The 221,081-nt window shown below is 68.1% G+C and carries 218 protein-coding genes, 1 tRNA gene, 6 pseudogenes, 1 riboswitch and 1 other annotated feature (2 of these 227 cut by a window edge); of the genes and pseudogenes, 97 read left to right on the plus strand and 128 right to left on the minus strand.

Annotated elements, in window-relative coordinates; all coding sequences use genetic code 11:
- The 8 genes from hemW to E1H18_RS08775 form a co-directional block, all read left to right on the plus strand.
- Positions 1 to 275, plus strand: the end of a protein-coding gene (gene hemW, locus E1H18_RS08740; RefSeq protein ID WP_172266337.1) for a radical SAM family heme chaperone HemW. It extends 868 nt beyond the left edge of the window; the window shows 275 of its 1,143 coding nt (coding positions 869-1,143); the start codon falls outside the window, past its left edge; its stop codon occupies positions 273 to 275.
- 38 nt (positions 276 to 313) lie between these two features.
- On the plus strand, positions 314 to 1,186 hold the full coding sequence (rsmI, locus tag E1H18_RS08745) for a 16S rRNA (cytidine(1402)-2'-O)-methyltransferase (RefSeq protein ID WP_172266340.1): 873 nt from the start codon (positions 314 to 316) through the stop codon (positions 1,184 to 1,186).
- Positions 1,186 to 1,587 carry a YraN family protein gene (locus tag E1H18_RS08750; RefSeq protein WP_172266343.1) on the plus strand — a complete coding sequence of 134 codons (402 nt, stop codon included), beginning with the start codon at positions 1,186 to 1,188 and terminating at the stop codon, positions 1,585 to 1,587. The genes rsmI and E1H18_RS08750 overlap by 1 nt, the downstream gene beginning before the upstream one ends.
- The gene (locus tag E1H18_RS08755; protein ID WP_172266346.1) at positions 1,584 to 2,399 is read left to right on the plus strand and encodes a SirB1 family protein; all 816 of its coding nucleotides are present in this window, start codon (positions 1,584 to 1,586) and stop codon (positions 2,397 to 2,399) included. Before E1H18_RS08750 ends, E1H18_RS08755 begins: the two co-directional genes overlap by 4 nt.
- 171 nt (positions 2,400 to 2,570) lie before the next feature.
- The gene (gshB, locus tag E1H18_RS08760) at positions 2,571 to 3,524 is read left to right on the plus strand and encodes a glutathione synthase (protein WP_172266349.1); all 954 of its coding nucleotides are present in this window, start codon (positions 2,571 to 2,573) and stop codon (positions 3,522 to 3,524) included.
- A 111-nt stretch (positions 3,525 to 3,635) separates the two neighbouring features.
- A complete protein-coding gene (locus E1H18_RS08765; protein WP_172266352.1) occupies positions 3,636 to 5,186 on the plus strand; it encodes a YifB family Mg chelatase-like AAA ATPase in 1,551 nt (516 codons plus the stop codon).
- 25 nt (positions 5,187 to 5,211) lie between these two features.
- Positions 5,212 to 6,741, plus strand: a complete 1,530-nt coding sequence (locus tag E1H18_RS08770; protein WP_172266355.1) for a response regulator — start codon at positions 5,212 to 5,214, stop codon at positions 6,739 to 6,741.
- Between the two features lie 34 nt (positions 6,742 to 6,775).
- Positions 6,776 to 8,458: an MFS transporter gene (locus tag E1H18_RS08775; protein ID WP_172266358.1), complete on the plus strand. Its 1,683-nt coding sequence runs from the start codon at positions 6,776 to 6,778 to the stop codon at positions 8,456 to 8,458.
- Here the strand turns inward: E1H18_RS08775 and E1H18_RS08780 are convergent.
- From E1H18_RS08780 to E1H18_RS08790, 3 genes are all read right to left on the minus strand, one after another.
- Positions 8,455 to 9,288 (minus strand): trypsin-like peptidase domain-containing protein, encoded by an 834-nt coding sequence (locus tag E1H18_RS08780; protein ID WP_172266361.1) that lies wholly within the window; start codon positions 9,286 to 9,288, stop codon positions 8,455 to 8,457. The two genes, E1H18_RS08775 and E1H18_RS08780, sit on opposite strands and share 4 nt — an antisense overlap.
- A 28-nt stretch (positions 9,289 to 9,316) precedes the next feature.
- Positions 9,317 to 9,745, minus strand: coding sequence for a DUF350 domain-containing protein (locus E1H18_RS08785; protein ID WP_172266364.1), 429 nt, complete (start codon positions 9,743 to 9,745; stop codon positions 9,317 to 9,319).
- Between the two features lie 151 nt (positions 9,746 to 9,896).
- Positions 9,897 to 10,346: an SRPBCC domain-containing protein gene (locus tag E1H18_RS08790; RefSeq protein WP_172266367.1), complete on the minus strand. Its 450-nt coding sequence runs from the start codon at positions 10,344 to 10,346 to the stop codon at positions 9,897 to 9,899.
- 52 nt (positions 10,347 to 10,398) lie between these two features.
- Between E1H18_RS08790 and E1H18_RS08795 the strand changes: the two genes are divergently transcribed.
- Positions 10,399 to 10,728: a helix-turn-helix transcriptional regulator gene (locus tag E1H18_RS08795; protein WP_172266370.1), complete on the plus strand. Its 330-nt coding sequence runs from the start codon at positions 10,399 to 10,401 to the stop codon at positions 10,726 to 10,728.
- Here E1H18_RS08795 and E1H18_RS08800 read toward each other — a convergent pair.
- The 5 genes from E1H18_RS08800 to E1H18_RS08820 form a co-directional block, all read right to left on the minus strand.
- Positions 10,725 to 12,125 carry an amino acid permease gene (locus tag E1H18_RS08800; protein WP_172266373.1) on the minus strand — a complete coding sequence of 467 codons (1,401 nt, stop codon included), beginning with the start codon at positions 12,123 to 12,125 and terminating at the stop codon, positions 10,725 to 10,727. The genes E1H18_RS08795 and E1H18_RS08800 overlap by 4 nt on opposite strands.
- A 70-nt stretch (positions 12,126 to 12,195) precedes the next feature.
- A complete protein-coding gene (locus tag E1H18_RS08805) occupies positions 12,196 to 13,371 on the minus strand; it encodes a cyclopropane-fatty-acyl-phospholipid synthase family protein (RefSeq protein WP_172266376.1) in 1,176 nt (391 codons plus the stop codon).
- Between the two features lie 49 nt (positions 13,372 to 13,420).
- A complete protein-coding gene (locus tag E1H18_RS08810; protein WP_172266378.1) occupies positions 13,421 to 13,894 on the minus strand; it encodes a hypothetical protein in 474 nt (157 codons plus the stop codon).
- An 18-nt stretch (positions 13,895 to 13,912) separates the two neighbouring features.
- A complete protein-coding gene (locus E1H18_RS08815) occupies positions 13,913 to 14,566 on the minus strand; it encodes a lysoplasmalogenase (protein WP_172266381.1) in 654 nt (217 codons plus the stop codon).
- Positions 14,563 to 14,979, minus strand: coding sequence for a YkvA family protein (locus E1H18_RS08820; protein WP_172266384.1), 417 nt, complete (start codon positions 14,977 to 14,979; stop codon positions 14,563 to 14,565). The genes E1H18_RS08815 and E1H18_RS08820 overlap by 4 nt, the downstream gene beginning before the upstream one ends.
- A 54-nt stretch (positions 14,980 to 15,033) precedes the next feature.
- Here E1H18_RS08820 and E1H18_RS08825 point away from each other — a divergent pair, with 54 nt between their 5' ends.
- A complete protein-coding gene (locus E1H18_RS08825) occupies positions 15,034 to 15,816 on the plus strand; it encodes an SDR family NAD(P)-dependent oxidoreductase (RefSeq protein ID WP_172266387.1) in 783 nt (260 codons plus the stop codon).
- A 36-nt stretch (positions 15,817 to 15,852) separates the two neighbouring features.
- On the opposite strand, the gene E1H18_RS08830 is transcribed toward E1H18_RS08825, so the two are convergent.
- From E1H18_RS08830 to E1H18_RS08840, 3 genes are all read right to left on the minus strand, one after another.
- Complete coding sequence (locus E1H18_RS08830; protein WP_172266390.1) at positions 15,853 to 16,440, minus strand: hypothetical protein; 588 nt, start codon at positions 16,438 to 16,440, stop codon at positions 15,853 to 15,855.
- A gap of 95 nt (positions 16,441 to 16,535) precedes the next feature.
- Positions 16,536 to 17,168 (minus strand): LysE family translocator, encoded by a 633-nt coding sequence (locus E1H18_RS08835; RefSeq protein WP_172266393.1) that lies wholly within the window; start codon positions 17,166 to 17,168, stop codon positions 16,536 to 16,538.
- Between the two features lie 43 nt (positions 17,169 to 17,211).
- Positions 17,212 to 17,619, minus strand: a complete 408-nt coding sequence (locus tag E1H18_RS08840; protein WP_172266396.1) for an MAPEG family protein — start codon at positions 17,617 to 17,619, stop codon at positions 17,212 to 17,214.
- 190 nt (positions 17,620 to 17,809) lie between these two features.
- Here E1H18_RS08840 and E1H18_RS08845 point away from each other — a divergent pair, with 190 nt between their 5' ends.
- A complete protein-coding gene (locus E1H18_RS08845) occupies positions 17,810 to 18,010 on the plus strand; it encodes a KTSC domain-containing protein (protein WP_172266399.1) in 201 nt (66 codons plus the stop codon).
- 203 nt (positions 18,011 to 18,213) lie between these two features.
- Here E1H18_RS08845 and E1H18_RS08850 read toward each other — a convergent pair whose 3' ends face one another.
- The 3 genes from E1H18_RS08850 to E1H18_RS08860 form a co-directional block, all read right to left on the minus strand.
- Positions 18,214 to 19,440 (minus strand): argininosuccinate synthase, encoded by a 1,227-nt coding sequence (locus E1H18_RS08850; RefSeq protein ID WP_172266402.1) that lies wholly within the window; start codon positions 19,438 to 19,440, stop codon positions 18,214 to 18,216.
- Between the two features lie 72 nt (positions 19,441 to 19,512).
- Positions 19,513 to 19,875: a hypothetical protein gene (locus E1H18_RS08855; protein WP_172266405.1), complete on the minus strand. Its 363-nt coding sequence runs from the start codon at positions 19,873 to 19,875 to the stop codon at positions 19,513 to 19,515.
- 3 nt (positions 19,876 to 19,878) lie between these two features.
- The gene (locus E1H18_RS08860; protein ID WP_172266408.1) at positions 19,879 to 21,870 is read right to left on the minus strand and encodes a potassium transporter Kup; all 1,992 of its coding nucleotides are present in this window, start codon (positions 21,868 to 21,870) and stop codon (positions 19,879 to 19,881) included.
- 198 nt (positions 21,871 to 22,068) lie between these two features.
- On the opposite strand from E1H18_RS08860, the gene E1H18_RS08865 reads away from it, so the two are divergent.
- Positions 22,069 to 22,509 carry an Rrf2 family transcriptional regulator gene (locus E1H18_RS08865; RefSeq protein WP_172267634.1) on the plus strand — a complete coding sequence of 147 codons (441 nt, stop codon included), beginning with the start codon at positions 22,069 to 22,071 and terminating at the stop codon, positions 22,507 to 22,509.
- 1 nt (position 22,510) lies between these two features.
- On the opposite strand, the gene E1H18_RS08870 is transcribed toward E1H18_RS08865, so the two are convergent.
- A complete protein-coding gene (locus tag E1H18_RS08870; protein ID WP_206679049.1) occupies positions 22,511 to 23,704 on the minus strand; it encodes an MFS transporter in 1,194 nt (397 codons plus the stop codon).
- 221 nt (positions 23,705 to 23,925) lie between these two features.
- Here E1H18_RS08870 and E1H18_RS08875 point away from each other — a divergent pair, with 221 nt between their 5' ends.
- Positions 23,926 to 24,726: an SDR family oxidoreductase gene (locus E1H18_RS08875; protein ID WP_172266414.1), complete on the plus strand. Its 801-nt coding sequence runs from the start codon at positions 23,926 to 23,928 to the stop codon at positions 24,724 to 24,726.
- Between the two features lie 83 nt (positions 24,727 to 24,809).
- On the plus strand, positions 24,810 to 26,024 hold the full coding sequence (gene rlmN, locus E1H18_RS08880) for a 23S rRNA (adenine(2503)-C(2))-methyltransferase RlmN (protein ID WP_172266417.1): 1,215 nt from the start codon (positions 24,810 to 24,812) through the stop codon (positions 26,022 to 26,024).
- 135 nt (positions 26,025 to 26,159) lie between these two features.
- Here rlmN and E1H18_RS08885 read toward each other — a convergent pair whose 3' ends face one another.
- On the minus strand, positions 26,160 to 26,453 hold the full coding sequence (locus tag E1H18_RS08885) for a GIY-YIG nuclease family protein (RefSeq protein WP_172266419.1): 294 nt from the start codon (positions 26,451 to 26,453) through the stop codon (positions 26,160 to 26,162).
- Between the two features lie 206 nt (positions 26,454 to 26,659).
- Positions 26,660 to 28,480 (minus strand): glutamine--fructose-6-phosphate transaminase (isomerizing), encoded by a 1,821-nt coding sequence (glmS, locus tag E1H18_RS08890; RefSeq protein WP_172266422.1) that lies wholly within the window; start codon positions 28,478 to 28,480, stop codon positions 26,660 to 26,662.
- 160 nt (positions 28,481 to 28,640) lie between these two features.
- Here glmS and glmM point away from each other — a divergent pair, with 160 nt between their 5' ends.
- On the plus strand, positions 28,641 to 29,987 hold the full coding sequence (gene glmM, locus E1H18_RS08895) for a phosphoglucosamine mutase (protein ID WP_172266425.1): 1,347 nt from the start codon (positions 28,641 to 28,643) through the stop codon (positions 29,985 to 29,987).
- Positions 29,988 to 30,022: 35 nt separating this feature from the next.
- On the opposite strand, the gene E1H18_RS08900 is transcribed toward glmM, so the two are convergent.
- On the minus strand, positions 30,023 to 31,501 hold the full coding sequence (locus E1H18_RS08900) for a SulP family inorganic anion transporter (RefSeq protein WP_172266428.1): 1,479 nt from the start codon (positions 31,499 to 31,501) through the stop codon (positions 30,023 to 30,025).
- A gap of 43 nt (positions 31,502 to 31,544) precedes the next feature.
- Positions 31,545 to 31,607, minus strand: a sequence feature (sul1 is cis-regulatory element that is thought to sense ions involved in sulfur or methionine metabolism; They are found in Alphaproteobacteria).
- A 150-nt stretch (positions 31,608 to 31,757) separates the two neighbouring features.
- On the opposite strand from E1H18_RS08900, the gene rhaT reads away from it, so the two are divergent.
- Entirely contained in the window at positions 31,758 to 32,837 is a 1,080-nt protein-coding gene (rhaT, locus tag E1H18_RS08905; RefSeq protein WP_172266431.1) for an L-rhamnose/proton symporter RhaT, read from the plus strand.
- Between the two features lie 43 nt (positions 32,838 to 32,880).
- Here rhaT and E1H18_RS08910 read toward each other — a convergent pair whose 3' ends face one another.
- Positions 32,881 to 33,627, minus strand: coding sequence for a DUF6065 family protein (locus E1H18_RS08910; RefSeq protein ID WP_172266434.1), 747 nt, complete (start codon positions 33,625 to 33,627; stop codon positions 32,881 to 32,883).
- A gap of 82 nt (positions 33,628 to 33,709) precedes the next feature.
- Here E1H18_RS08910 and E1H18_RS08915 point away from each other — a divergent pair, with 82 nt between their 5' ends.
- The 4 genes from E1H18_RS08915 to E1H18_RS08930 all read left to right on the plus strand — a co-directional run bounded on the left by E1H18_RS08915 (position 33,710) and on the right by E1H18_RS08930 (position 36,138).
- Positions 33,710 to 34,216 carry a prolyl-tRNA synthetase associated domain-containing protein gene (locus E1H18_RS08915; RefSeq protein WP_172266437.1) on the plus strand — a complete coding sequence of 169 codons (507 nt, stop codon included), beginning with the start codon at positions 33,710 to 33,712 and terminating at the stop codon, positions 34,214 to 34,216.
- An 86-nt stretch (positions 34,217 to 34,302) separates the two neighbouring features.
- Positions 34,303 to 35,199, plus strand: coding sequence for a co-chaperone YbbN (locus E1H18_RS08920; protein WP_172266440.1), 897 nt, complete (start codon positions 34,303 to 34,305; stop codon positions 35,197 to 35,199).
- A gap of 57 nt (positions 35,200 to 35,256) precedes the next feature.
- On the plus strand, positions 35,257 to 35,928 hold the full coding sequence (locus tag E1H18_RS08925) for an LON peptidase substrate-binding domain-containing protein (RefSeq protein WP_172266443.1): 672 nt from the start codon (positions 35,257 to 35,259) through the stop codon (positions 35,926 to 35,928).
- Between the two features lie 9 nt (positions 35,929 to 35,937).
- Complete coding sequence (locus E1H18_RS08930; RefSeq protein ID WP_172266446.1) at positions 35,938 to 36,138, plus strand: Trm112 family protein; 201 nt, start codon at positions 35,938 to 35,940, stop codon at positions 36,136 to 36,138.
- Between the two features lie 111 nt (positions 36,139 to 36,249).
- Here E1H18_RS08930 and E1H18_RS08935 read toward each other — a convergent pair whose 3' ends face one another.
- Positions 36,250 to 37,494 (minus strand): UbiH/UbiF/VisC/COQ6 family ubiquinone biosynthesis hydroxylase, encoded by a 1,245-nt coding sequence (locus E1H18_RS08935; protein WP_172266449.1) that lies wholly within the window; start codon positions 37,492 to 37,494, stop codon positions 36,250 to 36,252.
- A 42-nt stretch (positions 37,495 to 37,536) separates the two neighbouring features.
- Entirely contained in the window at positions 37,537 to 38,232 is a 696-nt protein-coding gene (locus E1H18_RS08940; RefSeq protein ID WP_172266452.1) for a MarC family protein, read from the minus strand.
- Between the two features lie 83 nt (positions 38,233 to 38,315).
- On the opposite strand from E1H18_RS08940, the gene pyrF reads away from it, so the two are divergent.
- Positions 38,316 to 39,017, plus strand: a complete 702-nt coding sequence (gene pyrF, locus E1H18_RS08945; RefSeq protein ID WP_172266455.1) for an orotidine-5'-phosphate decarboxylase — start codon at positions 38,316 to 38,318, stop codon at positions 39,015 to 39,017.
- 128 nt (positions 39,018 to 39,145) lie between these two features.
- On the opposite strand, the gene ggt is transcribed toward pyrF, so the two are convergent.
- On the minus strand, positions 39,146 to 40,810 hold the full coding sequence (gene ggt, locus E1H18_RS08950) for a gamma-glutamyltransferase (protein WP_194247963.1): 1,665 nt from the start codon (positions 40,808 to 40,810) through the stop codon (positions 39,146 to 39,148).
- Between the two features lie 115 nt (positions 40,811 to 40,925).
- On the opposite strand from ggt, the gene E1H18_RS08955 reads away from it, so the two are divergent.
- From E1H18_RS08955 to E1H18_RS08985, 7 genes are all read left to right on the plus strand, one after another.
- The gene (locus E1H18_RS08955; protein ID WP_172266461.1) at positions 40,926 to 41,255 is read left to right on the plus strand and encodes a helix-turn-helix transcriptional regulator; all 330 of its coding nucleotides are present in this window, start codon (positions 40,926 to 40,928) and stop codon (positions 41,253 to 41,255) included.
- Positions 41,252 to 41,674: an SRPBCC domain-containing protein gene (locus E1H18_RS08960; protein ID WP_172266464.1), complete on the plus strand. Its 423-nt coding sequence runs from the start codon at positions 41,252 to 41,254 to the stop codon at positions 41,672 to 41,674. Before E1H18_RS08955 ends, E1H18_RS08960 begins: the two co-directional genes overlap by 4 nt.
- A complete protein-coding gene (locus E1H18_RS08965) occupies positions 41,667 to 42,083 on the plus strand; it encodes a DUF1801 domain-containing protein (RefSeq protein ID WP_172266467.1) in 417 nt (138 codons plus the stop codon). Before E1H18_RS08960 ends, E1H18_RS08965 begins: the two co-directional genes overlap by 8 nt.
- Positions 42,084 to 42,090: 7 nt before the next feature.
- Positions 42,091 to 42,507 (plus strand): DUF1801 domain-containing protein, encoded by a 417-nt coding sequence (locus tag E1H18_RS08970; protein WP_172266470.1) that lies wholly within the window; start codon positions 42,091 to 42,093, stop codon positions 42,505 to 42,507.
- 77 nt (positions 42,508 to 42,584) lie between these two features.
- Positions 42,585 to 44,036: a nucleoside hydrolase-like domain-containing protein gene (locus tag E1H18_RS08975; RefSeq protein ID WP_172266473.1), complete on the plus strand. Its 1,452-nt coding sequence runs from the start codon at positions 42,585 to 42,587 to the stop codon at positions 44,034 to 44,036.
- A gap of 68 nt (positions 44,037 to 44,104) precedes the next feature.
- Positions 44,105 to 44,959: a helix-turn-helix domain-containing protein gene (locus E1H18_RS08980; RefSeq protein ID WP_172266476.1), complete on the plus strand. Its 855-nt coding sequence runs from the start codon at positions 44,105 to 44,107 to the stop codon at positions 44,957 to 44,959.
- Positions 44,960 to 45,065: 106 nt separating this feature from the next.
- Positions 45,066 to 46,157 (plus strand): hypothetical protein, encoded by a 1,092-nt coding sequence (locus E1H18_RS08985; protein ID WP_172266478.1) that lies wholly within the window; start codon positions 45,066 to 45,068, stop codon positions 46,155 to 46,157.
- 76 nt (positions 46,158 to 46,233) lie between these two features.
- On the opposite strand, the gene E1H18_RS08990 is transcribed toward E1H18_RS08985, so the two are convergent.
- On the minus strand, positions 46,234 to 47,541 hold the full coding sequence (locus E1H18_RS08990) for an ATP-binding protein (RefSeq protein ID WP_172266480.1): 1,308 nt from the start codon (positions 47,539 to 47,541) through the stop codon (positions 46,234 to 46,236).
- A gap of 136 nt (positions 47,542 to 47,677) precedes the next feature.
- Here E1H18_RS08990 and E1H18_RS08995 point away from each other — a divergent pair, with 136 nt between their 5' ends.
- A complete protein-coding gene (locus E1H18_RS08995; RefSeq protein WP_172266482.1) occupies positions 47,678 to 48,394 on the plus strand; it encodes a class I SAM-dependent methyltransferase in 717 nt (238 codons plus the stop codon).
- A 3-nt stretch (positions 48,395 to 48,397) separates the two neighbouring features.
- On the opposite strand, the gene E1H18_RS09000 is transcribed toward E1H18_RS08995, so the two are convergent.
- Positions 48,398 to 48,613, minus strand: a complete 216-nt coding sequence (locus E1H18_RS09000) for a DUF1674 domain-containing protein (protein WP_172266484.1) — start codon at positions 48,611 to 48,613, stop codon at positions 48,398 to 48,400.
- Positions 48,614 to 48,704: 91 nt separating this feature from the next.
- On the opposite strand from E1H18_RS09000, the gene E1H18_RS09005 reads away from it, so the two are divergent.
- From E1H18_RS09005 to E1H18_RS09020, 4 genes are read left to right on the plus strand one after another with little or no spacing between them, the layout of a single operon-like run.
- Entirely contained in the window at positions 48,705 to 49,994 is a 1,290-nt protein-coding gene (locus tag E1H18_RS09005) for a transcription antitermination factor NusB (RefSeq protein ID WP_172266486.1), read from the plus strand.
- A gap of 39 nt (positions 49,995 to 50,033) precedes the next feature.
- Positions 50,034 to 50,693, plus strand: coding sequence for a ribulose-phosphate 3-epimerase (gene rpe, locus E1H18_RS09010; RefSeq protein WP_172266488.1), 660 nt, complete (start codon positions 50,034 to 50,036; stop codon positions 50,691 to 50,693).
- A 3-nt stretch (positions 50,694 to 50,696) separates the two neighbouring features.
- On the plus strand, positions 50,697 to 52,436 hold the full coding sequence (locus E1H18_RS09015; RefSeq protein ID WP_172266491.1) for a heparinase II/III family protein: 1,740 nt from the start codon (positions 50,697 to 50,699) through the stop codon (positions 52,434 to 52,436).
- Positions 52,437 to 52,440: 4 nt separating this feature from the next.
- Positions 52,441 to 52,716 (plus strand): hypothetical protein, encoded by a 276-nt coding sequence (locus E1H18_RS09020; RefSeq protein ID WP_172266494.1) that lies wholly within the window; start codon positions 52,441 to 52,443, stop codon positions 52,714 to 52,716.
- Here the strand turns inward: E1H18_RS09020 and E1H18_RS09025 are convergent.
- Entirely contained in the window at positions 52,713 to 53,894 is a 1,182-nt protein-coding gene (locus tag E1H18_RS09025) for a PIN domain-containing protein (protein ID WP_172266497.1), read from the minus strand. The genes E1H18_RS09020 and E1H18_RS09025 overlap by 4 nt on opposite strands.
- Before the next feature lie 22 nt (positions 53,895 to 53,916).
- Positions 53,917 to 54,294 carry a DUF559 domain-containing protein gene (locus E1H18_RS09030; protein ID WP_172266500.1) on the minus strand — a complete coding sequence of 126 codons (378 nt, stop codon included), beginning with the start codon at positions 54,292 to 54,294 and terminating at the stop codon, positions 53,917 to 53,919.
- A 657-nt stretch (positions 54,295 to 54,951) separates the two neighbouring features.
- On the opposite strand from E1H18_RS09030, the pseudogene E1H18_RS26700 reads away from it, so the two are divergent.
- From E1H18_RS26700 to E1H18_RS09040, 3 genes and pseudogenes are all read left to right on the plus strand, one after another.
- A pseudogene (locus E1H18_RS26700) lies at positions 54,952 to 55,117 on the plus strand (hypothetical protein).
- A riboswitch (ZMP/ZTP riboswitch) is annotated at positions 55,104 to 55,184 on the plus strand. (Overlaps the previous pseudogene by 14 nt.)
- A gap of 26 nt (positions 55,185 to 55,210) precedes the next feature.
- Positions 55,211 to 56,800 (plus strand): bifunctional phosphoribosylaminoimidazolecarboxamide formyltransferase/IMP cyclohydrolase, encoded by a 1,590-nt coding sequence (purH, locus tag E1H18_RS09035; RefSeq protein ID WP_172266503.1) that lies wholly within the window; start codon positions 55,211 to 55,213, stop codon positions 56,798 to 56,800.
- A complete protein-coding gene (locus tag E1H18_RS09040) occupies positions 56,800 to 57,558 on the plus strand; it encodes a dienelactone hydrolase family protein (protein WP_172266506.1) in 759 nt (252 codons plus the stop codon). Before purH ends, E1H18_RS09040 begins: the two co-directional genes overlap by 1 nt.
- Here E1H18_RS09040 and E1H18_RS09045 read toward each other — a convergent pair.
- From E1H18_RS09045 to E1H18_RS09060, 4 genes are all read right to left on the minus strand, one after another.
- Positions 57,519 to 58,703, minus strand: coding sequence for a DUF418 domain-containing protein (locus tag E1H18_RS09045; protein WP_172266509.1), 1,185 nt, complete (start codon positions 58,701 to 58,703; stop codon positions 57,519 to 57,521). The genes E1H18_RS09040 and E1H18_RS09045 overlap by 40 nt on opposite strands.
- Before the next feature lie 42 nt (positions 58,704 to 58,745).
- On the minus strand, positions 58,746 to 60,062 hold the full coding sequence (locus tag E1H18_RS09050) for an MFS transporter (protein ID WP_172266512.1): 1,317 nt from the start codon (positions 60,060 to 60,062) through the stop codon (positions 58,746 to 58,748).
- 60 nt (positions 60,063 to 60,122) lie between these two features.
- Positions 60,123 to 64,949: an NAD-glutamate dehydrogenase gene (locus tag E1H18_RS09055; RefSeq protein ID WP_172266515.1), complete on the minus strand. Its 4,827-nt coding sequence runs from the start codon at positions 64,947 to 64,949 to the stop codon at positions 60,123 to 60,125.
- 283 nt (positions 64,950 to 65,232) lie between these two features.
- Positions 65,233 to 66,345: an AI-2E family transporter gene (locus E1H18_RS09060; protein ID WP_172266518.1), complete on the minus strand. Its 1,113-nt coding sequence runs from the start codon at positions 66,343 to 66,345 to the stop codon at positions 65,233 to 65,235.
- Positions 66,346 to 66,446: 101 nt separating this feature from the next.
- On the opposite strand from E1H18_RS09060, the gene E1H18_RS09065 reads away from it, so the two are divergent.
- Positions 66,447 to 67,979, plus strand: a complete 1,533-nt coding sequence (locus E1H18_RS09065; RefSeq protein WP_172266521.1) for a helicase HerA-like C-terminal domain-containing protein — start codon at positions 66,447 to 66,449, stop codon at positions 67,977 to 67,979.
- Here the strand turns inward: E1H18_RS09065 and E1H18_RS09070 are convergent.
- From E1H18_RS09070 to E1H18_RS09085, 4 genes and pseudogenes are all read right to left on the minus strand, one after another.
- Entirely contained in the window at positions 67,960 to 68,901 is a 942-nt protein-coding gene (locus E1H18_RS09070) for an ATP-binding protein (protein ID WP_370526485.1), read from the minus strand. The two genes, E1H18_RS09065 and E1H18_RS09070, sit on opposite strands and share 20 nt — an antisense overlap.
- A gap of 72 nt (positions 68,902 to 68,973) precedes the next feature.
- Positions 68,974 to 69,264: pseudogene (locus E1H18_RS27280) on the minus strand (histidine kinase); the annotation flags it as partial.
- Positions 69,215 to 70,327, minus strand: a pseudogene (locus tag E1H18_RS26705) (PAS domain-containing protein); the annotation flags it as partial. The pseudogenes E1H18_RS27280 and E1H18_RS26705, both read right to left, overlap by 50 nt.
- A gap of 67 nt (positions 70,328 to 70,394) precedes the next feature.
- Positions 70,395 to 72,857: an EAL domain-containing protein gene (locus E1H18_RS09085; RefSeq protein WP_172267636.1), complete on the minus strand. Its 2,463-nt coding sequence runs from the start codon at positions 72,855 to 72,857 to the stop codon at positions 70,395 to 70,397.
- Between the two features lie 304 nt (positions 72,858 to 73,161).
- Between E1H18_RS09085 and E1H18_RS09090 the strand changes: the two genes are divergently transcribed.
- Together E1H18_RS09090 and E1H18_RS09095 are read left to right on the plus strand one after the other, a co-directional pair.
- Complete coding sequence (locus tag E1H18_RS09090; RefSeq protein WP_172266527.1) at positions 73,162 to 74,469, plus strand: UDP-glucose/GDP-mannose dehydrogenase family protein; 1,308 nt, start codon at positions 73,162 to 73,164, stop codon at positions 74,467 to 74,469.
- Between the two features lie 3 nt (positions 74,470 to 74,472).
- Positions 74,473 to 75,444, plus strand: a complete 972-nt coding sequence (locus E1H18_RS09095) for an NAD-dependent epimerase/dehydratase family protein (protein ID WP_172266530.1) — start codon at positions 74,473 to 74,475, stop codon at positions 75,442 to 75,444.
- Here E1H18_RS09095 and E1H18_RS09100 read toward each other — a convergent pair.
- From E1H18_RS09100 to E1H18_RS09120, 5 genes are all read right to left on the minus strand, one after another.
- Positions 75,432 to 76,319, minus strand: coding sequence for an EamA family transporter (locus E1H18_RS09100; RefSeq protein ID WP_172266533.1), 888 nt, complete (start codon positions 76,317 to 76,319; stop codon positions 75,432 to 75,434). The two genes, E1H18_RS09095 and E1H18_RS09100, sit on opposite strands and share 13 nt — an antisense overlap.
- A complete protein-coding gene (locus tag E1H18_RS09105; RefSeq protein ID WP_172266536.1) occupies positions 76,316 to 77,215 on the minus strand; it encodes an SDR family NAD(P)-dependent oxidoreductase in 900 nt (299 codons plus the stop codon). The genes E1H18_RS09100 and E1H18_RS09105 overlap by 4 nt, the downstream gene beginning before the upstream one ends.
- A 111-nt stretch (positions 77,216 to 77,326) precedes the next feature.
- Complete coding sequence (locus E1H18_RS09110; protein ID WP_172266539.1) at positions 77,327 to 77,518, minus strand: hypothetical protein; 192 nt, start codon at positions 77,516 to 77,518, stop codon at positions 77,327 to 77,329.
- Between the two features lie 52 nt (positions 77,519 to 77,570).
- On the minus strand, positions 77,571 to 78,503 hold the full coding sequence (locus E1H18_RS09115; RefSeq protein ID WP_172266542.1) for a WecB/TagA/CpsF family glycosyltransferase: 933 nt from the start codon (positions 78,501 to 78,503) through the stop codon (positions 77,571 to 77,573).
- A 103-nt stretch (positions 78,504 to 78,606) separates the two neighbouring features.
- Positions 78,607 to 79,605, minus strand: coding sequence for an NADPH:quinone oxidoreductase family protein (locus E1H18_RS09120; RefSeq protein WP_172266545.1), 999 nt, complete (start codon positions 79,603 to 79,605; stop codon positions 78,607 to 78,609).
- A 69-nt stretch (positions 79,606 to 79,674) separates the two neighbouring features.
- Here E1H18_RS09120 and E1H18_RS09125 point away from each other — a divergent pair, with 69 nt between their 5' ends.
- The 5 genes and pseudogenes from E1H18_RS09125 (at position 79,675) to E1H18_RS09145 (ending at position 85,270) form a co-directional block, all read left to right on the plus strand.
- Positions 79,675 to 80,553, plus strand: coding sequence for an isoaspartyl peptidase/L-asparaginase family protein (locus E1H18_RS09125; RefSeq protein ID WP_172266548.1), 879 nt, complete (start codon positions 79,675 to 79,677; stop codon positions 80,551 to 80,553).
- Positions 80,550 to 80,692 (plus strand): annotated as a pseudogene (locus E1H18_RS09130) (hypothetical protein). Before E1H18_RS09125 ends, E1H18_RS09130 begins: the two are co-directional and overlap by 4 nt.
- Positions 80,693 to 81,422: 730 nt before the next feature.
- Positions 81,423 to 83,063, plus strand: a complete 1,641-nt coding sequence (pgm, locus tag E1H18_RS09135; protein ID WP_172267638.1) for a phosphoglucomutase (alpha-D-glucose-1,6-bisphosphate-dependent) — start codon at positions 81,423 to 81,425, stop codon at positions 83,061 to 83,063.
- 168 nt (positions 83,064 to 83,231) lie between these two features.
- Entirely contained in the window at positions 83,232 to 84,890 is a 1,659-nt protein-coding gene (locus E1H18_RS09140; RefSeq protein WP_172266551.1) for a lysine--tRNA ligase, read from the plus strand.
- Between the two features lie 170 nt (positions 84,891 to 85,060).
- Positions 85,061 to 85,270 (plus strand): hypothetical protein, encoded by a 210-nt coding sequence (locus E1H18_RS09145; RefSeq protein WP_099581947.1) that lies wholly within the window; start codon positions 85,061 to 85,063, stop codon positions 85,268 to 85,270.
- Positions 85,271 to 85,288: 18 nt separating this feature from the next.
- Here the strand turns inward: E1H18_RS09145 and E1H18_RS09150 are convergent, their stop codons facing one another.
- Positions 85,289 to 85,924: a helix-turn-helix transcriptional regulator gene (locus E1H18_RS09150; protein WP_172266554.1), complete on the minus strand. Its 636-nt coding sequence runs from the start codon at positions 85,922 to 85,924 to the stop codon at positions 85,289 to 85,291.
- 193 nt (positions 85,925 to 86,117) lie between these two features.
- Between E1H18_RS09150 and E1H18_RS09155 the strand changes: the two genes are divergently transcribed.
- From E1H18_RS09155 to E1H18_RS09170, 4 genes are all read left to right on the plus strand, one after another.
- Positions 86,118 to 86,597 (plus strand): MerR family DNA-binding transcriptional regulator, encoded by a 480-nt coding sequence (locus tag E1H18_RS09155; RefSeq protein WP_172266557.1) that lies wholly within the window; start codon positions 86,118 to 86,120, stop codon positions 86,595 to 86,597.
- 69 nt (positions 86,598 to 86,666) lie between these two features.
- Positions 86,667 to 88,460, plus strand: coding sequence for an acyl-CoA dehydrogenase C-terminal domain-containing protein (locus E1H18_RS09160; RefSeq protein ID WP_172266560.1), 1,794 nt, complete (start codon positions 86,667 to 86,669; stop codon positions 88,458 to 88,460).
- Between the two features lie 2 nt (positions 88,461 to 88,462).
- Entirely contained in the window at positions 88,463 to 89,626 is a 1,164-nt protein-coding gene (locus tag E1H18_RS09165) for an acyl-CoA dehydrogenase family protein (RefSeq protein ID WP_172266563.1), read from the plus strand.
- Positions 89,626 to 90,036, plus strand: a complete 411-nt coding sequence (locus tag E1H18_RS09170) for a hypothetical protein (protein ID WP_370526486.1) — start codon at positions 89,626 to 89,628, stop codon at positions 90,034 to 90,036. Before E1H18_RS09165 ends, E1H18_RS09170 begins: the two co-directional genes overlap by 1 nt.
- A gap of 11 nt (positions 90,037 to 90,047) precedes the next feature.
- Here E1H18_RS09170 and E1H18_RS09175 read toward each other — a convergent pair whose 3' ends face one another.
- The gene (locus tag E1H18_RS09175) at positions 90,048 to 90,974 is read right to left on the minus strand and encodes a phytanoyl-CoA dioxygenase family protein (protein WP_241735962.1); all 927 of its coding nucleotides are present in this window, start codon (positions 90,972 to 90,974) and stop codon (positions 90,048 to 90,050) included.
- Between the two features lie 88 nt (positions 90,975 to 91,062).
- On the opposite strand from E1H18_RS09175, the gene E1H18_RS09180 reads away from it, so the two are divergent.
- The 3 genes from E1H18_RS09180 to E1H18_RS09190 all read left to right on the plus strand — a co-directional run bounded on the left by E1H18_RS09180 (position 91,063) and on the right by E1H18_RS09190 (position 95,251).
- Complete coding sequence (locus E1H18_RS09180) at positions 91,063 to 92,268, plus strand: acetyl-CoA C-acetyltransferase (protein WP_172266566.1); 1,206 nt, start codon at positions 91,063 to 91,065, stop codon at positions 92,266 to 92,268.
- A gap of 19 nt (positions 92,269 to 92,287) precedes the next feature.
- Complete coding sequence (locus E1H18_RS09185; protein ID WP_172266569.1) at positions 92,288 to 94,489, plus strand: 3-hydroxyacyl-CoA dehydrogenase NAD-binding domain-containing protein; 2,202 nt, start codon at positions 92,288 to 92,290, stop codon at positions 94,487 to 94,489.
- Positions 94,490 to 94,621: 132 nt separating this feature from the next.
- The gene (locus tag E1H18_RS09190) at positions 94,622 to 95,251 is read left to right on the plus strand and encodes a hypothetical protein (RefSeq protein ID WP_172266572.1); all 630 of its coding nucleotides are present in this window, start codon (positions 94,622 to 94,624) and stop codon (positions 95,249 to 95,251) included.
- Here the strand turns inward: E1H18_RS09190 and E1H18_RS09195 are convergent.
- The gene (locus E1H18_RS09195) at positions 95,248 to 95,544 is read right to left on the minus strand and encodes a hypothetical protein (protein ID WP_172266575.1); all 297 of its coding nucleotides are present in this window, start codon (positions 95,542 to 95,544) and stop codon (positions 95,248 to 95,250) included. The two genes, E1H18_RS09190 and E1H18_RS09195, sit on opposite strands and share 4 nt — an antisense overlap.
- A 367-nt stretch (positions 95,545 to 95,911) precedes the next feature.
- Between E1H18_RS09195 and E1H18_RS09205 the strand changes: the two genes are divergently transcribed.
- Complete coding sequence (locus tag E1H18_RS09205) at positions 95,912 to 96,310, plus strand: hypothetical protein (protein ID WP_172266581.1); 399 nt, start codon at positions 95,912 to 95,914, stop codon at positions 96,308 to 96,310.
- A gap of 101 nt (positions 96,311 to 96,411) precedes the next feature.
- Here E1H18_RS09205 and E1H18_RS09210 read toward each other — a convergent pair.
- From E1H18_RS09210 to hemC, 5 genes are all read right to left on the minus strand, one after another.
- A tRNA-Thr gene (locus E1H18_RS09210) sits at positions 96,412 to 96,487 on the minus strand.
- 39 nt (positions 96,488 to 96,526) lie between these two features.
- The gene (locus E1H18_RS09215; protein ID WP_172266584.1) at positions 96,527 to 98,086 is read right to left on the minus strand and encodes a heme biosynthesis protein HemY; all 1,560 of its coding nucleotides are present in this window, start codon (positions 98,084 to 98,086) and stop codon (positions 96,527 to 96,529) included.
- Positions 98,086 to 98,961, minus strand: a complete 876-nt coding sequence (locus E1H18_RS09220) for a COG4223 family protein (protein ID WP_172266587.1) — start codon at positions 98,959 to 98,961, stop codon at positions 98,086 to 98,088. Before E1H18_RS09220 ends, E1H18_RS09215 begins: the two co-directional genes overlap by 1 nt.
- 43 nt (positions 98,962 to 99,004) lie before the next feature.
- Positions 99,005 to 99,682 carry a uroporphyrinogen-III synthase gene (locus E1H18_RS09225; protein WP_172266590.1) on the minus strand — a complete coding sequence of 226 codons (678 nt, stop codon included), beginning with the start codon at positions 99,680 to 99,682 and terminating at the stop codon, positions 99,005 to 99,007.
- Between the two features lie 4 nt (positions 99,683 to 99,686).
- Positions 99,687 to 100,655, minus strand: a complete 969-nt coding sequence (gene hemC, locus E1H18_RS09230) for a hydroxymethylbilane synthase (protein WP_172266593.1) — start codon at positions 100,653 to 100,655, stop codon at positions 99,687 to 99,689.
- A 72-nt stretch (positions 100,656 to 100,727) separates the two neighbouring features.
- On the opposite strand from hemC, the gene tsaD reads away from it, so the two are divergent.
- The 4 genes from tsaD to E1H18_RS09250 are packed head-to-tail and all read left to right on the plus strand — an operon-like array spanning position 100,728 to position 103,500.
- Positions 100,728 to 101,840: a tRNA (adenosine(37)-N6)-threonylcarbamoyltransferase complex transferase subunit TsaD gene (gene tsaD / locus E1H18_RS09235; RefSeq protein ID WP_172266596.1), complete on the plus strand. Its 1,113-nt coding sequence runs from the start codon at positions 100,728 to 100,730 to the stop codon at positions 101,838 to 101,840.
- The gene (locus tag E1H18_RS09240; protein WP_172266599.1) at positions 101,837 to 102,832 is read left to right on the plus strand and encodes an NAD(P)H-dependent glycerol-3-phosphate dehydrogenase; all 996 of its coding nucleotides are present in this window, start codon (positions 101,837 to 101,839) and stop codon (positions 102,830 to 102,832) included. The genes tsaD and E1H18_RS09240 overlap by 4 nt, the downstream gene beginning before the upstream one ends.
- Before the next feature lie 13 nt (positions 102,833 to 102,845).
- On the plus strand, positions 102,846 to 103,133 hold the full coding sequence (locus tag E1H18_RS09245) for a YciI family protein (RefSeq protein WP_172266602.1): 288 nt from the start codon (positions 102,846 to 102,848) through the stop codon (positions 103,131 to 103,133).
- A gap of 1 nt (position 103,134) precedes the next feature.
- A complete protein-coding gene (locus tag E1H18_RS09250) occupies positions 103,135 to 103,500 on the plus strand; it encodes a Rieske (2Fe-2S) protein (protein WP_172266605.1) in 366 nt (121 codons plus the stop codon).
- Positions 103,501 to 103,509: 9 nt separating this feature from the next.
- On the opposite strand, the gene moaC is transcribed toward E1H18_RS09250, so the two are convergent.
- The 5 genes from moaC to moaA are packed head-to-tail and all read right to left on the minus strand — an operon-like array spanning position 103,510 to position 106,250.
- Positions 103,510 to 103,977 carry a cyclic pyranopterin monophosphate synthase MoaC gene (gene moaC / locus E1H18_RS09255; RefSeq protein ID WP_172266608.1) on the minus strand — a complete coding sequence of 156 codons (468 nt, stop codon included), beginning with the start codon at positions 103,975 to 103,977 and terminating at the stop codon, positions 103,510 to 103,512.
- A complete protein-coding gene (gene moaB / locus E1H18_RS09260; protein WP_172266611.1) occupies positions 103,974 to 104,525 on the minus strand; it encodes a molybdenum cofactor biosynthesis protein B in 552 nt (183 codons plus the stop codon). Before moaB ends, moaC begins: the two co-directional genes overlap by 4 nt.
- Positions 104,526 to 104,535: 10 nt before the next feature.
- Complete coding sequence (locus E1H18_RS09265; protein ID WP_172266614.1) at positions 104,536 to 104,979, minus strand: molybdenum cofactor biosynthesis protein MoaE; 444 nt, start codon at positions 104,977 to 104,979, stop codon at positions 104,536 to 104,538.
- Entirely contained in the window at positions 104,976 to 105,215 is a 240-nt protein-coding gene (locus tag E1H18_RS09270; protein ID WP_172266617.1) for a MoaD/ThiS family protein, read from the minus strand. The genes E1H18_RS09265 and E1H18_RS09270 overlap by 4 nt, the downstream gene beginning before the upstream one ends.
- Positions 105,216 to 106,250 carry a GTP 3',8-cyclase MoaA gene (gene moaA / locus E1H18_RS09275; protein WP_172267646.1) on the minus strand — a complete coding sequence of 345 codons (1,035 nt, stop codon included), beginning with the start codon at positions 106,248 to 106,250 and terminating at the stop codon, positions 105,216 to 105,218.
- A gap of 30 nt (positions 106,251 to 106,280) precedes the next feature.
- Here moaA and E1H18_RS09280 point away from each other — a divergent pair, with 30 nt between their 5' ends.
- Positions 106,281 to 106,871 carry an NTP transferase domain-containing protein gene (locus E1H18_RS09280; protein WP_172266620.1) on the plus strand — a complete coding sequence of 197 codons (591 nt, stop codon included), beginning with the start codon at positions 106,281 to 106,283 and terminating at the stop codon, positions 106,869 to 106,871.
- Here E1H18_RS09280 and E1H18_RS09285 read toward each other — a convergent pair.
- The 6 genes and pseudogenes from E1H18_RS09285 to E1H18_RS09310 form a co-directional block, all read right to left on the minus strand.
- Positions 106,868 to 107,086 (minus strand): hypothetical protein, encoded by a 219-nt coding sequence (locus tag E1H18_RS09285; RefSeq protein WP_172266622.1) that lies wholly within the window; start codon positions 107,084 to 107,086, stop codon positions 106,868 to 106,870. The two genes, E1H18_RS09280 and E1H18_RS09285, sit on opposite strands and share 4 nt — an antisense overlap.
- A complete protein-coding gene (locus tag E1H18_RS09290; protein WP_172266625.1) occupies positions 107,067 to 107,510 on the minus strand; it encodes a hypothetical protein in 444 nt (147 codons plus the stop codon). Before E1H18_RS09290 ends, E1H18_RS09285 begins: the two co-directional genes overlap by 20 nt.
- Positions 107,511 to 107,759: 249 nt before the next feature.
- Positions 107,760 to 108,032 carry a hypothetical protein gene (locus E1H18_RS09295; protein WP_172266628.1) on the minus strand — a complete coding sequence of 91 codons (273 nt, stop codon included), beginning with the start codon at positions 108,030 to 108,032 and terminating at the stop codon, positions 107,760 to 107,762.
- A gap of 127 nt (positions 108,033 to 108,159) precedes the next feature.
- Positions 108,160 to 108,333 (minus strand): annotated as a pseudogene (locus E1H18_RS27285) (LuxR C-terminal-related transcriptional regulator); the annotation flags it as partial.
- Between the two features lie 65 nt (positions 108,334 to 108,398).
- Positions 108,399 to 110,567 carry a xanthine dehydrogenase family protein molybdopterin-binding subunit gene (locus E1H18_RS09305; protein WP_172266631.1) on the minus strand — a complete coding sequence of 723 codons (2,169 nt, stop codon included), beginning with the start codon at positions 110,565 to 110,567 and terminating at the stop codon, positions 108,399 to 108,401.
- Positions 110,564 to 111,094, minus strand: a complete 531-nt coding sequence (locus tag E1H18_RS09310) for a (2Fe-2S)-binding protein (RefSeq protein WP_172266634.1) — start codon at positions 111,092 to 111,094, stop codon at positions 110,564 to 110,566. The genes E1H18_RS09305 and E1H18_RS09310 overlap by 4 nt, the downstream gene beginning before the upstream one ends.
- A gap of 167 nt (positions 111,095 to 111,261) precedes the next feature.
- Between E1H18_RS09310 and E1H18_RS09315 the strand changes: the two genes are divergently transcribed.
- A complete protein-coding gene (locus tag E1H18_RS09315; protein WP_370526463.1) occupies positions 111,262 to 111,576 on the plus strand; it encodes an MliC family protein in 315 nt (104 codons plus the stop codon).
- A 16-nt stretch (positions 111,577 to 111,592) separates the two neighbouring features.
- Positions 111,593 to 112,483, plus strand: a complete 891-nt coding sequence (locus tag E1H18_RS09320; RefSeq protein ID WP_172266637.1) for a siroheme synthase — start codon at positions 111,593 to 111,595, stop codon at positions 112,481 to 112,483.
- Here the strand turns inward: E1H18_RS09320 and E1H18_RS09325 are convergent.
- A complete protein-coding gene (locus E1H18_RS09325) occupies positions 112,480 to 115,188 on the minus strand; it encodes a PAS domain S-box protein (RefSeq protein WP_370526464.1) in 2,709 nt (902 codons plus the stop codon). The genes E1H18_RS09320 and E1H18_RS09325 overlap by 4 nt on opposite strands.
- Before the next feature lie 207 nt (positions 115,189 to 115,395).
- Here E1H18_RS09325 and E1H18_RS09330 point away from each other — a divergent pair, with 207 nt between their 5' ends.
- On the plus strand, positions 115,396 to 116,028 hold the full coding sequence (locus tag E1H18_RS09330; protein WP_172266640.1) for a LysE family translocator: 633 nt from the start codon (positions 115,396 to 115,398) through the stop codon (positions 116,026 to 116,028).
- Between the two features lie 20 nt (positions 116,029 to 116,048).
- Entirely contained in the window at positions 116,049 to 116,750 is a 702-nt protein-coding gene (locus E1H18_RS09335; protein WP_172266643.1) for a ribonuclease T2, read from the plus strand.
- A gap of 59 nt (positions 116,751 to 116,809) precedes the next feature.
- On the opposite strand, the gene E1H18_RS09340 is transcribed toward E1H18_RS09335, so the two are convergent.
- The 3 genes from E1H18_RS09340 to E1H18_RS09350 all read right to left on the minus strand — a co-directional run bounded on the left by E1H18_RS09340 (position 116,810) and on the right by E1H18_RS09350 (position 118,695).
- Entirely contained in the window at positions 116,810 to 117,646 is an 837-nt protein-coding gene (locus tag E1H18_RS09340) for an alpha/beta fold hydrolase (protein WP_172266646.1), read from the minus strand.
- A 141-nt stretch (positions 117,647 to 117,787) separates the two neighbouring features.
- The gene (locus E1H18_RS09345; RefSeq protein ID WP_172266649.1) at positions 117,788 to 118,390 is read right to left on the minus strand and encodes a hypothetical protein; all 603 of its coding nucleotides are present in this window, start codon (positions 118,388 to 118,390) and stop codon (positions 117,788 to 117,790) included.
- Positions 118,387 to 118,695: an autorepressor SdpR family transcription factor gene (locus E1H18_RS09350; RefSeq protein ID WP_172266652.1), complete on the minus strand. Its 309-nt coding sequence runs from the start codon at positions 118,693 to 118,695 to the stop codon at positions 118,387 to 118,389. The genes E1H18_RS09345 and E1H18_RS09350 overlap by 4 nt, the downstream gene beginning before the upstream one ends.
- 81 nt (positions 118,696 to 118,776) lie before the next feature.
- Here E1H18_RS09350 and E1H18_RS09355 point away from each other — a divergent pair, with 81 nt between their 5' ends.
- Positions 118,777 to 119,100 (plus strand): hypothetical protein, encoded by a 324-nt coding sequence (locus tag E1H18_RS09355; protein ID WP_172266655.1) that lies wholly within the window; start codon positions 118,777 to 118,779, stop codon positions 119,098 to 119,100.
- A gap of 104 nt (positions 119,101 to 119,204) precedes the next feature.
- On the opposite strand, the gene E1H18_RS09360 is transcribed toward E1H18_RS09355, so the two are convergent.
- The 12 genes and pseudogenes from E1H18_RS09360 to rimP all read right to left on the minus strand — a co-directional run bounded on the left by E1H18_RS09360 (position 119,205) and on the right by rimP (position 134,833).
- Positions 119,205 to 121,868 (minus strand): TonB-dependent siderophore receptor, encoded by a 2,664-nt coding sequence (locus E1H18_RS09360; protein ID WP_172266658.1) that lies wholly within the window; start codon positions 121,866 to 121,868, stop codon positions 119,205 to 119,207.
- A 360-nt stretch (positions 121,869 to 122,228) separates the two neighbouring features.
- On the minus strand, positions 122,229 to 124,379 hold the full coding sequence (gene pnp / locus E1H18_RS09365) for a polyribonucleotide nucleotidyltransferase (RefSeq protein WP_172266661.1): 2,151 nt from the start codon (positions 124,377 to 124,379) through the stop codon (positions 122,229 to 122,231).
- Between the two features lie 242 nt (positions 124,380 to 124,621).
- Positions 124,622 to 124,891, minus strand: a complete 270-nt coding sequence (gene rpsO / locus E1H18_RS09370; protein ID WP_172266664.1) for a 30S ribosomal protein S15 — start codon at positions 124,889 to 124,891, stop codon at positions 124,622 to 124,624.
- Between the two features lie 14 nt (positions 124,892 to 124,905).
- Complete coding sequence (truB, locus tag E1H18_RS09375; protein WP_172266667.1) at positions 124,906 to 125,838, minus strand: tRNA pseudouridine(55) synthase TruB; 933 nt, start codon at positions 125,836 to 125,838, stop codon at positions 124,906 to 124,908.
- A 3-nt stretch (positions 125,839 to 125,841) separates the two neighbouring features.
- A complete protein-coding gene (rbfA, locus tag E1H18_RS09380) occupies positions 125,842 to 126,288 on the minus strand; it encodes a 30S ribosome-binding factor RbfA (RefSeq protein WP_172266670.1) in 447 nt (148 codons plus the stop codon).
- 99 nt (positions 126,289 to 126,387) lie between these two features.
- Positions 126,388 to 127,165, minus strand: a pseudogene (locus E1H18_RS09385) (dienelactone hydrolase family protein).
- 65 nt (positions 127,166 to 127,230) lie between these two features.
- Complete coding sequence (locus tag E1H18_RS09390; RefSeq protein WP_172266673.1) at positions 127,231 to 127,785, minus strand: hypothetical protein; 555 nt, start codon at positions 127,783 to 127,785, stop codon at positions 127,231 to 127,233.
- Entirely contained in the window at positions 127,782 to 128,303 is a 522-nt protein-coding gene (locus tag E1H18_RS09395; RefSeq protein WP_172266676.1) for a DUF2939 domain-containing protein, read from the minus strand. Before E1H18_RS09395 ends, E1H18_RS09390 begins: the two co-directional genes overlap by 4 nt.
- 113 nt (positions 128,304 to 128,416) lie before the next feature.
- Positions 128,417 to 131,512: a translation initiation factor IF-2 gene (infB, locus tag E1H18_RS09400; protein ID WP_172266679.1), complete on the minus strand. Its 3,096-nt coding sequence runs from the start codon at positions 131,510 to 131,512 to the stop codon at positions 128,417 to 128,419.
- 325 nt (positions 131,513 to 131,837) lie between these two features.
- Positions 131,838 to 132,497, minus strand: coding sequence for an RNA-binding protein (locus tag E1H18_RS09405; RefSeq protein WP_172266682.1), 660 nt, complete (start codon positions 132,495 to 132,497; stop codon positions 131,838 to 131,840).
- Between the two features lie 69 nt (positions 132,498 to 132,566).
- Positions 132,567 to 134,255, minus strand: a complete 1,689-nt coding sequence (gene nusA, locus E1H18_RS09410; protein WP_172266685.1) for a transcription termination factor NusA — start codon at positions 134,253 to 134,255, stop codon at positions 132,567 to 132,569.
- A 2-nt stretch (positions 134,256 to 134,257) separates the two neighbouring features.
- A complete protein-coding gene (rimP, locus tag E1H18_RS09415; protein WP_172266688.1) occupies positions 134,258 to 134,833 on the minus strand; it encodes a ribosome maturation factor RimP in 576 nt (191 codons plus the stop codon).
- Positions 134,834 to 135,106: 273 nt separating this feature from the next.
- Between rimP and ppa the strand changes: the two genes are divergently transcribed.
- Positions 135,107 to 135,640, plus strand: a complete 534-nt coding sequence (ppa, locus tag E1H18_RS09420; protein WP_172266691.1) for an inorganic diphosphatase — start codon at positions 135,107 to 135,109, stop codon at positions 135,638 to 135,640.
- A 40-nt stretch (positions 135,641 to 135,680) separates the two neighbouring features.
- On the opposite strand, the gene trmB is transcribed toward ppa, so the two are convergent.
- From trmB to E1H18_RS09490, 14 genes are all read right to left on the minus strand, one after another.
- Positions 135,681 to 136,361 carry a tRNA (guanosine(46)-N7)-methyltransferase TrmB gene (trmB, locus tag E1H18_RS09425; RefSeq protein WP_172266694.1) on the minus strand — a complete coding sequence of 227 codons (681 nt, stop codon included), beginning with the start codon at positions 136,359 to 136,361 and terminating at the stop codon, positions 135,681 to 135,683.
- A gap of 93 nt (positions 136,362 to 136,454) precedes the next feature.
- Positions 136,455 to 137,678, minus strand: a complete 1,224-nt coding sequence (metK, locus tag E1H18_RS09430) for a methionine adenosyltransferase (protein ID WP_172266697.1) — start codon at positions 137,676 to 137,678, stop codon at positions 136,455 to 136,457.
- A gap of 156 nt (positions 137,679 to 137,834) precedes the next feature.
- A complete protein-coding gene (locus E1H18_RS09435) occupies positions 137,835 to 138,266 on the minus strand; it encodes a helix-turn-helix domain-containing protein (RefSeq protein ID WP_172266700.1) in 432 nt (143 codons plus the stop codon).
- Between the two features lie 61 nt (positions 138,267 to 138,327).
- Entirely contained in the window at positions 138,328 to 139,887 is a 1,560-nt protein-coding gene (gene lnt / locus E1H18_RS09440) for an apolipoprotein N-acyltransferase (protein ID WP_172267654.1), read from the minus strand.
- Positions 139,887 to 140,801, minus strand: coding sequence for a hemolysin family protein (locus E1H18_RS09445; RefSeq protein WP_172266703.1), 915 nt, complete (start codon positions 140,799 to 140,801; stop codon positions 139,887 to 139,889). Before E1H18_RS09445 ends, lnt begins: the two co-directional genes overlap by 1 nt.
- Positions 140,802 to 140,807: 6 nt before the next feature.
- Complete coding sequence (gene ybeY / locus E1H18_RS09450) at positions 140,808 to 141,275, minus strand: rRNA maturation RNase YbeY (protein ID WP_172267657.1); 468 nt, start codon at positions 141,273 to 141,275, stop codon at positions 140,808 to 140,810.
- Positions 141,276 to 141,294: 19 nt separating this feature from the next.
- Positions 141,295 to 142,239, minus strand: coding sequence for a PhoH family protein (locus tag E1H18_RS09455; protein ID WP_172266706.1), 945 nt, complete (start codon positions 142,237 to 142,239; stop codon positions 141,295 to 141,297).
- Entirely contained in the window at positions 142,236 to 143,588 is a 1,353-nt protein-coding gene (gene miaB, locus E1H18_RS09460) for a tRNA (N6-isopentenyl adenosine(37)-C2)-methylthiotransferase MiaB (protein WP_172266709.1), read from the minus strand. The genes E1H18_RS09455 and miaB overlap by 4 nt, the downstream gene beginning before the upstream one ends.
- Before the next feature lie 66 nt (positions 143,589 to 143,654).
- Positions 143,655 to 144,062, minus strand: a complete 408-nt coding sequence (locus E1H18_RS09465) for a Fur family transcriptional regulator (protein WP_172266711.1) — start codon at positions 144,060 to 144,062, stop codon at positions 143,655 to 143,657.
- A 44-nt stretch (positions 144,063 to 144,106) separates the two neighbouring features.
- Positions 144,107 to 144,559 carry a GNAT family N-acetyltransferase gene (locus E1H18_RS09470; protein ID WP_172266714.1) on the minus strand — a complete coding sequence of 151 codons (453 nt, stop codon included), beginning with the start codon at positions 144,557 to 144,559 and terminating at the stop codon, positions 144,107 to 144,109.
- A complete protein-coding gene (tsaB, locus tag E1H18_RS09475; protein WP_172266717.1) occupies positions 144,556 to 145,191 on the minus strand; it encodes a tRNA (adenosine(37)-N6)-threonylcarbamoyltransferase complex dimerization subunit type 1 TsaB in 636 nt (211 codons plus the stop codon). Before tsaB ends, E1H18_RS09470 begins: the two co-directional genes overlap by 4 nt.
- 3 nt (positions 145,192 to 145,194) lie before the next feature.
- Entirely contained in the window at positions 145,195 to 145,836 is a 642-nt protein-coding gene (locus tag E1H18_RS09480; RefSeq protein ID WP_172266720.1) for a DUF1131 family protein, read from the minus strand.
- Between the two features lie 46 nt (positions 145,837 to 145,882).
- A complete protein-coding gene (locus E1H18_RS09485; RefSeq protein ID WP_172266723.1) occupies positions 145,883 to 146,470 on the minus strand; it encodes a malonic semialdehyde reductase in 588 nt (195 codons plus the stop codon).
- An 87-nt stretch (positions 146,471 to 146,557) separates the two neighbouring features.
- Entirely contained in the window at positions 146,558 to 147,130 is a 573-nt protein-coding gene (locus tag E1H18_RS09490) for a NifU family protein (protein WP_172266726.1), read from the minus strand.
- A gap of 125 nt (positions 147,131 to 147,255) precedes the next feature.
- Here E1H18_RS09490 and E1H18_RS09495 point away from each other — a divergent pair, with 125 nt between their 5' ends.
- Complete coding sequence (locus tag E1H18_RS09495; protein WP_172266729.1) at positions 147,256 to 148,524, plus strand: cytochrome P450; 1,269 nt, start codon at positions 147,256 to 147,258, stop codon at positions 148,522 to 148,524.
- Here E1H18_RS09495 and E1H18_RS09500 read toward each other — a convergent pair.
- The 8 genes from E1H18_RS09500 to E1H18_RS09535 all read right to left on the minus strand — a co-directional run bounded on the left by E1H18_RS09500 (position 148,521) and on the right by E1H18_RS09535 (position 164,531).
- Positions 148,521 to 149,012 (minus strand): universal stress protein, encoded by a 492-nt coding sequence (locus tag E1H18_RS09500; protein ID WP_172266732.1) that lies wholly within the window; start codon positions 149,010 to 149,012, stop codon positions 148,521 to 148,523. The genes E1H18_RS09495 and E1H18_RS09500 overlap by 4 nt on opposite strands.
- A gap of 31 nt (positions 149,013 to 149,043) precedes the next feature.
- Positions 149,044 to 150,090 carry a tryptophan--tRNA ligase gene (gene trpS, locus E1H18_RS09505; RefSeq protein ID WP_172266735.1) on the minus strand — a complete coding sequence of 349 codons (1,047 nt, stop codon included), beginning with the start codon at positions 150,088 to 150,090 and terminating at the stop codon, positions 149,044 to 149,046.
- Between the two features lie 158 nt (positions 150,091 to 150,248).
- The gene (murJ, locus tag E1H18_RS09510) at positions 150,249 to 151,886 is read right to left on the minus strand and encodes a murein biosynthesis integral membrane protein MurJ (RefSeq protein WP_172266738.1); all 1,638 of its coding nucleotides are present in this window, start codon (positions 151,884 to 151,886) and stop codon (positions 150,249 to 150,251) included.
- Positions 151,887 to 152,714: 828 nt separating this feature from the next.
- Positions 152,715 to 155,537 (minus strand): [protein-PII] uridylyltransferase, encoded by a 2,823-nt coding sequence (locus E1H18_RS09515; RefSeq protein ID WP_172266741.1) that lies wholly within the window; start codon positions 155,535 to 155,537, stop codon positions 152,715 to 152,717.
- A gap of 22 nt (positions 155,538 to 155,559) precedes the next feature.
- Positions 155,560 to 158,268 carry a DNA mismatch repair protein MutS gene (gene mutS / locus E1H18_RS09520; RefSeq protein WP_172266744.1) on the minus strand — a complete coding sequence of 903 codons (2,709 nt, stop codon included), beginning with the start codon at positions 158,266 to 158,268 and terminating at the stop codon, positions 155,560 to 155,562.
- A gap of 67 nt (positions 158,269 to 158,335) precedes the next feature.
- Positions 158,336 to 159,493 (minus strand): molecular chaperone DnaJ, encoded by a 1,158-nt coding sequence (dnaJ, locus tag E1H18_RS09525; RefSeq protein WP_172266747.1) that lies wholly within the window; start codon positions 159,491 to 159,493, stop codon positions 158,336 to 158,338.
- 161 nt (positions 159,494 to 159,654) lie between these two features.
- The gene (gene dnaK, locus E1H18_RS09530) at positions 159,655 to 161,556 is read right to left on the minus strand and encodes a molecular chaperone DnaK (RefSeq protein ID WP_172266750.1); all 1,902 of its coding nucleotides are present in this window, start codon (positions 161,554 to 161,556) and stop codon (positions 159,655 to 159,657) included.
- 326 nt (positions 161,557 to 161,882) lie between these two features.
- Positions 161,883 to 164,531 (minus strand): M1 family metallopeptidase, encoded by a 2,649-nt coding sequence (locus tag E1H18_RS09535; protein WP_172266753.1) that lies wholly within the window; start codon positions 164,529 to 164,531, stop codon positions 161,883 to 161,885.
- A 90-nt stretch (positions 164,532 to 164,621) separates the two neighbouring features.
- Here E1H18_RS09535 and E1H18_RS09540 point away from each other — a divergent pair, with 90 nt between their 5' ends.
- On the plus strand, positions 164,622 to 165,233 hold the full coding sequence (locus E1H18_RS09540) for an alpha-ketoglutarate-dependent dioxygenase AlkB (RefSeq protein ID WP_172266756.1): 612 nt from the start codon (positions 164,622 to 164,624) through the stop codon (positions 165,231 to 165,233).
- 84 nt (positions 165,234 to 165,317) lie between these two features.
- Here E1H18_RS09540 and dnaA read toward each other — a convergent pair whose 3' ends face one another.
- The 3 genes from dnaA to E1H18_RS09555 form a co-directional block, all read right to left on the minus strand.
- Entirely contained in the window at positions 165,318 to 166,805 is a 1,488-nt protein-coding gene (gene dnaA / locus E1H18_RS09545) for a chromosomal replication initiator protein DnaA (RefSeq protein WP_172266759.1), read from the minus strand.
- A gap of 401 nt (positions 166,806 to 167,206) precedes the next feature.
- Positions 167,207 to 167,482, minus strand: coding sequence for a 30S ribosomal protein S20 (rpsT, locus tag E1H18_RS09550; protein ID WP_004617408.1), 276 nt, complete (start codon positions 167,480 to 167,482; stop codon positions 167,207 to 167,209).
- Between the two features lie 135 nt (positions 167,483 to 167,617).
- Positions 167,618 to 168,406, minus strand: coding sequence for an enoyl-CoA hydratase (locus tag E1H18_RS09555; RefSeq protein ID WP_172266762.1), 789 nt, complete (start codon positions 168,404 to 168,406; stop codon positions 167,618 to 167,620).
- 176 nt (positions 168,407 to 168,582) lie between these two features.
- Here E1H18_RS09555 and E1H18_RS09560 point away from each other — a divergent pair, with 176 nt between their 5' ends.
- On the plus strand, positions 168,583 to 170,196 hold the full coding sequence (locus tag E1H18_RS09560) for an inorganic phosphate transporter (protein ID WP_206679050.1): 1,614 nt from the start codon (positions 168,583 to 168,585) through the stop codon (positions 170,194 to 170,196).
- On the opposite strand, the gene fabA (E1H18_RS09565) is transcribed toward E1H18_RS09560, so the two are convergent.
- Positions 170,193 to 170,729, minus strand: a complete 537-nt coding sequence (fabA, locus tag E1H18_RS09565) for a bifunctional 3-hydroxydecanoyl-ACP dehydratase/trans-2-decenoyl-ACP isomerase (protein ID WP_172266768.1) — start codon at positions 170,727 to 170,729, stop codon at positions 170,193 to 170,195. The two genes, E1H18_RS09560 and fabA (E1H18_RS09565), sit on opposite strands and share 4 nt — an antisense overlap.
- A gap of 93 nt (positions 170,730 to 170,822) precedes the next feature.
- Entirely contained in the window at positions 170,823 to 171,686 is an 864-nt protein-coding gene (mutM, locus tag E1H18_RS09570; RefSeq protein ID WP_172266771.1) for a bifunctional DNA-formamidopyrimidine glycosylase/DNA-(apurinic or apyrimidinic site) lyase, read from the minus strand.
- Positions 171,687 to 171,770: 84 nt separating this feature from the next.
- On the opposite strand from mutM, the gene E1H18_RS09575 reads away from it, so the two are divergent.
- Together E1H18_RS09575 and ubiB are read left to right on the plus strand one after the other, a co-directional pair.
- Complete coding sequence (locus E1H18_RS09575) at positions 171,771 to 172,526, plus strand: class I SAM-dependent methyltransferase (RefSeq protein WP_172266774.1); 756 nt, start codon at positions 171,771 to 171,773, stop codon at positions 172,524 to 172,526.
- Positions 172,527 to 172,530: 4 nt separating this feature from the next.
- A complete protein-coding gene (gene ubiB, locus E1H18_RS09580) occupies positions 172,531 to 174,042 on the plus strand; it encodes a 2-polyprenylphenol 6-hydroxylase (protein WP_172266777.1) in 1,512 nt (503 codons plus the stop codon).
- Here the strand turns inward: ubiB and E1H18_RS09585 are convergent.
- The gene (locus E1H18_RS09585; RefSeq protein ID WP_172266780.1) at positions 174,039 to 174,584 is read right to left on the minus strand and encodes a hypothetical protein; all 546 of its coding nucleotides are present in this window, start codon (positions 174,582 to 174,584) and stop codon (positions 174,039 to 174,041) included. The two genes, ubiB and E1H18_RS09585, sit on opposite strands and share 4 nt — an antisense overlap.
- A gap of 152 nt (positions 174,585 to 174,736) precedes the next feature.
- Between E1H18_RS09585 and coaBC the strand changes: the two genes are divergently transcribed.
- The 3 genes from coaBC to dut all read left to right on the plus strand — a co-directional run bounded on the left by coaBC (position 174,737) and on the right by dut (position 177,850).
- Positions 174,737 to 175,945: a bifunctional phosphopantothenoylcysteine decarboxylase/phosphopantothenate--cysteine ligase CoaBC gene (coaBC, locus tag E1H18_RS09590; protein ID WP_172266783.1), complete on the plus strand. Its 1,209-nt coding sequence runs from the start codon at positions 174,737 to 174,739 to the stop codon at positions 175,943 to 175,945.
- Positions 175,946 to 176,088: 143 nt separating this feature from the next.
- Entirely contained in the window at positions 176,089 to 177,213 is a 1,125-nt protein-coding gene (locus E1H18_RS09595) for an alpha/beta hydrolase (protein WP_241735963.1), read from the plus strand.
- A gap of 169 nt (positions 177,214 to 177,382) precedes the next feature.
- Complete coding sequence (dut, locus tag E1H18_RS09600; RefSeq protein WP_172266786.1) at positions 177,383 to 177,850, plus strand: dUTP diphosphatase; 468 nt, start codon at positions 177,383 to 177,385, stop codon at positions 177,848 to 177,850.
- Here dut and E1H18_RS09605 read toward each other — a convergent pair whose 3' ends face one another.
- Positions 177,851 to 177,994, minus strand: a complete 144-nt coding sequence (locus E1H18_RS09605) for a hypothetical protein (RefSeq protein ID WP_172266789.1) — start codon at positions 177,992 to 177,994, stop codon at positions 177,851 to 177,853. It abuts the gene before it with no gap.
- A 234-nt stretch (positions 177,995 to 178,228) separates the two neighbouring features.
- Between E1H18_RS09605 and E1H18_RS09610 the strand changes: the two genes are divergently transcribed.
- The 3 genes from E1H18_RS09610 to E1H18_RS09620 are packed head-to-tail and all read left to right on the plus strand — an operon-like array spanning position 178,229 to position 181,567.
- Positions 178,229 to 179,335 (plus strand): HlyD family secretion protein, encoded by a 1,107-nt coding sequence (locus tag E1H18_RS09610; protein ID WP_370526469.1) that lies wholly within the window; start codon positions 178,229 to 178,231, stop codon positions 179,333 to 179,335.
- An 8-nt stretch (positions 179,336 to 179,343) separates the two neighbouring features.
- Positions 179,344 to 180,942, plus strand: a complete 1,599-nt coding sequence (locus tag E1H18_RS09615; RefSeq protein WP_172266795.1) for a DHA2 family efflux MFS transporter permease subunit — start codon at positions 179,344 to 179,346, stop codon at positions 180,940 to 180,942.
- A gap of 16 nt (positions 180,943 to 180,958) precedes the next feature.
- On the plus strand, positions 180,959 to 181,567 hold the full coding sequence (locus E1H18_RS09620; RefSeq protein ID WP_172266798.1) for a TetR/AcrR family transcriptional regulator: 609 nt from the start codon (positions 180,959 to 180,961) through the stop codon (positions 181,565 to 181,567).
- A gap of 121 nt (positions 181,568 to 181,688) precedes the next feature.
- Here the strand turns inward: E1H18_RS09620 and E1H18_RS09625 are convergent, their stop codons facing one another.
- The 4 genes from E1H18_RS09625 to E1H18_RS09640 all read right to left on the minus strand — a co-directional run bounded on the left by E1H18_RS09625 (position 181,689) and on the right by E1H18_RS09640 (position 184,914).
- Positions 181,689 to 182,504, minus strand: coding sequence for an enoyl-ACP reductase (locus tag E1H18_RS09625; protein ID WP_172266801.1), 816 nt, complete (start codon positions 182,502 to 182,504; stop codon positions 181,689 to 181,691).
- 60 nt (positions 182,505 to 182,564) lie between these two features.
- Positions 182,565 to 183,776, minus strand: coding sequence for a beta-ketoacyl-ACP synthase I (gene fabB / locus E1H18_RS09630; protein ID WP_172266804.1), 1,212 nt, complete (start codon positions 183,774 to 183,776; stop codon positions 182,565 to 182,567).
- A 76-nt stretch (positions 183,777 to 183,852) separates the two neighbouring features.
- Positions 183,853 to 184,365, minus strand: a complete 513-nt coding sequence (fabA, locus tag E1H18_RS09635) for a 3-hydroxyacyl-[acyl-carrier-protein] dehydratase FabA (protein WP_172266807.1) — start codon at positions 184,363 to 184,365, stop codon at positions 183,853 to 183,855.
- A gap of 72 nt (positions 184,366 to 184,437) precedes the next feature.
- On the minus strand, positions 184,438 to 184,914 hold the full coding sequence (locus tag E1H18_RS09640) for an SH3 domain-containing protein (protein ID WP_370526471.1): 477 nt from the start codon (positions 184,912 to 184,914) through the stop codon (positions 184,438 to 184,440).
- 126 nt (positions 184,915 to 185,040) lie between these two features.
- On the opposite strand from E1H18_RS09640, the gene E1H18_RS09645 reads away from it, so the two are divergent.
- Positions 185,041 to 186,027 carry a D-glycerate dehydrogenase gene (locus E1H18_RS09645; RefSeq protein WP_172266813.1) on the plus strand — a complete coding sequence of 329 codons (987 nt, stop codon included), beginning with the start codon at positions 185,041 to 185,043 and terminating at the stop codon, positions 186,025 to 186,027.
- A 106-nt stretch (positions 186,028 to 186,133) separates the two neighbouring features.
- On the opposite strand, the gene E1H18_RS09650 is transcribed toward E1H18_RS09645, so the two are convergent.
- From E1H18_RS09650 to E1H18_RS09665, 4 genes are all read right to left on the minus strand, one after another.
- On the minus strand, positions 186,134 to 186,523 hold the full coding sequence (locus tag E1H18_RS09650; RefSeq protein WP_172266816.1) for a group II truncated hemoglobin: 390 nt from the start codon (positions 186,521 to 186,523) through the stop codon (positions 186,134 to 186,136).
- A gap of 68 nt (positions 186,524 to 186,591) precedes the next feature.
- On the minus strand, positions 186,592 to 188,106 hold the full coding sequence (locus E1H18_RS09655; protein WP_172266819.1) for an acetyl-CoA hydrolase/transferase family protein: 1,515 nt from the start codon (positions 188,104 to 188,106) through the stop codon (positions 186,592 to 186,594).
- Between the two features lie 64 nt (positions 188,107 to 188,170).
- Complete coding sequence (locus tag E1H18_RS09660; RefSeq protein ID WP_172266822.1) at positions 188,171 to 189,127, minus strand: alpha/beta fold hydrolase; 957 nt, start codon at positions 189,125 to 189,127, stop codon at positions 188,171 to 188,173.
- Positions 189,128 to 189,176: 49 nt separating this feature from the next.
- Positions 189,177 to 189,914 carry a molybdopterin-synthase adenylyltransferase MoeB gene (locus E1H18_RS09665; RefSeq protein WP_172266825.1) on the minus strand — a complete coding sequence of 246 codons (738 nt, stop codon included), beginning with the start codon at positions 189,912 to 189,914 and terminating at the stop codon, positions 189,177 to 189,179.
- Positions 189,915 to 189,952: 38 nt separating this feature from the next.
- On the opposite strand from E1H18_RS09665, the gene hslV reads away from it, so the two are divergent.
- Together hslV and hslU are read left to right on the plus strand one after the other, a co-directional pair.
- Positions 189,953 to 190,516 carry an ATP-dependent protease subunit HslV gene (gene hslV, locus E1H18_RS09670; RefSeq protein WP_172266828.1) on the plus strand — a complete coding sequence of 188 codons (564 nt, stop codon included), beginning with the start codon at positions 189,953 to 189,955 and terminating at the stop codon, positions 190,514 to 190,516.
- Between the two features lie 4 nt (positions 190,517 to 190,520).
- Entirely contained in the window at positions 190,521 to 191,816 is a 1,296-nt protein-coding gene (hslU, locus tag E1H18_RS09675; protein ID WP_172266831.1) for an ATP-dependent protease ATPase subunit HslU, read from the plus strand.
- Positions 191,817 to 191,935: 119 nt separating this feature from the next.
- Here hslU and E1H18_RS09680 read toward each other — a convergent pair whose 3' ends face one another.
- Entirely contained in the window at positions 191,936 to 192,817 is an 882-nt protein-coding gene (locus E1H18_RS09680) for a methylated-DNA--[protein]-cysteine S-methyltransferase (RefSeq protein ID WP_172266834.1), read from the minus strand.
- Between the two features lie 103 nt (positions 192,818 to 192,920).
- On the opposite strand from E1H18_RS09680, the gene nth reads away from it, so the two are divergent.
- Positions 192,921 to 193,601: an endonuclease III gene (gene nth / locus E1H18_RS09685; RefSeq protein WP_172266837.1), complete on the plus strand. Its 681-nt coding sequence runs from the start codon at positions 192,921 to 192,923 to the stop codon at positions 193,599 to 193,601.
- A 121-nt stretch (positions 193,602 to 193,722) separates the two neighbouring features.
- Here nth and E1H18_RS09690 read toward each other — a convergent pair whose 3' ends face one another.
- The gene (locus E1H18_RS09690; RefSeq protein WP_172266840.1) at positions 193,723 to 194,580 is read right to left on the minus strand and encodes a RimK family alpha-L-glutamate ligase; all 858 of its coding nucleotides are present in this window, start codon (positions 194,578 to 194,580) and stop codon (positions 193,723 to 193,725) included.
- 145 nt (positions 194,581 to 194,725) lie between these two features.
- Here E1H18_RS09690 and E1H18_RS09695 point away from each other — a divergent pair, with 145 nt between their 5' ends.
- From E1H18_RS09695 to E1H18_RS09720, 6 genes are read left to right on the plus strand one after another with little or no spacing between them, the layout of a single operon-like run.
- Positions 194,726 to 195,715: an adenosine kinase gene (locus E1H18_RS09695; protein WP_172266843.1), complete on the plus strand. Its 990-nt coding sequence runs from the start codon at positions 194,726 to 194,728 to the stop codon at positions 195,713 to 195,715.
- A gap of 7 nt (positions 195,716 to 195,722) precedes the next feature.
- A complete protein-coding gene (gene hisB / locus E1H18_RS09700) occupies positions 195,723 to 196,313 on the plus strand; it encodes an imidazoleglycerol-phosphate dehydratase HisB (RefSeq protein WP_172266846.1) in 591 nt (196 codons plus the stop codon).
- Between the two features lie 8 nt (positions 196,314 to 196,321).
- Positions 196,322 to 196,963, plus strand: a complete 642-nt coding sequence (gene hisH, locus E1H18_RS09705) for an imidazole glycerol phosphate synthase subunit HisH (RefSeq protein ID WP_172266849.1) — start codon at positions 196,322 to 196,324, stop codon at positions 196,961 to 196,963.
- Entirely contained in the window at positions 196,951 to 197,685 is a 735-nt protein-coding gene (hisA, locus tag E1H18_RS09710) for a 1-(5-phosphoribosyl)-5-[(5-phosphoribosylamino)methylideneamino]imidazole-4-carboxamide isomerase (protein ID WP_172266852.1), read from the plus strand. Before hisH ends, hisA begins: the two co-directional genes overlap by 13 nt.
- Positions 197,685 to 198,461, plus strand: a complete 777-nt coding sequence (gene hisF, locus E1H18_RS09715) for an imidazole glycerol phosphate synthase subunit HisF (protein WP_172266855.1) — start codon at positions 197,685 to 197,687, stop codon at positions 198,459 to 198,461. Before hisA ends, hisF begins: the two co-directional genes overlap by 1 nt.
- A complete protein-coding gene (locus E1H18_RS09720) occupies positions 198,458 to 198,781 on the plus strand; it encodes a phosphoribosyl-ATP diphosphatase (RefSeq protein ID WP_172266858.1) in 324 nt (107 codons plus the stop codon). Before hisF ends, E1H18_RS09720 begins: the two co-directional genes overlap by 4 nt.
- A 136-nt stretch (positions 198,782 to 198,917) precedes the next feature.
- Here E1H18_RS09720 and E1H18_RS09725 read toward each other — a convergent pair whose 3' ends face one another.
- From E1H18_RS09725 to timA, 3 genes are read right to left on the minus strand one after another with little or no spacing between them, the layout of a single operon-like run.
- Positions 198,918 to 199,484 carry a Smr/MutS family protein gene (locus tag E1H18_RS09725; RefSeq protein WP_172266861.1) on the minus strand — a complete coding sequence of 189 codons (567 nt, stop codon included), beginning with the start codon at positions 199,482 to 199,484 and terminating at the stop codon, positions 198,918 to 198,920.
- A 1-nt stretch (position 199,485) separates the two neighbouring features.
- Positions 199,486 to 200,643 carry an MltA domain-containing protein gene (locus tag E1H18_RS09730; RefSeq protein WP_172266864.1) on the minus strand — a complete coding sequence of 386 codons (1,158 nt, stop codon included), beginning with the start codon at positions 200,641 to 200,643 and terminating at the stop codon, positions 199,486 to 199,488.
- On the minus strand, positions 200,643 to 201,239 hold the full coding sequence (gene timA, locus E1H18_RS09735; protein ID WP_172266867.1) for a TIM44-related membrane protein TimA: 597 nt from the start codon (positions 201,237 to 201,239) through the stop codon (positions 200,643 to 200,645). Before timA ends, E1H18_RS09730 begins: the two co-directional genes overlap by 1 nt.
- 159 nt (positions 201,240 to 201,398) lie before the next feature.
- On the opposite strand from timA, the gene secB reads away from it, so the two are divergent.
- The gene (secB, locus tag E1H18_RS09740) at positions 201,399 to 201,887 is read left to right on the plus strand and encodes a protein-export chaperone SecB (protein WP_172266870.1); all 489 of its coding nucleotides are present in this window, start codon (positions 201,399 to 201,401) and stop codon (positions 201,885 to 201,887) included.
- 103 nt (positions 201,888 to 201,990) lie between these two features.
- On the opposite strand, the gene E1H18_RS09745 is transcribed toward secB, so the two are convergent.
- Positions 201,991 to 202,935, minus strand: a complete 945-nt coding sequence (locus tag E1H18_RS09745) for a hypothetical protein (RefSeq protein ID WP_172266873.1) — start codon at positions 202,933 to 202,935, stop codon at positions 201,991 to 201,993.
- A 22-nt stretch (positions 202,936 to 202,957) separates the two neighbouring features.
- Positions 202,958 to 203,845 carry a CoA ester lyase gene (locus E1H18_RS09750; RefSeq protein WP_172266876.1) on the minus strand — a complete coding sequence of 296 codons (888 nt, stop codon included), beginning with the start codon at positions 203,843 to 203,845 and terminating at the stop codon, positions 202,958 to 202,960.
- Between the two features lie 73 nt (positions 203,846 to 203,918).
- Between E1H18_RS09750 and E1H18_RS09755 the strand changes: the two genes are divergently transcribed.
- On the plus strand, positions 203,919 to 204,302 hold the full coding sequence (locus tag E1H18_RS09755) for a DUF2237 family protein (protein WP_172266880.1): 384 nt from the start codon (positions 203,919 to 203,921) through the stop codon (positions 204,300 to 204,302).
- Positions 204,303 to 204,366: 64 nt separating this feature from the next.
- Positions 204,367 to 205,527: a 5-demethoxyubiquinol-8 5-hydroxylase UbiM gene (gene ubiM, locus E1H18_RS09760; RefSeq protein ID WP_172266883.1), complete on the plus strand. Its 1,161-nt coding sequence runs from the start codon at positions 204,367 to 204,369 to the stop codon at positions 205,525 to 205,527.
- Here ubiM and thpR read toward each other — a convergent pair.
- Both thpR and E1H18_RS09770 read right to left on the minus strand, forming a co-directional pair.
- The gene (gene thpR / locus E1H18_RS09765) at positions 205,524 to 206,063 is read right to left on the minus strand and encodes an RNA 2',3'-cyclic phosphodiesterase (RefSeq protein ID WP_172266886.1); all 540 of its coding nucleotides are present in this window, start codon (positions 206,061 to 206,063) and stop codon (positions 205,524 to 205,526) included. The genes ubiM and thpR overlap by 4 nt on opposite strands.
- Position 206,064: 1 nt before the next feature.
- Positions 206,065 to 207,132 (minus strand): aldo/keto reductase, encoded by a 1,068-nt coding sequence (locus E1H18_RS09770; RefSeq protein ID WP_172266889.1) that lies wholly within the window; start codon positions 207,130 to 207,132, stop codon positions 206,065 to 206,067.
- A 220-nt stretch (positions 207,133 to 207,352) separates the two neighbouring features.
- Between E1H18_RS09770 and E1H18_RS09775 the strand changes: the two genes are divergently transcribed.
- Positions 207,353 to 208,105, plus strand: coding sequence for a Bax inhibitor-1/YccA family protein (locus tag E1H18_RS09775; protein ID WP_172266892.1), 753 nt, complete (start codon positions 207,353 to 207,355; stop codon positions 208,103 to 208,105).
- Between the two features lie 134 nt (positions 208,106 to 208,239).
- On the plus strand, positions 208,240 to 208,581 hold the full coding sequence (locus tag E1H18_RS09780) for a hypothetical protein (protein WP_172266895.1): 342 nt from the start codon (positions 208,240 to 208,242) through the stop codon (positions 208,579 to 208,581).
- A 3-nt stretch (positions 208,582 to 208,584) separates the two neighbouring features.
- On the opposite strand, the gene E1H18_RS09785 is transcribed toward E1H18_RS09780, so the two are convergent.
- From E1H18_RS09785 to acnA, 3 genes are all read right to left on the minus strand, one after another.
- Positions 208,585 to 208,920: a DUF2794 domain-containing protein gene (locus E1H18_RS09785; protein ID WP_172266898.1), complete on the minus strand. Its 336-nt coding sequence runs from the start codon at positions 208,918 to 208,920 to the stop codon at positions 208,585 to 208,587.
- 571 nt (positions 208,921 to 209,491) lie between these two features.
- Positions 209,492 to 210,229 (minus strand): thioredoxin family protein, encoded by a 738-nt coding sequence (locus tag E1H18_RS09790; protein WP_172266901.1) that lies wholly within the window; start codon positions 210,227 to 210,229, stop codon positions 209,492 to 209,494.
- A gap of 169 nt (positions 210,230 to 210,398) precedes the next feature.
- On the minus strand, positions 210,399 to 213,086 hold the full coding sequence (acnA, locus tag E1H18_RS09795) for an aconitate hydratase AcnA (protein WP_172266904.1): 2,688 nt from the start codon (positions 213,084 to 213,086) through the stop codon (positions 210,399 to 210,401).
- 183 nt (positions 213,087 to 213,269) lie between these two features.
- On the opposite strand from acnA, the gene ccmA reads away from it, so the two are divergent.
- Together ccmA and ccmB are read left to right on the plus strand one after the other, a co-directional pair.
- On the plus strand, positions 213,270 to 213,884 hold the full coding sequence (gene ccmA, locus E1H18_RS09800; protein ID WP_172266906.1) for a heme ABC exporter ATP-binding protein CcmA: 615 nt from the start codon (positions 213,270 to 213,272) through the stop codon (positions 213,882 to 213,884).
- Entirely contained in the window at positions 213,881 to 214,546 is a 666-nt protein-coding gene (ccmB, locus tag E1H18_RS09805) for a heme exporter protein CcmB (RefSeq protein ID WP_172266908.1), read from the plus strand. Before ccmA ends, ccmB begins: the two co-directional genes overlap by 4 nt.
- Here ccmB and E1H18_RS09810 read toward each other — a convergent pair.
- Entirely contained in the window at positions 214,543 to 215,436 is an 894-nt protein-coding gene (locus tag E1H18_RS09810) for a DMT family transporter (protein ID WP_172266910.1), read from the minus strand. The genes ccmB and E1H18_RS09810 overlap by 4 nt on opposite strands.
- 216 nt (positions 215,437 to 215,652) lie before the next feature.
- On the opposite strand from E1H18_RS09810, the gene E1H18_RS09815 reads away from it, so the two are divergent.
- From E1H18_RS09815 to E1H18_RS09830, 4 genes are all read left to right on the plus strand, one after another.
- The gene (locus tag E1H18_RS09815) at positions 215,653 to 216,246 is read left to right on the plus strand and encodes a Spy/CpxP family protein refolding chaperone (RefSeq protein WP_172266913.1); all 594 of its coding nucleotides are present in this window, start codon (positions 215,653 to 215,655) and stop codon (positions 216,244 to 216,246) included.
- A 129-nt stretch (positions 216,247 to 216,375) separates the two neighbouring features.
- Complete coding sequence (ccmC, locus tag E1H18_RS09820) at positions 216,376 to 217,119, plus strand: heme ABC transporter permease CcmC (protein ID WP_172266916.1); 744 nt, start codon at positions 216,376 to 216,378, stop codon at positions 217,117 to 217,119.
- Positions 217,116 to 217,283, plus strand: a complete 168-nt coding sequence (gene ccmD / locus E1H18_RS09825; RefSeq protein ID WP_172266919.1) for a heme exporter protein CcmD — start codon at positions 217,116 to 217,118, stop codon at positions 217,281 to 217,283. Before ccmC ends, ccmD begins: the two co-directional genes overlap by 4 nt.
- Positions 217,280 to 217,792 carry a DsbE family thiol:disulfide interchange protein gene (locus E1H18_RS09830; RefSeq protein WP_172266922.1) on the plus strand — a complete coding sequence of 171 codons (513 nt, stop codon included), beginning with the start codon at positions 217,280 to 217,282 and terminating at the stop codon, positions 217,790 to 217,792. The genes ccmD and E1H18_RS09830 overlap by 4 nt, the downstream gene beginning before the upstream one ends.
- A 4-nt stretch (positions 217,793 to 217,796) precedes the next feature.
- Here E1H18_RS09830 and E1H18_RS09835 read toward each other — a convergent pair whose 3' ends face one another.
- Entirely contained in the window at positions 217,797 to 218,180 is a 384-nt protein-coding gene (locus E1H18_RS09835) for a hypothetical protein (protein ID WP_172266925.1), read from the minus strand.
- Positions 218,181 to 218,289: 109 nt separating this feature from the next.
- On the opposite strand from E1H18_RS09835, the gene E1H18_RS09840 reads away from it, so the two are divergent.
- Positions 218,290 to 218,568: a hypothetical protein gene (locus E1H18_RS09840; RefSeq protein ID WP_172266928.1), complete on the plus strand. Its 279-nt coding sequence runs from the start codon at positions 218,290 to 218,292 to the stop codon at positions 218,566 to 218,568.
- 9 nt (positions 218,569 to 218,577) lie between these two features.
- Here the strand turns inward: E1H18_RS09840 and E1H18_RS09845 are convergent, their stop codons facing one another.
- The 3 genes from E1H18_RS09845 to ftsY all read right to left on the minus strand — a co-directional run bounded on the left by E1H18_RS09845 (position 218,578) and on the right by ftsY (position 220,816).
- Entirely contained in the window at positions 218,578 to 219,138 is a 561-nt protein-coding gene (locus tag E1H18_RS09845; protein ID WP_172266931.1) for a MarR family winged helix-turn-helix transcriptional regulator, read from the minus strand.
- Positions 219,139 to 219,250: 112 nt separating this feature from the next.
- Positions 219,251 to 219,871, minus strand: a complete 621-nt coding sequence (locus tag E1H18_RS09850; RefSeq protein ID WP_172266934.1) for a septation protein IspZ — start codon at positions 219,869 to 219,871, stop codon at positions 219,251 to 219,253.
- 3 nt (positions 219,872 to 219,874) lie between these two features.
- A complete protein-coding gene (gene ftsY, locus E1H18_RS09855) occupies positions 219,875 to 220,816 on the minus strand; it encodes a signal recognition particle-docking protein FtsY (protein WP_172266937.1) in 942 nt (313 codons plus the stop codon).
- Positions 220,817 to 220,918: 102 nt separating this feature from the next.
- Between ftsY and E1H18_RS09860 the strand changes: the two genes are divergently transcribed.
- A protein-coding gene (locus E1H18_RS09860) for a trimeric intracellular cation channel family protein (RefSeq protein ID WP_172266940.1) crosses the window boundary here: on the plus strand, positions 220,919 to 221,081 show its 5' portion. It continues 482 nt past the right edge of the window; only the first 163 of its 645 coding nucleotides appear in the window; its start codon is at positions 220,919 to 220,921; the stop codon falls past the right edge of the window.

Consider the following 221,081-nt stretch of genomic DNA (forward strand, 5'->3'; position numbering starts at 1 on the left):
AGGATTACATCGCCGCCGTCGCCGAAACCGGTCTCGGCTTCGAGCGCGAGATGCTTACCCCTGAGGAAGCGGCCGAAGAACGACTCGTTCTGGGTTTGCGCATCGACGACGGCGTGGGCTTCGACGAGATGGCCCCGCTGGGCCTGAACCCTGACGCGGCAAAGGTTCGCGACCTGGTCGAGGCCGGATTGCTGGCCGACGACCGCAACCGATTGCGTGCGACCCGCGCTGGTCGGCTGGTGCTGGACAGGCTGACAGGCGCGCTAGCGACCTGATAAGGCTGTGATTTGCGAGAGCCGAAGGACGCGTTGATTTGAGCCGCCAGCTTCCCCCGCCAGCCCTGTCCGACGCGCCGCTCGCGCCCGGCCTCTATCTGGTGGCGACGCCGATCGGCAACCTGCGCGACATCACCCTGCGAGCCCTGGACGTGCTGGCCGCCTGCGACGTGCTGCTGGCCGAGGACACCCGGGTGACCGGCAAGCTGCTGTCCGCTTATAGCATCAAGACGAAGCTGCAGCGCCACGACGAGCACGTGGCCGAACGCGACATTCCCGGCATTCTCGAACGGCTGGAGGCCGGCGAGCGCGTGGCCCTGGTCTCGGACGCCGGCACGCCGATGGTCTCCGATCCCGGCTACCGCCTGGCCCGCGAGGCGATCGCGGCTGGGCATGACGTGATCCCGATCCCCGGCGCTTCTGCCGCTCTCGCGGCGCTCACCCTGGCCGGCCTGCCCACCGACCGCTTCCTGTTCGCCGGCTTCCCGCCGCCCAAGAGCGCTGCGCGCCGAACCTTCCTGGAAGAGTTCGCCAATACCCGCGCCACCCTGATCTTCTACGAAGGCGCCTCGCGGGTGGACGACTGCCTCGCGGACATGGCCCACGTGTTCGGCGGAACCCGCCAGGCCGCTGTGTGCCGCGAATTGACCAAGCTCTACGAGACCTGCATCCGCGGGTCCCTGGACGACCTGGCCGCCGACCCGCGCTTCGAAGCGCCCAAGGGCGAGATCGTCATCATCGTCGGTCCGGGCGCGGAAAAGATCGCCACCGCCGACGACGCCGAGGCCGCGCTGCGCGAGGCCATGGCCCGCCTGCCCCTGGGCGAAGCCGCCTCCGAGGTGGCCAAGGCGCTGGGCCTGTCGCGCAAGGATCTCTACCGGCAAGCGCTGGCTCTGAAGGAGCAGGTCTGATGGTCGCCAGCGTCCGCCAGGCTCGAGGTGCGGCGGCGCGCAAGCTCGGACGGCGGGCCGAAGTGTTCGCGGCGCTGTGGCTGATGGCCAAGGGCTATCGCATCCTCGGCTTCCGTCTGGCTACGCCGCTGGGCGAAATCGACCTGCTGGCGCAACGCGGCCAGACGCTGGCCGTTGTGGAAGTCAAGCAACGGACCACCATCGAGGACGCCCTGGACGCCGTCACGCCCACCCAGCGAGACCGCCTGCGCCGCGCCGCCGCCCATCTCGCTGCGCACCGCCAGGGCCTGCGCGACCTGTCCGTGCGGCTGGACCTGATCGCCCTGGCCCCCGGCCGTGCCCCACGCCACTTGCCTAATGCCTGGCCAGATCTTGGTTCAAGCTTCGGAGGCCCCGCATGACCCGCGAAGAGGCCGAAGAGATCCTCACCCGCGCCGGCGAAGGCCCCGACGAGGACTTCCCCCTGTTCGACGCGGCTCTGGCCTGCGCCGTCCACGACGATCCCAGCCGCGACATCACCCCGGCTATCAACCTGGCCAAGGACTCCGTCGACCGCCTGCGCCGCCGCGCCGAGAGCGAGTCGCCGGAGGAGGCCGTCGCCGAGACCCTGGCCGGCGACCTGCGCCTGACCGGCGACGTCCTGACCTACGATCACCCCGACAACGCCGACGTCATCGCCATCGCCGACCGCCGCAAGGGCCTGCCGGTGGCGCTGGGCGTGTTCTACCTGCACGCCGCGCGCCAAGCGGGGCTGGATCTCTACGGCGTCGACTTCCCCGGCCACTTCCTGCTGCGCATCGAGACCGACGAGGGGCCGCTGGCCCTGGACCCGTTCAGCGAAGGCCGCGTGGTCCTGCCGTCCGAGCTGTCGCGCCGCGCCCTACGCACCGGCCTGATGCCCGACGTCGCCTCGCGGCTGGAACTGCTGATGGCGCCGATCTCCGACCGCGCCGTGCTGATCCGCCTGCAGAACAACATCTTCGCCCGCGCCCAGCAGGCCAAGGACTGGCCCCGCGCCGAGCGCTCGGCCCTGCGCCGCGCCCTGCTCAATCCGAACGACCACCGCCCCTGGCTGGACGTCGCCGCCGCCCGCGAAGGCCAGGGCGCCCTGGCCGGCGCCTTGCAGGCCCTTTCCCGCGCCCAGACCCTGGACGGCGGCGCTGCGATCGCGGCGAGAGCCGCGCGCGAACGGATGCGGCTGCGGCTGAACTGATCGTGCGTCCTTCGAGGCTCGCCTGACGGCTCGCACCTCAGGATGAGGACGATTGTTGGCCACCTCATCCTGAGGCGCCTGAGCAGCAGGCCTCGAAGGACGCACTGAGCCCTCGCAATCTCCCGAAATCGGCCTAACTAAGCCGTGCGTTATCGAACCCCAGGAGCCCCCATGTCGCTGCGAGTCGCCGTCCAGATGGACCCCGTGCTGGGGATCAACATCGACACCGACACGACCTTCCTGATGATGATGGAAGCTCAGAGCCGCGGGCATAAGCTGTGGTTCTACACGCCCGACAAGCTGTCGCTGGAAGACGGCCGGGTGTTCGCCCGCGCCCAGCCGCTGGAAGTCTTTGCCGAGCAGGGCGCCCACGCCAAGCTGGGCGAGACGGTCGTGCTGGACATGAAGGACGACATCGACGTGGTGCTGATGCGCCAGGATCCGCCGTTCGACATGGCCTACATCACCGCGACCTACTTCCTGGAGAAGGTTCATCCGCACACGCTGGTCGTGAACAATCCCGCCGAGGTGCGCAACGCGCCCGAAAAGCTGTTCGTCACCGACTTCCCGGGCGTGCAGCCGCCGACCCTGATCACCTCGGACCACGAGGCGATCTACGATTTCCGCGCTCGTCACGGCGACATCGTGCTCAAGCCCCTCTACGGCGGCGGCGGCTCGGGCGTGGCGCGGCTGCTGGCCGACGATCCGAACCTGGACGCGCTGCTGGAACTGCACGCCATGATCAGCCGCGAGCAGGTCATCGCCCAGAAATTCGTGCCGGCTGTCAGCAAGGGCGACAAGCGCATCCTGCTGATCGACGGCGAGCCGGTCGGGGCGATCAATCGCGTGCCGGCCGCCGGCCAGGTGCGCTCGAATCTTCGCGTCGGCGGCCGCGCCGAAGCCGTGGAACTGACCGCTCGCGATCAGGAGCTCTGCAAGATCATCGGCCCCGAACTGAAGCGCCGTGGACTGATCTTTGTCGGCATCGACGTCATCGGCGAGTACCTGACCGAGATCAACGTCACGTCGCCCACGGGCGCCCAGCAGCTGAACCGCTTCAGCGGCGTCAACGCCGCGACTGTACTGTGGGAACGCATCGAGGACATTCGCCGCATCGGTGGGTAACTCTACGGAAAGACGGAATTTTCCTAAAATGTTCGTTTTTCGTTCTTGATGCATTTCGGAAGCTATGCTGTGACTTGTGGATAAATTCGAGAATCCACAAAGGGTCACGGCATGGCGGCCAAGGTGGTCACCGTCGCGTTCGAGGGCGTCGAGGCGCGCCGGGTCGATGTCGAGGTGCAGCTGACCAACGGTCAGCAGGCCTTCGTCATCGTCGGCCTGGCCGACAAGGGCGTGGCCGAGAGCCGCGAGCGGGTTCGCGGAGCTTTCGCGGGTCTTGGCCTGTCGCTGCCGGGCAAGCGCATCGTCGCCAACCTGGCGCCGGCCGACATGCCCAAGGAAGGCGCGCACTTCGATCTTCCCATAGCCCTGGCGGTGATGTCGGCGCTGGGCGTCATCCCGCTGGACGCCCTGGACGGCTGGGCGGCCATGGGCGAGCTTTCCCTGGATGGCCGCATCATGCCCGCCGCCGGCGCCCTGCCCGCGGCCATGGCGGCTGGGGCGATGGGACTGGGCCTGATCTGCCCTGAGGGTTCAGGGCCCGAAGCCGCCTGGGCGGGCGGCACGCGGATCCTGGCCCCACGTTCGCTGGTGTCGCTGATCAACCATTTTCGCGGGGCTCAGATCCTGTCGGCGCCCACGCCGGGTCCGATCGTCGAGGGCCCTGCGCCCAAGGACCTTCGCGATGTGAAAGGTCAGGAGCAGGCCAAGCGCGCCCTGGAGATCGCTGCGGCCGGCGGCCACAACCTTGTCTTCGTCGGCCCGCCCGGCTCGGGAAAATCGATGCTGGCCCAGCGCCTGCCAGGTCTGCTGCCGCCCCTGACCTCAGCCGAGTTGCTGGAGACCTCGATGGTCCATTCGGTAGCCGGATTGATCGCGCGCGGGGCGTTGACCCGAGATCGTCCGTACAGAGCTCCGCATCACTCGGCGAGCATGGCCGCGCTGACGGGCGGAGGGCTCAAGGCAAAGCCGGGTGAGGTGTCTCTAGCGCACAACGGCGTGCTGTTCCTCGACGAACTGCCCGAGTTCGGACGCCAGGCGCTGGACAGCCTGCGGGCTCCGCTGGAGACCGGCGAGGTGATGGTGGCCCGCGCCAACGCCCATATCCGCTATCCGGCCAAGGTTCAGCTGGTGGCGGCGATGAACCCGTGCCGCTGCGGCCATGGCGGGGCCGGACGCGGCGCATGCGGCAAGGCCCCGCGCTGCCAGAAGGACTATCAGGGCCGGGTCTCGGGCCCGCTGATGGACCGCATCGACCTGGCCGTCGACATGCCCGCCGTCACCGCCGCCGATCTCTCCCTGCCGCCGCCGGCGGAGGGAACCCCCCAGGTCGCCGCGAGGGTGGCGCGGGCCCGAACTCTGCAAGCCGACCGCGCCGCGGCGCTGGATTCGGCGGAAGCGCTCAACGGCCGAGCCGAAGGGGCCTTCCTGGAGAAGATCACCGCCCTGGACGAGCAGGGCCGCGCCCTGTTGGCCCGCGCCGCCGAGGCCGGCCGGATCAGCGCCCGCGGCTGGACCCGCACCCTGCGCCTGGCCCGCACCATCGCCGACATTGAGGGCGCCGACACGGTGCGCCGCGTCCACATCGCCGAGGCCCTGGCCTATCGCCGCGCCTCGTCGACGGACGAGGTTCCGAACGCCGACCTGGGCTTGACCGCCCGTTAAGCCGCGACGGCTAAGATCGCCGGTCATGAGCACTCCCCGCCCCGGCGTCACCCCCGAGCAGCTGGCCACCCTGAGCCACGAGTTCCGCACCCCTCTGAACGGCGTGCTGGGCATGGCGCGCCTGCTCGAGAACACCAAGCTGACGGCCGAGCAGCGGACCTATGTCACGGCCCTGCGCGAGAGCGGCGACCACCTGCTGTCGCTGGTCAATGACGTGCTGCACTTCGCCCGCCTGGGCGCGGCCTCGATCGAGCTGGCCCTGGCCCCGGTCAATGTCGAGGACCTGCTGCGCCAGGTCGCCGAGCTGATGAGTCCGCGCGCCCACGAGAAGGGCGTGGAGATCGCCTGGGCGGTCCCGGCCGCCCTGCCGACCATTCTGGCCGACGAAGGCCGGCTGCGGCAGATCCTGCTGAACTTCGCCGGCAACGCCGTGAAGTTCACCGAGGCTGGCGGCGTCTTGCTGACCGCGGTGGCCACGGAGAACGGCCACATCCGCTTCTCGGTCGCCGACACCGGGCCCGGAGTCGCCCCCGAAGCCCGCAAGCGGATCTTCGAAGCCTTCGTCCAAACCGACATCACCCACGCCACCCAGCTGGGCGGAGCGGGCTTGGGGCTGGCCATCGTCTCGCGCCTGGCCCAGGCCATGAACGGCGAGGTCGGGGTCGGCGGCGAGCTGGGCCACGGCGCCGAGTTCTGGTTCGAGGCGCCCTTTGAGACAGCCTCTCCCGTCCTCCGGACGGCGCCCCTGGACGGCCGCGCCGTCGCCATCGCCTCGCCCAACGCCATCGTCCGCGCCGCGACGGTCCGCCAGATCGAGGCCGCCGGCGGGCGCGCCTTCGCCGCCGTCGACGTCGCCTCGGCCCTGGCCGGCGCCCCGGCCGACGCCGTGCTGCTGATCGACAAGGCCCTGGCCGGCCCGCGTGGCGGCCTCAAGCCGCCCGCCGATCGTCGGGCTGTCGTCCTGCTGACCCCCGAGCAACGCGACCGTATCGAGCCGCTGCGCGCCGCGGGCTTCTCGGGCTATCTGATCAAGCCGCTGCGCGTGGCCTCGATGGTCGCCCAGGTGCTGCAGGCGGGCGGCGCAGACACTGCGCCCGTCGAAGACCACGCACACGACGATCGCGTCGCCGGCGCGGTGGCCCGGGGCGTGCGGGTGCTCCTGGCCGAAGACAATCCGATCAACGCCCTGCTGGCCCGCACCCTGCTGGAGCGCGAAGGCTGCAAGGTCGATCGTGTGGCGGACGGCGAGCAGGCCGTGGCCACTGCAGCAGCGGGGGCTTACGACCTGATCCTGATGGACCTGCGCATGCCGGGCATGTCGGGCGTCGAGGCGGCCAAGGCCCTGCGCGCCAAGGGCGTCACCTCGCCGATCGCCGCCCTGACCGCCGACGCCTTCGACGAGGACAAGCGCGCCTGCCTGGCCGCCGGCATGGACGACTTCCTGGTCAAGCCGCTGACCCAGGAAGCCCTGCGCGACGCCTTGCAGAAATGGACGACCTCAGGCGTTTCGGGCCGCTGGACGAAACCCGCGACGCGAGCCAAGGTCGCCGGCTAGCAGGACGGGGCGGTTTCCCCGTTTGGGGGAAGCGATGACCGACGCCAAGCCACCGGAGAAGAAGACTCTTCTCCAGACCCTCGCCTTCTTCGGCGAGCGGCGCAGTCTGGTCATGCTGGGTCTCGGCTTCGCGTCCGGCCTGCCCTACATGCTGATCTTCGACACCCTGTCGCTGTGGCTGCGCGATGCGGGCCTGTCGCTGGCGGTGATCGGCTTCTTCAGCTTGGCCACCCTGTCGTTCTCCTTCAAGTTCCTGTGGGCCCCGCTGATCGACCGCACCAAGGTGCCGATCCTGCACCGCCTGCTGGGCCATCGTCGCGCGTGGATGCTGGTCTGCCAGGCCATCATCATCGTCGGCCTGGCCTCGATCTCGAGTCTCAATCCGGCGACCAACCTTCCGCTGGTGGCGCTGACGGCGGTGATCGTCGGCTTCGCCACCGCCACCCAGGACATCGTCATCGACGCCTGGCGCATCGAGGTCGTCGACACCGAGCGCCAGGGCCAGATGGCCGTCGCCGTGCAGTGGGGCTATCGCGGGGCGATGATCGCCGCCGGCGCCGTGCCGCTGCTGCTGGCCGAGCGCTTCAACTGGAACATCTCGTACCTGTTCATGGCGGCGGCGATGAGCGTCGGCGTGCTGGCCACCCTGCTGGCCCCGCGAGAGGCCGAGCACACCATCCGTCCGATCCCCACCGGCGACGTCGTCCAGCCCAAGGCGCTAGAGGTCCTGGAATGGCTGCTGCGCCTGTGCGTGCTGCTGCTGGGCGCGCTGTTCCTGGGCTCGGGGCTATCGGGCGACGCCACCCTCCTCTCCAAGCTGATCGGCGGCGAGGCGCTGGCCGACGCCTGGACCGCCAAGCCCAACGGCGTCTGGCTGCAACTGCTGGGCGTGCTGTCCGGCCTGGCCGTTGTGGTCGTGGCCGCCTGGCCGATCCCCAAGGTCCGCACCAAGCCCGGCGTCTACATGTCCAAGGCGTTCGGCGAACCGCTGGGCGAGTTCCTGACCCGCTTCCAGGGCGTGGCCGGCCTGATCCTGGCCGCGATCTGCGTCTACCGGGTCTCGGACTTCGTGCTCAACATCATGAACCCGTTTTACCGCGACATGGGCTTCACCCTCACCGAGATCGCCGAGATCCGGAAGGTGTTCGGCATCATCGCCTCGATGATCGGCGTGTTCCTGGGCGGGGTGATCGTCGCGCGACTTGGTCTGATGAAGGCTTTGATCATCGGCGCCTTCGCCCAGCCGCTCAGCAACCTGACCTTCGCCGTGCTGGCCATGAGCGGCCACAACACCGGCATGTTGTTCGCCGCGATCTGCATCGACAACATCGCCGGCGGCATCGCCGGCACCGCCCTGATCGCCTACATGTCCAGCCTGACGACAGCCGGCTTCACGGCCACCCAGTACGCCCTGTTCTCGTCGCTGTACGCCCTGCCCGGCAAGCTGATCGCCTCGCAGTCGGGACGGATCGTCGAGGCCTCCGCCCAGGCCGCCGAGCACGGCGGACCGATCGGTCTGCTCAAGGGCCTGTTCACCCGCCTGCCGCCCGAGAGCTTCACCGCCGCGGGCGCCAAGCTCGGCGTCAGCGCCCAGGCGATGGCCGCCGGCTATACGGCCTTCTTCATCTACACCGCCCTGATCGGGGTGGTGGCGATCGTGCTGTCGTTCCTGGTGGCCGCGCGGCAGAAACCGGCCGAAGCAGACGTCGCGGCTTAGACCGCCAGACACACCACCTGGGCCACGCGCAGGTCGCGGCGCAGGCCGTCGGCCACGCGGCCGTAGTTCTCGGTGGTGATCGGCTCGCTGGGCGCGAAGCTGGACGGCGAGGGGCGGCGGCTGGGCCCCAGCACCGCCTTCAGCGTTTCGGGGGCGGTCGTATAGATGCGACCCCGGCGCGGGGCCTCGGCCACCGTGACGCCGATGACCCGGCCAGCGCTGTCCAGGGCCGGCGCGCCTGAAAGGCCCGAAAGCGTGCCCTTCAGGCTGTCGGTGCGGCCGACCTCGGCCCAGACCAGGACGGGTTCGGTACGGGCCCCACGGCCATGGACGACCAGGTTCTCACGGCCCAGCAGGCGCGAGGCCGCTTCGCCGGCATGACCTTGCGGGAAGCCCGGATGATAAGCGCGCGCGCCGCGGCGCAGCGGCTGGTCCAGACCCAACGGCACCGCCGGCGCCCCGCCTTCGGTGGTCAGGATCGCGGCGTCCGCCCGGGGATCGACATGGATCTTGGCCGCCACGCCGCGGCCGTCGGCCACGACGATGGCCGCCGACTTGCAACCATCGACGACGTGGCGCGCCGTCAGCCAGGTGCCGTCATCGCCGACCGAGAAGGCCGTGCCCGAGCCCGGCTCGGGCCGGTCCGGCACCTGGACCACGATCGACGGGTCGAACGGCGAGGACGGCCCTAGAGGCAGCCCTTCCTCGCCCGGCACCGGCGGCGGCGGCGGCGGGGCGTCCGAGCGCTCCTGCCGGCCGACGGCGACGATCACCAGGGCGCTGACCGCCGCGGCGTAGACCAGCCAATCGGGAAGCTTGGGGAAATGCACTGTAAGAGGTCCCCCGACCGTACCGCGCCTAGCCGGCCACGGCGGCGGCGAGGATCAGGGCGGTGGCCAGCTTGGCGCCGACCAGCAGGGCGGCGGCCGAGATCTCGCCTTCCTGGATCCGCTCGGGCAGGCCCTTGAGCACCATGTCGGTGACCCGGAAGACCAGCAGCTGCACGGCGATGGTCGCCGCGCCCCAGATGGCGATCTCGATCACCGAGGTCGAGGCCTTCAACGACACCGACAGCGGGATGGCCAGGCCGACCATTACCCCGCCCAGCGACAGGGCGGCCGCGGAGTTGCCCTCGCGGATCAGGGTGATTTCCTTGTGAGGGGTCATCAGGGCGTACAGCGCCGTGCCCAGGATCAGCATGACCAGGGTCACGCTGGCGTGCAGCAGGGTGACCGGGAAGCCTGTGGCGAAGGCCTGGACCTCGGGCGACTGAAGCTGGGACTGCATACGCGGACGACCCCGAAGATTCTGCGGAGCGTGACAGCCGAAAGTGGAAGCCGGCTTCGGCGCCCGTCACGCTCAAGACATGAGCAGCGCCCTGACTAACACGGCTCGATGAGATTTGCGTAGGGGGCGCCCGCGCCGGGAGAGTCAAAGCCTATTTGTAGAAGCCTTCGCGCAGGTTCAGGCCGTGCTCGACGAACACCTTCATGGCGCACAGCATGCCGGTCCAGCCCTCGCAATTGCCGAAGGCGGCCTTCTCCCCGGCCGGGGTGTCGCTCCAACCCGCCTCGTGGATCTTCACCAGGGTGCGACCGTCGCCGGTGTCGGCGAAAGTCATGGTCACGGTGGTGCTGTAGGTCGCATTGGGCTCGGCCGAACCCCATCGCAGCACGATCTTCTCATCCTTCACGACCTCGACCACCTCGACCGGGAAGGCCCCGGGGAAGTCGTGGAAATCCCAGGTGACGGTCGCGCCGGTCTCGAGCCGCCCCTGCGCCCCGCCGGTGGTGAAATAGCCGGGCAGCCTCTTGGGATCGGCGACGGCCTCGAAGACCTCGGACACCGGCTTGGCGATCCGGCCGCTGACGGTGAATTCGTGCGCCATGGAAGAGCCTCCTTCACTTGATGGCCCAGACCATATGTTATAGAATTATAACATGTCAAACGAGGACGAAGCCGACCTGATCTTCAAGGCCCTGGGCCACCGGGTCCGGCGCCATATCCTGGATCTGCTGAAGGTCGAGCCGCTGACCACCGGCATGCTGTGCGCGCGCATCCCCGAGTTCGACCGCTGCACGGTGATGCAACATCTCTCCGTGCTGGAAGACGCTGGCCTGGTCGTGGCCGAACGGCGGGGTCGCGAGCGCTGGAACCACCTGGACGCCCTGCCGATCCACGGCGTCCACGAACGCTGGATCGGCCCCTACGCGGCCTATGCCGCCTCGATGCTGAGCCGGCTGAAGCAGGCGGTCGAGGAAGAGGCCTAGGACCGCAGCTTCGAGTTCTTGACCGAATAACCGAAATAGAGCGCGCAGGCGGCCGCCACCCAGACCGCGAACAGCAGCCAGGTGTCCAGCGGCAGGCCGATGATCAGATAGGCGCAGAACGCCACGCTCAGCGCCGGCACGACCGGGTAGAACGGGACCCTGTAGCCGCGCGGCAAGTCGGGCTGGGTCCGACGCAGGATGATCACCCCCAGCGAGACGATGGCGAAGGCGATCAGGGTGCCCATGCTGGTCAGGTTGACCAGCACGTCCAGCGGCACGAAGGCGGCCAGCACGGCGATGAAGCCCGCGACGATATAGGTGTTCAGATCCGGGCTGTGGGTCTTGGGATCCAGGCGCTGGAACACCTTGGGCAGCAGGCCGTCGCGGCTCATGGCGTAGAGGATCCGCGTCTGGCCGTACATGACCACCAGGGTGATCGAGAAGATCGAGACGATCGCCCCGACGCACAGGATCAGCGACGTCCAGCTCGCGCCAGTCAAATTGCGCAGGATCACCGCCAGGCCCGCCTCTTGCCCTGCGAAGGCGGTCCAGGGCTGGGCCCCGACGGCGGCCAGGGCAACCAGGATATAGACGCCGGTGACGATCAGCAGCGACAGCACGATGCCCAGAGGCAGGGTGCGGCGCGGGTCCTTGACCTCTTCGCCGGCGGTCGAGACCGCATCGATGCCGATATAGGAGAAGAAGATCGACGAGGCCGCCGCCCCGACGCCGGCGATGCCCATCGGCATGAACGGGGTCAGGTTCTTGGCCTTGAAGCCGCTGAAGGCGATGACCACGAAGAACAGCAGAACGAGCAGCTTCAGGATCACCAGCACCGCGTTGACCCGGGTCGATTCCTTGACGCCCCGCAGCAGCAGGACCAGGCACGACCCGACCAGCACCACGGCTGGCAGGTTGAACACCCCGCCCGCGCCGGGGGCCTTGGCGATGGCGTCGGGCATGCGCCAGCCGATCAGGTCGACGAACATCTCGTTCAGATACTGCCCCCAACCGACCGCGATGGCCGAGGCCGAGACGGCGTATTCCAGGAGCAGGCACGCGCCGACGATGAAGGCCACGAACTCGCCCAGGGTGGCGTAGGCGTAAGAGTACGAAGAACCCGACACCGGGATGGTCGAGGCCAGCTCGGCGTAGCACAGGGCCGTCAGGGCCGCGGTGATCCCCGCCAGCACGAACGCCAGGATCACCGCCGGACCAGCCGCGGGCACGGCCGTGGTCAGAGCCACGAAGATGCCGGTGCCGATGGTCGCGCCCACGCCCAGCATGGTCAGCTGGAACAGGCCGATGGTGCGCGGCAGGCCTTCGGGCGGATGCTCGCCCTCGACCTGCTGCACAGGCTTTCGACGCAGGAGATCGGCGGCGCGGAACGGGGCCATGGCGGCTCCTTGGAACAGTCAGGCGGCGCCTATGGACGCCGCCATCCCTTCCGTCAATCTTTGGAGCGGTTTAGGCGCGCAGCATGTAGTCCCGAGTCAGCGGCGCGGCGTCGCGCTTCTTGGCCAGCTGGATCTGGAAGACCATGTGGCCGCCATGGCGGAAGCCCAGCTCGGCGCCGGCCAGATAGAACTCCCACATGCGGCGGAAGCGGGCGTCGAACATCGTCGGGATGTCCGGATCGGCCATGAACCGCTCGCGCCAGATACGGCAGGTCTCGGCATAGTGCAGGCGCAGGATCTCGACGTCGGTGATCCACAACCCGGCCTGCTCGATGGCCGTGACGATCTCCGACAGGCCGGGGATGTAGCCGCCCGGGAAGATGTACTTCTGGGTGAAGGCGTTGGTCGCGCCCGGCCCGTGCATCTTGCCGATCGAGTGGACCAGGGCCACGCCGTCCTCGTCCAGCAGCTTGGCGATGGTCTCGAAATAGGTGCGGAAGTTCGGCGCGCCGACGTGCTCGAGCATGCCGACCGAGACGATGCGGTCGAAGGTCTCGTTCAGGTCGCGATAGTCGGTCAGGCGAAAGTCGGTCTTGTCGGCCAGACCCGCGTTCGCCGCGCGCTCCTTGGCCAGGGCCAGTTGCTCGGTCGACAGGGTCACGCCCGTCATCTGCGCCCCGAAGTCCTTGGCCAGGGTCATGGACAGGCCGCCCCAGCCCGAGCCGATGTCCAGGGTCTTCATGCCGGGCTGGATCAGCAGCTTGCGGCCGATCAGGGCCTTCTTGGCCTCCTGGGCCTCTTCCAGCGTCATGTCCGGACGCTCGAAATAGGCGCAGGAGTACTGCATGTCCGTATCGAGGAACCGGCGGTAGAGGTCGTTCGACAGGTCGTAGTGGTGGGCGACGTTCTTGCGCGAGGCCACCCTGCCGTTGACCTGCTGGATGCGTCGCTTCAACGCCTTGCGGAAGCGGGTGAAGGCCGAGCCGCGCTTGGGTTTGCGGCCGCCGCTCTCGCCGACGATGGTCAGCAGCTGGTCGATCGTCCCCTGCTCGAAGACGATGTCGCCTTCCATATAGCCTTCGCCGAGGCCGAGGCTGGGATTGGCTAGGCGGCGCAGGCCGCGGGCGTTGACCCGGATGGCCACAGGCGGCCCCGTGCCGTCCCCCGCCTTGATGACGCGACCGCCCGGCAGATGCGCCGTGAGGTCGCCGGTCCTGATCATCTTGGTAAGGAGGGCTTCGATCATCCCCCCAACTTAAGGTGAAGTTCGCCCACCACAACCGGTGGGGCCAAAACTAGAGCTTGCGCAGCGCGGGGCAGGCGTCGGGTTCGACCGTCCAGCTGATCGACGCCACCTTCCAGGCGCCCTCCGGCTTGAGCAGGGTGAAGACCTGCATGCCGCAATGGACGGTCTTGCCGTCCTTGGTCAGCTCGAACGGGCCCGTGACCGTGGCCAGGCTGGTGTGACGGACGATCAGGGTCGACCACATCCACTCCTTCAGGCCGGGCGGCACGGCCTTGCCGAAGCTATCCTCGAAGGCGGTGCGACTGACCTTGCTGGTCCCGTCAGCCTGCGGTCGCACGCTGGTCAGCTGGGCGCCTGGCAGGGTGACGGCGCGCAGGGCGTCGGGGCTGCCGGCGGCCATGCCGTCGAAAAAGGCCTGGGTGGCGGCCAGCACGGCGCGGTCCTCGGGATCGGCTGGCGGCGGCGTTTCGGCGGTCAGATTGGTGGTGGAAAGGGCGGCGGCGAACAGGGCGGCGAGCAGCATGGCGAGTTCCCCCTCGGGTCAGGCGCGCATCATGCCCCAGCAGATGCCGGCCTGTCCGCCCCAATAGAGGAACCAGATGGTCCAGGCCGTCACGCGGGGCGAGCCGAAGAGGCGCGCGCCGCGGAACAGGTCCTGGGACAACACCAGATCCGAAGCCATGAAGGCGATCGCGCCCACGGTGGCCGGCCACAAGGCTGGCGGCAGCAGCAGGGCCGAGGCGACCATGGCCACGATGGCCAGGGTGTAGACGACGACCGGGATCTTCAGCTTGCCGAGCGAACTCCACAGGGTGCGCAACCCAAAGCCGGCCGCTACGCCTACGGCCCCGACGCCCAGCCAGTAGACCGGTTCGGGCGGGGCCTCGAACTGCAGGAACAGCGGCACGTACAGCAGGTGGCCGATCAGAAAGGCCACGAGGCCGAACGGCAGCCAGCGCTTGGGATCGCCGGCCAGAAACGCGTCGCCGATCGCGCAGGCCGCCAGGGCCGCGACCAACAGCCACGAACCGCCGGCCAGGAACGCGACCAGCGCCAGCGCCGCCACCGAAGCGGTCTTGACCACGGTCCGCAGCGCCGACACCGGCTGATGGACGAAGATCAGGCCATAGGCCAGGGCGCTGCCGGTCGCGATCGCCCAGAGCAGAGGGGCCCAGAGCAGCGGTTCAGCGATCATTTGGCGGTGTCGTCGCCCAGCCGGTGCAGGAAGGCCTCGGCGGCCTCCTTGTGGCGCGGCTTGATGGTCTTGCCCAGGATGGCCACGAGCGCGGCGATCACGGCGGCGTCGTCGGTGAAGCCGATCACCGGCAGCAGGTCGGGAATGGCGTCGGTCGGCAGCACGAAATAGGCCAGGGCCGCCAGCATCATGCCCTTGGCCGCGGTTGGGGTCTCCGGATCACGGGCGCACCACCACACCGACAAGGCGTCGGCGGCGAACGGCACCTTGGCGGCGACCTTGCGGATCTTGGGCAGGAAGCCCTCGCGGACCTTCTCCTCGTTCAGGCGCACGGTCACGGGAGATAGAGCCTTCTTCGGGTCCAGCACCTCGTTGACGTTGACGTCGGGGGACGGTTTGGCGTCGTCGCTCATCGGTCTAAACCTCACTCAAAGCCGATCCTAAACGCGATATATGGGGAAACGTCCATGAAACTCGACAACACCGTCGCCGCCGTCGTCACCGGCGGCGCCTCTGGCCTCGGCGAAGCCACTGCCCGCGCCCTGGCCGCCCAGGGCGTCAAGGTCGCCCTGTTCGACATGAACGAGGAGCGCGGCCAGCAGGTCGCCCAGGACATCGGCGGCGTCTTCTGCAAGGTCAACGTCACCTCGGACGCCGATGTCGACGCCGGCTTCGAAAAGGCCCGCGCCGCCCACGGCCAGGAGCGGATCCTGGTCAACTGCGCCGGCACCGGCAATGCGGCCAAGACCGCCAGCCGCGACAAGACCACCGGCGAGACCAAGCACTTCCCGCTCGACGCCTTCGACCGCATCATCCAGATCAACCTGGTCGGCACCTTCCGCTGCATCGCCAAATCGGCCAAGGGCATGCTGGACCTGGAGCCGTTGGCAGACGGCGAGCGCGGCGCGATCGTCAACACCGCCTCGGTGGCTGCTGAAGACGGCCAGATGGGCCAAGCGGCCTATTCGGCGTCGAAGGGCGGCGTGGTGGGCATGACCCTGCCGATCGCTCGCGACCTGATGGGCGAGGGCATCCGCGTCAACACCATCCTGCCGGGCATCTTCAACACCCCGCTGATGAACGGCGCGCCGGAAGCGGTGAAGGCCGGCCTTGCCGCCAGCGTGCCCTTCCCCAAGCGCCTGGGTCTGCCGGAGGAATACGCCCAGCTGGCGGTGACGATGATCACCAACGGCTACTTCAACGGCGAGGACGTCCGCCTCGACGGCGGCATCCGCATGGCCCCGCGCTAACGAAGAAGGGGCCCCTCTCGGGGCCCCTTCAACACTTTACTTCACTTCCGGCCGGACGATCGTGCTGGCCAGGTTGGCCATGATCTCACGGGCGTCATAGGCGCGCGGGTCGCCCTGCGGCTTGGGGCCCTTGTGCATCAGGATCTCGGCGCCGGCTTCGAAGCGTTCGACGGTGCGGATCTCGGCCCGGTTGGCGAAGAAGGGGTCACCCCAGAACGGGTCCCAGGTGCGCCAGCCATAGGCGCCGCCGTAATAGCGCCACGACGGACGCCAGCCGCCGTACGGACCCCAGCCGAAGCCCGGGCGCATGAACGGATCTTGATCGACATAGGTGCGGGCCGTGCGGTCGGTGCGGCGGTCGGCCGTCTCGAACCAGTCATAGCCGCTCTGCACCGTGATCTCGGCCGAGCGGTACAGCAGATAGCGCTCGACGGTCTCGCGCGACGTCAGGCTGTTGCCGGCGAAGCTGATCCGGTAGCGGTCGGACTCCAGGCGCTGCTCCGAAAAACCGCCGGTGACCGAGCCGGACGTGACGCGCGGCTGATAGGGCGTCGGCGTCGCACAGGCGGCGAGGCCGGCGGCCACCACCAATGCGGCGGCCAAGGCGACCTTCTTCATGGACATGATTTGCTCCTTCAAGCGGAGTCCCCGATGTTGAGACTAACTCTGGCTGGCCTTTGTGGTTTCGCCAAGGCGCCGTTTGATGCAGTTCTGAAAACTCATCCTCGGGACACGATCAGAACGGCGGCGGTGATCAGCAGGATTCCGACCAGGATCGCGAAGCCGCGGCGGAAACCCGGCTCGTTCATCCGGGTCGACAGCGCCGCCCCGCCCAGGCCGTAGGACGACATGCTGATCAGGTCCATGCCGATGGTGGCGCAGGCGAACATGACCAGCTGAGGGGCCAGCGGTCGCTGGATGTCCAGGAACGGCGGCAGCACGCCTGAGAAGAACAGCAGGATCTTCGGATTGGCGATCTGGACCATGAAGCCGTCGAAGAAGGCCGAACGGCCTGCTCGCACCGTGGCCGAGGCGTGGCTCTCGACGTTCTTGATCCCGGCCCACAGCGACTTCAGGCCCAGCCAGACCAGATAGGCCGCGCCGGCCAGGGCCAGGACGTGAAAAGCTTGCGGGAAGGCCAGGATCAGCGCGCCCAGGCCCAGGGCCGAGCCGCTGAACCAGACCAGGGTCGCGACATTCATCCCCAGCACGCTGACCAGGGCCGCGCCCTTGCCGCGCTCCATGCCGGTGGCGATGGCGAACAGGTTGGCCGGCCCCGGCGTGATGGCCATGACGAACATGGCGACCAGGAAGGCGCCATAGCGGGCGGGATCGACAGGCAGGTGGTCCATGGCGCGGATATAGGCCTCCGCGCCATGGAGCTAAAGGCCAAGCTTAGTTGCCGATGACGATCAGGACGTAGATCGCCCGGCCCAGGGCGCCGAACAGCAGGATGGCCGTGGCCAGGGCCTGGATGATGAAGCCGACTTCGCGCTTCTTGGGGTCGGCGGCGTAGCCGAGGGCGTAGACGATCCGGCCCAGGATCCAGACGACACCCAGGGCGGCGGCGACCAGGTCGTTCCAGTAGATGGCGAACAGCCACAGCGACGGCAGGTAGATGACCAGCCACTCGACGGTGTTGGCCTGGACGCGGAGGTGACGCTCCAGAGCCGGATCGCCGGTCATGGCCGGGGCGTCGATGCCGGCGCGTCTCCGCGCGCCGCCAATCCGCACGATCATCCAGGCATAGACCAGCAGCGAGACCAGGGTGACGATCGCCACCAGGGCGTGGGATTGATGCATTTGGAGTTCCTCCCCCGAAGAGTATTTTGGAGCATTGTTGTTCTACGGGGCGACCCTAGCCGTATTCGCCCTGAGTTTGCACGCAGACGCGCGAGGCCTAAACGGCTGACGAGCGCTGCTCTGGGAACCGCCTGGGTGCTCGTTCGCTCCTTTAGGCAGACGATCCTCATCCGCAGGAGGCATGACGGCCATGCAGGTGCAATCTACGGCGATCGCCGACATCGACTACACCCCCGAACACGGCAAGCTTTTCGTGACCTTCAACGACGGCGACGAGTACGTCTATGTCGGCGTCCCCGAACGCGTCAGCGCCGCCTTCCTGCGCGCGCCGTCCAAGGGGCGGTTCTTCCAGCGGGTGATCCGGGATCGGTATCCGTACAATCGGGTTTGACGCCTCATCCCGCCTTCCCGGCGAAAGCCGGGACCCAGATCTCGTGGCGCTCGGGCTGACGGGACGGGCGCGGCGCTCATAGACCGCATCCCAGCGCTCTTCCATCTGGGCCCCGGCCTTCGCCGGGGAAACGGTGATGAAATAAGAAAAAAGGCGCTGAAGGTTTCCCCGCAGCGCCCTTTCTCAGGTCTGACTGAAGCCGCCTAGCCGCGCTTGTCGCGCTTGGCCAGCACGCGCAGGCGCAGGGCGTTCAGCTTGATGAAGCCGCCGGCGTCGCGGTGATCGTAGGCGACCTTGCCTTCTTCGAACGTCACCAGGTCCTGGTCGTACAGGCTGTAGGGGCTGGTGCGGCCGATGACCGTGACATTGCCCTTGTACAGCTTCACGCGGACCTGGCCGGTGACCTTGGTCTGGCTGTAGTCGATGGCGGCCTGCAGCATCTCGCGCTCGGGCGAGAACCAGAAGCCGTTGTACACCAGCGTGGCGTACTTCGGCATCAGCTCGTCCTTCAGGTGCATCGCGCCGCGGTCCAGCGTGATGCTCTCGATGCCGCGGTGGGCGGCCAGCAGGATGGTGCCGCCGGGGGTCTCGTAGACGCCGCGCGACTTCATGCCGACGAAGCGGTTCTCGACCAGGTCCAGACGGCCGACGCCGTTGTCGCGGCCCAGTTCGTTCAGCTTGGTCAGCAGGGTCGCCGGGCTCATCGCCACGCCGTCGATGGCGACCGGGTCGCCCTTTTCGAAGTCGATCGTGATCACCGTCGGGGCGTCCGGCGCGTCCTCAGGCGAAATGGTGCGCATGTGGACGAACTCGGGGGCCTCGACCGCCGGGTCTTCCAGGACCTTACCTTCCGACGACGAGTGCAGCAGGTTGGCGTCGACGCTGAACGGGGCTTCGCCGCGCTTGTCCTTGGTGATCTGGATCTGGTGCTGCTCGGCGAACTCCAGCAGGGCCTCGCGGGACTTGAAGTCCCACTCGCGCCAGGGAGCGATCACGGTGATGTCGGGCTCGAGGCCGTAATAGCCGAGCTCGAAGCGGACCTGGTCGTTGCCCTTGCCGGTCGCGCCGTGGCTGACGGCGTCGGCGCCCATCTTGCGGGCGATCTCGATCTGCTTCTTGGCGATCAGCGGACGCGCGATCGAGGTGCCCAGCAGGTACTGGCCTTCATAGACCGTATTGGCGCGGAACATCGGGAACACGTAGTCGCGGACGAACTCCTCGCGCACGTCCTCGATGAAGATGTTCTCGGGCTTCACGCCGGCGGCCAGCGCCTTGGCGCGCGCCGGTTCGATCTCTTCGCCCTGGCCCAGGTCGGCCGTGAAGGTGATGACCTCCGCGCCGTACTCGGTCTGCAGCCACTTGAGGATGATCGAGGTGTCGAGACCGCCCGAATAGGCGAGCACGACCTTCTTCACGGACTTGTCGGCCATGAGGGAGTCCTTCCGGAGAGAAACACAAAGTCGCGCGCCTTCAACGGGATCAGGACGCGCGGGTCAAGAAGTTTAAAGCTGCCCTTCCTCCTGCAACGTCTTGATGACGAAGCGGAGGTGGAAAAGCTGGCTGAGGGCCAGGCTGCTGGCCAGGGTGGCCCGCACCAGGAAGATGATCATCGCCTGGGTCGGGTCGGTGGTGAAGGTAGCCTGGGTCACCGTGAACGACAGCAGCAGCAGGATGGCCACGACCGGTATGGCCAACAGACCCACGGCCTTGGGCGCGCGCCAGGTCGGCTTGCCGGCGAAGTTCCACTGCATGGGGATGGAGACCCCCTTGGGCACGCGCTTCCAGCCCGCCTGGGCTGTGGCGGCGATGATGGCCAGGGCGGTGATCGAAAGACCGTCGCCGATGACGCGGAGGATCGCTTCCATGGCCTACACCGTCACCTGGGCGCCCAGCTCGACGACGCGGCCCGGCGGGATCTTGAAGAAGTCGGTCGGATTGGCCGCGTTGCGCATCAGGTAGATGAACAGGCGGTCCTGCCACAGCGGCATGCCGCTGTTGGCGGACGGCACGATCGAGCGCCGCCCCAAGAAGAAGCTGGTGGCCATGATGTCGAACTTCAGCCCCTGCTTGCGGCACACGGCCAGGGCTTTGGGAATGTTCGGACTTTCCATGAAGCCGTAGGTGACGGTGACCTTCTTGAGGTCGTCGTTGACCTTTTCGATCTTGACCCGGTCGTCCTCCGAGACGCGCGGCGTCTCGGCCGTGCGCACGGTCAGGATGACGTTGCGCTCGTGCAGCACCTTGTTGTGCTTGAGATTGTGCATCAAGGCCACCGGCGTCATGTCCGGGTCCGAGGTCAGGAAGATCGCCGTGCCGGGCGCGCGGTGCGGGGCGCGGGCGCGCAGGATCTCCATCAGGTCGACCAGGGGCACGCTGTCGCGGCGGGTCTTGGCGCTGAGGATCTGGCTGCCGCGCACCCAGGTGGCCATGACCAGGAACAGGGCCGCGCCGATGAACACCGGCAGCCAGCCGCCCGAGAAGAACCGCAGGGCGTTGGCCGACAGGAACGTCAGGTCCAGGGCCAGGAAGGGGACCAGGAAGCACAGGGCCATCGGCAGGCTCCACTTCCACATCCGGCGCATGACGATGAAGGCCATGCAGGTGGTCACGACCATGGTGCCGGTCACGGCCAGGCCATAGGCGTGGGCCAGGGCCGACGAGGTCTGGAAGGTGAACATGATGGCCAGCACGCCGACCAGCAGCATGGTGTTCAGCTGCGGCACGAAGATCTGGCCCGACTGGGTCTCCGACGTGCGGCGCACGTCCAGGCGCGGCAGCAGGCCCAGCTGGATCGCCTGCTGGGTCAGCGAGAAGGCGCCGGTGATCACCGCCTGGCTGGCGACGACCGTGGCCGCGCCGGCCAGCAGCACCAGCGGCAGGCGCAGCATCGGCGGGGCCATCTCGAAGAACCAGTTCAGCTCGGGGAACGGCACGCCGGCGCGCTCCGAGGCTTCCAGGGTCGCCAGGGCGAAGGCCCCTTGGCCCAGATAATTCACCATCAGGCAGGGCAGGACGAAGAACATCCAGGCCGAGCGGATCGGCTTCTTGCCGAAGTGGCCCATGTCGGCCGACAGGGCCTCGGCCCCGGTCACGGTCAGGAACACCGCGCCCAGCACGATGAAGCCGGTGAAGCCGTGATGGGCCAGGAAGCTGACGGCGTAGTGCGGGCTGAAGGCCTTGAGGATGTGCGGGGTGTCGCCCAGGTGGACGGCGCCCAGCACCAGCATGACCGCGAACCAGACGGCGCAGATCGGGCCGAACAGCAGGCCGACCTTGGCGGTGCCGTGGCTCTGGATGAAGAACAGGCCCAGCAGCATCGCCGTGGCGATCAGCAGGACCATCTGGTTGCTGACCCCGTGCTCCAGGGCTGGAATGGTGCGCAGGCCTTCCACGGCCGACATCACCGACATGGCGGGGGTGATCACCGCATCGCCATAGAACAGGGCCGCGCCGGCCACGCCCAGGGCGAAGACCACCGGCGTGCGGCGGCCGATGGCGCGCTGGGCCAGGGCCATCAGCGACAAGACGCCGCCCTCGCCCTTGTTGTCGGCGCGCATGATGAAGAACACGTACTTGATCGTGACGACCAGGATCAGCGCCCACAGGGCCAGCGACACCACGCCGTAAATCTCGCCGCGAGTCACCCCGTCGTGCGAGGCCGCCGCCAGGGCTTCCTTGAAGGCGTAGAGCGGGCTGGTGCCGATGTCGCCGAACACCACGCCGACAGCGCCCAGCGCCAGCGCGAAAAAGCCGTGTCCCTTGGGATCATGGCCGTTCGCAGGGGCGCCGTTCTGTTGCGGAATGTCGGAAGCAGGCGTCGCGCAATCGGAGGCCGGTGCGCTAGAGGCTTCGGAAGCCATTCAATCCCTCCGGGCCGACCTCGCAAAAGGCTGCCGGCCGACCCATATCGATCAAGCGGGGCGCGATACACCCAATCGTCGCCGTGTTCAATCGTCGCCTGTGTCGCCCCCCTCTCCAAAACGAGGCGCGGCTACACGGCGAAGGTGAACGACTTTTCAGTTGAACGCGCGGGTGACAACCTTACGTTCCCGGTCGAGATGTCGGACAGTCAGAAATTCCCCGTTGCGGCGCACGCCCTGGCCTATCTGGCGCACAAGTCGGCTTTTTCGGCCGACCGCGCCGTAGCCAGCGCGGAGCTTGCCGCCTCGGTCCCGACCAATCCGGTCGTGGTCCGCCGGGTCACCGCCATGCTGGGCAAGGCGGGACTGATCGGCGCGCGCGCCGGCGCCAACGGCGGCGCGTGGCTGCTGAAGCCGGCCGACGAGATCACCCTCGACGTCGTGCTGAAGGCCGTGAACGGCTGCGCGCACTTGGGCGTCGCGCCCAAGGGCGTGAAGGGCTGCCCGGTCGGCGAGAAGATCCCCGACGCCGTCCGCGCCGCCATCACCGCCGCCGACCGCGCCGCCCACGAGCGCCTGGGCCAGATCACCGTCGCTGATCTGCTGCACGGCGCGCACGAGGCGGTCGCGGCGGGCTGATCTATTCCGCCGGGGCCAGGGCCAGGCGCTGCTGGCGCGCATCGACCGCCGCCACGATCCAGAACACGAAGCCGCCCAGCGCCAGGGCGACGCCGACCCAGCCGGTCGAGGCCCAGCCCCAGCCGGCCGCCAGGGCCAGGCCGCCCAGCCACGGGCCCAGGGCGTTGGCGGTGTTGAAGGCCGAGTGGTTCAGGGCCGCAGCCAGGGTCTGGGCCTCGCCCGCCACGTCCATCAGCCGGGTCTGCAGCACCGCCCCCAGCCCGCCGCCGCAACCGATCAGGAAGACGACCGGGATCAGGGTCCACAGGCTATGGATGGCCAGCGGATAGAGGGCCAGCGACGCGGCGCTCCACAGCAGCACGGCGCCGATGGCCGGCATCAGGGCGCGGTCGGCAGCCCAGGCGCAGACCAGGGTGCCCAGGGTCATGCCGGCCCCGAACACCATCAGCACGATCGGCAGGGCCGCAGGCGAGGCGTGGGTGACCGCCAGCATGGTGTCCGCCAGATAGGTGTAGACGCAGAACATGCCGCCAAAGCCGATCGCGCCGATCGCCAGGGTCAGCCACACCCGGCCCTTGGCCAGGGCGGAGAGCTCGCGCAGCGGGCTGGCGTCGGCGGCCGCGCCGTCACGCGGGGCGTAGATGGCCACGGCCGTAGCGGTCAGGGCCGCCAGCACGGCGACGATCACGAAGCCCCAGCGCCAGCCGATCCACTGACCCACCACATTGGCCAGCGGCACGCCGACGATGGTGGCCACGGTCAGGCCGATCATCACCATGGCCACGGCCCGCGCCCGCTTGTGCGGCGGAGCGACGCTGGCGGCGACCAGGGCCGCGACGCCGAAATAGGCCCCATGCGGCAGGCCGCTGAAGAACCGGAAGGCGATCATCCAGCCGAAGTCGGGGGCGATGGCGCTGAGCAGGTTGCCCACCGCGAACACCGCCATCAGCGCCATCAGGATCACCCGGCGCGGCCAGCGGGCCGCCGCCACGGCGATCACCGGCGCTCCGACCACCACGCCCAGGGCATAGGCGCTGATCGCATGGCCGGCCGTCGGCGCGTCCACGCCCAGATCCTTGGCGAAGTGGGGCAGAAGGCTCATCGACGCGAACTCGGTCGTGCCGATCGCAAAGCCGCCCAGGGCCAGGGCGCCCAGCACGAGGCCGGGATGCACGGTCGGAGTCTCGGCGGTCATGTCGGGGCCTCTCAAACACACATGCGGCGCAGCGGAACGGAGCGCGGCGAGAGTCGCGTCCGGCATTCATGCTGCACTGCAGAAGTTCTTTGTCAGATAAAATACCGACAACGTTGTCGCAAGGCGGCCGCGACATTTCATTGTTCACCGGGGCGCTTCTTGAACCAAAGCCCCGGTCGTGCTCGTCTCCGGCCAAGTTCTGTTCTTTTCCGGATCACCTCATGGCTCGCCGCCTCGCCCTGATCACCGGCGCTTCCGCCGGCATCGGCGCCGCCTCCGCCCGCATCTACGCCAGCCACGGCTATGACGTGGCCCTGACCGCGCGCCGGGCGGACCGGCTGGAGGGCCTGGCCGCCGAGATCAAGCTTCGCTCGGGGGTTGAAGCCTACGCCATTCCCGCCGACCTGGCCGAGCCGGGCGGGACGAATGCGGTCCTGGCCGCGATCGCCGAGCAGGGCCGCGTCGTCGACGCCCTCGTGAACAACGCCGGCTACGGCCTGCCGGGGGTCTATTCGGCGACGGGCTGGGCCGAGCAGGCGACCTTCCTGCAGGTGATGCTGACCGGCGTCTGCGAGATGACCCACAAGGTGCTGCCGGGCATGGTCGAGCGGCGTTTCGGCCGCATCGTCAACGTCGCCTCGCTGGCGGGCCTGGTCCCCGGCGCGGCCGGCCACACCCTGTACGCGGCGACCAAGGGCTTCCTCGTCAAGTTCTCCCAGAGCCTGCACCTGGAGAACCTGGCGACCGGCGTGCACGTGTCGGCCCTGTGCCCGGGCTTCACCTATTCGGAGTTCCACGACGTCAACGGCACCCGCGGCCAGGTCAGCCAGGGCGTGCCCGAATGGATGTGGCTGGGGGCCGACGAGGTCGCCGCCGCCGGCTACGAGGCCGCCGAGGCCAACCGCTCGATCTGCGTGCCCGGCGCCCCCAACAAGGCCATCGCCGCCTTCGCCAAGATCATCCCCGACGAGTGGGCCCTGGCCCTGATCGCCAACCAGGGCGGCAAGTTCCGCAAGGTGTGACATCCCGTCAGGGCGGGGCTTTTTGGAAAACCGTCCCGGACCTGCTATATGTCCGCCTCGACCCCGAAGAGCCGGACACCCCCTTGAGCGCCACCCTAGACCTGTCGCGCGTCTCCGCCGAGACGACGCCCGCCGCCCCCATTGCCAAACCGATGATCAACCTGTCGGGCCTGACGCGCCCGCAACTGGTCGCGGCCCTGGTCGAGAGCGGCGTTGTCGAGCACGGCAAGGCCAAGATGCGCGCCACCCAGATCTTCCGCTGGATGCACCATCGCGGCGTCACCGACTTCGCCAACATGAGCGACGTCGCCAAGGAGACCCGCGCGCGCCTCGCCGACACCTTCACCATCGCCCGTCCGGAGATCGTCGAGCGCCAGGTCAGCAAGGACGGCACACGCAAGTGGCTGATCCGCATGGCCCCGGGCATCGAGGTCGAGAGCGTCTACATTCCCGGCGTCGGCCGCGCCGGCGCCCTGTGCGTGTCCAGCCAGGTCGGCTGCACGCTGAACTGCAGCTTCTGCCACACCGGCACCCAGCCGCTGGTCCGCAACCTGACCGCGGCCGAGATCGTCGCCCAGGTGCAGGTGGCCAAGGACGACCTGGCCGAATGGCCGTCGGACAAGGACGACCGCGTGCTCTCGAACATCGTGTTCATGGGCATGGGCGAGCCGCTGTACAATCTGGGCCAGGTGGCCGACGCCATCGAGATCATCAGCGACAACGAGGGCATCGGCATCTCGCGTCGCCGGATCACGGTCTCGACCTCGGGCGTCGTGCCGATGCTGGAGAAGCTGGGCGATACGACGCAAGCCATGCTGGCGATCAGCCTGCACGCCACCAACGATCCGCTACGCGACGTCCTGGTGCCTCTGAACAAGAAGTACCCGATCGAGCAGCTGATGGCCGGCATCCGGGCCTATCCGGGCCTGTCGAACGCCCGCCGGGTCACGTTCGAGTACGTCATGCTGAAGGGGATCAACGACAGCCCCGACGAGGCTCGCGCCCTGGTCAAGCTGATCAAGGGCATCCCGGCCAAGGTCAATCTGATCCCGTTCAACCCCTGGCCGGGCAGCGACTACCAGTGCTCGGACTGGGCGACGATCGAGGCCTTCGCCGCGATCCTCAACAAGGCCGGCTACTCCTCGCCGATCCGCACCCCGCGCGGCCGCGACATCCTCGCCGCCTGCGGCCAACTGAAGAGCGAGAGCGAAAAGGTCCGCGCCTCGGCCCTGCGCAAGCTCTCGCTGGCGGCCATGGCCGGCGTGCTGTCGGAAGACGACGAGGACGAGGCGGCCTAAGGGCCTCAGCGCCCTCCTCCCTGCCCCTTCCCGAGTTTCCCCGCAGAGGCGGGGACATCCCGGCCAAGCCCTGAATCTCAGCTTGGGTCCCCGCCTTCGCGGGGAAGCTCGGGGTGGGGTAGCGTCGAGCGACGCTCAGCCATTCAGCGTTTCATACAGATCAGCCCAGGTCGGATTTTCCGCTTCGATCAGACGGATCTTCCAGGCCCTGTTCCACTTCTTGATCTGACGCTCGCGGATCAAGGCCCCGTCGCGGGTGTCGCCGATTTCATACCAGACCAGGCGCACGACCCCGTACCGCGCGCTGAAGCCCCTGCGCAGCTTCTCACGATGCTCCCAGACGCGGCGGGCGAGGTCATCGGTATGGCCGCAGTAGAGCGTGCCATAGGGTCGGCTGGCGAGAAGATAAACCGCAAAGCCTGGGTTCATGACCGCTCTCCCATGCGGAGAACATATCAAGAACTCAACTCACATGCCACCCACCCCGAGTTTCCCCGCGAAGGCGGGGATCCAAGCCGAGGTTCAGAGCTTGGCTCGGAGCTCAAACATCCAGAAAGCGGACGGTCCGCTTGGGTCCCCGCCTTCGCGGGGAAACTCGGGGGTGGTGGCGTGGGATGTGGGCAAGCTAGAGCCCGCTATTCCACCGTCACCGACTTGGCCAGGTTCCGCGGCTGGTCGACGTCCGCGCCCTTCACCACGGCGACGTGGTAGGCCAGGAGCTGGATCGGGGCCGACATCACCAGGGTCGAGACCAGCGGATCGCTGGCCGGAGCCGTGACCACCACCTTGGCGCCGGCCGGGGCGTGCTTGGCGCCTTCGGTGTCGGTGATGAAGATCACCTGGCCGCCTCGGGCCATGACCTCGCTCATGTTCGAGGCCGACTTCTCGAAATAGCTGTCGTGCGGGGCCAGGATGACGATCGGGGTCTGGTCGTCGACGAGGGCGATCGGGCCGTGCTTCAGCTCGCCGGCGGCATAACCTTCGGCGTGGATGTAGCTGATCTCCTTCAGCTTCAGCGCGCCTTCCAGGGCCAGGGCCGACATCGGACCACGGCCGAGGTAGAGCACGTCACGGGCCTTGGCGACGTCGGCGGCGATCTCCTTGATGGCGTCTTCCAGGCCTATGGCCTCGGCGATCAGGCGCGGGGCTTCCAGCAGCACCTTCACAAGGCGCTGCTCCTCGGCGGCGTCGATCGTTCCGCGGGCTTTTGCCGCCGCGACAGCCAGGGCGATCATCACGCTGACCTGGGCGGTGAAGGCCTTGGTGGAGGCCACGCCGATCTCGGGACCGCAATGGATCGGCCAGACGACGTCGACCTCGCGGGCCATGGTCGATTCCTGGGCGTTGACGACCACCGCGCTCTTCATGCCCTTGGCCTTGCAGTAGCGCAGGGCCGCCAGGGTGTCGGCGGTCTCGCCCGACTGCGACATGGCGATGACCAGCGAGCCCGGACGCAGGGCCGGCTGGCGATAGCGGAACTCCGAGGCGATCTCGACATCCACCGGCAGGTCGGCCAGCTGCTCGATCAGGTACTTGCCGACGACGCCGGCGATGAACGAGGTGCCGCAGGCGACGATCTGGATGCGTTCGAGCTTGGCGAAATCGATGTCGCCCGGCACGGCGGCCTTCGAGGTCAGGGTGTCGACATAGGCCGAGATCGTACGCTGGCAGCCCTCCGGCTGGTCATGGATTTCCTTCTCCATGAAGTGCCGGTAGTTGCCCTTTTCCAGCATCACGGCCGAGGCGGCCACGACCCGCACGGCCCGCGTCACCGCCGCGCCCGCGGCGTCGAAGATGCGGTAGCTGTCGTGGTCCAGAGCCACGTAGTCGCCCTCGTCCAGATAGACGACGCGGTTGGTGAAGGGGCCCACGGCTAGCGCGTCCGAGCCCAGGAACATCTCGCCCTGGCCCTCGCCCACGACCAGCGGGCTGCCGCGGCGGGCGCCCAGGATCAGGTTCTGCTCGCCCTCGATCAGAACGGCCAGGGCGTAGGCGCCGGTCAGGCGGTCCAGAGTGGCCTTGAAGGCGTCCAGCGGGGCCAGGCCGGTGGCCAGTTCGGCGTCGATCAGGTGGGCGATCACCTCGGTGTCGGTGTCGCTGGAGAACGTGCGACCGGCGGCGGCCAGCTCGGCCTTCAGCTCGGCGAAGTTCTCGATGATGCCGTTGTGCACCAGGGTGACGCGACCGGCAGTGTGCGGGTGGGCGTTCTCGACGGTCGGCGCGCCGTGCGTGGCCCAGCGGGTGTGGCCGATGCCGGTGGTCGCGGTCAGGGGCTGCTCGGCGACCACCGCTTCCAGGGCCTTGATCTTGCCCTTGGCCCGGCGGCGTTCGACCTTTTCGCCGACGACGCCCGCGATCCCGGCCGAGTCGTAGCCGCGATACTCAAGCCGCTTGAGGCTCTCGATCAGACGCTCGGCGACGGGCTCTTTTCCGACGATGCCGATAATGCCGCACATGGGCCATGATCCCTTGTAGAACGCCGCAACAGGATTATCCCTGTCGCTGCGGAATTTGCGTGAGGCGCCTTTAGCACTGGCTAAGGACCCTCTCTGATAAATCTGCATTTCGGATCGTTTCGGGTCCGAAGCACGGCCTTAAAGAGACGACATCACGACCATGAGCAAGCGCGCCTATTTCGGCACCGACGGCATCCGGGGCCAGGCCAACAAGCATCCGATGACGGCGGAGGTCGCCCTGCGCGTCGGCCTGGCCGCCGGCAAGCTTTTCCGCTCGCAGGACGAGCGCCGCCACCTGGTGGTGATCGGCAAGGACACCCGCCTGTCGGGCTACATGATCGAGCCCGCTCTGGTGGCCGGCCTGACCAGCGTCGGCATGGACGTGCGACTCTTTGGCCCACTGCCGACGCCGGCCGTCGCGATGATGACCCGCTCGATGCGCGCCGATCTCGGGATCATGATCTCGGCCAGCCACAACAATTTCGCCGACAACGGCATCAAGCTGTTCGGCCCTGACGGCTACAAGCTGTCGGACGAGCAGGAGCTGAAGATCGAAGCCCTGATGGACGAGGGCCTGCAAGAGGGCCTGGCGGCCCCGCGCGACCTGGGCCGCGTCAAGCGCATCGACGACGCCCAGGCGCGCTATGTCGAGATCGTCAAGGCGACCTTCCCGCGCCACATGAACCTGTCGGGCCTGCGCATCGTCATCGATTGCGCCAATGGCGCGGCCTACAAGGTCGCCCCGACCGCCCTCTATGAACTCGGCGCCGAGGTCATCGCCCTGGGCGACAATCCCGACGGCACCAACATCAACGAAGAGTGCGGCTCGACCCATCCCGAGGCCATGGCCAAGATGGTCCGCGAATACCGGGCCGACATCGGCATCGCCCTGGACGGCGACGCCGACCGCCTGGTGATCTGCGACGAGAAGGGCGTGGTCGTCGACGGCGACCAGATCATGGCCATCATCGCCGGCGCCTTCGCCAAGAGCGGAGGCCTGAAGGGCGGCGGCGTGGTCGCCACCGTGATGTCGAACCTGGGCCTGGAGCGCCAGCTGAACGGCCTGGGCCTCACGCTCGAGCGCACCGCCGTGGGCGACCGCTACGTGATGCAGCGCATGCGCGAGGGCGGCTTCAATGTCGGCGGCGAGCAGTCGGGCCACCTGATCCTGTCAGACTTCTCGACCACGGGCGACGGCCTGATCGCCGCCCTGCAGGTGCTGGCGGTGATGATCCAGACCGACAAGCCGATGAGCGCCCTGGGCCGCCAGTTCGAGCCGGTGCCGCAACTCCTGGAAAACGTCCGCTTCGCCGGCGGCAAGCCGCTGGAGGCCAAGAGCGTCAAGGAGGCCATCGCCGACGGCGAGAGCCAGCTGAACGGCGCCGGCCGCATCGTGGTGCGCGCCTCGGGCACCGAACCCCTGATCCGCATCATGGCCGAGGGCGACGATCCGGCCTTGGTGAAGACGGTGGTGAAGTCGATCGTCAGCGCGGTGAAGGCGGTCTAAGGCCGCTCAGCGGAAAGCGGGTTGTTGCAGAGAACTCAGCGCCCCGCCCCCGCCGGCAGAGGGTGCTTGTCGTGGCGCCCGACCCGCTCAACCAGGCTGCGCTCGGCCGCGTCCATGCCGGTGACCACCACCTGCGCGCCCTGGCGACGATAGCGGAACACCACCTTGTCCAGGGCCGCCACGCCGGTCAGGTCCCACAGCCGCGCGTCGGTCATGTCGATCTCGACGCGGGTCGGATGACCGTGGTGCTCGAACGCGGCCGTGAACAGGTCGGCCGAGGCGAAGAACAGCTGGCCGCTGACCCGGTAGCGCAAGGTCCCCTCGGGCGCGTCGAGTTCGGCCACCGCGATGGTCTTGCCGACCTTGCGCATGAAGAAGATCGCCGACAGCACCACGCCCAGAACGACGCCCTTGGAGAGGTCGTGGGTGGCGACGACGGTCAGGGTGGTGGCGGCCATGACGATCGACGACTGCGGCGGGTTGGTGCGCAGCTTGCGCAGCGAGCTCCAGTCGAACGTGCCGATGCAGACCATGATCATCACGGCTGCCAGGGCGGCCATCGGGATCTTCGCCACCCAGTCGCGCAGCACCAGGATCAGGAACAGCAGGAAGAGGCCGGCCCACAGGGTCGACAGCCGACCGCGCGCGCCCGAGCCGACATTGATCATCGACTGGCCGATCATCGCGCAGCCGGCCATGCCGCCCAGCAGCGGCGAGAGTATGTTGGCGATGCCCTGGCCGCGCGTCTCGCGATCCTTGTCCGAGGCGGTGTCGGTGACGTCGTCGATCAGGCTGGCGGTCAGCAGGCTTTCCAGCAAACCAACGAAGGCCAGGGTCGCCGAGACCGGGGCGATGATCGCGAACGTCTCCCAGGTCAGCGGGACCTGCGGCAGGTGGAAGACCGGCAGGGTGGTCGGCAGCTGGCCCATGTCGCCCACCGTGCGCACCGGCAGGCCGGTCAGCATGGCGAAGGCGCTCAGGACCACGATGACCACCAGCGGGGCCGGCACGGCCTTGGTCAGGCGCGGGAAGGCGAAGAGGATGACGAGGCCCGCGCCGGTCATCGCCCAGGTCTGCCAGTTATGGCCGATCAGCTCAGGCATCTGGGCCAGGAAGATCAGGATCGCCAGCGCGTTGACGAAGCCGGTCATCACGCTCTTGCTGACGAAGCGGATGTAGCGGCCCAGGCGCAGCAGGCCGATCAGGATCTGGAATGCGCCGCACAGGATCGAGGCGGCGATCAGATACTCCAGGCCATGGTCGCGGACGAGGCCGCCCATCAACAGAGCCATGGCCCCGGTGGCCGCAGAGATCATCGCCGGACGGCCGCCGACGACGGCGATGGTCACGGCGATGACGAAGCTGGCGTAGAGGCCGACGGCGGGATCGACCCCGGCGATGATCGAGAAAGCGATAGCCTCGGGGATCAGGGCCAGGGCGACGACGGTGCCGGCCAGCAGATCGCGGCGGGGCGAGGCGAGCCATTGCTGGCGCGCGGAAGCGATGACGGACATTCGAATTTCATCTGGGATGAGCCGGCGCATGGTCGCGGCTTAGGGTTTCCCGGCGGATCGGCGGCCGGGATAGCCACCCGACACCTGCAAGAGGGCCGGGTCCGTAGTGAACGGCGCCCTCCTGCACGACTTCACCGTTGGGGGCTAGCCATCCCGTGAAAAACCTCCATCATATAGGTAATCATCTCATATTTTGAGACTACAAGACGGAGGAAGCCTTGCCCCCCATCGGAACGTCGCGTGGCGAGGCCCGCGCATGATCGCCAATCCGCTTCTGGGCGTGCTGTTCCACTGGCTGGGCGGCCTGGCCTCGGCCAGCTTCTATGTCCCCTATCGCAGCGTCAAACGCTGGTCGTGGGAGATCTATTGGCTGACCGGCGGGGTGTTCTCCTGGCTGATCGCGCCGTGGCTGTTCGCCTCCATCCGCACCAACGACTTGCTGGGCGTGATGAGCCAGGTGCCGTCGAACGTCGTCGGCCTATGCGTGCTATTCGGCGTGCTGTGGGGCTTCGGCGGCCTGACCTACGGCCTGACCATGCGCTATCTGGGCCTGTCGCTGGGCATGGCCGTGGTCCTGGGCCTGTGCACCGTGTTCGGCACCCTGATCCCGCCGATCGTGCGCGGCACCTTCGCCCACGACCTGCTGGGCACGCCCTCGGGGCGGATCATCCTGCTGGGCCTCTTGATGACCCTGGCCGGCATCGTGGTGGTGGCGCTCGCGGGTGCCAAGAAGGACGATGACCTGACGCCGGAGCAGAAGACCGAAGCGGTCGCCGAGTTCGACTTCAAGAAGGGCGTCGCGGTGGCGATCTTCTCCGGGATCATGTCGGCCTGCTTCGCCTTCGGTCTGGCGGCGGGCGAGCCGATCAAGGCTCTCTCGGCCGCGGCCGGCACCGGCCCGCTGTGGACTGGCCTGCCAGCCCTGTGCCTGGTGATGTTCGGCGGCCTGATCACCAACGGCGCCTGGTGCGGCTATCTGATCCTGAAGAACAAGAGCGCCGGCGAGTGGGCGGGCCGGGTTTCGCCCGGCAAGACTGGCGAAGACGGCGCGAAGGCTCCGCTGCTGGTCAACTGGCTGCTGTGCGCCCTGGCCGGCACGGCCTGGTACTTCCAGTTCTTCTTCTACACCATGGGCGAGAGCCAGATGGGCAAGTTCGGCTTCTCCAGCTGGACCCTGCACATGGCCAGCATCATCATCTTCGGCACCCTGTGGGGCTTTGCCTTCAAGGAGTGGAAGGACGCCCGCCCCGCCGTGCGCAACATGGTCTGGACGGGCGTGGCGTTGCTGGTCGGCGCGACCGTGGTGATCGGCTATGGGAACATGATCGGCGGCTAAGTCGCCATCGGGTCCTCCTCGCGAGAGGAGGACCCGAAGTGCTCTAAACCCCCACCTTCGGCGACTTCATCCGTCGCTTGTTCACGTGGTGGCTGGGCGCCTCGGCCTGGATCTCCTCCGGGTACTCGCCCTTGAAGTAGAAGCGCTGCCAGGCCTCCTTGGTGGCCTCCGGGTCGCGCTTGAAGATCAGGTTGTTGAACTCGGTGCGCTTCTCGGCCCAGACGTCGTACTGGCGGCGCAGCTCGGGATTGGCGTTCATCGACTTGATGACCGGCTGGAAGGCCTCCATCGGCTTGTCCTGCATCAGCATGATGAAGCAGAAGGTCTCGCCCTTCTCGAACCGCACCGTGCCCGGCCGCGTGAACATCCAGTTCATCGTGAAGGGGAAAGGCAGCCAGTCGGTCTCGATCACCCCGGCCAGCGGCTGGATGCCGTCCTTGATGTGGTTGGGCGGGCCCATGGCCATCAGCGACCAGCCCGGCGGGGTGCGGAACAGATAGCCGGTGTGGAAGGTCACCACGCCGCGGGTGAAGTGCGACTTCACGAAGTCGGTGAAGCCCGGATACGGATGGTCGGGCTGGAACTTGATGCACTCCTGGTGCGCCCCGCCGTCCCAGGTCATCGAGAAGCCGACTGGGCAGATGATGTCCCAGCCGGTGGTGTTGGCCATGGTCAGCGGCAGGCAGCGATAGGGATGGCGCTCGGCGAACCGGTCCATCCAGGCGCGCTGCGGCCGGCCGGGCACGATTTCCGGCGGACGGTTCTCGGTGGGGTAGCACTCCAGTTCCATGCCGGTCCTTTGCTCAGGTCGTTCCTGCCCTATGTGTCGTCAGGTCTAGCCCTGCCGCCCTCGCGCCGTCTAGTAGAGCCGCATGAAGACCCGTTCCGACCTGTTCGCCTTCTTCGACGCCCACGGCGTCGCGCACAGCACGCTGGACCATCCGCCGGTGTTCCGCGTCGAGGAGGGGCTGGAGATCAAGAAGGCCCTGCCCGGCGGCCACACCAAGAACCTGTTCCTCAAGGACGCCAAGGGCCAGCTGTGGCTGATCTCGGCCCTGGGCGAGACCACGATCGACCTGAAGAAGCTGCACCACGTGATCGGCTCGGGCCGGCTGTCGTTCGGCCCCGTCGAGATGATGGTCGAGACCCTGGGCGTGACGCCAGGCTCGGTCACCGCCTTCGGCCTGATCAACGACACCGAAAAGCGCCTGCGCTTCGTGCTCGACAAGGCCTTGGCGCAAAGCGACCCGGTCAACTTCCACCCCCTGGGCAACGACGCCACCACGGCAGTGAGCCAGGCGGACTTCCGCAAGTTCCTGGCCGCCCTGAACATCGAGCCGATGATCGTCGACTTCGACGCCATGGAAGTGGTCGCTTAGCAGGCGAACCAGTCATTGCGCGCGAGCCCATCAAGGACCATCTTGCGGCTTCGAGCGTTCCCTATCTTGAGTAGACGAGAGACCCGATGCTGATCGGCGAAAAGCCCGCTGCCGCCTCTAAGAGCGAGCACATCAAGGACGGTACGGACGCCAGCTTCATGGCCGACGTGATCGAGGCGTCGAAGACCCAGCCGGTCATCGTCGACTTCTGGGCCACCTGGTGCGGCCCGTGCCGCCAGCTGACTCCCGCGATCGAAAAGGTCGTCAACGCCGCCAACGGCGCGGTCAAGCTGGTCAAGATCGACGTCGACGCCAATCCCGGCTTCGCCGGCCAACTGCGCGTGCAGTCGATCCCGACCGTCTACGCCTTCGTCGACGGCCGCCCCGTGGACGCGTTCCAGGGCGCCCTGCCCGAGAGCCAGATCTGGGCCTTCGTCGAGAAGCTGGCCGGCGGCGCGGGCGAAAGCCCGATCGACGAGCTGATCGCCCTGGGCAAGGAATCGCTGGAGATCGGCGACATCGGCGGTGCGGCCCAGGCCTTTGCTCAAGCCCTGCAGACCGATCCTGAGAACCTGCAGGCCCTGGGCGGCATGGCCCGCGCCTATGTGCTGGGCGGCGACCTGGAAGGCGCGGCCGAAGTCGTGGCCATGGCCCCGGCCGACGCCAAGGACCCGGACCTGGACGCGGCCCGCGCCGCCCTGGCCCTGGCCGACGCCGCCCCGTCCGAGACCGCCGCCTTCGAACAGCGCCTGGCCGCCGATCCCGACGACCACGAAGCCCGCTTTGAACTGGCCAAGGCCCTGGCCGGCGCCGGCCACCTCGATGCGGCCGCGGACCACCTTCTGGCCATCATCGCACGCGACCGTGCCTGGAACGAGGACGCGGCCCGCAAGCAGCTGCTGACCGTGTTCGAGGCGGCCGGGCCGACGTCCGAGGTCGCCAAGCAGGGCCGGCGCAAGCTGTCGTCGATCCTATTCAGTTAGGCCTGTTCAGTTAGGCCTGTTCAGCTAAGCCTGGAACAACAGCAAAGGGAGCATTGGATGCAGGGGACCTATCGCAAGCTCGGCGACCTGCCACTGGTGATCCCGGTGTTCCCGCTGGACGGCGTGCTGCTGCTGCCCGGCGGCCAGCTGCCCCTGAACATCTTCGAGCCGCGCTATCTGAACATGCTGGACGACGCCATGTCGGGCGAACGGATCATCGGCATGATCCAGACTCGCCCGCACCAGGCGCCGGACGTCCAGACCCCGGCCCTGGCGCCGGTCGGCTGCGCCGGCCGGGTGACCAGCTTCGCCGAGACCAGCGACGGCCGCTATCTGATCACCCTGACCGGGGTCTGCCGCTTCCGCACCGGCGACGAACTGCCGGTGCGCACGCCCTATCGCCAGGTGCGCGCCGACTTCGCCCCGTTCGAGCCGGACCTGCGTGAAGACCAGGGCGGCAGCCGCACCGCCGCCGACATCGACCGCTTCCTGTCGGCCCTGCGCCGCTATCTCGACCACCGCGGCCTGGCCATCGACTGGGGCGACGCCGAGAGCGCTCCATCCGACGCCCTGATCAACAGCCTGGCCATGGCCCTGCCGTTCGATCCGATGGAAAAGCAGGCCTTGCTGGAAGCCGAGACCATCTTCGAGCGCAAGGCCACCCTGACGGCGTTGCTGGAGATCGACGCGGCCGCCGGAGACGATGACGAACCGCATTCGATCCAGTAGAGAGGGCGCATGACTCAAGCCGCCCCCGCCCCTGCTATCGACGTCGATCCGCGCCTGCTGGAAGTGCTGGTGTGCCCCGTGACCCGCGGCCCGCTGGACTACGACCGCGCCGCCGGCGAACTGATCAGCCGCTCGGCCAAGCTGGCCTATCCGATCCGCGACGGCGTGCCGATCATGCTGCCGGAAGAGGCGCGGGAGCTGGCGGAGTAACCTCCCCCCACCTGACCTCGCTGCGCGAGGTCGTCCGCCCCCAAAGGCGGGCGGATGGTGACACCCGTCTTCCCCCTCCGGGGGAGGCGCGCCGCAGGCGCGGAGGGGGCCTTAAAGCGCCTGCCCCCGCAGCAGCTTCGGCAGATCGCCCACCCCGCCGCCGGCTTCGTGCATGAAGAACCGCCGCGCCGGCGCGATGCGGTTGACCACCGCCAGCCCCGCCCCGCGCGCGACGCGCAGCAGCGGATTGTTATTCGAGAACACCCGCACGAAGGCGTCGAAGGCCAGGGCGTTGGTCACGGTGTCGAACCGCCGCCAGCGGGCGTAGCGCTCCAGCACCGCCTCGGCGCCGATGTCCTCGCCGTTGCGGATCGCCTCGACCAGCACCTCGGCCAGGGCCGCGGCGTCCTTCAGGCCCAGATTCAGCCCCTGTCCCGCGATCGGGTGCACCCCATGGGCGGCGTCTCCGATCAGAGCCAGGCGCGGCGCGACCATGCGCTCGGCCAGCGACAGCGACAGCGGATAGACGAACACCGGCCCGACCACCTCGACGCTCCCCAGGAAGTCACCGAACCGGCGCATCAGGTGGGCGTGGAAGGCTTGCGGCGAAGACCCGCGCAGGGCCTCGCCGCGATCGGTGCTCTCGGTCCAGACCAGGCTGGCGCGATCGTCGGTCAGCGGCAGGATGGCGAACGGCCCGCTAGGCAGGAAATATTCGTGGGCGACGCCGTCGTGCGGCCGCTCCAGCTTGACGGTGCAGACCACGCCCGACTGGCCATAGCCCCAGCCGATCTGGCCGATGCCGGCGGCCTTGCGCAGGACCGAGCCCCGCCCCTCGGCGCTGACGGCCAGCGGCGCGGTCAGAACGCGACCGTCCGACAGGGTCAGGCGCGCCGCGCCCGGAGTGACCTCCAGGTTGGTCGCCGCCATCGGGGCGATGACCGGAATGGCCTTGTCGATCACGGCTTGCGACAGCGCCGCGCGGATCTGGCGGTTCTCGACCAGGTAACCCAGCGGCTCGCCGTCGATGCGACCGGAGATCTCGCTGCTGTCGAAGCGCAGGAAGCCAGGCAGCGGCTTGCGGGCGGCGGCGCCGGGCGTGCGGCCGTCGGTGACCAGGATCTGCTCGATGCGCTGGGCATGGGGTTCGAGCGCCTCGCCCGCGCCGATCGCCCGCCACTGGCGGAAGCTGGAATAGGCGATGGCCGAGCTACGGCCGTCGAAGGTGGGCGCCAGCTGGGCGTCGAACGGCTGGGGGTCGACCAGGAGCGGCTTCAGGCCGCCCGAGGCCAGGGCCAGAGCCAGCGTGGAACCGGCCATGCCGGCTCCGGCGATGATCACATCGGCGTCGTACATGGCGGGGATATGGGCCTTCGCCGCCGCCGGTGTCCAGAGCCCTCAAGGCTTCTCGGCGTACGGGGCCTTGGCGTCGTTGTTGATCAGGCCGCGGGTGGCGTCGCCGACCCCGACCAGCACGAACTGCACGGCCAGAGCGCACAGGATCAGGCCCAGCACCCGCACCACGATGCTCATGCCGATCCGGCCCAGCACCCGGCTGATCAGCGGCGCGGCCCAGAAGGCGGCCACGACCACGGCCGAGACGGCGACGATCACGCCCACCCCGATGCCGGCCCCGGCCCAGCCCAGCGGCTTGGCCTCGGCGGCGTAGATGATCACGGTCGAGATCGCGCCCGGCCCGATCAGCAGCGGCATGGCGAACGGCACGATCAGCCGCTCGAACCGCTGCTTGGCGTAGGCGCGCGGCGACTGGTCCTCCACGCCCTCGGCGGCGTCGGCGAACATGGTGGTGAAGTCGTCGCGCACCATGTCCAGGCCGAGGATGAACAGGATGATGCCGCCGGCGATGCGGAAGGCCTGCATCGAGATGCCGAAGAAGGCCAGCAGGCCCACGCCGGTGAAATAGAAGAAGATCAGGAAGGCCATCATGAACAGGCCGATATAGACCGCGACCATCCGCCGACCCGCCGCGGCCGCGCCGATGGTGGCGGCGGCGAACAGCGGCACGTTGCCGATCGGGTCGATCAGCGCGAACAGCGCGACGAAGAAGTTGACGGCCAGCTTCGCCTCGTCCATTCGCCGTCCTCGCCCGCATCCCCAAACCTTCGCCCTTCCTAGGGCGAACGCCGTCGCACGCCAACCCCTTGGAGGCCCAGCCCATGACCGCCGACTCGCGCCTGATCATCCCGCTGGACCTGCCGACCACGGACGAGGCGCGGGCGATGGTCGAGCGCCTGGGCGACGCGGTGTCGTTCTACAAGATCGGCCTGGAGCTCTTGGCCAGCGACGGCATGGCCCTGGCGCACGAACTGAAGGCCAGCGGCAAGTCGATCTTCCTGGACTGGAAGCTGCACGACATCGGCGCGACCGTGGAGCGCTCGGCGCGGGTGCTGGCGACCAGCGGCTGTGATTTGCTGACGGTCCACGCCGAGCCGCAGGTGATGAAGGCGGCGGTCAAGGCGCGCGGCGACTCGGACCTGAAGATCCTGGCCGTCACCGTGCTGACCAGCCTGACCGACGCCGACCTGGTGGACATGGGCTACAGCTTCAACGCCCGCGACCTGGTCGAGCGCCGCGTGCGCCAGGCCGTGGAATGCGGCGTCGACGGCATCGTCTCCTCGCCCCATGAGGCCGCCCTGGCCCGCGAAATTGCCAATGAGGCTTCCAGGCCGGACTTCCTGATCGTCACCCCCGGCGTGCGCCCCGACTGGTCGGCCAAGAACGACCAGGCCCGCGCCGCCACGCCCGCCGACGCCCTGCGCGCCGGCGCCAGCCACCTGGTCTGCGGCCGCCCGATCACGGCGGCGAATGATCCGCGTGAGGCCGCGTTGAAGGTGGTGGCCGAGATGGCGGGGGCTTAGCCCCCGCACTGGCCCCCTCCGCGCCTGCGGCGCTCCTCCCCCGGAGGGGGAAGACGGATCACCGCGCCACGTCTGCCCCCTCCGGGGGCGGACGACCGCGAAGCGGTCAGGTGGGGGCAAGCGTGGGCCTACTTCACCACCAGCGCCACGCCGCGCGCCCGCGGGTCGGCTTCCGGCACGGGGACGCCGTCGACCACCTGGATGGCCTCGATGTCGCCGTTGAAGTCCTGGGTGACGGCGACGTAGTCGCGCGCCGCCAACGCCGCCTTCAGCGCGTCCGACGGTGGGGCGTAGGGCTCATAGAAGATCGTGTTCTCGGGCAGCAGCTGGTGATGGAAACGCGGGGCCTTCTGGGCGTCCGCCAGCGACAGGCCATGGTCATAGACATTGGCCAGTACCTGGAACACCGAGGTGAAGATCCGCGAGCCGCCCGGCGTGCCGATCACCATCGCCACCTTGCCGTCCTGGGTCAGGATGGTCGGGGTCATCGACGACAGCGGCCGCTTGCCCGGGGCGATGGCGTTGGCGCTGCCGCCGACGACGCCAAACATGTTGGGCGCGCCCGGCTTGGCCGAGAAGTCGTCCATCTCGTCGTTGAGCAGGAAGCCCGCCCCCTCGACCACCACGCCCGAGCCGAACCAGCCGTTCAGGGTGTAGGTGTTCGAGACCGCGTTGCCCCACTTGTCGACGACCGAATAGTGGGTGGTCTGCGGCTTCTCCAGGCCTGGGACCACCGCCTTGGTCGGCGAGGGCTTGTCGGGGTTCACCTCCTTCGCGCGGCGCGCGACATAGGCCGGGTCGATCAGGTTCGAGACCGGGATTTTCACGAAGTCCGGATCGCCCAGATACTCGGCCCGGTCGGCGAAGACGCGCTTCTCGATCTCGGCGACCAGGTGCACGTACTGCGGGTCGTTCAGCGCGACGCCCTGAAAGCGCGGGGCCAGGTCCTGCTTCATCAGCAGCATCTGCATCAGGGCGATGCCGCCTGAGCTGGGCGGCGGGGCGGTGATGACGTCATAGCCGCGCCAACGGGCCGTCAGGGGCTCGCGCCACACCGCCTTGTAGCCCTTGAGGTCGGCCTTGGTGATCAGCCCTTTCACCGACCCGCGCGCCATCTGGGCCACGATCAGGTCGGCGGTCTTGCCCTCGTAGAAGCCCTTGTCGCCGGCCTTGGCGATCCGCTCCAGGGTCGCGGCCAGGTCCGGCTGCTTGAACATCGTCCCGGCGGGGACGGGCGCGAAATGGGCGGCGAAGTTGGTCGCGGCCAGTTCCTTAGGGGCTTCCTTCAGCATGCCGGCGAACTGGGCGTTCACCTCAAAGCCGTCGCGGGCGTAGCGGATGGCCGGGGCCAGCACCTTGGCCCAGGGCAGCTTGCCGAACCGCTGGTGGGCCATGGCCAGGCCGCGCACCGTACCGGGCGTGCCCGAGGCCAGGTTGCCGAACAGCGAGAGGCCTTCGACCGGCTCCCCGTCCTTCCCCAGGTACATGTCCGCGCTCGCCGCCGCCGGCGCCGTCTCGCGGTAGTCGAGGAAGTAGGGCTTGCCGTCGACGACCAGGGTCATGAATCCGCCGCCGCCCAGATTGCCGGCCTCGGGATAGGTCACGGCCAGGGCAAAACCGGTCGCCACCGCCGCGTCGACCGCATTGCCGCCGGCCTTGAGGATCTCCTCGGCCGCCAGGGCGCCGTAGCGGTCGGGCGAGGCCACCGCCCCGGCGGTCAGGGCGCGGTCGGCTGCCGCGGCAGGTGAAGCGGCCAGCAGGAAGGCGGCGGCGATCCAGGCGATCAGGCGCAAGGCGGTCTCCGGGCAGAGTTGGACGGCCACGTTATCCCGCCCTGGGCCGCCCGCAACGCTTGACTAACTCATAACTCTCTAGTTATGAATAAACACATAGCCAAAGAGTTATGCGTTGCAGACCGAACCCGCTTCCGACCTGCTGTTCCGCACCCTGGCCGACCCGACCCGCCGGGCCCTGTTCGAGCGTCTGTGCCGCGAGGGCGAGCAGACGGTCGGCGCCCTGACCGCCCAGGCCGGGGTCTCGCAGCCGGCGGTGTCCAAGCACCTTTCCGCCCTCAAGCTGGCCGGCCTGGTCAGCGACCGCCACGAGGGCCGCCAGACCCACTACAGCGCCCGGCCCGACGCCCTGGCGCCGCTGAACGACTGGACCCGCGAGATGGCCGCGTTCTGGGAGACCCGGATCGACCGGCTGGAAGACCTGCTCAACAGGATGGACCAATGACCGAAACCCGTTCCGTCGTCATCGAGCGCGACATCGCCCACCCGCCGGCCAAGCTGTGGCGCGCCCTGACCCAGCCGCACCTGATCGCCGAATGGCTGATGCAGAACGACTTCGCGCCGCAGGTCGGCCACCGCTTCAACCTGCGTGGCGAATGGGGCGGCGTGCTGGACTGCGAGGTCCTGACCCTGGAGCCGGAGACGACCCTGGCCTACAGCTGGGACTTCAAGCACGAGGACCCCGCCTTCGACCTGCGCAGCGTCGTGACCTTCACCCTGACCCCGACGGCCGCCGGCACGCACCTGCGGGTCGAACAGGCCGGTTTCCGCCCCGACCAGAAGCAGGCGTTCGGCGGCGCCATGGCCGGATGGAAAGCGTTCCTCGACAAGCTGGAGCCGGTGCTGGGAGCGCTGAATGGCTAAGGACCCGGTACTGCTGTCAGGCGGCAATCCGCAGATCGCCAAGGGCTACGGCGACGCGCCGGTGCAGGCCTATATCGCCGCCATGCCCGGCTGGAAGAGCGCGGTCGGCGCCCAGCTGGACGCGCTGATCGCAAAGACCGTCCCGGGCGTGCGCAAGGCCGTGAAGTGGAACTCGCCGATGTATGGCGCGCCTGGCGAGGACGGGACCTGGTTTCTGGGCGTCCACGTGTTCGCCAAGTACGTGAAGGTGGCCTTCTTCAACGGCGCCGAGATCACGCCGCTGCCGCCGGTGACCTCCAAGCAGGCCAAGGTCCGCTATTTCCATATCCACGAGGGCGACGCGATCGACGCGGCCCAGCTGGCCGACTGGATCGCCCAGGCCAGCCGCCTGCCCGGCGAGCGCATGTGAGGACATGATGAAGAAGACCGCTCCCGAGGACGAAGGCGTCCCCGCCTCGCAGCTGATCGACCGGCGCATCGCCGAGCTGACCGACTGGCGCGGGGCCACCCTGGCCCGGATGCGCCAGCTGATCCGCGAGGCCGATCCCGACGGCGTCGAGGAGTGGAAATGGGGCAAGCCGGTCTGGTCGCATGACGGCCTGATCTGCACCGGCGAGGTCTACAAGGCCTACGTCAAGACCACCTTCGCCAAGGGCGCGTCCGTGCCCGATCCCACCGGCCTGTTCAATTCCAGCCTGGAGGGCAATGTCCGCCGGGCCATCGACTTTCCGGAAGGGGCCGAGATCGACGCCGAAGCGTTCAAGGCGCTGATCCGCGAAGCTGCGGCCCTGAACATCGCCCAGGCGGCGGCCAAGAAGACCAAGACGCGCTAGTTGCGTCGGGCGGGCGGGAGATGCTACCCGCCTTACAAGGCGCGATGATCATACCAGTTGCGCCGGGAGGAAACTGCATGGCCCGTCGTTCGCCCGTCTCCTGGACCCTCGCAGCCGCCCTGATCCTGGGCGCGGCGGCCACGCCCGCGCTGGCGGCCCAGGCCCCCGCCGCGCCCGCGACAGCCCCCTACGCCAAGACCCGCCTGATCGTGCTGACCGACATCGGCGGCGACCCGGACGACAAGCAGTCGCTGGTCCGCCTGATGACCTACGGCAACCAGTTCGACATCGAGGCCCTGATCGCCACGGCCAACAGCCAGGGCGTCTTCCCCCAGCGCATCGTCGAGGTGCTGGACGCCTACGAGAAGGTGCAGGCCAATCTGGAACTGCACGAACCGGGCTTCCCGCACGCCGCGGATCTGCGCCCGCGCATCTCGACCGGCCCGGTCAAGGACGGCGCCGCCGTCATCGGCAAGGGCAACGACACCCCCGGCTCGGACGCCCTGATCAAGGCCGTCGACCGCGACGACCCGCGCCCCGTCTGGGTCACCGTCTGGGGCGGTCCGGGCGTGCTGGCCCAGGCCCTGTGGAAGGTGCGCCAGACCCGCACCAAGGCGCAGGTCGACCGCTTCGTGAGCAAGCTGCGCGTCTATGCGATCTCGGACCAGGACGACAGCGGCCCCTGGATCCGCAACGAATTCCCCGGCCTGTTCTACATCGTCAATCCCGGCCCGAACTTCCACCAGTCCACCTGGATCGGCATCAGCGGCGACAACTTCCACGGCCGCTTCGGCGGGGCGGACTATTCGCTGGTCACCAACGAGTGGCTGAACACGAACGTCCGCAGCAAGGGCCCGCTGGGCGAGGCCTATCCGAACTGGAAGTTCCAGATGGAGGGCGACACTCCGTCGTTCCTGTACCTGGTGCAGAACGGCCTGGGCTCGCCCGACCATCCGGACTGGGGGAGCTGGGGCGGCCGCTACGAGCTCTACACCCCGCGCACCGACCGCTGGTTCTTCGCCCCCGAGACCCGGCCGATCTGGACTACCGCCACCGACGAGGTGCTGGGCCTGGACAACAACTGGCAGACCAGCAACCACGCCACGGTGTGGCGCTGGCGCTCGGCCTATCAGAACGACTTCGCCGCGCGCATGGACTGGACCATCAAGCCCTACGCCCAGGCCAACCACCCGCCGATCCCACGCCTGGACCACGCCGAGACCCTGACCGCCAAGCCCGGCCAGCGCGTCGACCTGTCGGCCACCGCTTCCAGCGACCCGGACGGCGACGCCCTGTCCTATTCGTGGTTCGTCTACGAAGAGGCCGGCACCCGGCCGATGGCCAACAACAACACGGGCGTGAAGCTGCCGATCAAGGGCTTCGACCAGCCCAAGGCCTCGCTGATCGTCAAGACCGACCGCGTCAAGGCGCCGGGCGACGGGACCATCCACGTGATCCTGGCCGTGACCGACAACGGCGCGCCGCGCCTGACCCGCTACAAGCGGGTGATCATCGACGTGAAACCGTAGCTTTCCATCGCGCGGGATGTCTGAGCACCATCCCCGTAGCTTCTCGCCGGTCCCGAGCGTTGTTCGATATGCAGCATCCTTCCGTTCGCTTTCTGCTGCCGGCCGCCTCTCTTCGACGCTTCATCACCGCCTACTATTGGGTCGACGTCCCCGCGCCTTGCGGGCCCGTCGAAGACTTGCTGCATCCCGAATGGGCCAATATCCGCTTCACCCTGTCGGGACGCTGGTCGACGCGTATCGGCGGCGTCGAGTATGACCCGGCGCCGGCAGCGGCCGTCTTTGGCCCGACCAGCAAGGCCGGGATCGTGCGCGGCCAGGCGGGGACGGTCTTGGGCGTCGGCCTGCTGCCGCTCGGCTGGGCGCGTTTCGGCGGTGGGGCCGCTAGCCGTCTCGCCGACAGGGTCGCCCCTCTGGACGCTCTGCTTGGTCCACGCGCCGGCGAAACCCTGGACGCCCTGCGCCAGGCCCGCGACGACCGGGCTCAGGCCGATGTGCTGGACGCCCTGTTCACCAGCCTGGACGACGCCGGTCCGGCGCTGGAGCCGATATTGCTGAACGCGCACCAGCGGCTGCTCACCCTGGACACCGTCGAAGCGATGGCGGCCGCCCTCGACATCTCGACCCGGCACCTGACCCGGCTATCCCTGCGGATGTTCGGCTTCACGCCCAAGCTGCTGATCCGTCGCCAGCGCTTTCTGCGCACGCTGCAGACCCTGCGCGAGCGCCCCGACGCGCCGCTCGGCGAACTGATCGACGAAGGCTATTTCGACCAGTCGCACTTCGTGCGCGATTTCAAGCTGTTCATGGGCATGTCCCCGTCGCGCTATTTCGCCCTGCCGCACGCCATGCTGGGTCCCGCTGCGCGCGAACGGCTGGCGGCGCTGGGCGCGGCCTATCAGGGCCTGCACGCCAAGTTGCGCTGACCGGTTCGCGCCGCCACGCGATGTCCGATTTTTCCAATGGGAACACGGCCGCCGCCGATATCCCGCCCTGACCGCGCCTGTTGCGCTGGAGAGGGACAAGACCACCATGACGTCGTCGAACGCCGGCAAGTTCACCCGCCCGGTCCTGCTCGGAGCCATGATCGGCGCGCTGGGCCTGGCCCTTGCGCCAGCGGCGCACGCCGGCAAGCCCCTGATCGACCTCGGGCCCAAGACGGCCAAGGCCGCCGACCCGATCGAATTCGCCGCTGGCGACGATCTTTCCAAGCTCGGATCCGGGCTGGTCTGGCAGAATGAGAAGGGGGGCGTGAAGGGCCTGAAGCAGGTCGTCATCGCCTCGTTCCAGGTCGAGTTCGTGACGAACGCGTCGGCGGCCTCGACCGGCTCCAGCCTGCAGCAATCCAAGGTCAGCTACACGCTGTCGGGGCCGAGCCAGCAGGACATGCAGGCGATCACCGACGCCTACTACGCCAAGTTCGTCGAGGAACTGGCCGCCACCGGCGTAACCGTCATTCCGCTGCAAGACGCCGTGGGTCGCAGCCCGGGCCTGCAACGCCTGATGAACATGGCCAAGCCCGCGCCCTACATCCGCGGCGGCGCCAACCGCAGCGGCTTCTACTCCCCGCCCGGCTACAAGTTCTACTTCACGCCCCTGGACGGTCGCGCCAAGGGCATGGGCGACACCATGACCACCACCGGTTCGCAGGTGCCCGAGGAAATGGCCATGAAGGAGCTGGACGCCGGCATCCTGGGCGTTCGCATGGTGGTCGATTTCGCCGAGATCGAGGCCCGCGGCCGAGGCGTCCTGGGCATGCGCCCGCCGACCGCCCGCGTGAAGAGCAAGGCCAATGTCGCCCTGCTGCCGGTCGACACCCAGCTGTGGGTCCTGACGCCCCAGGCCAAGTCGACCTACATGGATCTGGGCCATCGCCAGCGCTACGCCCTGACCAGCCCGATCGTCATGCCGGACTCGATCCTGTCGGCCGACGACACCACGACGAAGGGCAGCAAGGTCAGTGACGGCGTCGCCAGCGCCATCGGCGTCCTGGCCGGCGTCGGCGGCCAGAAGACCCGCACCTATCAGGTCACGGTCGATCCCGTCGCCTGGAGCAAGGACGTCTCGGCGGCGATGGACGAGGTCGGCAAGGTCATGATCGCGCGCTTCAACGCCGACCGGTAGGCGATCGGTGGCGCAGGGATATCCGCTCTGCGCCACCCGCGATCGTCGCGGCCGAGGGCTACAAAGTCCCGCCCCGCTACTCCGCGGTCGCCAGCGGCGGCCAGACGCACGCGCGCAGACCGCCTTCCGGGCGGTTGACGATCGCCAGGCGGCCGCCGAACCGCTTCAGCAGGCGCTCGGCCGTCGGGATGCCCAGGCCAAAGCCCCCGGTGTCACGGGCGCGAGCGGCGTCGCCGCGGAAGAAGGGCTCATAGATCCGCGCCAGGTTTTCGGCCGACAGGCCGGGGCCTTCGTCCAGCACCTCCAGGCGGCGACCCTCGGCGTCATCGACCAGGCGAACGGTGGCCCGGCCGCCGAACCGCACGGCGTTGTCGACCAGACGGATCAGGGCCTGCTCCAGCGGCCCGCGATGGGCCTGGAGGATCAGGGTCTTGGGACCTTCATAGCGGACCGCCGCGTCAGGCCAGCGAGCCAGCACCTGACGCACCAGGCCCGGCAGGTCGACCTCCTCGGCGGTGCTCGCCTCGTGCTGGGCGCGCAGCCAGGCCGACAGCGATTTGAGCATGTCGCCCAGCTCGTCGACATTGTCCGAGACCAGGGTGCGCATCTCGGGCGGCTCGACGAAGTCGGAGGCCAGCTTCAGGCGGCTGAGCGGGGTGCGCAGATCGTGACTGAGCGCTTCCATCGCCCGGGCCTGGTCTTCGATCAGGCCGGTGATCCGTCGCTGCATGTCGTTGAAGGCGCTGCCCAGGGCGGCCAGGTCGGCCGGCCCCTCGACCGCGACCGGCGAGGGCGGACCTTCGCCGACGTTCTGGGCGGCCCGCGTCAGACGGCGTAGCGGCGCGCCCAGCTGGCGCAGGGCGAAGACGCCCAGGGCCACGCAGACCAGGGTGAAGGCCAGGGTGGTGGCGCCGGCCCGCAGGGCGATCGGCCAGGGGCGCGGGAAATGGTGCGAGCGGAACGACAGCCAGCGGCCGTCCTCCAGCTCCAGGGCCCCGACCAGGTCGCGACCGCCGTCGGCCTGGTCCTCGGACCACAGGCGCAGCGAGCGACCCGACAGTGACGGCTCCCACTGGCGGACATAGTCGGCGATGGCCTCGGCCTCGTCGCCCTGCGGATCGGTGCGGGCCGGCGGGCCGGCGGTGACCGTGGCCTCCAGATAGTGCGAGGTCATCACCTGGCTGACCTCGATGCCCAGCCGGTTGACCCGGTCGCCCACGACCAGGAACTCGGCGATGCGGCGGGCCTGGTCCTCGCGCAGGGTCTGGCGATCGATCGCCTGGTAGAAGGCGACGCTGGCGACCAGCTCGACCAGGCCCACGGCCACCACCACGAGGATGGAGCCGGCGACCAGACCGCGAGGGCGCAGCGAGAATTTTCGCATCTTTGTCCTGTCCGTCCCTCAACCCCTGGACGCCATGGTTACGGGCAACGGCGACGTATGACCACCCCGTGACATGTAGCCGAGTGTGTCAGCGGCCGCCTTGACGCTCGCCAATTCTCGCAACATATAAAGTTACATGACTTCGCAATCCGTCCCTCCCGGCGCCGGCGCGCGCCATTTCCTCGACGCCTTCAAGGACCCGGAGGCCGTGGCCCGCTATGTCGATGGCCCACCGCGCTTCGTGCCCGGGCTGGAGAGCCTGCACCGCATGTGCGGCGTGCTGCTGGCCGAGCGCGCGCCGGAAAACGCCCGCGTGCTGGTGGTCGGGGCCGGCGGCGGCATGGAGCTGAAGCACCTGGCGGAGGCCCACCCAGGGTGGACCTTCGTCGGCGTCGATCCGGCCGCCGAGATGCTGCGCGGCGCCGAGCGGCTGCTGGGTCCGCTGAACGAGCGGGTCGAGCTGGTCGAGGGCTATGTCGAGGACGTGGCGGCCGGCGACTTCGATGCGGCGACCTGCCTGCTGACCCTGCATTTCCTCGACGAGGACAAGCGCGTGCGCACCGCTGGCGAGATCCGTCGTCGCCTCAAGCCTGGCGCGCCCTTCGTGGCCGCCCATGGCAGCTTCCCGCAGGGACCGGGCGAGCGCGACGTCTGGCTGGACCGCTATGCCGCCTTCGCCATCGCCTCGGGCTTCGACGCCGACAAGGCCCGCGGCGCGCGCGAGGCCGTCGCCGCCCACGTGTCCATGTTCTCGCCGGAACAGGACGAAGACATCCTGCGCCGGGCCGGCTTCACGGACGTGACGCAGTTCTACGCCGCCTTCACCTGGCGCGGCTGGGTCGCCTACGCCTGACCGTCAGAAGTCGACGGCGACGCCTTTCTTCTCCCAGTCGCCGAAGCGGGTGGGCTCGGGACCCTCGCGGCCGCCCTTCTCGGTGGGCAGGGCCAGGGCCTCTTCAGCGGCGCGGCGGGCGGCGGCTTCTTCCAGCGCCCGGCGGGCGGCGGGGGTCAATTCCTTGTCGGGGGCAGCGCCCGGCGGCAGGTCGGAAATGGGCTCGGAGGGCTCGGACATTGGGCGATTCTAGCAGTTTAGGCCGGGTTCGCCCCCCGATTTTTTGCGGAAGACGCTTGCGCTCGGGCTCAGCACTTGGCACGGCGAGGCGGTGACTCAAGAACTGAACGACGGCCTGCCCGCGCGGGAAGCCGCCCTGACCCTGATCGAAGCGGCCCTGTCGCGTCGCGGCGGCATCGACGAAGCCGCTTCCGCCAACGGTTTCCGTTTCCTGGAACCGCGTGAGCGCGCGTTCGCCCGCGCCCTGGCCATGGCCGTGCTGCGCCATCTGGGGCCGATCGACCGCGCCCTGACCGCCAAGCTGCAGAAGGCGCCGCCCGAACGGGTGATGAACCTGCTGCGCCTGGGCGCCGCGCAAGCCTTCTATCTGGAGGTCCCGGCCTTCGCCGCCGTGGCGACCTCGGTGGAACTGGCCGGCGCCAACAAGACCAGCCGGCCGTTCAAGGGCCTGGTCAACGCCGTGCTGCGCGGACTGCTGCGCGACGGCCAGCCGGCCGACGATCCCGCCCTGCTGGCCCCGCCGTGGCTCTATGCCCGCTGGGTCGCCGCGTTCGGCGCGGCCACGGCCCGCGAGATCGCCGGCCAGATCGCGCTGGAGCCCGCCACCGACCTGTCCCTGAAGCCCTCGGCCAACGCCTCCGCCCTAGCTGAAGCCCTGGAAGCCGAACTCCTCGACGGCGGGACCCTGCGCCTGCGCCGCAAGGGCGACGTGGCCTCTTGGCCGCACTTCGAAGACGGGACCTGGTGGGTGCAGGACGCCGCCGCCGCCGTTCCCGCCCGCCTGCTGACCCTCAAGCCCGGCGACAGTGTGCTGGACCTGTGCGCCGCGCCCGGCGGCAAGACCCTGCAGCTGGCCGCCACCGGCGCGACCGTCACAGCCCTGGACCGCTCGCCCGCCCGCCTCAAGCGCGTCGACGAGAACCTGGAACGCACTCAGATGACCGCCGAGGTCGTCGCCGCCGACGCCGCCGTGTGGGAAGACACCCGGACCTTCGACGCCATCCTGCTGGACGCGCCCTGCTCGGCGACCGGCACCTTCCGCCGCCATCCCGACGTGCTGTGGGCCGCCCGCCCCGGCGACGTCGCCAGCCTGGCCGGCGTGCAGTCGCGCATCCTGGACAGCGCCGCCGACCGCCTCAAGTCCGGCGGCCAGCTGGTCTATTGCGTCTGCTCGCTGGAGCCCGAGGAGGGCGAGGCCCAGGTCGAGGCCTTCCTGGCCCGCCGCAAGGACATGGCCCTGGAGCCGATCACCGCCGGCGAAGGCGGCTCGGCTGGGTTCCCTGGGGCCAGCCTGACCGCCCGCGGGACCCTGCGCCTGCTGCCGCATCACCGCGACGGCGGCCAGGATGGCTTCTTCGCCGCGCGATTCCGTAAGCGCTAAAGGGCTGACAGCGGGGCGCGACGCGGCTATCCCAGGACCATGACCGCGCCGATCATCGCCCCCTCCATCCTTGCTTCCGACTTCGCCCGCCTGGGCGAGGAGGTCGCCGCCATCGAGGCGGCCGGCGCCGACTGGGTCCACGTCGACGTGATGGACGGCCACTTCGTGCCCAACATCACCCTGGGCCCCGACATCGTCAAAGCGATCCGGCCGCACGCCAAGATCCCGTTCGACGTGCACCTGATGATCAGCCCGGCCGATCCCTACCTCGAAGCGTTTCGCGCCGCCGGGGCGGACCTGATCAGCATCCACCCCGAGGCCGGCCCGCACCTGCACCGCTCGCTGAAGCGCATTCGCGAACTCGGGGCCAAGGCCGGCGTCGTCTTCAACCCGTCGACCAGCATCGACCATGTCGAGTGGATCCTGGAGGACGTCGACCTCTTGCTGGTGATGTCGGTCAATCCCGGCTTCGGCGGCCAGAGCTTCATCCCCGGACAGCTGCGCAAGGTCGAGGCCCTGCGCAAGATGGTCGACAAGGCCGGCCTGGACATCATCGTCGAGGTCGACGGCGGCGTCACCCCGGTCACCGCCCCCCAATGCGTCGCGGCAGGGGCCACCGCCCTGGTCGCCGGCTCGGCGGTGTTCAAGGGCGGCCGCGAGGCCTATGCCGCCAACATCCGCGCGCTGAAGGGCGGCTGATCCTTGAGCCCAGCCGTCAAGCGTCCCTCCGCCAACGGCTTCAAGTTTCCCGCGCCCCCGCGCGGCGGCGTCCTGCTGCGCGCCATCGGCGCCGAGATCTCCAGCCACGCCCAGCGCGAATGGTTCGGCTCGGGCCCGCACCGGCTGAAGATCGCCCTGCCAAGACCCCAGGGCCTGGCCGCCCGGCCGCACGACCCCCGCCCCGTCGATCCCGAGCACGGCAAGAAGATCCTGGCCGGCACGCTGACCCTCGACGGCGGAACCCTGCGCCTGGGTCCCGACGGCGACCCCTTCGACACCGCCAGCCCCTCGCGCCGCTTCGCCGTCAGCCTGCACCGCTTCGACTGGCTGCCGGACCTGGCCGCCGCCGGCTCGGACGGCGCCCGCCGGTCCCTGCGCCTGCTCGACGACTGGCGCCGGGTGTTCGGCAAGTGGAACGCCTTCTCGTGGAGCGCCGACTGCCTGGAGCGCCGCGTCTTCCACCTGGCCTGCGCCGCCCGCATCCTGGCCGCCGAGGGCAGCGACGCCGAGACCGCCGACCTGACCCTGGACCTGGCCCGTCAGGCCCGCCACCTGCTGGAGATCGACAAGAGCCCCGAGCGCCGGCTTGAGCGGGCCATCGCCGCCGCCGTCGCCGGCTGCGCCCTGGCCGGCAAGCCGGGCGAGGCCGTGATCGACAAGGCCATGAAGGTCGTCGCCCGGCAGATCGACGCGATGGTGCTGGCCGACGGCGGCCACGCGACCCGCTCGCCCGAAGCCGGCCTGGAGCTTCTGTTCGACCTCCTGACCCTCGACGACGCCCTGGGCCAGTGCGGCCGCCCCAGCCCCGAGAACCTGAGCCGGGCGATCGACCGCCTGTCGACCGCCGCCCGGTTCTTCACGCTCGGCGACGGCCATCTGGCGGCCTTCCACGGCGGCGAGTCGGTCGCCCCGGCCCGTATCCGCTCGGCCCTGGCCCATGACGAGAGCGGCCCGCGCCCGCTGAACGCCGCCCCGCACAGCGGCTATCACAAGATGATCGGCGGCAGCATCGAGGTCATCGCCGATTGCGCCACGCCGCCCGCCGGCCCGCTGTCGGTCGCCGCCTGCGCCCAGCCGGCCGCCGTCGAGATCGTCTGCGCCAAGGACCGCCTGATCACCAGCTGCGGCTGGAGCCCCGAGGCCGCCGGCGCCCACGCCTTCCGCCTGAGTGACGCGGCCTCCACCGTCTCGGTGGGCGACGGCTCGGCCGGCCGCCCGCTATCCGGCTTCCGCGCCAAGGCCCTGGGGCCCTGGCTGGTCGACGGCCCCACCCAGGTCGAGGCCAAGCGCCATGACGACGTCGGCGGGGTGTGGCTGGACATCGTCCACGACGGCTGGCGCCGCCACGGCCTGACCCACGCCCGCCGCCTGTTCCTGGACGCCGTCGCCGACGAGCTGCGCGGCGAGGACAGCCTCTCGCCGATCGCAGCCGATCCGGCCGCTGTGGACGGCCCGCGCCGCTACCTGCCTTTCGCCGTGCGTTTCCATCTCCACCCCGAGGCCCGCGCCTCGATCGCCCGCGACGGCAAGAGCGTGCTGATCCGCGGCCCCAACAACATCGGCTGGTGGCTGCGCAACGACGCCGTCGACGTCGAGATCGCCCCCTCGGCGCACTTCGACCACGGGCTGGCGAGGAAGGCCGGCCAGATCGTGCTCAAGAGCCAGGTCCGCCCCGAGGTCGGCGCCAAGATCCGCTGGAAGCTCACCCGGGCCGAGGGCTGACCCCATGGGCTTCAAACGCCGCCTTCCCCAGGACCCTGGCCGCACGCACCATCCGCCGGAGTTCTCCGAAGACGAGGTGACCGAAGTCGTCACCGCCCTGACCGCCGACGCCCCGGACCTGCTGGACGTCCTGCGCCGCGACCCGGCCACGACGCCGATGGCCGACTACGACGACGCCTACGATCGCATGCTGACGTACCTGTTCGAGCGCGGGTACATCCACACGCACATCGAGATGGCGATGCTGTTCAAGGCGGTGCGGGAGCGGGTTGGGGGCTAAAAGGTCTCTGGCGGCACTCTATCTGAAACAACATTATCTTTGGACATCAGCCACAACTGTTGCTGCAACTTGCTGTACCTCAAAAGAAGGTCACTCTTCCTATTTAGAAGGTGAATTTTCTCCATATCTAAAGATGTATTATTATCTTCATCATTATTACTTTGTGCAAAATTTTTCATCGTATCATTTATCCGCTCAATCTCTTTAGAGATATTTGATGCCTCCTGACTGAGCAGTATTCTCTTTAAGTTTTTTGAAATATCAGATTTTTGCACCCTCCCTTCATTCGCTGCGGCAACCTCGACAACTCTCGCTGCTTCCACGTCCTTCGCCGGCGCGTCAAACAATTTCATTAGAGTATGCATTGCGACCAAGTCTATCGTTCTACCTTCAGATACCTCAGCATACTCTGCGACGAGTTCACATCGCGGCTGAAAGCTCTTCTTATTAGACCTCACAAACCAATCTGATTTCTCGTCACCAGTTACAAATATAATATCGACTTTCTCGCGCCTGCCCACGCCAAGGATCGATTTCCATATAAGAAAGTCCCCCTCAGAATTCTCGGATTTTGCACCATCTTTATAACCCGGAGGGCGCCTAGCCTTTATCCTGTCATCCGCCTCTCTGCGGATATCATCCATACTACCCTCCGGCTCAATTACACATCCAGAGAATATCTTTCTATAAGCCCGCAGAATGGGATCGCCATCGGACGTTTCTCTCAAGTCATTGTCTATCTTTTTTATGATCTTTTGGGCCTTGTTAATTTCCAATATTATTTTTTCATTTATTTCCTTCAGTTTTTTATAGTCATCGATATCATCGATAGCTGTTGAAGCATCAGATATGACGCCTGAAGCCCTTGAAGAATTATCAGATAGACTTTTTATTAGCTCAGCCAAATGACTTTGACGGCGCCTGGCATACTCTCGCGCCACGTGTGCAGGTATAAAAAGCCTGCCTTCCTCCCTCAACTTCGAGAGTATTTTCACGAAACTAGTGAATGGTTGAGATCCAAATCTATAAGGGGCCAACAGAATATTTGTGTCTAGGGCCACCCATGCCTTTGGAGCCAATGATTTTACAGATTTTGGACTAAATGAGAATACAGCCTCTGCGTCCGGAAATATTGAGTTCAGCCCAAAACCGTCATCGTTCACTTCACTATCGCTCATCAATGCCCCCCAAATAGCAACGCTAATGAACACAGCTTTTCACGACTGAAACAAGGGGTGCGGACCTCGCCGAACGAAGCGCCGCCAGGATGTCCGCCGTCCCGCCAAGATCGGTCAGGACGCGTGCGTTGGGGACCCTCAGCACGCTGTAGCCGAACCGTTCCAGCAACTCCGTGCGGCGGGCGTCCTCGACGTCGCGGCCCTCATGGACGGGGCCGTCCATGAGGGCCGCGATCAGCTTGCCCGCCTCGCAGACGAAGTCCGCGAAGTAGCGGTCGATCGGGACCTGGCGCAGGAACCTGAAACCGCCGAGACGGCGATTGCGGACGAGCTTCCAGAGGACCTTTTCGGCCAGGGTCTGGTCACGACGCAGACGGCGGGCGGTGGCGGTCTTGTCCATGCGCGGGAGATGGGCTTGGCCGTGGTGAGGGTTCAACGGAAGGAATCGGGGTTTTCCGGTGAGGGTGTAACCTCTCACCCTCCCACGCTTCGCGTCGGCCCCTCCCTCTCTCTATGCGAGAGGGGATTGGGGCGCCTGAACGCTCGGGGTTCGCGGTGTCGGCATGAATGAAATCAAGTGGTTGTCGATTTTACGCGTCGCTCCGTCCTCCGCCTTCAGCCCAGCCCCATAATCACCTGGTCCCCGTCGCAAGGGGAGGGCGCTTGGATCCGGCCCAAAGCGGCGACGGGGATAGGTTGAGCGGGGCCGCTGGCGGCTCCCGGACGGTTTGGTCAGGTCGTGCGGCTTACTCTTTAGGAGCGCGCACGAGTGACAGGCCGTCTGGGGTCAAAGCCTTCAGCGGAGCGACAGGGCGGTGACCGTTAAAGCCGCCTATCGTGGAGCGTCGGGGTCGAGACGGATGTAGCCGATCGACTTGCTCTGCGCCCGCCCGGGGGTTCTTGGAGTCCCGAGCACACAACGCTCACGCCCTCCACCCTCACGGACAAGAACAGCCTGGCGGAGCGGACTCGCGAGCCGAAACACACAAATCCTTACGGTCTCCGGGTTCGCCCGGCCGCTCCGTCGCCTCCCCAGCACCTTCAGCGGGCTTGCCGCGTGAGGTCGAAACGCCGTGCGTCCTTCGAGGCTCGCCTACGGCTCGCACCTCAGGATGAGGGACTCATTGCACTGAATTCCTCATCCTGAGGCGCCCGCGCAGCGGGCCTCGAAGGACGCATTGACTCCCCCGCCCGCCCCCGTATTTTCCGGCCCGTTCGGGTGACTGGCGTTGAAGGTGGGAAACCACCGGGGAGCCCGATACGCATAAGCCGCGCGCCTGGGCTCCCTTTTCCGAACACGAAACCTGGAGTCCGCCGTGCCCGCCGCCCCCGACTATCCGTCCGCCCCCGATCTCGTTTCGCCCAAGCGCGCCCTGCTGTCGGTCTCCGACAAGACCGGCCTGGTCGAGGCCGCCCAGGTCCTGCACGCCGCCGGCGTCGAGCTGGTTTCGACAGGCGGCACCAAGGCCGCGATCGCCGCGGCGGGGATCCCGGTCAAGGACGTCTCGGACCTGACGGGCTTCCCCGAGATGATGGACGGCCGGGTCAAGACCCTGCACCCGGTGGTGCATGGCGGGCTGCTGGGCGTTCGCGACGCGGCCGATCACGCCAAGGCCATGGCCGACCACGGCATCGGCGGCATCGATATCCTGTACGTGAACCTCTATCCGTTCGAGGCGACCGTCGCCAAGGGTGGCTCTTACGCCGAGTGCGTCGAGAACATCGACATCGGCGGCCCGGCCATGATCCGCTCGGCGGCCAAGAACCACGGCTATGTCGCCGTCTGCACCGATCCCTCGGACGTCGGCGAAGTGCTGGAGGCCCTGAAGGCCGGCGGCACCACCCTGGCCCTGCGCCAGACCCTGGCGGCCCGCGCCTATGCCCGCACGGCGGCCTACGACGCGGCGATCTCGGCCTGGTTCGCAAGCGCGCTCGGCCAGGACTTCCCGGCCCGCAAGTCGATCGCCGGCGAGCTGCGCCAGACCATGCGCTACGGCGAGAACCCGCATCAGAAGGCGGCCTTCTATGCGTTCCCCAACCCGCGCACCGGCGTGGCCACGGCGACCCAGCTGCAGGGCAAGGAGCTCAGCTACAACAACATCAACGACACCGACGCGGCCTTCGAGCTGATCGCCGAGTTCGATCCCGCGCAAGGTCCGGCCGTGGCGATCATCAAGCACGCCAATCCGTGCGGCGTGGCGGTCGGCGGCTCGCAGCGCGAGGCCTATGAGCGGGCCCTGGCCTGCGACCCGACCTCGGCGTTCGGCGGCATCGTGGCGGTGAACTCGCGCCTGACCCGCGAGGCGGCCGAGGCGATAGTCGAGACCTTCACCGAGGTGGTGATCGCCCCCGAGGCCGACGACGACGCCATCGCCGTGTTCGCGGCCAAGAAGAACCTGCGCCTGCTGGTGACCGGCGGCCTGCCGGACGCCCTGTCGACCGGCGACACGTTCAAGAGCGTGGCCGGCGGCTTCCTGGTGCAGTCGCGCGACGACGCGCGGATCACCGCCGCCGACCTCAAGATCGTCACCCAGCGCCAGCCGACCGAGGAGGAGGTGCGCGACATGCTGTTCGCCTTCACCGTCGGCAAGCACGTCAAGTCCAACGCCATCGTCTATGCCCGCGCCGGCCAGACCCTGGGCGTCGGCGCCGGCCAGATGAACCGCAAGGACTCGGCCCGGATCGCGGCCCTGCGCGCCGCCGATTTCGGCCTGGACCTGAAGGGCTGCGCCTGCGCCTCGGAAGCCTTCTTCCCGTTCGCCGACGGCCTGATCCAGGCGGCGGAAGCGGGCGCGACGGCGATCATTCAGCCGGGCGGCTCAATGCGCGATCCGGAAGTGATCGAGGCCGCCGACAAGCTGGGCCTGACCATGGCCTTCACTGGCGTCCGGGTGTTCCGCCACTAATGCTCAGCGCCGATTGGGGACATCAGCTGGCTCAGCACTCTCGGGTCTTTCGACCCGAGGGACCGGGGCCGTTCCCGACGGCGCTGATCCTGCACGGCTGCGGCGGCAAGACGCCGTTTCTCGAGGCCTATGCGGCGACGGCCGTGGCGGCGGGCTGGGCGGCCGTGGTCGTCGACAGCCTGGCGCCGCGCGGCCTGACCTCGCTGGACGCCAAGCTGACCGTCTGCACCGGCGTGCGGCTGCGGGGCGCCAGGCGGGCGGCCGACGTCTTCGCCATGCTGGCCTGGCTGGAAACCCAGGACTGGGCCGATGCGGGTCAGCTGTTCCTGGCCGGCTGGAGCCACGGCGGCTGGACGATCATGGACGCCTTTGCGCTGGGCGATCGCGCCGCGGCCATCACCGGTCTTTCCGACGCCCGCGGCGAGGCCTTGCGCCAGGCGGTGAAGGGCGCGCTGCTGGTCTATCCCTATGCGGGCTACCCGGCCCTGACGACGCGGCATGGCTGGGGCGAGGGGACGCCGCCGGTCTGGTCAGTGCTGGCCGGCAAGGATCAGGTCGTCGGCTGGAAGGCGCCGAAGCTGGCCCTGGATCGCCTGGCCAAGGACGGGCTGACGGTCGATCAGCGCTTCCTGCCCGACGCCACTCACGCCTTCGACGACGAGAAGGCCAACGACCCTCGGGCCCGCTACCGACCCGATCTGGTGGAGGAGATGAAGACCTATCTGGCCTCGGCGCTGGCGGCCTGCGGGCCACGATAGAGCCGCCGCCAGACCCACTCCAGCGGGCCCATCGGGAACCGCGACATCCAGGCGTGGGACCACAGGATCTGCGCGATCCAGATCCCCGCCACGATCGCCGCCAGCCCCGGCCGGTCGACCTTGCCGAACAGCGACAGCCCCCGGCCGCCGTAGAAGATCGAGACCATGATCAGCGACTGGGCGATGTAGTTGCTGAACGCCATCCGCCCGACCGGCGCCAGCAGCTTTGGGATCGCCTGCCAAACCCCGCTGGAGCGGATGGCCAGGACCATCAGGCTGACATAGGCCAGGGTGGCCAGCGGCGCGGTCGCGCTCTGGACGCCCATGAACGTGCTGACCGCCAGCTTCGACAGGTGCGAGGCGAAGATCCAGGCGATCAGGCCGGCCAGCAGGACCAGCGAGGCCAGGCCCCAGGCCAGCAGCCGGCGATAGGTCCGGGCCGAGGCCTCGCCGGTCAGCACGCCGGCCTTGAAGCAGCCCAGGCCGATCATCATCAGGGCGCTGGTCATCAGCACGATGACCGGCTCGGCGGCCAGCCGCTGCACGCGCTCCTTGGCGTTGGCGATCAGCGAGCTCCAGGCGTCGCCGCCGAACGCCGCAGCCGTCTGGGCATGGGCGGCGGCGGCCTTGGCGGTGCGGGCCGCCGTGGACGGGGCGGGCTCGAAGGTCGACAGCACCGGCCCTGCAATGAACAGCACCGACAGGATCGACCAGATGACGATGCCGGTCTTCAGCAGGCGGCCGGCGCTCCATGACCGGGCCCGCATCATGAACAGACCCGCCAGGGCGTAGCTCAGCAGGATGTCGCCGTACCACAGCAGGAAGCCGTGCAGCAGGCCGAACACGGCCATCCAGGCCAGGCGCCGCGTCAGGACCCCGCTGCGCTCATGATCCCCCCGCTCGCCGCCGACCAGGAACAGCGAGACGCCGAACAGCATCGAGAACAGGGTCACGAACTTGCGCTGGAACAGCCACTGGGTCACGGCCCAGACGCTCAGGGTCTCGGGGCCCGTCCCGTGCGGCCAGCGCAGCACCGACTCCGACAGCGCCGGGATGACGGCGAAGTCCGGCGCGTTGCACAGCAGGATGCCCAGCACCCCGAGCCCTCGCAGCGCGTCCAGCAGGACGATCCGATCCTTGGTCATGACGAAAAACTCCCCCTGCGGAGGAGCCTGCCGCGTTTTGCGTCAGTCGACAATCGGGGCGCGATTAGGGGCGCGGGCCAGCACGATCGCGCCCAGGGCCATGAACGCCGCCGAGACCACGACGGCGATCCGCTGGTCGCCGGCCAGGCGCGTGCCGATGGCGATGACCAGCGGGGCCAGGAAGGCCGTGGCCTTGCCAGACAGCGCATAGAGACCGAACCAGCGCCCCGTCTCGCCCGGCGGGGCCAGTTCGGCCATCCAGGCCCGCAGGGATGACTGGGCCGGTCCGAAGGTCAGGCCGACGAACAGGCTGAAGAACAGGAACATCCGCTCCGGCGTGCTGGCGAACAGGGCCCCCGCCTGGGCCGGCTCCACCGGGATCAGGAAGAAGATCGTGTCCCGGCCGACAAGGCCCACGCCCGTCGCGCCGAACAGGATCACAGCCGTGGCGATCAGCACGGTCTTCTTGGAGCCGACCTTCTGGTCGACCCGCCCACCGATATAGGTGCCGATGCCGGCGGCCACCGACAGGGCGATGGCGTAGAGCCCCAGCTGCGTCGTCGTCCAGCCGAACAGGCCCGCGGCCAGCACGCCGCCGAACGCGATGAAGCTGGAGATGCCGTCGCCCAGCAACATCCGACCGATCAGGAAGGTCAGCATGTGCGGCTTGGACGGCAGGCTGCGGATCGTCTCCCACAACTCCTTCAGGGGCTTCTCGCCGCTGCCTGCCGCCGGTTTGGGCGCGGTCAGCATCAGCGGCCAGGCGAAGACCAGGAACCAGACGGCGACCAGAGGGCCGACGATGCGGTCCGGCTCATGCATCGCCTTCGACAGGCCCAGCATCGGGACCTCAGGCAGCGAGAAGCAGAAGAGGACAATGAACAGGGTGATCAGCGCCCCGACATAGGCCAAGGCCCAGGCGGTCCCCGAGAGGCGCCCCAGCTGGCCCGGCTTGGCTATGGCCGGCAGAAGGGCGTTCATCACCGTCACGCCCAGTTCGGCCACGACGCCGGCCACGACCAGGCAGGCCAGGATCAGCGGGATGCGGCTGGTCTCGCCGGGGGTTGCAAGCCACAGGCCGGCGCTGGCGATGACGAACGGAACGGCCAGGCCGATCAGCCAGGCGCGCGGTCGGCGATGAGCGTCGATGCTGGCCCCCACCAGCGGCGACAGCACCGCGATCAAGAGGCCCGAGATCACCCCGGCATAGCCCAGCAGGCTCTGCCCCCGGACTGGGTCGCCGACGAAGCCGGCGGCGAAATAGGGCGTGAAGATGAAGGTCGCGATCAGCGCCCAGTACGGCTGCTGCGCCCACTCGTAGAGCGTCCACGCCACGCGCCGACGATCGCCCTGGTCCATCCCTACGCTCCCTTACCGCCCCTCCCTCGTAAGGGAGAGGCGGGCAAGGGGCCAGTCCTCTTAACCGGCGGTCGACAGCTCGCGCAGGGCGGCGTTGGCGATGGTCAGCTTGGCGAAGGTCCAACCGCCGCCAGCCTGCTCGATGTCCTCGATCGTGCGCTTGGCGATCTTGGGATGATCGCCGCGCAGAGCGGCCCACGAGTTGATCGCCGCCTTGGCCGAGGCTTCATCCTCGCCGGCCTGCGACGAGGCGGCGAACTTCAGCACCGCCTGGGTGATCGCGGTCTGCTCGCTGAGCATGTCCTCGATCAGGCGACGCACCGCCAGGCGCTCGAAGGCGTCGCCGCCCACGAACGAACCGGCCGCGCCGCGCAGGCGGTCGAAACCGAAGGCCGCGCCGACCTGATGGTACAGGCGGGCGACGTTCTCGACGTTCCAGCTGGACGCATTGCCCAGGTCGACGAGGTCGGCGGCCGTGGTCGAGGGCTGCAGGGCCGCGACGGCCTGAGCCAGGGCTTCGGGCGCGCCCTCGGCGACATAGGCCTTGGTGCGCTTGCCGACCGTCTTCTGCTCGAACGGCGACAGGATGGCCGGCGTCATGGCTTTCAACTTCTGGACCGACGGACCGTAGGCCTCGACCAGTTGCTGGACCGTGGACTTGTCACGGTGAGCGCGGCGGGCCAGCCAGAAGCTGAGGCTGCGCAAGGCATAGGCCAGGGCCTTGTAGAGCGCCGTCTGGCCAGCGGCCGAGGCCTTGTTGTCCAGGCCGTTGACCTGGTCCCACAACCCATCGACGCCCAGGATCTCGCGCGCCGCGGCGAAGCCGACGACCACCGCGCCGATGTCGGCGCCGGCGGCGGCCTTCAAGCGGCTCGGGAAAGTCGGGCCGCACATGTTGACCATCTGGTTGCCGACCACCGTGGCGATGATCTCGCGCTTCAGCCGGTGCTTCTGCATGGCGTCGGCGTACTGATACAGCCCCTTGGGGAAGTAGCCGCGGAGCGTGGCCTCGAACCACGGATCGTCCGGCGCCTGACTGGCGACGATCTCATCGAACAGGTCCAGCTTGCCATAGGCCAGCAGCACCGCCAGCTCGGGCCGGGTCAGGCCCTTGTTCGACGCCTTCCGCTCCAGCAAGGCGGTGTTGGTCGGCAAACCCTCGACGCGACGGTCCAGACGGCCGCGCTGTTCCAGGTCGACCATGTAGCGGATCTGGGCGTCGACCTCGGACGGCGCGTCGCTCTCCAGCAGAGTCAGCGCCAGGGTCTGGTCGTAATTGTGCTCCAGCACGTGGTGGGCCACGTCATCGGTCATCGAGGGCAGCAGCACGTTGCGGCTCTCGCGGGTCAGCTCGCCGCCACGCTCCAGGATCCCGGTCAGGATCTTGATGTTGACCTCGTGGTCGGAGCTGTCGACGCCGGCCGAGTTGTCGATGGCGTCGGTATTGATGTGACCGCCGGCCTGGGCGAACTCGATGCGGCCCGCCTGGGTCAGACCGAGGTTCGCGCCCTCGCCCACGACCTTGACCCGCAGGTCCGCGCCGTTGATGCGGATGGCGTCATTGGCCTTGTCGCCGGCGTCGGCGTTGGTCTCGCCCTTGGCCTTCACATAGGTGCCGATGCCGCCGAGATAGAGCAGCTCTGCCTTCGACTTCAGGATCGCGGTCATCAGATCGGCGGGCGAGACGGACTCGGCCTTGATCTCGAACAGCTCGCGCACTTCCTTCGACAGCGGGATGCTCTTCAGGCTGCGGGCGAAGACGCCGCCGCCGGCCGAGATCTTCGACTTGTCGTAGTCCTCCCACGACGAGCGCGGCAGCTTGAACATCCGGTCGCGCTCTTCCCACGAGGCGGCCACGTCGGGGTTCGGGTCGAGGAAGATGTGACGATGGTCGAAGGCGGCCAGCAGCTTGGTGTGCTTGGACAGCAGCATGCCGTTGCCGAACACGTCGCCCGACATGTCCCCGACGCCGACGGCCGTGAAGGACTGGCTCTGGATGTCCTTGCCCAGCTCGCGGAAGTGGCGCTTGACCGCTTCCCAGGCGCCGCGGGCGGTGATGCCCATGACCTTGTGATCGTAGCCGACCGAACCGCCCGAGGCGAAGGCGTCGCCCAGCCAGAAGCCGTAGCTCTCGGCCACGCCGTTGGCGATGTCGGAGAAGGTCGCCGTGCCCTTGTCGGCGGCCACGACCAGATAAGGATCCTGATCGTCATGCGCCACGACGGACGGCGGCGGCACCACCTGGTTGTCGGCGTCGATATTGTCGGTCAGGTCCAGAAGGCCAGACAGGAAGGTCTTGTAGGCGCGGATGGCCTCGGCCTGGATCGCGTCGCGATCGCCGCCGCGCGGCAGGTGCTTGGGATAGAAGCCGCCCTTCGAGCCGACCGGCACGATGACCGCATTCTTGACCTGCTGGGCCTTCACCAGGCCCAGGACCTCGGTGCGGAAGTCGTCGCGGCGATCCGACCAGCGCAGGCCGCCACGGGCGACGGGACCGAAGCGCAGGTGCACGCCCTCGACGTGCGGGGCTGAGACGTAGATCTCGCGATAGGGCTTGGGGGCCGGCAGGTCTTCCAGCTCGCGGGAAGCGATCTTGAAGCTGATATAGGCCTTGGGCGCACCGTCCTCGGCCGGCTGATAGAAATTGGTGCGCTTGATCGCCCCAACCAGGGCGGCCAGGCGGCGCAGCACGCGGTCGGCGTCCAGGCTTTCGACGGCCTGCAGGGCCTCGACGATCTTGGCCTCGACGGCGGCGGCCTGCTCCTGGCGGGTCTTGAGGTCGGCGCGGACGGCCGGGTCGAACTTGGTCTGGAACAGGTCCAGGATCAGGCGGGCGACGCCGGGATGATCCGACAGCGCCTGCTCCTGCACGCCCTGGCTGGGATCCAGGCCCGACTGCTGGCGATAACGGGCCAGCGCCCGGACCAGCGCGGCCTCGCGCCAGCCGATGCCCAGTTCCATCACCAAGCGGTTGAAGCCGTCGCTCTCGGCGCGGCCCGTCCAGATGGCGACGAACGCCGCCTCGAAGGCCTGCTTGATGTCGCCGAACACCAGGTGCTCGCCCTGTTCGTCGCGCAGGACGAACTCGTGCACCCAGACCTTCTGGCCCTTGGGCGAGACCTTGAAGCCTTCCTCGATCAGGGCCTTCAGACCCATGTGCTCCAGGATCGGCAGCACGTCGGCCAGCGGCGCAGCGGCGTCCGGGCGATAGAGCTTGAAGCGCATCGTCACCGCGTCGTCGTCGGCGCGGCGGAAGGCGCGGACGCGCACCGCCTCCCCCTCGGCCAGGTCGTCGATGACCTTGATGTCGGCCAACGCTTCGTCGGCGTCGTACTGGTCGCGATAGCCGGGCGGGAACGCACCGGCATAGCGGGTCAGCAGCTGGGCGACGCGGCCGACCTGGCCTTCGCGGATCACCGCCTCGAAGCGGTCATCCCAGGTGCGGGCGGTCTCGGCGATGGCGGCCTCGGCGGCGGCCAGATCGGGGTCGCCATGCTCGCCCGGCTGGACGCCCAGGATGTAGTGGACCCGCGCCAGCGGCGCGTCGGAGAAGCTGGGATAGTAGGCCGACACCCGGCCGTGGAAGGCTTCGGCCAGAATGTCGCCAGCCCGGGCGCGGACGCCGGAGTCATAGCGATCGCGCGGCACGAACAGCTGCACCGAAATGAAGCGGTCGAACGGGTCGCGGCGGGCGAACAGCTTGACGCGTGGACGGTCGAACAGGTGCAGCACGCCCAGGGCCATGGCCAGGAGTTGGTCGACATCGGTCTGGAACAGCTCGTCGCGCGGCCAGGTCTCGAGGATGTTGCGCAGGCGCTTGCCGTTGTGGCTGTCGGGATCCTTGCCGGCCCGCGCCAGCACCTGGGCGACCTTGTGGCGGACCAGCGGCACGTCGCGCGCCTGGGTCTCGTAGGCCTCGGCGGTGAACAGGCCCACGAAGCGGACCTCGCCCGAGGCCTTGCCGTCGGCGCCGTAGCGGCGCACGCCGATATAATCGGTGTAGCCGCGGCGGTGGACGCGCGAGCGCAGGTTGGACTTGGCGACCACGATCGGGTCGCCGATGTCGATCTGGGTGCGCAGGTGGGCCGACAGGATGGCCGGCTCGCTGCTCCGGCGCAGCACGGTGCGGGCCTGGTCGCGCAGCACGCCCAGGCTGCCTTCGGGCTGGTACAGCGGCTCCTCGGCCGCATAGCCGCCGTCGGCGGTGCGAGGATATTCGTAGACCCGGGCGCCCAGGAACACGAAGTGGTCGCCTTCCAGCCAGTTGAGGAACGCCAGATCCTCGGCCTTCTCCTCGTCGGAGACCGGCGCGGCGGCGCTCTGCAGCTCCTCGATCGTGCGGCGCATCAGGGCGCGCATGGCGTCGAAGTCCTGGACGGCCAGGCCGACATCGCCCAGCGCTTCGCGGACGCCTTCAAGCAGGGCGGCTTCACGGTCTTCACCGACCGGGGCCAGCCAGATCTGGATCATCGAACGGCGCGTGCCGCCACAATCCGACACCGGGTGGAACATGGCGCGGACCGAGAAGCCGTTCTCGGTCACTTCGCCCATGATGCTGTCGACCAGGAACGGCCGGTCCGGCTGGACGATCTCGAGCAGGTCGGACGGCGTCTCGCCGCCCTCGGCGCGGCGAATGCGGATGGCGGGTTCGGAAAGGTCCTTGGCCTGCTCGCCGAAGCGCCAGAAGTCGGCCAGGGCGCGGGCGACATCGGCGATGTCCAGCCCGGGAAACTCCTCGGCGGACCAGTCGTCCTGAGCCTGGGCGGCGAAGTCACGGGCGGCGGCGGAGAGGGCCTCGACCGGGGACCCGAGCGCTTGAGCGAAAGCGGCCACCAGGGGGCCGATTGGAGCTTCAGACGACTCAGGGCCGGTTTTTCCGCCGAACATAGGATTTCCTCGCGAATTTTGGTCGCAACCTAGCCCTTTCAGGCGTGCGTTCAACCGACTAGGTGGGAAATCTCATGCATTTCTGCCAGCCATTTTTACACTGGCGAACGCGGAAGCGCCGCCGGCTGGGGGAAGCCGACGGCGCAGGCCCGCGAGGGGGGATGCGGGCGTTTCCAGCACGATCTTGGCGGCCTTGCCAGCTTCGATCGGCGGGGTGTCCGGGTGGGGGATAACCGGACAGACCATAGATAGGCGCCAGGGCCCGGGGTTTAAGAGCCAAGCCTCACTTCTTTTGTGTCGAAGTCTTTTTGGGCGCCGCCTTCGGCTTGGCGGCCAGCAACCGCTCGCCCTGCGGGTCGCCATCTTCGGACAGCAGGATGGCGATCCAGCGCGAGCCGTCGAACTGGGCCAGGATCAGCATGGCCGCCACGGTCAGCGGCGTGGACAGGAACATGCCCGTCACGCCCCACAGCGCGCCCCAGGCGGCCAGGGACAGCAGCACCACGGTCGGGTCCATGTTTAGGCTGTCGCCTTGCATCCGCGGCAGGATGACGTTGCCGACGACGAAGAAGATCGCCTGCAGGGCGCAGAACAGGATCACCGCGGGCCACAGGCTGTCGGGGAACTGCACCAGGGCAAACAGCGGCGGCATGAAGCAGCCGATCGCCCCGCCCAGGATCGGGATGTAGGCGGCCAGGAAGATCAGGAAGGCCCAGAAGAACGCGTTGTCCAGGCCCACCAGCATCATCACCACCCAGGCCGCGCCCGCGATCATCACGCCGGTCACGGTCTGCAGCCACAGATACTGCTCGACGCCGTCGCGGATGCGCTGGAACAGCTTCATGTTCTGCTCGCGCTCGGCGTGCTGCGGGTACAGCGCGACGATCTTGCGGGCGAAGCCCCGGCGCGAGGCGATGATGAAGCCCAGATAGATCATCACCAGCAAGGCGTTGGAGGCGAAGTTGCCAAACGACGCAGCGACCTGGCCGATGTAGCGCTGCGGGTTCAGCTGGTTGATCAGACTGTCGATGGTCGGCGCGACCTGGACGCCAATCGCGTGGGCGACCTTGGCGATGATGCCGTTCAGCCGCGGGCCATAGTCCATCAGCTGGTCGAAGAAGCCCTTACCGTTGGCGATCACCACCCAGAACGACGCGCCGAACAGCAGGATCGACAGCACCACCGCCGCCGGCAGGGCCACGCGCGGCGGAAACAGGGTCGGGGCTCGCGCGGTCAGCACCCGGGCGAAGCTGTCGATCATCACCGCCAGGAACACCGCCAGGGCCAGCGGGATCAGAATGCTGCGCATCCAGTAGAGCGCCGCAACGGCTGCAACGACGGCCAGGAACACCACGGCGTTGCGCGTCGTGACGGGAGGCGAGGCAGGCGCGGGCATTGTAAAAAATCTCCTGGATCGCGGCCGACATTGCCCGCGTGGATTGGCGCGAGGCAAGGCCCCGGCTACGCTCCAACGACCTTTGCTGGAGTTTGTGCCCCATGTCGCTGTCGATTGGCGAAAACGAGATCCTGGTTGGCCTCGGCGAAGGCCCCGTGACCCAGCGCCTGGACCGCTCGAACCGGCACGGCGTGGTGGCCGGCGCGACCGGCACCGGCAAGACCGTGACGCTGCAAGTGATGGCCCAGGCCTTCTCCGACGCGGGCGTGCCGGTGTTCGCCGCCGACGTGAAGGGCGACCTCTCTGGCGTCGCCATGCCGGGAACGCCGAACGAGAAGATGCTGGCCCGCGCCGCCTCGATGGACCTGGCCCTGTCGCCCTCGGCCCCGCCGGTGATGTTCTGGGATCTGTTCGGCCAGAAGGGCCACCCGATCCGCACGACCATCTCCGAGATGGGGCCGCTCCTGCTGTCGCGCCTCTTGGAGCTGAACGACGTGCAGGAAGGCGTGATGAACATCGTCTTCCACGTCGCCGACCAGGACGGCCTGCTGCTGCTGGACCTGAAGGACCTGCAGGCCTGCCTGAAATATGTCGCCGACCACGCCGACCAGATCGGCACGCAATATGGCAACGTCTCGGCCGCCACGGTCGGGGCCATTCAGCGCAAGCTGCTGACCTTGCAGACGCAGGGCGCCGAGCACTTCTTCGGCGAGCCGGCGCTGGACCTGACCGACCTGATGCGCACCGACGTCGCCGGTCGCGGCTACGTCAACCTGCTGGCCGCCGACCGACTGATCCAGTCGCCCAAGCTCTATTCGACCTTCCTGCTGTGGCTGCTGTCGGAGCTGTTCGAGGTGCTGCCCGAGGTTGGCGATCCGGAGAAGCCCAAGCTGGTGTTCTTCTTCGACGAGGCGCACCTGCTGTTCAACGATGCGCCGAAACCTCTCCTGGAGAAGATCGAGCAGGTCGTGCGCCTGATCCGCTCCAAGGGCGTAGGCGTCTATTTCGTCACCCAGAACCCGGCCGACATTCCCGACGCGGTGCTGGGTCAGCTGGGCGCCCGGGTGCAGCACGCCCTGCGCGCCTACACCCCCGCCGACCAGAAGGGCCTGAAGGCCGCCGCCCAGTCTTTCCGGGTCAATCCCAGCTTCGACACCGCCGAGACGATCCAGGCCCTGGGCGTCGGTGAGGCCCTGGTCTCGACCCTGGACGAGAAGGGCGCGCCGCGGGTGGTGCAGAAGACCCTGATCCGCCCGCCGGCCTCGCGCCTGGGTCCGCTGACGCCGCCCGAGCGCGCCGCCCTTCAGGCTCAGAGCCCGGTGGCGGGCGTCTATGACACCGTCCAGGATCGCGAGTCCGCCTACGAAATTCTGCAGGGCCGCGCGCAGCAGGCCCAGCGCAAGGCCGACGCCGACCGCGCCCAGGCCGAGGAAGACAAGCGAGAAGCCGCGGAGGCCAAGGTCCGCCAGCGGGAGGAAGCCCGCGAGTCGCGCCAGCCCAGCCGCCCCCGTGCTTCGAACCGGCAGACCGTCACCGAGGCCTTCGCCGTCACCCTGGTTCGCACTGTGGCCTCGACGGCCGGGCGCGAACTGATGCGCGGCCTGCTGGGCGGGCTCACGCGCCGGCGGCGCTGACCTTCCGGCGGCGGGCGCGCTTGGGCGGCGAGCGGCCCGCCAGCAGGGCCGCAGCGATGCTGGCCAGCTGATCGGCCTGGAACGGCTTGCGCAGCACCGGCCAGGGCAGGTCGGCCGGCGCGCGGTCCACATGGTCGCCCGCATAGCCGGTGGTCAGCAGCACGGCCAGGTCCGGCCGGTCCTTCGCCGCGGCCCGCGCCAGCTCCACGCCCGAAACGCCGCCGGGCATGATGATGTCGGTCATCAGCAGGTCGAAGACCTGGCCGCTCTTCAGAACCTCCAGCGCCGCCGCGCCATGGTCGGCCGTCGTCACCTCGCCGCCCAGGTCCCGCAGCTGACCGCAGGCGATCTCGCGCACGGCCGGATCGTCCTCGACCAGCAGGATGCGGGCGCCGTCCAGGCGAGCCGTCACCGGCGCGACGATCGCCGCCGTCGACGCAGCGCACGCTTCGGTGGCCGGCAGATAAAGCGCCACCGTCGTGCCCTCTCCCTCGACGCTCTCGATCTTCACCCCGCCGCCGCACTGGCGCAGGAAGCCATAGACCTGGGCCAGACCCAGGCCAGTGCCCTTGCCGACCTCCTTGGTCGTGAAGAACGGCTCGAAGACATGGGCCAGCACCTCGGGAGCCATGCCGGCGCCGGTGTCGCTGACCGCCACCCGCACATAGTCGCCAGCGTCGGTATCCAGGACATCGCCATCCTCGAGCCTCACCGGCTCCACGGTGATCCGAATCTGGCCGCCCGCGCCGGTGGCGTCGGCGGCGTTGACCACCAGGTTCAGCAGCGCCGCCTCGAACTGAGCGGCGTCAGCGCGTACGTTCTGCGCCAGCCGGTCGCGCCGGACTTCCAGGGCGATCGCCTCACCGACCGCGCGACGCAGCAGCGGCTCGGCCTGGTCCAGCAGGGCGACGATATCGACCACTTCCAGCTTCAGTTCCTGATGGCGTGAAAAGGCCAGCAGCTGCCGGGTCAGGCGCTCGCCGCGTCGGCCCGCCGCCAGCGCCGCTTCGCCCAGCCGCGTGACGCGCGCCGTATCGCCCGGCCGTCGCAGGATCATGTCCAGGCCGCCGACGACCACCGTCAGCAGGTTGTTGAAGTCGTGCGCCACGCCGCCGGTCAGCCGGCCAACGGTCTCCAGCCGCTGGGCCTGAGCCAGCGCCGCTTGAGCCACAGCCGTTTCGGCCATGCTGGCCTCCAGCGGTTCGCTCGATGACCCGGTGCTCCAGATCGCGGCGCGCCTCGACCGTCTCGGTGAAGTCGAAGCTGCTGCCGATATGGCCGGCATAGGCGCCCGAAGCGTCGAAACGCGGCGCGCCGACGCTGTTGATCCAACGCCATGCCCCGTCGGCCCTGCGCAGGCGGAAGGCGACATGGAAGGTCTCGCGCCGGCGGGCGGCGGCGTCAGCCACGTCGAGCGCGGCGGTGCGATCGTCGGAATGCATGCTGTCGAACCAGTCGCCGGCCAGTTCCTGCTCGAGCGTCCCGCCCCGGAAGTCCAGCCAGGCCTGGTTGAACCAGTCCGGCTGACCATCGGCGTTCGTCGCCCAGATCAGCACCGGCGCCGAATTGGCCATGCCTCGGAACAGCTCCTCGCTGCTGCGCAAGGCCGCAGCGGCCTGCCGCTCCTGGGTCACATCCCGGAAGGTGACGGCGATGTCGCCGCCCAGCCGCACGCCGCTGGAGCGCACCCAGCGCTCCTCGCCGTCGATGATCCGCCGAACGTCGATGTCGTCGGGCCCGCCAGCCTCCAGCAGACGCCGGAAACGTTCGACCATGTCCTGGCCCGTCGCATCGGGAAATACCTCCAGCACCCGACGCCCCAAGAGAGTCGGCACACCGGCCGGCCGCATGGAATCGGCCATCGGATTGGCGTAGGTCCAGCGGAAGTCGACGACCTGTCCGCCCTGGCGCATCGGCTCCAGGATCACGAAGGCGTCCAGCGATACCTCTTGGGCCGAACGGAACCGCTCCTCGGCGGCAAAGCCCGATCGGACGGCCAGACGCAAGGCCTCGACCAGCACCACGATCAGCCCGCCGCACAGCAGGAACATGGAGAGCTGCACGGTCTCGCGCAGATGTGGCGTCCAGGAATCGTCCGGGGCCAGCCAGAACCGCCAGGCGACCAAGGCGCTTAGGGCCAGCGCCAAGGTCCCGGGCCCCAGGCCGCCGACCATGGCGGCCACCATGACCGCGACGAAGAACGGTGGGAAGTTGACGGCGACGCCGGTCAGGGCGACCGCGGCCATGCGGGCGGCGATCGCCAGCAGCACGAACAGCAGCGCCAGGGCGTAGCGAAGCTCACGCCGATCGGCCGCCGTCACGAATCTGATGGCCGTCCGTCCAAGCACTTCTAGAGCCCCGCCTTGCCGCCCCGTTTAGGCTTCGCCTAACGTTTCGGGCAGGCCGAGGTTCCGGTCAGGCCGAGCGCTTGGCCTCGACAGGCTGGGGCCTCTCGCTTGGAACAATGGCCTCGACGGCGACGGCGCTGGCCACCGTCCAGGCGCCGATGGCGTCGACAGGCGCCGGACGGCCGATGGCGTAGCCTTGCAGCTCGGTGCAGTTCTCGCCCCGCAGGAACAGGATCTGCTCCTGGGTCTCGACGCCCTCGGCCACCACGGGGATCTCCAGACTGCGGCCGAGGCCCAGAACAGCGCGCACGATGACGGTGGCGCGGTCGTGGCGATGGATGTTCTCGACGAAGCTCTTGTCGATCTTGATCTTGTCGAACGGGAACGACTGCAGGGTCGACAGCGACGAGAAGCCGGTGCCGAAGTCGTCCATGGCGATCCGCACGCCCAGCGCCTTCAGGCGGCGCAGGTTGTCCAGAGCGCGCTGATAGTCCTTGAACAGGGCGCTTTCGGTGATCTCCAGCTCCAGGCGAGCCGGCGACAGGCCGGTGGTGATCAGCACCTCATGCACCAGCGTCGGCAGAGCCGGATTGTGCAGCTGGATCGGCGAGAGATTGACCGCGATGCGCAGCGGCTTTTCCCACGAGGCGGCGTCGGCGCAGGCGCGGCGCAGGACCCAGTCGCCCAGCGGACCGATCAGGCCGTTCTCCTCGGCGACGGGAATGAACTCCAGCGGCGAGATCATGCCGCGGGTCGGATGGTTCCAGCGGACCAGGGCTTCGAAGCCGCAGACCTCGCCGTCGGTGGCGCGGGCCAGCGGCTGATAGTGGACCACCAGCTCTTCGTCGATGATGCCCTGGCGCAGGTCGCGGGCCAGGTTGCGGCGCTCGCGGATCGTGTCGTCCATCTCGCGCTTGAAGAAACGATAGACGCCGCGGCCGCTCTCCTTGGCGCGGTACAGGGCCATGTCGGCATTGGCCATCAGCGCCTCGGCGGTGCGGCCGTCGTCGGGATAGAGGCTGACGCCCAGGCTGGCGCCCATGGCCAGTTCCTGGCCGTCATGCACGACCGGCGCGGCCAGCAGGTCGATCAGGCGGCCCGACAGCTCGGCGGCTGCGGTCGGCTGGTCGCCGCCGGCGATCTGGACCACGATGAACTCGTCGCCGCCCAGGCGCGCGGCGAAGGACGGCGCGTGGACGACCGACTGCAGACGGCGGGCCGTCTCGACCAGCAGCGAGTCGCCGGTCAGGTGGCCGTGCTGGTCGTTGGCTTCCTTGAAATGGTCCAGGTCGATGCAGATGACCGACAGGCTCTCGCCCGACGCTTCGACGCGCTCAACGGCGGCGGCCAGGCGGGCCTGCAGCGAATTGCGGTTGGGCAGGCCGGTCAGGCCGTCGTGTTCGGCCAGGTAGCGGATCTTCTCCTCGGCCGCCCGACGCTCGCGCAGGTCGCGGACGGCCAGGACGGTCAGGCCCGAAGTCTCGATGCGCGCGCCATCGTCCATCAGGCGCGAGAAGACTTCGATCGGGATCTGACGGCCGCCGTTGACCGGCTGCAGCTTGCCTTCACGGCGCATGCCGTCACGGGCCACCGCGCCGTCGTCGTCGAAGGTCAGCATGGCGCCCATCAGCGGACGGCCGACCAGTTCGTCCAGCGGCGCGCCGGCCAGTTCGCAGAAGGCGGCGTTGGCGTCGTTGATCTGGCCCGCCTGGACGACGACCAGGCCTTCGTAGGCGGCATTGGCCAGGCGGCGGATGCGCTCGAGGGCCGAGCGCGAGGTTTGGGATTCGATGGCGACGGCGCCGAGGCCGCCCAGGATGATCATGCCGGTGATCGAGCCGACGGCCAGGGTCAGGATACCGCCCGACAGCAATTGGTCGGGCACGACGATCGCGCCATCCGGCACGATGGTGATGGCCGACATGCCCACGAAGTGGAGCGAGACGATGCCCAGGCACAGCACGCCGCCGCCCAGCATCTGGCGCTTGATGGTGCGGGCCGCGCCCGCCAGGACCAGGGCCGCGGCCGAGCCGCCGATCCCCAGGATGGCCGAAAGACCGACCGTCGCATGCTCCCAGACCAGCTGGCCCTGGGTCACGAAGGCCGACATGCCGGTATAGTGCATCGCCGCGACGCCCAGACCGAGCAGAACGCCGCCGGTCAGGTCGTTGGTGGTCGAGCGCTGGGCCGAGGCGACCGCGAAGCCGGCGGCCATGAACACCGCGGCGATCATCAGCGACAGCAGGGTGCCGCTGGGGCTGTAGCCGGTCTTCAGGCCGGGGGTGAACGCGACCATGGCGATGAAGTGGGTGGCCCAGACGCTGGACCCGGCCACCAGGCCGGTCAGCAACAGCCAAGCGGCGCGCACGTGACCGCGCGCGCCCTGCATCCGTGAATACAGGCGGAACGTCGTGAAACAGCCGGCGATGCAGACCACCGCCGCGACGACCACCAGACGCAGGTCATGCTCGGTCGTCAGGCAGTTCAGGAACTTCAGCACGCACGTCCCCCGAGAGTTACTTCCGGACAGCGCTACAACAGGAGTTACAAATAAACCGTTGCGACAGTCAGGGCGCGACAAATGGCCATAGCCTCATTTCCTCGCGCAATTTCCTGCCTCGACTTGTCTCGCCTCAATAGAACAGTGGGGAATCGGGATCTGGGCTTGGCTACGTAAGGTCGCGGGGAAGGGGCGTCCATTTGTGTCGCGCGCGGTCATCAGGATGTCACTGTCCGGAGTGTTTTGACCGGGCGGCTTGCCTCGGCGCCGCGATTGCTGGAATAGGCGGAAAGCGTCGCGCAAGGCGGCGCTCGTTCGAACTCGGGATGCTTCGATGCGCGTAGCGATGATTGGCACGGGTTATGTGGGCCTGGTGTCGGGGGCGTGTTTCGCCGACTTCGGTCACGTGGTGACCTGCATCGACAAGGATCCCCGCAAGATCGAGCGGCTGGAGAAGGGCGAGATCCCGATCTTCGAGCCGGGCCTCGATGACCTGGTCGCCCGCAACGTCCGCGAAGGCCGTCTGTTCTTCACCTTGGAAGGCGCCCAGGCGATCAAGGACGCCGACGCGGTGTTCATCGCCGTCGGCACGCCCACACGTCGCGGCGATGGTCATGCGGACCTCTCTTACGTCTACGCCGCGGCTGAAGAGATCGCCGGCCTGATCGAGGGCTTCACCGTCGTGGTCACCAAGTCGACCGTGCCGGTCGGCACGGGCGACGAGGTGGAAGCGATCATCAAGAAGACCAATCCGAACGCCCAGTTCGCCGTGGTGTCGAACCCCGAGTTCCTGCGCGAAGGCGCGGCGATCGAGGACTTCAAGCGTCCCGACCGCGTGGTGGTCGGCACTGATGACGAACGCGCTCAGGCCGTGATGCGTGATCTCTACCGCCCGCTGTCGCTGAACGAGACGCCGCTGGTGTTCACCGGCCGTCGGACTAGCGAGCTGATCAAATACGCCGCCAACGCCTTCCTGGCGATGAAGATCACCTTCATCAACGAGATGGCCGACCTTTGCGAAGTCGTGGGCGCAGACGTCCAGCAGGTCGCCAAGGGCATCGGCCTGGACAAGCGCATCGGCGGCAAGTTCCTGAACGCGGGCCCGGGCTACGGCGGTTCGTGCTTCCCGAAGGACACCATCGCCCTGGTCAAGACCGCCCAGGACTACGGCGCCCCGACTCGGCTGATCGAGACCACGGTCGAGGTCAACGACGCGCGCAAGAAGGCCATGGCCGGCAAGGTGGCCAAGGCCATCGGCTCGGAGGACCTCTCCGGCAAGACGATCGGCGTGCTGGGCCTGACCTTCAAACCCAACACCGACGACATGCGCGATGCGCCCAGCCTGGACATCGTCCCGGCCCTGCAGGCGCTCGGCGCCAAGGTCCAGGCCTTTGACCCCGAAGGCGCCAAGGAGGCCGCCCATCTGCTCAAGGACGTCGACTTCAAGGCCGGCGCCTATGAAGCCGCCGAGGGGGTTGATGCGTTGGTCATCCTGACCGAGTGGGACCAGTTCCGGGCCCTCGATCTGGACCGCCTGAAGCTGCTCATGAACGCCCCCGTCGTCGTCGACCTGCGCAATGTCTACAAGCCGGCCGAGATGGTTCGTCACGGCTTTACCTACGCCTCGATCGGACGGGGCTGAGGCATGACAACTCCGATCATCGTCACGGGCGCCGCAGGCTTCATCGGCATGCATGTGGCCGAGCGCCTGCTGGATCGCGGCGAGACGGTGATCGGGGTCGACGTCTTCAACGCCTATTACGATCCGGCCCTCAAGGAGGCCCGGGCCGCGCGGCTGGAAGGTCGCGACGGCTTCACGATGGTCCGGATGGACATCGCCGAGCACGAGGCCTTCGCCGCGCTGGTGAAGGCCTCCAGCGCCCAGCGGGTCGTGCACCTGGCCGCTCAGGCCGGGGTTCGCTACTCGATTGAGAACCCCTTCGCCTATGAGCGCAGCAATCTGGCCGGCCACCTGTCGGTGCTAGAGGCATGCCGCCATGCGGGCGTCCAGCACCTGGTCTATGCCAGCTCGTCCAGTGTCTATGGCGACCGGCCGCTGAACGGCGACGGCTTCCGCGAGACCGATCCGGCCAACGATCCAGTGTCGCTGTACGCCGCCACCAAGCGGTCCTGCGAAATGCTGAGCCAGAGCTATGCGGCGCTCTACGGTTTCCCACAGTCGGGCCTGCGGTTCTTCACCGTCTATGGTCCCTGGGGCCGGCCGGACATGGCCTATTTCAGCTTCACCGAGAAGATGCTGCAGGGCGAGCCGATCGACGTCTATGGCGAGGGCGAGATGGCCCGCGATTTCACCTTCATCGACGACATCGTCGACGGCATCCTGGGCGTGCTGGACCATCCGCCGGCGCAGGGCGGCCACGAGGTCTACAACATCGGCGACAACGATCCCGTCGGGCTGATGGAGATGATCTCGACCCTCGAAGCCGCGCTCGGCGTGGAGGCCCAGAAGGTCATGCTGCCGATGCAGCCGGGCGACGTGCCGGCCACCTTCGCCAATATCGACAAGATCCATGCCCTGTGCGGCTACAAGCCCAAGGTCAAGCTGGCCGAAGGCCTGGCCCGCTTCGTCGACTGGCGGCGCGGCTACGCCGACTGAGCCGGCCTGGCCTGTCGGTACTCGCGCCAGGAAATGAACAGGGTCGAGGCCACGACGATCGCCGCCCCGACGAAGGTCGCAGGCTTGGGAACCTCGTGGAACAGCAGGAAGCCGGCGCCGACCGCGAAGACCAGCCGCGTATAGTCGATCGGGGCCATGACCGCCGCCTCGCCGGCCTGCATGCCCTTGATGTAAGCGCCCTGGGTCAGGGTGCCGATCACGCCCATGGCGGTCAGCAGGCCCAGGTCCGGCAGGGTCGGCCAGCGCCAGACGAACAGGGCCGGCGGGATGGCGAAGACCAGCCCCAGCACCGCAGCGTAGACCAGCAGCACGAACGGGCTGTGATCGCGGGTCATCACCTTCATGCCGGTGATGGTCAGGGCGAACAGCAGCGACGAGGCCAGGGCCGCGGCCTGCGGCCAGCCCAGCCAGGCTTCCACCCCGCCGGCGCCGGGTCGCAGCATGATCAGCACCCCCAGGAAGCCGACCAGGGCCGCGCTGATCCTCAGAGGCCCGATCGGCTCGCGCAGGACGAAGGCGGCCAGCGGCACCAGCCAAAGCGTCCGGGTGAACGACAGGGCGTTGGCGTCGGCCAGGGGCAGCTTCTGGTAGGCGTAGAAGCCTAGGATCAGCGCCAGCACCCCAGCGCTGGAGCGGAAGATGATGATGCCGGGCCGCGTGGTGCGGAAAGCGCCGCGCCAGTCGCGAGCGATCAGCGGCAGGAGCACGATCACCCCCGCCAGCTGCCGATAGAAGGTCTGCAGGGCGGCCGGATAGTCGTCGCCCAGGAACTTGATCAGGGTCGTCATCGCCGTGAAGCCGACCGCCGAGGCCAGCATCCACAGGGCGCCGCGAAGGTTCGGGGTGAGGGTCACCCCGCCCCGCCGGCGGCGATCAGCTGGGCGCGCATGGCCTCGGCCTGTTCGGGCGAGATGCCCATGGCCGCCAGGATCGGCGAGGGCGTCTTGACGTCCCAGGCGCTGCGCGGCCCCACCGTGATGCCGCCGTCGACGACGATGTGCGTACCGGTGACGAAGACCGAGTCGTCGCTGGCCAGGTAAAGGGCTGCGGCGGCGATGTCTTCGGGTAGGCCGGACTTCGGAATCGGCTGGATCTTGGGACCGATCGAGGCGACCTGGGCGGCCATCTGGTCGGCGACCTCGCGCGGCAGGCCCATCGACGCCCCGAAGATCGAGGTGGCGATCAGGCCCGGGCAGATGGCGTTGACCCGGATCTTCAGCGGCGACAGTTCGGCCGCGGCGCAGCGGCTCATATGGATCACGGCCGCCTTGGCCGCCGAATAGGCCAGCGGCCCGAAGCCCGCCTGCAGGCCGGCGATCGAGGCGGTGTTGATGATCGAGCCGCCGCCGCGCTTCAGCATCAGCGGCGTCGCGTGCTTCATGCCCATGGCCGGACCGCGCACCAGCAAGGCGAAGGTCTTGTCCCAGCCGTCGGCGGTCAGTTCCTGAACCCCGGCCGGCGTGCCGCCATGGCCAGCGTTGTTGAAGAGAATGTCGAGGCCGCCGAACGCGCTCTCGGCCTGGGCCATGGTCGCGGCCAGATCATCATCGGCGGTGACGTCGCAGCGCTGGAAGCGGACCTTGTCGGGGAAACGCTGCTCCAGCATGCGCCCCTTCTCGTCCTGCAGGTCGGCGGCGACGACGCACGCCCCTTGCGCGACGAACAGCTCGACCGCGCCCAGCCCGATGCCCGAGCAGCCGCCAGTGACGACGGCGACCTTGCCGTCCAGACGTCCAGGCTTGGTGTCCATGGGAAATTCCTCCGCGACCCCGGCCTCTCAGCGGGCCGAGTGATCAATGATCATATTCGCGGAGCAAACAGATGTTGGCTAGGGGTCTATCCCTGTCCAACCTTGGGAAAATCAGGCCGGACGGCGAACCAGCGGCTGCAGCAGGCGGCCCAGATGGGTGATGCCCAGCCACAGCATGCACGGCACGAGCAGCACGGCCCAGGCTAGGCCCAGTCCGACCAGGCCCACAGCCGCGACGGCGCGGTGCGCAAAGCCGGAGCGCTCCTTGGCCTCCAGCGTCATGACACGAATATCCAGGCCCATTATCCCCCAAGCCCCTCTTTGGAGATCACGAACGCGCTTACTGAAATCGACATTAGCGCGCGCCTTCGTTTCGTGCACGCATTTGCTCCCAGCGCGCGTTTTCCGCGGCTCGGACATCGCCCGCCGGTCCGCGTCGACCGATGGCCCGCGCCAGGTCTCGGCAAGCCGGACCGACCAGCGACCACGGCTCGACGCAGTAGCGCGAGAACAGGCGCTGCGGATCGATCATCAGGCGGAACAGCCATTCCATGCCCATCGGCCCCATCCAGCGCGGCGCAGCCTGCTGGACGCCCGCCTCGTAGTCGAAGGCGCCGCCGACGGTGAAGGTCGCGGCCGGTCCGTAGGCCTTGTGGTTCTCCAGCGTCCAGATCTCCTGGCGCGGCATGCCCATGCCGACCAGCACGATATCGGGCTGGTAGTCTCGGATCTTGGCGACCACCGCCTCGTTCTCGGCCGAGCCGGCGGTGACGTCGAAATAGCCGTGGTGGCTGGCGATCTGCGCCGCCGGATAGTCCTGATGGATGCGCTCGATGGCCTTCTCGGCCACGCCCGGGGCGCCGCCGACGAAGAAGACCTTCCAGTTCTTGCGCGCCGCCAGCGCCCAGAAGTCGTCGCGCCAGTCCAGATAGGTGCAGCGATGGAAGCGCCGGCTGGCCCGGCCGACCAGGCGCGCCCAGAAGATCAGCGGCACGGAATCGACCTCGATGAGGTCGGCCGCCTCGTAGAACTCACCGATCTGGTGGTCCTTGCCGATCAGGTACAGGCTGTGGAGGTTGTGATTGGCGACGATCGCGCTCTGGCCCGCCGCCAGCTTGCCGGTGACGAAGTGAAAGACTTCCTCGGGGCGCACCAGATCCATCGTCCCGCCCAGCACCTGCACCCGCTCCTCGGGGCGCCGGTTCAAGCGGAACGGACGGCGCGGCGCGGCCAGGGCCGTATCGCCCCCGCCGCTCGACGCACCGCCTTGTTCATTCTGGACGAACATCGCCGCAGGTCTCCTAATCTCGAAGAGCACTCTGCGGCGGGTATCCTGTTTCTTTCGCTAAAAAGGATACTTAGCGGGATTTAACCAAGTCCCGCTAACCACTCTATTCAACGGTGATGACAACCTTGCCCATGGCCTTCCGGCTGGAGAGGTGGGCGATCGCGTCGCCGGCGCGGGCCAACGGGAAACGCTCGGAAACGTACGGCCTGATCTTGCCGGCCGCATAGAGGTCCATCAGCTCCTTGAGGTTCTGCGCGTGCCCCTTCGGATCGCGCGCCACCGCCGCGCCCCAGAACACCCCGACGATGTCGCACGACTTCAACAGCGTGAGATTCAACGGGATTTTCGGGATGCCCGACGGGAATCCGATGACCAGGAAGCGGCCGTTCCAGCCCGCAGCCCGGATCGTGGCCTCGGAATAATCGCCGCCGACCGCGTCATAGGCGATGTCCCAGCCATTGGGTCCGCAGGCGTCCTTGATCAGGCCGGCCAGCGCCTTCTGGCCGTCCTTGTCGAACGGTCCGCGCGGATAGACGACGCCGCTGTCGGCGCCGTGCTTGATGGCCAGATCGACCTTCTCCTGGCTGGAGGCTGCGGCAATAACGCGCACCCCCATCGCCTTGCCCAGCTCCACCGCGGCCAGACCGACGCCGCCCGCGGCGCCCAGGACCAGCAGGGTCTCGCCGGCCTTCGCGTGGGCGCGGTCCTTAAGAGCGTAGTACGAGGTGCCGTAGGTCAGGACGAAGGCCGCGGCCTCGTCGAAGGGCATGTTGTCCGGGATAGAAGTGCAGCGCTGCTCTTCCAGGGCCAGCTTCTCGGCGAAACCGCCCCAGCCGGTCGAGGCCAGAACGCGGTCGCCGACCTTGAAGCGGGTCACGCCTTCGCCGACCGCCGCGATCACGCCCGACACCTCGCCGCCCGGCGCGAACGGCCGCGGCGGCTTGAACTGGTACTTGTCCTCGATGATCAGCACGTCGGGATAGTTCACCCCGCACGCCTTGACGTCGATCAGCACCTGGCCGGGTCCCGCAACGGGATCGGGCAGCTCTTCCAGCACCAGGGTCTCGGGTCCGCCGACCGCCTTGCTGAGCACCGCCTTCATCTCGCTTCTCCCGATATTTATCTTTAATCAAGCCGACGCTAGCGCGGGACGCGCGGCCAAGGAAGCAGAATGTCAAACAAACGTTTTAGTCTCGCGCTGCATGGCGGCGCAGGGGCCAAGCCCGGCCATGACTACAGTGTCGAGATCGCCCACATGCGCGGCCTGATCGAGGCCGCCCGCGAGCGGCTGGCCGCCGGGGCCAGCGCCCTGGACGTCGCGGTCGAGACCGTGGTCGGCCTGGAGGCCAGCGGCCTCTACATCGCCGGCAAGGGCGCCTCGCCCAACGCCGCCGGCGAGTACGAACTCGACGCCAGCCTGATGGACGGCGCCAGCCTGAAGGCCGGCTCGGTCGCCGCCCTGCAGGGCTTCAAGAGCCCGATCCTGGCCGCCCGCGCGGTGATGGAACAGACCCCGCACGTGATGCTGGCGGGTCAGGGCGCCATCGACTTCGCCCGCGCCCAGGGGCTGGAGACGGTCGAGGATCCGCAGAGCTGGTTCACCCAGGCGGGCGCCTTCGAGGACAATCATCCGCCGGAGGCTCTGCCGACCGGCACCGTCGGCTGTGTGGTTCGCGATAACGAGGGTCGCCTGGCCGCCGCGACCTCGACGGCCGGCGTGTTCGGCAAGCTGCCGGGCCGGGTCGGCGACAGCCCGATCATCGGGGCCGGCGCCTGGGCCGACGGCCATGCCGCCGTCTCCTGCACCGGCCAGGGCGAGTACTTCATCCGCACCGCCGTTGGCGTCCAGATCGCCCACCGCATGCGGTTCGGCGGCGAGAGCCTGGAAGCGGCGGCGCAGGCGGCGATCCAGGGCGTGGCGGATCTGGGCGGTCATGGCGGGCTGGTCTCCGTGGATCGCGAGGGCAACGTGGCGATGCCGTTCGCGTCGAGCGGCCTGAAGCGCGCGGCGCTGTTGCTGGACGGGACGGTGATCAGCGAGGCGTTCTGATCCGCCGTGCGTCCTTCGAGGCTCGCCTGCGGCTCGCACCTCAGGATGAGGAAATCAGAAGTCCCCTCATCCTGAGGCGCCCGCACAGCGGGCCTCGAAGGACGCACGGCGTCTCGACCTCACGCGGCTTCGCCGCTGAAGGTGATGGGGAGGCGACGGAGCGGCCGGGCGAACCCGGAGACCGTATGGATTTGTGTGTTTCGGCTCGCGAGTCCGCTCCGCCAGGCTGTTCTTGTCCGTGAGGGCGGAGGGCGTGGGCCTTATCGGCCCGGGACTCCAAGAACCCCCGGACGGGCGCAGAGCAAGTCGATCGGCTACATCCGTCTCGACCCCGACGCTCCACGATAGGCGGCTTTAACGGTCACCGCCCTGTCGCTCCGCTGAAGGCTTTGGCCCCAGACGGCCTGTCACCCGTACGCGCTCCTAAAGAGTAAGCCGCACGACCTGACGGGGGCGCCGGGAACCGCCAGCGGCCCCGCTCAACCTATCCCCATCGCCGCTTTGGGCCGGATCCAAGCGCCCTCCCCTTGCGACGGGGACCAAGTGATTATGGGGCTGGGCTGAAGGCGGATCATTCAGCGGGGTGAAAATCGACAAGCCGTTGATTTCGTTCGATCCGAAATTGCGAACGCCGAGCGTGTTTACGCTCCAATCCCCGTACTTGCCCCCTCCGCGCCTGCGGCGCTCCTCCCCCAGAGGGGGAAGACGGCCTGTCTGGCCCCTCCGGGGGCGGACGACCGCGCGCTGGCGCGCGGTCAGGTGGGGGCCTGTGCTGAGCGGCAAGTTGGCGCCCAGAGATTCCCTTCCACGCTCCCAGCCTCTAAACAGTCACCGCCGCGCGCCTTTGCGTCGCAACATGACGGATGATCTTGATGCACGACCGGGCTGGACTTCGCGCATTGCCGGAAGATCTCATCGACCTGGACGCCCTGTTGCGGGCCTATGTCGAGATCAAGCCGGACGTCTCCGATCCCGGCCAGAAGGTGGTGTTCGGCACCTCCGGACACCGCGGCTCCAGCCTGGATGGCGGCTTCAACGAGAACCACATCCTGGCCATCACCCAGGCGGTCATCGAACACCGCGCCGCCCAGGGCGTGACCGGTCCGATCTTCGTCGGCCGCGACACTCACGGCCTGTCGGAACCGGCCTTCCGCTCGGTGCTGGAAGTGCTGGCCGGCAACGGCGTCACCGCGCTGATCGACGCCGACGGCGGCTACACCCCGACGCCGGCCGTGTCGCACGCGATCCTCACCCACAATCGCGCAAACGCAGCGCAAGCCGACGGCCTGCTGCTGACCCCCTCGCACAACCCGCCACGCGACGGCGGCATCAAGTACAATCCCCCCAGCGGCGGTCCGGCCGACAGCAGCGCGACCTCGGCGATCGCCGCCCGCGCCAACGACCTGCTGGCCCAGAACCTGAATGGCGTGAAGCGCGTCAGCTTCGATGAGGCCCACAAGGCCGCCGGGCGCTACGACTTCCTGGGTCGCTATGTCGACGACCTGCCCAGCGTCATCGACATCGAGACCATCCGCGCGGCCGGCGTGCGCATCGGCGCCGATCCGCTGGGCGGCGCGGCCGTCGCCTATTGGGGCGCGATCGCCGAGCGTCACCGGCTGAACCTGACCGTGGTCAACGACGCCGTCGACCCGCGCTGGGCGTTCATGCCGCTCGACACCGACGGCAAGATCCGCATGGACTGCTCGTCGCCCAAGGCCATGGCCAACCTGATCGAGATCATGAGCGGCGGCGCGGCCTATGACGTGGCGACCGGCAACGACGCCGACGCCGACCGCCACGGCATCGTCACCCCCGACGGCGGACTGATGAACCCCAACCACTACCTGGCCGCGGCGATCTCGTACCTCTTCACCCACCGCCCGGGCTGGGGCGCGGACGTCGCGGTCGGCAAGACCCTGGTCTCGTCCTCGATGATCGACCGCGTCGTGGCGGGCCTGGGTCGCCGCCTGCTCGAGGTGCCGGTCGGCTTCAAGTATTTCGTGCCGGGCCTGCTGGACGGTTCGGTCGGCTTCGGCGGCGAGGAGTCGGCCGGCGCGGCCTTCCTGCGCCACGACGGCAGCGTGTGGACCACCGACAAGGACGGCCTGCAGCTGGCCCTGCTGGCCGCAGAGATCCAGGCCAAGACCGGCCAGAGCGCTAGCCAGCTCTACGCCGGCCTGACCGAGCAATACGGCGCCCCGGCCTATGCCCGCGTCGACGCCCCGGCCAGCCGCGAGGAAAAGACCCGTCTGGCCAAGCTCAGTCCCAGCGACGTCAGCGCTAAGACCCTGGCCGGCGAGCCGATCACCGACATCCTCACCGCCGCCCCCGGCAATGGCGAGGCGATCGGCGGCCTGAAGGTCTGCACCGCCAACGCCTGGTTCGCGGCCCGGCCGTCCGGCACCGAGGACGTCTACAAGGTCTATGCGGAGTCGTTCCTGGGTCCGGACCACCTGAAGCAGGTCCAGGCCGAGGCGCGTGACGTGGTGGCGGGGGCGCTGAAGGGCTGAGGCTCTAAAAATGCGCTCATCCCCGCGAAAGCGGGGACCCAAGCCGAGTCCGAGGATCTGGCGAGGCGGCGCCCATTCCTGAATGTCCGCTTGGGTCCCCGCTTTCGCGGGGATGAGCGGTTGTGGGGGACCTAGCCCTTCGCCGCATCAGCGCTTATACCGCCCCGCATGTTTGAAGGCCTCTCCCCCCTCGCCCGCGAAGCCCGCTCCTGGCCGTTCGAGCAGGCGCGCGCCACCATCGCCCGCGTCCTGCGCGTGCGCCTCCCCGACCGCGCCGATCAGGAGGCCGCGAAAGCCCTGATCGAGGCCGGCAAGGCGGACGAGGCGGTGAAAGCCTATCCGGCGCTGGCCAAGGCGGTGATCTTCGAAACCGGCTATGGTCCGTCAGGCCTGCCGCACCTGGGCACGTTCGGGGAAGTGGCGCGCACGACCATGGTGCGCCAGGCCTTCCGCGCGCTGGTCGACGACCATATCCCCACGCGACTGATCGCCTTCAGCGACGACATGGACGGCCTGCGCAAGGTTCCCGACAACATCGAGAACAAGCAGCCGCTGATCGAGGACCTGGGCAAGCCGCTGACCGTCGTCCGCGACCCGTTCGGCACCCATGACAGCTTCGGCGCCCACAACAACGCCCGCCTGCGCGCGTTCCTGGACGGCTTCGGCTTCGAGTACGAGTTCGTCTCCTCGACCGACTGCTACAAGGGCGGCCTGTTCGACGCGACCCTGCTGACCGCCCTGGAGCGCTTCGACGCCATCCAGAAGGTGATGCTGCCCACGCTCGGCGAAGAGCGCCGCGCGACCTATTCGCCGTTCCTTCCCGTCAGCCCGACCACCGGCAAGGTGCTGCAGGTCCCGACCCTGGAACGCAATGTCGAGAAGGGTACGATCGTCTTCGAGGACGAGGACGGCTCGCGCGTCGAGGTCCCGGTCACCGGCGGCCACGTGAAGATGCAGTGGAAGCCCGACTGGGCCATGCGCTGGACCGCGCTGGGCGTCGACTACGAGATGTCGGGCAAGGACCTGATCGACTCGGTCAAGGCGTCGGGCGCGATCTGCAAGGCGCTGGGCGGGGTCCCGCCGGAAGGCTTCAACTACGAGCTCTTCCTGGACGAGAACAACCAGAAGATCTCCAAGTCCAAGGGCAACGGCCTGTCGATGGAGGACTGGCTGCGCTACGGCGCGCCCGAAAGCCTGTCGTACTACATGTTCCAGAGCCCCAAGTCGGCCAAGAAGCTCTATTTCGACGTCATCCCCAAGGCGACGGACGAATATCTGCAGCAGCTGGACGCCTATCAGCGCCAGGAGCCGGCCAAGCAGCTGGACAACCCCGTGTGGCACATCCATTCGGGCCGCCCGCCGCAGCACGGCTCGCCGGTGTCGTTCAGCCTGATGCTGAACCTGGTGTCGGCCGCCGACGCCTCGACCAAGGAAATCCTCTGGGGCTTCCTGTCGCGCTACATCCCGGGGGCCTCGGCCGAAACCCAGCCGCTGCTGGACCGCCTGGCCGGCTACGCGATCAACTATTACGAGGACTTCGTGAAGCCCACGAAGACCTTCCGCGCGCCCACCGACCAGGAGCGCGCGGCGATGCTGGACCTGCTGGCCAAGCTGAAGGCCATGCCGGCCGACGCGCCGGACGCCGAGCTGATCCAGAACGAGGTGTTCGAAGTCGGCAAGACCCACGGCTTCGATCCGCTTCGCGCCTGGTTCCAGGCCCTGTACGAGGTTCTCCTCGGCCAGAGCCAGGGCCCGCGCTTCGGCTCGTTCGCGGCGATCTTCGGCATCGACCGGACCATCGCCTTGATCGAAGAGAAACTCGCCTAATACAGAAATCAAAAAGGCCAAGCTTACGCGCGCGGGGTGAATCCTCGCGCGCTGCGACACCATGCCTCGCAAAATGAACGAAGTCTGAATTCGTGGTTAAGGGTCCGCCCACCATTCGGAGTCTAGGCTACGACCATCAGAACCAAGATTTAAACCTCAAGGTTACTCTCATGGCTTCGTTCACTCTGCGTCCCACCGACCGCCAGGAATTCGACTCGCTGCTCGGCGGCATCGTCCAGCAATTCCCCGACGCCCATGTCGAGGCGGCTCACAACGACACCTGGGCGTCCTATCGCCTGGACGTCTCGTGCGAGGATCCCTCGGCCGGCCCGCTGATCGCCTGGCTGCTGGACAGCCACGCCAGCTGCCCGCGCACCTGATCCCTCTCGGGTCAGTCGTTACTGGCTGACCCAGACGATCCGGCCGACCCAGGCGACCTCGTCGCGGGCGAGCAGGCGTTCTTCGCCGCTCCCCGTGAGCGGGGTCAGCTCCACGGTCCGGGCCGTGACGCGGCCCAGTTCGCGCACCAGGATTTCACCGGCCAGGGTCCTGGCCACCACGCGGTCGCCCTTGCGCGGCTCGACGGTGGGCGAGACCAGCAGCCGGTCGCCGTCGCGATAGACCGGCGCCAGGGCGTCGCCCGACACCTCGAGCGCAAACAGGCCCTCGCCCAGATCCGGCGCGGCGATCTCGTCCCAGCCTTCGCCAGCCGGCGCGCCCGCCTCGTCGAACAGGCCCTCGCGCCCCGCCTCGGCCAGGCCGATCAGCGGCGCAGCGCGCTTCACCGTCCCGGCTTGCTCGGTGAGGGCGGCGAACTCCGAGAAATTCACCCCCGTCGCTTCCAGGAGCTTGGCCAGGCTTTCGGTCGAGGGCCAGCGCGCGCGGCCATCGGTCTCCGCCGACCCGCGCTTGGAGCGGTTGAAGCTGGTGGGATCCAGGCCGGCCATCCGGGCCATGGCCGACGGCGTCATGTCGAAGCGTTCGGCCAGGGCGTCGATCGCGCGCCAGATTTCGCCGTGAGAGAGGGTCGCCATGAGGCTCTCCTTGGAACGGCCTTCACCCCGGAAGCTACGCCCTAAGGCCTAGGAAAGTAAACCTATCAACCAAGCTCAAGTTGACGTTTACGTAAGCGTTGACGCTCGCTCCAGATCGGGTTTAGGGTGATCGCCGATAACAAAGCGGCCCGGCCGCAGTAGCCAGGCCCTCTTCTTTGGGAGGTTTCCAACCATGGCCGACCTGCGTCGCCCCGAGCGGACATTCACGATCCGCCAGCTCTGCAATGAATTCAAAGCCACCCCGCGCGCCCTGCGCTTCTACGAGGACAAGGGCCTGCTGAACCCGGCCCGCGAGGGGCTGAACCGCGTCTATTCGCACAAGGACCGCGTGCGCCTGCAGCTGATCCTGCGCGGCAAGCGCGTGGGCCTGTCGCTGACCGAGATCCGCGAACTGCTCGATCTCTATGACGAGAACGACGAGGGCGCGGCGCAGATGGCCCGCTCGCTGAAGAAGTTCCGCGAACGCGCCAACGCGCTGGAGCAACAGCGCGACGACATCGACAACGCCCTGATCGAGCTGCGCGAGGCCTGCAACCGCCTGGAGCGCCGCCTGACCGAGATCCGCCCCGACCTGCTGCCCCGCGCGGCCGACTACGAGCAGGTGCTGCGCGCCCGCCTGGACGGTCACAGCGAAGCGATGCTGGGCAAGTAAGACACCCTCGCGCCGGCTCCCGCGCGAGCCGGCGACCCGTTTCCTCTCCCGACCGATCCAGGACTGCCCATGACCTATCAGCCGCCCGTTCGCGATCACGCCTTCATCCTGCGCGACGTGCTCAACATCGATCAGCACGGCGCCCTGCCGGGCTTCTCGGACGCGCCGTTCGAGACGGTGGAGCAGATCCTGGAGGCCGCCGCCCAGTTCACTGGCGAGGTCCTGGCGCCGCTGAACACGGTCGGCGACAAGAACGGCTGCCATCTGGATCCGGCGACCAACGTCGTCACCACGCCGCCGGGCTTCAAGGCCGCCTACAAGCAGCTGTGCGAAGGCGGCTGGACGGGCCTGGGCTCGGACCCGGCCTATGGCGGCCAGGGCCTGCCGCACGTCGTCAACCTGGCCTTCAGCGAGATGTCGAGCTCGGCCAACATGGCGTTCTCGATGTATCCGGGCCTGGCGCACGGCGCCTATTCGGCCATCCACACCGGCGGCACCGACGAACAGAAGCAGACCTACCTGCCCAAGATGGTGACCGGCGAATGGACCGGCACCATGAACCTGACCGAGCCGCATTGCGGCACGGACCTGGGCCTGCTGCGCACCAAGGCGGTCCCGCAGGCCGACGGCAGCTACAAGATCACCGGCCAGAAGATCTGGATCAGCGCCGGCGAGCACGACATGTCGGACAACATCATCCACCTGGTGCTGGCCCGCATCGAAGGCGCGCCGGCCGGGGTGAAGGGCATCAGCCTGTTCATCGTGCCGAAGTTCTTCGTGAAGGACGACAACTCGGTCGGCGAGCGTAACCAGGGCGTCAAGTGCGTCGGCCTGGAAGAGAAGATGGGCATCCACGGCAACGCCACCTGCGTCATGCAGTACGACGACGCCGAGGGCTATCTGATCGGCGAGGAGAACGCCGGCCTGAAGATCATGTTCGTGATGATGAACGAGGCCCGCCTGGGCGTCGGCATGCAGGGCGTCGCGCAAGGCGAGGCCGCCTATCAGGCCGCCGTCGCCTTCGCCAAGGACCGCCTGCAGGGCCGTTCGCTGACGGGCCCCAAGAACGCCGAAGGCCCGGCCGACCCGATCATCGTCCACCCTGACGTTCGCCGCATGCTGCTGGAGAGCAAGGCCCTGATCGAAGGCGGCCGCGCCTTCCTGTTCTGGACCGCCCTGCACGGCGACCTGTCGCACGTCCACCCGGACGCCGCCGTCCGTGAAAAGTCCTCGGACTACATGGGCCTGATGACGCCGGTGCTGAAAGGCTACCTGACCGACAAGGGCTTCGAGGTCTGCTCGAACGCGGTGCAGGTGCACGGCGGCAGCGGCTTCACCGAGCACTTCCCGGTCAGCCAGTTCATGCGCGACTGCCGCATCGCCCTGATCTACGAGGGCACCAACGGCGTCCAGGCCCTGGACCTGGTCGGCCGCAAGCTGGCGGCCAAGGGCGGCCGCGCGGTCATGGCCTTCTTCCAGGAAGTCGACCAGTTCATCGGCGAGAACGACGCCGACGCCGAGCTGAAGCCGTTCATCGAGGCCCTGGCCGGCGTGAAGGCCCAGCTGCAGGACGGCACCATGTGGCTGATGCAGAACGGCCTGCAGAACCCCGACAACGCCGGCGCGGCCTCGACCGACTACATGCACCTCTTCGGCCTGACGGGCCTGGCGTACATGTGGGCGCTGATGGCAAAGGCCGCCAACGCCAAGATCGCCGCCGGCTCGTCGGACCCGTTCTTCACGACCAAGCTGACCACCGGTCGCTATTTCATCGAACGCATCTTGCCTGACGCGGGGGCACACCTCGCCAAGTTGAAGACGGGTTCGGCGACCCTGATGGCGCTGCCCGCGGAGGCTTTCTGATCATGAGCGTGCTCAACGTCGAAAAACCGGCTTTCATGGCCGAAGAGGACATCGCGATCTTCGAAGACGCGGTGGGCAAGTTCTTCGATGAGCACGCGCCTGAATCAACGGTCGCGAAGTGGCGCAAGAACCACTGCGTCGATCGCGACATGTGGACCAAGGCGGGAGAGGCCGGACTGCTCGGCCTCTCCACGCCCGAACAATACGGCGGGGCCGGCGGCGACTATCGCCACGAGGTCGTGCTGATGGAGCAGTTGGGGCTGAAGGGCGTCGACGGCTTCGGCGCCAGCCTGCACAACGCCATCATCATGCCGTACATCTTCCACTACGGCACGGAAGAGCAGAAGCAGCGCTGGCTGCCGCGCATGGCCACGGGCGAGCTGGTCGGCGCCATCGCCATGACCGAGCCTGGCGCCGGTTCCGACCTTCAGGGCGTGAAGACCACCGCCAAGAAGGCCGGCAACCAGTACGTCATCAACGGCTCCAAGACCTTCATCACCAACGGCCAGACGGCCAACCTGATCATCGTGGTCGCCAAGACCGACCCGACCGCCGGCGCGCGCGGCACCTCGCTGCTGATCGTCGAGACCGACGGCGCGGAAGGCTTCGAGCGCGGCCGCAATCTCGACAAGCTGGGCCAGGAGGCCCAGGACACCTCGGAGCTGTTCTTCAACGACGTGAAGATCCCGACCGAGAACCTCTTGGGCACCGACGAGGGTCAGGGTTTCTTCCAGCTGATGGGCCAGCTGCCGCAGGAGCGGCTGAACATCGCCGTGCAGGGCATGGCGACCATCGAACGGGCGCTGGAGCTGACCATCGCCTACGTCAAGGACCGCAAGGCGTTCGGCAAGGCGATCCTCGACTTCCAGAACACCCAGTTCGTCCTGGCCGAGTGCAAGACCGAGGCGACCGTCGCCAAGGTCTTCGTCAACCACTGCATCGGCCAGCACCTGGAGGGCAAGCTCGACGCCGCCACCGCCTCGATGGCCAAGTACTGGGTCACCGATCTCGAAGGAAAGATCGTCGACCGCTGCCTGCAGCTGTTCGGCGGCTACGGCTTCATGAACGAGTACCCGATCGCGCGCATGTACAAGGACAGCCGCATCCAGCGCATCTACGGCGGCACCAACGAGATCATGAAAATCCTGATCGCGAGGACGCTGTGATCACTTCCGCCATCACGACCCTGACCCTGGTCGCCCTGCTGGCCGGCCCGCAGAGCGGCCCCAAGCCGCCGACCGCGCCCGCATCCGACAACGACCGTTCGGCCGTCGTCTGCGTGCGCGCCGTCCAGGGTCCGCGCCCCCTCACCTATTCCGGCGAACTGGTCGGCAAGCGCCCGCAGCCGGGCGCCTTCAAGCTGCCGCTGCAGCCGGCCGGCAAGGATATCTGCCAGACCCTGCTGCGCTCCAAGGTCGCCGAGTGGCGGCTGGAAGTCACCACCTCGGGCTTCACGGCCTGCTCGCTGCCGGCGCCGCAGTTCGGCAAGCGCGTCTATTATCGGGCCAAGGCCTCGGCGCGTGGCCTCTCGTGCGAGCCCATCGGCACGTACCCGATCGGCAACTGGAAGCCGTAGTGCGCCCGGCTCTAAGCCTTGTTGACGCTGTTGGCCTTGATCTGCGCCCTGCCGCGCGCATCGAGGTCCTGGCGCGTGGCGTCCAGGCTGAGCGGGCCGCGCAGCGTGGCGTTGACCGCGTCCATGCCGCGCGCCTCCGCGCCCGGCCTGCGCGCCAGCAGGTAGCGCAAGGACAGGCGCTCGTTGTCGGCCGCGTCGGGCTGGGTGCCGTGCAGGGTGCAGGCGTGCCACATGGCCGCGTAGCCGGCCTTGCCGGTCAGCAGATGCTGTTTGGTCTGGACCTCGCCGCCGCGTCCGTCGCGGTACAGCCAGCCGCCGTCGTTCTTGGTGAGATCGTGCGGGAACAGGGTCCCCGCCAGCTGGTGGCTGTCCTCCAGCAGGAACAACGGCGCGTCGTGCACGCCGACATCGTGCAGATAGACATACAGCGTCAGGAAATCGGCTTCCCGGTCCCTGTAGTCGATCAGGTCCTGATGGAAGTCGATGCCGTAGAAGTAGGTGATGTCCCGGTACGGCGCTCTGACGTAAGCCCCCAGATTGTTGACCGGATTGCCGGCGATGCGGGCCTTGAGCCAGTCGGGCACGACGCTGGCGGGCACACCGCAGATCAGCTTCTTGAGCAGGATCTCGTAGTCGTCGCCCAGCAATGCGCTGACCGCCGAGGCGATCCCCGCGTCCTTCTCGACGAAGGCAAGGTCGGCCTCGAACCGCTCCAGCAGGTTGCGGCCGGGCGCGGGATTGACCCCGGTATACTGCGGATTGGCGTCGAACTCGGCCTCGGTCAGGAACAGGTCGGCGTCGAAGGTCCGCAAGGCCCTGATCTTGGCCAGCAAGGCGCTCGCCGCCGCCGGGTCCACACCGTTCTCGAACACATGATAGCCACGCGCGATGAAGGCCTCCACCGCCGGGTGAACGCGCTGCGCTTCCGTCATCGTCATGATTTCCCCCCCGGGATCAGGCGCACTTTTTAGTTCATAAATCTTCGCGCCACAATCGGGCCGAGACCACGCAGGAAGGAGCCAGTCCATGGCTGACGCTTACATCTTCGACGCCGTGCGCACGCCGCGCGGCAAGGGCAAGAAGGACGGCTCGCTGCACGAGACCACCGCCCTGTCCCTGGCCGCCCAGGTCCTGGAAGCCCTGCGCGACCGCAACGGCCTGGACACCAGCAAGGTTGACGACGTCGTCCTGGGTTGCGTCTCGCCCGTCGGCGAGCAAGGCAGCGACATCGCCCGCACCGCTGTCCTGACCGCCGACTACGCCGAGAGCGTCGCCGGCGTGCAGATCAACCGTTTCTGCGCCTCGGGCCTGGAAGCGGTGAACATGGCCGCGGCCAAGGTCGCCTCGGGTGAAGCCCAGATGGCGATCGGCGGCGGCGTCGAGAGCATGAGCCGCGTGCCGATGGGCAGCGACGGCGGCGCGTGGCCGACCGACCCGTCCTCGGCCTTCAAGACCTATTTCGCCCCGCAAGGCGTCTCGGCCGACCTGATCGCCACCCTCTACGGCTTCAGCCGCGACGACGTCGACGCCTACGCCGTCGAGAGCCAGAAGCGCGCCGCGGCCGCCTGGGCCGACAACCGCTTCTCCAAGTCGGTCGTGCCGGTGAAGGACCAGCTGGGCCTGACCCTGCTGGCCCACGACGAGACCGTGCGCGGCGCCACCACCATGCAGACTCTCGCCGCCCTGAACCCCTCGTTCACGGGCATGGGCGAGATGGCCTTCGATGCGGTGGTGCAGCAGCGCTACCCGCAGGTGGAGAAGGTCAACCACGTCCACCACGCCGGCAACAGCTCGGGCATCGTCGACGGCGCCGCCGGCGTCCTGATCGGCACCAAGGAAATGGGCGAGGCCCTGGGTCTGAAGGCCCGCGCCCGCATCAAGGGCGCGGCCTCGATCGGCAGCGAGCCCTCGATCATGCTGACGGGTCCGTCGCTGGTCTCGGAAAAGCTGCTCAAGAAGCTGGGCATGGCGGTCGGCGACATCGACCTCTACGAGCTGAACGAAGCCTTCGCCTCGGTCGTGCTGCGCATGATGCAGGCCCTGGATATCCCGCACGAGAAGATGAACGTGAACGGCGGCGCCATCGCCATGGGCCACCCGCTGGGCGCCACCGGCGCCATGATCCTGGGCACCGTCCTGGACGAGCTGGAACGCTCGGACAAGGAAACCGCCCTGATCACCCTGTGCGTCGGCGCCGGCATGGGCACCGCCACGGTCATCGAACGCGTCTAAGGCTTAAGGAGCTAACACCATGGAAAACTTCAAGATCGAGGTCGATTCCGACGGCGTGGCCCTGGTCACCTTCGACGTGCCCGGCCGCTCGATGAACACCCTGACCGCTTCGGTCATCAAGGAAATCGGCGAGGTGGTCGAGGCCATCAAGTCGGACGCCGCCATCAAGGGCGCCGTGATCACCTCGGGCAAGACGACCGGCTTCTGCGCCGGCGCCGACCTCGGTGAACTGGGCGGTTCGGGCGGCCTCGGCGGCGCGGGCTCGGGCGAAGAGGGGCTCAAGGCCGCCTTCGAAGCCGGCTTTGCGCTCAACAAGGCCTTCCGCGCCCTGGAAACCTGCGGCAAGCCGGTGGCCGCGGCCATCAACGGCCTGGCCATGGGCGGCGGTCTCGAGATCGCGCTCGCCTGCCACTATCGCGTGGTCGCCGACCATCCGAAGATCCAGCTGGCCCTGCCCGAAGCCAAGGTCGGCCTGCTGCCCGGCGCCGGCGGCACCCAGCGCCTGCCGCGCCTGGTCGGCGTCATGGCCGCCGCGCCGTACCTGCTGGAAGGCAAGTCGATGAAGCCGGCCGAGGCCCTGGCCCTCAAGGTCGTGCATGAAGTCGTGCCGGCCGATCAGGTCGTGGAAGCCGCCAAGACCTGGATCAAGACCAAGGGCGACCCCGTCGCGCCGTGGGACAAGAAGGACTTCAAGCTTCCGGGCGGCGGTCCCTACACCCCGACCGGCAGCCAGGTGTTCATCATGGGCAACGCCATGCTGCGCAAGCAGACCTATGGCAACTATCCCGCCCAGCTGAACATCCTGAAGGCGGTCTATGAGGGCACGCAGGTGCCGTTCGACGCGGCCATCCGCATCGAGACCCGCTACTTCCTGAAGACGATGATGTCGCCCCAGGCCAAGGGCATGATCCGCACCCTGTTCCTCAGCTTGCAGGAGCTGGGCAAGGGCGCGGGCCGTCCGGCCGGCATCGCGCCGTCGGAAGCCAAGAAGGTCGCCGTCGTCGGCGCCGGCATGATGGGCGCGGGCATCGCCTACGTCCAAGCCATGGCCGGCATCGAGACCGTCCTGATCGACCAGAGCCAGGAAGCCGCCGACAAGGGCAAGGCCTATGCCGAGAGCCTGGTGAAGAAGGCCGTCTCGCGCGGGAAGATGACCCAGGACAAGGGCGACGCCGTCCTGGCCCTGATCACCCCGACCACCGACTATGACCTGGTGAAGGGCAGCGACCTCGTCATTGAGGCCGTGTTCGAGAACCGCGAGATCAAGGCCGACGTCACCAAGAAGGCCGAGGCTCAACTGGCCGAAACCGCCATCTTCGGCTCCAACACCTCGACCCTGCCGATCTCGGGCCTGGCCAAGGCCAGCGTGCGCCCGAAGAACTTCATCGGCATCCACTTCTTCTCGCCGGTCGACAAGATGGGCCTGGTCGAGATCATCATGGGCGAAGAGACGTCCGACGAGGCCCTGGCCAAGTCGATCGACTACGTCCTGAAGATCAAGAAGACCCCGATCGTCGTCAACGACAGCCGCGGCTTCTACACGTCGCGCTGCTTCGGCACCTTCGTGCAGGAAGGCCTGGAGATGATGGCCGAGGGCATCGCGCCCGCCATCATCGACAATGTCGGCCGCGCCACGGGCATGCCCCGCGGTCCGCTGGAGATGAACGACGACGTCGCGCTGGACCTCTCCTACAAGATCGGCGAGCAGACCAAGAAGGACCTCGGCGACAAGTACGAGGAGCGTCCGTTCGCGCCGGTCCTGGAAAAGATGGTCGTCGAGATGGGTCGCCTGGGCCGCAAGAACGGCAAGGGCTTCTACGACTATCCGGAAGGCGGCCAGAAGGTCCTCTGGAAGGGTCTCGCCGACCTGATGCCGGTCACCACGACCGACGCCGACCCGGCGCTGATCCAGGAGATCCGCACCCGCCTGCTGTACCGCCAGGCCGTGGAAGCCGCGCGCTGCTTCGAGGAAGGCGTCATCACCGACCCGCGTGAAGCCGATGTCGGCGCCATCCTGGGCTGGGGCTTCGCGCCCTGGACCGGCGGCCCGATCAGCCTGATCGACGGCGTCGGCGCCAAGGCCTTCGTCGAGACCCTGGACGCCCTGGCCCAGAAGTTCGGCACGCGCTTCACCCCGCCGGCCCTGCTGCGCGAGATGGCCGAGAAGGGCGAGACCTTCTACGGCCGCTTCGGCGGCAAGGCGAAGGCGGAAGCCGCGTAAGGCCACGCTTTGCACGGCTGAAACAAGGAAAGGCCCGGCGTCACCGCCGGGCCTTTTTCTTGTCCCCTAAAGCCACGCTCGCGCCCCATCGCCGGCCTATCCCCGCTCCGCGCCGCAGCGCCTGGAGAGACGATGAGCCCGGCGATCGCCACTGGAACCTGGCGACGTCCTTCACGTCGGACGCTGCGGCGCAACCTCGCGGCCCTAAGCGCGGTCGTGACGGTCCATGCGCTGGTGCTGCTGGCCCTGATCGCCGGCGTCCGCCCTGCCCCGCAGCTGATCCAACCGCCGGTCATCGAGGCGCTGCTGCTGGATCCGCCCTCGCCATCGGTTCAGCCGCCGCCGCGTGCGCGGATCGCACCCGCTCCACCGGCGACCGTTGTCCCCCCGCCGCCGGTGTCGGCCCCGCCCGTCGCCAAGCCCTCGGCTCCGAGAGGCGTCGTCGCGCCTCCCGGCTTCACGGCCCGCAAGCTGGTCGAACAAAGCGACGAAACCCGCGAGGCCCTGCGCGACAGCCTCGGCTGCCGGGACCCGAAGACGGCCGGCCTCAATCGCGACCAGAAGAACACCTGCGCCGAGGCGGCTGGCGAACGCTCGCGCACCGCCCAGATGTACGCCGCCATCGACCCATCCAAGAAGGCGGCCTTCGACGGCGACTGCGCCAAGGACGACGAGTGGTGCCTCTACCGGATCGGCAAGGGCCCCTATCCCGGCATCTTCGCCCTGGGCCGCAAGAAGAAGCGTCCCGGCTGGGACGACTAGGACTTGGAAACGTCCATCCCCAGCGTCGGGCCAATGCCGTCCGGATGGTCGCCGAAATAGTTGCCGCCGCGATCGGTGGCCACCTTCTCCAGCCGGCGGCGGAAGTCGTCGTCCAGCTGCAGGGTCGGCCCATCCTCGGGATCGTCACCCTCGTCCAGCGGGATCGAGGCCGAAATCACCTGCCTGAGCCGCTCCCCAAACCGCGCATCGTCGGCGCTGCCGGGCTCGGGCGGCGTGTCGAGAAAAGTCATGACTTCCTCGAGGGCGGTGTCGTTGTCGACGGTCTTGGGCATGGCGTAACTCCTGTCGAGGTTCAACGGAGTGATGAGGACACGCGTTCCCAGACGCACAGCGCTTGAAGCATAGCCTTGCGAAAGAGAACATTTGAGGCACGAATAAGCGCAAGATCGCAGTCGAGGCGATGGCGCATGAGATTTCACTATAAACTTACGCCCGAGGAGCGAGAGCTGGTTACGGTCAAGCGCGTGCAAGTTGGCTGTGATTACCTGAAATCGATCTGTTTCGGTAGCGTAGCGGCATCGGTCATCACGCCGATCGCCAAGGATGGAAACTTTGGCGCGGGCGGCATCGCCACGCTAGCAGTTGCGGGGCTCATTCTAGGCGCCATGTTGGCAAAACCGCATTGGCTTAGGTAGCGCCATGTCGCTCGACACCCTCAACCTGACGCTTATCTTGAGCATGGCGTTTGGCGCCATCGTGGTTGGGTTTCTCATTTGGGACGCTCAACGCGCCCATGAAGCCAACATCGCCTTCCAGACTCTCAAAAGGAGGGAAGCAATGGAATCTTCTGGAGGGAAGCCCGATGAGGTCAATGGTCAGCACGACGCCTCAGCGGTCGCTGCGAGCAATGGCTCTTGGAGCGGCAAAGGGCGTCGCCCCCAGCGGACCTTTGGACCTCCCGCTAAGACGGATCATCCCAACAATGTCGATAAGGCTTCCTATTCACTGATCAATCTCGGCAAGGCCTCGGTCCTGACCAGAGCCCCCCCTGCCGAACCACGCCCCCCTAAGAAAGCCAGAGGCAGGCGAAAAAAATAGTTCAGGCAGCGTCGACTTCATCCGCCCTGCAGGAGCCCAAACTGCACCGCACAGGCATGCGTCCGCACACTGCAGAATCTCAATTTAAAAAGGAGAAGAAGTGGTGCCGCTTAGGTGACTCGAACACCTGACCCCATCATTACGAATGATGTGCTCTACCAGCTGAGCTAAAGCGGCCCACGTCGCTTCGGACCGTGGCCCGACCGCGAGGAGCGCCTACTTAGCGGGACGCGAGCCACTTGCCAAGCGCCGTCTTGCACCTGAATTGCGACGAGGTGCGGGACCGGCCGGCGGCGGGTCCGGAATCGGCGGCGGATCGAACATGCCGGGGTCGTCGGGGCCAAGGCTATCGGGAATCGGCATCAGGGCGCCGCCGGTCTCGGCCGCATGGATGAACGGCGTCGACTTGGCGTAGTCGGCATAGGCCGAGGGCAGCTGCGGCAGGTCGTTCATCGTCCGCTCACGGCGCTCGTGGCGCGGATGGATCAGCTGGCCGGTCTCGGCGTAGCTGACCGCCAGACGCGCCCAGTCCTCGCGCTGATAGGCGAAGGCGCGGCCTTCTGGATCGAGGTCGGACCAGTCGGGCTCCTGAGGGGCCTCCAGGCCGCGGGCGACCCAGGCGCGGGCTTCGTCGCCCTGGCCGTTGGCGGCGGCGACACGGGCCATCAGACCGGCGAACCGGGCGGTCGGAGCCTCCTCGTCCAGCAGGCGGGCGGCGGCGCGGGCGGCCACCGGATCGCCGCCGATCAGGGCGCTCTCGACGCGCAGGATGCGGCTCTCGCGCGCGTCCGGCTTCATCGCCGCCAGGGCCGCCAGGCGCTGGGCGCGGGCCTTGGGGGTCTCATTGGTCTTGAGGTCGCGATAGGCCAGCCACAGGGCCGGATGCGGCTGGGCCTTCCAGGCGGTCTCGATCAGCGCCCCGGCCTTGGCGGCCTTGCCGTCGTCGGCCAGCAGGCGCGCGGCCATCACCACGCCGGGGGCGAAGTCGGGCTTCAGCTTCACCGACTGGACGGCGAAGTCGAGCGCCTGGGCGCGGGCCTTGGGATCGGCCGGATCCTCGAGGTCGGCGGCCGAGGCGGCCAGCAGGGCGGCGCGGCTGCGCTCGGCCACGACCGGCGAGACGATCTTGCGGTCCAGGCCGCTCTTGACCAGATCGAGCGCACCGGCCCAGTCGCCGGCCTCCAGCCGGGCTTCCAGCAGCGCGCGCCACGCCCAGCGGGCGGTGCGGGTCAGGCCGTAGGCGGTCTCGGCGTGGCGCACGGCGGCCGCCTTGTCGCCCTCGGCCAGCTCGGCCTGCATCAGCCCGCGCAGGCCGGCCAGGCGCATTTCGGGGAAGCCCAGCATGGCGTTGTAGGCGCTCTTGGCCGCGACGGTGTCGCCCGCGGCTTCGGCGGCCTGGGCGGCCAGCACGCGAACGAGAGCCGGGGCGTCGTCAGCCAGCTCGGCCGACTTCTGGGCCAGGCGGCGAGCTTCCGAGCCGTCACCGGCGGCCACGGCCAGGAAGCCGCGCGACAGGGCCTCGAGGGCCTGTTTGCGCTTGGCCTCGGCCCGGGCCCGGGCGGCCCGGCGGGGGGCCTCGACGATCCAGATCACCCCGCGCCACAGCAGGGTGAACAGCAGGGCGGAAGCCAGGGTCAGCAGGGCCGCGGCGGCGGCGGTCATCTCGATGCGCCAGCCCATCCACTCCAGCCAGGCGCGGCCGGGTTCGCCGGTCAGGGCCAGGACCCCGACCGCGACGGCGGCGACCAGGAACAGGGCGAAGGCGACGCGGGTCATCAGGGGCCCGCCCGAGCGACGCGGGCGAGACCCGCCAGGGCCTCGGTGCGCACGGCGGCCACCTGGCGATCGATCTCGATGCGCCGGCTGGCGGCGGCGAACCACGGCCCCAGCACGTCGCGAGCCGCGTCGGGCAGCGGGTCCAGGGCGGCGACCGCGCCCTCGACGTCGCCTTCGTCCAGCAGGGCCTGAGCGCGGGCCAGCATGGCGTCGGGAGTCGAGCCCTGCGTGGAGCCGACATGGCGGATCGAGACGATGCTGGAAAGGGCGTAGCGGACGCGGGCGAACAGGTCCGCCTCGGCCCCGGGGTTGCGCGAAGCGCTGGCGGCGCGGCCGGCCAGATTTTCGAACTGCACGGTCAGGCCCGCCCGCGTCGGCGCGCCCATCCGCGCCAGGGGTTCGAGGGCGCGCAGATTGGGCGAGCCGGGCAGCACACGTTCCAGGCCGGCCAGCTCACCGCCGAACGGGCGCGAGCTTGCGGCGGCCTCGGCCAGGGACGAAGCGGCCAGGGCGGCGGCGGCGGCGTCCGCCACCCCACGCTGGCTGGATTCCAGGGCGGTGATTCGGCCGTCTAGCCGCTCGACGTCGGCGGCCGGCGCGGCCAGGGCCGTTTCACCGGTCTCGACCGGCAGGGCTGAGCCGGGCGCCAGGCGCTCTGCGATCGGGCGCGGGCTGGGTTGGGCCGAGACCTCGCCCGACTTGGCCTTGGTCGGGAATAGGGTGGGGCCGAAGCGGGCGACGCCGGCCCCAAGGATCGCGCACAGCACGCAGAGGACCAACCAGATCCACACGCTGGGTCCCATCACCCGCCGACGGGCATAGAGCGCCGGATCGCTGGGCGCGACGATTTCAGCGGGATCGGGAGCGGCGGTCATGGCCCATTCGTGCCTGAGGCCGTCGCGCCGCGCAATGTCGCGCTCAAGCTGTAAGCAGCTCCAGCATCGCGGATTCGTCTGGGCGCGGCGCGACGGCCACAGACCCCGGTTCGACCAGGCCGGCCAGCGGCGCGGCGACGGCCTTGGACAGGCACAGGCATCGCAGGTTCGGCGTGGGTCGAGAGGTCAGGATTCTCGCCAGCGCACGAGCTGCACGCGGGGAATGCAGCAGGACGGTCGTGGCCGCCGCCAGGGTCGTCTCGGACGGCCCGCGCTCGACCGTCTCATAGACGGCGACGCCGTGGGCCATCACCCCGCAGTCGCGCAGCAGGCCGACCAGATCGCCGGCCGGTTCCTTGGCCCCGGCCCACAGCACCGGACCGCCGGCCGCGCCCACGACCAGGCGGGCCAGATCCTCGACGTCGCCGTCGGCGCTGGAGACGCTGGGAAAGCCCACGCTCTCGGCCGCCCGGGCGGTGGCCCGGCCCACGGCGAAAACCGGCAAATGGCGCGCGTCGTGCAGCCGGGCGAAGGCGTCGACGCCGTTGGCGCTGGTGAAGGCCAGAGCCGCGACGTGGTCGAGATCGATCTCGACGTCCAGCGCCTCGACCGCCAGCAGCGGGTCGATGATGGGCGTGAACCCCAGAGCCCGAACGCGGTCGGCCGTAGCCTCGGCGCCGGGGCGGGCGCGGGTGATCCAGACCGGCGCGCCCTCTGCCATGTTCCTACTCCGGCAGGACGATGGCGTCGCCGCCAGCCTCGCGGACCTCGGCGCCCAGCTTCAGGCCCAGGGCCCGCGCCTCGGCGATGTCGTCGGCGCCAGAGAGCGCGACTTCCCCCTCCCGGCGGAAACGTTGAGCGCCGTCAGGCGTCAGGGCCTCGACGATGATCGACAGGTGCGCGCCCTCCAGCACGGCGCGAGCGCCGATGGCCGTGCGGCACGAACCTTCCAAGGCGTAGAGCGCGCCGCGCTCGGCGGCGACGGCGATGGTGGTCTCGCGGCAGCTGACGGCCTGCAGCCAGAGGGCGTGAGCGTCCTCCAGCCGGGTCTCGATGACAAGGGCGCCCTGGCCGGGGGCCGGCGGACAGGCCACGGGGTCCAGCCAGCTCTGAGTGATGTGGCCCAGGCCCAGGCGGTTCAGGCCGGACTGGGCCAGCAGGATGGCGTCGGCCTCGCCGCGCTCCAGCTTGGCCAGGCGGGTGTCGACATTGCCGCGCAGCATGACGATCTCGAGATCGGGCCGCACGTGCAGGGCCTGAGCCTGGCGACGCAAGCTGGCGGTGCCCAGGCGCGCGCCCATGGGAAGGTCTTCCAGCCGCTCGCAGATGTTGCTGATGAAGGCGTCGCGCGGGTCCTCGCGCTCGGGCGTGGCGGCCAGGATCAGGCCCGGCGGCAGCTCGGCCGGCATGTCCTTCAGCGAGTGGACGGCGCAGTCGATGCGGCCGTCCAGCAGGGCTTCCTCGATTTCCTTGGTGAACAGACCCTTGCCGCCGATCTCCATCAGGCGGCGGTCCTGGATGCGGTCGCCGGTGGTGACGATCGGGATCAGGGGCGCGAAGGCCTGGATCTCTTCCTGGGAAGCGCCTTGCGGCGCGCCGAGCGCGGCGGCGATGCGGGCCTGCATCAGGCCTGACTGCGCCAGGGAGAGCTTGGAGCCGCGCGCGCCGATGCGGATGGGAGGTTGCCGGGACACGGTCGGAACGTTACCTGCGGTGATGAAATTTCCTCTTCGCTGCTACAGGAGCAGTGGGAAGCCCGCAACCGAATGACATCCCCTAAGCAATCGGGCCTTAAGCCCCTGACGATCCTCGGCCTGGAGACGAGCTGCGACGAGACCGCAGCCTCGGTCGTGCGTCGCGATCAGGACGGGACGGTCACGGTGCTGTCCTCGGTGATCGGCGCCCAGTTCGACAAGCACGCGCCGTTCGGCGGCGTGGTGCCCGAGATCGCCGCCCGCGCCCACGTCGAGTCGATCGACGCCATCGCCGCCGAGGCCATTCGCGCCTCGGGCGTCGGGTTTGGCGAGCTGGACGGGGTGGCGGCCACGGCCGGCCCCGGCCTGGTCGGCGGGGTGATGGTCGGGCTGGCGTTCGGCAAGGCCGTATCTCTGGCCCGCGGCGTGCCCCTGGTCGCGGTCAATCACCTGGAAGGCCACGCGGTCTCGGCCCGGCTGGGCGCGGACATCGCCTATCCGTTCCTGCTGCTGCTGGTCTCCGGCGGTCACTGCCAGCTTTTGGAAGTCTCCGGCGTCGGGGCCTGCAAGCGGCTGGGCACCACGATCGACGATGCGGCCGGCGAGGCCTTCGACAAGATCGGCAAGAGCCTGGGCCTGCCCTATCCGGGCGGCCCGGCCCTGGAGAAGCTGGCCGTCGGCGGCGACGCCGAGCGCTACAAACTGCCGCGCGCCCTGCTGGGCCGCAAGGACTGTGACTTCTCGTTCTCGGGCCTGAAGACCGCCGCCGCGCGGATCGCCGAAACCCTGACGACCGACGACGAGCGCCGCGATCTGGCCGCCGGCGTCCAGGCCGCCATCGCCCGCCAGCTGTCCGAACGGGTCGATCGGGCGATGAAACTCTACAAGGATAGCCACGCGGCCGAGGACCTGCGCTTCGTCGTCGCCGGCGGCGTGGCCGCCAATGGCGCGGTGCGCGCGGCCCTGCTGGCCGACTGCGAGAAGAACAGCTTTTCCTTCGCCGCGCCGCCGCTGGCCTATTGCACCGACAACGCCGCCATGATCGCCCTGGCCGGCGCCGAGCGCCTGGCTCTGGGCATCTCCGACGACCTCGACGCCGTCGCCCGTCCGCGCTGGCCGCTGGACGAGGCCGCGGCGCTGGCCAATCCCGCCAACGCCTACGGACGCAAGGGAGCCAAGGCATGAGCTTCAAACATGTGGGCGTGATCGGCGCCGGGGCCTGGGGCACCGCCCTGGCCCAGGTCTGCGCCCGGGCCGGCCTTCAGGTCACCCTGCAGGCCCGCGAGCCCGAGGTGGTGGAAGCCGTCAACGCACGCCATGAGAACGCGGTGTTCCTGCCCGGCATCACGCTGGAGCCCGCGGTCAAGGCGGTCACCGATCTGGCCGGCCTCGCCGCGTGCGATCTCATTCTCGCCGTCGCCCCCGCCCAGCATCTGCGCGCGGCCCTGACGGCCTTTGCCCCGCACCATCAGGCCGGCGCGCCGATCGTGCTGTGCTCCAAGGGCGTCGAGCAGGGCTCGCTGAAACTGATGACCGACGTCGCGGCCGAGGCCCTGCCCGGTGCGCCGATCGCGGTGCTGTCGGGTCCCAGCTTCGCCGGCGAGGTGGCCCGCAACCTGCCCGCCGCCGTCACCCTGGCTTGCGAGGACGAGGCCCTGGGCAAGGCGATCGCCGAAGCCATCGCCATCCCGACCTTCCGCCCCTACACGGCCAACGACCTGATCGGGGCCGAGGCTGGCGGGGCGGTCAAGAACGTGTTGGCCATCGCCTGCGGCATCGTCGAGGGCAAGGGCCTGGGCCGTAACGCCCACGCCACGGTCATCACCCGCGGCTTCGCCGAACTGACCCGCTTGGCCGTGGCCCTGGGCGCGCGGCCCGAGACCGTCGCCGGCCTGTGCGGCCTCGGTGACCTGGTGCTCACCTGTTCCAGCCCGCAGTCGCGCAACATGAGCGTCGGCCTGGCGCTGGGCCAGGGCCTGACCCTGGAACAGGCCCTGGCCGGCAAGGTCTCGGTGGCTGAAGGCGTCGCCTCTGCCCCCGCCGTCCGCGCCCTGGCCCGCAAGGTCGGCGTCGAGGCGCCGATCAGCGAAGCGGTCGCCGCCATCCTGGCCGGCGAGGTCGAGGTCGACGCCGCCATCGCCGGGCTGCTCTCCCGCCCCCTCAAATCCGAAGCCTAGTAAGGACCGCCGCATGGCCCTCTTCGTCGTCTACTGCAAGGACAAGCCCGGCGCGCTCGAGACGCGCGTGGCCACCCGCCCGACCCATCTCGACTATCTGAACGGTTCGACCGCCGTGAAGGCCGCCGGCCCGCTGCTGGACGACGCCGGTTCGCCGATCGGCTCGCTGCTGATCATCGAGGCCGATGACAAGGCCGCCGTGCAGACCCTGGTCGACAACGATCCCTACACCGCCGCGGGCCTCTTCGAGAGCGTCGCGATCGACGGCTGGCGCGTCGGCGTCGGCTCGATCAACGGCTGATTTGCGCACCGATCCGGACAACCCCGCCCGCCCCGCGCCGGGCACGGTGCTCTGCGCGCTGGACGAGATCCCCTCGCCCGGCTCGAAGGGCTTCCGCTGGCGCCAGGGCGACGCGATGTTCGCCGGCTTCGTCGTGCGCAAGGACGACCTGGTGGTCGGCTATCTGGACAGCTGCCCGCACGCCGGCTGGCCGCTGGCGGGGTTCGCCGGCCGCTACCTGACCCGCGAGAACGACCTGATCCTGTGCGCCGGCCACGCGGCCCTGTTCAAGATCGAGGATGGGGCCTGCGTCGCGGGCCCCTGCCCCGGCGACAAGCTTTTTGCCTGGCCGGTAGCCGTTCGCGACGGGCAGATCGTGGTCGCCTGACGTTCGAAGCTAAGCCTTCCAGTCTCCAGACTTGCCGCCGGTCTTTTCCAGCAGGCGCACGGCTTCGATGACCATGCCCTTCTCGGCGGCCTTCAGCATGTCGTAGATCGTCAGGCAGGCCACGGACACGGCGGTCAGAGCCTCCATCTCGACGCCGGTCGGGCCGGTGGTCTTGACCCGGGCGGTGACGCTCAGCCCGCCCTCGCCCGGCTCGACCTCGACCACCACCTTCGACAGCGCCAGCGGATGGCACAGCGGGATCAGATTTGAAGTTTGCTTGGCCGCCATGACGCCAGCCAGCTCGGCCACCGCGCGGACATCGCCCTTGCGGCCTTCGCCCGACACCGCAAGAGCCAGGGTCTCGGCGCTCATCCGCACGAAGCCCGTCGCCACCGCCTCGCGCGCCGTCGAAGGCTTCTCCGAAACGTCGACCATGCGAGCCCGGCCCTGGTCGTCGATGTGGGTCAGCCTGCTCATTGCTCCAGGAGCCTCGGCATCAGTTCGACCATGTTGCAGGGCTTGTGGCGGCTATCCAGCTGGGCGGCGATGACCTTGTCCCAGCCGTCCTTCACCGCGCCGTTGCTGCCCGGCAGGCAGAAGACGAACACGCCGTCGATGATCCCGGCCGTGGCCCGCGACTGCAGAGTCGAGAGGCCGACCGTGGCGTAGGACACCAGGTGGAAGATCACCGAGAAGCCGTCGATGGTCTTGTCGAACAGCGGCTCCAGCGCCTGCACCGTCACGTCGCGGCCGGTCAGGCCGGTGCCGCCGGTGGTGACGATGGCGTCGACCACGCCGTCGGCGATCCAGGTGCGGACAGTCTGGCGGATCAGCTCGATGTCATCGCGGACCACCGCCCGGCCGGCGAACGCATGGCCGGCGTCGCGGACGCGGTCGATCAGGATCTGGCCCGACGTGTCGGTGCTCTCGTCGCGCGTGTCGGAGATGGTCAGGACGGCGATGCGCACCGGCCTGAACGGCAGCTCCGGCTTGATCCCGCCGCCCGGCTTCAGGCCTTCCGACATGTCGTGCTCCTCAGTCCCAGCGTTCCGCGTCGGTCCTATCGCGGTCCGTCGGCTCGATCCAGCGGGCGCCGTCCGGGCAATGCTCCTTCTTCCAGAAGGGCGCGCGGCTCTTCAGATAGTCCATCAGGAAGTCGCAGGCCTCGAAGGCCTCGCGGCGGTGGCCGGCCGCCGTGGCGACGAAGACGACAGCCTCGCCCGGCGCGATCCGGCCGATGCGGTGAACGATGCGGACGTCGTGGAGCTTGAACCGTTCGATCGCGGCCTGGGCGACCTCGCCGATCGCCGCATCGGTGAAGCCCGGATAGGCCTCCAGCTCCAGCGCCGCCGCCGCGCCGGCTTCCGCCCGCGCCAGGCCGACGAAGGTGGCGACTGCGCCGGTCTCCTGGCGATCCGCGCAGAAGGCGGTGACCAGGGCGCCGGGTTCGAACGGCTGGTCAGTGAGGGTAACGATCATCCGCCGCTCATCGGTGGCAGGAAGGCGACCTCGGTTCCGGCGGCCAGGATGGCCTCGCCGCGCACCAACGCCTTGTCGACGGCGACCTGAACGCCGGGGCCGGCCAGAGCCTCGCCCAACACCGCGTCATCGGCCGCCAGCGCGCTCCGTAGGGTCGCAAGGTCGCCGGCGTCGATGCTGCGCTCGCGCCAGCCGGCCTGGTCGGCCAGACGTCCGAACAGCAGCACCCGCGCCATCTAGCCTCCAGTCGTCGACATGTGGCGGGCCACGGCCGGACGGGCGGCGGCGATCTGGAAGTCGTGACCCTTGGGCTTGGAGCCGATCGCCGCGAAGATCGCCTGGCGCAGCTCGGCGTCGGTCGCGCCGGCCCGCAGAACGGCTCGCAGGTCGCTGGCGTCATCCCGGCCCAGGCAGGTGTGCAGGGTGCCGGTGCAGGTCAGCCGCACCCGGTTGCACGTGTCGCAGAAATGGTTGCTGAGCGGCGTGATGAAGCCCAGCCGCCCGCCGGTCTCGGCCACGCGCGTGTAGCGAGCCGGACCACCCGTCGCATGGTGAATGTCGTCCAGGGTCCAGAAGGATGACAGCTCGCGGCGCACGTCCTTCAGCGACAGATATTGGTCCGTGCGGTCCTGCTCGACCTCGCCCAAGGGCATGGTCTCGATCAGGGTCATGTCGCAGCCGCGGGCATGGGCCCAGGCGATCAGGTCCGGCAGCTCGGCGGCGTTGTCGTCCTTCAGGGCGACGGCGTTGATCTTGATGGCGATGCCTGCGGCCAAGGCGGCGTCGACGCCCGCGATCACCTGCGCCAGATTGCCGCCGCGGGTCAGCTTGCGGAAGAGATCGGGCTTCAGCGTATCGAGCGAGACATTGACCCGCCGAACGCCGTATCGCGCCAGGTCGGCGGCATGCTGCGCCAGCTGCGTGCCGTTGGTGGTCAGGGTCAACTCGTCCAACGCGCCGCTTCGCAAGTGCCGCGACAGGCTGGCGACCAGCTGCATGAAGCCCTTGCGCACCAGCGGCTCGCCGCCGGTCAGGCGCAACTTGCGCACGCCCAACCCCACGAAGGTCGAGGCCAGACGGTCCAGCTCCTCGAGCGTCAGCACATCCGCCTTCGGCAGGAAGGTCATGTGCTCGGCCATGCAATAGACGCAGCGCAGGTCGCAACGATCGGTCACCGAAACCCGCAGATAGGTGACGGCGCGGCCGAACCCGTCGATGAGGCGAGGCTCTGTACGGACCGCTTGCGCGGGGATGTCGTCATAGGGCGTCATATCCAGGATCAAGAATAGGCGCTGAGGCCCATGACGCAAAGCGATACCGGAGCATTGGACGCCATCGTGCTCGCCGCAGGCCGCGGCGCCCGCTTCGGCGGCGATAAGCTGCTGGCCAGGCTCAATGGTCGCCCCCTGATCGTCGGCGCGCTGCGCACGGCCCTGGCGGCCCGGGTGCGCCGGGTGTTCGTGGCGGTCGGCGAGGATCCTGCCCTCCGTGCGGCGATCACGGCGGAATCCGAGCGCCTGATCCTCGTCCCGGTGGCCGACGCCGCCGAGGGCATGGGCGCCTCGCTGAGGACAACGGCGGCGCGGGTTCCGGACGACGCCGGCGGCGTCTTCGTGTTCCTGGGCGACATGCCGGCCATCGCGCCGGCGACGGTGGAAACCCTTGCGGCGGCCCTGGCCGGACCCGAGCACATCGTCGCGCCCAGCTTCGAAGGCCGGCGCGGCCATCCCGTGCTGTTCGGCGCTGCCTGGCTGCCGGCGTTGCGCGCCCTGTCCGGCGACGAGGGCGCCCGCGCCATTCTGCAGACGGCGCAGCGCCTGACGCTGGTTCCGGTCCAGGACCCTGGCGTGCTGCTGGACGTCGATCGACCCGAGGACCTGCTGCGCCTCTAGTGCAGCGGCGCGGCCTTGGCGACGAGCGTGCGCCGGACCTGGTCGACCAGCCTCAGAGCCGCGTCGGTGTCGTCATGTTCCTGCAGCGCCATCAGTCGGGCGATCAGCGCCGTCAGGATGCGCTTCTGGTCCTCGCCGACCTTGGCGAAGCTGTTGCGGAACTCGGCGACCTCCTGCTCGTCGGCCAGCTCGACCTCATGACCAAGCTTCTTCATTGGCCCGCCCCCGGGCCTTTTGCCGCCCTCGGAGCGTCACCCAGATGGCGACGACCAGCACCACCATCTGGCACAGCACGATGACGTTGTTGGCGGCCAGGAAGCCGTAGCGATGGACGTCCGGATCCAGCAGGGCGACGACCCGGGCCAGCACCAGCAGCAGCATCAGCGCCGCCAGCACCGCCGACCACAGCCGCCGCCAGCGCAGCGACACCCAGATGACCAGCAGGGTGACATTGGTGTCGATCACCGCCACCGGCATGTCCCAGTCGCCTCGGCTGAGGTTGGAGACGGCGGGCGTCAGCATCCAGCCGATGATGAACGCGGCCGCCGACCAGCGCAGCGGAGGATCGCCTTTCCAGATCGCCGTCCCACAGATCGCCAGAGCGACCAGATAAAGGACGTAGGGCATCAGCAGGGGCACGGTTCGATCCCGAAACGAGCGGGCGCCAGGATCGCTGGCCAGATGAGACGCATGATCTGTTCATGCCGCAAGGTTCCTGTCACGCGGTCATGCGACCGCGCGTCGTGGGTTCGAGACGCTTACAAGGGTTGAGCTAGACGCGCTGTTGCAGCGTCAGCATCAGGCTCCGCAGGGCGAAGGCCGTGATCGCCAGCAGCACCGCGGAGGCCGCGGCGATGGCGAGCACCAGGCCCAGCCACTGGAGGGGATTCAGCTCATGGCGCCAATCCCGCCTCCCAGCGGCCTGTCGTCGGTCAGAAAGGCCGTCGCCGCCAGCACCCGCAACAAGGTCTTGGACGGCGGCTCGCCAGCGGCCTGGGCCTTGCGCAAGGCCGACACCGCCTCGGGCACCAGGGCTCCACGCTCCGGCGTCCCCGCCAGCAGGGTCAAGCCCTCCTCCAGCGCGCCCCAGCTGGCCATGAAGAAAGCCGATCCGGTCTGGGGCGAGCCCGTCGGTGGAGGCGTCGTCAAGGTCTCGCTCATGGCCGGCTCCGATCTCGCTCCCAGCAAGCGGCGCCTCAGTGAACGGTACCAGATCGTCTGGTCGCCTACGGTAGTCATTACCGGGGTCGCCGCCCTCCCAGGCGACAAAGGCCAGGGCCGCGTCGCGACGGCTCAGGCCGGCCAGACGCCGCCGAGCGCTGAGCACGTGCATCTCGACCGTTTTCGGCGACAGACCAAGCGCTCTGGCAATCTCCTTCGACTGCAGATGCGCTGCGATCAACCGCAGAATCTCGCGTTCTCTCGGCGTCAGCTTCTCGAAAGCCGTAGTGCGATCGACCATGGCGCGAGCATGCTTGGCCACGCGCGCCACGTCCAGCACGTCACGCGAGAACCTTTTGAGACTGCTCAGGCCTGCACGAACGGCAGACGCGTCGTCGCGGTCTTGCTCAGCGCCAGCAGCGCGTTGGCGACCGCCGGGGCGATCACCGGCGTGCCGGGCTCGCCCACGCCGCTGGGCGGGTTGCCCGACGGCAGAATGTGAGTCTCGACCGTCGGCGCTTCGTTAATCCGGAGGACGCGGTAGGTGTCGAAGTTGCTCTGGTCGACCTTGCCGTCGGTCAGGGTCACCTCACCGAACAGGGCGGCGGACAGGCCATAGCAGGTCCCGCCCTCCATCTGGGCGGCGATCTGGTCGGGCGAGACGGCGACGCCGCAGTCGATGGCGGTGACCACGCGGCCCACGCGCGGCGTTCCGTTCTCCAGCTTGACCTCGGCGATCTGGGCGACGACCGAGCCGAAGCACTCGTGTACCGCCACGCCGCGCGTCCAGCCGGCGGCCGCCTTGGGCCCGGCCTTCTCGACGGCCAGATTCAGCACGGCCAGGTGACGCTCCGCGCCGGCCTTGGCGTAGAGCGCCTTGCGGTACTCGATCGGATCCTTGCCGGCCTTCAAGGCCAGTTGGTCGATCGTGTGCTCCATGACGAAGGCGGTGTGGGTCGCGCCCACCGAGCGCCACCACAGCACCGGCACGCCCACCTCGGGCAGGGCCAGCTGGGCGTCGACGATGGGCGTGGCCTTCAGATAGGGCGAGCCGGCCGTGCCCTCGATCGCCGTCTGATCCGGCCCCTTGGACGGCATCGGCGAGCCCTTCATGATCGACTGGGTGACGATCCGGTGACGCCAGGCGGCGGGGAAGCCGTCCTTGTCCAGCTTGACCTTCAGGGCGTGGACGGTGATCGGCCGGAAATAGCCGGCCTGCATGTCGTCCTCGCGCGTCCAGACCAGCTTCACCGGCCGGCCCTTGCCGACCTTCTTGGCGATGTGGACGCACTCGGCGGAATAGTCGGATGGGAAGTTGGCGCGCCGGCCGAACGAGCCGCCGGCGAAGATGGTCTCGATCTCGACCGAGCCCGGCAGACAGCCGACGATCTTGGCCGCGTTCAGCTGGTCCAGGGTCTGGCCTTGCGAACCAAACACCATCTTGACCTTGGCGCCGTCGACCGAGGCCACGCAGTTCATCGGCTCCATGGTCGCATGGGCCAGATAGGGGAATTCGTAGGTCGCCTCCAGGACCTGCTCTCCGGCCTTGGGCGCTGCATCCAGGACGGTCGCGTCGCCGCGCTGGTCGAAGCCTTCCCAGGGGGTCTCGGTGTTCTTGCCGACCGCGACATCCTTGAAGAGCTGGGTGATGGCGGCCGAGCCGCGCTTTTCGGCCTTGTCCTCGTCCCACTCGACGCTCAGCGCCTCGCGGCCCATGCGGGCGGCATAGGTGTTCTGGGCGACGACGGCGACGCCGGTCGGGATCTCGAACACGGCGACGACGCCGGCGACCTTCTTGGCCTCGGCGGCGTCGAAGCTCTTGACCTTGGCCCCGAACCGCGGGGCGTGGGCGACCACCGCCGTCAGCATGTCGGGCAGGCGAACGTCCTGGGTGTAGCGGGCCGTGCCGTCGCTCTTGGCCTGGGCGTCCTTGCGGCGCACGCGGTCGGTGCCGATCAGCGTGAAGGTCTTGGGGTCCTTCAGCTTGACGTCGGTCGGGGCTGGAACCTTGGCGGCGTCGGCCAGCAGCTCGCCGAAGGTCGCGGTCTTGCCTGACGTGTGGCTGACGACGCTGTCCTTGACCGTGATCTCGCCGACCGCGACGTTCCAGCGATTGGCGGCGGCCTGGACGAACATCGCCCGCGCCCCGGCGCCGGCCTTGCGCAGCTGCTCCCACGAGTTGGAGATCGCCGACGAGCCGCCGGTCAGCTGGGCGCCGGCCGTGGCGTTGCCATAGAGCTTGGCGTTGGCGGGGGCGTGTTCGACCAGCACCCGGGTCCAGTCGGCGTCCAGCTCCTCGGCGACGATGGCCGCCAGGCCCGCGTGATTGCCCTGGCCCATCTCCTGGTGCTTGTTCATCACCGTCACCACGCCGTCCTGCGCGATGCGGATAAAGGGACCGAAGGCCCCGATCTCGACGTCGGAACCGGCGCTCATCAGGTCGGCGGGCGAGCAGCCGACCACCAGCGCCCCGCCGACCAGGGCCGAGGCGACGACCACTTCCCGGCGGGTCGGTTGCTTGAAGGGCGCGTTCATTGGCCGGCTCCACGCGTGGTCGCGCCCGAACCGGCGACGATGGCCGCATCGATGTCGGCATGGGGCTCGCCGCGCGGCGGACCGGTGTCGGCCGCGTCCTTGATCGCCGCTCGGATCCGCTGATACGCGCCGCAGCGACAGATGTTGCCGGACATGGCGCTGTCGATGTCCTCGTCGGACGGCTTTGCCTGGCGCTCCAGCAGAGCGACGGCCGACATGATCTGGCCCGACTGGCAGTACCCGCATTGGGGCACGTCGTGGCGCACCCAGGCCTGCTGCACCGGATGGCCGCCGCCCAGCCCTTCGATCGTCGTGATCTTGGCCGAGCCGACCGCCTCGATCGGCGTCACGCAAGAGCGCCTCGGCTCGCCGTCGACATGCACGGTGCAGGCCCCGCACTGGGCCAGGCCGCAGCCGAACTTCGTGCCCGTCAGGCCCAGCTCGTCGCGCAGCACCCACAGCAGCGGCGTGTCGGGACTGGCCTGCACGGCCACGGGCTTGCCATTGATGTCGAGCGTCACGGCCATGCTCTTCGCCTCCCAGCGAGCTTCCGGAAGAATGATAACACTGTTCACATCCGGCTTGGCCAGAGCGATCTGAAGACAGAACGCACGGAAACGGTCGATCGCTTCCCTGGCGTCGCGGCGGCGAAACCCGTTATGCTCCAAGGCAGCATCGCCTGGAGGTCTCCGACTTGCGCCGCCTTCTCCTTCCTCTCGCCGGCCTGGCCCTGGTCCTGGCCGGTTGCGCCACCGTCGCCCCGATGGATTCGACCGACGCGCCCATCCGCTACAGCTGCAAGGCCGGCAAGCGGTTCACTGCGTCCTACGCCCTGCAGGGCAAGCGCGTGTCCGTCACGGCCGGCGGCGCGACCAAGACCCTGAAGCTGGCCCGTTCGGCCTCCGGCGCCCGCTACACGGCCGGTGACGCCGAGATCTGGAGCAAGGGCGCGGACGCCATGCTCAAGGGCTTCCCCGGCGGCCCCTACCAAGATTGCCGGTCGCAGTAGTTTTCGAGGACACGCGTTGAACTCCTTCCCCGCCTATTTCCCCCTCGACGGCCGCAAGGTGGTGATCGCCGGCGTCGGCGAGGCGGCCGAGGCCAAGGCCCGGCTGTTCGACGGTTCGCCCGCGACCCTGATCCGGCTGGACGGCCACGAGGCCTATCTGCCCGGCTCCTATACCGGCGCCACCCTGGCCTTCGTGGCCAGTCAGGACGAAGTGTTCGTGCAGGCGGCGGCGCGCGCGGCGCGCGCGGCGCGGGTGCTGGTCAATGTCGTCGACCGGCCGGAGCTGTGCGACTTCAACACCCCGGCCGTGATCGACCGCGGCGAGGTGGTGGCGGCCGTCGGCACCGGCGGGGCGTCCCCGGTGCTGGCGACCATGCTTCGCAACGACATCGAGGTTCAGGTGCCCGAGGGCACCGGCCGGGTCGCGGCCCTGCTGCAGAAGTTCCAGACCGAGGTGCGCGGCACCCTGCCCGCCCTGCACGAGCGCCGGGCCTTTCTGCGCGACGCGGTGATGGGCGAGGCCGCCGAAGCCGCCCGGGCCGGCGACATGGACAAGGCCGGACAGCTGTTCCGCGAAGCCCTGAGCAAGGGCTCGGCCCGCAAGGGTCTGGTGCGCTTCGTGGCCGGCAAGGGTCCCGCAGATCTCCTGACGCTGCGCGCCGTCCGGGCCCTGGGCGCGGCCGACGCCTTGGTGCTGGACGCCGACGCCGATCCCGAGGTGGTCAAGATGGCCCGCCGCGACGTCGAGCGCCTGGATCCCGCCAGCACGAGCCCCGAACATCTGGTGCAGCTGGCTCGCGAAGGCCGCCAGATCGTGCTCTTGATCACCCACGCGGTCGATCCGACCCTGGTTCACGCCCTGACCCAGGCCGCCGTGACCGTCGAGGTCCTGCCGTCGGCGAGCTAGGCGACCGCGCCCCGCGGGGCGGGCTGCAGACTGGATAGTCGCACGATCTCGGCGACCAGGACGGCGGGCGAGATCGGCTTGGCCACAACCCCATCCATGCCGGCGGCGTGATAGGCCGCGCGCTGGTGGGCCATGACATTGGCGGTCAAGGCGATGATCGGCGACGTGGCGGCCGGACCCGGCAGGGCGCGGATGCGGCGCGAGGCCTCCAGCCCGTCCATGCCGGGCATCTGCACGTCCATCAGGATCAGGTCGAAGCCGCCGTCGCAGGCCGCCTCGACGCCCGTCGCGCCATCGTCGGCGACGCTGACCACCGCGCCCAGCTGCTCCAGAATGCGGCGCGCAACCAGCTGGTTGGTCGGATTGTCCTCGACGACCAGCACCCTCACGCCCGCCAGGATGTCGGCGGCCTCGGCCTCGGCGGCGCAGGGCGCCTGGGCGGGCGGCGCGGCGATGGCCAGGGTGAAGGTCGAGCCCTCGCCCGGCGTCGAGCGGAAGGTGATGTCCCCGCCCAGCATCTGCGCCACCTTGCGGCTGATCGCCAGACCCAGACCCGAACCGCCGAAGCGGCGCGTGGTGCTGGCGTCGGCCTGCTGGAAGCGTTCGAACAGGCGGGTCTGCGCCTCGAGGGGCACGCCGACTCCGGTGTCGGTGACGTCAAACACCAGGCGCGGACCTTCCGCGGCCATGATCCGACGGGCCCGGACGGTGATCGAGCCCTGCAGCGTGAACTTCACGGCGTTGCCGATAAGGTTGAACAAGGCCTGTCGCACGCGGGTCGGGTCGGTCTCGATCCAGCCCAGGTCATCGGCGAGGTCCAGCACCAGGCGCAGCCCCTTGTGCGAGGCCTGGCCCGCCAGCAGCCGCGTCACGCTGCGCACCAGTTCGCGCGGGTCGACGGCCTCGCAGGCCAGCTCCAGGCGGCCGGCCTCGATGCGGGAGATGTCGATGACATCATCCAGCAGGGTCGACAGCATCTGACCGGCAGCCAGCGCCTCGCCCAGCAGCTTGGCGTTATCTCCGGTCGGCAGCTCGCGCTTAAGCACATGCATGACCCCCAGCACGCCGTTCATCGGGGTGCGGATCTCGTGGGACATGTTGGCCAGGAACTGGGCCTTGGCTTCGTTGGCCGTCTGGGCGGCGCGCTCGGCGGCGACCAGAGCCAGCTCGGCCTTCTTGCGCTCGTCGATGTCCAGCACCAGGCCAACCGCCTTGCGGGCCTTGCCGGCGTCGTCCCGGCGCACGTCGTGGAACACCCGGATCCAGCGCACTTCGCCATCAGGCGCGATCAGCCTGACGTCGTACTCGTGCCCGCCCCAGCGGCCGATCCGCCGGTTCGCCGCGGCGGCGGCATAGAGCCGTTCGCGATCCTCGGGATGGATCATCGGCCAGACCGCCTCGCGGACGTCCTCATAGACGATCCGGCGCCCCAGGATGCGATGGAACTCGGGCGAGCCCCAGAAGCTGCGGGCCGTGTGGTCGATCTCGTAGACCCCCGCCCCGGCCGCAGCCAGAGCCACCTTGAGCCGGCGGGCGTTGATCCGCGCCTCGCGCCGCGCGGCGGACAGGGCGGTGATGTCGTCCATGTAGGTGATGACGCCGACGATCTCGCCGCTGGCGTCGCGCCAGGGCCGAGCCTCCCATCGCAGGGTGTGCTCGACGCCCTCGGCGTCATACAGCCGGTCCTCGCGCCGGGCGACCACCTCGCCGGTCAGCGCCCGGCTGACGGCCGAGACGAAGCGTTGTCGCGCCCCTTGCGTCAGTTCCGGCAGGGTCTTGCCGATCACCTGACTCTCGGTCGACTTGAAGATTTCCAGGAACCGCGGGCTGACCAGCCGCAGCCGCATGTCCAGGTCGTAGACCGCCACGGCGAACGGCGCGTCCTCGATCAGACGGCGGGCCCGGCGCTCGCTCCAGATCGCCTTGTCGCGACTGCGGGCCACGTCGGTGATGTTCTGCGAGATGCCCTTCAGGGCGAAGCGTCCGGAGGGACGCGGCTCGGTATGGAAAGTGCTGCGGAAGGTGTGCCAGCGGCCGTCGTCGCCGAGCACGCGATACTCGATCGTCGCGCCCACGCCGGTGAGCACCGAATTGTGGAAGGCCGCGTTGATCTCATCGCGCTGGTCCTCGGCCAGACGGGCGCGGAAAAGCTCAGGCGTCGCCACGGCGGCGGGCGAGATGCCGACGGCGACCAGGGTGTCGGGCGACCAGTCTATCCGGCCGGTGTCAGGGTCATAGGCCCAGACGCCGACCCCGGCGGCCTCGGCCAGAAGGTTTCGGGTCCTGCGTGCGGCGGCCAGTTCGTTGCGGGCCGTCACCTCGCCGGAGATGTCGTGCATCAGGCCGATCATCTCGCCGTTGGGTCCAAGCCGCGACCGGCCCTGGACCCAGACCCAGCCGCCGTCCTTGCAGCGGATCCGCAGTTCGTTGACGATCGAGCCGCTCTCGCGCATCCGCTGGCCGGACTCGATCAGCTCGGCCTGACTGTCGGGATGGGCGAACTTGATGGTCGGCTGGCCGATCAGCTCTTCCGGCGTCCAGCCGGTCAGGGCCGTCCAGGCGGCGTTGACCGAGACGAAGCGGCCGTCGGGCGACACGACGGTGAACAGGTCGCTGGCGTTGTCGAAAAACCAGCGCGCAGCCTCGTCCTCGCCCATGGGCGAGGGGCCGGTGATGGTCTCAACTGCAGGCGACGCGTCGGGCATCCAGTCTCCGCCAAGTTGGGCGGATCGTGCAACGCAACCGTAAACTTATGGTTCGCAGGCGTATCATTGTTCTACGAATGGTGGTTATAAAAACTCAATATCGGTATCCGAAAATCGGCCTGAAGCCGCTGGTCTTTCGTCGTGAAACTAGCGCGCCGCCTGGCCGTCTTGCCGTGCTAGAGCAGCGGCCTCTAGCGGAGCCCGACCATGCCCGACGCCAAGACCTGGATCGCCTTCACCCTGGTGTGCCTGGGGATGGCCCTGACCCCGGGGCCGAACATGCTGTACCTGGTCAGCCGTTCGATCTGCCAGGGACGCTGGGCCGGGATCGTGTCGCTGATCGGCACGGCGGCGGGCTTCATCGTCTATCTGCTGTGCGCGGCCCTGGGCATCACCGCCCTCTTGATGGCCGCTCCGATCGCCTATGACCTGCTGCGGTTCGGCGGCGCGCTGTATCTGGCGTGGCTGGCCTGGCAGGCGATCAAGCCGGGCGGCGCCTCACCGTTCCAGGTCCGTGAACTGCCCAAGGACAGCCCCGCCAAGCTGATCACCATGGGCTTCGTGACCAACATGCTGAACCCCAAGGCGGCGATGCTGTACCTGTCGCTGCTGCCGCAGTTCATCAAGCCCGAGCACGGCGACGTCTTCACCCAGTCGCTCGCCCTGGGACTTTCCCAGATCGCCGTCAGCCTCAGCGTCAACGGCGCCATCTGCCTGGCCGCGGGGACCATCGCCGGCTTCCTGGCTGCGCGGCCCAGCTTCGCCCTGATCCAGCGCTGGCTGATGGCCTCGGTGCTGGGCGGCCTGGCCGTGCGGATGGCCACCGAGGCCCGTCGCTGATCCGTTTCGAGGAGTTCGCCATGAAGACCGTCATCGCCACCGCGCTCGCCGCGCCTCTGCTGGCCGGCGCCGCCCAGGCCTCCAGCCTGACCGCCTGCGCGATCCCGCAGAACGTCGTGCCGGCCCCGACCGAAATCCCGCCGGCCGACGAGATCCATCCGGACGTGCCGATCGCGGCCTATCTGCTGGCGCTCTACTGGTCGCCCGAGGCCTGCCGCGCCGGCATTCCGGAGTCGGACAAGAAGATCCAGTGCGAGGCCAACCGCTTCGGCTTCACCGTGCACGGCCTGTGGCCCAACGGCCCCGACAAGGTGCATCCGCGCTACTGCCGGTCCAGCCCGCCGATGAGCGTCAAGACCGTGAAGGCCAATCTCTGCATGACGCCCTCGCCCTGGCTGCTGCAGCATGAATGGCAGGCGCACGGCACTTGCCAGTGGGACACGCCGGAGGCCTATTTCAAGCAGGCCCGGGCCATCCGCGATCGCCTGAAGGTTCCGGACCTGAAGCCCGGCGCCGACCAGGCCATGACCGCCGGCGAGATCCGCCAGGCCTTCATCAAGCGCAATCGCGGCCTGACCCGTGACGGCCTCAACGTCCGGGTCAAGGACGGCCGGCTGACCGAGGTCTGGGTCTGCATGGACAAGGGTTACAAGTGGGCCGCCTGCCGCGGCGGCAACGGCCCCGCCGACGCGACGGTCGTGAAGGTGACGCCGCGGGGGTGAGCCCCCAAACGCCATCGTCATCCCGCGACGTGTTCGCGGGATGACGGGCTGGGTTTCGACTACCCCTCGATGAACGCCAGCAGATCCTTGTTGATCGTCTCGGCGTGGGTCGTGGCCATGCCGTGCGGCAGACCCGGATAGGTGATCAGCTTGCCGTCCTTGACCAGCTTGATGGCCAGGCGGGCGCTGTCGTCGATCGGCACGATCTGGTCGTCCTCGCCGTGCAGGATCAGCACCGGGACGTCGATGGCCTTCAGGTCCTCGGTGAAGTCGGTTTCCGAGAAGGCGGTGATGCAGTCGTAGTGGGCCTTGGCCCCGCCCATCATGCCCTGGCGCCACCAGTTCTCGACCGTGGCCGGCGAGACCTGCGCGCCCTCGCGGTTGAAGCCGTAGAACGGACCGGCCGCCACGTCGTGGAAGAACTGGGCGCGGTTGGCCAGCAGAGCCTGGCGGAAACCGTCGAAGACTTCCTTCGGGAGACCGCCCGGATTGGCGTCGGTCTTCAGCATGATCGGCGGCACAGCGCCGACCAGCACGGCCTTGGCGACCCGACCCGGCTCGGCGCGGGCGACATAGCGGGCGACCTCGCCGCCGCCAGTCGAGTGGCCGATATGGACCGCATTCTTCAGGTCCAGATGCTTGGCCAGGGCGATGACGTCGGCCGCGTAGGTGTCCATCTCGTTGCCGGCGTCCGTCTGGTCCGACCGGCCATGGCCGCGGCGGTCATGGGCGATGACGCGATAGCCCTTGTTCAGGAAGAACATCATCTGGGCGTCCCAGTCGTCCGCCGACAGCGGCCAGCCATGGTGGAAGACGACGGGCTGCGCGTCCTTGGGACCCCAGTCCTTGAAGAAGATGTTGACGCCGTCGGTGGTGGTGAAGAAGCCGCTGCTCATGTCCGTGTCCCTCGTTGGATTGGCCTGGTTAGAGAGGCGGCCCGCGGCCGGTCCTCGTGTCTGACAAGCTGAGAATGGACGCGACGCTTAGACGCATAAATGGAAATGATGGAAATGCATCATTTCCATATTGGCTACTTATCAAGCAGACAGCAGACCCTTTCGCACGCGCCGCTGCACGTGGGTCAGCAGCAGGATGACAACGAACGCCACGCCGAGCAACGCCAGCAGCCCGGTCATCGGCAGGGTCACCGCGCCGGCGGTCAGAACCAGGCCCAATCCGACCAGGATCATCGCCGTGCGGCGCGTCGCGCGAGCCCACTCGCCGTGGACGTCGTCCTCGGGGCTGGGGGCCTTGGCCAGGAAGTTGCCGCGCACCGCCATGGCCAGGCCAAAGACGGCGACCGCCAGCCTCATCACGAACACGCCGTCCGGCGCGGCGGCCTCCAGATAGACCAGAGCCATCCGCGTCTGCAGCGCCAGGATCAGCAGGAAGTTGGTCACGAGGGTCAGGCCGACGAAGAACGTCTCGTAGCGGCTGGGCTTGGGATTGGCCGCCTTGGTCGCCAGCACCAGGACGCCGGCCATCACGGCCGGGGCCGCCAGCAGGAACGGTCCGCGCTTGGAGGCGAGGATCGCCATGACGTCGCCGGCCTCGCGCCAGCGCCAGCCCAGGGCGCCCAACGCCAGGGCCACTGAGACGACGGTGATCAGAAGCAGCAGAAGCCTGGTCGTGCGGTTCATCCCTTTTCCTCCGTGGATATGATGGTCGAGGCTCGGACCTTGCTGGTCCCGATGCCAAGGGTCTCGGCGAAGGCCAGCAGACCGTCTTCCAGCACCGAGAGCTTGAGGCTGTAGGTGATGGACGTCCCGCGCTTGTCGCTGGCCACCAGGTCGGCCTCGCGCAGCACGGCGAAGTGCGCCGACATGGTCGCCTTCGAGAACGGGAACTGCTCGGCCAGTTCGCCGGCGGTCATCGGCCGTTCGCGCAGCAGCTGCAGCACGCGGCGGCGGGTAGGGTCGGCCAGGGCCTTGAAGATCTCGCTCATATTTTGTGTTTAGCTAAATAACGAAATATGAGTCAAGACGCCCCCTTGGCGGCCAGCCCGGCAGATGCTTAAGCTTGCCTCATGAAAGCGATCGCCCTGGCCTTTCTCCTCCTGACCAGCTGCATCCAGGAGTTCGACGCCCAGCGCTGGCGCGGCGCAGACCTGTCGACGCGGCTGCGGGCCGAGATGGTCGACAGCCTGACCCGGACCTACAGTCTGAAAGGCATGACCCGCGGCCAGATCACGGCCCTGCTGGGCCCGCCCACCCGCACCGACAAGTGGCGCGACGCCGAGATGGTCTACGTCCTGGGCCCCAATGCGGGCATGCCGATCGACCATGACTGGCTGTTGCTGGACGTGGACGCCGCCGACAGAGTCACGGGGTATCGGGTCGTGTCGGATTGAGGTGAAGCCAGGCCCCTCATTGGCCCGCTGTGCCTATCCAGGGTCCTGGAGCACCTTCCCATCCCAAAGGATCGACAAGGTGCTCCAGGCCTAGAAACGGAGCCCTAGTACTTCACCCGCAGGCGCGCGTACCAGAAGCCGCCGTTCATGCCGAACGGGCCGCCAGAGCGCGGATAGATCTGACCGTCGGCCGTGCTGCCGGTCAGGGCGTAGATCGGGTTGGCCGTGGTCGGCGCCAGCTTGTCCGGATATTCGTCGAACAGGTTATTGGCCCCGACGGTCAGGGTGTATTTCTCCGCGACCGTATAGCTCACGTCGAGATCGGCGGTGACCTTGGAGCCGAACGTCTGGCCCGGATAGTCCTGATTGGTGCTCCAGCTGCTGTAGTAGTTGCCCCGCGCGTTGATCGAGAAGCCGCCGATCTCGTAACCGGCCGAAAGGTTGGCGCGGTGCTTGGGCGTGATGTTCTCGATGTCGTAGATCCGGTCGGCGCCGATGGCCACAGGGTCGGACTTGGTGACCTCGCTCTTGTTGTAGCTGTAGGCCAGCGTGAGGCTGAAAGGGTTGTCCAGCAGTTGGGTGCGATAGCTGGCGACAGCGTCGATGCCCTTGGTCTCGGTGTCGAAGCCATTGGTGAAGTAGGCCACCGCGCCGCCGACCCCGACCGCGGCCAGCGCCGGCTGGGCCAGGATATCGGCCGCACCGACATCGAAGGTGCTGGTGATGCTGATGCGGTCCTTCACCTTGATCAGATAGCCGTCGACGGTGAGGGTGAAGTTGCTGGTCGGGTTGAAGATGAATCCGACGCCGTAGTTGGTGGACTCCTCGGGCGTCAGGGTCTTGGCGCCGAAGTACTGCGCGATGGCGCTGGTCACCGGATAGGTGCCGGTCTGGACCTGCTCGCCGCCGGGGGCGAAGGCCGTCGTCAGGATCTCGGTGTTGCTCTGCCCCGGCGACGGAGCGTGGAAGCCGGTGCCGACGGTGCCGCGCACCGAGACCATGTCCGAGAACCGATAGAGAGCGTTGACCTTGCCCACCAGGGTGTCGCCGAAGGTGTCGTAGTCCTCGTAGCGACCGGCGACGCCGACCGTGAAGGCCTCGGTGATGTCGGTCTCGGCCCCGACATAGAGGCCGTAGTTGCTTTGGGTCGAGGTCTTCGCAGACGCCGGGCTGGTGCCGCCATAGCCACTGGCGCCGGGCGATTGCGACGCCGTCTCCGGTGAGCCGTTGACGATCGAGCGCGTATAGACGCCGGGCGAGACCTGTACGTACAGCGGCTGCACGGCGTAGGGGCCGGCGGCATAGGACTGCAGGTCGCCCGCGGTGGCTTCGTACTGCTCCTGGCGATATTCGGCGCCGCCCGACAGGGTGATCGGGCTCGCGAAGCCGGCCTCGACCGGATAGGTCAGGTCCAGGTTCAGGTTGGTTTCGCGCTGGATCAGCTTGCCGAACTTGAACGCCTTCTGGCTGGTCGGACCGAAGGACGAGTTGAGCGACTGCGTCATCGCCAGGTCCAGCGAGTTCTTCGCCACGGTGGCCGAGAGGTCGTAGGTCAAGCCGCTGTCGGCCTTACCGCGAGCGCCCATCGTGCCGTAGAATTGCTCGACCACGCCCTGGAAGCGCGGGGTGAAGCCCGCCGGATAGACGGACGTGAAGTTGAAGGTGTTGCTGTTCTTGATGAAGCCGCCCGTGGGGCAGGTGGGGTTGCCGGTCGGACAGGCCGTCAGATAGATCGGGGCGAAGGCGCCGTTGCGCCCCGGCGATCCCGTGGCCGGAGAACCGGTCCCGTTGTCGATCGCCAGCGGTACGGGCGCCGAGATCGGCGAGCGATAGTTGAAGCTCTGGTCGGCCTCGCGATGCCCGACATTGGCCGTCATGTAGAGGGTGGTGTTGGCGCCGACGTCGTAGCCGGCGTTGAGGAACAGCTTGTAGCCGTTGGTGGGCGACGAGCCCCAGATCTGGGCCGGACCGGGATAGTTGGGCAACTGCCCCGCGAGGCTCGGATTGTTCGCCGCGAAGACCGCCGCGATGGGCCGGGTGGCGCCGCGGCTGGTTTCGCCGTCGTCGAAATACTCGCCCGACACGTTGACGAAGCCAGCGTCGAACAGCTTGAAGCCGGCATTGACCGCGAACTGATAGCTCTCGCCATCGCCGCTATAGGTCTGGCCGTAGCGGGCCTGGGCCTCGAAGCCGCTGTCGCTGTCGCGCAGGCCATAGTTGATGACGCCGCCGATGGCGTCGGAACCGTACTGGGCCGTCGCGCCGTCGCGCAGGATCTGCAGGTTCTTGACGGCGATCGACGGGATCAGCGACAGGTCGACGGCCTGCGCGCCCAGCGATAGGGCGGTGTCGCCGCCCGTGACCACCTGGACCAGGGCCGAGCGGTTGTAGCGCTTGCCGTTGATCATCACGAGCACCTGGTCGGCGCCGAGACCGCGCAAGGACGGCGCGCGTACGAAGGTCGAGGCGTCGGAGATGGTGTTCTGCGGAACGTAGAACGACGGGACCAGGTTCTTGACCACGTCCAGCATGTCGGCAGCCGGCTGGCGGCTGAGTTCTTCACCGCCGAAGACGTCGATCGGCGACGGCGAATCCACCACCGATCGATCGGTTCTGCGCGTGCCGATGACGGTGACCGTTTCGACCTCGGTCGTGGCTTGGGCCGCCGCGACGGGCGCGTCTGCGGCATTGGCCAGGCTGGCATGCGCCAAGGTGAAAGAAAGAGCCGAAATCCCCGAAAGCAGAGTAATCCGTGAGCACTTAGTCATGCATATCCCCTGGGTAGCGCTATGCGCGCGTGTTTGCTTTCCCAGTGGTGCTTCCCGGTACGATTGTTCTTTTTTGACTTTTAAAGACCGACCGACACACTCGAATAGTGTCGTTATCGAAACAGTTTGTCGGACTCGAAACTTCCGCAATAGCGCCCGACGTCATCCGATCGCAACGAGAGCTTCAGGCGCGCTGGCGCCCCTTTGCTCGGCGCCCGCCATGATTTCTTGCAGCGCGATGATCAGGATTGCGGCGCCGATCTCGACCTTCGGGGGACGCGCGAACCCCAAACGCAAAGCGGGCGGCCCCTTTCGGAACCGCCCGCCTCGTCGTCTCTCACCTCGGGTGAGCCGCCACCCTTAGGTGTTGACGGCGTCTTCCGGGGCCAGTTCGGTCTTCTTGGACAGGTCTTCGCCGGTCTCTTGGTCGACGACCTTCATCGACAGCTTGGTCTTGCCGCGGTCGTCGAAGCCCAGGAGCTTCACCTTGACGATCTGGCCTTCCTTCAGCACGTCCGACGGCTTGGCGACGCGTTCGTTGCTGATCTGGCTGACGTGGACGAGGCCGTCCTTGGCGCCGAAGAAGTTCACGAAGGCGCCGAAATCGACGACCTTCACGACCTTGCCGTCGTAGATCTTGCCCACTTCGGCTTCGTCGGTGATCGACTTGATCCAGTCGATCGCGGCCTTGATCTTGGCGCCGTCCGAGGCCGAGACCTTCACGGTGCCTTCGTCGTTGATGTCGACCTTGGCGCCGGTGGTGGCGACGATCTCGCGGATCACCTTGCCGCCCGAACCGATCACTTCACGGATCTTGTCGGTCGGGATGGTGATGGTCTCGATCTTCGGAGCGAAGTCGCCGACCTCTTCACGCGGGGCGTCCATGGCCTTGTTCATTTCGCCGAGGATGTGCTCGCGGCCACCCTTAGCTTGAGCCAGGGCCTGCTCCATGATCGCGGGCGTGATGCCGGCGATCTTGATGTCCATCTGCAGCGAGGTCAGGCCTTCGCTGGTGCCGGCGACCTTGAAGTCCATGTCGCCCAGGTGATCTTCGTCACCCAGGATGTCCGACAGAACCGCAAAGCCGTCCTTCTCCAGGATCAGGCCCATGGCGATGCCCGAGACCGGACGGATCAGCGGCACGCCGGCGTCCATCATGGCCAGCGACGAACCGCAGACCGTGGCCATCGAGGACGAACCGTTCGACTCGGTGATCTCCGAGACCAGACGGATCGTGTAGGGGAAGTCTTCCTTGGCCGGCAGCATCGGGCGCAGGGCGCGCCAGGCCAGCTTGCCGTGGCCGATTTCGCGGCGGCCCGGGCTGCCCATACGGCCGGTTTCACCGACGCTGTAGGGAGGGAAGTTGTAGTGCAGCAGGAAGGATTCCTTGTAGGTGCCTTCCAGGGCGTCGATGAACTGCTCGTCGTCGCCGGTGCCCAGGGTGGCGACCACGATCGCCTGGGTCTCGCCGCGGGTGAACAGGGCCGAGCCGTGCGTGCGCGGCAGGATGCCGACTTCACCCAGGATCGGGCGGACCTTGTCGACGGTGCGGCCGTCGATGCGGATGCCGGTGTCCAGGATCGAGCGACGGACGATGTCGGCTTCCAGTTCCTTGAAGACCGAAACCAGCTTCAGCGGGTCGATGCCGGCCGGGTTGGTGTCGCTCTTGGCGAAGGTCTCGATGGCCTTGGTCTTGGCGGCGCCCAGGGCGGCGACGCGGTCGCCCTTGGTCTGGATCTTGTAGGCGTCGGCCAGGTCCTTGCCGACGGCCTTCTTCACTTCGGCCTTCAGGGCGTCGGTGTCTTCCGGTTGGAAGTCGAAGGGTTCCTTGGCGGCGTGTTCGGCCAGCTCGATGATCGCGTCGATCACCGTCTGCATTTCCTTGTGGGCGAAGTTGACGCCGCCCAGGACGATCTCTTCCGAGAGCTCCTGGATTTCGCTTTCGACCATCATGACGGCTTCGGTCGTACCGGCGACGACCAGGTCCATCTTGCTTTCCTTCAGCTCGTCGAGCGTCGGGTTCAGCACGTAGGCGCCGTCAACATAACCGACGCGGGCAGCGCCGATGGGGCCCATGAACGGGGCGCCCGACAGGACCAGGGCGGCCGAGGCGGCCACCATGCCCAGGATGTCGGGATCGTTCTCGAGGTCGTGCTGCAGCACGGTCACGACGACCTGGACTTCGTTCTTGAAGCCCTTGACGAACAGCGGACGGATCGGACGGTCGATCAGGCGGGAAACCAGGGTTTCCTTTTCCGACGGACGGCCTTCACGCTTGAAGAAGCCACCCGGGATCTTGCCGGCCGCGAAGGTCTTTTCTTGATAGTTGACCGTCAGCGGGAAGAAATCTTGACCGGGCTTCGCCTTCTTGGCGAACACGGCGGTGGCCAGGACGACGGTTTCGCCCATGGTGGCCAGAACGGCGCCGTCGGCTTGACGGGCGATGCGACCGGTTTCGAGGACCAGCGTCTTGCCGCCCCACTCGATCGTCTTGCGCTTGATATCGAACATTTTTGCTTCTTTCGGTTCCGAAGGACCCATTTCCTTCAGGACGGACAGGGGCGGGCGGCCGAGTGGCGGTCCCGAGATTTCCTCATCCAGTTCGACAGGCGTCCGAAGATCGTGATCTCCGGCTACGTGTTCGGATCACGCATAGGGCGGATCCGCGACAACCTCTTGTTTCGGCCTGTCTCGAAACGAAGGTTGGAAAAACATTCGGCCGCTCTACGAAAGCAGAGCGGCCGAATTATGCCTTAGCGACGCAGGCCCAGCTTTTCGATCAGGGACTGGTAACGGGCGACGTCGGACTTCTTCAGGTGGTCGAGGAGCCGGCGACGCTGGGAAACCAGCTTCAGCAGGCCACGACGGCTGTGGTTGTCCTTCTTGTGCGTCTTGAAGTGCTCGGTCAGGTTCGAGATGCGTTCCGAGAGGATCGCGACCTGGACTTCAGCGCTGCCGGTGTCGCCTTGCGTGCGGGCGTGTTCGGCGATGAGAGCGCTCTTGCGCTCGAGAGTGATCGACATCGGATTGTCTCCGCTCAGGTGAGTTGGAAGACCCGCACCGGATTGAGCTTCCCGGCGCGCATCTCGCACAGGGCCACCAACCTGTCGCCTGACATGGCGGAAACGGTGCGATCGCCGGGCGGAAGCTCGGCTTTCAGCGTTTCAACCTGCCTAGGAAGCAGGACGATGGCGCGTCCCTGTGCAAGCCGGAAGGCGTCTTCATCAGTCACGGCCAACGCCGGGATGTCGTCCAGCGCGGTCTCGACCGGAAGTAATGCCTCCGACAGCCGCGCCTCATAGCCCAAATTCTCGAGAGTTTCCAGCGATATCGAGGCAGCTTCGGTAAACCCGCCCACCCGCGTTCGGCGAAGCTCGGCGACATGTCCACAGGTCCCCAGCGCCTTGGCCAGGTCGCGGACCACGGCGCGGACATAGGTGCCCTTGCCGCATTCCATCTCCAGGGTCACGTGGTCGACGTCGGCGGCCTCAAGCACGCGCAGGGCGTGGATATTGACCTTGCGGGTCGCCAGCTCGAACTCGACGCCGTCGCGGGCCAGGTCATAGGCGCGCTCGCCGTCGACCTTGATGGCCGAGAAGTTCGGCGGGATCTGGTCGACCTCGCCGATGAAGGCGCCCAGGGCGGCCTGCACCTGCTCGACCGTCGGACGCACGTCCGAGGTCCCGGTGGTCTCGCCCTCCCGGTCCAGGGTGGTGGTGTCGCGGCCCCAGGCGATGGTGAAGCGATAGGCCTTGTCGGCGTCCATCAGGAACGGGACGGTCTTGGTGGCTTCACCCAGAGCGATCGGCAGGATGCCGGTGGCCAGGGGATCCAGCGTGCCGGCGTGACCGCCCTTCTGGGCGTTGAACGCGCGGCGCACGCGGCTGACAGCCGTGGTCGAGGTCAGGTCGTAGGGCTTGTCCAGGCACAGCCAGCCCGAGATGGCGTCGCCCTTCTTGCGGCGGGCCATGGACTAGTCCTCGTCCTCATCGGCGACATCGGACAGGCGGCGGGTGTCCTGCTGGACGCGCGGGTCCAGGAACAGGTTGTCCATATAGGCCGCCGCGCCGAAGCTCTCGTCGTGTATGAACTTCAGGTCCGGCGTGAACTTCATGTCGATCGAACGGCCCAGGCGCCCGCGCAGGAACTTCGACACCCGGTTCAGGCCCTTGATGACCTCGGTAGTGTCCTCGCCCTTCAGGCCCGCGCCCAGCGGCTCGACGAAGCACACGGCGTGCTTGAGGTCGGGGCTCATCCGCACTTCGGAGACGGTGACCGAGACGCCGGCCAGGGCTTCGTCGGCCAGTTCTTCCTCACGGAGGATCTCGACCAGGGCGTGGCGGATCAGCTCGCCGGCGCGGAGCTGGCGTTGCGAGGGGCCGGTCGGGGCGCCCTTCTTGTTGTCGGCATGGCGCTTCATGGCGCGAAATCCTTGCGGCCCGGCCGGCGGATCGAACGCCGGTGCGCGGGGAAAATCGGAAGGCGGGGTGTCTAGGCGCACAACGCCCGAAAGTCCAGTCTAGCCCCGCGTCCTGTCCCGAAAGAACGCGATCACCTTGTCACGGGCCTGCATCGTCCCGCTGTCGGGAACCGAACGATGAAGGTGCAGGGTCAGCACCGAGTGCGGCGCCATCGGCTGGCCCGGAGCGGCGTCGGCATCGGCCAGTTCGACCACCTCGACCTTGTCGCCGAACTCGGCCTTGAGGCGGGCGATGCGGGCGTCAGCCACCAGACGATCCGACGTGAAGCGCAGGGCCAGCAGCGACAGGTTCTCGTCCTTGAAGCGCTTCTTGGCGCAGGCCAGCTCGGCGGCCGAGCAGTCCAGCCCGCCCTTGTCGGCGAGCGGCAACGAGGGCTGGGACATCACCGGCGCCACCACAGCCGGCTCGGTCATTCGCCAGGGCGAAGCCGCCGGTGAAGCACATGCCGACCGCCCCGACGCCCCTGCCGCCGCACTCCTGGTGGGCCTTGCGCGCCAGGGCCCGCAGCCAGTCGACGATCGGGCTGGAGCGGCCGTCCTTCCAGGTGCGAAACTCGCGCCGGACGCAGATGTTCTTGAGGATCTCGCCGACGGCGTAGCCGCGGGTGACCTGTTTGGCCGGCGTTCCGAACAGGCTGGGGCACCAGGCGGTCAGCCCGGCGTCGGCCAGGTCGCGGGCGAAGGCCAGCACGCCGGGATGCAGGCCGGGGACCTCGTGGATGACGATCACCGCCGGCCCGGAGCCGATGCGGAAGACCTCGCGCGTCCAACGCCCGTCATCGAAATCGAAGCGCTCGAATCCCGCCAGATGGTCCATGGTCAGCCCCTCCCGTTTCTCCCCTGATGTCAGGCTAGACCGGAGCGAGCGGCGTGGCGAGAGGATCAGCCGGGCTGGTTCATGTTGTCGGTCCAGTCCTCCATGGGGTCAGGCCGACGGCTGTCAGGCAGGCGCCACTCGCCGCGATAAGTGAAGTCCAGGGTGCCGCACAGACGCGCCTGCTGCTTGTTCTTCGGATCGTCGCCAAAGGCCTGGATGCGCAGGTCGCGGCGGATGGCGATGGTGCTGAACGACAGCCACAGCCGCGTCGAGCCCGGGCAGAAGGCGCGGACATAGACCTTGCCCTGGGCGGCCTTGGAGTCGACCTCGAACAGCGCGACCTTGTCGTCGACCCCGTCCATCGCTGCCAGGCCGCCAGGACCCAGATCCTTCTGGCGGCCGCTGGTCAGCCGCGCCTCGGCCGGCACGCCCGTGGCCAGCACCTTCAAGGGGCGGCCCGTGCCCATCAGGCCCTGGTTGAACAGGATGGTCACGCCTGCGCCGGTCAGCCGCTTGGCGTCCGGCGAGATCGGGTCGTACGAGAACATCCGCTGCTCGGCGCGCGCCGGCGCCGCCGCCAGCAGGACCAGGGCCAGGCCGGCCCAGAGCGCCCGGCTCATCGCTTCAGATAGAGATTGGCCGCCTGCGCATCGAAGCTCGACAGCCGCCAACGGTCGCCCTCGCGGGTGAAGGTCAGCATGCAGGGGCCGTCCTTCTTGGCCGCGCAGACCCGGCCGTCGCCGGTGGGACGCAGGGTGCTGGCGATCGCCACCCGGCCGGGGATCGGGCGATCGGGCGTGTAGCCGTAATAGTTGGCGGCCGCGTGGAAGGTCTCGGGCCGGATCAGCGCCTCGCCGGCGACGTCGGCCAGCGGCCCGGCGGCCAGGGCCGCCAGCGCCATCACGCCATTGCTCTTGCCGCCGCGCTGACGAGCTTCGTCCATCAGCCGGGATTCGATCTGGTACTTCAGCGCCCGGCGGTCGACATGGGCGTCGAACGTCGCCCGGTCGTTGTCTCGGATCGCCACCAGGAGGTCGTGCACATCACCCGCCGCATCGAGGCGCGTGGTGGTCGCGCAGGCGCCCAGCGACGCGGCGACGAGGGTCAGGGCGAGAAGAGCTTTGAAGCGCATGGCCAAATCCGTAGCCCGCGATTGGGGCGATTTCCAGTCTGGCCAAGCCGGCCGAAAAAGGCAAAGGGCGCGGACCTTGCGATCCGCGCCCTTCAAGTCTTCGATCTCGCGATCCAGCCCTAGTCGAGCTGGCGCTTGATCTCTTCGACGGTGAAGCACTCGATCGTGTCGCCGACTTTGATGTCCTGGAAGCCCTGGAACATCATGCCGCACTCCTGACCGACGGGGACTTCGTTGACCTCGTCCTTGAAGCGCTTGAGCGTCTGCAGGGTGCCCAGTTCCAGAACGACGATGTCGTTGCGGATGATCCGGACCTTGGCGCCCTTGCGGACCACGCCTTCGGTGACCTTACAGCCCGCGACCTTGCCGACCTTGGAGATGTCGAAGGCTTGCAGCACTTCGGCGTTACCCAGGAAGGTTTCGCGCTGGATCGGCGCCAGCATGCCCGAGAGCACGCCTTTGATGTCGTCCAGCAGGTCGTAGATGATCGCGTAGTAGCGGATCTCGACCCCTTCGCGTTCGGCCAGGGCGCGCGCCTGCGCCGAGGCGCGGACGTTGAAGCCGATGACCGGCGCGCCGGCGCCCTTGGCCAGCATGACGTCGCTTTCGCTGATCGCGCCGGCGCCCGACAGGATGATCCGCGCGCGGACCTCGTCGGTGGCCATCTTGTCCAGCGACCCGATGATCGCCTCGGCCGAACCTTGCACGTCGGCCTTGATGATCAGCGGAAGCTCTTTCAGCTTCTTGTCCTGCAGCTTGGCCATCATGTCGGCCATCGAAGCGCCGGCGCCCACCGGGGCCAGCGACTTCTCGCGCTTCAGGCGGATGCGGTACTCGGTCAGCTCGCGAGCGCGGGCTTCGTTCTCGACCACGGCGAACGCGTCGCCGGGCGAAGGAACGCCGTCCAGGCCGAGGATCTCGACCGGGGTGGCCGGACCGGCTTCGGTCAGCTGCTCGTTACGCTCGTTCAGCAGGGCGCGAACCCGGCCGAACTGGCTGCCGGCGACGACGATGTCGCCACGCTTCAGCGTGCCGCGGTTGACCAGGACGGTCGAGACGGCGCCGCGCCCCTTGTCCAGCTTGGCCTCGATCACCACGCCGTCGGCGGTGCGGTCGGGGTTGGCCTTCAGGTCCAGCACTTCGGCCTGCAGCAGGATGCCGTCCAGCAGATCGTCCAGACCCGTGCGGGCCTTGGCCGAGACCTCGATGATCTGGGTGTCGCCACCCAGGCTTTCGACGACGATCTCGTGCTGCAGCAGCTCGTTGACCACGCGGGTGGCGTCCGAGCCCGGCTTGTCCATCTTGTTGACGGCGACGATGATCGGCACGTCGGCGGCCTTGGCGTGTTTGATCGCCTCGACCGTCTGCGGCATGACGCCGTCGTCACCGGCCACGACCAGCACCACGATGTCGGTGATGTTGGCGCCGCGGGCGCGCATCGACGAGAACGCGGCGTGGCCGGGCGTGTCGAGGAACGTGACGCGTTGGCCGTCCTTCAGGCGAACCTGATAGGCGCCGATGTGCTGGGTGATGCCGCCGTGCTCGCCGGCCGCCACGTCCGTGGAGCGCAGGGCGTCGAGCAGCGAGGTCTTGCCGTGGTCGACGTGACCCATGATCGTGACGACCGGAGGACGGGCCTCCAGGTGATCGTCGTGATCGTCGGCGCCGATGAAGCCTTCTTCGACGTCGGCTTCCGACACGCGCTTGACGGTGTGGCCGAATTCGGTGGCCACCAGCTCGGCGGTGTCGTTGTCGATGACGTCGTTGATCTTCAGCATCACGCCCTGACGCATCAGGAACTTGATGATGTCGACGCCGCGCACGGCCATCCGGTTGGACAGTTCCTGCACGGTGATGACGTCGGGAATGACGACTTCACGCGCGACACGGGCCTGTTCGGCCACGCCGCCGCGGCGCTTTTCCTTTTCACGTTCGCGGGCTCGGCGGACCGAGGCCAGCGAGCGCATCCGATCGGCGGAGTCCCCATCGCCGGCCACGGCCTGGATGGTCAGACGGCCTTCGCGGCGCTGCGGGGCGCCCTTGACGCGCGACACGGCCTTGTTCGGCGCGTTCGCGGTCTTGCGACGATCGTCGTCCTCGTCCGGACGGCGGCCGACTTCGCCGCCGGGACGCGGGGCCGAGCGCATGGCGCGCTGGATTTCCGGGGTCGCCGGAGCCGAGGCGGGCACGCCGGGACGCGGGCCGCGCGGCGGACCGCCGGGACCACGAGCGCCAGGCGCCGGACGCGGCGCGAGCGCCGAGTAGCGGACGGTCTGCTGCGGACGGTCGCCTTGCGGGCGATCCCCCTGCGGACGGTCACCGCGATAGCCGCCGCCACCCGAGCGATCGCCCTGCGGACGATCACCATCAGGACGCGGACCGCGCGGACGGTCGCCCTCGGGACGGGGAGCCCGTTGACCGAAGTTGGCGCCGGCGTCGGGACGCGGCGCACGCTGGTTGAACGGACGGTCGCCCTGCGGCGCCGGACGGTAGGTCGTCGTGCTGGAGCGGTCGTCGCGACGGTCGCGGCTGGGCTCGTAGGTGCGGGTCTGACCGGGGGCCGACGGACGCGGCGCTTCATTGCGCGAGCCATCCTGACGCGGGCCATCCTGACGGGGAGCGTCCTGGCGCGGAGCCTCGGCGCGCGGTGCGGCCGGGGCTTGAGCCTGGGTCACCGGGCGCTGGACCGGAGCCGGAGCAGGAGCCGGCGTCGGAGCCACCGGGGCGGGCGCGGCCGGAGCCGCGGCCTGCACGGGCGGCGCAGCAGCAGCGGCCGCGGCGGCGCGTTCAGCGGCGGCCTTGGCCGCGGCTTCGCGTTGAGCCGCTTCCTGAGCGGCGCGAGCGCGGGCTTCCGCAGCAGCCTGATCGGCAGCCTGACGGGCCTGGTTCTCGCGAGCAGCGTCGACGACGCGCTGGCGAGCGCGCAGTTCTTCCTGCGACAGACCACCGGCCGAGCCGCTGCCGCCCGAACCGCCTTGCGGCTGCGACGAACGCGGCGGCGGGGCGTCGTGACGACGCTCGGCCGAAGACGGCGCGGCGAGATTGCCGCTTGCTTGCGCATGCGGACGCGTGCGCTTGGTTTCAACCACCACCGTCTTGGTCCGGCCGTGGCTGAAGCTTTGCTTCACGACCCCGGCGCTCACCGAGCCCTGGCGGGGCTTCAGCGTCATCGGGGGTCGATTGCCGTTACGGCCGTTTTCGTTCTCGTCGCTCATGCGCTCGCTTGTACTTCCGCCAGGCGGTACCCGGCTAAAAAAACCGTTCTTTCCATGTGAGAAAGGGGCCTGGACGTACCTGCCGAAGCAAGCGCGTTTCCCGACCCTTCACTCACGGACGCAGCCCGGATGACCACGCCCCACGTCAAAGATTCTAGAGTCTTTCGATCGCATCGACCGCTCGGTGCGGTCGAAAAACTCTAGAGCCTGTGCTTGACCGGCAAGACCGGCCGGGAGCGAACAGGCTCGCTCCCTAACTTAAAATCTGGCCGGCAAAGCCGGCCGGGAGCGAACAGGCCCGCTCCCACTTAAGTCCGGAAGCCCATCAAGCTTCCGGGTTTTCCTCACGCCCGCTCGTCGCCCATTCAGGCGGGGTAAGCGGCCGGAAGCCTGATAAGCGCTCGACGTCCAAAGTCCATCGATCAATGCCAGGTCCGGCGAGGAGCGCCGTATGTATCACATTCTCCCCGCCCAAGGCCAAACCCAATTCGTCCGATGTGAACGCACCCAGCAAACGGGGCGGTCTGGCGGGCTTTCGAGCAGCGGAAAGGATCTTGCGGCGACCGTCTTCGGCGCTGTCTGACGCCTCGATCAGCCAGGCGACCTTGCCCGTGGCGAGGGCCGCGACCACCTTTTCGAAACCAGAGATAATGGTCCCGGCCTTGCGCGCAAGACCCAGGCTGTCCAGCACGCGGCGGGCCAGCAGGGCCTCGACCTGGTCGGCCAGGTCCGCCGGCGCGGTCAGCTTGGTCTTGGCCGCGCGAGAGAAGAGGCCCTTCTTGGCGGCCAAGGCCACCGACGCTCGGTCGGCGCCGACCCAGATGCCCCGGCCTGGCAACTTTCTCGCCACGTCGGGCGTCACGACCCCGTCCGGCCCCGCCACGAAGCGGACCAGGCGCGCCTCGTCCGTCGCCTCGCCCAGGACGATGTCCTTGCGCAGACGATTGGCTTCGGCGTGGGTCTTGGGGGCAGGGGCTTCGGTCATGATCTTTCTGGAATAGCGAACGGCCCCGCAGATTGCTCCGCGAGGCCGTCATTCAACGCTCGAAGGGGCTTAGGCCTCTTCTTCCGGGGCGGCGTCCTCGGCCGGAGCGTCTTCGGCGGCGACCTCTTCGGCTTCACCTTCGAATTCACCTTCGGCTTCGGCCTCAGCCTCGACCTCTTCGTATTCCGGCTCCGGCGGGGCCTCGACCCAGCCCATGACGATCCGGGCGCGCATGATCAGCGCTTCGGCGTCTTCCGGCGACAGGTTGAAGCTTTCCAGGATGCCCGGCTCGCGCACGCGCTCGCCGCCCTTGTTCTCGAACCAGCCGCGCATGTCGTCCGGTACCAGACCGGCGAGGTCCTCGACAGTCTTCACATCGCCTTCGCCCAGGGCGACGGCCATGGCCAGGGTCACGCCCTCGACGGCCAGGACCTCGTCCTGCACGCCCAGTTCGACGCGCTTGGCGTCCAGGGCGGCGGCTTCCTTTTCCAGGAATTCGCGGGCGCGGGCCTGCAGTTCCTCGGCGGTCTCCTCGTCGAAGCCCTCGATCGAGGCGACTTCGTGCGACTCGACATAGGCCACGTCTTCCACCGCGGCGAAGCCTTCGGTGACCAGCAGCTGGGCGATGACCTCGTCGACGTCCAGGGCTTCCTGGAACAGGGTCGTGCGCTCGGCGAACTCGCGCTGACGGCGCTCGCTCTCCTGGCTCTCGGTCATGATGTCGATCTGCCAGCCGGTCAGCTGCGAGGCCAGACGGACGTTCTGGCCGCGGCGGCCGATGGCCAGCGACAGCTGTTCGTCCGGCACCACGACTTCGACGCGCTCGTCTTCCTCGTCCATGACGACCTTGGAGACTTCGGCGGGGGCCAGGCCGTTGACGATGAAGGTGGCTTCATCTTCCGACCACTGGATGATGTCGATCTTCTCGCCCTGCAGCTCGGCCACGACGGCCTGCACGCGCGAACCGCGCATACCGACGCAGGCGCCGACGGGGTCGATCGAGCTGTCGTTCGAGATGACGGCCATCTTGGCGCGCGAGCCCGGGTCGCGGGCCACGGCGCGGATCTCGATGACGCCGTCGTAGACTTCCGGCACTTCCTGGGCGAACAGCTTGGCCATGAAGCCGCCGTGCGCGCGGCTCAGCATGATCTGCGGACCCTTGGTCTCGCGACGGACGTCGTAGATGTAGGCGCGGATGCGGTCGCCGACGTTAAAGTTCTCGCGCGGGATCGACTGGTCGCGGCGCATGATGCCTTCGCCACGGCCCAGGTCGACGATGACGTTGCCGTACTCGACGCGCTTGACGCTGCCGTTGACGATCTCGCCGACGCGATCCTTGTATTCTTCGTGTTGACGCTCGCGCTCGGCTTCGCGGACCTTATGCATGACGACCTGGCGGGCCATCTGGGTCTGGACGCGGCCGATCTCGAACGGCGGCAGAGCTTCTTCGTAGACCTTGCCGATCTCGGCGTCGCGCCAGGTGCGCTTGGCGATCGACAGCTGGACCTTGCCGATCTCGCCTTCCATCTCGGTATCGTCCGAGACGACCTCGATCACGCGCTTCTGCGTCGTCTCGCCCGTGCGCGGGTCGATCTTGACGCGGATGTCGTGCTCGGCGCCGTAGCGGGCGCGAGCGGCCTTCTGCAGGGCGTCCTCGATCGCCTCGATGACGACTTCCTTCTCGATGCCCTTTTCGCGCGCGACGGCGTCGGCGATCTGCAGCAGTTCGAGCCGGTTGGCGGCAATGCCGATGGCCATGGTCAGTCCTCTTCGCTTTCGGACAGGTCTTCGTTGTCGGATTGGAGACGGGCGGCGCGCTGCTTGGCGCCCCGCTCCATCAAGGTGTCGGTCATGACGAGCTTGGCGTCGATGATCCAGGCGAAGGGGAAGTAGACGGTGACGTCGTCTTCGCCTTCGATGTTCAGGCCGACCTGGTCGTCTTCGATACCGGCCAGTTCGCCCTTGAAGCGCTTGCGGCCCTCGGCCACGCGGTCGAGTTCGATGCGGGCCTCCAGGCCGGCATAGTCGTCGAAATCCTTCAGGCGGGTCAGCGGACGGTCGATGCCGGGGCTGGAAACCTCCAGCGTGTATTCGCCGGAGATCGGATCGGCGGGGTCGAGAATTTCCGAGAAGCCTCGCGACAGGCGCGCGCAGTCCTCGACGTTCATGTCGCCGCCCGAGCCGTCTTCCTGCAGCGGATGCTCGGCCATGATCTGCAGACGGCGCTGTTCCGTCCCGCCCATCAGGCGCAGACGCACGATCTCATAGCCGAGGCTTTCGGCGATGGGATCGAGCAACTCGATCAGGTCACGATCTTCCTGCGTCTTGCCGCGCACGTTCTCTCAACTCACTCGGGGCCGTTTCGTTACCGCCCTGAGGAGCGGAGTGACAGCCAAACAAAAAGCGGCAGCCTTTCGGGCCGCCGCTCGAAAGCGCCATCTAGCGCTGACGGACGATGTAGAGCGATTTATAGGCGACCGGATCGACCTTGTCGACTCTCCGGGGCGAAATCTCCGACACCGGCTTCCGCGCCGCAGCAATTCTGGCCTATAGAAGCCCCCGCGCAGGCCGCGCCTCCCCGCGGACCTCTAAGATCAAAAAGAGTCACAATGGACCTCTCCAAGATTCCGACGGGCGAGAATCCGCCCTACGACCTGAACGCCATCATCGAAATCCCGCAAGGCGGCGAGCCGGTGAAGTACGAGATCGACAAGGCCAGCGGCGCGCTGATGGTCGACCGCTTCCTGCACACCGCGATGTTCTATCCGGCCAACTACGGCTTCATTCCGCACACCCTGGCCGACGACGGCGATCCGGCCGACATCATGGTCGTGGGCCCGACCCCGGTGGTGCCCGGCGCGATCATCCGCTGCCGCCCGATCGGCACCCTGATGATGGTCGACGAGGCCGGTTCGGACGAAAAGATCCTGGCCGTGCCGGTCGACAAGCTGCACCCGTTCTACACGGGCGTGTCCAGCTGGCGCGACCTGCCCACCATCCTGACTGAGCAGATCGCCCACTTCTTCCAGCACTACAAGGATCTGGAAAAGGGCAAGTCGACCAAGATCAGCGGCTGGGCCGATATCGACGAGACCGCCGACATCATCCGTACCGCGATCAAGCGCTACAACGAGACCTACTAGGGTTCTGAAGGGCCGGCGGAAACGCCGGCCCTTTTCAGTTTCAGGCCCGGATGAAGTCCAGGAACACCGGGGCGCAGTCGCCCAGCTTCTTTTCCTCGTAGCGCGTCGTGACGTGGTCGGCCGGGATCGCATTGCGATCGGCGTCCGCGTCTTCGAAGCGGAAGTTCGGATCGGCCAGCACGCGCTCGGTCGTCCACTCGCCATAGTCGGCCCAATCGGTGGCGAAGCGCAGGCGAGCGCCGGACTTCATCACCCGCGCCAGTCTCGCGACGAATTCCGGCTGGATCAGGCGGCGCTTGTTGTGGCGCGCCTTGTGCCAGGGGTCGGGGAACATGATGAAGACCCGGTCCAGGCAGGCGTCGGGCAGCCAGTCCACGACATCGCGGGCGTCGCCTTCGTGGATGCGGACGTTCTTGAGGGCCTGCTCCTCGACGTGACGCACGGCGCTGGCCACGCCGTTCACGAAGGGCTCGGCGCCGATCACCAGGGTCTCGGGCGCGCGGCCGGCCTGCTCGGCCATGTGCTCGCCGCCGCCAAAGCCGATTTCCAGCCAGACGGCTTTGGCGTCCGGCATCAGGTCCCGCGGCTGGAACGGGCCCTGGGGCACGGCGATCTCGGGCAGCAGGGTGTCGAGCAGGGCCTGCTGGCGCGGCTTCACCGGACGCGACTTCAGGCGGCCGAACGAGCGCAGCGGCCCGTGGGGAATGGGAGCGGAGGTCATGGGGCGGCGTCTTAGAGCTTTGAAGGCGAAATGAAAACGGGCTCCGACCCGGATGGATCGGAGCCCGCTTCCTAAGGGATCGAAGAGTAAGGCTTACGCTAGGCCCTTCAGCTCGCCCACGAGGTCGGTCTTCTCCCACGAGAAGCCGCCTTCGTTGTCCGGCGTGCGGCCGAAGTGGCCGTAGGCGGCGGTGCGGGCGTAGATCGGACGGTTCAGCTGCAGGTGCTCGCGGATGGCGCGCGGGGTGGCGCCGCCGATGAGCTGCGGCAGGGCCTTTTCCAGGATCGCCGGATCCACCTTGCCGGTGCCGTGCAGGTCGACGTGGAACGAGACCGGCTGGGCCACGCCGATCGCATAGGCGATCTGGATGGTGCAGCGGTCGGCCAGGCCCGAGGCCACGACGTTCTTGGCCAGGTAGCGGCAGGCATAGGCGGCCGAACGATCGACCTTGGTCGGATCCTTGCCCGAGAACGCGCCGCCGCCGTGCGGGGCCGCGCCGCCGTAGGTGTCGACGATGATCTTGCGGCCGGTGACACCGGCGTCGCCGTCCGGACCGCCGATCTCGAAGCGACCGGTCGGGTTGACCAGCCACTGGGTCTTCTTGGTGATCAGGCCGTCCGGGAAGATCGGCAGGATGTGCGGCTTGATCAGGTCCAGCACGCGCTTGGAGGTCGCGGCCTTGCCGTCGATCTTCTTCTTGTGCTGGTGCGACACGACGATCGAGACGACGCGCTGCGGGCGGCCGGCGCCATCATACTCGAGGGTCACCTGGCTCTTGGCGTCGGGCTCCAGCTCCGACAGCTCGCCGCTGTGACGCAGCTCGGCCAGGCGCTTGAGGACGTTGTGGCTGTACTGCAGCGTGGCCGGCATCAGCTCCGGGGTCTCGGTGCTGGCGTAGCCGAACATGATGCCCTGGTCGCCGGCGCCTTCGTCCTTCTTGTCGGTGGCGTCCACGCCCTGGGCGATGTGCGCCGACTGGCCGTGCAGGAAGTTCGAGTACTTGGCCTTCTCCCAGTGGAAGCCCTTCTGCTCGTAGCCGATGTCCTTGATGGCGGCGCGAACCTTGGGCTCCAGGGACTTCAGGATGTCCTTGGTCAGCTCCTTGTTGGCCTTCTTGTCGCCATCCGGCTTGCCGGCGCGGACTTCACCGGCCAGCACGATGCGGTTGGTGGTGACCAGGGTCTCGCAGGCGACGCGCGCCTCGGGGTCGGCCGTCAGGAAGGCGTCGACGACGGTGTCGCTGATCCGGTCGGCGACCTTGTCGGGGTGACCTTCGGAAACGCTCTCGCTGGTGAAGATGTAGGACGAACGGCTCAAGAGACAGCTCCGGTCATGAAGACACGCGCGGGCGGATAGCCGCCCAGTTCAGCGCCCAATTGGACCGAAACCATATAAAGATATGTTTATGCGAGCAAGTCAGAGAACCTGTGAATGCCCCCAGAATCCGCGAAAATCCGCGAAAAGCCGGCTTTTCTAGCTGCTCAGGCCGTCCTGCGCCTCTTCGTCGGCCATCGATCGGACGAGGTCGAGGATCCGGCGACGCACCTTGGCGCGGCTGATGCGCGGGAACACCGTCGCCAGCTCCAGCCCTTCGTCGGTCATCAGAAAGTCGTGCACGAAGTTGTCGCCGGTCTCCGACATCCCTGTCGTGGCGTCGACGAGACCCTCGAAGAAATAGCCGACCGGCGACTGCAGGCTCTTGGCGATTTCATATAGCTTGCTGGCGCTGACCCGGTTGGCTCCGCGCTCGTATTTCTGGATCTGCTGGAAGGTCAGGCCCAGGTCGTCGGCCAGACGCTCCTGGCTGACGCCCAGGATTTTCCGGCGCATGCGGATGCGCGCCCCGACGTGAAGATCGACGGGGTTGGGGTGACGCTCGGTATCCGCAGACTCGCTCATACGCACGCTTAATCGCTGAAATTGCTGTTTCAATTCAGCTCAAGTTGGCCGTGCACGCAATAGAGGATCAGGTTTTACCTGCCCGGAGGCGAGCTGACGCAACCGCAGATATCAGTAGAAGCGCCAAAAACGGCCAATCCCCCAAGTTGTCGAAGGGTGTAGACTCACCCTTCCCCGGTATAACCGAGTCGATCACCCCACTTTGTCCTAGATTCAGGCGCGCACCGGGGGTGATTCGACCACGCGCATCGATCACCGCACTGACCCCGGTCGGCGTCGCACGCAGGATCGGCCGGGCGCTCTCGATGCCGCGATAGCTGGCCAGGTTGAGATGCTGCAACGGCCCGGACGTCACCCCGAACCAGGCGTCGTTCGAGATATTGATCAGCACCCGGACATCAGGATCCTTGCGGGCCAGGCCGGGAAACAGGCTTTCGTAGCAGATCAGCGGCTGGACCAGCAGGTCGGGCAGCACCCGCAGCGGCGCCGGGCGCGGGCCGGTCTCGAAGCCGTCGCCCAGATGAGCCATGCTCTTGAAGCCGATCGCGGTCAGGAAGGCGTCGGCGGGCAGATACTCGCCGAACGGCACCAGCCGGTGCTTGTCGTAGATCCCGACAACCTCGATGTCGTCGGCCGTGCGGCGCAGGGCGGCCAGGCTGTTGTAGTAGACCGGCTTGTCGAGCGGACCGTCCTGGCGATAGCCGCCGATCAGCAGGGTTTGACCGGGCTGCAGGGAGTCGGTGATCGCCTTGCGGGTCCAGATCCCGGGGGCCAGGACCTCGTTCAGCGAGGCCGGCAGAGCGCCCTCGGGCCAGATGACGATGTCGGCGGGCTTGCCGGCATAGGGCTTGGCGGTCAGCGACACATAGGACTGGACGATCTGGGCGAAGCGGACCGGGTCCCACTTGAGGTCCTGCTGGATGTCGGCCTGGACGATCCGCACGGTGATCGGGGCGCCTTGAGACGTCGGTCGGGCGATGGCGATCGCGCCGTAGGCATAGAGCCCCACGAGACCAGCCGCAGCCGCGCCCAGCGCGGTCTTGCCGCCTCGCTCCTGGCGCCAGACGGCGGGGGCGGCGGCGATGGCCAGGGTGATCCAGGTCAGGCCGTAGGCGCCGACCAGGGCGGCGGCCTGCGACGGCAGGCCGCCGGCCTTCCAGGTCTCGCCCGGCAGGTTCCAGGGGAAACCGGTCAGCACATGGCCGCGCGCCCATTCCAGGGCGGCGAACACCCCGGCGAAGGTCAGGATCCGCCAGGCGCTGTTCGGTCGGACGACACGATAGAGAAGACCCGCAAGGCCCCAGAACAGCGCCAGGCCGCCGGCCATGGCCCCGATCGCGAACGGGGCCATCCAGCCCTGGTTGGCGGCGTCGACCATGAAGGCCTCGCCCAGCCACCAGGTGCCCAGGCCGAAATAGCCCACGCCCGCCAGCCAGCCGCGCCAGAAGGCCGAACGCAACGGCTTCTCGGCATGAGCGCTGTCCAGCAGGTGCAACAGCAGGGCGTAGCCCAGAAGCCCAGGCAACACGCCGAACGGCGGATGGGCTAGGGCCGCGGCGAGACCCGAAAACAACGCCAGCAGCGGCCCGCTCCAGGGCCGCGCACGAAAGCGGGTCCAGACCGCGATCACGAGGCGGCGGCGTCCGCGGTGACGGGCTCGATCACGGCCTGGGGCGCGGGACGGACCCGGACGCGGCGGATGCGGCGCTGGTCGACCTCCAGCACTTCGAACAGGTAACCGTCGGGGTGAACCACGATCTCGCCCCGCTGCGGCACCTGGCCGGCCAGGGCGACGACGAGGCCGGCGACGGTGTCGATGTCCTCGTCCATGTCGGCCGGCGCCAGGGCGCAGCCGAGAGCGGCCTCCAGCTCTTCCAGCGGCGCGCGGGCGTCGGCGTCGAACAGGCCGCCCGGACGGGCGATGACGCCGGCCACGGCGACGGTGTCGTGCTCGTCGTCGATCTCGCCGACCACCGCCTCGATCAGGTCTTCCATCGACACCAGACCATCGGTGCCGCCGAACTCGTCGATGACCAGGGCCATGTGGATACGCTTGGTGCGCATGCGCAGCAGCAGGTCGGCGGCCTTCATCGAGGCGGGCACGTACAGCGCGTCACGGCGCAGGGTCTTGAGGACCTGGTCGCCGGGGGCGGGAGTGCGCTCGTCATCGGCCAGCAGGCGGAAGACGTCCTTGATGTGGACGACGCCGACGGGCGCATCGAGGTTCTCGTCGTAGATCGGCATCCGGGTGTGCTCGGCCTCGGCGAACCGGGCCACCACCGCCTCGAACGGCGTGGTCAGCTCGACCGCCACGATGTCGATGCGCGGAGTCATCACGTCGGCGACGCGCAAGGTCTGAAAGGCCTGGGCCTGATCGACCATGTTGAGCGCGCTGGCCGCGGCCTTCACTTTCTTGGAAGGCCGCAGGGGCTCCGCGCCCAGGGCGATCAGCTGCTTGCCGACACGCCGAAGAAACGCCCGCACGCCTCGGCTTTTTCGAGCCGGATCGGCGGGCTGTGGACTAGGGTCGTCGCTGGGCATGGCCCGTCAGCGTTCCTCTTCATCCCCGGCATATGGGTCTGGAACGTCCAGGCCCGCCAGGATCTCACGTTCGAACGACTCCATGGCCTCGGCCTCTTCGTCGTTCTCGTGGTCGTATCCTAGGAGATGTAGCACGCCATGCGCCACCAGATGTTGCAGGTGGTGCGCCAACGTCTTGTTCTGCTCGGCCGCTTCGCGCGCGCAGACGCCGAAAGCCAGGGCGATGTCGCCGATCTGGCCTTCCGGATTGGCCTCCGGTCCCTTGGGCGACGGGAAGGACAGGACGTTGGTCGCATAGTCCTTCTGGCGGAAGTCGCGGTTCAGGGCCTGGACGCTGTCGTCGTCGGTCAGCAGGATGGTGATCCCCTGGCCCTCGATGTCCTCATGGGCGTCCAGCACGGCCTGGGCCGCGCGCCAGACCAGGGCCTCGGCCTCCGGCGCGGCGGCCGTCCAGGCTTCGTCCTCGATCTCGATGTCTACGGTGATGGTCATGTTAGCGGGGTGTATTCTGCGCCGCGTCCGCGTCATAGGCCTTTACGATCCGCTCGACGAGCGGGTGGCGCACGACGTCGGCCGAGGTGAAGCGCGAGACCGAAACGCCCTCGACCCCTTCCAGGATCGACACGGCGTGGGCCAGGCCCGAGTCGCGCGGGTTCAGCAGGTCGACCTGGGTCGGATCGCCGGTGACGACCATGCGCGCGCCTTCGCCCAGGCGGGTCAGGACCATCTTCATCTGCAGGCGCGAGCAGTTCTGGGCCTCGTCGACGATGACGAAGGCGTGCGCCAGCGTGCGGCCGCGCATGAAGGCGATCGGAGCCACCTCGATCTCCAGCTTCTCACGACGCCGGCGCAGCTGGTCGGCGCCCATGATGTCGGTCAGGGCCTCCCAGACCGGGGCCATGTAGGGATCGACCTTCTCGTTCAGGTCGCCCGGCAGGAAGCCCAGCTTTTCGCCGGCCTCGACGGCGGGACGGGTGACGATCAGGCGATCGACCTCGCCGCGCAGCAGCATGCCGGCCCCATGGGCCACGGCCAGGAAGGTCTTGCCGGTGCCGGCCGGACCCAGGCCAAAGCTCAGCGGATAGCTGGCCATGGCCTCCATGTAGCGGGCCTGGCCCTTGGTCTTGGGCGAGACATTGCCCTTGCGCACCGCGCGGGGCGAGGCCTGGCCGCCGGTCTCCTGTGAGCTGCCGATGGCGATGCGGACATCGGCCTCGACCACTTCCTCGCCGGCGTCGGCGCGATCGGCCAGGCTTTGCAGCACCCGCTTGGCGCCGGTGCGGCCACGCGCGTCACCGGTGATGGTGACGCCGCCGCCCGGCGTCTCGATCAGCACCTTGAAGGCGTCTTCGACCAACGCCGCATGGCGCCCGGAAGGCCCGGAAACAGCGTGGACCGCGTCGTCGGACAGCGGCAGGAACTCAGGGGTGCGACTCAAGCGGTCTCCAGCGTGGGTTGGACTTCCAGCACGCCGCCCAGGCTCATCTTGGCGGCGCTGTCGATGCGAACCGGAACGATCGTCCCGATCAGATGGTCTCCGCCCTCGGCGTGGACGGCCTGCAGATATGGGCTGCGCCCCACGACCTGGCCAGGGTGGCGGCCGGCTTTCTCGAACAGCACCGGCATGGTCTTGCCGACCTGGCTGGCGTTGAAGGCCCGCTGCTGCTCGTCCAGCAGCTGGTTCAGGCGCTCCAGACGCTCGGCCTTGACCGTCTCGTCGACCTGGCCGGGCATGGCCGAGGCGGGCGTTCCGGGACGGCGCGAATATTTGAACGAGAAGGCCGAGGCGAAGCCGACCTCGCGGACCAGTTCCAGGGTCTTTTCGAAGTCGCCGTCGCGCTCGCCGGGGAAGCCGACGATGAAGTCGCCGCTCATGGCGATGTCCGGACGCGCGACGCGGATCTTCTCGATCAGCTTCACGTAGCTTTCGGCCGTGTGGTCGCGGTTCATGGCCTTGAGGATCTTGTCGCTGCCCGCCTGCACCGGCAGGTGCAGATAGGGCATCAGCTCCGGCAGCTCGCCATGAGCCTCGATCAGATCCTCGCCCATGTCGCGCGGGTGACTGGTCGTGTAGCGGATGCGATCCAGGCCATCGATCTTCGCCAGCTGGCGCACCAGCTTGGCGAGCGTAGAGCCGTCGCCGTCATAGGCGTTGACGTTCTGGCCCAGCAGAGTGACCTCGCGCACGCCCTTGCCGGCCAATTGCTTGGCTTCCTCGACGATGTCGTTCACCGGCCGCGACCACTCGCCGCCGCGCGTATAGGGCACCACGCAGAAGGTGCAGAACTTGTCGCAGCCCTCCTGCACGGTCAGGAACGCGGTGACTCCGGTCACGTGGCGCTCGGCCGGCAGGGCGTCGAACTTTTCGTCGGCCGCGAAGTCGGCGGCCAGGCGTTCGCCGGTCGCGCGGTGGGCGCGGGCGATCAGCTCGGGCAGCTGGTGATAGGCCTGCGGGCCGACGACCAGATCCACCGCCTGCTGGCGATGCATGATCTCCTTGCCCTCGGCCTGAGCGACGCAGCCGGCCACGGCGATGGTCATGCGACCGCCGTCCTTGGCCTTCCGATCCTTCATCTGCTTGATGTAGCCGAGTTCGGAATAGACCTTTTCGGTCGCCTTCTCGCGGATGTGGCAGGTGTTCAGCACCACCAGGTCCGCGCCCTCGGGGTCGTCGACCACGCCATAGCCCAGCGGGCGCAGGACATCAGCCATGCGCTCGCTGTCATAGACGTTCATCTGACAGCCGTAGGTCTTGATAAAGAGGCGCTTTTGCGGGGTCTCGCTCATCCGCCGAGTTTATGGGGGCGGCCGGGAGCTTCCGCAAGGGCGGGGCCTGTGAAGCCCCTCCGTCGCCTAGTCCTCCAGCGGGACCCCATACAGCTCCAGCCGGTGATCGATCAGCTTGTAGCCGAGCTTCTTGGCGATCGTGTGCTGCAGGGCCTCGATCTCCTCGTCCACGAACTCGACGACCTTGCCGGTCTTCATGTCGATCAGGTGGTCGTGGTGGTGATCGGGCGTCTCTTCGTAGCGCGAGCGGCCGTCGCGGAAGTCGTGGCGCTCGATGATGCCGCTCTCCTCGAACAGGCGCACGGTGCGATAGACCGTGGCGATCGAGATGTGCGGGTCGATGGCGTGGGCGCGGCGGTGCAGCTCTTCCACGTCCGGGTGGTCCTCGGCCGACGACAGCACGCGCGCGATCACGCGGCGCTGGTCCGTCATGCGCATGCCTTTTTCGATGCAGGCTTTTTCAAGTCGATCCAAGGCGGAGCCTCCGTCTGAGTCGCGGCAAGATAGGCAATCGGCTCTTAAGTGTTAAGCGCCCGCCGCATCACAAGCGCGTCCTTGGCGCCATCCGGGTGGGGATAATAGCCCTTCCGCACGCCAACCTTGAAGAATCCGGTCGCCTGGTAGAGGGCGATGGCCGCCAGATTGTCGTCTGCGACCTCCAGGAACAGGGCCTCGGCGCGGGTTTCGGTCGCGATGCCGGCGGCCATCTCGACCAGGGCCGCGCCCCAGCCGCGGCGGCGCGCGGCGGGATCGACGGCAATGGTCAGGATCTCGGCCTCGCCGGCGATCGACCGACACAGGATGAAGCCCTTGCCTTCCGCAGGCTCGCCCGCCTCGCCCAGCACGGCGAAGGCGCCGGGGGATTTCAGCAGCTCGTCCAGGTCCACCGCCGTCCAGGGCCGGTCGAAGGCCTTGTCGTGCAGGTCGGCAAGATCGAACGCGGCTTCGGAGCCGACGGGACGCAGGTTCATGCAGCAGGCAACGTCGCATAGGGCGCGCGCAGATACAGCGGCCGGGGCGAATGGGATGGGGTGGGGCGCGCGGCCGCAAGACGGGCCACGGCGACCGGATCGGGCGCGGCCGGGGTCAGGATCGTCGCCCCGCTTATCATGTCGGCCAGCAGCGGCGCCCCGGAGCCGACCAGGGTCGCGGGGCCGCCCGAATGAAGCTCGGCCAGGCGTGCGGCGGCCTCGCCCAGCTCCAGGGCGTCGGGGGCCATCAGCGAGACCCCATCAGAGAAGATCTGGATATAGACCTGGCTCATCCGCGCATCCAGCACCGCGGCGGTGAAGCCGGAAACGCCGAAGGCCATGGCCTCCAGGGTGGTGACGCCGACGCAGGGGATCGACAGGGCCGTGGCCAGGCCCTTGGCGAAGGCCAGGCCCACGCGCAGGCCGGTGAACGAGCCCGGCCCGACCGTGACGCCGATGCGGGTCAGGGCATCGAACGCGACGCCCGCCTCGGACATGGCCTCGCGCGCGATCATGCCGATGCGCTCCTGGTGCCCGCGGGTCATCGGCTCGGACAGGGTCGCGAGCACGCGCTCGCCATCCAGCACGGCGACCGAGCTGGCGCCGAGGCAGGTGTCGATCGACAGGATCATGAATCAGCCGGCGCCGACCACGGCGCCTTCGGCCGGACGCCAGTGCAGTTCGTTCAACTGCGCCTTGGCCTTCAGCGTCGCCTCGGGCGGCACGCCGCCCTTGGTCCAGCCGGGCACGCCGAACACGTAGGAGACGGTCGGGGCGTCGGCGCGAACGCAGATCACGGCGTTGACCTCGCGCCCTTCGCCAGCGCGGCACTGGTCAGCGGTGAAGCCGACAGCGTCCCACTTGGCCAGCAGCTTCTCATCACGCGGACCGGCCACGGGGTCCGAGGCGGCGCGGATATAGCCGATAGCGCCCTCTTCGCCCTTGCCGATCTCCAGCAGCGGGACGTTGTCCTGCTCGACATTGATGATCGGCAGGGCCGGACCCTGGCCGAAGTGGATGAAGGCCTGCTCGACCTTGGCCTTCGGGAACAGGGCCTGGATGGTGGGAATGTCGAAGGCGGTCGCGGCCGTGATCGGGCCGACGCCGTCCTGGGTCACCTTCAGCGGTCCGTCGGCATAGGGCGTGACGGCGACGGTGGCCGGGGTCTTGGTTTCAGCGGCTTCCGGCGCGGGCGCGGAGGCCTCGTCCTTCTTGGCCGGCCCGCAGGCGGCCAGCATGACGAGCGGCAGGGCGAGGAGGGTGTGGCGCAGGGTCATGAGGGCAATCTAGCCCCAAGACCCCGCCGCCGTCACCTCATTCGACTCAGACGATCTGCGCCGCTTCCGCAAAGTCCAGGCGCGGATTGCGCGGGAACAGGCCTTCGTCGGTGCCGTAGCCGATCGAGGCGATGAAGTTGCTCTTGATGTTCGCGCCCGCGAAGAACGCCGCATCGACGCCGGCGTTGTCGAAGCCCGACATCGGGCCGACATCCAGGCCCAGGGCCCGCGCGGCGAGGATGAAATAGCCGCCTTGCAGCGAGCTGTTGCGCAGCGCGCCCCACTCCTTGGCGACCGGATCGTTGAACCAGTCCTTGGCGCCCGGGGCGTGCGGGAACAGCTTGGGCAGAGTCTCGGGGAAGTCGAGGTCGTAACCGACGATCACTGTCACCGGCGCGGCCAGGATCTTCGGCGCGTTCGAGCCCGAGGCCAGCGCGGCCAGCTTGGCCTTGGCTTCGGGGCTGCTGACGAAGATGAAGCGGGCCGGCGTGGCGTTGGCCGCCGTCGGGCCGAACTTCACCAGGTCGTACAGTTCGCGCAGCACCGCTTCGGGAATGGCGTCCGGCTTCCAGCCGTTGCGCGTGCGGGCTTCGGTGAACAGTTGGGCGAGCGCCGTAGCGTCGAGCTTGGCCATGGATAATCCCTGACAATCCATCAGTAACTTGTCAGGTTACAATAAGAGCTCGTCCAGCGCCTCGCAAGGCGCCCCCAATCCCAATTGTCAGCCCAGCGTCTGCTCGACGCGCGTCACTTCCGGCACATAGTGCTTGAGCATGTTCTCGACGCCCGACTTCAGGGTCGCCGACGAGGACGGGCAACCCGAGCAGGCGCCGCGCATGTGCAGCCAGACGACACCGGTCTTGGGCTCGAAGCGCGAGAAGACGATGTCGCCGCCGTCCTGGGCCACGGCCGGACGGATGCGGGTGTCCAGCAGTTCCTTGATCTCGGCGACGATCTGCGAGGACTCCTCGTCGTAGTCGCCCTCGTCGTGACCATCACCGCTGGCGGCGTCCAGCATCAGCGGCCGGCCGCTGGTGAAGTGGTCCATGATGGCGGCCAGGATCGGCGCCTTCAGATGCGGCCACTGGGCTTCGTCGCCCTTGGTCACGGTCAGGAAATCGGGACCGAAGAACACCCGCGTCACGTCGCCCAGGTCGAACAGGGCCTTGGCCAGCGGCGAGGCGTCGCCCTCTTCCGGGGTGCGGAACTCGCGCGCGCCCTCACCCAGCACTTCGCGGCCGGGCAGGAACTTCAGGACCTCGGGATTGGGCGTGGTTTCGGTCTGAATGAACATGGCCGACAGATGGACCTGACGAAGGCGTGACGCAAGGGCGACGCATAGGCGCATTTTAAAAGTGACACCGGCGTCATCTTCTGGCGATATGGCCGAAAGAACAACGATCCTTGGGAGGATCCACGATGAGCGACGGTTCAGTTGACCTGAGGGAAGCGGCGCGCGCCAAGGCCTACGCCATCCCGCTCGAGGACTATCACGTGGCGGACCCGGCCCTGTTCCAGGCCGACGCCATGTGGCCCTATTTCGAGCGTCTGCGGAAAGAGGACCCGGTCCACTGGTCCAAAGGCGACGAGGAGATCGGGCCCTACTGGTCGATCACCCGCTACAACGACATCATGACCGTCGACACGACCCATCAGGTCTTCTCGTCGGACGCCCATCTGGGCGGCATCACCATCCGCGACTTCGACGAGGACTTCGTCCTGCCGATGTTCATCGCCATGGACCAGCCCAAGCACGACATCCAGCGCAAGACGGTCAGCCCGATCGTCTCGCCGGCCAATCTGGGTCGCCTGGAAGGCATCATCCGCGAGCGGGTCTGCCAGATCCTGGATGCGCTGCCGATCGACGAGCCGTTCGACTGGGTCGACAAGGTCTCGATCGAGCTGACCACCCAGATGCTGGCCACCCTGTTCGACTTCCCGTGGGAAGACCGCCGCAAGCTGACCCGCTGGTCCGACGTCGCCACCGCCTCGCCCGAAAGCGGCCTGGTCGAGAGCGAGGAAGCCCGTCGCACAGAGCTGCTGGAGTGCCTGGGCTACTTCACCAATCTGTGGAACGAGCGCGTCAACCAGACCGAGCCGGGCGAGGACCTGATCTCGATGCTGGCCCATGGCGAGGCCACCCGAGACATGCCGCCGATGGAGTATCTGGGCAATGTCATCCTGCTGATCGTCGGCGGCAACGACACGACCCGCAACTCGCTGACGGGCGGCCTCTACGCCCTGAGCAAGAACCCGCAGGAAGAGGCCAAGCTGCGCGCGGATCCTTCACTGATCCCCAACATGGTCTCGGAGATCATCCGCTGGCAGACCCCGCTAGCCCACATGCGCCGCACGGCGCTGGAGGACTTCGAGCTCAGCGGCAAGACCATCAAGAAAGGCGACAAGGTCGTCATGTGGTACGTCTCGGGCAACCGCGACGACACGGTGATCGAGGACGCCGACGCCTTCATCATCGACCGCGCCCAGGCCCGTCGCCACCTGTCGTTCGGCTTCGGCATCCACCGCTGCGTGGGCAATCGCCTGGCCGAGATGCAGCTGAAGATCGTCTGGGAAGAGGTGCTGAAACGCTTCCCCCGCATCGAGGTCCTGGAAGAACCCAAGCGCGTCTACTCGACCTTCGTGAAGGGCTACGAGCGGATGATGGTGCGGATCCCGGAGCGGGTTTAGGCCAGCGCTTCGATATCCGCGTCCGTCAGGTCGCCGGGCACCACGGTGACCGGCAGCTTGCGGCCCGAGAACCCGACACCCTCCTTGGCGATCGCCGAGATCAGGGGGCCGGGGCCGCGGCCAGAGGTCGAGGCGGCCAGGATCAGGATCTTGATGGTCGGGTCAGCGGCGACCACAGCCTTCAGGGCGGCGCGGACGCTGTCAGCGTGCTTGATGATGAACTCGGGCGGCAGGCCGGTCTCGGCCACCACCTGACCGGCCAGGCTCTGCAGCAGGGCCTCGGCCTCGGCCCGTTCCTGGCGCTCGATCTCCTCGCGCACGCCGCTCCAGTGCTCAAACTCGGCCGGCGCGATGACCTTCAGCATGGCCACGTGACCGCCAGTCGAGCGCGCCCGTCGGCAGGCGTATTTCAGCGCCGCGGCGAACTCCGGGCTGTCGTCGGCGACGACCAGGAACTTGCGGCGGCCGGTGGAAGCGGCGTCGGTCATGACGTGAGATGACGCCGCTTCAGCCCAGACCTCAAGCCCCCCAGAAGCCGACCAGCTTCTTGACCTCGGCCAAGGTCGGGGCGGCGGCCTCGCGGGCCTTCTGAGCGCCCTTGGCCAGGATGGCGTCCAGCACCGCCGGATCGCCCAGCAGGCCGCGCATCCGCTCGCCGACCGGGGCCAGCTTCTCGACCGCCAGCTCGGCCAGGGCCGGCTTGAAGGTCCCGAAGCCCTTGCCGGCATAGTCGGCCAGAACCTCGGCTTTCGTCTGGCCCGACAGGGCGGCGAAGATGCCGACCAGGTTGTCGGCCTCGGCGCGGGCGCTCAGCTCTTCCAGGGTCTCGGGCAGCGGTTCGGGGTCTGTGCGGGCCTTCTTGACCTTGGCGGCGATGGTGTCGGCGTCGTCGGTCAGGTTGATGCGGCTGTAGTCCGACGGGTCGGACTTGCTCATCTTGGCCGAGCCGTCGCGCAGGGACATGACCCGCGCGCCCGGCCCCTGGATCAGCGGCTCCGGCTGCGGGAAATAGGCCGGGACGCCGCCGGGAATGCCGAAGTCGTGGTTGAACTTGCCGGCGATGTCGCGGGTCAGCTCCAGGTGCTGTTTCTGGTCCTCGCCCACCGGCACGTGGGTGGCCTTGTAGACCAGGATGTCGGCGGCCTGCAGCACCGGGTAGGTGTAGAGGCCCACTGAACTGCGCTCCTTGTGCTTGCCGCTCTTCTCCTTGAACTGGGTCATCCGGTCGAGCCAGCCGAGGCGCGCGGTGCACTGGAAGATCCAGGCCAGCTCGGCGTGCTCGCGCACGGCCGACTGCGGAAAGATCGTCGCCTTGTCCGGGTCCAGGCCCGAGGCGATGTAGGCGGCGGCGATCTCGCGGGTCTGCTGGGCCAGCAGCGCCGGGTCCTGCCAGACGGTGATGGCGTGCAGGTCGGCCACGAAGATGAAGGTGTCGATCTCGTGCTGCAGGCGGGTGAACTTCACCAGCGCGCCGAGATAGTTGCCCAGGTGCAGGGCGCCCGAGGGCTGGACGCCCGAAAGCACGCGGGACGGACCCGTATAAGTGGCGGGAGCTTGTTCGGTCATGGCTTCAGCCTTGGCTGTAGAAATCTGGAAATGGCGAGGCGCAAAGGTGCGGTCCGCGCCGAAGCGCGGCGATCAAGGTCAGTTGGAGCCGCGCCATCGCGCAGCGAGGAGACCGATCAGAGCCATGCCCTGCTGGTTAGCCCCAGGCTGGACGCGGATCAAGCCTTGCCCCTCCTTAAGGCCGCCTTCAGCTCGGCCGGCTTGACGCCGCCGAACAGGAACAGCAGCGGCGGATAGACAGCGAGACCGGCGAGACAGGTCAGGGCCAGGGCGAATTCCTTGGCGCCGATCGCGTGGCCGGTGAGGCCGATCCCGCGCAGCGGCGCCTCGATCAGAGGCCGCCAGTGCGAGGCGGCAGCCAGCAAGAGACCCATGCCCAGGCTGGCGATCAGGATCCGCGCCAGTCGCGACCAGGTGTCGAGCGAAGGGTTGTAATGACCCTTGCGATAGAGGCCGAAGGCCATCTGGCCGACATTCAGCCACGAGGCCACGGCGGTGGCGGCGGCGATGCCCTTCACCCCGAACAGGTTGAAGAAGGCGATGCCCAGAACGATGTTGACGGCCACTGAGACCAGGGCGAAGCGCATCGGGCTCTTGGTGTCGCCGCGCGCGAAGAAGGCCCGCGAATAGAGCTGCTGCAACACGAAGGCCGGGGTGCCCAGCCCGTAGAAGAACAGCGCCGACGCCGTCTGGCTGGCGTCGAAGGCGGTGAATTCGCCGCGGGTGTAGAGGCCGTCCGACAGGAAGCCGGGCATGGCCACCAATGCCGCCGCGGCGGGAAGCGTCAGGGCCATGGCCAGGGCGATCGCCTGGTCCATCGCGCCCTGGGCGTCGGCCTTGTCCTCGGAATTGACGGCCCGCGACAGGCGCGGCAGCAGGGCGACGCCGATGGCGACGCCGACCAGGCCCAGCGGCAGCTGATACAGACGATCGGCGGTGGCCAGCCAGGAGCGGCCGCCGGGCACGTGACTGGCCAGATTGCCGGAGATGAAGATGTTGACCTGGGTGGCGCTGGCCGCCAGGGCGCCGGGAATGGCCTTGCCGATCAGCTCGCGCACTTCGGGGGTGAGGCGCGGCAGCCGCCAGTGGACCTTGGCCCCGGACTTGTTGACGCCCCAGACCAGCAGGGCCGCCTGGGCGACGCCGGCCACGACCACGCCGACCGAACCCCACTGGGCCGCGCCCACCGCCGTGGTCTGCGGCAGGATGAAGATCAGGGTGGCGATATTCAGCAGGATCGGCGCGCCGGCTGACAGGATGAACTTGTCGCGGGCGTTCAGCACGCCTGACAGGTGAGCGACGATGGCCATGCACGGCAGGTAGGGCATGGTGATCTGGGTCAGCAGCACCGCCAGCTTGTACTTCTCGGTGCCCCAACCGAAGCCGGGGCTGATCAGCATCATCAACCAGGGCATGGCCAGCTGGCAGATGACGGTGATGATGATGGTCGAGGCCGCCAGGGTGGCCATGGCGTCGCCGGCCAGGATGTCGGCCTTCTCCTCGCCGTCGCGCTGCAGCGACTTGGCGTAGGCCGGCACGAAGGCCGCCGCGAAGGCGCCCTCGGCGAAGAACCGGCGAAACAGGTTCGGGAACGCCAGGGCCGCGTTGTAGGCGTCCGCCGCCGGGGTGGCGCTGGCCCCCATCCGGTACGAGACGGCGAGATCCCGGAAGAAGCCCATGAACCGGCTGACCAGGGTCAGGCCCGAATAGATCGCCGACGACTTCAGCAGCCCTCCGCCCTTCTTGGCGGGCGGGGTCGAGGCGTCTGGGGCGGCGGGGGGGACGGCGTCGGTCACGTTCGGCTTCTGGGGGTTTGTGGGAGGGGCGTCAAGGTGCTGCCGATGATCCTCCCCCGCGTTGCGGGGGAGGTGGCCCGGAGGGTCGGAGGGGGCAAGCTGGGCGAACGCCGCGCTGGCCCCCTCAGTCGCTCCGCGACAGCTCCCCCGTGACACGGGGGAGCATCTTCACGCGATTGCTCGCTGAAGGCATGTAGGGAGGCGACGGAGCGGCCGGGCGAACCCGGAGACCGTAAGGTTTGTTTGTGTTTCGGCTCGCTTACCGCTCCGCCAGGCTGTTCTTGTCCGTGAGGGTGGAGGGCGTGGGCCTTATCGGCCCGGGACTCCAAGAACCCCCGGACGGGCGCAGAGCAAGTCGATCGGCTACATCCGTCTCGACCCCGACGCTCCACGATAGGCGGCTTTAACGGTCACCGCCCTGTCGCTCCGCATTGCCTCTCGACGGCCCTTTCCGAGACCCCGGATCTATCCAACGAACAGATCCCGGCCAAAGCCGCTTCGAGACCACGCGGCCCCGCTCAACCTATCCACCGTCGCCGCTTTGGGCCGGATCCAAGCGCCCTCCCCTTGCGACGGGGACCAGGTGATTATGGGGTGGCGGTGAACGCGGATGATGGAATGGTGCGTAAAATCGACAAGCGATTGATTTCGCTGACGCCGACATCACGAACGCCGAGCCTTCGGACGCTCCAATCCCCGTAAGATCCTCCCCCGCGATGCGGGGGAGGTGGCCCAGAGGGCCGGAGGGGGCTAACGCGGCCGCCTTCCAGCTAGCCCCCTCAGTCGGCTCCGCCGACAGCTCCCCCGCATTGCTGGGGAGCATCTTAATTACCGCGCCACGCTGGCCCGCGCTCGCCGTAGCCCCGGACGCGCCGCCGGCGCCCCCGCCTCGTTTTGCTCCAGGGCGGCCAGCAGGTCGGCCTTCAGGGCGTTGATCTTGCGGGTCTCGGTGATCTTTCCGCCCTGAGCGGTCTGGACATAGAAGGCGTCGACCGCGCGTTCGCCGTAACCGTCGATGTGGGCCGACTGGATGGAGAGGCCGCTGTCGGCCAGGGACTTGGCCAGGGCGTGCAGCAGGCCCGGACGGTCGCGGCCCGAGGCCTCGACCACGGTGGCGTCGTTGGAGGCCTCGTTGTCCACCACCACCGTCGGGGTGATCGAGAAGGCCGCCGCCCGCGATTGCTCTGAGCCCCGGCGCGGCTCGACGGCCAAGGCCTCGCCCCTGCCGGCGGCTTCCAGCGCGTCCGCCAGGCGACGCAGGGCACGCGGGTTCTCGCAGCCCATCGGCGCGCCGGTGACGTCCTGGACGTGGAAGACGTCCAGCGCCTGGCCCTGGCGAGACGTGAAGACCCGGGCGCCGACGACATTGCCGCCCAGCGACGAGATGGCCAAGGCCAGGTCCGCGAACAGGCCGCGCCGGTCCTGGGCGGCGATCACGATCTCGGCGGCGTTCTGGCCGGGCCGAACCCGACCCTCCGCGGCCGCCCCGCCCTGGATCGCCGCCCGACGCGCCAGGCCGGCATGCTCCAGCAGGTCCTCCGGTGGGAAGGCGCTGAAATAGGCGTTCTCCATCGAGGTCGCCCAGCCCATGGCCGCCGGATCGGTCTCCAGCAGCGCCGCCCGGGCGGACTCGGCCGCGCTCTCCTGGTGGCGCACGACGTTGGCGGCGGCGTCCTTGCCGCGCCCGCCGCGGAACACCGCCTCGGTGGCGTTGTAGAGCTCGCGCAGCAGCTGGCCCTTCCAGCCGTTCCACACCCCCGGGCCCACGGCCCGGATGTCGGCGACGGTCAGCACCAGGAGCAGGCGCAGGCGCTCGGGGTTCTCGACGATACGGGCGAAGGCGGCGACGGTGCCGGGATCGGAAACGTCGCGCTTCTGGGCGAAGTCGCTCATGACGAGATGGTTCTCGACCAGCCAGGCGACCAGCTCGACCTTGCGCCGCTCGATCCCTAAGCGCTCGCAGGCGCTACGGGCGGCGCGGGCCCCGGCCTTCTCCTGGCCGCCGACCCCACCCTTGCCGGTGTCGTGCAGCAGCATGGCCAGGAACAGGGCCTCACGGTCCTCGATCAGCGGCATGATCGACACCGCCAGCGGATGGTCCTCGGCCAGGCGGCCGGCGGCGATGTCGCCGATCACGCCCATAGCCCGCAGGGTGTGCTCGTCCACCGTATACGAGTGGTACATGTTGAACTGCATCTGGGCCACGACCCGGCCGAACTCGGGAATGAACCGGCCCAGCACCCCGGCGTCGTTCATCAGCGTCAGGGTGCGATAGCTGCGCTTGCCGCGCGCCAGCAGATCCAGGAAGGTCGCCGCCGCCTCCTCGTCGCGCCGCACCTTGGAGGTGATCAGCGACAGGCTGCGGGTCACGGCCGTGAAGGCGTCCGGGTGCAGGTCAAGGTCGCGCTCGTCGGCGATCTTGAACAGTCGGATCAGGTTGACCGGGTCGGCCTCGAAGATCGACTGATCCTCGATGTTCAGGCGCCCGCCGTCCTCGTAGAAGCCCTCAACGTCCAGCGCCTTGCGCTTGGGCCGCGCGCCGGGGATGAACCGCGAGATGCCCTTGGGCTCGTTCTTGAAGTGCTCGGCTTCCAGCTTGGCCGAGAAGGCGCGGGTCAGGGCCCCGACCTCCTTGGCGATCAGGAAGTAGCGGCGCATGAACCGCTCGACCGCCGGCGCGTCGCCGCGGTCGCCATAGCCCATGCGGCGGGCGATCTCGGGCTGCAGGTCGAAGGTCAGCCGCTCCTCCGGCCGGCCCGTCGTGAAGTGCAGGTGCGCCCGCACCGCATGCAAAAAGTCGAAGGCCCGGATGAAGGTCTTGATCTCGCGGCTGGAGAAGATCTCCAGCTTGAAGACGTCCTCGGGCTTGTCGACGGGGTGCAGATATTCGGCGATCCACATCAGGGTGTGGAGGTCGCGCAGGCCCCCCTTCCCTTCCTTGACGTTGGGCTCGACCATGTAGCGGCTGGCGCCGGCCCGGGCCTGACGGTCGTCGCGCTCCTTCAGCTTGGCGGCGACGAATTGGGCGCCGGTGCCCTTCACCACGTCGTCGCGGAAGCGCTTCTTCAGGTCCTCGGCCAGGCGCTCGTCGCCGGTCAGCCGGCGGGCCTCCAGGATCGAGGTGCGGATCGTGAAGTCTTCCTTCGAGAGGCGCACGCACTCCTCGATGGTGCGCGAGGCGTGGCCGACCTTGAAGCCCAGGTCCCACAGCGCATAGAGCATGAACTCGATCACGCTCTCGACGTGCGGCGTCTGCTTGTAGGGGCGCAGGAACAGCAGATCGATGTCGCTGAACGGCGCCAGGGTCGAGCGGCCGTAGCCGCCGACGGCCAGCAGGCACAGGCGCTCGCCCTCGGTCGGGTTGCGGGCCCGGAACACGTGCACCGTCGTGAAGTCGTAGAGGGCGGTGATCACCTCGTCGGTGACGCCGCTGATCAGGCGGGCGGTCTCGACGCCGCTGGCGCCGTTTTCCAGCCGCTCCTTGGCGATCATCCGGCCGCGAAAAAGCGCCTGTTTCAGGATCTCGATGGCCCGCGCGCGCTGGTCGGCCTCGTTGCCGATGGCGTCGAGCGCGGCGGCCGAAAGCCGCGCACGCAGGGCGTGACCGTCGACGACATGTTCCAGGCGGGTGGGGCGAAGGCGACGGGGCATAATGGCTATATAGAGCTTTCCGCTAGGTCTTGAGCAGACCCTTCAGGCGATAGAGCGCCTCCAGGGCCTCGCGGGGGCTCATGCCGTCAACGTCCAGATCGCTCAGCGTATCCTCGACGACGCTCGGCGCCGCTTTGGAAGGCGCCTGGGTCTGGGCTGCAGCTTGGCTGACGGCGAACAGCGGCAGGTCGTCCAGCTTGGCCGGCGACTGGTCCTTGCTCTCCAGGCGATCCAGCACCTCGCGGGCGCGGACGACCACGGGACCGGGCACGCCGGCCAGCTTGGCCACCTGCACGCCGTACGAGCGGTCAGCCGGGCCGGGCGCGGCCTCGTGCAGGAAGACCAGATCGCCGTTCCACTCCTTGGCCCGCAGGGACAGGTTGGAGACGTAGGCCATCCGCTCTTCGAGCGTCGCCAGCTCGTGATAGTGCGTGGCGAAGAGAGCGCGGCTCTGGTTGGTGTCGTGCAGCGCCTCGGCGCAGGCCCAGGCGATGGCCAGACCGTCATAGGTGGCCGTGCCGCGACCGATCTCGTCCAGGATGACCAGCGAGCGCGGACCAGCCTGGGTCAGGATGGCCGCGGTCTCGACCATCTCCATCATGAAGGTCGAGCGGCCGCGCGCCAGGTCGTCGCCCGCGCCGACACGGCTGAACAGGCGATCGACGACGCCCAAACGGAAACTGGCGGCCGGCACATAGCATCCCGACTGGGCCAGGATCGCCAAGAGGGCGTTCTGGCGCAGGAAGGTCGACTTACCGGCCATGTTCGGCCCGGTGACGATCGACAGCCGCGCCCCGGTCTCGCCCGAGGCGTCCAGGCAGCAGTCGTTGGGCGTATAGGGATCGCCGGCGCGCTTGACGGCGGCCTCGACCACCGGGTGACGGGCGCCCTTGGCGTCGAAGGCGTAGGACTTGTCGACGATCGGCCGCACCGCATCGGCGTCCTCGGCCCACTCGGCCAGGCCCGAGGCGACGTCGATGCGGGCCAGGGCCTCGGCGGCGATCTGGATGGCGTCGGCCAGGGTGCGGGCCTGCTCGCGCCAGTCCTCAAAGGCGGCGACCTCCATGGCCAGGGCGCGCTCGGCGGCCTGGGCGATGCGGGCGTCCAGGTCGGCCAGCTCCACCGTGGTGAAGCGCACCTGGTTGGCCAGGGTCTGGCGGTGAATGAAGGTGGCGTTCAGCGGCGGCTGGAACAGCGGGTCGGCCTTGCCGGCCGTGGCCTCGACGAAATAGCCCAGCACGCCGTTGTGGCGGATCTTCAGCGGCACGCCGCTCTCGACGGTCAGCTGGGCCTCCAGGGCGACGATGACCTTGCGGCTGTCGTCGCGCAGGCCGCGCGCCTGGTCCAGCTCGGGCCGGATGCCGGCGGCGACGAAGCCGCCGTCGCGGGCCAGGGCCGGCAGGTCGGGGCCGAGGCCCTGCTCCAGGATCTCAAGGTACTGCGACAGCCCCTCGTGCAGCGCCGGGGTCAGGGCCTTGAAGGCGTGCTCCAGCTCGAACGGCGGCGGCGACAGCGGATCGGGCGAGCCGCCCGCCATGCCGGCCAGGCGCTCGCCGACCTTCAGCGTGTCGCGCAGGCACCCCAGGTCGCGCGGACCGCCCCGGCCCAGAGCCAGGCGCGACAGGGCGCGGGCCATGTCGCCAGAGCCCTTCAGCACTTCGCGCAGACGCTGGCGCAACTGGCGGTGCTCGACGAACCACTCGACGGCGTCCAGGCGCTGGTCGATGGCGGCGGTGTCCAGCAGCGGCCGGGCCAGGCGCGAGGCCAGCATCCGCGCCCCGCCCGAGGTCACCGTGCGGTCGATGCAGGCCAGCAGCGAGCCGTTGCGGTCGCCGGTCTGGGTGCGGTCGATCTCCAGGCTGCCGCGTGTGGCCGGGTCGATGGCCATGACGTCGGCGTCGGCCGCGCGACGCGGCGCGCGCAGCGCCGGCAGCTTGCCGGCCTGGGTCATTTCCAGGTGGGCGGCGATCAGGCCCAGGGCGCCGATCTCGGCCGGGGTCAGCCCGCCGAAGCCATCCAGGGTGTCGACGCCATAGAGACGCTTCACGCGGGCTTCCGACGCCTGCGGCTCGGACAGGGCCGACGGCATCGGCTGGACTAGGCCGCCGCAGATCTTCAGCGTCTGGGAGAGGGTGTCGTCCGACAGCAGGCGGTCGGCGACCAGGGTCTCGGACGGCGCCAGGGCCGCCAGGATCGGCGCGACGCCTTCCTTGGCCAGGGCGAAGACCTCGACCTCGCCGGTCGACAGTTCGACCGACGCCACGGCCGCCTGGCCGGCGCGAATGGCCACGGCCGCCAAGCGGTTGGCGCCGCGCGCGTCCAGCAGGCCGTCCTCGGTGAGGGTGCCGGGCGTCACGACCCGAACGATGTCGCGGCGGACCACCGACTTGGAGCCGCGCTTCTTGGCCTCGGCCGGGTCTTCCATCTGCTCGCAGACGGCGACCTTGAAGCCCAGACGGATCAGCTTGGAGAGATAGGCCTCGGCCGCATGCTGCGGCACGCCCGCCATCGGGATCGGCTGGCCCGCATGGGTGCCCCGGAACGTCTGGCTGATGCCAAGAGCGGCGGCGGCGCGATAGGCGTCGTCGAAGAACAGCTCATAGAAATCGCCCATGCGGAAGAAGATCAACGCATCGGGCTGCCGCGCCTTCATCTCGAAGAACTGCTGCATCACCGGCGTCGCGCCGGTGGGGTCGAGAAGGTGCGCAGGGGTCGAGGTGTGGGCGTTCATGACGCGCGAAACTACAGAGCGTCGCGGGTGGCGTTAAGGGGCGAGATTAAGGAATTTCGGGGATGGATCAGCTCCCCGTCACCTCTTCCCAGAAGCGCTTCGCCTTGCCGACGAAGTTCGCCGACTTGGGGTTCTGGGTTTCGCCGCACAGGCCGGCCAGTTCGCGCATCAGTTCCTTCTGGCGGGCGGACAGGTGGGTCGGGGTTTCGACGAAGAGTTCGACCACCAGGTCGCCGCGCTGGCGGCTGCGCAGGGACGGCATGCCCTTGCCCTTGAGACGGACGGTCTTGCCGGTCTGGGCGCCTTCGGGGACGGCGACGGTGATCTTGCACTCGCCGTCGCAGGTCTCGCCGCCCAGCAGGCACGGGGCTTCGATCTCGCCGCCCAGGGCGGCCGTGGTCATCGGCACCGGCACGGTGCAGAGGAGGTCCAGGCCATCGCGCTCGAACAGTTCGTGCGGGATCACCGACAGGAAGATGTAGAGGTCGCCGCGCGGGCCGCCGCGGCCGCCCGCGTCGCCCTCGCCCGCCAGGCGGATGCGGGCGCCGTCGTCGACGCCGGCCGGGATGCGCACCGACAGGATGCGCTCGCGGCGCACCTGGCCGTGGCCGTGACAGTTCTGGCAGGGATCCAGCACCAGACGGCCCGAGCCGCCGCAGCGCGGGCAGCCGCGCTCGACCGCGAAGAAGCCTTGCGTGGCGCGGACGCGGCCAGCGCCGCCGCATGTGCCGCAGACGGTGGGATTGGTGCCCGGCTTGGCGCCCGAGCCCTCGCAGACCTCGCAGGTCATGGCGGCGGGGACGGTGATCTCGACCTCGGCGCCGGCATAGGCCTGCTCCAGGGAGATCTCCAGGTCGTAGCGCAGGTCCTGGCCGCGCTGGGGACCGTTCGACTGGCGACGACCGCCGCCGAACATTTCGCCAAAGACGTCCCCAAACACATCATTGAAGATGTCGCCGGCGTCGAAGCCCTGGCCGCCGAAGCCGCCGGCGCCGCCTTGCGGACCGTTGACGCCCGCATGGCCGAAGCGGTCATAGGCCGCGCGCTTCTGCGGGTCGGAGAGGACGCTGTAGGCCTCGTTGATTTCCTTGAACCGACCGGTCGCGTTTTCGCAGCCGCCGTTACGGTCGGGATGGTGCTCCATCGCCAGCTTGCGGAACGCGGACTTCAGACCAGCTTCGTCGATGGTCCGGGTCACGCCGAGAATTTCGTAATAGTCGCGCATCGTCAGCGTCTGGCGCCCAAAAGGCCCACGAAAGTGGCGTTGATATCAGGAGAGGTGGGATAGCGCGCGGCCCGGCGCAAGGCGTCTTCGGGCGGAGCGTCAAGAGGTCGCGGCTGCGGAACAGACCTTGAGAGCATGTTCCGCAGCGCGCGCATGGCGAATTACTTCGCCGACTTGTCGTCGTTGTTGTCGACTTCCTCGAACTCGGCGTCGACGACGCCATCGTCCGCGGCCTCGGCGCCTTCGCCATCCGAGCCCTGCTGGGCCGAGTACATGGCCTCGCCCAGCTTCATCGAGGCCTGGATCAGCGCCTGGGTCTTGGCCTGGATGGCCTCGACGTCTTCGCCTTCCAGAGCGGTCTTCAGCTCGGTAACGCCGGTTTCGATCGCGGTCTTTTCAGCCGCGCCGACCTTGTCGCCGTATTCGGTCAGGGCCTTCTCGGTCGAGTGCAGGATCGCCTCGCCCTGGTTCTTGGCCTCGACCAGCTGCTTCTTGCTTTCGTCCGCGGCCTTGTTGGCCTCGGCTTCCTTGACCATGCGCTCGATGTCCGCGTCCGACAGGCCGCCATTGGCCTGGATACGGATCGAGTGCTCCTTGTTGGTCGCCTTGTCCTTGGCGTGGACCTGGACGATGCCGTTGGCGTCGATGTCGAAGGTGACTTCGATCTGCGGCACGCCGCGCGGGGCCGGCGGGATGCCGACCAGGTCGAACTGACCTAGCACCTTGTTGTCGACGGCCATCGGGCGTTCGCCTTGGAACACGCGGATCGTCACGGCCGACTGGTTGTCGTCAGCGGTCGAGAAGGTCTGCGAGCGCTTGGTCGGGATCGTGGTGTTGCGTTCGATCAGCGGGGTGAACACACCGCCCAGGGTCTCGATGCCCAGGGTCAGCGGGGTGACGTCCAGCAGCAGCACGTCCTTGACGTCGCCTTGCAGAACGCCGGCCTGAACGGCCGCGCCCAGCGCCACGACTTCATCGGGGTTCACGCCCTTGTGGGGTTCGCGACCGAAGAAGTCCTGCACCGCCTGCTGGACCTTGGGCATGCGGCTCATGCCGCCGACCAGGATCACTTCGTCGATGTCGCTCTTCTTCAGGCCGGCGTCCTTGAGGGCCTGTTCGCACGGACCGATGGTGCGGGCGATCAGGTCGTCGACCAGGGCTTCCAGCTTGGCGCGCGACAGCTTGATGTTCAGGTGCAGCGGACCCGAGGCGTTCATGCTGATGAACGGCAGGTTCACTTCGTACTGGGCGACCGACGACAGTTCCTTCTTGGCCTTTTCGGCCTCTTCACGAAGGCGCTGCAGGGCCAGCTTGTCCTTGCGCAGGTCGACGCCCTGCTCCTTCTTGAACTCGTCGGCCAGGTAGTCGACGATCCGAAGGTCGAAGTCTTCACCGCCCAGGAAGGTGTCGCCGTTGGTCGACTTCACTTCGAAGACGCCGTCGCCGATTTCCAGGATCGAGACGTCGAACGTGCCGCCGCCCAGGTCGTAGACGGCGATCTTCTTGCCGTCGTTCTTGTCCAGGCCATAGGCCAGGGCGGCCGCGGTCGGCTCGTTGATGATGCGCAGGACTTCCAGGCCGGCGATCTTGCCGGCGTCCTTGGTCGCCTGACGCTGGGCGTCGTTGAAATAGGCCGGGACGGTGATGACCGCCTTGGTCACCGTCTCACCGAGGTGAGCTTCCGCGGCTTCCTTCATCTTCTGCAGGATGAAGGCCGAGACTTCCTGCGGGCTGTAGTCCTTGCCCTGGGCCTTGACCCAGGCGTCGCCGGTCGGACCCTTGACGATCTCGTAGGGCACCATGCCCTTGTCCTTCTCGACCACCGGGTCGCTCGCGGTGCGGCCAATCAGGCGCTTGATCGCGAACAGGGTGTTGGTCGGGTTGGTCACGGCCTGGCGCTTGGCGGGCTGGCCGATCAGGCGCTCGCCGTCTTCCTGGAAGCCGACCACGGAAGGGGTCGTGCGAGCGCCTTCGGCGTTCTCGATCACCTTCGGGTTCTTGCCGTCCATGATGGCCACGCACGAGTTCGTGGTGCCAAGGTCGATACCGATAATCTTGCTCATCTTCGTACCTGTCGCTCCTGTAGGCGGACGGCGGTGACAAGGGCCTTCTCTGAAGCGCCCCGGTTTTTCTCGCTCCGTCCCCGTGGTTCGCACTCTCTCGGGTTTACGTTCCACATCCTGTTCCGTCGGCGAAAGCCGAGCGGGCAGAATGCGTTGTGCGAAGTCGACGAGCCCGTCAACCCCGCTTCGAAGGCGGATATGGGGGACACCTGCTGGGGCGCAAGGTCATAACCCCATACGACTAAGGGGAAATTGCCGAAATGCCGCAGAAAAGTGGCCGCGCTTGCGAAAAGCGCGGCCACGAAAAGGCTATATCTGTCGGGTGCTTAGTTCGCCTTGGCCGCCCAGGCCGTGATCGCCGGCAGGCGCTGCTCGCGGATCTTGGCGCGGTTCATGACCGCCGCCGCGGCCTTGTCGGCTTCCTTGCGCGATCCTTCGGCGATGTTGGCCGCAGCATAGGCCTTGATCTTCTCGGCCATGGCCGGGGTCGAGGCCCCGGCGCCCAGACCCGGGATGAACCGGGTGCGGGCGCTGTTGTCGACCTTCTCGTTGACCTTGTCCTTGTTGGCCACGGCCCAGTCGAAGGCCAACTCCGGATGCTGGCTGGCCACCTTCGAGATCATGGTGCTGGACAGGGTCTCGCCCGGCTCCGGGGTCAGGGCCAGCTCCAGAGCCTCGCGGGCCAGGGCCGGATCGGCCGCACCGGCCAGCTGGGTGTAGAGCTGGGCGCGGATCAGCGGGGTCTTCTCGAGCTGGGCCTGGGCGTTCAGGAGGTTCCAGGTCACCTGGTCGGCATGCTTGGCGACGACGGCCAGGATGGTCTTGCGCAAGGGTCCGGGCACAGCGGCCGGATCGGTCTTGTCGGCGGCGTAGCGGCGGCGGGCTTCGGCCAGCACCGACGGCTCGCCCAGGTCGCCCAAGGCCCCGATCAGCGCCGCGCGCAGGATGGCGACATTGTCGCTCTCGCCGGCCTTGGCCGCCCAGCCCACCTGGGCCATCAGGGGCGAGAGGCGGGCGAACACCACCTTGCGGAACGCGGCCTGCTCGGCCGGCATGCCCTGGTAGTAGCCGTCGATGGCGCTCATCACGCTGACGATCTTGGACAGCACCTGCGGATCGGCGCTATCGGGCGTGGCCTTGGCCAGGTCGAGGAAGTCGGTGGCGGGCTGGTAGCCGGCCAGGCCCATCGACCAAGCGTCGCTCATCACGCCCAGTTGGTCGATCGACGGCAGCCTGGCGAAGTCCTTGGCGATGGCGGCGAAGTCGGCCGGACGATACTGGACGCGGAAATAGCCGCTCTGGCCGGCGTTGACGACGACCGGGCCGCAGCCGTCGACCGTGACCGAGCCCTTGCCGCCGGTGACCAGGGTCTTGGCCTCGCCGCCGCCGATCGCCTTGACGGTGACGGGAACGCGCCACGTCAGCGGCTTCGCGTCGGGCGCGTCTTTGCTGAACTGGCCTTGCGTCAGGGTCAGGGTGGTCTTGCCGGCCGCGCAGGTCGCGTTGCTGACGGTGATCAACGGCACGCCCGGCTGCAGGGTGAAGTCGTGGGCGATGTCGAGGATCGGCTTGCCGGCCGCCTTTTCGACGGCGGTCCACAGATCGTCGCTGACCGTGTTGCCATGGGCGTGCTTCTGCATGTAGGCGCGCACGCCGGTCCGCCAGGCGTCGGCGCCGACATAGCTTTCCAGCATGCGGATGACGGCCTCGCCCTTCTGGTAGGTGATGGCGTCGAAGGCCTGACTGGCCTGCTCGACGGTCTCGACGTGCTGCACCACCGGGTGGGTGGTGACCAGGGCGTCCAGGCCCATGGCGTATTCACGACCGCCGACCGCGGCCAGGGCCGAGTTCCATTCGGGGTGGAAGTGCTCGGTGGCCCGGCCTTCCATCCACGAGGCGAAGCCTTCGTTCAGCCACAGGTCGTCCCACCAGGCCATGGTGACCAGGTCGCCGAACCACTGGTGGGCCATCTCGTGGGCCACGGTGGTGAAGACGTTCTTCTTGTCGGTCTGCGTGGAGATCGTGGGGTCCAGCAGCATGGCGTATTCGAAGTAGAAGATGGCTCCCCAGTTCTCCATGGCGCTGAAGAACTGGCTGCGGCCGGGGGCGGCGATGTTGTCCATGGCCGGCAACGGATAGGCCGTGCCGAAATAGTCGTTGAACCAGGGCAGCAGGTCGGCCGCCGAGGTCAGGGCGAACTGCGCCTTCGGGGTGTCGCCCTTCTTGGTGACCACGCCCACGTCGACGCCGGCGACCTTGGTGGTCTTCCGATCGAACTCGCCCAGGCCGAAGAACAGCAGATAGGTCGACATCTTCGGCGAGGTCGCGAACTTGACCAGGGTCTTGCCGCCGCCGAGGTCCTTCGAAGACGCGATCGGCATGTTGCCCAGCGCCATCTGGCCGGTCGGGATCGTCGCCTCGACGCTGTAGGTCGCCTTGTAGAACGGCTCGTCCCACGCGGGGATGAAGCGACGGGCGTCGGAGTTCTCGAACTGAGTGTAGAGCGCGCGCTTCTTGCCGGTCTCGGTCTCATAGTCGAGGGCGAACAGGCCGGCGGCCTGTTTGTAGATCTTGCCGGCGTAGTCGATTTCCAGGACGTACTTGCCCTTGGCCAGCGGCTTGGCGAACGTGAAGGCGGCGGTCTGGGCCGCGTCGTCGACCTTGATCGTCGCGGCGCCGATCCCGGCGATCTGCGCCTTGGCGAAGGTCAGGTCGGCGGCCTGCAGGGTCACGGTGCTGGTCGGCTCGACCACCTCGATGGCGATCTTCACCTTCGCGGTGAAGGCCATCTTGTCGGCGTCGGGCATGAAGGCCAGATCATAGTGCGAGGGCCGGACGTTGCGCGGCAGCTGGGTAGTGACCGAGGCGAAGGTCGCGCCCTTGGAACCTGCAGCGGGAGCCTGGGTGGCGGCGAAGGCGCTTCCAGCGGCCAAAAGGATCACGGCGGCGGCCGCGGAGGACATAAGACGACGCATGTTGAGCCCTGGATTGGAAAATTTGGCCGGCCTTACCCGGAGGCGCGAACCAACACCCTCCGTCGCGACGCCGCGCGTTAATTATCGGTAATGTCCCAGCCGCTCACCGTCATTCCGGGTTTCGACCTCTGGCCCGGCCTGCTGGACCTCCCAGCCCAGAAGGCGCTGGTCGAGGCCGCCCTGGCCGCCGCCAAGGCCGCGCCGTTCGCGCACTACGAGACCGGCTACGGCAAGGCGATGAGCGTGGCCATGACCGCGTTCGGCCCCCTGGGCTGGACCAGCGACAAGACCGGATACCGCTACGCCGAACAGCATCCGGCGACGGAGCGCCCGTGGCCGGCCATGCCGCAGGTTCTGCTCGATCTCTGGACGGCGCTGGGGTCCCCGGATGTCCCGCCGGACTCGTGCCTGATCAACCTCTATCGCGACACCGCCCGCATGGGCCTGCACCAGGACCGCGATGAGGCCGACCCGGCCTTCCCAGTGCTGTCGATTTCGCTGGGCGACACGGCGGTGTTCCGGATCGGGGGGACCAGCCGCAAGGACCCGACGCGGAGCCTGAAGCTGAGCTCCGGCGACGTCTGCCGTCTTTCAGGTCCGGCGCGGCTGGCCTTCCATGGCGTGGACCGGATCCTTCCAGGTTCGTCGGGCCTGGTCCCAGGCGGCGGGCGGATCAATCTGACGCTGAGACGGGCGCGGTAGGACGGCGCCCCACACGAAAAAGGCCGCCCCTTTCGGAGCGGCCCCCTTGTCTCGTCGGTAACCGGCGCCCCGGCCTCGCCCAGATCAGCCGCGCAGCTTGCGGGTGATCACTTCGAGGTCGTGGTTCAGGGCGCTGTCTTCGGCGCGCAGGGCTTCGATGCGGCGCACGGCGTGCAGGACCGTGGTGTGGTCGCGGCCGCCGAAGCGACGGCCGATGTCCGGCAGCGAACGGGTGGTCAACTGCTTGGCCAGCCACATGGCGGCCTGGCGCGGACGGGCCACGGCGCGGTTGCGGCGCTCGCTGAGCAGGTCGGCCTGCTTCATGCCGTAGTGCTCGGAGGTCGCCTTCTGGATGTCGTCGATGGTGATGCGCTTCTCGGCCGTGCGCAGGTGCGGGCGCAGGATGGCCTGCACCTCGTCCAGGCTCAGGCGCGACAGGCCCTCGCCGGCGCGGGCCGACAGGGTGTTCAGCGCGCCTTCCAGCTCGCGGACGCTGTCGGTGAAGCGGTCGGCCAGGAACTGCAGCACGTCCGGGCGCATGGTGGCGTCGAAGCCCTGGGCGCCGGCCAGGGTCTGGATCTTGCGCTCCAGGATGCCGATGCGGAGGCTGCGGTCGGCCGGCTCGAGGCCGCAGACCAGACCCGCCGACAGGTGCGAGCGCAGGTGAGCGTCCATCTCGGTCATGGCCGACGGCGGACGGTCCGCCGAGAACACCACGCGGCCGCCTTCACCGACCAGGGCGGTCAGGGTGTGGAACAGCTCTTCTTGCGTGGACTGCTTGCCGGCGATGAAGTGGACGTCGTCGATGATCAGCAGGTCGGCCGTGCGCAGCTCTTCCTTGAAGGCCGCCGTCTGGCGATCCATCACGGCGCGCACGAAGGTCGACAGGAAGCGCTCGGCGGTCAGGTAGACAACGCGCTTTTCCGGCGCATTGCGCATGGCTTCCCAGGCCAGGGCGTTCAGCAGGTGGGTCTTGCCGAAGCCGTAGGGGCCGTGGAACAGCACGGGATTGAAGTGGCCGTCGGCCCAGTTGGCGATCCGGCGCGCCACGGCGTGGGCGAACTCGTTGGCCGGACCCGGGACGAAGGTCTCGAAGGTGAAACGCTCTTGCAGACCCTGGGTGCGCGACTTCGCGCTCGTCGGGGCCAGGACCGCGGTGTCGCTGGACACGGGCAGGACGATTTCGATCGGCTCGGCGGCGATCGGAGCAGCCTTGGGGGCGGCCTCCACATAGGCGCCGCCAGAGCTGGCTTGCGCGGCCTCGAACTCCAGGCGCGACTTCAGATCGATCCGACGACCGGTCGCGTCGTTGGCGGCCCACAGCTCGCCGATACGGCGCCAGGCGCTGCGACGGATCCAGTCCCGCGCGATGCCCGTCGAGGTCACCACGACGACATCGCCGGAAGCAGCCTCACGCAGCATCGCCGGTGCAATCCATGACCCAAAGGCCGCATCGCCCAGCTCGCGCTTCAACGCCACACACACTTTCGACCACACGGTCGCGGCGGGCTCACAAGCCACCGCAATCGCCGTCGAGAAGTCCTGGCTGGCCACCCCGCCCTTCATCGTCATTCGTCCACCGCCTTGCACAAAAACAACCGCCGCATGAATCCGGCGCTCGCCCCCCATGGCGCTCGACCGGCATTCCTCAACGCGCACAGGTTCTTACTCGGCGAACACAGTTGTTCCGCCGCCGCCTTGTTTTTCCAAGACTGGAGAAGCGTTGAGGCGCTTAAACTAGCCACCGGCCCGGGCCGGTCAAACGGAAAACTTGAGTCCGATCGCGGATATTTCTGTTGACTCGCGAGCGCGCCTCGCCCGCCAAGGGAATAGTGAAGTCCGCTGATCAGATCACAGATTGCAACGACAAAAGCAGAGCGTTGAATCCATAGAAAAAGCCGACCAGGCTTACCTGATCGGCTCTTCTAAATACTTGAATTCGCTGGACGAACTACGTTCGTCAGAATTCTGGACTAGGCTGCGGCCTTATCCAGCTTCTTCAGGCGAGCCGCCAGACGCGACACCTTCCGCGAACCCGTGTTGGGGTGAACGACGCCCTTCGAGACAGCGCGCATCAGCTCCGATTGAGCTTCGACAAACGCGGCCTTGGCGACAGCCACATCGCCCTTGGCGATGGCGTCTTCGAACTTGCGCAGGAAGGTGCGCACGCGCGAACGACGGGCGGTGTTGACTTCGGTGCGACGAGCGATCTTGCGGATCGCTTTCTTGGCGCCGGGATTATTGGCCATAGGTTGGACCTTCAAACGGACAGCCCGCGGGCGGCCGCGAAGCAAGGGGAAATCGAGCGCGCGGATATACGGGAAGCGCTGGCCGGGGTCAACGGTCCACAGGCGAAATCCTGCGGGCCGCTCTCACGCAAACGATTACTTTCCCGAGAACGCCGGTTTGCGCTTCTCGACAAAGGCCGCCATGCCTTCCTTCTGGTCCTCGAAGGCGAACAGCGAGTGGAACAGGCGCCGCTCCAGCGCAACCCCGGTCGTCAGGGTCGTCTCGTAGGCGGCCTCGACCAGTTCCTTGTTCATAGCCACGGCCAGCGGCGACTGGGCAGCGATCTTGGCGGCCACGGCCAGGACCTCGTCGACCAGGCTGTCGGCCGGGAACACCCGCGAGACCAGACCCGAGCGCTCGGCCTCGGCGGCGTCCATCATCCGGCCGGTCAGGATCATGTCCATGGCCTTGGACTTGCCGACGAAACGGGTCAGGCGCTGGGTGCCGCCGATGCCGGGCGCGACGCCCAGATTGATCTCGGGCTGGCCGAACTTGGCGGTGTCGGACGCCAGGATGAAGTCGCACATCATGGCCAGCTCGCAGCCGCCGCCCAGGGCGTAGCCGGAGACGGCGGCGATGATCGGCTTGCGGCACTGCTCGATCGCCCGCGCGCCCGCCGTAAAGAAGTCAGCCTTGAACATCTGGGCGTAGGTCTTGTCCGACATCTCCTTGATGTCGGCGCCGGCGGCGAAGGCCTTGGCCGAGCCGGTCAGCACGATGGCGCCCACCGCGTCGTCGGCGTCCGCCACGGCGAGGGCCTGGGCCAGTTCACCCAGCAGCGTAGTATTAAGTGCGTTCAGGGCTTCGGGCCGGTTCAGCCGGATCAGGGTGACGCCAGGCGCGGCCTCGGGGCGCTCCACGATCAGGGTCTGGTAGTCGGCCATCGGCGAAGTCTCCTGCTTGAGCACCATCTTTATAAGGAAGCTTTATAAGGAGGCCGGCGAGGTTGAGGAGTCCTCAGCGCGAGCGGGCGCGCCCAAAGCCCATAAAGGGTTTCACAGACCCGTCATGACGAAGCCCTAGCTTGCCGGCTTCTGGGGATATGCATAGAGACGCGTCCATGAGTGAGATCGCCATTGAGCCGGGGGCGGTCGCACGTCCCGATCTGGACAAGGGGCTCGGCGTCGCCGGCCGCCTGGGCATGGGGGCCGCCATCCTGGTCACCCTCGCCTACGTCGCCTGGAGCGTCTATTCCGACGCCGAAGCCGCCGGGGTCGGGATCACGGCCTTCCTGCCGTTCGCGATGCTGTTCCTGGCGCTGCTGATCGCTTTGGGCTTCGAGTTCGTCAACGGCTTCCACGACACCGCCAACGCCGTGGCCACGGTGATCTACACCAACTCGCTGCCGGCCAATGTGGCCGTCGTCTGGTCGGGCTTCTTCAACTTCCTGGGCGTGCTGCTGTCGACCGGCGTGGTCGCCTTCGGCATCATCTCGCTGCTGCCCGTCGAGCTGATCCTGCAGGTCGGCTCCAACGCCGGCTACGCCATGGTGTTCTCGCTGCTGCTGGCGGCGATCATCTGGAACCTGGCCACCTGGTACTTCGGCATCCCGTCGTCCAGCTCGCACACCCTGATCGGCTCGATCATCGGCGTGGGCGTGGCCAACGCCATGATGCACGGCCGCAGCGGCACCGCCGGCGTCGACTGGACCAAGGCTTCCGACATCGGCAAGGCCCTGCTGCTGTCGCCGCTGGTCGGCTTCACCCTGGCCATGCTGCTGCTGCTGGCCATGAAGGTGCTGGTTCGCAACAAGGCGCTCTATGAAGAGCCCAAGCCCGGCGTCGCCCCGCCGATGTGGATCCGCGGCCTGCTGATCTTCACCTGCACCGGCGTCTCGTTCGCGCACGGCTCCAACGACGGCCAGAAGGGCATGGGCCTGATCATGCTGATCCTGATCGGCACGGTGCCCACCGCCTACGCCCTGAACCGCGCCGTGCCGCAGGCCTATGTCTCGGAGTTCCACGCCAGCTCGACCGCCGTCGCTGGCATTCTCACCGCCCGCGCGCCCGGCGACGCCGCCATGGAGACGCCCGTCCAGGCCCGCCAGGCGGTCACCCGCTACATCGCCGAGAAGACCTATGCGCCGAACGTGGCTCCGGCCATGGCCGTGCTGGTCACCGACATCGACCGCCAGGTCCAGGAATACGGCTCCCTGGCCAAGATCCCGGCCGCCTCCGTCGGCAACGTCCGCAACGACATGTATCTGGCCGCCGAAGGCGCCAAGCGCCTGACCAAGGAGCCGGGCCTGGCCTTCGCCGACGCCGACAAGACGGCGCTGAACGAATACCGCGCCGACCTCGACAAGGGCACGCGCTTCATCCCGACCTGGGTGAAGATCGCCGTGGCCTTCGCCCTGGGCCTGGGCACCATGATCGGCTGGAAGCGGATCGTGATCACGGTCGGCGAAAAGATCGGCAAGTCGCACCTGACCTATGCGCAGGGCGCCTCGGCCGAGCTGGTGGCCATGGGCACGATCTTCGCCGCCGACGGCTTCGGCCTGCCGGTCTCGACCACCCACGTGCTCAGTTCCGGCGTCGCCGGGACCATGGTCGCCAACAAGGCCGGCCTGCAGATGTCGACCCTGCGCAACCTGCTGATGGCCTGGGTCCTGACCCTGCCGGTCTCGATCCTGCTGGCCGGCGGCCTCTACTTCGTGCTGTCGAAGGTGTTCTAGGCCGGGTCTCTGGACTCGATCATTCCGACCTTCAGGTCGCTGGCGGTGTAGACACAGACGCCGTCAGCGATCAGCCGGCCATTGGCCAGGCCCAGGGCCAGCTTGCCGCGCCGCACCTGCCGCAGGCTGACCTCGTAGCGCACCAGCGTCGTCGCCGGCGTAACGTCGCCGCGGAACTTGACCTCACCGACGCCGAGCGCACGGCCCTTGCCCGGCGATCCCGACCAGCCCAGCCAGTAGCCGATCACCTGCCACATGGCGTCCAGGCCCAGGCACCCGGGCATGACCGGATCGCCCGGGAAGTGGCAGGCGAAGAACCAGAGGTCGGGCGTGATATCCAGCTCGGCCGCCACGAAGCCCTTGCCGAAGTCGCCGCCGTCCAGGCTGATCTCGGTGATCCGGTCCATCATCAGCATCGGCGGGGCCGGCAGCTGGGCGTTGCCCGGGCCGAAATAGCCGCCCAGGCCCGACTGGATCAGGTCGGCCTTGGCATAGTGGTCCTTGGGCGTGTGGTGGTCGTGCGGATTGGCCATGTCGTCCCTCCCCCAATAGGTTCTTGGAGGACGCAGCGCCTCCTTGTCAGCGGAAGCTGCGGGCGCCGGGGAGGGATCGTCAAGATTGCGCGATCAGACCTGACACACGGGGCAGAAGAAGGTCGAACGGCCGGCCTGAACCTCGCGGGCGATGACGCCCTTGCAGCCCGGTGTCGGACACGGTTCGCCCTCGCGGTCGTAGACGCGGAAGCGGTGTTGGAAATATCCCAGCGCGCCATCGGCGGCGGCGAAGTCCTTCAGGGTCGAGCCGCCAACCTCGACGGCCTCGGCCAGGACGTCCTTGATCGCCGCGGTCAACGGATCGAGCCGCTTCTTGGCGATGCCGCCCGACGGCTTGAACGGCGAGATGTGGGCGCGGTGCAGAGCCTCACACACATAGATGTTGCCCAGGCCCGCGACGGTTTTCTGATCCAGCAGCAGGGTCTTGGGACCTTGCTTGCGGTTGGCGAAGGCCTTTTCCAGCGTCCTGGCGTCGAAGCCCTCGCCCAGCGGCTCGGGGCCCATGGTCGCGAACCAGGGATGGCGGTCCACGCGGTCGGTGGGGATCAGGTCCATGAAGCCGAACCGGCGCGGGTCGTAATAGGTGACGGTCGCACCCTCTTCCGTCTCGAAGACCACGTGGGCGTGCTTGTCGTCGGGCTTGACCTCGCGGGCGAAGTCGCCGGGCCGCACGGCCCCTTCCGGCGCGGCGATCTCAAAGCGCCCGGTCATGCCCAGGTGCATCACCAGGGTGTCGCCGCGATCCAGAGGGGCCAGGATATATTTCGCCCGACGGTCCAGGCGCAGGATCCTTGCGCCGGTCAGCCGCTGGACGAAACCGTCAGGCAGCGGGAAGCGCAGGTCGGGCCGATTGGCGCGGACGCGGGCCAGCCGCGCGCCGGACAGGGCGGGCTCCAGGCCGCGGCGGACGGTTTCCACTTCGGGCAATTCGGGCAAGGATCATTCCTTAAGGCGATGACGAGACGCGTGAGCCGGTCTAAGAGCGGACGTTCATATAGTAGAGCGCGACCCAAAGACGTCATGAGCAACTCGGCCAGCTTCGGATTCAAGGATGTCGACGCCTCGCTGAAGGCGGGCATGGTGCGCGGTGTCTTCGACCGCGTCGCCAAGAACTACGACATCATGAACGACCTGATGAGCGGCGGCGTGCACCGCCTCTGGAAGGACGCCGTGGCCGCGCGCCTCAATCCGCAGCCGGGCGAGGTGATCGTCGACTGCGCCGGCGGCACCGGCGACATGGCCCGCCGCTTCGCCAAGATGGCCCGTAACGCCCAACAGCGCCGCGGCGGTCCGGACGCGACGATCAACATCGTCGACTACAATGCCGAGATGATCATGGCCGGCATCGAGCGTGGCGGCGAACCGGAGATCACCTGGACCGTCGGCGACGCCCAACGCCTGCCGCTGCCGGACGCCTATGCCGACGCCTATGTCATCTCGTTCGGCATCCGCAACGTCACCGACATCGACGCGGCCCTGCGCGAGGCCCGCCGGGTGCTGAAGCCCGGCGGCCGCTTCCTGTGCCTGGAGTTCTCGCGACCGGTGACCGAGGCCTTGGCCAAGGCGTACGACGCCTACAGCTTCAAGGTCATTCCGCAGGTCGGCGAGTGGGTCGCCAAGGATCGCGACGCCTATCAATACCTGGTCGAGAGCATTCGCCGCTTCCCCGACCAGCGCGCGTTCGCCGGCATGATGGAAAACGCCGGCTTCAAGCGGGTGACCTTCACCAACTTCACCGGCGGCGTCGCGGCTCTGCACCAGGGCTGGGCGCTCTAAAGCTGTGGCTAGTCTGGACGCCTTCTGGCGGCTGACCGGAGCCGGCTGGGCTCTGGTGCGGGCCGACGCCCTGGTTCCGCGCGAGGTCGAGCCGCTGCTGCCGCCGTCGGCGCGCTGGGCGGGGCGCTTCTTGCGCCTCTTCGCCGGCGCGGCCGCAAGGCGTGGTCGTCCGGGCGAGCGCCTGGCGCGGGTGCTGGAGAAACAGGGCCCGGCCGCGATCAAGATGGGCCAGTTCCTGTCGACCCGAGCCGACATCTTCGGGACCGCCTTCGCCGAGGACCTCTCGCACCTGAAGGACCGCCTGCCGGCCTTCCCGCTGGAGGTCGCGCGGGCCGAGATCGCCCGCAATCTGAACCAGCCCCTGGACGCGGTCTTCCGCGAGATCGGCGCGCCCGTCGCCGCCGCCTCCCTGGCCCAGGCCCATCCGGCCGTGCTGGTCGACGGCCGCAAGGCAGCGGTCAAGGTGCTGCGCCCCGGCGTCGAACGCCAGGTCGTTCAGGACAGCGGCGTGCTGCGCCTGGCCGCGCGTCTGGCCGAAAAGCTGGCCCCGGGTTCGCGCCGCCTGCGGCCCACCGAGTTCGTCGAGGTCGTGATCCGCTCGCTCGAGCTGGAGATGGACCTGCGTTTCGAGGCCGCCGGCTGCGCCGAGCTGGGCGAGGCCATGGCCCTGGATCCCTACATGCGCGCCCCAGGCGTGATCTGGGACGGCGTCGGCAAGCGGGTCCTGACCCTGACCTGGGCAGAGGGGACGCCGCTGTCCGAGGCCGCCGCCTTGACGCTGCCCGGCCTGGATCGAAAGACCCTGGCCGAGAACATCACTCGCGGCTTCCTGGCCCAGGCCCTGGACCACGGCCTGTTCCATGCCGACCTGCACGAGGGCAACCTGTTCGTCGCCGCCCCGGACAAGGTCGTCGCCGTCGACTACGGCATCGTCGGGCGCCTGGGCCCCGGCGAGCGCAAGTACCTGGCCGAGATCCTGTACGGCTTCCTCAATCGCGACTACGCCCGCGTGGCCAAGATCCACTTCGACGCCGGCTACGTCCCCGCCCACCAGGACATGGACGCCTTCGCCCAGGCCCTGCGCGCCGTCGGCGAGCCGGTATTCGGTCGCAACGCCCACGACGTCTCGATGGGCCGCCTGCTGGCGCAGCTCTTCGAGATCACCGCCCTGTTCGACATGGCCCTGCGGCCCGAGCTGGTCCTGCTGCAAAAGACCATGGTCACGGTCGAGGGCGTGGCCCGCCGCATCGACCCGACCCACGACCTTTGGGCCGCCGCCGATCCGGTGGTGCGCCGCTGGATCGGCCGCGAGCTGTCGCCCGCCGCCAAGGCCCGCGACTTCGCCGAGGACGCCCTGCGCGCCATCAAGGCCTTGGCTCGCCTGGCCGAGGCGCCCCCTGCCCCGGCCGCCGTCGTCGCCGTCGAGCGCCCGCGGATCGGCGCCCTGCTGTGGTTCCTGGTCGGCGCCATCACGGCCAGCGCCGCTTTCGCCGCCGGTCTTCTGCTGGCGGGTTAGCCGCTTTCGGCCTGGTCGCGGGACTTGGCCGCCGAAGCCCGACGCGTCTCGCGGCTCTTCTGCTGGGCCCAATAGTCCGCGCCCTCGTCGGGCTTGAACATCGTGCGCGGCGCGCCCTCGCGCGAGACCACCGCAAAGACATTGCCCTTGGGATCGTAGATCAGCAGGTCGCCGTTCGTACGCTTCAAGGTTTCCGACCCCTTGGGCGGGTCGCTGACGAAGGCGTGGACCTTGGCGACATAGTCATCGGCCGACTTCGCCTCGAAGGTCGCGCCGTTGCGTTCGAACGAGCGCTGGGCGTTCTCCTCGGCCGATCGGGTTCGGTTGGCGGCCCAGAAGGGCTTGCCCGCCACCAGCCTGACCGGGGCGTCGCGTGGATCTGAGCGACCACCGCCACTTTCAGGGCCGTTGGCCTCCGGCGTCGCCGACGCCTGGATCTGCGCCCGCTCCCCGCCGGTCGGCGCCTTGACCGCCGACGCCCCGCTATCGCACGCCGCCAGCCCCGCCAGCAGCAGAAGAGAGACATATCGCACAATCTTCATGATCGTATTCGCCCCAAATTTCTACTTTAACGATTGATGAACGAAAGCGGAACGCGAGTCGAGTCCCATTCTTCGCGCTGCGATTGCCTCTGGCGCTTCGGCCCTGGCGTGGGCATGTGCAGGACGATTGAACGCGGCAGGCGGAGCGTGACGTGAGCGGCAAGACCGAAGGCAAGCGGGTTCTTCTGATCGTCGGCGGCGGGGTCGCCGCCTACAAGTCGCTGCTGCTGATCCGGCTGCTGCGCAAGGCGGGCATCGGCGTGCGGCCGATCCTGACCAAGGCCGGACGCGAATTCGTCACCCCTTTGTCGCTGGCCGCGCTGGCCGAGGACAAGGTCTATGAAGAGCTGTTCTCGCTGACCGACGAGGCCGAGATGGGCCATATCGAGCTGTCGCGCTCGGCCAACCTGGTGGTCGTGGCCCCGGCGACGGCCGACCTGATCGCCAAGGCGGCCCACGGCCTGGCCGGGGACCTGGCCTCCACCACGCTTCTGGCCACCGACAAGCCGGTGCTGATGGCGCCCGCCATGAACGTGCGGATGTGGCTGCACCCGGCGACCCAGCGCAACATCGCCACCTTGAAAGCCGACGGCGTCAGCTTCGTGGGGCCCGAAGAAGGGACCATGGCCTGCGGCGAGTTCGGCCCCGGACGCCTGGCCGAGCCGGAAGAGATCTTCGCGGCGATCGTCGCGCAGCTGGACGGCCCCGCTGCTCGTCCGCTGGCGGGCAAGAAGGCGTTAGTCACCGCCGGCCCCACCTTTGAGCCGATCGACCCGGTGCGCGGCATCACCAACCGCTCCAGCGGCAAGCAGGGCTTCGCGATCGCCGAGGCGCTGGCCAAGCTCGGCGCGGACGTCACCCTGGTCGCCGGCCCGGTGGCTCAGCCGACGCCGGTCGGGGTCAGGCGCGTGGACGTCGAGACCGCCCGCCAGATGCTGGCCGCCAGCCAGGCCGCCCTGCCCGCCGACGTCGGGGTGTTCGTGGCCGCCGTCGCCGACTGGCGGGTCGACGAGGCGTTCGGGACCAAGCTGAAGAAGGAAAAGGGCGGGCCGCCGGCCCTCACCTTCGTCGAGAACCCCGACATCCTGGCGACCCTGTCGGCCACCGGCCCGCAGCGCCCGCAGCTGGTCGTCGGCTTCGCGGCCGAGACTAACGACGTCGAGGCGCACGCCCGCGCCAAGCTGGCCCGCAAGGGCTGCGACTGGATCATCGCCAACGACGTCACCGAGCCGGGCGTGATGGGCGGCGGTGAAAACGCCGTGCTGCTGATCACCAAGGACGGCGCCGAGCGCTGGGACCGGGCGGCCAAGGATCAGGTGGCGGCGCAGATCGCGGCCCGGATCGCGGCGGCGTTGGGTTAGCCCGCAAGCGAGCCGACAGCCCCCTCAGCGCCCCATCCCAAGGGCGGATGGCCTTAGGCCTTCTGGGAGATGTGCAATCGGGATTGACATCGAGTTACACGTGTAATTCAAATTGCTCTGTCGCTGGCGAACAGAGGGCAGACATGAGCATCCGTAATGGCCTGGTGGCTCTGGGCGCCTTCATGTTCGCTTGTCCGGCCCTCGCGGCGTCACCCGGTCTGCGGGTGGTTTCCGAAGGCCCTGCGCCGCAGAGGCGTGCGGTGCAGTTGATCGTGCATTCCGAGCGAGCGGGCCGTGATTTCCAGATCCAGATCACCGCGCCCGGCACACCGCCGATCCTGCCCGGCCAGACTGCTCCGGCGATCTATGTCCTGGACGGCGGATATGACATCGCCGGGCCTACGGGCTGGTTGTTAGGCGGCGCTGGCGCGATGGCTCCGGCCTATGTGATCACCATCGGCTATCCGCCAGGCGGCCCGCCCACCCGCGAGCGCGACATGCTCTTCGCGCCCGGAACCCGCCCCGATGGCACGGTCGCAAAGGGCGGTGGCGGAGCAGGATTTAGGGCCTTCCTTCTGGAGGAGCTCAAGCCTCTGATGGAGGCCCGTTATCCGCTCGATCCCAAATCCGCAGTGCTGTTTGGTCATTCGCTGTCGGGTATCTTCACGGCGAACATGCTGGCCGATAGCCCCGAGGCCTTTTCCGGCTACCTGATCGCTAGCCCCTCTCTCTGGGCCGATCCAAGCGTGACCGATCGCCTGAAGACCGTCGCCGCGCGAACCTCACAGCGCAAGGTTTTCGTCACCTGGGGCGCGAAGGAAGAGCCTTACATGATCGACGGCGGGGAAAAGATTTCTGCCGCCTTGTCGAGCGCCCCCGAGCGCCTCGTCCTGAAGACCAAAGCCTTTGAGGGCGAGACTCACATTTCGTACTACCCTCTCGTGATGTCGGCGGCGCTGCCGTTCCTGCTTCCGCGCGCGCAGCCCATAAAGCATCCCTCGCCGATCACCCTGACACGCAAGCAAACTGAACGCTATTTCGGGATCTACATCCTGTCTGATGGCCGTAAGGTCACCATAGGCGAGGACGAGGATGGTATGCTGTTGGAGGTCGATGGCGCTCCCCCCGCCAACATCCAGGCCGAGGCCGTGGATCGCTTCTACATCCACGGCGTCGATGCACGGATCACCTTCGACGCAGGGCAGCAGCCACCTCGGGCGATGACCTTCTATGTCAATGGCGCTGAGGCGCGCGCGGTCCGGAGGTAGGGCGCGGGCCGACGACGAGAAGGTCCGCCATGGGGTCGTCAGCGAACCTAGTCGCCGGGGAAGCTTCACCGCGGCCAACCCTGTTGCCTTGTAATCTTCCCCTGCCGAGACTCTGGCCCGAACCCCGGCAAATCAGCTACAGGCGGGCATGCCTTTCAGGAGAACCGCCATGTCCGCCATCCCCGCCGGTCTCGCCATCCGCTTCAAGCGCTGGGAAGGCAATGCCGACCTGCCGATTCCGGCCTATGCCACGGCGGGCGCGGCGGGCTTCGACCTTCGCGCCCACGTGCCGGAAGACGAGCCGATCGTGCTGAAGCCCGGCTCGCGCTGCATGGCCCCGACCGGGTTCTCCGTGGCGGTTCCGGATGGCTACGAGATGCAGGTGCGCCCACGCTCGGGCCTGGCGTTCAAGAACGGCGTCACGGTGGTCAATGCGCCCGGCACCGTCGACAGCGACTATCGCGGCCAGGTCTGCGTGCTGCTGATCAATCTGGGCGAGGAAGACTTCACGATCCGCCGCGGCGATCGCATCGCCCAGGGCGTGATCGCGGCGGCCCCGCAGTGGTCGCTGGTCGAGGTCGACGACCTGGACGCCACGGATCGCGGCGCGGGCGGCTTCGGCTCGACGGGCGTCTGACTAGAACGCCGGCGCGACCTGAGCGGCCTTGAGACCCAGGATCAGGTAGCCGCCGAAGCCGGTCGCGAAGGCGGCGGCGGCCATCCACAGCACCGGGCGGATCATGTCGAGCGGGGTTTGGCCCATCGGAGGCTGAGACTTCATCGGGAACTCCTGGCCTGAGCAGGGCCACAGATACGCACCGAGTGAGATACGCACGCCTGGGACCTTGGTTGCACTGGCGGGCGGCTTTTACAGTGTCGTGATTCCGACACAATGAAAATCGACATCCCCAAGGCCGGTTTGTAACCGTTGATTTCTGGACGACTGCGTCCATTTATCCCTTGAACCGCGCTCTGGACCCGACTATCCGGCGCGTCGACACCGCATGGGTAAGGGTTGGGAATGGCGCCGCCAGAAAAGTCCCCGGGTAACAAGAAGCTGGTTCCGATGATCGTCGGCGGGGTGGTCGTGGCCGCCGTGCTGGTCGGCGGGACCCTGTGGTTCCTCGACAAGCAGCATTTCGAAAGCACCGACAACGCCTTCGTCCAGGCCGACACCGTGCAGGTCAGCCCGCAGGTCTCCGGCTATGTGGCCGAGGTGCTGGTGGCCGACAACCAGCGCGTCGAGGCCGGCCAGATCCTGGCCCGGATCGATCCGGCGACCTTCCAGGCCCGCGTCGACCAAGCCATCGCCAACGCCAGCGCCGCCGATGCGGCGATCCGGTCGATCGACGACAAGAACAACCTCGAGCAGGCGATCATCGCCCAGCGCGCCGCCGGCGTGACCAGCGCCCAGGCCGACGCCGGCCGGGCCAAGGCCGACCTCGACCGCTACAGCGCCCTGGCCAATCAGGGCTGGGTGTCGCAGCAGAAGGTCCAGACCGAGCGCGCCACCGCCACCCAGACCGCCGCAGGCGTCGCCAGCGCCCAGGCCGCCCTGGAAGCCGAGCGCCGCACCGCCCAGTCGCTGGGCTCGGCCAAGGCCCAAGCCATCGCGCAAGCCGCCGCCGCCAACGCCGCCGTGGCCCAAGCCAAGCTGGATCTGGAGCGCACCGTGATCCGCGCCCCCGCCGCCGGCGTGGTCGGCGCCCGCTCGGTCCGTCCGGGCCAGCTGGTCCAGCCGGGCGTGGTGCTGATGTCGGTCGTGCCGCTGGGCCAGGCCTTCATCGTCGCCAACTTCAAGGAGACGCAGGTCTCGCGCATCCGCATCGGCCAGCCGGTCGAGATCCGCGCCGACGCCTTCGGCAAGGACAAGATCATCGGCAAGGTCGACAGCTTCGCCCCGGCCACCGGCCAGGAGTTCGCCCTGATCCCGGTCGAGAACGCCGTCGGCAACTTCACCAAGATCACCCAGCGCCTGCCGGTGAAGATCGTGGTCGACCGCAGCCAGCTGGGTTCGGCCCTGCGCCCCGGCCTTTCGGTCGAGATCAAGGTCGACGTCCGCGACGACTCCGGCGCCTCGTTCGCCGAGGCCGGCGCGGCTCGTCCCGCTCCGGCCCGGTAAGACACGCCATGACGGACGCCGCCACCTCTGGGGCGCCGCCCTCCGGCGCTCCTCAAAGCGCTCCCGCCGAGATCAACTGGACCAAGCTGATGCTTGGCTTCGGGGCCATGGTCATCGGCCAGTTCATGGCCATTCTCGACATCCAGATCGTCGCGGCCTCGCTGCCGCAGATCCAGGCGGGCGTCGGGGCCAGCACCGACCAGATCAGCTGGATCCAGACCGCCTATCTGATCCCCGAGGTCGTGATGATCCCGCTGTCGGGGTATCTGTCGCGCCTGTGGGGGACGCAACGCCTGTATCTGGCTTCGTGCGTCGGCTTCATGGTCATGAGCGTGCTCACCGGCCTGTCCACGTCGATCGACATGATGATCCTGACGCGGGCCCTGCAGGGCTTCATCGGCGGGGCGATGATCCCGACGGTGTTCGCCGTCGCCTTCACCGCCTTCCCGCCCGAGCGCCGGATCACCGCCAGCGTGATCATGGGCCTGATCGTCACCCTGGCCCCGACGGTCGGTCCGACCCTGGGCGGCCATCTGACCGAGTCGCTGTCCTGGCGGTGGCTGTTCTTCATCAACGTGCCGACGGGCCTGATCGTGCTGTTCGGCGTGGCCCGCTGGGGCGACTTCGACAAGGGCGATCCCAGCCTGGCCAAGGGCTTCGACTGGTTCGGCCTGGCGGTGATGGCCATCTTCCTGATGAGCATGCAGTTTGTGCTGGAAGAAGGCGCCAAGGACGACTGGTTCGACGACAGCCTGATCCTGTGGCTGACCGTCACCGCCGTGATCGGCGGCGGCCTGTTCATCTGGCGGCAGCTGACCTATCGCAACCCGATCGTCGAGCTGCGCGCCTTCAGCAACCGCAACTTCATGGTCGGGGTGGTGATGACGGCGGTGTCCGGCGCCAGCCTGTTCGGCGGCACCTTCCTGCTGCCGCAGTTCCTGGGCCGGGTGCGTCACTATTCGGCGTCCGAGGTCGGCACCACGATGATCGTCTCGGGCCTGTCGATGTTCCTGACCGGACCGATCGCCGGCCGCCTGGTGCGCAAGACCGATCCGCGCGTGCCGATGTGCCTGGGCTTCCTGCTGGCCGGTTGGGGCATGTACATGGCCCATGGCGTGACCAAGGACTGGGGCTTCTGGGAGTTCGCCGGCGTTCAGGCCTGCCGCGGCGTGGGCGTGATGATCGCCATGATCGCCACCCAGCAGGTGACGATGAGCACCCTGCCGCCGCACATGGTCAAGAACGCCTCGGGCCTGGTGAACCTGTCGCGCAACACCGGCGGCGCCATCGGTCTGGCCTTGCTGGCCACCTCGATCACCCAGCAGACGGCGCTCTATTACGACGACATGACCTCGAAGCTGACCGCAGGGGGCAACGCCGCGTCGATGCTGACGGCCCTGACCCAGCGCATGGCCCAGCTGGGCGTGGCCGATCCGGGCGGCGCCGCGCGCAAGGCCATCGGCGGCATGCTGCAGCAGCAGGCCACGGTCATGGCGTTCGGCGACGCCTTCACCCTGTTGGCCATCGGCAGCTTCGTCGCCGCCGGCGTGTCGCTGCTGGCCGCGCCGGTCAAGAACGCTCCGCCACCGCCTTCGGACGCGCACTGATGCCCAAGGTTCTTTGATGCCAAGAATTCCTGGACAGATCGACGTCGCCAAGACCGAGGCCATCCTGGACGCCGCCGTCGAGGTGATCGGCGAGCGTGGCCTGGCCGCGCCCATGGAGGCCATCGCCCGCCGGGCCGGGGTCTCCAAGCAGACGGTCTACAACCACTATGGCTCCAAGGCCGAGCTGATGCGGGCCCTGATGCAGCGGCGCGTGGAGTCGATCACCGCGCCCCTGCGCGACAGCGGCGCGGTCGACAATCCGACCGAGACGCTGGAGGCCTATGCCCGCTCGCTGCTGGAGACGGTGATCACCAACAAGAGCTACTCGATGATGCGGGTGGTGATGCTGGGCGCGGGCGAGATGCCCGACGTGGCCCAGGAGGTCTACGAGGCCGGCCCCTTGAGCGCCCGCCGGCAACTGGCGGCCTTCCTGCAGGCCGAGACCGAGCTGGGCCGCATGAAGGTCGAGGACTTCGACCAGGCCGCCGAGATCTTCTCGGGCATGGTCATGGGCCAGACCCAGATGCGCTCGCTGCTGCGCCTGCCGTCGGAGAAGACCCCAGACGAATACGGCCGCCTCGCGAGGGAGGCGGCCGTCCGTTTCATGCGAGCTTACGCGCCTTAAAGGCCCTGCGTCCTTCGAGGCCCGCTGCGCGGGCGCCTCAGGATGAGGAGCTTTGTTCTGAATTCCTCATCCTGAGGTGCGCGCCGTAGGCGGGCCTCGAAGGACGCACAGAGGCTCAGACTTACGCCTCTTCGGCGTCCGGCATGCCCATCATGTGGAAGCCGGCGTCGACGTGGACGACTTCGCCCGTGGTCGATTTGCCCAGATCCGAGGCCAGCCACAGGGCGCAGCCCGCGACGCCTTCCATCGAGGTGTCTTCCTTCATCGCGCTGAACGCCCGGCCTTGGGCGATCATGCCGCGGCCGCCGGCGATGCCGGCCAGGGCCAGGGTGCGCATGGCGCCGGCCGAGATGGCGTTTGCGCGGATGCCCTTGGGACCCAGGTCGCGGGCGATGTAGCGGGTCGAGGCTTCCAGAGCCGCCTTGGCCACGCCCATGGTGTTGTAGTTCGGGATGGTCCGCTCCGACCCCAGATAGGTCATGGTGATCAGCGAACCGCCGTTCGGCATGATCTTCGAAGCGCGCTTGGCGACATCCACAAAGCTGAAGGCCGAGATGTTCATGGCCAGCAGGAAGCCTTCGCGGCTGGTGTTCTCCACGAACGAGCCCTTCAGCTCATTCTTGTTGGCGAAGGCCACCGAGTGGACGACGAAGTCCAGCGTGCCGAACTTGGCTTCGATGGCGGCGAAAGCCGCGTCCATCGAGGCGTCGTCGGTGACGTCGCAGGGGATCATCGTGTCGACGCCGATGCTCTCGGCCAGCGGACGCACGCGGCGTTCCAGCTCTTCGCCCTGATAGGTGAAGGCCATCTCGGCGCCCTGGGCGGCCAGCTGGCTGGCGATGCCCCAAGCGATCGAGTTGTGATTGGCCACGCCCATGACGAGGCCCTTCTTGCCTCGCATCAGCTCGCCCTTGGGGAATGCGTAGTCGTCGGCCATGTGTCGGGCCCTCTTCAGAAAATCGTTGTCTGCTGAGTTAGCAGCGCGCCGCCGCGCGGCCTAGACCTTGCTGATGATCAGCGTGCCGTTGGTGCCGCCGAAGCCGAAGCTGTTGGACATCACCGTTTCCATCGGCTTGTCCGACCGCTGGCGCAGGATCGGCAGGTCGGCGAACTCGGGGTCCAGCTCTTCGATATGGGCGCTTTCGGCCGCGAAATCGTTGTTGAGCATCAGGATCGAGTAGATCGCCTCCTGCGCGCCGGCCGCGCCCAGGCTGTGACCGGTCAGGGACTTGGTCGACGAGATCATCGGCGGCTTGTCGCCGAAGACCTCGCGCACCGCGCCCATCTCCTTGCTGTCGCCGACCGGCGTCGAGGTGCCATGCGGGTTCAGATAGTCGATGGTGCGGCCGCCGGCCTCGACCATGGCGATCTTCATGCAGCGCGCTGCGCCCTCGCCCGACGGGGCGACCATGTCGAAGCCGTCCGAATTGGCCGCATAGCCCACGACTTCGCCGTAGATCCTGGCCCCGCGCGCCTTGGCGTGCTCGTACTCTTCCAGCACCACGATGCCGGCGCCGCCGGCGATCACGAAGCCGTCGCGGGCCTTGTCATAGGCGCGGCTGGCCACAGCGGGACGGTCGTTGAAGTTGCTGCTCATGGCGCCCATGGCGTCGAACAGGTTCGACAGGGTCCAGTCCAGCTCCTCGCAGCCGCCGGCGAAGATCACGTCCTGCTTGCCCATCTGGATCTGCTCGGCGGCCGCGCCGATGCAGTGGGCGCTGGTCGCGCAGGCCGAGCTGATCGAATAGTTGATCCCGCGGATCTTGAACCAGGTCGACAGCACCGCCGACGGACCTGAACTCATGGCCTTGGGCACGGCGAACGGACCGATGCGCTTGGGACCCTTCTCGACCGTCGTGGCGGCGGCCTCGACGATGACGCGGGTGGACGGGCCGCCCGAGCCGACGATCAGGCCGGTGCGCTCATTGGAGATATCGCTCTCCTCGAGACCGGAATCAGCGATCGCCTGCTCCATGGCGATGTGGGCATAGGCCGTGCCGGGCGCGAGGAAACGCGCCGCGCGGCGGTCGACCAGGCCTTCCCACTCGATCTGGGGCGCGGCGTGGACCTGGCAGCGGAAGCCGCGCTCGGCATATTCCGGCGCGAAGATCACGCCGGACTTGGCTTCACGCAGGGAGGCCAACACCTCGTTGGCGTTGTTGCCGATGGACGAGACGATCCCCAGTCCGGTGACGACGACGCGACGCATGCTCAAATCCTCTTCTCCCCCCATCCCGAACCGAAACTCGGGCCGGCTCTCGGGGGCCGGTCTCGTCTAAAACGCGTTAGGCCATCTGCTCGGGCGTGAACAGCCCGACCTTCAGGTCCTTGGTTTCGTAGATCACCTTGCCGTCGGCTTCCATCACACCGTCGCCGATTCCCATGACCAGCTTGCGCATGATGACCCGCTTCAGGTCGATCTTGTAGACAACTTTCTTGACGTCCGGGGTCACCTGGCCGGTGAACTTCACCTCGCCGACGCCCAGGGCGCGGCCACGACCGGGACCACCCGACCAGCCCAGGAAGAAACCGACCAGTTGCCACAGGGCGTCCAGGCCCAGGCAACCCGGCATGACGGGGTCGCCGATGAAATGGCAGCCGAAGAACCAGAGGTCCGGATTGATGTCGAATTCGGCTTCGACATAGCCCTTGCCGTACTTGCCGCCCTCGGACTCGATCCGGACGATCCGGTCGAACATGAGCATCGGCGGAGCCGGCAGCTGAGCGTTGCCGGGGCCGAACAGTTCGCCGCGGCCGCAAGCCAGGAGTTCTTCGAAGGTATAGGCGTTCTTCTGCATAGGGGACGCCCTAGCACGGCGTTGGGTCAGGTCTCAACGTTTCCCTGAAGGGGTGCGTTCCTGTTTCTCAGCCTATCCCTTGCGGCACTGGATCGCCGGATCGGCGCCCCAGATGTCGCTTTCACGGGCCCAGCCAGACGATCCGTCGGCCCGCAGCCGGCACCAGCCGTCCTCGCACTTGTCGAGGCTGGCCGTCGATCGCCCCTTCAGATAGGCGCTGACCTTGGCGTCCGGCTTGGGCGCGCTGAGCAATGGCAGGTTTTCCGGCTTCACCCGCATGGCCGAACGTCGGCCGTCGATCACCCGCCGGTGCACCCAGGCCAGGCCGCCTTCGGGGTCGCAGATCCGCCGCCATTCGCGGGTCTCGGCCACGATCTGCACCGGCAGGCCCTTGGCGCGGTAGATCCACAGTAGGCGCTGGGCCTCGTCCGGACCGTTGCGGGCGTTGACCTCGGCATATTTCAGCGAGACGTAGCGCGGTACGTCCAGGCCCGACGGCGTGATCCTGGGCGCGGCCTGCGTAGGCGCCGTCAGCAGCATGGCCGCCATGGCTCCCAGCGCGAACCCAATCCGCGGCGAACGTTGTTCTGATTTCGACGCCATGTTGCTTGGCCCCTCCGGGCCCCTTTGATACAGCTTTCAAACGCCCGTCAGTGAGAGCTTTTCAAACCGCCCATGGCCGCCCGCAAGCTCAAAGTCGTCGTCACCCGCAAACTCCCCGATCCGGTGGAGACGCGCATGTGCGAACTGTTCGACACCGAACTGAACGTCTCCGACAAGCCCATGTCCGCCGACGAGCTCGTCGACGCCATGAGTCGGGCCGACGTGCTGGTGCCGACGATCACAGACCGCATCGACTCGCGTCTTCTGTCGCGATCCGGCGAAAGGCTCAAGCTGATCGCCAATTTCGGCGCCGGCGTCGACAATATCGACGTCGCCACGGCCAACGCCCGCGGCATCATCGTCACCAACACGCCGGGGGTCCTGACCGAGGACACCGCCGACCTGACCATGACCCTGATCATGGCCACCTCGCGCCGCGTCGTCGAAGGCGCCGAGGTGGTCAAGGCCGGCGGCTTCCAGGGCTGGTCGCCGACCTGGATGCTGGGCCGCCGCCTGTGGGGCAAGCGCATCGGCATCATCGGCATGGGCCGCATCGGCCAGGCCGTGGCCCGCCGCGCCAAGGCCTTCGGCATGCAGGTGCACTATCACAACCGCAAGCCGGTCAGCCCGCGCATCGCCGAAGAGCTGGGCTGCACCTACTGGGAAAGCCTGGACCAGATGCTGGCCCGGATGGACTTCGTCTCGGTCAACTGCCCGCACACGCCGGCCACCTATCACCTGCTGTCGGCCCGCCGGCTGAAACTGCTGCGGCCCCATTCGGTGATCGTCAACACCGCCCGCGGCGAGGTCATCGACGAAGGCGCCCTGGCCAACATGCTGGCCAAGGGCGAGATCGCCGGCGCGGGCCTGGACGTCTACGAGCACGAACCCGCGATCAACCCCAAGCTCCTGAAGCTGCCCAACGTCGTGCTGCTGCCCCACATGGGCTCGGCCACGGTCGAGGGCCGCATCGACATGGGCGAGAAGGTCATCGTCAACGTGAAGACCTTCATGGACGGCCACAGGCCGCCGGACCGGGTGATCCCGGCGATGCTGTGAGGGTCCGTCCTCGCCCTTCGACAGGCTCAGGGTGAGGACTAATTCTGACGCCGCTACAGTAGAAAACCTCACCCTGAGCTCGTCGAAGGGCGGGGTTTTCGGCCCTTCAGCGCGTCGTCATGTTGGCGCCCATGCGGCCGAAGATCTCGTTCAGGGCTTCCGCCAACTCAGGCTCGACACCGGCCTGGTCCAGCGCCCGGCGCATGGCGTGCGTCCACTGCCCCGCCGTAGCCGCGTCGATCGGCATGGCGCGGTGCATCGACATCATGCAGACGCCCGGATGCTGGGTGAACCAGTCGCGGGGGCCGCCCAGCCAGCCGGTCATCCAGCCTTTCAGCGAGGCGCGCACGGGCGTCATGTCGGCCGCGTGCATGGCCCGCAGTTCTGCATAGGCCGGGTCGGTCTCGATCAGGTCGTAGAAGGCCTCGACCAGGGCGTCGATGCGGGCCGCGCCGCCGATCTGGTCGAAGGCGGTGTCCTGGGTGTCGACGCTCATCGAGGGCTCCGGGCGAAAACGCCAGGATCGGCGCGATCCGGGGACCGCGCCTTGATCCGCCTCAAGCCTTAGGCCCGCATGTCGCCCTTCTCGACGAACCGCTGATGCCAGGCGAAGGCCTCCATCAGCAGGGTCGGCGACTGCTGGCCGTAGGAGTCGCGACGGGCGCGGGTCAGATAGTCCTTCAGGGCCGGGCGATAGTCGGGGTGCGAGCAGTTCTCGATGATCACTTCCGCCCGCTGGCGGGGCGACAGGCCGCGCAGGTCGGCCAGGCCCTGTTCGGTGACCAGGATCTGGACGTCCTGGTTGATGTGGTCGACGTGCGGGGTCTTCGGGACAATGGTCGAAATCTTGCCGCCCTTGGCCGTCGACGGAGCCATGAAGATCGAGACGTAAGCGTTGCGGGCGAAGTCGCCGCTGCCGCCGATGCCGTTCTGGATGCGCGAGCCCATCAGGTGGGTCGAGTTCACCGCCCCATGGATGTCGGCTTCGATCATGCCGTTCATGGCGATGCAGCCCAGGCGGCGGATCAGTTCGGGGTGATTGCTGATCTCCTGCGGGCGCAGCACGAGACGATCGCGATAAGCGGCCATGTCGGCGTTCAGTTCGCGGGCGGCCTCGGGGCTGAGCGAGAAGGCCGTGGCCGAGGCGCTGAGCAGCTTGCCGGACTTCATCAGCTCCAGCATCCCGTCCTGCAGCACCTCGGTATAGGCGGTCATGCTGTCGAACGGGCCGTCGACCAGGCCGAACATCACCGCGTTGGCGATATTGCCCACGCCTGATTGCAGCGGCAGCAGGGTGGCCGGCAGGCGGCCGCGCGCGACCTCGTGGCGGAAGAACTCCATGATGTGGCCGGCGATGGCCCGATGGTCCTCGCCGGGCGCGTCGAACGGCAGGTTGCGGTCGGGCGCGTCGGTCTCGACCACCGCCACGACCTTCGACGGGTCACAGCGGAAATAGGCCTCGCCGATGCGGTCGTTGGGCTTGACCAGCGGGATCGGCACGCGGTTCGGCGGCAGGGCCGTGCCGTAGTAGATGTCGTGCATCCCTTCCAGCGCTGGGTTCTGCCAACGGTTAACCTCCAGGATCACCTTCTCGGCGCGGTCGATCCAGGTCTTGTTGTTGCCCACCGACGACGACGGGACCAGCGAACCGTCCGGGCGGATGCCGCTGACCTCGATCACCGCGGTGTCCAGCGGGCCCAGGAACCCCTGCCAGGCCATCGGGGCCACTTGGCTCAGGTGCATGTCGAAATAGTCCATCTCGCCGCGATTGATCTTCTCGCGGGCGATGGGGTCGGAATTGTAGGGCAGGCGGAACTCGATGCCGTCGGCCTTGGCCAGGGCGCCGTCCAGCTCCGGCCCGGTCGAGGCGCCGGTCCAGACCCGCAGGCGGAACGGATTGCCCGCCGCGTGCTCGGCCTCGATGCGGTTGGCCAGGGCCAGCGGCACCGACTTCGGGTAGCCCGAGCCGGTGAAACCGCTCATGCCGACGGTGCTGCCAGGGGCGATCAAGGCCGCGGCGTCCTCCGCCGACATCACCTTGGACTTCAAGCTTTCCAGTTCGATCCGAGCGCCAGCCATGGGATCCTCCGTTACTGTCGGGGAGGCCTTACCGCAAAGGGATGACGGCCGCGCCTCCGTAAAGTCACGGACGCGGCGGATGGGTGGCCAGCCAGGCCTTGAGATCGGCGGCCGAGCGTTCGGGGATCTGCTCCATCGGCACGTGGCCGACGCCGGGGTAAATGATCAGGGTCGCGCCCGGTATGGCCTTGTGGAACTTCTCGCCGTCGGCAGCCGGAATCAGCCGGTCATCCTGGCCGAACAGGATCAGGGTCGGGACGTGGATGCGCGACAGGTCGGCCGCCTTCGCCTCACGACGCGGACCGGTCTGCAGCGACAGCAGAATGTCGCGATGGCCGGGCGCGCGGGCCAGGTCCGCATAGCGGTCGATCAGGGCCGGCGTCACAAGCTTGGGATCCAGATAGGCCGCTCGCAGGCCCTGGGCGATCAGCGGCCGGGTGTCGATATCCTTCAGCAGGGCGCGGCCGACCGGCGTGCGCATGACCGAGAAGATCGCCGCGCCGCTGGCCTTTTCCGCCGGCCATCCCGCCGAGTCGACCAGCAACAGGCGCTCGACCCTGTCCGAATGGTCCAGCGTGTAGGCCCAGGCGACACCACCGCCCATGGAATTGCCGCCGAGGGTGAAGCGCGAGAGGCCCAGGCCTCGGGTCACCCCGTCGACCACCGCCTCGAAACCGTCGCGGCCGCCAACCAGCGGGCCGCGCGTCAGGCCATGGCCCGGCAGGTCCAGCACGACCACGCGGTAGTCCTTGGCCAGCGCCGCGATCCAGCCGTCCCAGGCGTGGGTCGAGGCTGAGAAACCGTGGACCAGCACGATGGCTGGCGCGTCACGGGGTCCGATGTCGCGGTAGTGCGCCCGCACGCCGCTGGGCAGGTCCATATAGCGGCTGTCGGCGTGGCCATACCGCTGCTCGAGCGTGGCGTAGGGAATGTCGGGCCGCTGCAGCAGGAACCAGCCGCCGACCAGCAGCACGACGACCACGCCCAGGCCGATCAACAGTCCGCGCGTCAGTTTGCTCATGCCGCCCTCTCCGCCGAGGCCTTCACCGAACCGCGCCGAAGCGGGGTCGTCAAGAACCGCAGGCGGGACAGGACGGGTCGGCGCCGATCCGCACCGTACGGGTCTCGGCGGCCAGCGCGTCGTAGATCAGCAGTCTGCCCGACAGGGGCTGACCGGCGCCGGCAATGATCTTCACCGCCTCCAGCGCCATCATCGACCCGATCACCCCCGCAAGCGCCCCGACCACGCCGACCAGCGAACAGGTCTCGGCGTCCGGCGGAACCTCCGGCACCAGGCAGCGGTAACAGGGCTGGCCGTGGAACACCCCGACCTGGCCGGTCCAGCGCCCCAGGGCCCCGCTGACCAGCGGCTTGCCATGGGCCAGGCAGGCGTCGCTGACGGCGAAGCGGGTCTTGAAGTCGTCCGTGCCGTCCAGGACCAGGTCATACTGCGAGACGATGCCGCCAGCGTTGGCGTCATCCAGCCATACCGGATGGGTTTCGACGGTCAGGTGGGGGTTCAGAGCGCTTAAGTGCTCGACCGCCGCCTCGACCTTCGGCCGGCCGACATCGGCCGTGGCGTACAGCACCTGGCGCTGCAGGTTCGACAGCGACACCGTATCCGGATCGACCAGACCGATGGTCCCGACGCCCGCCGCAGCCAGGTACAGGGCAGCCGGCGCACCCAGCCCCCCGGCGCCAACCATCAGCACCCGCGCAGCCTTGAGTTTCTGCTGCCCCGGGCCGCCGACCTCGCGCAGGACCAGGTGGCGGGCGTAGCGCTCGACCTCTTCCGGCGTGAAGCTCATCCTTGATCTCCGGGAAAAGCCTCGCCACATGCGAAGCCATGCAAAACTCGAATTCCTTCCCGAACTGGCACGGCACGACCATCCTCGCGGTGCGCAAGAACGGCCAGACCGTGATCGCCGGTGACGGACAGGTCTCCATGGGGCCAACCGTCGTCAAGGGCAACGCCCGCAAGGTTCGTCGCCTGGCCGGCGGCAAGGTCGTGGCCGGTTTCGCCGGCGCCACCGCCGACGCCTTCACCCTGATCGAGCGCCTCGAAGCCAAGCTGGAGCAGTATCCCGACCAACTGGCCCGCGCCTGCGTGGACCTGGCCAAGGACTGGCGCACCGACCGCTACCTGCGCCGGCTGGAAGCCATGCTGCTGGTGGCCGACGCCACCGCCATTTACACCGTCACCGGCGTCGGCGACGTGCTGGAGCCGGGCGAGAGCGCCAACGGCAACGCCGTGGCGGCCATCGGCTCGGGCGGAAACTACGCGCTGGCGGCGGGTAAAGCGCTCCTCGACCAGGATCTCTCGGCCGAACAACTCGCAAGACGCGCGATGAGCATCGCCGCCGAGATCTGCGTCTACACCAACGGCAACCTGACCGTCGAAGTCCTGTAAGATCATGACCGAATTTTCCCCCCGCGAGATCGTTTCCGAGCTCGACCGCTTCATCGTCGGCCACAACGAGGCCAAGAAGGCCGTCGCCGTCGCCCTGCGCAACCGCTGGCGCCGCCGCCGCGCCCCGGCCGACATCCGCGACGAGCTGACCCCGAAGAACATCCTGCTGATCGGCCCCACCGGCGTCGGCAAGACCGAGATCGCCCGCCGCCTGGCGCGCCTGGCCCAGGCCCCGTTCCTGAAAGTCGAGGCCACCAAGTTCACCGAGGTCGGCTATGTCGGCCGCGACGTCGACCAGATCGTCCGCGACCTGGTGGAAAGCGCTCTGGCCATGGTCCGCGACAAGCGCCGCGCCGCTGTCAAAGCCAAGGCCGAAGGCGCGGCCGAGGATCGCATCCTCGACGCCCTGACCGGCCCCGGCGCCACCGCCGCCCGCGAAGCCTTCCGCAAGAAGCTGCGGGCCGGTGAGCTGGACGACAAGGAGATCGAGCTGCAGCTGGCCGACACCGGCGGTGGCCAGACCTTCGAGATCCCCGGCCAGCCCGGCGCTCAGATGTTCAACCTGTCGGACATGATGAAGTCGCTGGGCGGCGGCAAGACCAAGACCCACAAGACCACCGTGTCCGGAGCCTGGGCGCCGTTGATCGCCGACGAAAGCGACAAGCTGCTGGACCAGGAGGCCCTTACGCAAGAGGCCCTGGAGCTGGCCGAGAACCACGGCATCGTCTTTCTCGACGAGATCGACAAGGTCGCCAGTTCTTCGCAACGCTCGGGCGCGGACGTCTCCCGCGAAGGCGTGCAGCGCGACCTGCTGCCGCTGATCGAGGGCACCACCGTCTCGACCAAGTATGGCCCGGTGAAGACCGACCACATCCTGTTCATCGCCTCGGGCGCCTTCCACGTCGCCAAGCCGTCGGACCTGCTGCCCGAGCTGCAGGGCCGCCTGCCGATCCGCGTGGAGCTGAAGGGCCTGACCCGCGACGACCTGCGCCGCATCCTGACCGAGCCGGAAGCCAACCTGATCCGCCAGCACCAGGCGCTGATGGCCACCGAGGGCGTGACCCTGGCCTTCACCGACGACGCGGTCGACGCCCTGGCCGATGCGGCCGTGGCCGTGAACGCCTCGGTCGAGAACATCGGGGCGCGGCGCCTGCAGACCATCCTGGAAAAGGTGGTCGAGGAGATCAGCTTCACGGCGGCCGACCGCGGCGGCGAGACGATCACCATCGACGCGGCCTATGTGCAGGAACGGGTCGGCGCCCTGGCGGCGAACGCGGACTTGAGCCGGTTCATCCTGTAGCGGTTACTGGCCCCCTCCGCGCTTCGCGCTCCTCCCCCGGAGGGGGAAGACGGATAGCGGATCACCGTCTGCCCCCTCCGGGGGCGGACGACCGCGGAGCGGTCAGGTGGGGGCAAGTGTCAGCCGGTTTTCGCGACCGCCTCCATTCCCAGGATCGCGGCCTTCCGCGCCAGGCCCCAGTGGTAGCCTGTCAGCTTGCCGCTCTTGCCGATCGCCCGGTGACAGGGGATCAGCAGGGAAATCGGATTAGCCCCGATCGCGCCGCCGGTGGCCTGGAATGCCTTGGGCTTGCCGGCCCAGTGGGCGACCTGGCCATAGGTCGCGGTCTCGCCGGCCGGGATGCGTAAAAGCGCCTTCCAGACCTGCACGTGATAGGGCGAGCCGATCAGCACCACTGGCACCGGCCCCTCCCCGCCCGCGAAGGCGTGCAGGGCGGTGGCCTGGGCGGCCAGGTCGTCGCGGATCCAGTCGGCGGCCGGGAAGCGGCGGTGCATGTCGGCGAAACTGGCGTCGTCATCGCCATCTGAGAAAGCCAGCCCCGCCAGGCCGCGGTCGGCCATGACGAACAGACCCTTGCCGAACGGCGTCGGGGCCCAGCCCCAGCGCAGCCTCATGCCCTCGCCCCGCCGGCGGACCTCGCCCGGCGTCGCCGCCTCCTGAGCGATGAACAGGTCGTGCAGCCGCGAAGGCCCCGACAGTCCGGCGTCGAACGCCGCGTCCAGCACGGTGCCGCCGGCCTCCAGGGAGCGGCGGGCCTCGGCGTGGGCGATGGCCGCCACGAAGCTCTTGGGGCTGACCCCGGCCCAGCGGGTGAAGATGCGCTGGAAGTGAAACGGCGACAGGCCCACCGCCTGCGCGGCTTCGTCCAGCGAGGGATGATCGGACCAGCGCGCGGCCAGCCAGTCCAGCGCCTTGGCCATGCGGTGATAGTCGACCGAGCGCTCGGCGAGGCGAACCAGTTCGGCGTTTTCTGCGGGGGGTGCGTCGTATGCCATGGTCATAGGCTTAAGCCCCTCGTGGAACGGCGTCCGCCCGGTTCTTGCGGCGATTTTACGGGGTTGGCCAACGCTTGGCGAGCGGGGCGCATCACGGCATGGTCCGGCCATGGCCGCCCCGAAGAAAAAACCCGTCAAGCGCATCAGTCCCGCCGAGCGCGAGCGGGTCAGGGTGCTGTTCGAACGCTTCGAGAGCCTGGACCTGCATCCCAAGACCGAGCTGAACTATTCCAACCCCTATGAGCTGGTCACCGCCGTCGCCCTGTCGGCCCAGGCGACCGACGTCCAGGTCAACAAGGCCACCGGCCCGCTGTTCCAGGTCGCCGACAGCGCCGAAAAGATGCTGGAGCTCGGCGAAGAGGGGCTCATCAGGTACATCGCCTCGATCGGCCTTTTTCGCACCAAGGCCAAGAACGTCATCGCCGCTGCCCATATCCTGATGGACAGGCACGGCGGCCAGGTTCCCCTGAACCGCGCCGATCTGGAATCCCTGCCGGGCGTGGGCCGCAAGACCGCCTCGGTGGTGCTGAACGAACTGGACATCGAACCAGCCATCGCCGTCGACACTCACGTGTTCCGGGTCTCGCATCGCCTGAAGCTGTCGGCCGGCAAGGTCCCCGATGCGGTCGAGCAGGACCTGATGCGGATCGTCCCGGGGCCCTACCAGACGCGGGCGCACCACTGGCTGATCCTGCATGGACGGTATGTCTGCGTGGCGCGGAAACCCAAGTGCGAGATCTGCAAGATCAGCGATCTGTGTCCTTCGCGGGAGTTATTTTTGGGGGCGTGACCAGCCCCCTCCACCGCCTTCGGCGGTCCCCCTCCCCCAAAAGGGGGAGGATAGATTTCTCCGCCCCGCTTGGGGGCGGACAGACTTCGCGGAGCGAAGTCAGGTGGGGGCCTGTGCTGAGCTAGCCCATCGCCCGAACCACCGCCGCCGCAAATCCCGCCCCGCCGTCATGCGCATGCTGCAGAAAGAGATCCGGCTCGATCACCTCCAGCTCCATCAGCTGCGGCGTGTGATCCAACCCTCGGATCAGATCCACCCGGGCATAGGTGAGGTTCGAAGGCGCGGCCTCCAGCACCAGCTCGGCCGCGCGCAGGGCCTCGCGTTCCGGAGCGATCTGGCTGACCACGCCGCCGAACTGCGGCTGCACCCGGAAGTCGCCCGGCACGGCGACCTTGGCCACCGCGTGGCTGAAGCGGCCGTCGAAGTAGAACAGCGACAGCTCCCCCTCCTCGCCCACCGCCGGCAGGAACGGCTGGATCAGGGCCGGTCCGGTAGGGCCGCCGTCCAGCGCGCCGTGGCGCTTGACCCGGATAGTGTCCTGCGAACCGGCCGAGACCTGCGGCTTGACCACCACCTCGTCGACCCCGAAGGCGTCTAAGGCGGCGAGCACGATCTCGTCGGTCAGACGATCATGGGCCTGGGTCGGCACGACGGGTGCGCCCTTGGCCTCAAGCTCTACCAGGTAGGTCTTGGTCGAGTTCCAACGCATGATCGCCGGCGGATTGGCGACGCGGACGCCGTCGCGCTGGAATTGGTCCAGCAGGCTAAACCACTCTGCCTGGCGGCGGTGGTAGCCCCAGGCCAGGGACGGCATGACCAGCCGGGCCTGGTCCTTGTCGATCGGATCGGTCCACGGCTGAGGCGCGACCGTCAGGCCCCTCTCGCGCAGAGGCGCGGCCAGGCGCTCGAACAGCGGGCTCCAGCTGTTGGCGAAGCGCGGCTCGTCGCGGGCGGGCGCCAGGATCAGGACGTCGACCATCGGTTTACTCGCGAAGGCTAGGACTTCGCAGCTAGGCCTTGGCGGGCCGCGCGGCAAGCCTCGCGTTGCCTTGCACCGCCACTTCCTTTAATCGCCATCGTTCAAGCGCCCTCTGGCCTGTTCTTTCAAAGGTTTGCCCCGCCCCATGACCGCGCTCTACGACGTCGCCGCCATCGGTAACGCCATCGTCGACGTCATCGCCCAGTGCGACGACGCCTTCCTGGAACGCGAAGGCATGGTGAAGGGCTCGATGGCCCTGATCGACGTCGCCCGCGCTTCCAGCCTGTATGACGTGATGGCCTCGGGCATCGAGGCCTCGGGCGGCAGCGCCGGCAACACCGTGGCGGGCGTCGCCAGCTTCGGCGGCAAGGCCGCCTTTATCGGCAAGGTCGCCGACGACCAGCTGGGCCGGGTCTTCACCCACGACATGCGCGCGATCGGCGCGACCTTCGACACTCCGCCGCTGGCTGACGGCCCGGCAACGGCCCAGAGCCTGATCAACGTCACGCCCGACGCCCAGCGCACCATGTCGACCTATCTGGGCGCCTGCGTCGAGCTCACCTCGGCCGACGTCGACCCGGCGATCATCGAAGCCGCTCAATATTCTTACCTCGAAGGCTACCTGTTCGACCCGACCGAAGCCCGCAAGGCCTTCGCCAAGGCCGCCGCGCTCAGCCACGGCGCCGGTCGCAAGATCGCCATCACCCTGAGCGACAGCTTCGTGGTCGAGCGTCACCGCGACGCCCTGCTGGGCTTCATCGAGACCCAGTGCGACATCGTCTTCGCCAACGCCGCCGAAGTCTGCTCGCTGTTCCGCACCACCAATTTCGACGCCGCCGTGAAGGCGCTGGCCGAGCGCGTCGACATCGCCGCAGTCACCCGCAGCGAAAAGGGCTCGGTGATCGCGCAGGGCGGCGCCCTTCACGAAATCTCGGCCTACCCCGTGGAAAAAGTCGTGGACACGACCGGCGCGGGCGACCAATACGCGGCGGGTTTCCTCTACGGCCTGTCGCAAGGCCGCTCGCTGCCGGTCTGCGGCCAGCTGGGCTCGCTCGCGGCCGCCGAGGTCATCGATCACTACGGTCCGCGCCCGCAGGTCTCCCTGCGCGAGCTGGCCCAGAAGAACGGACTGTAGGATTTCAATGGCCCGCACCGCTGAAGTGGTCCGCGAGACGAAGGAGACCCAGATCCGGGTCTGGATCGATCTCGACGGGACCGGCGCCTCGACGATCTCCACCGGCATCGGGTTCTACGACCACATGCTGGAGGCCTTCGCGCGCCACGGCGGCTTCGACCTGAAGGTCGAGACCAAGGGCGACCTGCACATCGACATGCACCACACGGTGGAAGACACCGGCATCGTGCTGGGTCAGGCGATCAACAAGGCGCTGGATGGCTTCAAGGGCATCCGTCGCTTCGGCTCGGCCTATATCCCGATGGACGAGACCCTGACGCGCTGCGCCATCGACCTGTCCAACCGGCCGTATCTGATCTGGAAGGTCGAGTTCAAGCGGCCCAAGGTCGGCGAGATGGACACCGAGCTCTTCAAGGAGTTCCACCACGCGTTCGCCATGAACTGCGGGGCGTGCATCCACCTGGAAACCCTGTACGGCGACAACACCCACCATGTGGCCGAAAGCGGCTTCAAGGCCCTGGCCCGGGCGCTGCGTCAGGCGGTCGAGATCGACCCGAAGACCGGCGGCCTGGCCCCGTCCACCAAGGGCGTGCTGTAGGAAATCCCATGCAGACCGTCGCCCTGATCGACTACGGGTCGGGCAACCTGCGTTCGGCCGAGAAGGCCCTGCGTGAGGCGGCCCGCCGCCGCGACATCGCCGCCGAGATCGTCGTCACCGCCGACCCCGACCTTGTCGCCAAGGCCGATCGCGTCTTCCTGCCCGGCGTCGGGGCCTTCGCCTCGTGCCGCGCCGGCCTGGACGCCACCGGCGTCTATGAGGCGATGAATGAAGCCGTGCACGGGCGCGGCCAGCCGTTCATGGGCATCTGCGTCGGCCACCAGCTCTTGGCCACCGAAGGCCTGGAGTTCGGCGTCACCCCCGGCCTCGACTGGATCGGCGGCCAAGTGAAGAAGCTCGAGCCGGCCGATCCGACCCTGACTATCCCACACATGGGCTGGAACGCCGTGACCCTGGTCCGCGACCACGCCCTGTTCGCCGGCGTGCCCAGCGGCGCCCACATGTACTACGCCAACTCCTTCGCCCTGACCGCTTCCAATGCGGAAGACGTCGTCGCTGTCACGGACCACGGCGGTCCGTTCACGGCGGCGGTGGCCAAGGGCAATGTTGCTGGCCTACAGTTTCACCCCGAAAAGTCACAAGCCTCAGGGCTCGCCCTGCTCGCCAACTTCCTGGAATGGCGCCCATGATCCTCTATCCCGCCATCGACCTGAAGGACGGCCAGTGCGTGCGTCTGCTGCACGGCGACATGGAGAAGGCCACGGTCTTCAACAACTCGCCCGCCGACCAGGCCCAGCGCTTCGTCAAGGACGGCTTCTCGTGGCTGCATGTGGTCGACCTGAACGGCGCCATCGAGGGCAAGTCGGTCAACACCAAGGCCGTCGAGTCGATCCTGGAATCGATCTCGATCCCGGTGCAGCTGGGCGGCGGCATCCGCACCCTGGAAGGCGTCGAGGCCTGGATCGAGGCGGGCGTGTCCCGCGTGATCCTGGGCACCATCGCTGTCCACGATCCGGACCTGGTGCGCAAGGCCGCCCGCCTGTGGCCCGAGCAGATCGCCGTGGCCGTCGACGTGCGTGACGGCAAGGTGGCGATCGACGGCTGGACCGGCCTGTCGGACCTGGACGCCATCACCCTGGGCAAGCGTTTCGAGGATGTGGGCGTGGCCGCCCTGATCGTCACCGACATCAGCCGCGACGGCGCCCTGACCGGCGTCAATGTCGAGGGCGTGGGCGAACTGGCCGACGCCGTGTCGATCCCGGTCATCGCCTCGGGCGGCGTGGCGGCGGTCGCCGACATCGAGCGCCTGAAGGCCCGTCCCGGCGTCGAGATCGCCGGCGCCATCCTGGGCCGCTCGCTCTATGCCGGCACGATCAAGCCGTCCGAAGCCCTGATCGCGGCCGCGCTCTGATGCTGAAGACCCGGATCATTCCCTGCCTCGACGTGAAGGACGGGCGGGTGGTCAAGGGGGTCAATTTCGTGGCCCTGCGCGACGCCGGCGACCCGGTGGAGCAGGCGACGGCCTATGACGCGGCCGGCGCCGACGAGCTGATGTTCCTGGATATCACCGCGTCCAGCGAGAACCGTGGCCTGCTGCTGGACGTCATCTCGCGCACCGCCGAGGTCTGCTTCATGCCCGTCTCGGTGGGCGGGGGGGTGCGGCAGGTGTCGGACATGCGCCGCCTGCTGCTGGCCGGGGCCGACAAGGTCTCGACCAACACCGCCGCCGTCGAGAACCCCGACCTGATCGCCGCCGGCGCCGACGCCTTCGGGGCTCAGTGCGTGGTGGTGGCCATCGACGCCAAGCTGCGCGAGGACGGCTCGGGCTGGAACGTCTGGACCTATGGCGGCCGCAAGGACACCGGCCTGGACGTCGTCGACTGGGCCGCCAAGGTCGTGGAACGCGGCGCGGGCGAGATCCTGCTGACCTCGATGGACCGCGACGGGGCCAAGATCGGCTACGACATTCCGCTGCTCAAGGCCGTGACCGGCGCGGTGAACGTGCCGGTGATCGCCTCGGGCGGCGCAGGCAAGACCGAGCACCTGGTGGAGGCCGCCCGCGAAGGCCACGCCGCCGCCGTGCTGGCCGCCTCGATCTTCCACTTCGGCGAGATCAGCATCGGCGAGGCCAAGCAAGCCATGGCCAACGCCGGCGTGCCGGTGCGCCTGGATGGGAGCGCCGCATGAGCCGACTGAGCGAGGTCCTGGACCGCCTGGCCGCCACGATCGAGACCCGCAAAGGCGGCGATCCGACCGCGTCCTACACCGCCAAGCTGCTGAACGATCCCGCCCTAGCCGCCAAGAAGCTGGGCGAGGAAGCCGTCGAGACTGTGATCGCGGCGGTGGCCCAGGGGCCTGACGCCCTGGCGGCCGAGAGCGCGGACCTGCTCTATCACTGGCTAGCGTTGATGGCCGCCTCGGGCGTGTCGCTGGACGCGGTGGCGGAGAAACTCGAGGCCCGTGAGGGGACTTCAGGGATCGCCGAGAAGGCTTCGCGGAAATCCTAGCGCGCTGACGGCAGCCTCCCTGCGTCCTTCGAGGCGCGCTCAGGAGCGCGCACCTCAGGATGAGGTGTTCAGTGCAATAACGTCCTCATCCTGAGGCGCCCGCGCAGCGGGCCTCGAAGGACGCACGGCGGTTCGATCAACCCTTCCGCTTCAGCGCCACATACAGGGCGCCCTCGCCGCCGTGCCGCTGGTCGGCCGTGGACACGCCGGCGATCATCTCCCGCACCGCAGCCCCAGCCAGCCATTCCGGCGTGCGCTGTTTCAGCACCCCATGGCCGACCTTGCCCTTGCCGGTGATCACCAGCACTGCGCGGTGGCCGTCCTCGTAGGCGCGGCGGATGAAGCCTTCCAAGGTCGCCCGGGCCTGGTCCTGGTCCAGGCCGTGCATGTCCAGGCGCGCACCGATCGGGTCGTGCTCCTTGGCGATGCGGCGCTTGCGATTGGGCTCGATGCGGTCGGGCGCATATTTCAGGGTCTTGGCCGGGGCGGGCTTCAGCTCCTCGGGCGAGACCCGCAGCGGCGCAATCGAGGCCAGGTGCGTGGGCGTTTCCATCGGCAGCGCCGAGATCGTCTTCACCGGCCGGATCCGCGCCTTGCTACGCATCTTTTCGGGCTTTTCCGGCGCGCGCGGGATCACCGTCGAGGCGACGAGCTTCCAGAGGCGGCGGTCGTCATCCGGAGAGGGCGGCGGCTTCTTGGCCACGTCAGGGGTTCGGAACGAGACGGTACAGGCGCAGGGTATGGCGCACGCGGCCGGCCTCGGCCCCCGCGGCTGCGCCCGAGCCCATATAGAGATCGGCGCGCACCTCGCCCTTGATCGCCCCGCCGGTGTCCAGCGCCACGGCCAGGCGGCGATAGGCCGGGAAAGCCCCCGCAAGCTTCGGCGCGGCCGCGTCCAGCCAGAACAGGCCACCCATGCTGTGGCGGCTCAGATCGACGGCGATGGCCCGACCGGCCGGCAGCGGAACGCCCGCGGCGCCGACCGCTTCCTTGCCGTCGTCGGCGGCCATCTTGAAGAACACGTAGCGCGGGTTCAGCTGCATGATCGCGTCGGCCTCCGGCCCGCGATGCGCCGCCAGCCAGGTCCGGATCGACTCGCCGGAGGTGTTGTTGTCGGGCAGCAGGCCCTTGTCGCGCATCGGGGTGGCGATGCCGACGAACGGCCGGCCGTTGGTGCCGGCGAAGGCCGCGCGCACCCGGCGGCCGTCGGGCAGGACCAGGATTCCTGAGCCCTGGATCTGCAGGAAGAACAGCTCTTCTGGCCGCATCCAGGCCAGGGGCTTGTCGGTCGGCACGGCCTCGATGGCGGCGCGGTCGGGATAGGGCGTCAGGGTCGGACCGTCGGGACCGTCTGTCTTCTGGCTGATCAGCGCCGGCTCGGTTCCCATGTCCACGACCGTGAGGTCGGACGGCAGGCCGCGCACCGGCACGGTGAATTCGGCGTTGCGCGACATCCGCGCGTCGTACTGCGGAGCGAAATAGGCCGTCAGCAGGCCTTCATCCCCGATCGCCTGCGGACGGAAGTTCGTTTCCAGAAAAGCCCGGGCTCCGGCCGCGTCCTGGACGCTCGAGGCCTTGGCCAGGCCGCAGACGCGGGCCAGCGCCGGATCCTTGGCGACCCCACAGCCGGCGCGGAAGGCGTTCAGCGCCGCCAGATGGTCTTCCTCGGCCCAGCCCGGAAGGCTGGAGAATGACAAGGTCGGCGTCGGCGGCGTGGGGGTGATCGGCGGGGTCGTCGTCGGCGGCGAGACCGGCCCCGTGGTCGGCGGAACCGGCGTCGTCACGCTGGCGCAGGCGCTCAGCAGCAACCCCGCCAGGACCAGCGGGGCGACGGCGGAAGGAACGGTCGAGACGCGGGTCATCACGCCTCGGCGGCGGCCACGAAGGTCAGGAACCAGTTGGGGTTGGCGCTCTTGACCTCGCGTTCGAAGGTCCAGAGCTCGGCCGTGCGGCGGTCGTCGACGCCTTCGCCGCGCTCGTCCTTGGTGCGGGTGCGGACCTCGGCCAGGATGCGGACCACCGCCTTGGCGCTGTCGCCCTCGACGTCGATGCTTTCTAGGTCCAGACGCGGCGGAGTGAGGAACTCGACCTTCTCGGTGCGGCCGGCGGCCTCACGGGCGGCCATGGCCTGCTCGAAATTGGCCATCACCTCGGCCGACAGCAGCGGACGCAGGGTCTCGCGGTCGCCTTCGGCATAGGCCGAAACGATCTGCTCATAGGCCGTGCGGGCGCCGGTGACGAACTTGTTGGGGTCGAAATCGGGCTGCTTGGACTTCAGCGCCGCCAGGCCTTCCGAACGCAGCACCGGATGACTGTCGGTCGGCGCCGAACCCGTCGGACCGGAGACGGCGGTTGCGGGCGCATCCTCGGGCTGACGGCCAACCCGGCGCCCCAGCGTGGCGTAGAGTTGGTACAGGACGATGGCGGCGACCGCGGCAAGGAACAGGATCTGGAGCACTTCAGGGTCCGGCTACAGGCTTCAAGCCCAGGGGTTCGTATCTATATAGGCGAGACGCGTTCTCCCGTCAGGCGCCTGGCGTTGCGCCAGACGGACCCTCATGGTAGCAGCGCCCACCTTCTCTAGGCGTTTTAGGCGCCGATTACGGATTTTATCCTAATGACCGACACCACCGCCCCCGAGGCGACCTCGGCCGAAAACGCTGAACAACCCGGCGTCCGCATCCTGGCCCAGTTCGTTCGCGACTTCTCGTTCGAGAACCCGCTGGCGCCCGACAGCCTGCGCGCCGGCGCGGCCCAGCCGCAGATCGACATGGGCGTGGAGATGAACGCCCGCGGTCGTCCGGACGGTCTGTTCGAAGTCGACCTGAAGCTGTCGGCCCGCGCCCTGCGCGACGACCAGGCGGTGTTCCACGTCGAAGTCGTCTATGGCGGCCTCTTCCACATCGCTGGCGTGCCGGAAGCCGAGCTGGAGCCGGTGCTGCTGATCGAGTGCCCGCGCTTCCTGTTCCCCTACGCCCGTCGCCTGGTCTCGGACGTCACGGCGGAAGGCGGCTTCCCGCCCTTCCTGATCGATCCGATCGACTTCGCCGGCGTCTACGCCGCGCGCAAGGCTCAAGCCGAAGGCCAGCCGATCGGCAACGCCTAAATCCAGGCGGATCTGGTTTTGAGAGGGGCTCGGCCACAAGGCCGGGCCCCTTTTTTATGCGTGTCAGCGATCGTTCGCCTCCGCCCGCAAGGCGGACGCGCAACTAGCGGCGCTTCTTCGCCGTCGCCTTGCCCTTGCGGGCCGGCGCCGCCTTGGCCTTGGGCTTGCCGCCCTTCTTCACCGCCGCGCCCTTGCCCTTCTTGGCGGCGGCCGCGCATTTGGCCTTGGCCGCCTTCAGCGCCTTGCCGGTCTTGCCCTTGGTCGAGCAGGCGGGAGCCGCCGCGGCGGCGGGCGCCGGACGACTGACGGCGGCGCGTTGGGCGCTGGGCCAGACATAGGGGCCCCGGCGCTCGGTCTCGTAGCCGGGAGGGGCCTCGGGGCGCAGCTGCTCGGCGACCACCGTCTGGGTCTGGCCGTTCTCGGCCAGTTCGCCGGCCCAGCGCTCGTAGCCGGCCGGCCGCAGGGTCAGGATGCTGGACTGACCGCCTCGCGGACTGAAGCGGACGATAACGTCCGAGCCTTCGCGGCGGAGATCCTCGATCAGGCCGGTCGAGCCGACGCTGCCGGGCCGGCGGACGTCGCGCCAGGCCCCTTCCAGCTCGCCATAGCCGCCGGCCTTGTCGACCAGCTGCAGGGCATAGAGCTGGCCGCCGTCCGCGCCGGCGATCTTCCAGCCGCCGTCAAGCGGCCCCTGCAGGTTCTGGGCTGCGGCGATCGAGCCCTTCACCCGCATCTCGTAGACCTTTTCGGCCGGGACGTAGCCGCCCTGGGGGACAGCGGGTCCGGTCGGTTCGGGCGGCGGGATCGGCAGAATGGTCGCCCTGTGGCGCGGTGCGGGCGCGCTGGCGGCCTCGGCTTGCTCTTCGTCGAGGCCGTTCTGCTGAGCGATCAGGTCGGCCAACGGGTCCAAGGCCTGGGGCACCGCGTCGGCGAGCGGCGCCTGGACCTGCGGCGCAGCCGTCACGACCGGTGCGTCGGCGGCCTGCTGGGCCCAAGCAGGACCGGAGGCCAAAACGGCCGAAACGATGGAAACAACGATAGCCCGCATCAGAACCCTACTGCGTCCCCCTTCAGGCCGCCGCATCCCTCGCCGAGATCGCGGCCGCCACGGCGACAAGACGCTCTGCCTGCGACAGATGCAAGCGCTCGGCCATCTTGCCGTCGACCCGCAGAGCGCCTTTGCCTGCATTTTCGGGCGCGTTGAAGGCGGCGATCACGGCCTGGCTCCAGGCGATGTCCTCGGGCGATGGCGAGAACACCCGGTTGCTGATTTCCAGATGCTTGGGGTGGATCAGGGTCTTGCCGTCGAAGCCGAAGTCGACGCCCTGAACGCAGACGGCCTCCAGCGCGGCCAGATCCTCGATGTCGTTGTGCACGCCGTCGAGGATGGTCAGGCCGTGCGCGCGGGCGGCGGCGACGGACAGGGTCAGCAGCGGCAGGAACGGAGCGCGGTCGGGGGTCTGACGCGCCCGCATCTCCTTGGCGAAGTCGTTGACGCCCATCACCCAGGTCGACAGCCGCGTGCCGTGATGGGCTCCGGCGATCTCCCACAGGTGGAAGGCGGCCTTGGCGGTCTCGATCATGGTCCACAGCCGCGTGGCCGGCGGGGCCGACTTCAGGTGCTGATCGTAGAGGCGCACGTCGGCGGCGTCGTTGACCTTGGGGACCAGCACCGCGTCGGGCCCGGCCTCGGACGCGGCGGCCAGGTCTTCCAGGCCCCAGGGGGTGTCGATGCCGTTGACCCGGATCACCACCTCGCGCGCGCCGAAGCCGCCGGCCTTGACCGCCGCCACGGCCGCCTCGCGCGCCGCGGGCTTCATCTCTGGGGAGACAGCGTCCTCTAGGTCCAGGATGATGACGTCGGCCGGCAGGGTGCGAGCCTTCTCGACAGCCTTGGCGTTCGAGGCCGGCATGTAGAGGGCGCTGCGGCGAGGGCGATGCGTGAAGGCGTCGGTCATGGCCCCACCTTAGCAGCGCCGCGGCGCCGCAAAAGCCTTCCCTGTCGGCAAACGGCGGGTCTAGGATCGGCCCATGAGCACCACGCGGTACGACAAGAGCGCCCGGAATGTCTTGGGCGGCGAACTGGCGCCCTGTTCGCTGGATCCGGTCACCGGCTTCTATCGCAACGGCTGCTGCGAGACCGGGCCGCACGATCTGGGCCTGCACACCGTCTGCGCGGTGATGACCGAAGATTTCCTGGCCTTCTCCAAGGCCCGCGGCAACGACCTGTCGACGCCGCGCCCTGACTACGCCTTCCCCGGCCTGAAGCCCGGCGACCGCTGGTGCCTGTGCGCCGGTCGCTGGACCGAGGCCCTGGAGGCGGGCATGGCGCCGCAGGTGGTGCTGGAGTCCACCCACGAGGAGATGCTGGCCATCGCGCCGCTGGGCGTCCTGAAGGACCACGCCGCGACCTGAGCTTGATCAATCGCGCCGAGGCCGAGCGGCGCTACATGTCCCCTGCGTATCGAGGGAGCTTTCGATGAACCCGCAGGACATCGCCGTCATCGGCGCCGGCCCGGCCGGCCTGGCCTTCACCGCCGCGATGCAGGGTTCGGGGCTGAAGATCACGCTGATCGAGCGTCTTCCGCGCGCCGCCTTGGCCGACCCAGCCTTCGACGGCCGCGAGATCGCCCTGACCCAGCGCTCGATCGCCACCCTGAAGGCCGTGGGCGCCTGGGACCTCCTCCCTGCCGACGATGTCTGGCCGCTGCGCGCCGCCAAGGTGCTGAACGGCGCCTCGCCCCTGACCCTGACCTTCGAGCCCGAAGGCGGCGCAGCCGGCGCGTTGGGCGCTCTGGTCGCCAACCACCATATTCGCCGGGCGCTGTTCCAGCGGGTCGACGGCGCCGACGACGTGACCCTGCTGACCGACGTGGCCGGAGCCTCGGCGCAGCGCACCGACATCGGCTTCCGTGTGGACCTGGGCGGCGATGACGCCGTCGAGGCGCGGCTTCTGGTGGTGGCCGACTCGCGCTTTTCAACCTTCCGCGACCAGCTAGGCGTCGGGGCCGACATGAACCGCCTGGGCCGCTCGATGCTCGTCTGCCGCATGACCCACGACACCGACCATGGGCACGTCGCCACCGAGTGGTTCGATCATGGCCAGACCCTGGCAGTGCTGCCGCTTGGGCCGGGCTGCTCGTCGATCGTCGTCACCCTGGCCGCGCCCGAGATCGACAGACTGATGGCGATGGACGAGGCCGCCTTCGAGGCCGAGATGACCCGCCGCCACAAGGGCCGCCTGGGCGCCTTGAAGCTGGTCAGCACCCGCCATGCCTATCCGTTGGTCACCACCTGGTCGCACCACTTCGCCGGACCGGGCTTCGCCTTGATCGGCGACGCAGCCGTCGGCATGCATCCCGTCACCGCCCACGGCTTCAACCTGGGCCTGCTGAGCGCCGCCGGTCTCGCGCGACGCCTGCGCGCCAGCCGCGACATCGCCGCCCTCAACGTCCTGTCGGCCTATGAGAGCGAGCACCGCCGCGCCGCCTTGCCGCTCTACACCGCCACCAACGCCATCGCCCGACTCTATGCGACCGAGACCACGCCGGCCAAGCTGGCGCGCCACGCCCTGCTGCAGCTGGGCCGGCATGCCTATCCGGCCCGCAGGCTGGTGTCGCGGGCGCTCACGGCAGCCTAGGGCTCCAGCGGGTATTCCCGCTCCAGCCGGTAGGACGAACCTTCACTGGTCTGCCAGCTGGAGTAGAGGCCGAAGCGATCGACGGTGAAGGCCGGCGAGCGCAGCAGGTTGTTGGCCTGGATCCAGGCCCCGACCTCAGGAACCGCAGCGCGCTTCAGATAGGCCAGGGTGACGTGCGGCGTGTAGAGCCGGCCCTCGGGCTTGAGCTCGGCCGCGCGGGCGGCGCCTTCATTGGCCTTCTGCAGCCGGCGCAGCGGCGCGCTACCCTCGACCCCCGCCCAGACGGCGTGGATGTCGGCGCCCTCGCCGAAGTGGCCGGCGCCTGCCAGTTCCAGGTCGAACGCCGGCGCGGAAATCTCCGCCAGCGTCTCGTCCAGCTCGGCCGCGACCGGCTCCTGCACGTCGCCGATGAACCGCAGCGTGATGTGAAACGCCTCCAGCGGCCGCCAGCGCGCGCCCTCGATCCCATGCAGGCGCGAGAGCAGGCCCTGGCCGATCTCCGGCGGGATGGCGATGGCGGTGAACAGACGGATCATGTCAGGGGCAGGGATTGGGCTGGCGAGCGTGGATGGCGTTGACGGCGTCTTCCAGGTCATCGGTCCAGACCAGGTCGAAGGCGTCGATATTGGTCTTCAGCTGCGCCATCGACGTCGCGCCGATGATCGTGGCGGTGACGAACGGACGCGCATCGCAGAACTTCAGAGCCAGTTGCGCCGGGTCGATCCCGTGGGCCTGGGCCAGGTTCACATAGGCCTGGAAGGCTTCCTGCGAGCCGGGGCCTTCATAGCGCTGCATGCGGTTGTAGAGCGCCTTGCGCGAACCGGCCGGCAGGGCGCCGTTCAGGTACTTGCCGGTCAGTTGGCCCTGGGCCAGGGGCGAATAGGCCAGGAGGCCCACCTGCTCGCGCATGGCGATCTCGGCCAGTCCGTACTCATAGGTGCGGTTGGCCAAGTGGTAGGCGTTCTGGATCGAGGCGATGCGGGGCAGGCCCCCTCCCCCGTTTCTTGGGCCCTCGCTCTCGGCCAGGAACTTCATCACGCCCCAGGGAAACTCGTTGGAGACCCCGACGTGGCGGATCGTCCCCTTCTTCACATGGGCGTCCAGCGCCTCGAGGATGTCGCCGAAGCTCTCGAAGTCCTGGTCGTAGTCCTTGAAGCTCTGCCCACCGAACACCCGCACCCGGCGATCGGGCCAGTGCAGCTGATAGAGATCCAGATAGTCGGTCTTCAGCCGGCGCAGCGAACCCTCGACGGCCTCGTCGATCTGGGCCTTGGTCTGGCGGGTCACCGCGCCGTCCTTGCGCATCCAGGAAAGGCCGCCGAACGCCGCGCCCTGACCGGCGACCTTCGAGGCCAGCACGACCTCATGGCGTTTGCCGGTCTTCTCGAACCACGAGCCGATATACTCTTCCGTCCGCCCCTGGGTCTCGGGGCTGGGCGGGCTGGCGTACATCTCGGCCGTGTCCCAGAAATTGACCCCGCGCCCCAACGCGTAGTCCATCTGCTCGTGGGCCTGGTCTTCCGAGTTCTGCGAGCCCCAGGTCATGGTGCCCAGGCAGCAGCGGGACACCGACACGTCCGTGCGGCCAAGCTTGGCGTAGTCCATCGGCTTTCCCTCCCTGGAAATCAGTCACACTTTGCCAGAAACACTTTGTAAGAGTTCGATCGGCGCCGCAGCAAGCCGTTGGCCGTTGTGCGTCAAAGACCGGAAGAAGTCCAAAGTGCGTACCATGAACACCTGCGTGAGGGGATTGCGCGACCGCCCTTCACACCCGATATTCGTCACGCGTCCGTCGTGGGCGCTTTAGCTCAAGGGCTTTAATTCGATGAACGACTTCAACCGCGGCTACGCGCGCTCGATCCCGGCGGATCGCGCCGACATGTCGGTTGACGCCGGCCTGCGTAGTTTCATGCTCGGCGTCTACAACAAGGTGGCGCTGGGTCTTCTGCTGTCGGCAGGCCTGGCCTTCCTGACCAGCGCCTACCAGCCGGTCGCCAGCATGCTGTACGTGCTGACCCCGGACGGCCGTCTGGCCGGCTTCACCCTGGCGGGCACGATCATCCGCTTCGCCCCGCTGGCGATGATGCTGGTCGCGATGTTCGCCATGAAGAACCCGACGGCCCGCTCGTCCGGCATCTTCTACTGGGCGCTGGTCGCCACGATCGGCGCGGGCCTGGGCGTCTGGCTGCTGGCCTATACCGGCGCTTCGGTCGCTGCGACCTTCCTGGTCACCGCCATCGCCTTCGGCGGCCTGAGCCTGTTCGGCTACACGACCAAGAAGGATCTGACGGGCTTCGGCAGCTTCCTGATCATGGGCCTGATCGGCTTGGTGGTCGCGTCGCTGTTCCAGATGTTCCTGCAACTGCCGGGTCTGGGCTTCATCATCAGCATCCTGGGCGTTCTGATCTTCGCGGGCCTGATCGCCTACGACACCCAGCGCCTGAAGACGTCGTACTACGAGATGGGCGGCGACCAGCAGTCGATGGCCGTGGCCACCAACTACGGCGCACTGAGCCTCTATCTCAACTTCATCAACCTGTTCCAATTCCTGCTCAGCATCATGGGCAGCCGCCGCTAAGGCCTGAAACGGTCCAGAACGACGAAGCCCCGGCGGGAAACCGCCGGGGCTTTTTCTTGGCCTGCGGCCTTGCGCACCCTCGACGCGGTTCGCCGCCGGGACCACATTGCGGTCGGGGCATGATGGAGACGACGATGATCCGCACGCTCGCGTTCGCCCTGCCGATGATCATGGCCGCAAGCGCCAGTCAGGCAGAGACCCTTACCGCCCATCCCCAGACCGCCAAGCGCCTGGCCTTGTCGCCGGTCCCCTCAACGTCGCCGATGTCGTTCGCGGTCGCCTATGCGCAGGCGCCGATCATCCTGCCACGCGGGATCGCCAAGACCTCGGTGGAGCGCTCGGAAGGCGGGGTAACCGGTTCGGCAGGCGTGCTCTGCGGTCTCAAGCCCAATGCCGACAGCAGCACGATCGGCGCGGCGCGGGGCTATGACAGCGACGGGCGCTTCGTCGGCGCGAAGCTGGCCTTCTCGTTCTAGCCCTCAGTCCACGACCGAGAACTTGCCCTTCTCGAAGACCTTCAGCACCTGGGCCAGTTCGTGGCCACGCTTGAGGATCTGGCCGCCCTGGCCAAACACCGCCCAGGCGCCCTGCTTGCGGGCCAGGGCTGGATGCTTCTCGACGCGATAGAGCGGGGCCTCGGCTGCGTGTCGGAAGATCGAGAAGACCGCTCGGTCGGAAAGGCCCGCAATGCCGTAGTCGCGCCACTCGCCGGCGGCGACCCGGCGCCCATAGAGGCGCATCAGCTGGTCGAGCTCACGCCGCTCGAAAAAGACGACGCCGCCGACCGGCGCGGGCTGGGTAGTGTCCAGGGCCATGCGCGGAATCTAATCCTAAATCGGACGATTGCCATAGATGGGCCGCAGGGAAACCAGGTCGTGGCCCGCCGGACACGCCCGGTTGCAAATGACACGAGCCGGCCACGGTACGCCTCGATATGACCTTATTTCGGTCCTTCGGCCGCCCGGTTGCGGGTCGATAACAACATCGTCGGCTGATCGGAGACCCTGCGGTCCAGGATCCTGAACAGCCCCCCCAGCCCCCCAGATTGCGGGCCGGTCAGCCGACAAACTCTATATCCCCTCCCCCAAGAGGCCCGCGCGGATTTCCCCCCACCGCGCGGGCTTTTTGCTGTGCGGTCCGTGGTAGGACAGCCGCCGCATATCGGCCACGCCCCGCCCTGAAACGACCTTGGTTTGGTCCAGCCCTCGCCCGTTTGGGGCTCGATAAAGAGAACGTCGATGAAGTCCGGACCGGGGTCCTGTCCAGCCCCCCCAGCCCACCCGGTCACTACGGTCTTCGCCGGCACGCAAAAGGAAACCCGTGTGGCGCTCCCCTCCTGCCACACGGGTTTTTCTCTGCGTGCTGTTCTGGGCGGGGCTCCGAGGCTCAGCGCTCTGGGGTAACGGTTTCCAGGACGCCCAGGATGCGCCCCCCCTTGGCGCCCTGCACCAGGATCACCGTCACAAGGTCGGAATCGGTCCCGATCGCGGTCGGCAGGCGATAGAGCTTGGGTCGGCCGGCCCACGGGCCAAGCTTGACCAGCTCGCGCACCACGTTGCGGTGGACCAGGGTCTGGCCCTTGTTGTCACCGCGCTTGACGGCGATGTCCTGCTCGCGCGGATCGTAGCGGACCATCCACACCTCGCCGCCGCCACGCGGCGCGGGACCCGAGCCGACGGCGACGCGCGCATTGCCGACGAATTCCATGTCCGGCGGATTGGACGGGGCGTTGGCCGTCGTCTTGACCAGGTCCTCGACCGTCCCGGCCTTGGCGCCAGAGGCCTGGACGCGGCCGCCGACCACCATCTGCGGGGTCGGCACGTCGCGCAGGGCGAACTTCTTGGCGTAGGTCCGCTGGCGCTCGGCGAAGGCCGGCTTGGCGAAGGTGTCCTTCCAGCCGAGATAGTCCCAGTAGTCGACCGCATAGGTCAGGGCCAGGACGCCGTCGCGCTTGGAGAGATCGGCGGCGATCTGGTTAGCCTTGCCACAGGACGAGCAGCCCTGAGCGGTGAACAGCTCGACCACCACCGGCGGCTTGGCGCGCGCCTTCGGGGCCGCCGCTGCGGCGGAAACCATCACGCCGGACACGGCCAGGCAAAGCAGGGAAAGGGCGGCCTTACGCATTGCGGGTCACTTAAGCCAAGAACGCCGACACGTGCCGTTCACGAGGCCGTGAAGCGGGGCGGCGGATGGGGAGAAACGGTGGAGACATCGTTGTCAGATACTTCCGAAACGAAAGCGGCCGGCCCCGCGAGGGAGCCGGCCGCCTTTGTTCAGTCATCCAAGCCTTGGGCTATTCGCCCTTGGCCAGGTTGCGCAGCACGTAGTTCAGCACGCCGCCGTTCTTGAAGTATTCAAGCTCGGTCGGGGTGTCGATGCGGCAGCGGACCGGGAAGCGGGCGATGCGGCCGTCGGTCGGGCGATAGAGCTCGACGATCAGCTGCTTGCGCGGGGCCAGGTCGGTGAGGCCGCGGATCGAGACGATCTCCTCGCCGGTCAGCTCCAGCTTCTGCCAGCCGTCCTGCACGAACTGCAGCGGCAGAACGCCCATGCCGACCAGGTTCGAGCGGTGGATGCGCTCGAAGCTTTCGCAGATCACCGCCCGGACGCCCAGGAGCTTGGTGCCCTTGGCGGCCCAGTCACGCGACGAGCCGGTGCCGTATTCCTTGCCGCCGAAGACGACCGCCGGGCGGCCTTCTTCCTGGTACTTCATGGCGGCGTCGTAGATCGGCATCACTTCGCCGGTCGGGAAGTGCTTGGTCACGCCGCCTTCGATGTCCGGCGTGATCTTGTTGCGGATGCGGATGTTGGCGAACGTGCCGCGCATCATCACCTGGTGGTTGCCGCGGCGGGCGCCGTAGCCGTTGAAGTCCACCGGCTGCACGCCTTGATCGATCAGGTACTGACCGGCCGGGCTGGAGGTCTTGATCGAACCGGCCGGGCTGATGTGGTCGGTGGTGATCGAGTCGCCGAAGACGGCCAGGATGCGGGCTTCCACGATGTCGGTGACCGGAGCGGGGGTCATCGACATGTTGGGGAAGTACGGCGGGTTCTGGACGTAGGTCGAGTCACCTTCCCAGGCGTAGGTCTGGCCGCCCGTGGTCTTGATGCCCTGCCAGTTCTTGTCGCCCTTGAAGACGTCGCCGTAACGGGTGGCGAACATCTTCTCGTTGATGGCCTTGCGCTGCAGGGTCGCGATGTCTTCGTTCGAAGGCCAGATGTCCTTCAGGAAGACGTCGTTGCCCTTCTTGTCCTGGCCGATCGGCTGGGTGGCCAGGTCGATCTTCATCGTACCGGCCAGGGCGTAGGCCACCACCAGCGGCGGCGAGGCCAGGTAGTTGGCGCGCACGTCCGGGTTCACGCGGCCTTCGAAGTTGCGGTTGCCCGACAGCACCGAGCAAGCGACCAGGTCGTTGTCGTTGATGGTCTTGCTGATGGCTTCCGGCAGCGGGCCCGAGTTGCCGATGCAGGTGGTGCAGCCGTAGCCGACCAGGTTGAAGCCCAGAGCGTCGAGGTGCTTGGTCAGGCCGGCCTTGGCCAGGTAGTCGGTGACGACTTGCGAGCCAGGCGCCAGCGAGGTCTTCACCCACGGCTTGGCCTTCAGGCCCTTGGCCACCGCGTTCTTGGCCAGCAGGCCGGCGGCGATCAGGACGCTCGGGTTCGAGGTGTTGGTGCACGAGGTGATGGCCGCGATGACCACGTCGCCGTGACCGACGTCGAAGTTTTCACCCTCCACCGGGGCGCGCAGGTCGGGGTTCTCGGACTTGCCGAACTCACCGCCCAGCGACTCGGCGAACTTGTACGAGGCTTCCGACAGCAGGACGCGGTCTTGCGGACGCTTCGGACCGGCCAGCGACGGCAGCACCGTCGACAGGTCCAGTTCCAGGCTGTCGGTGAAGGTCGGCTCGGGCACGCCCGGCTCCCACCACATGCCCTGTTCCTTGGCGTAGGCCTCGACCAGGGCGACGCGTTCCGGCGTGCGACCGGTGCCCTTCAGGAAGGCCACGGTGGCGGCCGAGATCGGGAAGAAGCCGCAGGTGGCGCCGTATTCCGGGGCCATGTTGGCGATCGTCGCCTGGTCTTCCAGGGTCAGGTTGGCCAGGGCGTCGCCGTAGAATTCGACGAACTTGCCGACCACGCCCTTCTTGCGCAGCATCTGGGTGACGGTCAGCACCAGGTCGGTGGCCGTCGCGCCTTCCGGCATGGCGCCGGTCAGCTTGAAGCCGATGACTTCCGGGATCAGCATCGGGATCGGCTGGCCCAGCATGGCCGCTTCAGCCTCGATGCCGCCGACGCCCCAGCCCAGGACGGCCAGGCCGTTGACCATGGTCGTGTGGCTGTCGGTGCCGACGACGGTGTCGGGATAGGCGACTTCGGCGCCGTCGACTTCGTTGGTCCAGACGGTCTGGGCCAGATATTCCAGGTTCACCTGGTGGCAGATGCCAGTGCCGGGCGGCACGACGCGGAAGTTGTTGAAGGCCGACGAGCCCCAGCGCAGGAAGCGGTAGCGCTCGATGTTGCGCTCGTACTCGCGCTTGACGTTGTCGTCATAAGCCTTCGGGTTACCGAAGTTGTCGACCATCACCGAGTGGTCGATGACCAGGTCGACGGGGTTCAGCGGGTTGATCTTGGCGGGGTTGGCGCCCAGGGCGACCATGGCGTCGCGCATGGCGGCCAGGTCGACGACGGCGGGAACGCCGGTGAAGTCCTGCATCAGCACGCGCGCGGGGCGGAAGCTGATTTCGTGCTCGACGGCGCCCTTGTTCTGCAGCCAGGCGGCCACGGCCTTCAGGTCGTCTTCAGCGACCGAAACGCCGTCTTCGTTGCGCAGCAGGTTTTCCAGCAGCACCTTCATCGACACCGGCAGCGACGAAGTTCCGGTCAGACCGGCTTCCTCAGCGGCGCGAAGGCTGTAATAGACGTAATTCTTGCCGCCGACGGTAAGCTCGCGACGGGCTTTCAGGCTGTCAACAGACGCCATTCTCAAGGATCCTTCTCTGTCCACGGCCGCCCGAAAACCTCTCCCGGGATCACGCGCTGATCGGAAGGGACACACAGGTTCCGCCTCCGCGCCGCGTACCACCCAAACCGACTGGAGGGGGACGACCGCGCGCTTCTTAGCGCCACAGGTCTTCAACGTCCATGTCGCGCGCGGGGACTTGCAATGTTGAGAGTTGTTCTCATTAAGGATCTGGCGATTTCGCGCGGCGAGCGGACGCTGTTTTCAGGCCTGAATCTGACTCTGAACGCCGGCGAAGCGGCCGCTCTGGTGGGCCGAAACGGCGCGGGGAAGACCAGCCTGCTGCGCGCGGTCGCCGGCCTCCTGCGACCCATGGCGGGTACGGTAACGTTTGAAGACTCCAGCGGACCAGTCGAGGCCGACGTAGCCCGAGCCGAACAGTTGCACCTTCTGGGGCATCACGACGGCCTGAAAGCCAGTCGCACCGCCTGGGAGGAGCTGCGCTTCCAGGCCCTGTGGACCGGCGGGACCGAGGACAGCGCCCGCGCCGCGGCCAAGCGCTTCGACCTGATCCGCCTGCTGGACCTGGAGGTCCGCCGCCTGTCGGCCGGTCAGCGCCGGCGCCTGGCCCTGGCGCGCCTCGCGGCCAGTCCTCGGTCGCTGTGGCTGCTGGACGAGCCGATGGCGCCTCTGGACGCCACCCAGCGCGAGGCGTTCGGCGTCGTCATGGCCGAGCATCTGGCCGGCGGCGGCATGATCCTGGCCTCGGTGCACGATCCGCTGCCAATCCCCGCGCGTCTCGTGGAGATTGGGGCATGAAGGCGTTCGGCGTTCTTCTGCGTCGCGAGCTGGCCCTGGCCTGGGGCCGCGGCGGCGGGCCGCTCTTGGCTCTAACCTTCTATGCCTGCGTCGTCGTGCTGCTGCCGATGGCGTCGGGCCGCGCGCCGGAGCGCCTGGCCGCCATCGCGCCGGGCATTGCCTGGCTGGCCCTGGCCCTGGCCGCCCTGCTCTCGCTCGAGCGGCTGTTCGAGCGCGACTACGAGGACGGGACGCTGGAGCTGCTGGCCCTGGGCCCCGCCCCGCTGGAGGCCGTCGCCATCGCCAAGTGCCTGGCTCAATGGCTGGCCACCGGCGCGCCCCTGGCCCTGGCCGCCCCGGTCGCGGCCCTGATGCTGGGCGCAGAGCTGAAAGTCATGCCGCTGCTCGTCTTGTGCAGCCTGGTCGGGGGTCTGGCCTTCGCGTTCCTGGGCGGCATGGGCGCGGCCCTGGCCTTGGGCAGCAAGCGTGGCGGCCTGCTGGTGGCGGTGATCGTGCTGCCGCTGTTCGCCCCGCCGGTGATCTTCGGAGCCGGAGCGCTGGACGGCTACATGTCCGGCCTGTCCTGGACCGGCGGCCTGATGCTGATGCTGGCCTACTGCGCCGGCGCGGTCGCCCTGACCCCGCTGGCCATGGGCGCGGCCTGCCGGAACGCGCTCGACTAGGGAGTCGGCGCCACGGTGGCCTGAAGGTCGCCCGGCTGCGCCGATTTCTCGCCCAGCACCACCGCCAGCGATCCGCCGATGATCAGCGCCCCGCCGGTCAGCAGGGCGGCGGTCAGGTGGTCGCCGAACAACAGCACCCCGCAGGCCGCGCCGATCAGCGGCTCGATATTGATGAACACCCCCGCGCTGGCGGCCCCGACCCGCGAGGCGCCGTATTGCCAGGCGGCCGTGGCCAGCAGGGTCGCCAGCACGCCCTGGGCCAACACCGCGATCCAGGCCGGCGCGCTGAGCGCCAGGGTCGGCGGGCCGTGCATGACGAAGGCGATCGGCAGAATGGTCGCGGCAGCCACGATGATGGTCACCGCCGGTATGGCCATGGCGTTCGGGGCCTTGGGCACGCGGCGCAGCACCAGGAGCCAGGCCAGGAAGATGAACAGCGCGCCGATCGACAGCACGATCCCCAGGGTCGAACTGGCGCCGTCCGGCTTGCCGGCGATCAGGGCCGCGCCCAGGGTGGCGGCCGCGACGCCTGCCCACGAGGCCGGGGTGACCTTCTCGCCCAGGATCCGCGCGCTGACCGCGATCAGGGCCGGCATGGCCCCGACCAGCAGGGCGGCCACCGTGACGCTGACATGCGCCAGGCCCTCGAACTGCACCAGGAACGCCACGCCGTAGAGCACGCCAGCCAGCAGCACGATCGGCGAGCGGAACAGAGCGCGGGTTTCGGCCCGGCGCAGGGCGAACGGCGCGGCGACCGCGGCGGCGACCAGGAAGCGCAGCAGCACCATGTGCGCGGCGCTGGTCTCGCCCAAGATCAGCTTGCCGGTCGGAAAGCCCATGCCCCAGAAGAGACCGGCCAGGGCCAGGGCGACAAAGGCGATCGACTTCATGAGGGGCTCCGGGCCGGCGAAGGGGGACCGGGAATGTCCTCTAGGCAAGGCGAGTCCCGAAACTGTCAGCTGCGTGTAGCGCCAGTCGGGAGGCGCGAGAACCCGCCTGTTTCACAGCCCGTCAAACATGGAACATTGTTCATGTTTTCGGACATTTTCGCGCCATATGGCGATGGCCAAGCTCCCGTCATCAGATCTCGAGGGAGCACAATCACCATGCGTACATCACTTATCCGCCTGGCGCTCGCGGGCGCCGCCGTCACCGTCCTGGCCGCCGGCGCCGCCTCGGCCCAGATTCCGGCTCCGCCGCCCCCGCCTGCGCCGCCAGCCCCGCCCGCGCCGCCGCTTCCGCCCATGGAGATGATGGCCATGGGCCCGCATGCGATGATGTGGAGCCAGGGCCGCTCGGCCGATCCGGAGAAGCGCGCCCAGCGCCTGCGCGACGTCCTGCAGCTGCGCGGCGACCAGGACGGCGCCCTGAAGGCCTATGTGGAGGCCACCACCCCCAAGATCGAGATGCGCAAGGTCTCGAAGGACGCCAAGGACGCCCCTGAAGCGCCCAAGCCGCCGACCACCCTGGAGCGCCTGGACCGCATGACCAAGGCCGGCGAGGCCATGCAGAAGCGCGCCGCCGCCACCCGCGCCTTTTACCTGACCTTGACCGCCAGCCAGCAGAAGACCTTCGACGTGCTGGGCATGGCCGAGGAGTTCGGCGGCCAGCGCATGCGGGTCCATCGCTTCGACACCCGCGGTCCGGCGATGTTCAAGAGCGGTCAGAACAAGGTCGTCATCGAACGCAAGGTCGGCTGACCCCCGATCTGGCGTGAAGAGGTGGCGCGCCTGCACGCGCCGCCTCTTCTACGCGCTTCCCAATGTGCTGATGCGGTCCGTAGTCATACGACCATTGCCGCCAGCGTCCGGCCGCTCTAATCAGCCGTCATGGATCCTCGCCACCCGCTCGATTTCCTGACCAACCCCGAGCGGTTCATGGCCTTCTCGCGATGGGCCGCGCCGCTGCTGGGCGGGCTGTCGGCGATCGCGGGCGTCCTCGGCCTGGTGCTGACCTTCCTGGTCCCCGAGGACTATCAGCAGGGCGACACCGTGCGGATGATGTTCATCCACATCCCGGCCGCCTCGATCTCGCTTTTCATCTATGTCTGCCTGGGGATCGCGAGTTTCCTCGCCCTCGTCTTCCGCCAGGCTCTGGCCGATCTGGCCGCCCAGGCCTGCGCCCCGATCGGCGCGGTCTACACCGTGCTGGCCCTGGTCACCGGCGCCCTGTGGGGCAAGCCGATGTGGGGCGCCTGGTGGGTGTGGGACGCGCGCCTAACCTCGGTGCTGGTGCTGCTGCTGTTCTATCTCGGCTACATGGCCCTGCGCGGCGCGCTCGACGACGAACAGAAGGCCGCCCGGGCCGCCGCCATCCTGGCCCTGGTCGGCCTGATCAACCTGCCGATCGTCAAGTTCTCGGTCGAGTGGTGGAACACCCTGCATCAAGGCGCCTCGACCTTCGGGGCCAAGCGCGGCGACGGCCTGCCGGCCATCTACGCCTGGCCGGCCCTGCTGATGGGCCTGGCCTATCTGGGCGCGTTCGGGTCGCTGTGGCTGGTGCGCATCCGCGCCCTGATCTGGCGGCGCAAGGCCCGCAGCCTGGCCATGAAGCTGGCGGAGGGCGCGCGATGAGCTTCGATTTCGACGCCGGCAAGTACGCCGTCTATCTGTGGCCCGCCTTTGGGGTCTCGGCCGTGGCCTTCGCCTGGATGATCGCCGACAGCCTGGCCATGGCTCGCCGCTGGCGCCGCGAGACCGAACGCCGCCAGGCCGAGCTCGACGAGCTGAAATCGTGAAGCGCTGGCTGGCCTTCACCCCGCTGCTGGCCCTCGTCGCGGTGGCGGTGCTGTTCGCGGGCTATGCGCTCAAGCGCGATCCCAAGGTCCAGCCGCACGCCATGGTCGGCAAGCCGGCCCCGGCCCTGTCACTGCCCGACCTGACCACCGGCGTTCCGGCCCCGATCCGCGTCCCCGGCGAAGGCCCGATCCTGGTCAACTTCTTCGCCTCGTGGTGCGCGCCCTGCGAGATCGAGCACCCGCAGCTGATGGCGCTGAAGGCCCAGGGCGTGAAGGTGGTCGGCATCGCCTACAAGGACGCGCCGGCCAACACCCAGGCCTTCCTGACGCGCCTGGGCGACCCCTTCGCCGCCCGCCTGGTTGACCGCGACGGTCGCGCGGGGCTGGAGTTCGGCGTCACCGGCGTGCCCGAGACCTATCTGGTCGGCGCCGACGGCGTGATCATCGCCAAGCACACCGGCCCACTCACGCCGGACGCGGCGGAAGACCTGCTGAAGAAGGCCCGCTAGCGCCCTAGCGGACGCAGGTCTTCGGCCCCGCCGTCTCGCGCTTCATGCCGACGACCAAGCCTTGCGCCTCGGCGTTGGCGACCGGAACCAGCGGCCCCTTCGCCTGGGAGACCAGGTAGTCGCAATCCCGATCCTTGTAGGGCGGCGTGTCGCTGGGCGTCCGGCGCTCGACGATCATCCGCTCCGGCGACAACCAGACCGAAGTGACGTCCGTCACCAGGGTCTGGCGATCCGGCGACCGGATCCAGGTCTCGCCCTTGCCGCCGACCGAGAGCTCATAGCCATTGGACAGCTTTTCCTTGGCCGCGAACATCGAACCGACGATGGCGGCGATGAACAGGCCGACGGCGGCCAGCACGATCAGAAAGACGATCTTGTAGCGGCTCAAGCGGGGACCTCCGGACATCAGGGTGCGATCACAGGTCGCGGAGCTACCGCGTTAACGGCGCGTTGACCATACTGGCCGACTTTCCATTAACCATGTTACAGTCTGCGTCATGAGCAACGTCCGTCCCGCCGGTTGGCCGTCCGTACCCGCCAAGACCGCTTCGACGCCCCCGACGACGGGTGCAGCGGCGCAGACGCGTGCGGCCTTCTTCCAGACGGCTCTAGGCGATCCGGCTCCGACCCGGCCCGCCGCGGCGCCCTCGACGCTGCAGATGCAGACCATGGCCCAGCCCCAGCAGCGCACCGCGCCGCCCAAGGCCTTCGTGCAGCCGGAAACCCAGCCGCAGAAGGTCCTGCGCCCGGGCTCGCTGCTGAATATCCTGGTTTAGAGAGCCCCGTTAGGCCGCCTTCTTGGCGGCCTTGTCCTTCTTGGGCTTCTTGTCCTTCTTCACCTTCTCGGCCTTGGGCGCCTTGTCCTTCTTGACCTTGGGCGCGGCCTCGGCCGGGTGCAGCTCTGCGCCGGCCATGTCGGACAGCAGGTCCAGGAAGCCCTCGCGCTTGCCGGGTTTCAGCAGCGCCAGGATCCGGGAATCGGCCATCGCCACCATCGGGCGGATGCTTTCCAGCGCCTCGCGGCCAGCCTCGGTCAGGCGGACGCTGTTGGCGCGGGCGTCTTCACTCGAGCGCTGGCGCTCCAGGTGGCCCTTGGTGATCATGCGGGCAACCATGTCGGCCAGGGTCGAGCGGTCGATGCCGGTGGCGCGAACCAGGGCCGTCTGGGTGACGCCCTCGTTCTCGGCCACGGCGGCCAGCACCGCGAACTGACGCTGGGTGACGCCGGCCTCGCCGCACTCCTCGGCATAGATGTCGAGCGCCAGTTGCAGGACCCGGTGCAGCAGGTGGCTGGGCGAACGCTCCAGCAGACCGCCAACCGCTTTCTCGCCCTTGCCCTTGGCCATGCTCAGTCCCCGTCCAGCCACACGTCCCCGAGCCGGCCCATCGGCCGACGGATGAAAACTAGCACCGATAGACGTCGATTTGACGACAGACGGTCCGTGGACGGCGGATGCCTCAGAAGCCCCCGTCGGGCGGCTCGGTCGCGGCGGCTTCGTCGCCCTTGGCCATGTGCTTCATGATGAAGGGGATCTGGCTGGCGACGAACACCAGGGCCAACGGCAGCAAGCCCAGGCGGAACTTGACCCAGGTGTCGGTGCCCTGGGTGTTGCGCACGATCTCGTTCAGCACCGCGACGGCCGCGAAATAGGCGCCGTAGCGAATCGACAGGGTCCGCCAGGCCGCGTCGGGCATGTGCAGGGCCTCGCCCATGATCACCTTCAGCGGCTGGCGGTTGGTCAGCACGCCGCCGAACAGGAAGCCGGCCAAGGCCAGGTTGATCACCGTCACCTTGATCTTCACGAAGACGTCGGAGTGGAAGATCAGGCCCAGGGTCCCGAAGATCAGGGCCATGCCGCCGAAGAACAGCGGCATCAGAGCCAGACGGCGCTCGACCGCGAAACCGATGGCCAGGGCCGCGCCGGAAGCCGCGACCAGAACCCAGGTGGCCTTCTGGAAGTCCTTGGTGGCGAAATAGGTCACGCCGAACGCAATGGCCGCGCCGTAGTCGACGACCGTCCGCACCCAGCCGTTCTTGTTTTTCCCAGGTTCTGGGGTCGTCGCCGGCGCTTCGCTCACGGATCAGTCCTTCAGGCCGACGAGCGAACGCGAAAACGCGCGGGCGTCGAACGGTTGCAGGTCGTCGACCCCTTCGCCCACGCCGATCAGCTTGATCGGGCTGTCGGAGGCGCGGGCCACCGGCACCAGCACCCCGCCGCGCGCGGTGCCGTCCAGCTTGGTCATGACAATCCCGGAGACGCCGACCTGGTTGCCGAAGATCTTCTCTTGCGCGAGGGCGTTGCGGCCGACGGTGGCGTCCAGCACCAGCAGGGTCTCGTGCGGATAGTCGGGATCGACCTTCTTGACCACGCGGATGACCTTGAGCAGCTCGTCCATCAGGCCCTGCTTGTTCTGCAGGCGGCCGGCGGTGTCGATCAGCACGACGTCGTAGTGCTCGGCCTTGGCGCGCTCGACGGCCTCGTAGGCCAGGGCGGCGGCGTCGGAGCCCGTCGGCTTGGACATGAAGTCGGCCCCGGCCCGGTCGGCCCAGACCTTCAGCTGCTCGACGGCGGCGGCGCGGAAGGTGTCGCCGGCGGCGATCAGGACGCGAGCCCCCTTCTCGGTCAGGTCGGCGGCGATCTTGCCCAGGGTCGTGGTCTTGCCCGAGCCGTTGACGCCGATGAACAGCACGACATAGGGGCGTGGACCGCTCAGCGGGTCGAAGCTGCCCTGTCGATCGGAAAGCTCGGCGGCGATCAGCTCGGCCAGCGCCTCCTTGACCTCGTCGTCGGTCGACGACTTGCCGAAGCGGGCCTTGCCGAAAGCGTCGGTGATGCGGGCGGCGATCTGAGGGCCCAGGTCGGCCTCGATCAGCATCTCTTCCAGGGCGTCCAGCTGTTCCTGGTCCAGGGGCTTCTTGGTGAAGACCCCCGTGACCTGATCGGTCATCTGCTGGGAAGACCGGGTCAGGCCTGACGTCAGGCGCTGGAACCAGCCTTTTTTCTGATCGGGCTTATCGCTCATCAGCGCCCCTTTAGTGCAACGGGCGAAAGTGTAAATCGGATATTACCGCGTCATGGTTCACAGAACCGGCGCCGGGTGGGGCGCCGAGGGGGATCGACAGGCATGGACGTGCAGCTTGACCCTTTGGGGACCACGCTTTTCTGGCTCGACTACGCCGCCGTGGCCGTCTTTGGGGCAACCGGCGCCCTTGCGGCGGCCCGACGCAAGCATGACGTGATCACCTTCGGATTCTTCGCGGCCATCACCGGAGTCGGCGGCGGCACCC

Origin of the sequence: Caulobacter sp. RHG1 (assembly GCF_013181195.1) — a bacterium.
In the GTDB taxonomy this organism is placed as follows: Bacteria; Pseudomonadota; Alphaproteobacteria; order Caulobacterales; family Caulobacteraceae; genus Caulobacter.

Excerpts from the sequence above, each read along its gene's own strand:
- E1H18_RS09405 (WP_172266682.1), bottom strand. The coding sequence starts at position 132,497 with ATGACCGAAGCCCCTGCCCCCAAGACCCACGCCGAAGCCAATCGTCTG.
- E1H18_RS09790 (WP_172266901.1), bottom strand. The coding sequence starts at position 210,229 with ATGCGTAAGGCCGCCCTTTCCCTGCTTTGCCTGGCCGTGTCCGGCGTG.
- fabB (WP_172266804.1), bottom strand. The coding sequence starts at position 183,776 with ATGCGTCGCGTCGTCGTCACCGGACTGGGGATCGTCTCGTCCATCGGC.
- E1H18_RS09815 (WP_172266913.1), top strand. The coding sequence starts at position 215,653 with ATGCGTACATCACTTATCCGCCTGGCGCTCGCGGGCGCCGCCGTCACC.
- E1H18_RS08995 (WP_172266482.1), top strand. The coding sequence starts at position 47,678 with ATGACTTCGCAATCCGTCCCTCCCGGCGCCGGCGCGCGCCATTTCCTC.
- trmB (WP_172266694.1), bottom strand. The coding sequence starts at position 136,361 with ATGACCTCCGCTCCCATTCCCCACGGGCCGCTGCGCTCGTTCGGCCGC.
- E1H18_RS08850 (WP_172266402.1), bottom strand. The coding sequence starts at position 19,440 with ATGGCCGACAAGTCCGTGAAGAAGGTCGTGCTCGCCTATTCGGGCGGT.
- E1H18_RS09340 (WP_172266646.1), bottom strand. The coding sequence starts at position 117,646 with ATGAGCAGCGGCTTCTTCACCACCACCGACGGCGTCAACATCTTCTTC.
- E1H18_RS09165 (WP_172266563.1), top strand. The coding sequence starts at position 88,463 with ATGAGCGTGCTCAACGTCGAAAAACCGGCTTTCATGGCCGAAGAGGAC.
- E1H18_RS08900 (WP_172266428.1), bottom strand. The coding sequence starts at position 31,501 with ATGTCCGTCATCGCTTCCGCGCGCCAGCAATGGCTCGCCTCGCCCCGC.
- rbfA (WP_172266670.1), bottom strand. The coding sequence starts at position 126,288 with ATGAAGCGCCATGCCGACAACAAGAAGGGCGCCCCGACCGGCCCCTCG.
- E1H18_RS09310 (WP_172266634.1), bottom strand. The coding sequence starts at position 111,094 with ATGGCCGTGACGCTCGACATCAATGGCAAGCCCGTGGCCGTGCAGGCC.
- E1H18_RS08870 (WP_206679049.1), bottom strand. The coding sequence starts at position 23,704 with ATGACCGCCGAGACTCCGACCGTGCATCCCGGCCTCGTGCTGGGCGCC.
- E1H18_RS09480 (WP_172266720.1), bottom strand. The coding sequence starts at position 145,836 with ATGACCCTGCGCCACACCCTCCTCGCCCTGCCGCTCGTCATGCTGGCC.
- E1H18_RS09295 (WP_172266628.1), bottom strand. The coding sequence starts at position 108,032 with ATGAGCGAGACCTTGACGACGCCTCCACCGACGGGCTCGCCCCAGACC.
- tsaB (WP_172266717.1), bottom strand. The coding sequence starts at position 145,191 with ATGATCCTGTCGATCGACACCTGCCTCGGCGCCAGCTCGGTCGCCGTG.
- E1H18_RS08925 (WP_172266443.1), top strand. The coding sequence starts at position 35,257 with ATGCAGGGGACCTATCGCAAGCTCGGCGACCTGCCACTGGTGATCCCG.
- E1H18_RS09350 (WP_172266652.1), bottom strand. The coding sequence starts at position 118,695 with ATGAGCGAGATCTTCAAGGCCCTGGCCGACCCTACCCGCCGCCGCGTG.
- pyrF (WP_172266455.1), top strand. The coding sequence starts at position 38,316 with ATGACCGCCGACTCGCGCCTGATCATCCCGCTGGACCTGCCGACCACG.
- E1H18_RS09335 (WP_172266643.1), top strand. The coding sequence starts at position 116,049 with ATGAAGACCGTCATCGCCACCGCGCTCGCCGCGCCTCTGCTGGCCGGC.
- E1H18_RS08940 (WP_172266452.1), bottom strand. The coding sequence starts at position 38,232 with ATGGACGAGGCGAAGCTGGCCGTCAACTTCTTCGTCGCGCTGTTCGCG.
- E1H18_RS09650 (WP_172266816.1), bottom strand. The coding sequence starts at position 186,523 with ATGAGCGTCGACACCCAGGACACCGCCTTCGACCAGATCGGCGGCGCG.
- E1H18_RS08785 (WP_172266364.1), bottom strand. The coding sequence starts at position 9,745 with ATGCAGTCCCAGCTTCAGTCGCCCGAGGTCCAGGCCTTCGCCACAGGC.
- E1H18_RS08970 (WP_172266470.1), top strand. The coding sequence starts at position 42,091 with ATGAAGAAGACCGCTCCCGAGGACGAAGGCGTCCCCGCCTCGCAGCTG.
- ccmB (WP_172266908.1), top strand. The coding sequence starts at position 213,881 with ATGAAGGCGTTCGGCGTTCTTCTGCGTCGCGAGCTGGCCCTGGCCTGG.
- E1H18_RS09485 (WP_172266723.1), bottom strand. The coding sequence starts at position 146,470 with ATGGCCAAGCTCGACGCTACGGCGCTCGCCCAACTGTTCACCGAAGCC.
- E1H18_RS09660 (WP_172266822.1), bottom strand. The coding sequence starts at position 189,127 with ATGAGCAAACTGACGCGCGGACTGTTGATCGGCCTGGGCGTGGTCGTC.
- E1H18_RS08815 (WP_172266381.1), bottom strand. The coding sequence starts at position 14,566 with ATGATCGCTGAACCGCTGCTCTGGGCCCCTCTGCTCTGGGCGATCGCG.
- trpS (WP_172266735.1), bottom strand. The coding sequence starts at position 150,090 with ATGACCGAACAAGCTCCCGCCACTTATACGGGTCCGTCCCGCGTGCTT.
- dnaA (WP_172266759.1), bottom strand. The coding sequence starts at position 166,805 with ATGACGATGAAGGGCGGGGTGGCCAGCCAGGACTTCTCGACGGCGATT.
- E1H18_RS09585 (WP_172266780.1), bottom strand. The coding sequence starts at position 174,584 with ATGAAGATTGTGCGATATGTCTCTCTTCTGCTGCTGGCGGGGCTGGCG.
- E1H18_RS09190 (WP_172266572.1), top strand. The coding sequence starts at position 94,622 with ATGAGCCCGGCGATCGCCACTGGAACCTGGCGACGTCCTTCACGTCGG.
- E1H18_RS09605 (WP_172266789.1), bottom strand. The coding sequence starts at position 177,994 with ATGAAGTCTCAGCCTCCGATGGGCCAAACCCCGCTCGACATGATCCGC.
- E1H18_RS08755 (WP_172266346.1), top strand. The coding sequence starts at position 1,584 with ATGACCCGCGAAGAGGCCGAAGAGATCCTCACCCGCGCCGGCGAAGGC.
- E1H18_RS09390 (WP_172266673.1), bottom strand. The coding sequence starts at position 127,785 with ATGAGCCGGGCGCTCTGGGCCGGCCTGGCCCTGGTCCTGCTGGCGGCG.
- E1H18_RS08750 (WP_172266343.1), top strand. The coding sequence starts at position 1,186 with ATGGTCGCCAGCGTCCGCCAGGCTCGAGGTGCGGCGGCGCGCAAGCTC.
- E1H18_RS09120 (WP_172266545.1), bottom strand. The coding sequence starts at position 79,605 with ATGAAGGCGGTGCTCAGCAAGGCGGTCGGCGGACCCGAGACCCTGGTG.
- E1H18_RS08765 (WP_172266352.1), top strand. The coding sequence starts at position 3,636 with ATGGCGGCCAAGGTGGTCACCGTCGCGTTCGAGGGCGTCGAGGCGCGC.
- E1H18_RS09720 (WP_172266858.1), top strand. The coding sequence starts at position 198,458 with ATGAGCCGACTGAGCGAGGTCCTGGACCGCCTGGCCGCCACGATCGAG.
- E1H18_RS09140 (WP_172266551.1), top strand. The coding sequence starts at position 83,232 with ATGTTTGAAGGCCTCTCCCCCCTCGCCCGCGAAGCCCGCTCCTGGCCG.
- E1H18_RS08790 (WP_172266367.1), bottom strand. The coding sequence starts at position 10,346 with ATGGCGCACGAATTCACCGTCAGCGGCCGGATCGCCAAGCCGGTGTCC.
- glmM (WP_172266425.1), top strand. The coding sequence starts at position 28,641 with ATGAGCAAGCGCGCCTATTTCGGCACCGACGGCATCCGGGGCCAGGCC.
- E1H18_RS08935 (WP_172266449.1), bottom strand. The coding sequence starts at position 37,494 with ATGTACGACGCCGATGTGATCATCGCCGGAGCCGGCATGGCCGGTTCC.
- E1H18_RS09160 (WP_172266560.1), top strand. The coding sequence starts at position 86,667 with ATGACCTATCAGCCGCCCGTTCGCGATCACGCCTTCATCCTGCGCGAC.
- E1H18_RS08960 (WP_172266464.1), top strand. The coding sequence starts at position 41,252 with ATGACCGAAACCCGTTCCGTCGTCATCGAGCGCGACATCGCCCACCCG.
- rhaT (WP_172266431.1), top strand. The coding sequence starts at position 31,758 with ATGATCGCCAATCCGCTTCTGGGCGTGCTGTTCCACTGGCTGGGCGGC.
- miaB (WP_172266709.1), bottom strand. The coding sequence starts at position 143,588 with ATGAGCGAGACCCCGCAAAAGCGCCTCTTTATCAAGACCTACGGCTGT.
- E1H18_RS09280 (WP_172266620.1), top strand. The coding sequence starts at position 106,281 with ATGACGCAAAGCGATACCGGAGCATTGGACGCCATCGTGCTCGCCGCA.
- E1H18_RS09750 (WP_172266876.1), bottom strand. The coding sequence starts at position 203,845 with ATGACCGACGCCTTCACGCATCGCCCTCGCCGCAGCGCCCTCTACATG.
- E1H18_RS09595 (WP_241735963.1), top strand. The coding sequence starts at position 176,089 with ATGAGCATCCGTAATGGCCTGGTGGCTCTGGGCGCCTTCATGTTCGCT.
- E1H18_RS08770 (WP_172266355.1), top strand. The coding sequence starts at position 5,212 with ATGAGCACTCCCCGCCCCGGCGTCACCCCCGAGCAGCTGGCCACCCTG.
- E1H18_RS08930 (WP_172266446.1), top strand. The coding sequence starts at position 35,938 with ATGACTCAAGCCGCCCCCGCCCCTGCTATCGACGTCGATCCGCGCCTG.
- E1H18_RS09115 (WP_172266542.1), bottom strand. The coding sequence starts at position 78,503 with ATGTTCGTCCAGAATGAACAAGGCGGTGCGTCGAGCGGCGGGGGCGAT.
- E1H18_RS09345 (WP_172266649.1), bottom strand. The coding sequence starts at position 118,390 with ATGAACCGCACGACCAGGCTTCTGCTGCTTCTGATCACCGTCGTCTCA.
- pnp (WP_172266661.1), bottom strand. The coding sequence starts at position 124,379 with ATGTTCGATATCAAGCGCAAGACGATCGAGTGGGGCGGCAAGACGCTG.
- E1H18_RS09090 (WP_172266527.1), top strand. The coding sequence starts at position 73,162 with ATGCGCGTAGCGATGATTGGCACGGGTTATGTGGGCCTGGTGTCGGGG.
- E1H18_RS09050 (WP_172266512.1), bottom strand. The coding sequence starts at position 60,062 with ATGGACCAGGGCGATCGTCGGCGCGTGGCGTGGACGCTCTACGAGTGG.
- E1H18_RS09655 (WP_172266819.1), bottom strand. The coding sequence starts at position 188,106 with ATGGCTGGCGCTCGGATCGAACTGGAAAGCTTGAAGTCCAAGGTGATG.
- E1H18_RS09615 (WP_172266795.1), top strand. The coding sequence starts at position 179,344 with ATGACGGACGCCGCCACCTCTGGGGCGCCGCCCTCCGGCGCTCCTCAA.
- E1H18_RS09770 (WP_172266889.1), bottom strand. The coding sequence starts at position 207,132 with ATGGACTACGCCAAGCTTGGCCGCACGGACGTGTCGGTGTCCCGCTGC.
- E1H18_RS09620 (WP_172266798.1), top strand. The coding sequence starts at position 180,959 with ATGCCAAGAATTCCTGGACAGATCGACGTCGCCAAGACCGAGGCCATC.
- E1H18_RS09245 (WP_172266602.1), top strand. The coding sequence starts at position 102,846 with ATGGCCCTCTTCGTCGTCTACTGCAAGGACAAGCCCGGCGCGCTCGAG.
- E1H18_RS09695 (WP_172266843.1), top strand. The coding sequence starts at position 194,726 with ATGACCGCGCTCTACGACGTCGCCGCCATCGGTAACGCCATCGTCGAC.
- acnA (WP_172266904.1), bottom strand. The coding sequence starts at position 213,086 with ATGGCGTCTGTTGACAGCCTGAAAGCCCGTCGCGAGCTTACCGTCGGC.
- E1H18_RS09095 (WP_172266530.1), top strand. The coding sequence starts at position 74,473 with ATGACAACTCCGATCATCGTCACGGGCGCCGCAGGCTTCATCGGCATG.
- E1H18_RS08990 (WP_172266480.1), bottom strand. The coding sequence starts at position 47,541 with ATGCGAAAATTCTCGCTGCGCCCTCGCGGTCTGGTCGCCGGCTCCATC.
- E1H18_RS08985 (WP_172266478.1), top strand. The coding sequence starts at position 45,066 with ATGACGTCGTCGAACGCCGGCAAGTTCACCCGCCCGGTCCTGCTCGGA.
- hslU (WP_172266831.1), top strand. The coding sequence starts at position 190,521 with ATGACCGAATTTTCCCCCCGCGAGATCGTTTCCGAGCTCGACCGCTTC.
- E1H18_RS09180 (WP_172266566.1), top strand. The coding sequence starts at position 91,063 with ATGGCTGACGCTTACATCTTCGACGCCGTGCGCACGCCGCGCGGCAAG.
- E1H18_RS08800 (WP_172266373.1), bottom strand. The coding sequence starts at position 12,125 with ATGGCCCCGTTCCGCGCCGCCGATCTCCTGCGTCGAAAGCCTGTGCAG.
- fabA (WP_172266807.1), bottom strand. The coding sequence starts at position 184,365 with ATGCAGAAGAACGCCTATACCTTCGAAGAACTCCTGGCTTGCGGCCGC.
- hisH (WP_172266849.1), top strand. The coding sequence starts at position 196,322 with ATGCAGACCGTCGCCCTGATCGACTACGGGTCGGGCAACCTGCGTTCG.
- E1H18_RS09055 (WP_172266515.1), bottom strand. The coding sequence starts at position 64,949 with ATGTTCGGCGGAAAAACCGGCCCTGAGTCGTCTGAAGCTCCAATCGGC.
- ccmA (WP_172266906.1), top strand. The coding sequence starts at position 213,270 with ATGTTGAGAGTTGTTCTCATTAAGGATCTGGCGATTTCGCGCGGCGAG.
- E1H18_RS09065 (WP_172266521.1), top strand. The coding sequence starts at position 66,447 with ATGTCGCTGTCGATTGGCGAAAACGAGATCCTGGTTGGCCTCGGCGAA.
- E1H18_RS09000 (WP_172266484.1), bottom strand. The coding sequence starts at position 48,613 with ATGTCCGAGCCCTCCGAGCCCATTTCCGACCTGCCGCCGGGCGCTGCC.
- E1H18_RS09175 (WP_241735962.1), bottom strand. The coding sequence starts at position 90,974 with ATGACGATGACGGAAGCGCAGCGCGTTCACCCGGCGGTGGAGGCCTTC.
- E1H18_RS09745 (WP_172266873.1), bottom strand. The coding sequence starts at position 202,935 with ATGCGGGCTATCGTTGTTTCCATCGTTTCGGCCGTTTTGGCCTCCGGT.
- rpsT (WP_004617408.1), bottom strand. The coding sequence starts at position 167,482 with ATGGCCAATAATCCCGGCGCCAAGAAAGCGATCCGCAAGATCGCTCGT.
- gshB (WP_172266349.1), top strand. The coding sequence starts at position 2,571 with ATGTCGCTGCGAGTCGCCGTCCAGATGGACCCCGTGCTGGGGATCAAC.
- E1H18_RS08840 (WP_172266396.1), bottom strand. The coding sequence starts at position 17,619 with ATGCATCAATCCCACGCCCTGGTGGCGATCGTCACCCTGGTCTCGCTG.
- E1H18_RS09030 (WP_172266500.1), bottom strand. The coding sequence starts at position 54,294 with ATGGACAAGACCGCCACCGCCCGCCGTCTGCGTCGTGACCAGACCCTG.
- ccmD (WP_172266919.1), top strand. The coding sequence starts at position 217,116 with ATGAGCTTCGATTTCGACGCCGGCAAGTACGCCGTCTATCTGTGGCCC.
- ubiM (WP_172266883.1), top strand. The coding sequence starts at position 204,367 with ATGAACCCGCAGGACATCGCCGTCATCGGCGCCGGCCCGGCCGGCCTG.
- infB (WP_172266679.1), bottom strand. The coding sequence starts at position 131,512 with ATGAGCGACGAGAACGAAAACGGCCGTAACGGCAATCGACCCCCGATG.
- E1H18_RS09270 (WP_172266617.1), bottom strand. The coding sequence starts at position 105,215 with ATGGCGCGGGTGCTGCTGTTCGGACGTCTGGCCGACCAGGCCGGCTGG.
- rpsO (WP_172266664.1), bottom strand. The coding sequence starts at position 124,891 with ATGTCGATCACTCTCGAGCGCAAGAGCGCTCTCATCGCCGAACACGCC.
- glmS (WP_172266422.1), bottom strand. The coding sequence starts at position 28,480 with ATGTGCGGCATTATCGGCATCGTCGGAAAAGAGCCCGTCGCCGAGCGT.
- E1H18_RS09205 (WP_172266581.1), top strand. The coding sequence starts at position 95,912 with ATGTCGCTCGACACCCTCAACCTGACGCTTATCTTGAGCATGGCGTTT.
- E1H18_RS09265 (WP_172266614.1), bottom strand. The coding sequence starts at position 104,979 with ATGATCGTTACCCTCACTGACCAGCCGTTCGAACCCGGCGCCCTGGTC.
- E1H18_RS08980 (WP_172266476.1), top strand. The coding sequence starts at position 44,105 with ATGCAGCATCCTTCCGTTCGCTTTCTGCTGCCGGCCGCCTCTCTTCGA.
- E1H18_RS09775 (WP_172266892.1), top strand. The coding sequence starts at position 207,353 with ATGAACGACTTCAACCGCGGCTACGCGCGCTCGATCCCGGCGGATCGC.
- E1H18_RS09640 (WP_370526471.1), bottom strand. The coding sequence starts at position 184,914 with ATGGCGGCCATGCTGCTGACGGCGCCTACGCAGGCCGCGCCCAGGATC.
- truB (WP_172266667.1), bottom strand. The coding sequence starts at position 125,838 with ATGGCCCGCCGCAAGAAGGGCGACGCCATCTCGGGCTGGCTGTGCCTG.
- E1H18_RS09785 (WP_172266898.1), bottom strand. The coding sequence starts at position 208,920 with ATGGCCCTGGACACTACCCAGCCCGCGCCGGTCGGCGGCGTCGTCTTT.
- moaC (WP_172266608.1), bottom strand. The coding sequence starts at position 103,977 with ATGAGCAGGCTGACCCACATCGACGACCAGGGCCGGGCTCGCATGGTC.
- ppa (WP_172266691.1), top strand. The coding sequence starts at position 135,107 with ATGGACCTCTCCAAGATTCCGACGGGCGAGAATCCGCCCTACGACCTG.
- E1H18_RS09330 (WP_172266640.1), top strand. The coding sequence starts at position 115,396 with ATGCCCGACGCCAAGACCTGGATCGCCTTCACCCTGGTGTGCCTGGGG.
- E1H18_RS09490 (WP_172266726.1), bottom strand. The coding sequence starts at position 147,130 with ATGTTCATTCAGACCGAAACCACGCCCAATCCCGAGGTCCTGAAGTTC.
- moaB (WP_172266611.1), bottom strand. The coding sequence starts at position 104,525 with ATGTCGGAAGGCCTGAAGCCGGGCGGCGGGATCAAGCCGGAGCTGCCG.
- E1H18_RS09535 (WP_172266753.1), bottom strand. The coding sequence starts at position 164,531 with ATGCGTCGTCTTATGTCCTCCGCGGCCGCCGCCGTGATCCTTTTGGCC.
- E1H18_RS09840 (WP_172266928.1), top strand. The coding sequence starts at position 218,290 with ATGAGCAACGTCCGTCCCGCCGGTTGGCCGTCCGTACCCGCCAAGACC.
- E1H18_RS09665 (WP_172266825.1), bottom strand. The coding sequence starts at position 189,914 with ATGAGCTTCACGCCGGAAGAGGTCGAGCGCTACGCCCGCCACCTGGTC.
- E1H18_RS08855 (WP_172266405.1), bottom strand. The coding sequence starts at position 19,875 with ATGGAAGCGATCCTCCGCGTCATCGGCGACGGTCTTTCGATCACCGCC.
- E1H18_RS09445 (WP_172266703.1), bottom strand. The coding sequence starts at position 140,801 with ATGCCCAGCGACGACCCTAGTCCACAGCCCGCCGATCCGGCTCGAAAA.
- E1H18_RS08775 (WP_172266358.1), top strand. The coding sequence starts at position 6,776 with ATGACCGACGCCAAGCCACCGGAGAAGAAGACTCTTCTCCAGACCCTC.
- E1H18_RS09625 (WP_172266801.1), bottom strand. The coding sequence starts at position 182,504 with ATGGCCGACGACTACGCATTCCCCAAGGGCGAGCTGATGCGAGGCAAG.
- hisB (WP_172266846.1), top strand. The coding sequence starts at position 195,723 with ATGGCCCGCACCGCTGAAGTGGTCCGCGAGACGAAGGAGACCCAGATC.
- E1H18_RS08835 (WP_172266393.1), bottom strand. The coding sequence starts at position 17,168 with ATGGACCACCTGCCTGTCGATCCCGCCCGCTATGGCGCCTTCCTGGTC.
- E1H18_RS09560 (WP_206679050.1), top strand. The coding sequence starts at position 168,583 with ATGAGTGAGATCGCCATTGAGCCGGGGGCGGTCGCACGTCCCGATCTG.
- nusA (WP_172266685.1), bottom strand. The coding sequence starts at position 134,255 with ATGGCCATCGGCATTGCCGCCAACCGGCTCGAACTGCTGCAGATCGCC.
- E1H18_RS09285 (WP_172266622.1), bottom strand. The coding sequence starts at position 107,086 with ATGAAGAAGCTTGGTCATGAGGTCGAGCTGGCCGACGAGCAGGAGGTC.
- E1H18_RS09325 (WP_370526464.1), bottom strand. The coding sequence starts at position 115,188 with ATGCCCGACGCGTCGCCTGCAGTTGAGACCATCACCGGCCCCTCGCCC.
- tsaD (WP_172266596.1), top strand. The coding sequence starts at position 100,728 with ATGACATCCCCTAAGCAATCGGGCCTTAAGCCCCTGACGATCCTCGGC.
- E1H18_RS08860 (WP_172266408.1), bottom strand. The coding sequence starts at position 21,870 with ATGGCTTCCGAAGCCTCTAGCGCACCGGCCTCCGATTGCGCGACGCCT.
- mutS (WP_172266744.1), bottom strand. The coding sequence starts at position 158,268 with ATGAACGCCCACACCTCGACCCCTGCGCACCTTCTCGACCCCACCGGC.
- E1H18_RS09150 (WP_172266554.1), bottom strand. The coding sequence starts at position 85,924 with ATGGCGACCCTCTCTCACGGCGAAATCTGGCGCGCGATCGACGCCCTG.
- E1H18_RS09125 (WP_172266548.1), top strand. The coding sequence starts at position 79,675 with ATGTCAAACAAACGTTTTAGTCTCGCGCTGCATGGCGGCGCAGGGGCC.
- nth (WP_172266837.1), top strand. The coding sequence starts at position 192,921 with ATGGCCGCCCCGAAGAAAAAACCCGTCAAGCGCATCAGTCCCGCCGAG.
- E1H18_RS09495 (WP_172266729.1), top strand. The coding sequence starts at position 147,256 with ATGAGCGACGGTTCAGTTGACCTGAGGGAAGCGGCGCGCGCCAAGGCC.
- dnaJ (WP_172266747.1), bottom strand. The coding sequence starts at position 159,493 with ATGCGCGACTATTACGAAATTCTCGGCGTGACCCGGACCATCGACGAA.
- E1H18_RS09155 (WP_172266557.1), top strand. The coding sequence starts at position 86,118 with ATGGCCGACCTGCGTCGCCCCGAGCGGACATTCACGATCCGCCAGCTC.
- E1H18_RS09025 (WP_172266497.1), bottom strand. The coding sequence starts at position 53,894 with ATGAGCGATAGTGAAGTGAACGATGACGGTTTTGGGCTGAACTCAATA.
- E1H18_RS09575 (WP_172266774.1), top strand. The coding sequence starts at position 171,771 with ATGAGCAACTCGGCCAGCTTCGGATTCAAGGATGTCGACGCCTCGCTG.
- E1H18_RS09680 (WP_172266834.1), bottom strand. The coding sequence starts at position 192,817 with ATGACCATGGCATACGACGCACCCCCCGCAGAAAACGCCGAACTGGTT.
- E1H18_RS09845 (WP_172266931.1), bottom strand. The coding sequence starts at position 219,138 with ATGGCCAAGGGCAAGGGCGAGAAAGCGGTTGGCGGTCTGCTGGAGCGT.
- E1H18_RS09195 (WP_172266575.1), bottom strand. The coding sequence starts at position 95,544 with ATGCCCAAGACCGTCGACAACGACACCGCCCTCGAGGAAGTCATGACT.
- E1H18_RS09355 (WP_172266655.1), top strand. The coding sequence starts at position 118,777 with ATGAAAGCGATCGCCCTGGCCTTTCTCCTCCTGACCAGCTGCATCCAG.
- E1H18_RS09810 (WP_172266910.1), bottom strand. The coding sequence starts at position 215,436 with ATGAAGTCGATCGCCTTTGTCGCCCTGGCCCTGGCCGGTCTCTTCTGG.
- E1H18_RS09305 (WP_172266631.1), bottom strand. The coding sequence starts at position 110,567 with ATGAACGCGCCCTTCAAGCAACCGACCCGCCGGGAAGTGGTCGTCGCC.
- E1H18_RS09540 (WP_172266756.1), top strand. The coding sequence starts at position 164,622 with ATGTCCCAGCCGCTCACCGTCATTCCGGGTTTCGACCTCTGGCCCGGC.
- fabA (WP_172266768.1), bottom strand. The coding sequence starts at position 170,729 with ATGGCCAATCCGCACGACCACCACACGCCCAAGGACCACTATGCCAAG.
- dut (WP_172266786.1), top strand. The coding sequence starts at position 177,383 with ATGTCCGCCATCCCCGCCGGTCTCGCCATCCGCTTCAAGCGCTGGGAA.
- dnaK (WP_172266750.1), bottom strand. The coding sequence starts at position 161,556 with ATGAGCAAGATTATCGGTATCGACCTTGGCACCACGAACTCGTGCGTG.
- E1H18_RS09105 (WP_172266536.1), bottom strand. The coding sequence starts at position 77,215 with ATGGACACCAAGCCTGGACGTCTGGACGGCAAGGTCGCCGTCGTCACT.
- E1H18_RS09240 (WP_172266599.1), top strand. The coding sequence starts at position 101,837 with ATGAGCTTCAAACATGTGGGCGTGATCGGCGCCGGGGCCTGGGGCACC.
- E1H18_RS09645 (WP_172266813.1), top strand. The coding sequence starts at position 185,041 with ATGGCCGCCCGCAAGCTCAAAGTCGTCGTCACCCGCAAACTCCCCGAT.
- E1H18_RS08865 (WP_172267634.1), top strand. The coding sequence starts at position 22,069 with ATGTCGGACAGTCAGAAATTCCCCGTTGCGGCGCACGCCCTGGCCTAT.
- E1H18_RS09470 (WP_172266714.1), bottom strand. The coding sequence starts at position 144,559 with ATGAACCTGCGTCCCGTCGGCTCCGAAGCCGCGTTCGATCTTGCCGAC.
- E1H18_RS08875 (WP_172266414.1), top strand. The coding sequence starts at position 23,926 with ATGGCTCGCCGCCTCGCCCTGATCACCGGCGCTTCCGCCGGCATCGGC.
- E1H18_RS08810 (WP_172266378.1), bottom strand. The coding sequence starts at position 13,894 with ATGCTGCTCGCCGCCCTGTTCGCCGCCGCCCTTTCCACCACCAATCTG.
- E1H18_RS09500 (WP_172266732.1), bottom strand. The coding sequence starts at position 149,012 with ATGACCGACGCCGCTTCCACCGGCCGCCGCAAGTTCCTGGTCGTCGCC.
- E1H18_RS09730 (WP_172266864.1), bottom strand. The coding sequence starts at position 200,643 with ATGACCCGCGTCTCGACCGTTCCTTCCGCCGTCGCCCCGCTGGTCCTG.
- secB (WP_172266870.1), top strand. The coding sequence starts at position 201,399 with ATGACCGACACCACCGCCCCCGAGGCGACCTCGGCCGAAAACGCTGAA.
- E1H18_RS09555 (WP_172266762.1), bottom strand. The coding sequence starts at position 168,406 with ATGGCCGACTACCAGACCCTGATCGTGGAGCGCCCCGAGGCCGCGCCT.
- E1H18_RS09215 (WP_172266584.1), bottom strand. The coding sequence starts at position 98,086 with ATGACCCGCGTCGCCTTCGCCCTGTTCCTGGTCGCCGCCGTCGCGGTC.
- E1H18_RS09040 (WP_172266506.1), top strand. The coding sequence starts at position 56,800 with ATGCTCAGCGCCGATTGGGGACATCAGCTGGCTCAGCACTCTCGGGTC.
- E1H18_RS08915 (WP_172266437.1), top strand. The coding sequence starts at position 33,710 with ATGAAGACCCGTTCCGACCTGTTCGCCTTCTTCGACGCCCACGGCGTC.
- E1H18_RS09755 (WP_172266880.1), top strand. The coding sequence starts at position 203,919 with ATGAGCACCACGCGGTACGACAAGAGCGCCCGGAATGTCTTGGGCGGC.
- ftsY (WP_172266937.1), bottom strand. The coding sequence starts at position 220,816 with ATGAGCGATAAGCCCGATCAGAAAAAAGGCTGGTTCCAGCGCCTGACG.
- hisF (WP_172266855.1), top strand. The coding sequence starts at position 197,685 with ATGCTGAAGACCCGGATCATTCCCTGCCTCGACGTGAAGGACGGGCGG.
- hslV (WP_172266828.1), top strand. The coding sequence starts at position 189,953 with ATGCAAAACTCGAATTCCTTCCCGAACTGGCACGGCACGACCATCCTC.
- thpR (WP_172266886.1), bottom strand. The coding sequence starts at position 206,063 with ATGATCCGTCTGTTCACCGCCATCGCCATCCCGCCGGAGATCGGCCAG.
- E1H18_RS09145 (WP_099581947.1), top strand. The coding sequence starts at position 85,061 with ATGGCTTCGTTCACTCTGCGTCCCACCGACCGCCAGGAATTCGACTCG.
- E1H18_RS09045 (WP_172266509.1), bottom strand. The coding sequence starts at position 58,703 with ATGACCAAGGATCGGATCGTCCTGCTGGACGCGCTGCGAGGGCTCGGG.
- E1H18_RS08820 (WP_172266384.1), bottom strand. The coding sequence starts at position 14,979 with ATGAGCGACGACGCCAAACCGTCCCCCGACGTCAACGTCAACGAGGTG.
- hisA (WP_172266852.1), top strand. The coding sequence starts at position 196,951 with ATGGCGCCCATGATCCTCTATCCCGCCATCGACCTGAAGGACGGCCAG.
- E1H18_RS08910 (WP_172266434.1), bottom strand. The coding sequence starts at position 33,627 with ATGGAACTGGAGTGCTACCCCACCGAGAACCGTCCGCCGGAAATCGTG.
- E1H18_RS08795 (WP_172266370.1), top strand. The coding sequence starts at position 10,399 with ATGTCAAACGAGGACGAAGCCGACCTGATCTTCAAGGCCCTGGGCCAC.
- E1H18_RS09780 (WP_172266895.1), top strand. The coding sequence starts at position 208,240 with ATGATCCGCACGCTCGCGTTCGCCCTGCCGATGATCATGGCCGCAAGC.
- E1H18_RS08965 (WP_172266467.1), top strand. The coding sequence starts at position 41,667 with ATGGCTAAGGACCCGGTACTGCTGTCAGGCGGCAATCCGCAGATCGCC.
- E1H18_RS09060 (WP_172266518.1), bottom strand. The coding sequence starts at position 66,345 with ATGCCCGCGCCTGCCTCGCCTCCCGTCACGACGCGCAACGCCGTGGTG.
- rpe (WP_172266488.1), top strand. The coding sequence starts at position 50,034 with ATGACCGCGCCGATCATCGCCCCCTCCATCCTTGCTTCCGACTTCGCC.
- E1H18_RS08975 (WP_172266473.1), top strand. The coding sequence starts at position 42,585 with ATGGCCCGTCGTTCGCCCGTCTCCTGGACCCTCGCAGCCGCCCTGATC.
- E1H18_RS08830 (WP_172266390.1), bottom strand. The coding sequence starts at position 16,440 with ATGTCCATGAAGAAGGTCGCCTTGGCCGCCGCATTGGTGGTGGCCGCC.
- E1H18_RS08920 (WP_172266440.1), top strand. The coding sequence starts at position 34,303 with ATGCTGATCGGCGAAAAGCCCGCTGCCGCCTCTAAGAGCGAGCACATC.
- E1H18_RS08845 (WP_172266399.1), top strand. The coding sequence starts at position 17,810 with ATGCAGGTGCAATCTACGGCGATCGCCGACATCGACTACACCCCCGAA.
- ccmC (WP_172266916.1), top strand. The coding sequence starts at position 216,376 with ATGGATCCTCGCCACCCGCTCGATTTCCTGACCAACCCCGAGCGGTTC.
- E1H18_RS09110 (WP_172266539.1), bottom strand. The coding sequence starts at position 77,518 with ATGGGCCTGGATATTCGTGTCATGACGCTGGAGGCCAAGGAGCGCTCC.
- E1H18_RS08825 (WP_172266387.1), top strand. The coding sequence starts at position 15,034 with ATGAAACTCGACAACACCGTCGCCGCCGTCGTCACCGGCGGCGCCTCT.
- E1H18_RS09515 (WP_172266741.1), bottom strand. The coding sequence starts at position 155,537 with ATGCCCCGTCGCCTTCGCCCCACCCGCCTGGAACATGTCGTCGACGGT.
- moaA (WP_172267646.1), bottom strand. The coding sequence starts at position 106,250 with ATGACGCCCTATGACGACATCCCCGCGCAAGCGGTCCGTACAGAGCCT.
- E1H18_RS09020 (WP_172266494.1), top strand. The coding sequence starts at position 52,441 with ATGGGCTTCAAACGCCGCCTTCCCCAGGACCCTGGCCGCACGCACCAT.
- E1H18_RS08885 (WP_172266419.1), bottom strand. The coding sequence starts at position 26,453 with ATGAACCCAGGCTTTGCGGTTTATCTTCTCGCCAGCCGACCCTATGGC.
- E1H18_RS09220 (WP_172266587.1), bottom strand. The coding sequence starts at position 98,961 with ATGACCGCCGCTCCCGATCCCGCTGAAATCGTCGCGCCCAGCGATCCG.
- E1H18_RS09690 (WP_172266840.1), bottom strand. The coding sequence starts at position 194,580 with ATGGTCGACGTCCTGATCCTGGCGCCCGCCCGCGACGAGCCGCGCTTC.
- E1H18_RS08805 (WP_172266376.1), bottom strand. The coding sequence starts at position 13,371 with ATGATCGAAGCCCTCCTTACCAAGATGATCAGGACCGGCGACCTCACG.
- E1H18_RS09185 (WP_172266569.1), top strand. The coding sequence starts at position 92,288 with ATGGAAAACTTCAAGATCGAGGTCGATTCCGACGGCGTGGCCCTGGTC.
- E1H18_RS09225 (WP_172266590.1), bottom strand. The coding sequence starts at position 99,682 with ATGGCAGAGGGCGCGCCGGTCTGGATCACCCGCGCCCGCCCCGGCGCC.
- E1H18_RS09360 (WP_172266658.1), bottom strand. The coding sequence starts at position 121,868 with ATGACTAAGTGCTCACGGATTACTCTGCTTTCGGGGATTTCGGCTCTT.